The following is a 230,686-nucleotide window of genomic DNA, read 5'->3' as shown; positions in this document are numbered from 1 at the left end:
GACTTAGAGCTCCTGGTTCTATTGGTGCTGCATCATATCCTGCAAGAGTATTTAAAGGTATGAAAATGGCCGGTAGAATGGGTACTGATCGTGTAACGGTTCAGAACCTTAGAGTTTTAAAAGTAGTTCCAGAAAAGAATCTTTTAGTAGTAAAAGGTTGTGTTCCGGGCCATAAGAATGCTTATGTAACCATACAAAGGTAGAGTAATGAAGATAGCAGTTTTAGATATTAAAGGAAAAGACACAGGTAGAAAGGCAAACCTTTCTGATGATGTTTTCGCTATAGAGCCTAATGATCATGCAGTTTACCTAGATGTAAAGCAGTATTTAGCTCACCAGAGACAAGGTACGCACAAAGCAAAGGAAAGAGCTGAGATTGCTGGTAGTACTAGAAAAATTAAGAAACAAAAAGGTACAGGTACTGCGAGAGCAGGTAGTATTAAATCTCCAGTCTTTAGAGGTGGTGGTAGAATATTTGGCCCTAGACCTAGAGATTATAGTCAAAAGTTAAATAAAAACTTAAAGCGTTTGGCAAGAAAATCTGCATTGACTTTAAAGTCTAAGGAAAATGCAATTTTAGTAGTTGAAGACTTTGATTTTGACACTCCAAAAACTAAAGATTTTGTTCAGGTTTTAAAGACTTTAGGTCTTGAGAATAAAAAGTCTTTAATAGTGTTGGGTGATTCAAATAAAGGTGTATATTTGTCTTCGCGTAATTTTAAAGGCTCAGAAGTTATAACTAACTCAGAATTAAGTACTTACAAAATTCTTCATGCTAATAGTGTGGTGTTGTTAGAAAGCTCTTTAGAAGGAATTGAATCGAATTTAAATAAACAATAATATCATGAGTGTGTTGATAAAACCAATTATAACGGAAAAGATGACTGCTGATAGCGAGTTGAATAACCGTTATGGATTCGTAGTTGACCCTAAGGCTAACAAGTTGCAGATTAAAGATGCGGTTGAAGCTACTTATGGTGTTTCTGTGAAGAAGGTTCGTACAATGAATTACGGTCCTTCAAGAAAATCCAGATATACAAAAACTGGTGTACAGCATGGAAAAACAAATGCTATTAAGAAAGCAATTGTTGATGTTGTAGAAGGTGATATTATCGATTTTTACAGTAATCTATAAAGACAAGAAATGTCAGTTAGAAAATTAAAACCAATCACTCCAGGACAGCGTTTTAGAGTAGTAAATGGATTTGACGCCATTACTGCTGATAAGCCGGAGAAAAGCTTGCTTGCTCCGTTAAAAAAGTCGGGAGGTAGGAACAGTCAAGGAAAGATGACCATACGCCAAAAAGGTGGTGGTCATAAAAGAAGGTATCGTGTAATAGATTTTAAGAGAGACAAACAAGATGTGTCTGCTACTGTTAAGACTATTGAATACGATCCAAATAGAACTGCATTTATTGCTCTTTTGGAATATGCAGATGGTGAGAAGCGTTATGTAATCGCTCAAAATGGTTTACAAGTTGATCAGCAGGTTTCTGCTGGTGCTACAGTGGCTCCTGAGATTGGTAATGCATTGCCGTTAAGCGAAATTCCATTAGGTACTATAATTTCATGTATTGAGCTAAGACCTGGTCAAGGAGCTGTTATGGCGCGTAGTGCTGGTACATTTGCTCAACTTATGGCGAAGGACGGTAAATTTGTTACTGTTAAGATGCCATCAGGTGAAACTAGATTAATTCTTTCTGGTTGTATGGCAACTATTGGTGCTATATCTAACTCGGATCATCAATTATTGGTATCAGGTAAAGCTGGTAGAAGTAGATGGTTGGGTAGAAGACCTAGAACTAGACCGGTAGCTATGAACCCTGTCGATCACCCAATGGGTGGTGGTGAAGGTAGAGCTTCAGGTGGTCATCCAAGATCGAGAAACGGAATACCTGCTAAAGGATTCAGAACTCGTTCTAAGACCAAGAGCACCAACAAGTATATAATAGAACGTAGAAAGAAATAAAAAAGTAGAAAGAAATGGCACGTTCACTAAAAAAAGGACCTTACGTTCACTATAGTTTGGAGAAAAAAATCCAACAAAGTGTATCATCCGGTAAAAAATCGGTAATCAAAACTTGGTCTAGAGCATCTATGATTACTCCTGATTTTGTTGGGATGACAATAGCGGTTCACAACGGAAAACAATTTGTACCTGTTTTTGTAACAGAAAACATGGTAGGACATAAACTTGGGGAATTTTCACCAACTAGATCTTTTAGAGGTCATGCGGGTGCGAAAAACAAAGGAAAAAAGTAAGCTATGGGAGTTCGTAAAAAACAGATGGCCGAAAGAATAAAGGCCGAGAAGAAGATGGTAGCTTTCGCTAAGTTGAATAACTGTCCTACTTCACCTAGAAAAATGCGTTTAGTTGCAGATTTAATCCGCGGTGTAAAGGTAGAACAAGCATTAGCTATATTAAGGTTCAATCCTAAAGAAGCTTCTAGAAAGTTAGAGAAATTATTACTTTCAGCTTTGGCTAATTGGCAAGCAAAAAATGAAGAGGCAAATTTAGAAGATGCTGATTTAATTGTTGCTGAGATAAGAGTAGATAGTGGTGCAATGTTGAAAAGATTGCGTCCTGCTCCACAAGGTAGAGCACATAGAATTAGAAAACGTTCAAACCATGTTACATTGGTTTTGGGTTCAAAAAACATAACAGAAAACTAGGATGGGACAGAAAACAAATCCAATAGGAAATCGTCTAGGAATCATTAGAGGTTGGGAGTCTAACTGGTATGGTGGAAACGATTACGGAGATAAATTGGCTGAGGATGACAAAATACGTAAGTATATTCATGCCAGACTTTCTAAAGCTAGTGTTTCAAGAGTTATAATTGAACGTACTCTTAAATTAATCACGGTTACTGTTACAACTGCTAGACCTGGTATTATTATCGGTAAAGGTGGTCAGGAAGTTGATAAATTAAAAGAGGAGTTGAAAAAGATCACCAACAAGGAGGTCCAAATCAATATTTTTGAAATAAAAAGACCTGAGCTTGATGCTAATTTAGTAGCGGCAAGTGTTGCTCGTCAAATAGAAAGTAGAATTTCTTTCAGAAGAGCAATAAAAATGGCAATCGCTGCAGCAATGCGAATGAATGCCGAAGGAATAAAGATTCAAATCTCTGGTAGATTGAATGGTGCTGAAATGGCACGTTCTGAATCTTATAAAGATGGTAGAATTCCATTATCTACTTTTAGAGCAGATATTGATTATGCCTTGCAAGAAGCTCAAACTACATATGGTAAACTTGGTATTAAAGTTTGGATTATGAAAGGTGAGGTTTATGGTAAAAGAGAATTATCTCCATTAGTAGGGATGAAAAAAGATTCTTCCAAAGGTGGTAAGCAAGAAGGTGGAAGAAAACAACGTCGTAGAAAGTAATTTTTAAAGAACTAAAGTAATGTTACAACCGAAAAGAACGAAGTTCCGTAAGATGCAGAAAGGCCGTATGAAAGGTCTTGCTGGAAGAGGGCACCAACTTTCAAATGGTATGTTCGGTATAAAGAATGTTGGTGATGCTGCATTTTTGACTTCACGCCAGATAGAAGCGGCTCGTATTGCTGCTACTAGATTTATGAAAAGAGAAGGTCAATTGTGGATTAAAATATTTCCAGACAAGCCTATTACCAAAAAACCATTAGAAGTACGTATGGGTAAAGGTAAGGGTGCGCCAGAATATTTTGTAGCCGTGGTTAAACCGGGTAGAATTATGTTCGAAGTGGCCGGAGTTCCTGTGGAAGTAGCAAAAGAAGCTTTAAGATTAGCGGCTCAGAAACTTCCTGTAAAAACAAAATTCATTGTAGCTCGTGATTACGAGGCTGTAAATTAAACGTAAGTAATAATGAAAAAACAAGAGATTAAAGAAATGTCTGTGGAAGAACTTACGGGGAAATTGGCCGAGTACAAGAAACAGCATGCAGATTTGAAAATGGCACATTTTGTAACTCCGTTAGAAAATCCGCTTCAGATTAGAAAAGTAAGGAGAACGGTAGCAAGAATAGCTACTGAATTAACTAATAGGGAGAACCAATAACTGGTGGGCTTTATGGAGAAAAGAAATTTAAGAAAAGAAAGAGTAGGAGTTGTTACTAGTAATAAAATGGAGAAATCTATTGTTATTGCTGAAGTAAAAAGAGTAAAACATCCTATGTACGGTAAATTCGTTTTGAAGACAAAGAAATATGTTGCACATGACGAAAAGAACGATTGTAACATTGGTGATACTGTAAAGATCATGGAAACAAGACCTATGAGTAAAACCAAATGTTGGAGATTAGTAGAAATCTTAGAAAGAGCTAAATAAGTTATGTTACAGCAAGAATCTAGACTAAAAGTAGCGGATAACACAGGGGCAAAGGAAGTTTTAACTATCCGTGTTCTTGGTGGTACCAAAAGAAGATATGCTTCAATAGGTGACAAAATTGTTGTTACTGTTAAAGAAGCAACTCCAAATGGAGGTATCAAGAAAGGTGCGGTTTCAACTGCTGTTGTAGTTCGTACAAAGAAAGAGGTTAGAAGACCTGATGGGTCTTATATCAGATTTGATGATAACGCTTGTGTGTTATTGAATCCTGCCGGAGAAATGAGAGGAACTCGTGTTTTTGGACCTGTAGCAAGAGAGCTTAGGGATAAGCAGTTCATGAAGATTGTATCATTGGCCCCAGAGGTATTATAATATAACGGACAAGATGAAAAAGTTAAAAATCAAAACAGGAGATACGGTAAGAATTACTGCTGGTGACCATAAAGGTACCGAAGGTAAAGTTATGCGTGTAAATCTTGAGAAAAATAAAGCCATCGTTGAAGGTGCCAATATGGTATCTAAACATGAGAAGCCTAGTGCTAAAAATCCTCAAGGTGGTATTGTAAAAAAAGAAGCTTTAATCCATATTTCTAATTTAGCGTTGATCGACAGTAAAACTGGCGATGTAACAAGAGTAGGTTACGAGATGAAGGATGGTAAAAAAGTTAGGGTTTCCAAAAAATCCAATGAAGTAATTTAGTTATGGCATACGTTGCAAGATTAAAGAAAGAGTATAAGGAGCGAATAGTAGCTGCCCTTACCGAAGAGTTTGGTTACAGTAATGTAATGCAGGTTCCTAAGTTAGAGAAGATAGTAATGAGTAGAGGTGTAGGAGCTGCTGTTGCTGATAAGAAACTTATTGACCATGCAATAGATGAGATGACTATGATAACGGGTCAAAAAGCCGTTGCTACCATGTCTAAAAAAGATGTTGCTGCCTTTAAATTAAGAAAAGGTATGCCTATTGGTGCTAAAGTTACCTTAAGAGGTGAGCGTATGTACGAATTTTTAGATCGCTTGGTTACTTCTGCGTTACCTCGTGTTAGAGATTTTCAAGGAATTAAAGCCACTGGTTTTGATGGTCGTGGAAATTATAACCTTGGTGTAACGGAGCAAATTATATTTCCTGAAGTTAATATTGATAAAATCAATAGAATTAACGGTATGGATATTACATTTGTAACTTCTGCGGATACAGACAAAGAAGCGAAATCATTATTAACAGAATTAGGTTTACCTTTTAAAAAGAATTAGTATGGCTAAGGAATCAATGAAAGCCCGTGAGAGAAAAAGGGAAAAAACTGTAGCAGTTTATGCTGAGAAACGTAAAGCTTTGAAAGAAGCTGGTGATTACGAAGCGCTACAAAGATTACCTAAAAATGCATCTCCGGTACGTTTACATAATAGATGTAAGTTAACTGGAAGACCTAAAGGTTACATGAGAACTTTTGGTATTTCGAGGGTAAAATTCAGAGAGATGGCTAACGCTGGTTTAATACCAGGTGTTAAGAAAGCTAGCTGGTAAGTACAGAATTATTAATGGATTCAGGTTTGGCTTAAGTGCTGAAAACCGTTTCCGAATTATATACATATGGTAACAGATACTATTGCAGATTACCTAACGAGAGTTAGAAACGCTAGTAGAGCGGGACATAGGGTTGTTGAAATTCCTGCGTCGAATCTAAAGAAAGAAATTACTAAAATATTATTCGATCAAGGATATATTTTAAGCTACAAGTTCGAAGAGAGCAAAGTTCAAGGGTCTATTAAAATAGCTTTGAAGTATGATAAGCTTACAAAAGAACCTGTTATCAAGAAAATACAGCGTATAAGTAAGCCTGGTCTTAGAAAATATGCAGGTAACGAAGATTTACCTCGTGTATTGAATGGTTTGGGTATTGCAATAGTTTCTACATCTCATGGTGTAATGACTAGCAAGCAGGCTAAGGCGGAGAAAGTTGGTGGTGAAGTTTTATGCTACGTTTATTAATTGATAAAAGATTTAGAAAATGTCTAGAATAGGTAATAATCCAGTCGCAATTCCTGAAGGGGTTACAGTTGAAATCAACGACAATATCATTTCTGTTAAAGGAAAGTTAGGTGAGTTGACTCAAGAGTTCTCAGGAGTATCGGTTAAAGTAGAAGACGGACAGGCTTTCGTAACAAGGCCATCTGATTCTAAGGACCATAAAGCAAAGCACGGTTTATATAGATCACTTATCACCAATATGGTAGAGGGTGTATCTAAAGGATGGACCAAAGAATTAGAATTAGTAGGTGTAGGTTATAGAGCAAGTAATCAAGGTCAAAAACTTGATTTGGCTTTAGGTTTTTCTCATAATATTGTTTTTGATCTTGCCCCAGAGGTAAAGGTTGAAACTATATCTGAAAAAGGTAAAAACCCTATAGTTAAGCTTACTTCTCATGACAAGCAATTAGTTGGTCATATAGCAGCAAAGATTAGATCTTTCCGTAGTCCGGAGCCGTACAAAGGGAAAGGAATTAAATTTGTAGGTGAAATATTAAGAAGAAAAGCTGGTAAATCAGCTTAATAAAGGATATTATGGGATTATCAAAAACACAAAGAAAATTAAGAATCCGACGTAGAATACGTAAGGTTTCTTCTGGAACTGCAGCTAAACCAAGATTGTCTGTATTTAGAAGTAACAGCGAAATTTACGCTCAAGTTATAGACGACGTTAAAGGAGTCACATTAGTATCCGCTTCTTCAAGAGATAAGGATATTGCAAAAGTAAAAGGAAATAAAACCGAGATTGCTGCTTTGGTTGGTAAAACAATCGCTGAGAAATCTATTAAAGCTGGCTTGGATAAGGTTGCTTTTGATAGAGGAGGTAATTTGTATCATGGAAGAGTAAAATCTTTGGCTGATGGTGCAAGAGAAGCAGGACTAAAATTCTAATATACTAGTATGTTCCAAAAATATAAAAACGTAGAGACTGTTAAACCAGGTGGTTTAGATTTAAAAGATAAATTAGTTGGTATTCAACGTGTAACTAAGGTAACAAAAGGTGGTAGAGCATTTGGTTTTTCTGCAATTGTTGTTGTAGGTGATGAGAATGGTGTTGTAGGTCACGGTTTAGGTAAATCAAAAGAGGTTGCTACTGCAATTGCAAAGGCAATTGAAGATGGCAAGAAGAATTTAGTTCGTATTCCTTTAGATAAAGGAACTTTACCTCACGAGCAAAAAGGTAAATTTGGTGGTGCAAGAGTTTATATTCAACCTGCATCTCATGGTACCGGTGTTATTGCTGGTGGTGCTGTAAGATCAGTGTTAGAATCTGTAGGTGTACATGATGTATTATCTAAGTCTCAGGGTTCATCAAACCCACATAACGTTGTAAAGGCGACATTTGATGCCTTATTACAACTTAGAGATGCAAAAACTATTGCTACACAAAGAGGTGTCTCTTTAGAAAAAGTGTTTAAAGGTTAAGAGGAAAATTATGGCAAAGATTAAAGTTACACAGTTAAAAAGTGGAATTAAGAAACCTCAAAATCAAAAAAGAACTTTAGAGGCTCTTGGTTTAAAAAGAATTGGTCAGGTTGTAGAACATGAAGATACACCTAGCATTCTTGGTATGATAAATAAAGTTAAACATTTAGTTTCCACTGAGGAAGCTTAAATTTAGAATAAAATGGGTTTACATAATTTACAACCTGCAGAAGGTTCAGTGAATAGAGACGGAAAACGCCTTGGAAGAGGTCAGGGTTCTGGAAAAGGAGGAACAGCTGCAAGAGGTCATAAAGGAGCAAAATCAAGGTCAGGTTATTCTAAGAAAATTGGTTTTGAAGGTGGTCAAATGCCTTTGCAGCGCCGTGTACCTAAGTTCGGTTTTACGAATATCAATCGTAAGAGCTACCAAGGTATCAACTTAGAAAAGTTGCAAGAGCTTGTTGATAACAAAGTTATAACCAATGAAGTTTCTTTAGATCTTTTGATTGAGAATGGATTAGTTGGTAAGAACGATTTAGTGAAAATTTTAGGAAATGGTGAATTAAAAGCATCTCTTAAAATTTCAGTACATAAATTTACAGCATCTGCCAAAGCAGCTATTGAAGCGGCAGGTGGTGAAGCAATAAGTTTGTAAGCATAAACGAGAGCATGAAGAATTTTATTGATACAATATCCAATATTTGGAAGATAGAAGAGCTAAGAAATAGAATTCTTATAACATTAGGTCTTTTATTGGTTTACCGTTTTGGTTGTCAAATTGTACTTCCAGGTATAGATTCAACACAATTAGGTGGTTTAACGGATAGTACTGACCAAGGTATTTTTGGTCTTTTAAATGCATTTACAGGAGGAGCGTTTGCTAATGCTTCTGTTTTTGCATTAGGTATCATGCCTTACATATCTGCATCTATTGTAGTTCAATTAATGGGTATTGCGATTCCTTATCTTCAGAAATTACAAAAAGAAGGAGAAAGTGGTCGTAAGACCATTAATCAAATTACTAGATGGTTGACTATCGGTATTTGTATTGTTCAAGCTCCTGCTTACTTGTATGGTCTTGAGGCTTTCGGAGTAAGGGATAGTGCTTTCTTATTAGGGAAAGGATTAGATTTTATGGTTCCAGCTGTTATTATATTGGTAACAGGTACTGTGTTTGCAATGTGGTTAGGTGAGAAAATTACTGATAAAGGTATTGGTAATGGTATTTCACTTTTGATTATGATAGGTATAATCGCTACAATGCCTCAGTCGTTCGTTCAAGAATTTATATCAAGAACTACCAATAATAATGGTGGACTAATGTTCATATTAATCGAAGTTATTGTTTGGTTCTTAGTAATCTTGGCTTGTATTCTATTAGTAATGGCTACAAGACAAATTCCTGTACAGTATGCAAGAAGAACCGCTTCTGGTGGATATGAGAAAAACATCATGGGTTCTAGACAGTATATACCATTAAAGTTAAACGCTTCAGGAGTAATGCCAATTATCTTTGCTCAGGCAATAATGTTTGTACCGGGTATGATAGGTGGGGCTTTTGATGATACTTCATTTGGACAATGGATGCAAGTACAGTTTAGCGATATCTTTGGTTGGGCTTACAATTTGCTTTTCGCAATATTGATTATAATCTTCACATATTTTTATACTGCAATTACGGTTCCTACCAATAAGATGGCAGATGACCTTAAAAGGAGTGGTGGTTTTATCCCTGGAATTCGTCCAGGTAAAGAAACTGGAGATTATTTAGATAAGATTATGTCATTAATAACTTTACCTGGATCTATTTTCTTAGCTTTGCTGGCTATTTTACCGGCGATAGTGGTAAAGTTGATGGATGTACAAGCTGGATGGGCGTTATTTTACGGTGGTACTTCACTTTTAATTATGGTGGGTGTTGCTATAGATACGGTACAACAGGTTAATTCGTATTTGTTGAATAGACATTATGACGGCTTAATGAAAACTGGTAAAAATAGAAAAGTAGCATAATTTATGGCTAAGCAGGCAGCAATAGAACAAGATGGATCTATCATTGAAGCATTATCAAATGCAATGTTTCGTGTAGAATTGGAGAATGGACATGTGGTAACAGCGCATATATCAGGTAAGATGCGTATGCACTATATTAAACTATTACCTGGAGATAAGGTTAAATTGGAGATGAGTCCATATGACCTTACTAAAGCAAGAATTACATATAGATACTAAGATACAAGATGAAAGTAAGAGCATCAGTTAAGAAGAGAAGTGCCGACTGCAAGATTGTTCGCAGAAAAGGCAGGTTGTACGTAATCAACAAAAAGAATCCTAGATTTAAACAAAGACAAGGGTAATTATGGCAAGAATCGCAGGTATAGATATACCAAAACAAAAGAGAGGCGTTATCGCCTTAACCTATATTTTCGGAATTGGAAGAAGTAGGTCACAAGAAATATTGAGTAAAGCCCAAGTTAGCGAAGATACTAAGGTTTCTGATTGGAATGATGATGAAATAGGTCGTATCAGGGAAGCTGTTTCTGAATTTACTATTGAAGGTGAGTTACGTTCAGAGACTCAGTTGAACATTAAGCGTTTAATGGATATTGGCTGTTATAGAGGTATTCGTCACAGGTCAGGTTTGCCTTTAAGAGGTCAACGTACCAAAAACAACTCTAGAACTAGAAAAGGAAAGCGTAAAACAGTTGCTAACAAGAAGAAAGCAACTAAATAATAATTAGGTATGGCAAAGGCAAATACTAAAGTTACCAAGAAACGTAAAGTTATAGTTGATTCTGTAGGTGAGGCGCACATAAGTGCATCTTTCAACAATATCATTATCTCTTTGACAAATAAAAAGGGAGATGTTATTTCTTGGTCATCTGCCGGTAAATTAGGTTTTAGAGGGTCTAAGAAAAACACACCTTATGCTGCACAAGTTGCTGCAGAAGATTGTTCTAAAGTTGCTCATGAAGCAGGTTTAAGAAAAGTTAAGGTATACGTAAAAGGTCCAGGTAATGGTAGAGAATCTGCAATCAGATCTTTACATAATGCTGGTATCGAAGTAACTGAGATTATCGATGTTACTCCAATGCCTCACAACGGATGTAGACCTCCTAAGAGAAGAAGAGTTTAATTAATTACTATTATATTTCACCGAAAGTGTAGTTACGATTATCGAAGGATAAGCCTTAATTCATAATCTCACTTTCAAATTAAAAGAAAATGGCAAGATATACAGGACCAAAATCAAAAATCGCTCGTAAATTCGGCGAAGCAATTTTCGGAGATGATAAATCTTTCGAAAAAAAGAATTATCCTCCAGGACAACACGGAAACAACAGAAGAAGAGGCAAGAAGTCTGAGTACTCTGTTCAGTTAATGGAGAAGCAAAAAGCTAAATATACTTACGGTATTTTAGAAAAGCAATTTAGAAACTTATTCCAAACTGCAAAGAGAAAAGAAGGTGTTGCTGGTGAGATTTTACTTCAATTATGTGAGTCTCGTCTAGATAATGTAGTTTTTAGAATGGGTATATCTCCAACTAGAAGTGGTGCAAGACAATTAGTTTCTCATAGACATATTACAGTTAATGGAGAGTTGGTTAATATACCTTCTTACTCATTAAAAGCAGGTGATGTTGTTGGTGTTAGAGAAAAATCTAAATCATTACAAAGTATACAAGATTCATTAGCTGCTAGTAGTGCAGTATATGAGTGGATTTCTTGGAACAGTGAAAAGAAGGAAGGTACTTATGTTAGTATTCCAGAAAGATTGCAGATTCCAGAAAATATCAAAGAACAATTAATCGTGGAGTTATACTCTAAATAAACAATACCGATCCAATTATGGCATTATTTAATTTTCAGAAACCCGATAAAGTAATAATGATCGATTCCTCTGATTTCGAAGGGAAGTTCGAATTTCGCCCTTTGGAACCTGGTTATGGATTAACTGTTGGGAATGCATTAAGACGAGTATTGCTTTCTTCTTTAGAGGGTCATGCAATTACTTCGGTTAGGATTGATAAGGTAGAGCATGAGTTTTCTACCATACCTGGCGTTGTTGAAGATGTAACAGAGATTATATTAAACTTGAAACAAGTTCGTTTCAAGAAGCAAATAGAAGATTCTGAAGCCGAAGTTGTATCAATTTCTGTAAGTGGTAAGAATCAATTAACCGCTGGTGATTTTCAAAAGTTTATTTCTGGATATCAAGTGTTAAATCCAGATTTAGTTCTTTGTAATATGGATACTAAAGTTAGTATCAATATGGAAATAACTATTGAAAAAGGTAGAGGTTATGTTCCTGCAGAAGAAAATAAGAAATCTGGTGCACCATTAGGTACAATAGCTGTTGATTCTATTTTTACACCAATTAAGAATGTAAAATATAGTATTGAGAACTTTCGTGTAGAGCAAAAAACCGATTATGAAAAATTGGTTTTTGAAATATCTTCAGATGGATCAATTCATCCAAAAGATGCTTTAACTGAAGCTGCAAAAGTTCTTATACATCACTTTATGTTATTCTCTGATGAGCGTATTACACTAGAAGCTGATGAGATTGCTCAGACTGAGACTTATGATGAAGAGTCTTTACACATGAGACAATTGTTGAAAACTAAATTAGTGGATATGGACCTTTCTGTTCGTGCTCTAAACTGTTTAAAAGCTGCTGAAGTAGATACTTTGGGAGATTTAGTTTCTTTCAATAAGAATGATTTAATGAAGTTTAGAAACTTCGGTAAGAAATCTTTAACTGAACTTGAAGAACTTGTTATTAACAAGGGATTAAGTTTTGGTATGGATTTATCAAAATACAAATTAGATAAAGATTAAATAATCATATTTTGCTCCTCGTTCTGTCGAGTTTGGTAGCAAGATGATAAAATTAAAACATGAGACACGGTAAAAAAATTAACCACTTAGGTAGAAAGACTGCTCATAGAAAAGCTATGTTAGCAAACATGGCTTGTTCTTTGATCGAGCACAAAAGAATCAACACTACAGTTGCTAAAGCCAAAGCTTTAAAGCAATTTATCGAGCCTTTGATTACAAAATCAAAAGCAGAAAATAATGTTAGTGCTGAGAAAGGTACTCATAACAGACGTATCGTCTTTAAGAACCTACGTGATAAGCATGCTGTAACAGAATTGTTCAGTGTAGTATCTGAAAAGGTTGCAGATAGACCAGGTGGTTATACTAGAATTATCAAATTAGGTAATCGTTTAGGTGATAACGCTGATATGGCAATGATAGAATTAGTTGATTTCAACGAATTGTATAATGCTGGTAAGCCTAAGAAGAAATCTACTAGAAGAAGTAGAAGATCAGGTGGAAGTGATGCTGCTGCGTTTTCTGCAGAGAAAGAAACTAAAGTTGAAGAGGCTCAAACAGAAACAGAAGCTAAGACAGATGATTCTAAGGAATAAAATTGTCGATAAATATTAATAAGGAAAAAGGATAAGCTTTCTAGCTTATCCTTTTTTTTATGTTTTTTTGTGAACGAATAAATTATAAGACTAAAATGAAATATCAGGCAAAGAGAAAAGCTATAGTATTACTTGCAGATGGTACTATATTTTATGGGAAATCCGTTGGAGATAAGGAAGGTACTGCTTTTGGAGAAGTATGCTTTAATACGGGAATGACAGGTTATCAAGAGATTTTTACTGATCCATCTTATTTTGGACAAATTATGGTAACTACCAATGCACATATTGGTAATTATGGTGTAAATAAAGATGAAGTTGAATCTGAGTCCATTAAGATATCTGGATTGGTTTGTAGAAATTTTAGCTATGAATATTCTAGACCTTTGGCAGATGATAGTTTGCAAGGTTTTTTAGATAAAAATGAATTATTTGCAATCTCCGATGTAGATACACGTGCCTTAGTTAGTTATATAAGAGATAATGGAGCAATGAATGCTGTAATATCTACAGACATAGATAACATAGAAGACCTAAAAAAACAGTTAAGTGAAGTGCCTAGTATGGAAGGACTAGAGTTGGCTTCTAAAGTTTCTACAAAAGAGCCCTATTTTGTTGGTGATGAAAATGCTACTTTTAAAATTGCAGCACTTGATATAGGTATTAAAAAGAATATTTTAAGAAATCTTGTTAAGCGTGGAGCTTATGTAAAGGTGTTTCCTTTTAACAGTAGTTTTGAAGAAATGTCCTCTTGGAATCCTGATGCATTTTTCATCTCTAATGGTCCTGGTGATCCAGAGCCTTTGGTTGATGCCATATCTGCAGTTAAAAAAATGATACAAACAGATAAGCCTCTTTTCGGTATTTGTTTAGGTCATCAAGTTTTAGCTTTGGCAAACGGAGTTTCAACTTATAAAATGCATAATGGGCATAGGGGTATTAATCATCCAATACTAAATTTGATTACAGGTAAAGGAGAGATTACTTCTCAAAACCACGGCTTTGCAATTAATAGGGAAGAAACAGAGGCTAATGAGACTTTAGAAATTACGCATACACATCTTAATGATAAAACGGTTGCTGGTATTCGTATGAAAAATAAAGATGTATTCTCTGTGCAATATCACCCAGAAGCAAGTCCGGGTCCCCATGATGCTGATTACCTTTTTGATGATTTTTTCAAATTAATTGAGAAAAGTTCAAAACATAACGAAATAGTTTAAATTAACATTAATTAATTGGGAAATGTTGGGTATAAACAAACCCAATGATTTCCCTGTTTTGTATCTTTACTTCTTACAAACAACATATAAAAAGATTAAAATGAGTATTATATTAAATGTTCACGCAAGGCAGATTTTAGATTCTAGAGGTAATCCAACTGTTGAAGTAGATGTAGTTACGGAGAATGGTGTAATGGGTAGAGCTGCGGTTCCTTCTGGAGCTTCTACTGGTGAGCATGAAGCTGTTGAATTACGTGATGGTGGTAAATCTTTCATGGGTAAAGGTGTAAGTAAAGCTGTTGATAACGTAAACAGTATTATAGCTGAAGAAATTTTAGGAATGAGTGTGTTTGATCAAAATCTTTTGGATCAAACTATGATAGATTTAGATGGTACACCAAATAAATCTAAATTAGGAGCCAACGCAATTTTAGGTGTTTCATTAGCTGCTGCGAAAGCTGCTGCAAATGAATTAGGTCTTTCTCTTTTTAGATATATTGGTGGTGTTAGCGCTAATACGTTACCTGTACCAATGATGAACATTATAAATGGTGGTTCTCACTCAGATGCGCCTATCGCGTTTCAAGAGTTCATGGTAATGCCGGTTAAAGCAAAAAGCTTTACACATGCAATGCAAATGGGAACAGAGATTTTTCATAACCTTAAGAAGGTATTACACGATCGTGGTCTTAGTACTGCAGTAGGTGATGAAGGTGGATTTGCTCCAAACCTTGCAGGAGGTACTGAAGATGCTCTGGATACTATAGCAAAAGCAGTGAAGAATGCAGGTTACAACTTAGGTGACGATGTAATGATCGCTTTAGATTGTGCTGCAGCAGAATTCTTTGTTGATGGAAAATATGACTACACTAAATTTGAAGGAGAATCGGGTGTAATTAGAACATCTGAAGAGCAAGCTCAATACTTAGCGGATTTAAGTGCTAAATATCCTATAATCTCTATTGAAGATGGTATGGATGAAAATGATTGGGATGGTTGGAAATCTTTGACCGATAAAATTGGTGATAAGGTTCAGTTAGTAGGCGATGATTTATTTGTTACTAATGTTGAACGTCTATCTACAGGTATTGAAAAAGGTATTGCTAATTCAATATTGATTAAAGTAAACCAAATTGGAACTTTAACGGAAACTATTGCTGCTGTAAATATGGCTAAAAACGCTGGTTATACTTCAGTGATGTCTCACCGTTCTGGAGAAACAGAAGATAATACTATTGCTGATTTAGCTGTTGCATTGAATACAGGTCAAATAAAAACTGGTTCAGCTTCAAGATCGGATCGTATGGCTAAGTACAACCAATTACTTCGTATAGAAGAAGAATTAGGAAGCACAGCTTATTACCCACAAGAAAAGGCTTTCAAATTAGATTAATTTCTAAGTGAAATATATAATTAAGCCTTTCTTTCGAGAAAGGCTTTTTTTTTTGGCGTACTTCAAAACTTTAACTACCTTTTGAGAATAAATCAATAATAACCCCTCTTTGTTAGCGTATGAATAATTTTCTTTTTGTTTCCGCAGAGAATGATGCCATTCCTGATTGTAAAGCTGGTGGAATGGGTGACGTTGTTAGAGATGTCCCTAGAGAAATATCCAAGCGAGAAGATAAAGTTCATGTAGTTGTACCCTCATACTCTAGATTACATAAAAACGGAATTTTTAAGACAAAGCTCGAGTTTAGTCTTAGGGGTATGCCATATACGGCAGAATTGTACGAGGTTATTCCAAAGAGAGTAGATAAGAATATTACGCATTATGTTATACATCATCCTGAAATTGTAGAAGGCGGTATAGCTCATATTTATCACGACGATCCAACAGAACCATTTTTTAATGATTTTATAAAGTTTGTCATATTTTGTACTGCTACTGCAGAAGCAATTAAAATTGGAGCTTTTGGTGATTTAGATATTGTGCATATGCATGATTGGCATTCTGCAACACTTTTGTTCATTAAAACATATCATCCAAATTATCAAGATTTAAAAAAGATGAGATATGTGTATACCATACATAATTTGGCTATACAAGGTATTCGTCCTTTTTATGATAATTATGCTTCCGTAAATAATTGGTTTCCAGAAGTACAGTTAGATCATGCTGCATTAATGGATTCTAGATATCAAGATTGTATCAATCTAATGGCCGTAGGTATACGCCTAGCTGATGCGGTACATACTGTTTCGCCATCTTATAAAGAAGATGTGCTATTGCCAAGTAGAAGACCAGAATTTATTGGAGGTGAAAGTCTAGAGAACGATTTGTTGAAAGCAGATAATGAAGGCCGTCTTTTCGGTATTCTAAATGCTAGTAATTATGGTAATATAAGAGTAGCGGAAAAAGGATTTCTATATAGAAATACGGTTAAAGCTATATTTAGATGGCTTCAAGAAAATTCAAAGAAATATAAAGCTGATTTTTTAGCTCATACAGGTGAGAAGATTATGCAGTTTGTAGGAAATAGACCTAAGTTTATAGTTTCTAGCGTAGCTAGACTAACAGAACAGAAATTCTATTTTTTAAAACGATCTCCTGAAGCTTTTGAAAAAATGCTTGCTAGGTTAAATGAGATAGACGGTATATTTATTCTATTGGGCACTGGGGATCCAGATTATGAGGAATTCTTTCGTCATATGAGCTACCATCATAAAAATTTTGTGTTCACTAACGGGCAATCTGAAGATTTGATAGACTCTATGTATTTAGAAACAGATCTGTATTTTATGCCTAGTTTATTTGAGCCCTGCGGTATAAGTCAAATGTTGGCTATGAGAAATGGCAATCCTTGTTTGGTGCATCATACGGGCGGATTAAAAGATACCGTGGAACACTTAAAAACAGGTTTTGCTTTTAGTGGAGATTCATACGATGAGCAAATTAGTAATATGGTAAAGAGTTTTGATGAAGCCTTAACTATTTGGGAAAACGATAAACCTACTTGGAAAAAGATCAAGACCAATGCAAAAAAGGCTCGTTTTACTTGGGAAAAATCTTTAGATTCATATTACGAGTCACTATATCTGTTGTAATGAAAGCTTTTCATAGTACTTATTGTTAATTTTACCCAAAACAGATTTTTGAAATTGGTAGACCAATACTGTTTTGTTAACTTTACGAGAAGTATATAAAACGTAAAAATAAAAATGTCAGACAAAGCTATTTTAGAATATAATGGTGAAAAATATGAGTTTCCTGTTACTAAGGGAACCGAAGATGAACTTGCAATCGATATCAAATCATTGCGTTCTGCAACCAAAGGAATTATAACTATTGATCCAGGTTTTAAAAATACAGGATCTTGTGAAAGTGCAATTACTTTTTTAGATGGCGAAAAAGGTATTTTACGTTACAGAGGTTATTCAATTGAAGAATTAGCAGAGAAAGCTGATTTTTTAGAAGTTGCTTATGCATTGATATTTGGCAACCTACCTAATCAAGAAGAACTAGCTAAGTTTCATAAAGATATAAAAGACGAATCGCATGTAGATGAGGAGATGAAGAAGATATTGGATGGTTTTCCAAAATCTGCCCACCCAATGGGGGTTCTTTCATCTTTGACAAGTGCTTTAATCGCATTTAACCCTTCTACTGTAGATGTAAGTTCTGATGATGATATGTATCATGCAATTGTGCGTATACTAGCAAAATTCCCGGTTCTTGTAGCTTGGACTTTGCGTAAAAAGAAAGGTCTTCCATTAGATTACGGTGATGATAGTTTAGGTTATGTAGAGAACATTCATAAAATGATGTTCAAACGTCCTAATCAAGATTATAAGCAGAATAGAGTAGTAATAGAGGCGTTGGATAAGTTGTTGATTTTACATGCCGATCATGAGCAAAACTGTTCTACAAGTACGGTACGTATAGTAGGCTCTTCTCATGCTGGTTTATTTGCATCTTTATCTGCTGGTATTTCTGCTCTTTGGGGTCCATTACATGGTGGTGCCAACCAAGCGGTTTTAGAAATGCTTGAGGCAATCGAAGCAGATGGTGGTGATACTAAAAAATATATGGCTAAAGCTAAAGATAAGTCAGATCCTTTTAGACTAATGGGCTTTGGTCACAGAGTTTATAAAAACTTTGACCCGCGTGCAAAGATTATAAAAGTTGCGGCTGATGAAGTTTTGGCAGATTTAGGTATAGAAGATCCTATTCTAGAAATCGCTAAAGGTTTAGAGAAAGAAGCATTGGAAGATCAGTATTTTGTAGATAGAAAACTATACCCTAATGTAGATTTTTATTCAGGTATTATTTATAGGGCTTTAGGCATACCTACAGAAATGTTTACGGTTATGTTCGCCTTGGGTAGATTGCCGGGATGGATTGCGCAATGGAGGGAAATGAGATTGAATGGTGAGCCTATCGGTAGACCTAGACAAGTTTATGTAGGTGAAAACTTAAGACCTTTTGTCGAACTGGACAAGAGGTAGATTGCTACCGTTAATAAAAAAACAAAAAGCTCTTTTAATTGTAAAGGAGCTTTTTTTTGTGTCAAATTTTAATTCGGATTTAAATAAATACATATGCTACAATTAAATGTTAATGATGAAATTTCACGTTTAAAGGCAGTTGTTCTAGGTATAGCTAAAAGTTCTGGACCAACCCCTACTTTAGAAGAAGCTTACGATCCAAAATCAAAAGAACATATTAAAGCTGGAACGTACCCAACTGAACCCGATATGATTGCTGAAATGGAAGCATTTAAAGAAGTATTCGAGAAATATGATGTTCAAGTATTTAGACCTGAAATTCTTGAAGATTGTAATCAGATTTTTACTAGAGATATCGCATTTGTTATAGAAGATAAATTGATTAAAGCCAATATATTACCTGATCGAGAGCAAGAAGTGGAAGCAATTCTACATGTTTTAGATAAAATAGATGATGATAAAATTCTTACTCCGCCCGAAGATGTTCATGTAGAAGGTGGTGATGTTATGCCTTGGAATGATTATATTTTTGTAGGTACATATACGGCGCCTGATTATGCTACATACATAACTGCTAGAACAAATAAAGCTGCCGTTGAATATTTGACCAAACAATTTCCGCATAAAACAATTAAGTCTTTTGAATTGCGCAAGTCTAACACTATTGCTCAAGAAAACGCATTGCATTTAGATTGCTGTTTTCAGCCCTTAGGGAAAGGAAAAGCTATTATTCATAAAAATGGATTTTTAGTAGAAGAGGAATACCAATGGTTAGTAGATTTTTTTGGAAAGGAAAATATCTTTGAAATTGATGCTAGAGAAATGTATCATATGTACAGTAACGTATTTTCCATTTCACCAGATGTGGTTGTTTCTGAAAAAAGCTTTACACGTTTAAATAATTGGTTACGGGAACAAGGTTTTACGGTAGAGGAAATTCCGTATACTGAAATATCAAAGCAAGAAGGGTTATTGCGTTGTAGTACATTACCCTTGATTAGAGCATAATTTATAAATCAACAAACAACAATTTAATAAGTACCCCTATGCAAATAACAAATACAATACTGATGATTCGCCCGGTGTCGTTCAGAATGAATGAGCAGACCGCTGTCAATAACTACTTTATGGAAGATGTTGATATGAAGAATCAAGAAATAAATCAGAAAGCTCAAGAGGAGTTCGATGCATTTGTATCCGTATTAAAAAATAAGGGAGTAAATGTTATCGTTGTGCAGGATACCAAAGAACCTGATACTCCAGATAGCGTTTTTCCAAATAATTGGATTTCTTTTCATGCCAACGGTACCGTAGGTGTTTATCCTATGTTTGCAGAGAATAGAAGAAACGAACGTAGAGATGATATTTTTGAGATTTTAGAACAGAACGGTTTTAAAATCAATGATGTCGTTGATTATACTTCTGCTGAAGAAGAAGAATTGTTTCTAGAAGGTACCGGTAGCATATTAATCGACAGAGTAAACAAAAAGGCATATTGTGCATTATCTGAACGAGCAGATGAAGAGTTGTTTATTGAGTTTTGTGAAGATTTCGATTTCTTTCCCGTGATATTTACGGCTAATCAATCTGTTGATGGTAAGCGATTGACTATTTATCATACGAATGTAATGATGGCTTTGGCTGAAACTTTTGTGGTCATCTGTTCTGATACAATAGACGATAAAAAAGAAAGAAAAAATGTATTGGAACATCTTAAAAAAGATGGGAAAGAAGTGATTGTTATTACAGAGCAACAGATGCATCAATTTGCGGGTAATATGCTACAGGTTTTGGGTAGTGATGATAAGCGATATATGGTCATGAGTTCTGCGGCTTACCATAGTTTAACACCAAAACAAATTGCTCAAATTGAAAATCACTGTGCTATTTTACATAGCTCTCTACATACTATTGAAACATGCGGTGGCGGTAGTGCTCGCTGTATGATGGCAGAAGTTTTTCTTCCAAACAACTAGATAAAATATTTACCCTGTTAAAATTATATGTTTTGACAGGGTAACTTTTTTGTAAAGTATTCACTATCTTCAAGGAGCTTAGATGTTTTTTTTTTGCACTTTAAAAATCACTATGAAGGTAAAACCAATTTATATTTTTCTAACATTATCTGTCATGGGTTTGTTGTTCACATTAGCTAATACGCCCAAAATTTCAGCGTATGAATTGTTGGAAGAGCAATCTCAAAGTTCTAATGATGATTATGATATGATGATGGATGTACTTACTCATCAGCGTTGTATGAATTGTCATCCTAGTGATAACATCCCAAAGCAAGGCGATGATAGTCATCCGCATTATTTTGGTATGGCAAGGGGAAAAGATGACCATGGCTTTGAGGCTACTAATTGTAATACCTGTCATCAATCTGAAAATAATTTAAATTCTGGAGTTCCCGGTGCACCACATTGGGCATTGGCGCCAGCTTCAATGGCGTGGGAAGGATTGACAAGACAAGAAATTGCAGAACGTTTATTGGATAAAAACACCAATGGAAACAGAAGTCATGAGGAACTTGTTGAACATATGACCGAAGATGATTTAGTGCTTTGGGCATGGGAGCCAGGTATTCATGCAAATGGAGAACAAAGAACTTTGCCTCCGGTTTCTAAAGAAGATTTTAAAAAAGCTGTTGAAAACTGGTTTGCTAACGGGGCGGTAATACCTTCTAAATAATAAAATTTTATGAAAATTTCCTTAACTGTTAACGGTGAATTAAAAACTGTTGATATAGCAGATGAAAATACGCCTTTACTTTGGGTAGTTAGAGATACGCTAGACTTAAAAGGTACGAAATTTGGCTGTGGAAAAGCGGCTTGTGGGGCATGTACCTTACATGTAGATGGTGAAGCGGTGCGTTCATGTTCCTATCCTGTAAAATTTGCTGAAGGTAAAGAAGTGACTACTATTGAAGGGTTGGGAGACAAAGAAAACCCTCACCCTGTTCAACAAGCTTGGATCGAAGAAATTGTGCCGCAATGTGGCTATTGTCAGCCAGGTTTTATGATGGCAACGGCTGCCCTTTTAAATAAGGTGCCTAAGCCTACAGATGAAGATATAGATAAGAATATTATAAATGTTTGTCGTTGTGGAACGTATTACCGCATGAGGAAGGCAATACATAAAGCAGCTAATTTGCAGTTTGAAAAGGAAAATAATGAATCTAAAGAATTGTAATCCATGGCTGATAAAGAAAAAGGTTCAAAGAAAGTATCTAGACGTAGGTTTCTAGTAAAAGGTGGATTAGGTACTATCGGTGTGGTTGCAGTTGGTGCATATATTTTTAGAAATCCCATCCGTAGAGAGTTATTAGGATTTGCAAACTCTCTCGAAGCGCCATATACCGATAATACTGATAAACCTATGGTGTGGTTCGAAGTGACCAATAACAATGAGATACTACTGCATTCTCCTAAAATGGAAATGGGGCAAGGAACATTTACAGGAATAGCCCAAATGGCTGCTGATGAACTTTCTGTTTCTATGAGCCAGATAAAAGTTGTTCATGCTGCTTCATCTACCGGTAATGTTGATAGTTTTGCTACAGGTGGTAGTACTTCGATTTCTGGACTATGGAAACCCTTAAGAGAACTTGCTGCAATGCTGAGGGTTATGCTTATTAAAGAGGCTGCCCGTAAAATGAATGTGGGTATTGATGAACTTAATGTTGAAGACGGTGTCATATCCGGTAACGGAAGAACACTGACTTATGCGCAGGCAGCTAAAGGAGTTGAAAATTGGGAAGTGCCAGATGTTCCTTCGTTAAAAAATGCGAAAGACTATGAATATATAGGCAAACCTATTGCTAGGGTAGATTTGGATGCGAAAGTATTCGGAGATCCAATTTTTGGTATGGATGCAGAAATGCCCGATATGCTTTATGGCGCAGTGGTTAGACCATCTAAAATTGGGTCTACTTTTGTAAGCGCAGATACTTCTGCTGCAGAAAATATGCCTGGGGTGGTGAAGATAATTGTTGAAGATGATTTTGTAGGTGTAGTTGCAAATTCTATGATAGAGGCCGAGCACGCTAAAGATGCCATTAATGTAACTTGGGAAAGTTATGAAAATTTAGATACTGCTGCTATCACTAAAATGATGACGGTAGGTAACGGTAACTCTACTACAATACAGAAAAACGGTGATGCTTTTGATGAAGATGATGAATTTGAAACACTAGAATTTAGAAGCCCTATTGGAGCACATGCCCAAATTGAACCTAATGGTGTTGTTGCTTTTGTTGAAAGTGACAGTGCTACCATTAAAATTTCAACACAAGTTGTAAGCATTACTAGAAAAGAGGTTGCAAATCGCTTGGGCTTAGATACCGACAAGGTAAATATCGTACCTACTTATTTAGGTGGCGGATTTGGTAGAAGGTTACATACACCTCATGCTGTACAAGCTGCTGTAATGTCTAAAGCTGTAGGTAAACCGGTAAAATACTTTTTTAGTAGAAAAGAAGAATTTCAGCATGATATGTTTCGCCCGCCAACACACCATATTATTAAAGGTAAATTGAATAGTGAAGGATATTTAGATACGCTTGAACATGAATTTGTAAGTGGCGATGTGGCTACGGATTCTGCCTTGATACCTAATGCACTAACTAACTTTTTAGGTGCCGATGTTGGTGCTATTCGTGGTGGATTCATTCAGTATACGGCTATTCCTAATTTTAAAACGGTGTATTGGCATGTGGTGTTGCCATTTGCAACCAGTTGGTGGCGTAGTTTGGGCTTGTTAGCCAACACATTTGCCATGGAAAGTTTTATAGATGAAATGGCGCTAAAGGCCAATAAAAATGCGGTAGACTTTAGATTACATCAAATAGGTGAAGAGCCGATAGATAACCGTTTAAAAAATGTGATTATGGCTGCAGCTGAAAAGGCAAATTATAACGAAGAAGTTGCTAATGGTCGTGCAATGGGGTTTGCCGCTTCCATAGATGCAAATACACCTTGTGCTCAAGTAGCCGAGGTTTCTATTGTTGATAACGAAATTAAAGTGCATAAGGTAACCGTGGCTATGGATCCTGGTTTAGCGGTAAATCCTGATCAGATACGTGCCCAATGCGAAGGTTGTGTAATAATGGGGATGAGTGCTGTGCTTTACGAGCAAATGTTTGTAGAAGATGGGGAATTAACTCCGACTATCTATGGACCATATCAAATGGCTTTGATGAAGAACGCCCCTAAAGAAATTGATGTGGTTTTATTGCAAGGTAAAGATACTCCCGGTGCTGTAGGTGAGCCACCGTTAGGACCTATTGGTGCCGCCATTGCTAATGCAGTAAGGCGTTTGACGGGGCAGCGTTTAACAGAGCTGCCTTTGAAATTATCGAAGTAGGTTTAATGTAAGGGTGTTGTATTACTTAGCATTTTTTTGATTGGCAATATTCTTGATCATACCGCCAAAAATGAAATAGTGAAACGGTACGATGCTATACCAATATAAACGTCCTCTTAGCCCTCTTGGTCTAAAAGTTGCGGTTTGGTGTAGCACATTGTTCTCATCTATTTTAAACTCTAACCAAGCTTCACCGGGTAATTTCATTTCAGCAAATAGTAATAGTCGTTTTGCTTTTTTATCTGCTAATAACACCCGCCAAAAATCTAATGAATCACCTGCAAATATTTTATGGGCATGGGTTCTTCCTCGACGTAGACCCACACCGCCAGAAAGCTTGTCTATAAAACCTCTAATTTTCCATAGCCAATTACCATAGTACCATCCCGTTTCGCCACCAATACTCCAAATACGTTTCAATACTACCTCTGGGTTAGATATTTTTTGCTGCTTGTAATCCTTTAGAATGCCATATTTTGGTACTTGTATGTGCTTTTCTAAATTATCGACGATGCGACCGCTGATCATACTGTCTTTCCAACTACTAATGACTAAGTTCTGCTCTATTTTTTTAAAAGCTAGATCAATGGCTTCTTTATAGGTATGTGGAGTAATACCAAGTATTTCTTGCAAGCGAGTGTCTTTTGCTACGACTTCGATTTTCATGCTGTCCACTAGGTTCAATGCAAGCTTATATGACGTTGAGGTTACAAAATATAACCAGTATGAAGATAGTTTTGGAGTCATAACGGGTACGGTCCAAATCCAGTTTTTAAAGCCTCTGACTTCAGCATATTTATGTAACATTTCTTTATAGGTGAGTACATTGGGTCCGGCAATGTCGAAGGAGTCGTTATATGTTTTTTCATTTCCCAGAACTCCTGTTAGAAATGCAATGACATCACGTATGGCAATAGGTTGCGTTTTTGTCAATACCCATTTAGGGGTAATCATAACCGGAAGTTTTTCACATAAATCGCGTATGATTTCAAAAGAGGAACTTCCCGACCCTACAATAATACCTGCTCTTAGTACTGTTAACTTGAAGTTACCTTGATATAAAATGTCTTCTACGTTTTTTCTAGATTGTAGATGTTTAGAAAGATTATTATCATTTACGATTCCGCTTAAATATATTACTTGTTGAATTTGAGTTTCAGCAACATACTTATTGAAGTTTTCGGCAGTTTTAGCCTCCATTTCGTCAAAATCTTGTGTTGATGAACTCATGGAGTGAATTAGAAAATAAGCGGCATCTATATCTTGTGGAACTATATTTTCTTTGGGTTCTTCTAAAAAGTCAATTTCAATGACTTTTATTTGTTGCCTAGTTTCTTTATCTACAGAAAGTCTGGTTTCATCACGTACCGCACAAACTATTTCATGCCCCATTTCTAATAGTTGCGGTAAAATGCGCATCCCTATATAACCATTGGCTCCTGTAAGTAGTATTTTCATTATTTGGGTATTTTGAACATTTTAAAAATGTAATAGAGGGGTAGCAGGGTTGCAACAGCTACGATTATTATGGATAGACTTGATATTTTAAAACCTAAGTCTATTTTATGAGCTAGTAAAATAGTTTCTACAATTGTTGGCGCGGCTATAAGTGATATTAGCAAATTCATGTATATCAGCATTTGCAATGACATTTTATAAACTCCTGTAGCATTATGCTTCGTTACCTTAACAGGGTAATTCATATTCCATGGCTTAACATTTTTTATGATATAAGCCAAAAGGGCGTAAGTCAATGCCATAATAATTGGCAAAGTCCAAATTGAATTTTTATTCCCATAACCATCAACGTCTCCTTTATAATTAAAATGTGCGGGAATGTTATCTGGCAAATCAGTATAAAAAACACCAATAATTATAAAATTCATTAGTATCATGATCCACCCGATAGCAATTTGTCTTTGCTGATTTTTGGTCAGTTTTATATCTATTTTGGGTAAATCTGCGAACATATTATAAATCTTCAATTGACGTTGGTGAGTTGTCCGCTTTGTAACTTAATATTTTTTTAAAGAACTTCTGTACGGCCTTTGTGTCAGATTCCACTTTAATAAAATAATTGTCTCGGTAGATCGAATAAACAGATGCTTCGCCTTTATACATCGTTAGTTTGTAATAAGGTATGATCAATGCGTAAGATTCCAATAAGGATCTAAACCCAACTATAATTCCCTTGGGTCTCATTTCAATATTACAGGTATCTCTATTGTTGTCTAAAATTAGCAGGTTTCTTATCTCAACACTTGTTTCTGTAATGATCAATTTTGGAGAGCCAATACCGCCCATCGCCCAACGTTGCTTTAAGGTAAACGGCTTACCTACCGCATCATCTATTTTTCGATTAGCCTCTTTATTGTTGTAAGATACATTTACAAGCATATGAATTCAATTACGTTGATTTCATTAAAGTTAGCGAAAAGCCAAATGAATACAGCATCTGTTTACCTTAAAAGCCTAAAAAATGATTAGTTTTGCAGCCTTAATTAAACGTTTTGGTGAATATTCAAGTGGTACTATCAGATAAAGTAAAAGAAGCGGTAAAATCTATTTTTGACAAAGAATTGCCGAATGTAGAATTTCAACCTACACGTAAAGATTTTGAAGGGGATATCACTATTGTGGTTTTCCCCATGTTGCGCGTGGTCAAGGGCAATCCAGTTCAAATTGGTGAACAAATTGGTGGGTATTTAGAACAGCACGTAGATGCCGTAGCAGGCTTTAATGTTATTAAAGGCTTTTTAAATATCGTTATCAACGATGGTTTCTATTTAGATTTTTTCAATTCAATTTCTTCAGTGGAGAATTTCGGATTTGTAAAAGAGTCTAAAGATGCCGTAATGGTAGAGTATTCTTCTCCTAATACCAATAAGCCATTACACTTAGGTCATATTCGTAATAACTTATTAGGATATTCCGTTGCTGAAATTTTAAAGGCATCGGGTAAAAAAGTGTACAAGACCCAGATTATTAATGATCGGGGAATTCATATTTGCAAGAGTATGGTAGCTTGGCAGAAATTTGGAAACGGAGAAACACCAGAATCTACGGGGCTAAAAGGCGACAAGCTAGTTGGTAATTATTACGTTGCTTTTGATAAAGCATATAAAGAACAAATAGCAGCATTAGTAGCTGAAGGTATCGATCAGAAAATTGCAGAAAAAGAAGCGCCACTTTTATTGGAAGCCCAAGAAATGCTTTTAAAATGGGAGTCTGGTGATGAAGAGACCGTAGCACTTTGGAAAACCATGAACGGATGGGTATACAAAGGTTTTGAGGTTACCTATAAGAATTTAGGTGTTGATTTTGATAACCTATACTATGAAAGTGATACCTATCTTTTAGGTAAAGATGTTGTTGCAGAGGGATTAAAAAAAGGAGTTTTCTTTAAAAAGGACGATGGTAGTGTCTGGATCGACTTGACCGAAGACGGATTAGATGAGAAAATTGTGCTTCGTTCAGATGGTACAGCGGTTTATATGACCCAAGATATTGGCACTGCTATACAACGTGTAAAAGACCACCCAGTTGTAAATGGTATGGTGTATACTGTTGGTAACGAGCAAGATTATCACTTTAAAGTATTGTTCTTAATTCTACAAAAACTAGGATTCTCTTGGTCGAATAAATTACACCACCTTAGTTATGGTATGGTCGATTTGCCTAGTGGAAAAATGAAAAGTAGGGAAGGTACCGTGGTAGACGCCGATGATCTTATGGTGGATATGACGCAAACTGCTGCAAATATTTCAGAGGAGTTAGGTAAGCTTGACGATTATAATGAAGAAGAAAAGCAATCGCTTTATAAAATGATCGGTCTAGGAGCTTTAAAATATTACATATTAAAAGTAGATCCTAAAAAACGAATTTTGTTCGACCCAGAAGAGTCGGTAGATTTTCAAGGGAACACTGGTCCCTTTATTCAATATACTTACGCACGTATTCAGTCTATATTAAGAAAGGCAGAAAGTATGGGTATCAATATTTCTAAAGATGCCAATGTTACGGAACTTCATAGCAAAGAAAAGGAGTTAATCAAACAACTTCAACTATTCCCAGATACCATACAATTAGCTGCAGATAATTATAGTCCGGCTTTGATTGCCAATTATACGTATGACTTGGTTAAAGAGTTTAATTCGTTTTATCAGCAGGTATCTATTTTAGGTGAAGTAGACGATGAGAAGAAAATTTTACGTGTACAATTGTCTAAGAAGGTTGCTGAGGTAATACAAGATGCATTCAAATTATTGGGTGTAGAGGTACCTGAGCGTATGTAGTTCAACTAAAGACCAATTAAATTTTCCATATTTAATTTTCTCGAACAAAAAGCGTAAATTAAGCATGCAAAAATTTAGGTGAACTTGTTTTCAACGAAACAGGTAAGAGTACAATCGGTAATACCGAATATGAAATCACCTTTTTTGCCCCACAAGCAGCAATAGAGCATCTTTTTTTTAAATCGATGCTCTTTTGTTTTGTTATTTTGTGGTACTTGCTACGGAATTAGCATTGATATTATTAAATTTGTAGCCCCTTAAAAAAGAAAAGAATGTTCGATAATTTAAGCGATAAGCTAGACAAGGCTTTACATGTACTAAAAGGACATGGTCAGATTACAGAAATTAATGTTGCAGAGACTACCAAAGAAGTACGCCGAGCCTTATTGGATGCGGATGTTAACTTTAAAATAGCCAAAGAATTTACCAATAGGGTAAAAGAAAAGGCGTTGGGGCAAGATGTATTGACCACCTTACAACCTGGTCAGTTAATGGTCAAAATCGTAAAAGATGAGCTTACCCAATTAATGGGTGGTGAGTCAGAAGGTATTAATCTGTCCGGTAATCCATCGGTTATTTTAATGTCTGGTTTACAGGGTTCGGGTAAGACCACTTTTTCTGGTAAACTTGCGAACTTTCTTAAAACTAAAAAAACAAAGAAGCCCTTATTGGTCGCTTGTGATGTATATCGCCCTGCGGCAATTGATCAGTTACATGTAGTAGGTGAACAAATTGGTGTTGAGGTATTTTCAGATAGGGAAAATACCGATCCGGTAGCCATTTCAAAAGCAGGTATAGCTCATGCAAAGGCTAATGGACATAACGTGGTCATTATAGATACCGCTGGTCGTTTGGCGGTTGATGAGGCTATGATGAATGAAATATCAAATATTCATAAAGCTATACAACCTCAAGAGACCTTGTTCGTTGTTGATTCTATGACCGGTCAAGATGCTGTGAACACGGCAAAAGCCTTCAACGATATCTTGAATTTTGATGGTGTTATCTTAACCAAGTTAGATGGTGATACCCGTGGTGGTGCCGCTATTTCCATTAAATCTGTAGTAGATAAGCCGATAAAATTCATTGGTACCGGTGAGAAGATGGAAGCTATTGATGTTTTCTATCCATCACGTATGGCAGACCGTATCTTGGGTATGGGTGATGTGATATCACTTGTAGAAAGGGCTCAAGAACAGTTTGATGAAGAGGAGGCTAGAAAAATCCAAAAGAAGATTGCCAAGAATAAATTCGGATTCGATGATTTTCTGAGCCAAATTCAGCAAATCAAGAAGATGGGTAATATGAAAGACCTTATGGGGATGATTCCTGGTGCAGGAAAGGCCTTAAAAGGTTTGGATATTGATGATGATGCCTTTAAGCATATAGAAGCTATAATATATTCAATGACTCCAGATGAGCGTTCTACGCCTTCTAAATTAAACGCAAGTAGAAAAAAACGTATTGCAAAAGGGTCTGGAAGGCAGGTCCAAGAAATCAATCAGCTTTTAAAGCAGTTTGATCAAATGAGCAAGATGATGAAAATGATGCAAGGCGGTGGCGGTAAGAAGATGATGCAGATGATGGGCGCTATGAAAGGAATGAAATAAATACCGAAATACACAACCGAACAACATAACTTAAAGGAAGCTGGCATGGAATTATTGGATGGTAAAAAAGTATCCAACGAAATTAAAGAGGAAATCAAGGCGGAGGTGGCCAAGATGAAAGAACGAGGTGAAAAAGTACCGCATTTAGCAGCAATTATCGTTGGTAGCGATGGGGCTAGTTTAACCTACGTAGGTAGTAAAGTGCGTTCTTGCGAGCGTATTGGTTTTGAATCTACCTTAATTCAAATGCCAAGTACTACCTCTGAGCAAGAATTATTGAACAAGATCAAAGAATTGAACGTTGATGATGATATCGATGGTTTTATTGTTCAATTACCCTTACCTGAGCAGATAGATACCCAAAAGGTAATTATGGCCGTAGATCCAGATAAGGATGTAGACGGATTCCACCCTACGAACTTCGGTAAAATGGCTTTGGATATGAGTACGTTCATACCTGCTACTCCGTTCGGTATTCTTGAATTATTGGAACGTTACAAAGTAGATACAAAAGGTAAACATACCGTAGTTATTGGTCGTAGCCATATTGTTGGTAGACCAATGAGTATTTTAATGGGTAGAAAAGGATGGCCAGGTAACTCTACCGTAACCCTTACCCATAGTCATACAAAAAACATTACACAGATTATCTCACAGGCAGATATTGTAATTTCAGCATTGGGTGTTCCTAAATTTTTAAAGGCGGAAATGGTAAAAGATGATGCCGTTGTAATTGATGTGGGTATTACTAGAGTACCAGACGAAACTAAAGAAAAAGGATACTACATTACTGGTGATGTTGATTTTGAAAACGTAAGTAAAAAAGCATCATACATTACTCCCGTTCCTGGTGGGGTTGGTCCTATGACCATTGCAATGCTATTGAAAAATACATTGCTGGCTCGTGAGAGACATAGAAGTAGAAACTAATTTCTATAGAAATTTATAAATGAGCCTTGCAATAGTATTGCAGGGCTTTTTTTATGCCGGTAATTTCTTTATAGTTATTCCGGTTTCGGTAGTGTCATTTGGTATTAAGATATCGATGTCATTACTGTCATCATAATCGCAGCTTGCTAGTACGGTTATTGAAATTCCTATGAGTAAAGTATAAAGTAATTTTTTCATAATAAAGGATTTATCCTGTCAAATAATTATTACATGTATATAAAACGGTGAAATATTAGTCTTGGTATTTGATGTCAATTGAGAATGCTGTACCTTTTGTGAAACAATTATCCTTATGAGAAAAATTCTTTTGATACTAGTGGTCGTTGCTTTTGTAATAGGATGTACGGAACCTCCTAAATTAGAGCATAAATTTTCAATAAAGGTTAGTTATTCAGCTGAGGTAGATTCCTTGGCTAAAGATGGTCGTTTGCTGCTTATGCTTTCTACAGATGATAGTAATGAACCTCGGTTTCAGATTAATGACGGACTCAATACGCAACTGATATTCGGAGTTAATGTGGAGAACTGGGCTAAGGATTCAGTCATAACTTTTGATGAAACGGTTTTTGGTTATCCGTACGAAAGCTTAAAAGATGTTCCACCGGGCGAGTATAATGTACAGGCACTTTTGAATGTTTATGAAACTTTTAATTTGTCTACCGGTCATACGGTAAAGCTACCTATGGATAATGGCGAGGGACAGCAATGGAATAAATCACCTGGCAATTTATATAGTAAACCATTTAAAATTAGAGTTGCCGGTAACGGATTTGAAAATGTGTCGGTGGATTTAGATCAGGTGATTGCACCAATTGAAGAGCCAGAAGATACTAAGTGGATTAAGCACGTAAAAGTGAAGTCAGAAAAGCTTTCTGAGTTTTGGGGACGTGATATTTTCTTAGGAGCGCATGTATTGCTGCCAAAAGGATTTGAAGAACATCCGGAAGCTAAGTATCCGCTGATGGTTTTTCACGGTCATTTTCCTTCAGATTTTGGCGGATTCAGAACTACGCCTCCAGACCCTAATATGAAACCAGAATATTCAGAACGCTTTAGCTTAGAAGGTTACAATATAATTCATCAGCAAGAAGCTTACGATTTTTATAAACGTTGGAACGAGCCAGATTTTCCAAGATTTATAGTGTTACAAATTCAACACCCAACCCCATATTATGATGATTCTTATGCGGTGAATTCTGCAAGTCAAGGTCCATATGGCGATGCCATTACCTATGAATTGATTCCTGAAATAGAAAAACAGTTCAGAGGAATGGGCGAGGGTTGGTCTCGTTTTCTTTATGGTGGTTCAACTGGTGGTTGGGAAGCTTTGGCAGTACAAGTAAAATACCCAGATGAGTATAACGGTTGCTTTGCGGCATGCCCAGATCCCATAGATTTTAGAGCATATACCTTAACGAATATCTATGAAGATGAAAATGCCTACTTCTATAAGAGTGCACATAAAACATTAGAGGTGCCATCGCATCGTAATTACCTAGGTCAAATTCAATCTACCTTAAAACAAGGAAATCATTTGGAATTGGTATTGGGAGATAAGTCTAGATCAGGACAACAATGGGATATTTGGGAGGCTACTTATTCGCCACAAGGGGAAGATGGCTACCCAGAGAGAATTTGGGATAAAAGGACAGGTGATATTGACCACGAGGTGGCTGAATACTGGAAAGAGAATTTCGATTTAAGACATATTCTAGAACGCGACTGGGATAAGTTAGGTGATAATTTAAAAGGTAAAATTCATATCTATTGTGGAGATATGGATAACTACTATCTTAATAATGCTGTTTACCTAATGGAAGACTTCTTGGAGAGTACTACAGATCCATATTATGAGGGAGAGGTGAAATATGGAGATAGAGACGAACATTGTTGGAACGGAGATCCAGATCAACCAAACGCTATTACTCGCTTAAGATATAATACGATGTATGTGCCAAAGATTATGGAGCGAATAGAAAAAAGTGCACCCAAAGGGGTAGATTTAACCAGTTGGAGGTATAAGTAGGAGTAATGGTTTTAAAAATATCAATATCACTTCGAGTATATTTTTTTTGAGGCACGAAAAATTAGTATCGAGAAGAATCTTAGTATGCAATGATGCTTGTTGATTTTTAAAATATGTATAATAATTATAGTATAAAGATTTAATGAAATACAGAAGATTCGGTCGTACAGATTGGCAAGTAAGTGAAGTTGGATACGGAATGTGGGGAATGGCTGGTTGGACGGCAAGTGACGATGCCCAATCTGCAAAATCATTAGACTTGGCAGTCGAAAACGGAGTTAATTTTTTTGATACCGCTTGGGGTTACGGAGAAGGTCATAGTGAGGAGTTGCTTGGGGAGTTGGTAAAAAGACATCCTTCTAAAAAGTTGTATACGGCAAGTAAAATTCCACCAAAGAACTTTCAGTGGCCAGCAAAACCTGAATATGCTTTTGAGGATTCTTATCCTACAGAACATATTATGGAATACACCCATAAGACTTTAAAGAATCTAGGGCTGGAGCAAATAGACCTCATGCAATTTCACACTTGGGATGATGTTTGGAGCGAAAGAGAAGAATGGCAACGCGCTATTGAAGATTTAAAGACTTCAGGTAAAGTAGCTGCAATGGGTATTAGTATGAACCGTTGGGAGCCAGAAAATGGAATAAAAGCTCTAAAAACAGGATTGCTAGATGCTGTACAAGTCATTTACAACATATTCGATCAAGCACCAATAGATAACTTGTTTCCGCTCTGTAAAGAGCTAGATATTGCAACCATAGCTCGTGTTCCTTTTGATGAAGGAACATTGACAGGGAATATAACAAAAGAAACTACTTTTCCGGAAGGCGATTGGCGAGGTACCTATTTTGTGCCGGAAAATTTAATTTCTTCGGTAGAACATGCAGATGCTTTACGACCGTTAATACCTGAAGGTATGACGATGGCAGAAATGGCACTTCGTTTTATTTTGATGAACGATAATGTAAGTACTACCATACCTGGTATGCGTAAAAAACGTAATGTATTGGCGAATACAGCAACGAGTGACGGAAACGGCTTGCCTTCAGAACTATATGAAGAATTAAAGAAGCATCGTTGGGATAGAGTACCGACTTCTTGGTCGCAGTAGGATAATCTTTATCCTGTGTTCTAAGTGTAAATCAATCGTAAATACGTTCCATTTTGTTAATATATAAACCTTTAATGCAATAATTAAATATCCTTTTGTGTTGAATTCCTTTGATAAAGCCGTTGATTTTTTACGCCTATTTAAAGTTAGGAGTGTTGGAAATATAAACTACCAAAATATTGCAATTATTGGTTTATTTAGCGGCTGGATTGTATATAACAGTTTAGAAAGAAACTGGATTCCGATTAATTTAATTATAGGAATTGTTTTAGTCTCCGCGATAGGGACAAGTATCATTTTTTTTTAAATTCTATAGTCCTAAATTAGGACTAGCATGGTCTATTTTTCATAATTTATCTATAGGATTATTGGTAACTTTTTTATTTATGAAGAGTAATAATTTTCTTTCTTCGGAACCTATAGTCACTAAAGAATATTATATAACTAATTTATCATTGGAGCATGGGACAAGTGGAAAACGCAGTTCAAGTGGACTTAAACCAAAAATAACGGTTGAAATAAATGGAATGAGTAAAAATTTCACTCTACATACTTCACGATCAAAAAGTGCTACTCATACAAGAAAGGTGATTATCGGAATAAAAAAAGGATTTTGGAATTACAATATTGTCAAAAGTCTAAAATTGGCGAATGAAGAGTAAAATAACAAGAATCTGAAAAGAGAAAATAGATTTGAAGCATAGGATAACGCAATAGAAATTGCCTATTGCTCAACCTTTTAACAGCGCCTCATTTATGAATAGAGTTTTATTTTTAATATTTTTCTTCTTCTTTTTAAGTTTTGGATTTGCTCAAAAAGGAAAATTGATTTCTAAAAAAGTTATTGACATTACTGATACTCCAGTTTGGAATAGCGTTTCTGAAAATAATATTTTGAAACCTGATTATATTCATTTAGAAAAATTGGATTTCTTCTCTATCACTTATCAAAGTGACTCTCTGTTAGTAAAAGGTATTTTAGTGGAACCTAAAAAAGAAGGGGTTTATCCTGTTGTAATTTTTAATCGTGGTGGAAATAGAGATTTTGCTCCGCTAAACTTATCAACTATAATTAATTATGCTTCAAAATTGGCAGAACAAGGGTATGTTATTATTGGAAGTAATTATCGAGAAAATGATGAATTTGGTGGCAAAGAATTAAATGATGTATTGAATTTGACAGAAACCGTAAAAGAAATTGAAAAAGCCGACCCAAATTGTATTGGTATGTTCGGGTGGTCAAGAGGTGGTATAATGACTTACTTAAGCTTAAAAAAATCTGACAAAATTAAAACTGCAATTGTTGGTAATGGGGTTACCGACTTGTTCCAATTAATTATGGATCGACCTAAAATGGAAACAGCTGTTTTGGCTGAATGTATTCCAGATTATTGGAGAAATAAAGAGATGGAATTAAAAAAACGTTCAGTCATATATTGGCCAGAAAAACTAAGTAAACAAAGTAGTCTTTTGATTATTTCTGGTAAGAATGATAAACGAGCAAATCAAAGTACCACAACTAAACTTGTAGAAAAATTATCAGAATTGAAATATGATTATGAATATCAAGAAGTTATAACTGATCATTTTTTCTCGAACAAAAGAAATGAGCTAGATCAATTAGTTCTTTCTTGGTTTAATAAACGATTAAAAAACGCAAATTAAACTGGTACATTACTTCGCAAACAACTGCCCCATATCTTTAAAAGCTTTGAATTCTAAAGCATTACCTGCCGGGTCATAGAAAAACATGGTAGCTTGTTCGCCAACTTTACCTGCAAAACGAACATAAGGCTCAATGACAAATTTCACGCCTTTGGATTTTAATTCTTCTGAAAAACTTTGAAAAGTATCCCAAGGTAAAACTACTCCGTAATGTGGTACGGGAACGTCATGACCATCAACGGGGTTGTGGTGTACACTTTCTGATTCAGATTTAGGTTTGTAATGGATCACTAATTGATGTCCGAATAAGTTGAAATCAACCCAGTGGTCGCTACTACGACCTTCTTCGCAATTCAAGATATCTCTATAAAAAGTTCTGCATTCCGCTAAGTTATGAACGGGAATGGCAATGTGGAAAGGTGTTACGTTTTGCATAATCAGTTATTTCTTAAGGCTGAAATTAACTCTTTTTTGCTCATTTTGGAACGTCCGTCAATACCAATTTCTTTCGCTTGGTCATAAAGCTCTTTTTTAGTTCTTTCTTCATAAGTGGAAGCTTTACCACCTTTCTTTCCTGCTTCCTTAGTATTTGCAATACGTGCAGCTTTTTCTTTACTGTAACCTTTGTCTACTAATGCTTCGTACTGTTCCTCATTTTTTATTTGAGGTATGTTGTTTGACTTTGCCATTTTTATTTTAAAATTAAATAAAAAGTGACTTTTGGGTGTGCTATATACAATCAGAAATTATCCTTCTAAGAAAGAAACAATCTTTTCGTTTACCCCATCTTGGTGCATAGAATGCCCTAAGCCTTCCGTACTTACCAATTCACTTCCTTTCCAATGTTTTTGAACATCTACGGAGGCGTGATACGGAGCGATCATATCTAACTTGTCATGAAAGAGCAAGCCTTTTTTAGTGTTATTTTCAACAAATTTGGAGCTTGAAAATTCTTCTACCGTAAATTGGAATTTGTTGTACACTAAGTCTTTTAATGCTTTTAAAACCTTATCGTTGAAGCCTAACAGGTTTTTGTAATGTGCTAGTATCTCATGAAATTCTGAGGGAGAACCAATGCTAACTATTTTTTCAATGGTTTTGTTTGGATGTAAAGACTCATTGTATAAAACGGTCATGCCACCCATGGAATGCCCAATAACCGTTGTTGGTCTGTATTTGGTTAATACTTGTTGCACGGTATCGGCATATAACGGTACATGAAGGTTGCCACCTGAGGAATACCCGTGTGCAGGGGCATCAAATGCTATAATATTATAATCTGCATTTTGTAATTTTTCTATGAGTTTATGCCAACGCCAGGTATTGCTTTCCCAGCCATGTACAAGTAATACGGTATCTTTTTTTCCGGGCCAGTTGTATATTTGAATATCATTTTTATCCATTGATAACACCTCAAATTTGGCATTATCCAAAAACGTCTTTTGGTTAGGTAGTACACGACCTTTTCTAACCTTTATAAATACTAGAAAAGCTTTTTTTGCAGCTTTCTTTGGCAAAAACCATACAAGAAAATTAAGATAGTACCCAATTAACTTAGGGATGAGTTTTTGAAGAAATACAGGCACTTGCTAAAATTTAAAATGTAAAAGAAAATATTCTTCAGATGATTCACCTGAAATGTTAATGAGAAATCAATCCCAACCTACCATCATGTATTTCACTTTTGCTGCATCTGGTATTTGAACTTCTTCAATATTGCTATTGGCATTATACCTTAGACTTTCTGGCAATTCTTTTTTGTCTATGGTAAAATAGAGGTCGCTGTCCTTTAGTAACACCACTACGTTGTTAATGGATGTAATGATTTTTTTAATTGGATAGTTTTCTCTTATCTCCTTAAATGTGCTCAGTTTTGAAATACCCTTGTCCGTCTTAAATCTTTCGTCATTGATCAATATATTCTGTATGGTTGCAATACTATCGTTGTTAGGTGTAAGGGTTAATAGTAAAGCGCCGGCACCTCTTTCAAAGATTCTAATTTTACTGGCTCCACTGCCAATTTTAAGTTTTACGGTATCTTGAACCACAGAATCTTTTTCAAAAATCAATTCTACATCTCGGGCTAAACTTTCTTTGGATAATTTGCCCACCTTATCACCAGAAATTACAAAATCCGTATTTGTTTCACCCGCACAATTTATAAGAAGTGCGCAACATAAAATCAATAAAAGGGTATATTTTAATCTCATATCTTATCTCATCACTTTTTTCAACACTCCAAGTACGCCTCTAATAAAAGTAGCACTCGTTAATACTTTTATTACCGGATTTTGCCTTGTACTAGTTCTACTTGATGTTTTTCTAGCAGCCGGTTTATTCTTTTCTTTTTCCGCTAACTTTTCTGCCTTTTCAATCTTTTCGTTCAAGATTTCATAAGCACTTTCTCTATCGATGATCTCACCATATTTTTTAACCAATGAAGAACTATCGATAACTTCTGCCAATTCTTTTTTGGTCAACACATCCATACGGCTCATTGGTGCTCTCAACAAGGTAGCGGCAAGTGGTGTTGGTCTACCTTTTTCATCTAGGGCAGAAATTAAAGCTTCACCAATACCTAAAGATGTAAGTACTTCTTTGGTGTCATAATACGTTGACTCCGGATAGTTTTCTGCGGTCAATTTGATCGCTTTTCTATCTCTAGCGGTAAATGCCCTTAACGCATGTTGTACTTTTAAACCTAACTGGGATAATACATCGTTTGGTACATCCGTTGGGTTTTGGGTTACAAAATACAAACCAATACCTTTTGAACGTATCAGTTTAACAATACTTTCTATTTGATCCAACAATGCTTTTGAAGCTTCTTTGAAAATAAGATGCGCCTCATCTATAAAAAGAATCAATTCTGGTTTGTCGCTATCTCCCTGTTCTGGGAAGGTATCGTATATTTCTGCCAAAAGACTCAACATAAATGTCGAGAACAACTTTGGTCTGTCTTGAATATCGGTCAATCTTAAAATATTGATATACCCTTTGCCTTCTTCGTTAATACGGGTTAGGTCATTTACATCAAAAGATTTTTCTCCAAAGAACAGTTCGGCACCTTGCTGTTCCAACTCAATAATTTTTCTAAGTATGGCACCGGTAGAGCTTGTTGAGATTCTACCATATTCTTTGGTGAAATCCGCTTTCCCAGCTCCGGTAGCGTATTGCAGTACTTTTTTGAAATCTTTTAAATCTAGCAATGGCATTTTTTGGTCATCGCAGTATTTGAATACTACAGAGACAATACCGGATTGCGTGTCAGAAAGATCAAGAATACGTGATAATAAAACAGGGCCGAATTCAGAAACCGTGGCTCTCAATTTTACTCCGTCTTGCTCTGATAACGAAAGTATTTCTACGGGGAAACTACTTGCTTCAAAAGGGAAGCCTATTTTAGCATGGCGTTCATCAATTTTTGCGTGACCGGGACTAGGTTGTGCCAATCCACTTAAATCCCCTTTTAAATCCATTAGCATTACAGGAATACCCTTATCAGATAAATTTTCTGCCAATACCTGTAGCGTCTTTGTTTTACCGGTTCCTGTAGCACCTGCAATAAGCCCGTGTCTATTTAATGTTTTCAACGGAATTTTTACAAAAGCATCTTTAACAGCTTCGCCGTTAAGCATTGCTGCACCCATATTTATGTAGTCTCCTTTTGTGGAATATCCTTTTTCTATATGGTCAAAAAAATCTTCGGTACCGGCCATTTTATATATTTTCGATAAAAATAGTGGATTTTTAACCAAACCTAAAGACATGTGCAGCCTTAAATATCACGACTTTTTAACATTTAATGTGCGAACAGTACGTGCCTGAGTACAGAATTTACAGATGTGCGCTTCTAATAGAATTTGTCAACTAAAACGTATCTTTGCCGAATGAAAAATGAGGAGGTACTTGAAAAAGTGAATAAAGGGGTGTATTTACCATTAATGGAAGAATTTTACACTATACAGGGTGAAGGCTTTCATAAAGGAACTGCAGCTTACTTTATTCGTGTTGGTGGGTGTGATGTTGGTTGCCATTGGTGCGATGTAAAAGAAAGCTGGAATGCAGAAACGCATCCGCCTACGGCCATCGAACAAATTGTTGATAATGCAGCAAAGTATTCTGATACTATTGTTATTACTGGCGGTGAGCCTTTAATGTGGGATATGAGCCCAATCACAAAAGCTTTAAAAGAAAAAGGACTGAAAACCCATATAGAAACTTCTGGTGCCTACACGCTTTCTGGCGAATGGGATTGGATCTGTCTATCGCCAAAGAAAAACAAATTACCTGAAGGTCGTATTTATGACGAAGCTCATGAACTTAAAGTTATTGTGTATAATAAGCATGATTTAATTTTTGCCGAAGAGCAAGCAGCGAAAACCAATGAGTATTGCATTTTATACCTGCAGCCAGAATGGAGTGTTAGGGATAAGGTAGTGCCAATGATCGTTGATTATGTAATGAACAACCCGAAATGGAAAGTGTCATTGCAAACGCATAAGTATTTAAATATTCCTTAAAATATTCTATACCGAATTAACGTCCTCCGTTAGCTTGAATATCCAATAAACATTCTGCATCTAATGGTACCGTATTCGTAGATTTAGCGGTATGCTGTTGTAATAGGTTTAAAACGGTTGTGCCAGATAACCTACAACCAGATTTTACACCGTCTTCATATTGCGCAAGAGTACTTGATTGTAAAGATTTACCTGATGATCCACCAAATTGTAATTCTGCCCGCATTAGGCAAACAGCTTGGTTGCAATGGTTGTCAGGTACTAATTGTCCGTCTTCATTTTCAGATTCAGACTCGTGATCATTTACCATATCGCTACCTAAATTCACTAAGCCGAATAGGTGACCGAATTCATGGTTTAAGGTTGTGGTTTCTACATCTGCTTCGCTAATAGAAGAACTTAAATTTGCTAAATCTCTTACCGTAGCTTCATGTATAATCATAGAAGTATTGCGGTAAACAGCACCTAAGGTTACCAAACCGCCTTCTAAATCATCACCTTCTGCCGGTGCATCTGCAAAGTAAATATAGATAGCCAATGTGCTTCCGGTATTAAAGGCAGTTCTATTAGAGGTTTCTAAATCTGCAATTTCCTGTAAGGTAAGTTCGTCTTCTGACGGACTGGATAATTCTTTATACATCAATTCTATATCTTCTTTGAATGTATGTTCTTTTAAATATGCAGTGAAATCTGCCATAGCAGCTTCAGTTGGTTTAAAACCGGTAACGTACGCTATTTCAATTAAAAGTTTGTCATAGGTGTCGTTAGAAAGAATATCTTTTGCGGAATCTCCTGTTGCCAATAAATTAGCCGCCTTGTCAACTTTGGCTTCTGAGCTATCTTCATCAGAAGAATTTTTAGAGCATGAAACGGCAAATGCTACAATAAAAATGAGCAGTAAACTTTTGAACTTATTCATAAAATCGTTTTGTACAAATAGGATAACGAAAAAAAAGGGTCGCTATTACTTCATATGCGTCAATCTTGCTAAATAGTCGTAATGTTCTCCTTCCATTACAAGTTCACATGTTAAATTACTATAATTTGCCGCTCTTTGTAGGGTGTTGTAGTCTATATATAACCATGGGAAAGATTCACTTTTTTCCTTTTTATACGCCATGGTAAAGCTTACTTCGCCGTAGTAATTAACGTTATCGGGAATCCAGTAGCCACCATCTTCATCATCTTCGAACATGTAAATAATGTCGCTGGAATCTAGTAGAATTTGTCCGCCGTCTTTTAAGAGCGATTTTAATTTAGTAAAGAAAGGTTCCAATCCGTCTAGCGTGCCTGCCAATCCTACACCGTTCATTAAGATTAGAATGGTATCAAATTGTTCTCCTTCGTATTTTAGGAGTTCGGACTGTGCAGTGTTTTTTAGTCCGCGTAATTTACTGACTTCAATTGCGCCTTTAGATGCATCTAGTCCTATAACCTGAAAACCTTTTTCTTGTAAATACAGCCCATGGCTACCGGCACCACAACCAACATCTAGCACTTTGCCTGTGCATAATTGTAAAGCCTTTTGCTCTAGCTCTGGCATTTCTTTAAAACCCCTGAACATATAAGGTAACGGTAAAACATCATCTTCAAGCAGAGATGAATATGTGGTAATATCTTCGGTATAGTTACCGTTCTGATAATCTAAAAGTGCCGTTCCTAAAATGTCCTTGTTCAAAATTCTTATATTTCTAGTTGCAAAAGTCTCAATTTTTGGTGCTACTTCGCTAGTTTTGGAGAATTAATTTCGAACATGAAAGAGGTTTTACGTGAACTGCCGCAAAAGGCAAAAGAAAAATATAACGAGAATAAAAAGTTCTTTGTCAAGCTACGGAAGAAGCCGCCAAAGAATCTGGACTATATCATGCAAGAACTTCATGAGGCCGAATTTGAACGTACAGATTGTTTAACCTGTGCCAATTGTTGCAAAACCACAGGACCATTATTTACCAATGCAGATGTGGAACGTATATCTAAGTCGTTTAGAATGAAACCACAGAAATTCATTGAAACTTATTTACGTATTGATGAAGAGAACGATTATGTTTTGCAACAAACGCCCTGTACTTTTTTAGGAGCCGATAATTACTGTTCTATATATGACGTTCGCCCAAAAGCTTGTCGCGAGTTTCCGCATACCGATAGAAAGAAGTTTCAGCAAATAAGTAACCTTACCCTTAAAAACGTAGCTATTTGCCCAGCTGCTTATAATATAGTGGAGGAAATGAAGAAGTTGATAAAGTAAACTGCTTATGGTTTAAGGTTATACAGCAAGTAAATATTTATTGTAATTGATAGTTAGGCACAAGAAAAAACTATAACAAAACTGTCTTTACGTAAAAAATTATTAAATTTGTACGTAATTTGAAACTTATGGATAAGAAATTGACATTAAGTTTAGATAAAACAATTATCGAAAGTGCGAAGTTTTATGCTAAATCGAATAATATTAGTTTGTCTAAACTTATAGAATCATATTTAATGACACTTACTAAACAAAAGGATAAATCTATAGAGATAACACCTCTTGTAGAAAGTTTAAGTGGTGTAATTTCTCTAGATAAAGATTTCGATGTTAAAGATGCGTATTCTGACTATTTGATTGATAAATACAAATGAACAGATTGCTAATTGATACCAATATCGTTATTGACCTGCTTTCAAGAAGAGAAAAATTCTATGATGAAGCAGCCGAATTATTTTCTCGTGCTGATAAAAAAGAACTAGAACTTGCTATATCATCATTAACTTTTGCAAATACCAATTACATTCTGTCTAAACTGAAATCTCCAAAAGATGCGAGACAAATTTTAAGGAAATTTAAGGTGCTTGTTGAGGTTTTAAGTTTAGATGATAAAATAACTGAACTGGCTTTGAGTGATGAAAAATTTCCTGATTTTGAAGACGGACTACAATACTACTCTGCTATTGAAAATCAAATAGATATTATTATCACACGTAATAAAAAAGACTTTAAAAATTCTAATATTCCTGTTCTAACTGCAAAAGAGTTTTTGGCTCGAAAATAATACCCCAGCTGATAACTACTACAATAATTAGGGGTAATCTCTTTTAATCATAGCAGTTAAAATAATATAAGAAACTTGCCAGTGCTACCAAAAAAAACAAGAGTACAATGTTACAAGTGCATGCGACCTTCAAGTACCTGTATTTGTAAACACATTAGTACTATTAAGACTAAAACACGTTTTATTATACTCATGCATCCAAAAGAGTATAAGAAAGAAAAGAATGGAACTGGGTGCATGACGAATCTTCAGCTTGAAAATTCAGAGATTATAGTTGGTGTTGATTTTAGTAATAATGAGCGTGTAAATGAAATATTGACGGCTGAGAATAACTGTTTCTTACTCTACCCAGGTAAAAGAAGTTTTAACCTTTCTCAAAGAAATGGTTCTGAAATGAAATCTTTTATGGGTAATGATGCTTACTTCTTCATTCTTGATGGTACCTGGCCTTGCGCCCGTAAAATGCTCAAGCTAAGTACGAATTTGCAAAAATTGAATAGAGTAAGTTTTGATAATAGCATAGCATCTAAATTTATTATCAAGCAGCAACCCGAAGCACTTTGTCTCAGTACTATCGAGTCGGTATATACAGTCTTAAATCTATTGAATATGGGTGGGGTAGAGCAATGCGATACTACAGACTTTCTACTTCCTTTTGAAAAGATGATCGAACATCAACTCGACTATATGCTGAACCTGAACAATAAAAATTATAGTTCAACAGCAAACATAGAAATTGGTCCTAAGACTATGTATAAGACGAATACAGAGAGAAATGTTGTTTTTGAGTTGGAGTAGCTACTATAATTTTTTCTATACAACTCAGATAGACTATTTAACCAAAACTATTCTAATGAAACGTGTTTTTAATTTTTCTTTATCTATGATTAGCTTTTTGTTGACCTATACATCTATTGCACAAGAAGATTTTCGAAATATTGAGGTTGTAAATACGGTGTTTAATGCATTGAAAGAGCAGAGTGAGAAAGGATATCTAAAAGTATTACCTACAAAAGACGAAGTTGAATATCTTATTCCTATAGTTAAAGAAACTCAACCTAATGAAAATGTTCCGTCTGTAGATGCTATAATCTTAAACTTTGAAAATAAAGCTATTGAAAACTTAAGAAAAGTAAGTGAGAAAGGTCGCTCGTTCGGAGTTTTGTGGAATGATATCATTTTAGAAAAAGTAAGTTTTAAGAGTAACCCTGATAATAATATGCCTATTGAAAGAGGAAGTATAATCTTAGAATGTTCAAGTAAGGACAAGAAGTTTCTGATTGTTTTGAAAAAAGTATATAAAATACAAGATACTTGGAGGGTGATGGATTCAATAAAATTTACCCTTTTGTAATCTATTATGCTTATGCGTAATTGACTTATTATTTCTTAAAATCAAATTTTACAGCTTAAAATTCACTAAAAGTTTATTATATTGAATGTTTGTTTGCGAATTTGTCAGAATTTACATATTTAATTGTTGATACTTTAATTTTGTATTGAAGTTCTGTGTCGCAAATTCGTAACTTAAACTACATATCAATATCATGGAACAACTTATAGAATATTTCGAATCAATCCCTGCAGCGCACAGATCACTTATTTTGGTTGGTGGGATAACTTTTTTTTGGATACTAGAAGGTATTGTACCCTTATTTAATGGCAGCTATAATAAATGGAAACACTCGGTTCCTAATTTCTTTTTTACACTTACTACTATAGTTATTAATTTTCCATTAGCATTTTTATTATTAAAGACTTCTGATTGGGCAGTTGCCAATGATTTCGGAATTATTAATTGGTTACCAGAAATGCCTTTGTGGGCGTATGTATTTTTAGGTGTTGCTTTATTAGATTTAATAGGAGCTTATTTGGCCCATCTGGTAGAGCATCGTGTAAAACCTTTGTGGATGGTTCATTTGGTACACCATACGGATCATAATGTAGATACGACTACTGCGAATAGACACCATCCTTTAGAGAGTTTAATTCGTTACATTTTTACTTTGGTGGGTGTTTTTGTAGTTGGTGCTCCTGTAGGTATAATTATGTTGTACCAAAGTCTTTCGGTAGTATTGTCTCAATTTAATCATGCCAACATTAAATTGCCAAAGAGTGTAGACAAAGCTTTAAGTTGGGTGCTGATTTCACCAGATATGCATAAAGTGCACCATCACTATGTATTGCCATATACAGATAGTAATTACGGAAACATATTTTCTTGGTGGGATCGTTTATTCGGCACCTACATGCATTTAGATAGAGAGAAAATCGTTTATGGTGTGGACACTTTCCCAGATGAGGTTGCAAACGGACAAATTAGTTCATTATTGAAATATCCTTTTGTTGGGTATAGAAAACCAACAACCGATGGTAGTGACCTTACAGAAATTGTAAATGAACAGCCTTTAGTAAAGTAGATACTTTGCTCTTATCTTTTTAAACTTTTCAATGTCATCTTGCCAAGTCGCTTTTATTTCGGCATTGGTTGCACCGGCTTCAATTTGTTTTTGAAGTCTATCGTTACCTGCGTGTTTGGTGAATCCGCTAGTTAGAAAGAATTTACTTTTATCTACGCAATTGGTATAGGCGTCAATAATATAATCCATAGTAACCTCGTTCATACGCTCAGCTTTAGATAAGTCTTTACCGTAGCATAATTTTCCTTCTTCCTTTGGGTATTTTGAGCCGAAATTGGGCTCAGGAGTATAAGTGAAGTCATATACCTTTGCGTTTAAAAATGAAGCTCCGTAGCGTTGAAACTGAAACTCCGTTCCACGACCGGCATTAATATTAGTGCCTTCAAACATTCCTAAACTAGGGTATAGCGTAATAGAAGTGTCATTTGGTAAATTAGGAGAAGGTCTAATTGGTAAACTATAGAAACTTTCATGTGTCCAGTTTTCTAAAGGTATCACAGTTAAGTCCGCTTTCTTATCACCTTCTAACCAATTCTCTTCATTAATCATGTTTGCATATTCACCAATGGTCATTCCGTACACTAACGGAATTTCAGTCTTCCCAAGAAAAGAGGTATTTGCAGCTTCCATGGTTGGTCCGTCTACATAATGTCCATTCGGGTTAGGGCGGTCCAAAACTAAAATAGGAATTCCTTTTTCCGCACAAGCTTCCATCACCAATTGCATGGTAGATATATAGGTATAAAAACGAACGCCTACATCTTGTATATCAAATACAACTAAATCTAAACCTTCTAATTGCTCTTGACTTGGTTTTCTGTTTTTACCATGTAATGATATTAAATCTAGTCCTGTTTTAATGTCCTTACTATTGTTTACATGTTCACCTGCATCAAAATTTCCTCTAAATCCGTGTTCTGGGGCAAATACGTGTTTAATATCTACATTTAAAGAAAGAAGACTATCTACCAAATGTGTATGTCCTTCTGGTTTGAAAATAACACTGGTCTGGTTAGCTACAACAGCTATTTTTTTTCCTTTAAAAAGCGGAATATATACCTCTGTACGATTAGCAGCGACTACAATTTCTTTTGCTTCTTGTGCTATTAGGTGTTCATCGGTTGCCGATGTGGTAATGGCTTGCTCTTTGGTTTCGTTTCCGCAGGTAGCCAATACCAAAAACCATAATAAAACTGTACTTTTGAAATTGGATAAAAATAACATCATTTGAATCTAGAATATTTTATCGCCAAACGGCTTATAAAGGGTAAGGAGCATAAAATTAGCATATCTGCACCAATAATAAAAATAGCCATTGCAGCAATTGCAATAGGGGTTATCATGATGTTGGTCGCCATTGCTACAGGAGGCGGTTTAAAAGAGAAAATACGTGAAAAAGTAACTGCTTTCAACGGTCACGTTCAAATCTATAATTACGACAATAATAATTCTGAAGTTTCTGTCGTGCCGGTGAGCACGGAGCAAGAGTTTTATCCGGACTTCAATATGGTAGATGGTATTGTGCATATACAAGCTGTGGCAACTAAGGCTGGTATTATCCGTACCGAAGAAACCTTTGAAGGTGTTATTGCTAAAGGTGTCGGCAAAGAATATAATTGGGAGCCTTTCGATGAATTTTTAATTGATGGTGTTTTACCTGATTATTCCGGGGAGTTGAATTCTGATGTGCTTATTTCGAGAATAATGGCAAATCGGTTGAACTTAAATGTGGGAGATTCTTTCTTTACCTTTTTCTTGCGGGATGATGCAGCCGATAAAATACCTAACCAAAGAAAGTTTACCATTACCGGAATTTACGATAGCGGATTTGAAGAAATTGACGGACTCTATATTTTCACGGACATACGCCATATACAGCGCATGAATAAATGGAAAGATAATGAAGTGGGTAATTTTGAAATCTTTCTAAATAGTTTTGATGATATTGATCAAAAAGCGAATGAAATCTATGGCGAAACAGTAGCCAGTTTAGATACCAAAACCATAAAAGACAAGTACTATAAAATATTTGAATGGATAGGCTTGTTCGATTTTAATATTGCCCTGATCATTGGCATCATGATCATTGTTGGTGGTATAAATATGATTACCGCATTATTGGTTTTAATATTAGAGCGTACGCCAATGATCGGAATTCTAAAAGCGTTGGGCAGTAACAATTGGAGTATTAGAAAGGTGTTTTTATATAATGCAGCCTACCTTATTGCAGTTGGGTTGTTCTGGGGTAATCTTATTGGTCTGGGTGTTATTTTTATACAAGATAAGTTTCGTGTATTCAAATTTCCTAACCCCAAAGAATATTACATTGAGTACATACCTGTAAGTATAGATTTGTGGACTATTCTTCTTTTAAATGCGGGAGTGTTGCTTCTTTGCTTATTGATGCTTTTGATCCCATCATATATTATTACAAGAATTACACCGGTAAAAGCTATTCGATTCGAGTAGTGCTGTAAAGGTTTGAACTATAGATGGTCAATAAAGTTCATTCGTTTTCCAAGAACTCTTACTATATAAATTTCGTTCTCATTTTCGAATTGATAGAAAATGACGTGGGCTTTATAATTATAGAATTTCAATCCGTTGGCTATGGTTGAAGCATCTTTTGCCAATGTAGGTCTGTCGGATAATTCAATTAAAAAGTTTTCTAACTCTTGCAAGTAAGTGGTTGCGGACGATTGTCCAAAAAATTTAATTCCATATTTGTAAATAGTAATTAAATCTCGTTGCGCTTTTGCAGATAAATTATAGTTTGCCATTATCTACTTGCTCAATAATATCACTGATTTTTAATGAGCTTCTTCCGCTTTGTAAACCTTCATCAATGGCATTTTTTAGTTCTGCCAATTTCATATTTTCTTGCTGGTCTTTTCTGACTAAATCACGAATATATTCGCTGTCATTCGTATAATCGCCATTTTCGACTTTTAGCTTTATCCAATTGTCTTGCTGATCGGTAAAGGTTATAGATTTTCGTATCGTTGCCATAAAAAATGATTATGGTGCAATATAGTAATTATTCGCACCACATTTTATTTTACTCTAGAGCTTAACATAGTAAGTGGTTTATTCTCGTTATAAATTAAGTGTTTTTGGTAAATTTGATGTAAAACAGACCACATGCATCAAAAACTACTACTTACCCTAATTGCCGTGTTTTTATTGACAGGTGTCAATGCACAGAAACTTTCAAAGAACGAGAAGAAGGTTGTAAAAGCTATCGAGCAAAATAATGCCGAGGCAATTTCATTTTTAGAAAAAGTTGTGAATATTAATAGCGGTACCTTAAATCTTAAAGGTGTTGAAATGGTAGGACAAGAATTTGCTACTGCGTTCACAGATATAGGTTTTGAAAGTACTTGGATACCTATGCCCGAAGAAATGAATAGAGCGGGACATTTGTTTGCTGAAATAAAAGGCACCAAGGGGAAGAAGTTATTACTAATCGGTCATCTTGATACGGTTTTTGAAGAAGATAGTCCGTTTCAAACTTTTGAAATGGTGAACGATTCTATCGCACACGCACCAGGTGGTAATGATATGAAGGGTGGCGATGTTATAGTGCTGTATGCACTGAAAGCACTACAACAAAACGGATTGTTAGATGATGCTCAAATTATTGTAGCCTTTACGGGTGATGAAGAAAGCACAGGTAGTCCGCTAGAAAAAAGTAGACATGATTTAATTGAAGCTGCCAAAAGAAGTGATATTGGTTTAGGTTTTGAAAACTCTACCGGATTCAATTATGCAACTGTTGCCCGTAGAGGTTCTTCGGGGTGGAAAGTTGAAGTAGAGGGCAAGAGAGCGCACTCATCTGGTATCTTTAGTGAAGACACAGGTGCAGGTGCCATTTTTGAAATGTCGAGAATCTTAAACGGATTTTATACTGATGTAAGAGGAGAAGATTTATTGACCTTTAATCCGGGGACATTGATTGGGGGTACTTTTGTTGAATTTGATGAAATGACCAGTAAGGGAACTGTTTTTGGTAAGACCAATGTAGTGGCTCAAAAAGCAGAAGTCCGTGGCGGATTACGTTTTATATCCGAAGAACAAAAAGAACGCGCTCGAGAAAACATGCGAACCGTAGTGGCAAACAATTTACCACATACATCTGCAACAGTAACTTTCAAAGATAGTTATCCGGCAATGCAACCTACTGAAGGTAATAAGGCGTTATTGACAAAATTGAACAATGTAAGTTTAGATTTAAAACAAGGTGAGGTTTTGGCATACGACCCAGGTAAAAGAGGCGCGGCAGATACTTCTTTTGTAGCGGAATATGTAGATTGCTTAGACGGATTGGGAACTATGGGGAATGCAGCCCACACTCCCGAAGAAACAGTGAATTTGAATACTATTGAAGCATTAACGAAAAGAACAGCATTATTAATTTATAGATTGATAAATGAGTAATATAACAACATTAAAAGTCGGTAATCAACAAGTGACAATTGAAGCGGGAGAATTGGTAGGCTACCAAGTTGCTGGTTATGAGTTTATGCACCAAAAGGGAAACCCTGGGTGGCGTAGTGTAGATACTGAAATGTTTCCGTTGATCGGACCAACAAATGAGGCTGATTTTAAAGTGAAAACTCCTAAAGGTTTTGCCACTCAAGATCAGCACGGTCTACTTCGTGAAATGAAATATAGGCTGGTAGAAAACTCAGCAAATAAAGCTGTATTCTCAAAAAAATATGCAGCAAATACAGCCGTTTTAAATTCAAAATACCCCAAAAAATCTACCGCAGAGAAATTGAGCTGGCCTTACGATTTTGAGTTCGTTAAAACATTTGAATTAAAAGACAATTCCTTGGTGGTTACATTTTCAGTTTCTGGTGAAGAGGGCATGCCTTTTATGCTAGGGTATCACCCTGCATTTATGCTACATAGTAATAATGCTATTATTTCTGCCGGCGAACAAAATATCACCATACCAGAGGTGATGGAAGTTGGTAGTAGAGCATTACAAGTGCCAAATACCGATGTTATTACTTTACAAGATGAGAAATCGCTACAAATAACATCCGAAGGTTTTAGTCATTTTATGCTTTGGACGGAGGTACCGAATATGGTCTGTATAGAGCCAATTACCTTTTATCCGTATGCTGTAGAACAAGATGATTTAGCTGAAGGCTTTATGGTATTAAAGGATGAACCTGCAATTTTTGCTGTAGCGTTAAAACCGGTATAGTTTAGAATTCATCACTAAAGGGTAGTGTATGTGTTATGATGTAAAAACCAGCTTAGAGGCGCAATTAAAAAGGGCAAAGAGAAGTCAAGATTTAAAGGCGATTGAAGAAATCGTTGAAAAATTGGGGCCGTTGACAGATTTACCGCTTCACCATGCATCGGGTTTTTCGCATCCTGAGGTTTTAATTTATACAAACGAGGATCCGTTTTACCCTATGGTAGCTACTTGGGGTCTTATTCCGCATTGGGTAAATAGTGTTGAACAACAAAAGAAAATTTGGAACAGTACCTTGAACGCTCGGGTCGAAACCATTTTTGACAAACCTTCTTTTAGAGATGCTGCTAATGAAAAACGCTGTATTTTTTATGTAGACGGATTTTACGAGCATCACCATTTTAATAATAATACCTTTCCGTTTTTCATCCACCGAAAAAATAATGAACCATTAGCTTTGGCTGCTTTATGGTCTAAGTGGATACATCCTGAGCATGGTGGTATCATCAATTCATTCTCAATTGTAACCACAAAAGGTAATGGTATGATGGCTAAAATTCATAACAATCCTAAACTGAAAGAGCCAAGAATGCCTTTAATGCTTTCTGAAGATGTGGAAGAGCAGTGGTTATCTCAAAATACGGAATTTGAACAGGAATTGACTGCGCTGCTGAATAGGGAAAATGATGTGGAATTACAAGCGCACAATGTGGGTAAACTTCGTGGTAAGACCTATGCGGGAAATGTAGCCTCAATTGCCGATGAGGTCAAATATCCTGAACTAGAGTTTAACGAATTCAAATTCTAGGTTATGGCATATAGCGAGTATCTGGCAGATAGAGTACGACCACGTCTAAAGGGAAAAGGCCTGATTGAAGAGAAGAAAATGATGGGCGGTCTCACATTCATGGTCAATGATAAAATGTGTTTGGGCATCATATTCGATAAGAAAACCGAAGAAGATAAATTAATGGTCAGGGTGGGTAAATTGAATTATGAGAAACTACTAAATAAACCTGGTAGCAGACCAATGGACTTTACGGGCAAATCCTTGCGCGGTTTTCTATTCGTTGGTCCAGATGGATTTGATGCTGAAGATGATCTTGATTTTTGGGTAGATAAAGCTTTGGAATTTAATAGGCTTTTGAATGCCTAATGTTATCGTTTTAATTTCGCATTAGTGCCCTCTGAATTGATTAAATTTACAAAGTGAAAAACACTTTCCCTTTTTTGGAATGGGTTTCAACCTATAAAAAAGCTTACTTCATAAAAGATTTGTTGGCTGGTCTTACCGTGGGTATCGTATTGGTGCCACAAGGTATGGCGTATGCTATGATCGCTGGACTTCCACCGGTTCATGGGCTGTATGCCTCACTGTTGCCTATACTTACATATGCGTTATTGGGTACCTCAAGAAAAATAGCCGTTGGGCCTGTTGCTATGGATTCGCTTTTGGTAGCTGTGGGATTAGGAACTTTGGCAATTACTGGAGTAGAAAACTATATTACAATGGTTGTTTTGCTCACCTTAATGGTGGGTTGCATTCAGTTTTTGTTGGGTGTATTGCGAATGGGTTTTTTGGTTAATTTTCTTTCCAAACCTGTTATTAGTGGCTTTACCTCTGCTGCAGCAATAATAATAGTGCTTAGTCAGCTGAAACATTTATTAGGTGTTTCCGTGGCAGGAAGTAATAAAATCTATGAGACCATATTTAATATCTTTTATAAACTAGGCGAAATCAATTGGGTGGATTTTAGTATTGGTTTAGTTGGTATCGTTCTTCTTTTAGGTTTTAAAAAATGGAATAAAAATATACCCGGAATTTTAATAATAGTGGTATTGGGTATTTTGGCTGTTTATCTATTTCAATTAGATGTTTACGGTATAAAGCTGGTTGGTGAAGTTACTAGTGGATTTCCATCATTTGTTATGCCTTCATTTGATGTTATAGACATGGAAAAATTAGCGCCTATTGCCATTGCTTTGGCATTAGTTGGTTATTTAGAAGCAATTTCTATCGGTAAGGCTATAGAAGATAAAACAGGCGAAGATACTATAGATGCAAATCAAGAATTAATTGCTATTGGTTCATCAAATATTGTGGGGTCTTTTTTTCAAGGTTATCCGGTAACGGCAAGCTTTTCTAGATCGGCAATTAGTTATGAAGCTGGTACTAAAACCAACTTGTCCGCAGTTTTCAGTGTTGTTCTGGTGGTATTGACATTATTGTATTTAACTCCTTTGTTTCAATATTTACCCAATGCTATTTTGGCGAGTATCATTATGGTATCCGTAGTAAAACTTATAGATATTGCCTACTTTAAACATTTATGGCTCAACCGTAAAGATGAGTTTTTTGTTATGTTGATTACCTTTCTAATTACACTGTTTGTAGGTATTACGCAAGGAATTTTAATTGGGGTTTTGTGTTCTTTATTGTTGATGGTGTATAGAACATCTAAACCGCACTTTGTGGAGATTGGTAATATAGGTAATTCCGACTATTACAAAAATGTAATTCGTTTTGCAGATGAGGTGGTGGTTCGTAATGATCTTTTAATAGTTCGATTTGATTCGCAATTGTACTTTGGTAATTCAGCGTATTTTAAAAAGCAGTTATTAAAGCATATCAAAGCAAAGGGACCTCAGTTAAAAGGTATTATTTTGAATGCTGAATCCATTAATTATATAGATGCTACCGCGGCAGATATGCTATCGAAGTTAATACATGATATTCGTGAAAGAGGACTTCAATTTTTTATTGCAGGAGCAATAGGACCCACACGAGATATCATTTTTAATACGGGTATAATCAAAGAATTGCAGCGAGAGTTTTTATTTGTAAAAACGAAAGAAGCCGTTGATTTCTTTGACGACCCAAATGAAATTTCATTATTGGCTGCAAAAGTAGCTTATGAAAATAGTAGAATGGCTAGAGCAAAAAGAAGCTTAAATTAAATAAATCTCGTACCTTAAAGGTGAAGAGATATTTTAAAAATAAAAAAGTGTAGAATGAATATAGAACAGATATATACTGGTTGTTTGGCTCAAGGAGCATATTATATTGAGAGTGATGGTGAAGTAGCTATTATTGATCCATTGCGTGAGGTGAGTCCGTATGTGAAAAGAGCCGAAAATGACAATGCAAAAATCAAGTATATTTTTGAAACACATTTCCATGCAGATTTTGTTAGCGGTCATGTAACCTTATCAAAGGAAACTGGTGCGCCTATAATTTACGGTCCTACCGCAAACCCTTCTTTTGATGCTATTATTGCCGAAGACGGACAAGAATTTAAATTGGGTAAGATTACGTTCAAGGTGTTGCATACACCAGGGCATACTATGGAGAGTACGACCTATTTGTTGCGAGATGAAGACGGTAAAGACCATGCGATCTTTTCTGGAGATACCTTGTTTTTGGGTGATGTAGGTAGACCAGATCTAGCACAGAAATCTGCAGACATGACGCAAGAGCAATTAGCAGGTACGCTGTTTGATAGTTTACGAACTAAAATTATGCCGTTGGCAGATGATGTTATTGTCTATCCTGCGCACGGAGCAGGTTCTGCATGTGGTAAGAATATGATGAAGGAAACTGTCGATACCTTGGGCAATCAGAAGAATATGAATTACGCGCTTAGGGCAGATATGACCAAAGAAGAATTTGTAAAAGAAGTAACCGATGGTCTTTTACCACCGCCTAAATATTTTCCTTTGAACGTAAAGATGAATAAGGAAGGTTATGAGGATATTGGTGATGTGCTTAATCGTGGTAATGTTGAGTTGTCACCCAATGAGTTTGAAAAAGCAGCGAACGATACGGAAGCTTTGGTGTTGGATGTAAGACATCAAGACGAATTTGTAAAAGGTCATATACCAAGGTCTATATTTATCGGACTTAATGGTGATTTTGCTCCGTGGGTGGGGGATTTAATTGCCGATACCAAACAACCTTTGTTATTGGTGATACCTGAAGGTAAGGAAGAAGAAGCAATCACCAGATTATCGCGTGTTGGTTTCGATGCTGCTATTGGATATTTAAAAGGAGGAATTGAAGCTTGGAAAGCGGCAGGTAAGGAAATTGACCAAATAACCTCGATTACTTCATCAGAAGCCAAAGACCTGATCGATAAAGGCAATGTCGGTATTTTTGATGTTCGTAAAGATGGGGAATACCTAAGTGAACATTTGGTAGGGGCTGTTCATACACCGTTGAGCGAACTGAACAAGCATTTATCTGAATTTCCTGATAAGGGAGAATTCTTGGTACATTGTGCCGGCGGATACCGTTCTGTAATAGCATCCTCTATTTTAAAAAGTAGGGGAATTCACAATCTAATTGATGTGAAAGGTGGATATGGTGCACTTAAAAATGAAGATTTAGAAAAGACGGATTACGTTTGTCCTACAACCTTATAATCACTTCAGGTTATAATGCAAATACAGCTGTGGGATGATTTCGAACATAGCTTTCAACAATACGCTGGGTCTCCAGCGTATTTTTTTGTGGTGTAATGAACATTTCAAGGTCTTCAATTTGTTCTATAGCTACATCGGTAGGGGCAAACCCGTAACCAGCATAATTATTCTCTTTGATGACCACAAATCCGTTTTCATCCAATGTTCTTCCATTGGTTTTTATGACCAGCGTGGAAGCAACGTCTTTTATACTTTGTAAAGCCTCTTGAACGCGTTGGTTGTATTCTTCTATCATTTCTAGGTCAGAACAAATACCTATGCACTGCTTTATTTTATAGTGCGAGCAAACAGCCACGTTTTCTTGTAAATGGCAATACTTTGGGCAAAGCTCAAAAGTGCTGCATAGCGTTTCTAAATACTGTCTGGCTTCAGTCGGACTATAACAAATAGCAACCGGATTAGGAGTCATCTTTATTTTATTGAACGCAAGATGTATAATGCCATTACGGTCTTCATATGTGAAAATGCCGTATTGTTGAATAGATCTTTTTTGAGCACTGTTATATTTAGGGTAGTGGTGTTTAATTTCCGCTGATTCTTTCAATAAAGCAATAAGCTCATTACCAGTTTCCACAAAATCTAATGATGCGGTTTCCGCACAAAGGGTGATTTCTTTTGTTTTTTTATCGTAGAAATGTCCAAGCACTCTTTTTTTTATGTTTTTGGCTTTACCCACGTAAATAATTTTTCCCTTTTGATCCTTAAAGTAATATATACCTGCGGTTGTTGGTAGCTTTAGATACTCTTCTTTTGGTAAACCAGGAGGTAAAGTGGCCTCTTGAGATTTTGAATTTAAGAATTGTTTAAAAACCGTGTCTGCATTTTCCGCCCTCAATAATTTGTGAAACAATAAGACTGTGGCGTGTGCATCACCTCTGGCGCGGTGCCGATCCGTTAAAGGTATTCCTAATGCTGCTGTTAATTTTCCTAAACTGTAAGAGTTATAGCCCGGTAATAATTTTCTGGATAAACGAACCGTACATAATTTCTTTCTAGAGAAGTCATATCCCAAAAGTTTGAATTCGTTTTTGATGACATTATAGTCAAAATTGACACTGTGGGCTACAAAAATGGTGTCTTTGGTAATTTCTACAATCTGCGGAATAATTTCTTCTAACAATGGAGCATTACGTACCATGTCATTGTCAATGCCCGTAAGTCCGGTAATAAAAGCAGGTATTTCACATTCAGGATTTACTAAAGATGTAAACTCATCTATAACTTCATGTCCGTCATATCTAAATACGGAGATTTCGGTAATGCGATTGCCTTTAATACCGTTTCCGGTAGTTTCTATGTCAATTATCGTGTACAAAAAGAGAAGAATGTATTTAGTACTGCAAAGTTAGTAGAAAATGCAATAATATAGGTGTATCCTCTTAGGGTTTAAGATTTAAATGATAATTGTTTGTTTAATTAATTATGTAACCTGAAGGGTTATAGAAAAGATAGGTTTACCCTTACTGTGAAATAGTAATAAGAGCAGGAGAATTGCTTTTTAAATATGAGTGTAGTTAGATTTTATCTAACTGTCTATGTGGTAAAATAAAGATTTATCGGTTAGCTAAAACCAAATAAAATCTATAATTAGTCTAGTGTAATTAATTAATTGCTAACGGCAACTATCTTATCACTGCTCGTTACTTCAAAATTATTATTATCTGAAGTATTTTTTGTAATTACTTTTTCAGCGTTTTCTCTTACTACATATTCTGAAACAAGATCATAGTCCTTCCCGCAAGAAGATAAACTTAATAGAAAAACAACAGCTGCTAAAGGGACGAAAAAGGTTTTGGTAGGGTATAATTTCATGTAGTTGGTGGTAAAAATTATCTCGCTATTTTATTAGCGCATTTCGAAAATATTTAAACTTTATTCATTAACGACGAAAAGTTGGTTTTATTCGATGAAATGCACACAAATGTTATTAACACCCTTTGTTAATAACAACTGTCGGTATATTTATTAACGTATTAACTTATATGTTATGTAAGAATAAGTGATATTTTAACAAAAAATTAAAAACCAAGCCCTTCATTTTCGTTGCTTCTCTAGTTCCCCCGATTTCGATAGGCAATTTCCATGAAGGGCTTGGTCTAAAAAATATTCAATGACTTTAAAACGTCGGTAGTTTTTTGATGCCCTCTTTTATGATGAAGTTTAATAATGTGTAATAGTTCAGATTCGGTTAGTTCATAGTTTGTCTTCAGTGTTTTAATTTTTCGCTCTCCCATAAGTGCTAAAATTTGAAGTTCCTCTTTTTGTCTCTGCATTTTTTTCCAGTTTAGATCCGCCCTCTTGTGGGGGAGGACGGATTTTTACAACTAACAACTAACTCAAATCACTGTTCTAAATACTGGTATAAAACTATAGGAAGTCAACTTTCTGAACAATACCCACTAAAGGGGATATTCTATATTAATATGCTAAGTATTTGAATTTCTATAAAAGTTGAATTCTAATTAACTTTTTTTTCAGCAGGTTTAAAAAATACAAAGAATTTAAACTTACCTTGATGTTTAGATAAACTTGACCTTAATAAATGAATGCATCTTTGCATTGAGTTTAGAATAAGTTTGAGTTAGTTGAATAACCGGTACATCCTCATAGTGTATCGGTTTTTTTATACTCAAAATTGTAGGTATACTAAAGTCAAAAATTCGTGTAGATTAAAGTTGAACTTTAATTTCATTGATTTTAAAAACCTGGGTTCTAAGAAGATTTTGAAAAATACGAACTATTTTTTCTTGATTCTTTTCAGGAATACGACCGCCAATAATCCAGTTTTTTTTAACGTACTTGGTGCTTTCCAAATCAAACTCTGACTTTAACAGTTGTAAAGCTTCCTCACGAGTTTCGTCGTTCATTTTACTGAACATTTGTCTTATATTTTCGGTCATTGGTGGTTATGGTCGTTTTCAAAAATAAATAAAAAAGTGTGTTATCAAAGTAATTACGATAATTAGATAGGTGTTAGTTGAAAATATAATTATATGGTTTTAACTAATATCTAGATTTTAATGGGTGCGTAGCCCAATAGATATTAAGATTAAAGACTATTCGTAATACCCTTATTTTAATTTTGAATCTACTTTTCCTTTAATTTTAAAAATTTCTTTGATATATTATTTGTAAGTATTATCTTGTTAATATTATGTTATGAGTTTGTTGAATTAATAAAAATCCCCTTTTATGAAATTAGACACAGTTTGTATTATAGATGACGACCCAATTTGTGTTTATGGAACAAAAATTCTTTTGAATCATAACAATTTCGTGAGCGCTAATATTTTAATTTATGAAGATGGTTATGAAGCTTTGAACAGTTTAACCTCTTTGTTAAAAAGTGGACAGCAACTGCCTGACATTATTTTACTGGATTTAAATATGCCTGTAATGAACGGTTGGGAGTTTTTAGATAAATTTCAAGAATTAGATTTTCAGAAAAAACCTCAGGTTTTTATAGTTAGTTCTCATTTTGGTAAAGCGGAGATTGAAAAAGGTAGAAGTTATGATATGGTTCGCGATTTTATTTCTAAACCTTTAATAGCCAAAAAGCTTACAGATATTATTTCTATGAGTAAGTCGGTAATTTAATGCATATGATTTAGGTACTTATGGAGTCGTAGATGACCAATCACTATTGAAAGTAATTTTAGACCTTTATAGAAAAGTTAAAGTATTTGCAAAGACCTTCGAATTCAAATAAGTATAACGAAAAAAACCACCCAAAAGGTGGTTTTTTATTAGTGGAGCCGGAGGGATTCGAACCCTCGTCCAAACAAGCAATTAAAATGCTTTCTACATGCTTAGAATCTGATTAATTTTCGATGTGCACCTGACCAGAAACCGCCCAATACACACTTATCTTCTTAAGATTTTGGTGGTGTCGCCAAAGCGAGCGGACACCCTTATGTTGACTTTTCTGGTGCTCCTATAAGAATCGCCATCAACAAGGGCTATTCAGGAACATCTCGCTTCCCTACCTTGTAGGGACGAGGCTAATCTTACTATAATTCAGATTAAGCGGCAAGAGCGTAATTATTTTCGCCAATTAAAAGTGTGAAAAATGAGATTAACGAGCTGTTTCCCAGCGCTCGACATGCTTACATTCCAACTGGTCTCGCTGTCAAAACCGGTCGGCCCAATATGTAAAAGAACTTTTTATTATAAATAATAGCTACATCAAATCAATCGACTTCAACTATTAAATAGCGGGCAGCAAAGCTAACAAAACTTTACGATACCATATAATTTTTATTTTGACCTAAGCCAAGTGTTTCTAATTGCATAATTTAGTGCAATATTTATACCAAACCCATATGAAGTTCGGAATCATAAGAGAACGCAAGAATCCTCCAGATAAGCGTGTAGTATTATCACCAAAAGCATGTCAAAAAGTCTTAAGTACATATACTAAGGCTCAAATTATTGTAGAACCTTCCCCAATTAGGGCTTATGCAGATACGGATTATCAAGATTTAGGTATCACGGTTGCAGATAAAATGAATGATTGTGAGGTGTTATTGGGAGTTAAGGAAGTGCCTATTGATGCGTTGATTCCGAATAAAAAATACTTTTTCTTTTCGCACACCATAAAAAAACAACCTTATAATAGAGACTTGCTTCGTGCTATTTTAGAGAAGAATATAGAATTGTACGACCATGAGGTTATTACCAATAAACAAGAACAACGCGTTGTTGCTTTTGGTAGATATGCAGGTATTGTTGGGGCGTATAACGGATTTCGTGCATACGGACTCAAATACAATAGTTTTCAGTTGCCAAAGGCTAACGATCTGCCGAATCAGCAGGCTTTAATCGATGAATTAAAAAAACTAAAATTACCTAATATAAAGGTACTTCTTACTGGCAGGGGTAGAGTAGGAAATGGTTCTAGAGAGATGTTAGATGGTATGGGTATGCGTAGGGTAAATGTTACCGAGTATTTAGAAGATACTTTTAATGAACCGGTATATTGTCAAATAGATGCTGGTGAATACAATAAACGAAAAGACGGAGTTCGTGGCAATAAAGCCAATTTCTTCGCTCACCCAGAAGAGTATAAATCGAACTTTTTTAGGTTTGCCAAGGTAACCGATTTCTACATAGCCGGTCATTTTTATGGTCAAGGTGCTCCTTATTTATTTACTAGGGAAGATGCTAAACATGAAGATTTCAACATAAAGGTTGTTGCCGATATCAGTTGTGATATTGACGGCCCCGTTGCTTCTACTATCAAACCTTCTACTATTGCTGATCCTATTTATGGTTATAACCCGGTAACGGAGACCGAGACAGATTTCAAAAATGCTGACGCAATTGCGGTCATGGCGGTAGATAATTTACCGTGCGAATTGCCTAGAGATGCCAGTGAAGGTTTTGGAGAAGCTTTCATTAAAAATGTTATCCCGGCTTTTTTTAACAACGATAAAGATGGCGTTCTCAAAAGAGCTAGAATGACCCAAAACGGTAAACTTACCGATAGGTATAAGTATTTGGAGGACTATGTCTCATGATTACAATAGTTGTAAAATCCACATTTATTATAAATTACACACAATGTTAAGTAATTGTTAAATAAATATTATATTGCGCACTTGTAATAAAAAAGTGACATGAGATTTAATTGGATTTTAAACGATACCGCCGACGATAAATTACATAAATTATGCGTTGATATCGAATATAAATTGAGACCTAAAATTGTTAAATTTCTGATATTGAATTTTGATTTTATAGACTGTTGTACAGATTTTTCATGCTTTCATTTCAATGTTGATCTTTGCACCAATACGGTAACTGTAGATGAACAAACACCATCTTTTTATAGAGAGGCGATAACCTTAAGGTTCGAACAGGAAATAAAAATCCATTTACCTTGAACTAACTTATTATACAATTTAAAACAGGTACTTTGGCTTAATTACTTATGTCAGGTTTAAGGTACATTTAAAATTAAAGTAATTTTGGTTAAACACTTTGTCTGTTTTAGTTGATCAATGATACTCCAATACCAAAAGTAGTTTGCCTATGGTTGTAGTCAATTAGGGTCTCGCCATAGCCATCGAACAATTGAAAGTGGCCGTTGAAATTTTTATAAATTGGAAAAGACCAATTTATTTGTAAACTACCACGGCTTTTGTCTCCCAAATTTAGAGAGTGTCTGGCAATAGCTCTAAAGCGCTGTCTGCCCCAGTCATAGGTGATATCGGCTTCGCCACGGCCTATATAGTCAGATATATTTTCGTTGTCATCAATCTTACTTCCAATCCTAATCCAAGGTTTAAGCATTACCTGCCAGTTGCCTTTTTCAAATCCTGCATGGAAAGCAATACGATTCCAACTTCTAGAAATAGGGTCTGATTGTCCGTTAGATTCATGTATGACTGCGGCTCCGATCATTTTAGCGTCGAAACCGAGTATTTTAAATTGAATGGGAAAGTTGGCAATAATTTCAGGCTGATAATTTAATTCGCGAAATGGTCTTGAACGCTCTGTATTATAAATTTGCCAATAGGCCCTTTGCGAATAACCCATCCATAAATCCATTTTACCATCGAACATACCATGAAAGATTTTGGTTTTTAGGCTGATCTGAAATTTTGATTCTACAGCATTTAGTTTATTCGGTTCATTCAGAACTTTTGTTGAATTTTCTGCAACAGGAAATTCATTGGGGTTGGTGGAAAATTTTACCGCTGTTATATAAATGGGTTTATATGACGTAAGAATGAACGTACCGCGTTGGTGTTCATCATCTAACTCCCATAATTCACTTAAACTTTTACTGTTCTTGAAATACCAATTTTGGTCATCATTGCCTTGAGAGAAAACATACTGACCTGTAAATATCTGTGTTAATAATAATATTGTTATAATAAATGATTGCCTGCCCATGGTTTCGATTAATTTTCAAAAATAGACAATAAGCAATAGAATGGTATATTTATCTTTCTCCTCTAAGATAGGGTTTTAATACCCAAAAAGATACCCAAATGAATGCCCCAAAGCCAATAATCCATAACCACGCATTCCAGAGCAATAATGATTTAAAAATGCATTGCATTAGTAGTTGTGGTCTAGCGACAATATCCCAGGAGTTAAAACGTAAAAAGCGACCTAAAAAAATTCCAAATCCGCTCAATAGGGAAATTCCCAGTAGCATCATATTAGCTAAAAGGGGATGGTTATGTTTACGCAAATAGGAAAACACGTCTATCATAGATAAGACACCTAGTAGCAAACCGCTAAGGGCAAAAATGAACAATATGAGCATATCTAACCAAATAGTTGCAGCGGAATTGTCTAAATGAATAAGGTCAGTTATAATATATGGACTGTTAGGTAAAAATATCAACCATATAAAAAATAGCGAATAGCGTAATATTTTAGATTGTCCCAATCGTACATTGGCAACTAACCGCCTTGAGATAAAAAGAGGAATTGCAGCCAAGAATAAATTCCAGAACATAAATAGGAATTCGGTTGAACCTGATATGTAAATTCTATAAGCCAACAACACACCAGCCAAGGTAGTGAGCTGTATAATTCTATTTTGATAGATAGAATTTCTGTTAATTATTATATTCATGGTATTGAGCGATTTGGGGTCTGTTCAATAACGACTTTGATAATAAAATTATTGTAAGAAAAATCTTATTTATTTTTGATTGGAATCCGTTATGACATAGGTTGCTAATGAGGTATTAATTTGTATTTTTAGGTTATGAACTCTGCAGAGAATTATATTTTCAATCAACCAGAACCTTATAAAAGTATTTTAATGCATTTGCAAATGATGATTGAAACAACTTTGCCAGAGGTTGAACTGAAATTTAAATGGAATATACCTTGTTTTTACGTTGGGAAATCGCCCATTTGTTATTTAAATGCATCGCGCAAAAAGCAGTTTGTTGACATTGCTTTTTGGAACTCGGCACACTTAACAAAACATTTGAACGTACTAATTTCTGAAAATAGAAAAGTAGTACGTTCATTGCGTTATACTACCCTTGAAGATATTGATAACGATATTTTAATTGATGTATTAAAAGATGCTTACTCCGTTCGTAAAAATGGGTTTTACAAGCAGAAAGATTTACTTTGATAGTAAGTAACTGTATTAAGTGCGATTTGTTTAATTTAACTTCTTTAGTTTTTGAAGTCTGTTATTTAAATCTGTTGATAATTCTAACTGTAATTCTGAAGTCGGGATAAAAACAGTATCGAGTTTTCCTTCTTTATTTTGGATTATTTTTTTGGAATATTCTATTTCAAAATTCATTTGAGAATGCTGCGGGTTTTTGCTGGAAAATTCAACCTTATAAATTTTCCCTACCGATATACCATCTAGCCAACTTCCAATGGAACTTCCAAAATATTCTATTCCGTTATATTCAAATTTATACTTATAGCTATTTTTACTTGCTTTTTTATAAACAGAGGTTGAATTATATATTTCACCGTAAGATTCCGTTAAGTTTTGTTCAATATCTTTCTCTTCACTAATATTCTTTAAAAGGGCCCATAAGGCAATAGGGATTAGGGCTATCCAATAATAATCCCTAATTACTTGTACAGTTTTTTCGAACGTCCCAAACCAATTCAAACTAGATTAAATTTATGATAATACATATAATTACTATCTAAAACTGATTAACAACTGCTCTCAACGCTACTAAATCTGTCAATAGTTTTTTCATTAATCCTAAATCCAGCATGTTGGCTCCATCACTCTTTGCATTGGCACAATCAAAATGAGTTTCTATAAAAAGTCCGTCAACACCTGCGGCAACACCTGCACGTGCCATAGTACCAATCATTGCTGGTCTACCACCTGTTACACCAGAAGTTTGATTAGGCTGTTGTAACGAATGTGTTACATCTAAAACTACAGGTGCATATTGTTTCATAGTGGGTACACCTCTAAAATCTACAATCATATCTTGGTAACCGAACATGGTACCACGATCAGTAATAATAGCTTGCTCATTACCAGTTTCGGTAACTTTATTTACGGCATGCTTCATACTCTCAGGACTCATAAATTGTCCTTTTTTGATGTTGACTGTTTTTCCTGTTTGTGCGGTAGCAACGACTAAATCTGTTTGGCGTGCTAAAAATGCAGGTATCTGTAATACGTCTACATACTCTGCAGCCATTGCAGCATCTTGCTCTGTATGTATATCTGTTACTGTGGGTACTTTAAAAGTTTCAGAAACTTTTCTTAGAATTTTTAATGCCTTTTCATCTCCAATACCTGTAAATGAATCCAAACGACTACGATTTGCCTTCTTGAAACTGCCTTTAAATACATAAGGTATTTTAAGCTCATCGGTAATAGTAATAATATGCTCTGCAATACGCATCGCCATATCTTCACCTTCAATGGCACATGGTCCTGAAAGTAGAAAAAAGTTATTACTGTCCGTATGTTTTATTTGGGGTATTAGGGATAGGTTCATTCGTCGAATATTTTTAAACAAAGATACTATTTTAAGAAGCTTACTGTTCTATTAAGATAAGATTGTCGAATCCCCAAATCGAAATGAAAATCAAACAGTTTCTTATTTTAATATTACTGATATGTTTTGCTGGTAATATTCATGCTCAGTTTGGTAAAAACTGTGAACTTAGGCAGGTGAAAATCAATCTAATTAATCCCGGTCTTGAATATGAAATGGCTTTGGGCACCAATACTACCCTTGATATAAAGGCAGGAATTCAAGTTGCTTTAGACCCATTATTGCTAGATGTCTATAGTGAATTTGGAGTTTTTCCTGCAATAGCTGGTCAATATCGGTACTACTATAATTTTGAAAAACGTCAGCGTAAAAGAAAACAGATTTATGGCAATTCTGCTAATTATGTGGCACCTGCTGTAGCAGTATTCTTTCCCGGTTCACGAACCATTGCCAATGAAAATGTTGAAGGGGCTTTCGGTTATGCCGGATTGGTGACTGGTATACAACGTAGTTTTGATTCTGGATTCAACTTTTCTGTAGATGTAGGTGCAGCTTATTATGACGGACAATTTGAAGGCGGAATTTATCCAGTAGCTAATTTGAGCATCGGGTTTATCATAAGTGAAAAGCGCTGGTGTGTAGGTCGTTAATTACGTAAGTATTTTCTTAATATTTCATTAAATCTAGTGATTACGTTTTTAGAAACATGTAGTTTTAGTTGCAACATCAATCAAACTACATGAAAAAAATTACGGTAATTCTTCTGTTTTTAACCGTCACGGCAACGCAAGCTCAGATTAGGGATTTTTCTGAAAAAGGTAACGGACTCGTAAATCTTGAGCGACATCAATTTACAATTAATCTTCTGGGACCCGGTATTCGATATGAATTAGGTCTTTTTAAAAATGTAAGCGCATCAACTAGTTTTACTCCAGCTTTTGCTCGCTACCAAGAGGGCTATGCTTTGGGCTATGCGTGGCATACCAGAATCAGGTATTACCATAATTTTCAAGAACGCTTAGATATTAATAAAAATGTAGTTGGTAACTCTGCAAATTATATTGGCCCTGCGCGTAGTATATTTTGGGAACCTGTGCAGTTTGTTGATAATATCTCTGATGGAAATATTGATTATGCCTTTGCTTTCTATGGTGGAGTATATGGTATACAGCGTACCAATAGAAAAGGTTTTAATATAAACGCAGAAATAGGTTATGGTTATTTTGACTCAAAAACTTTGGATAGTGGACATGGCTTTTTGCTGAATGTTAATTTTGGTTGGGTAGCAGCAAAACGAAAATCTAGAAAACCTACGTTTGATTAATGTGGTCTGATATTTGATACATACTCCGAATAAATTCTGACCATATACTATCATGAAAAAAATCACCTTTTTATCCGTTATTCTTTTGTCCGCTTTCTATGCGAATGCACAATCCAGGAAATTAGTGGAAGACGGACTCTTCAAAATTAACTTGTTGGCGCCAGGTGTATCTTATGAATTAGGAGTCGCAGATAAAACTACATTGAACTTAGAGGCATTTTTAGGTTTTGCACTTAATGGAGGTTCAGATAGGGAGACCAGTTTTGGACTTTACCCTGGTCTAGAGGCAGACGTTAGGCAATACGTTAATTTTAATAGAAGATTACAGAAAGGAAAGAATATATCTGGCAATACGGGTAACTACGTTGCATTTTTAAATCAGCTTCAATTTGGCACGCCAATTATAGGTGATTTGGGATATGCTTCTGACTACTTTTATAACGCGGCGATCGTTTATGGTATGCAGCGTACGTACGAAAAGGGATTTTATTGGGGATTGGCTTTTGGACCAAGTATTTTTTCCGATGAGTTTTATGTAGATGCGGGCATTTTAATAGATATAAGACTAGGTTGGGTGATCGGTGGTAGAAAAAAGTAGTCTAGGCTTATAGAACTCTCTCAAAATCAATAAGATAAAAATAACATAAGTTTAAGTGTGGCTATTATTATTTAAAGTATCTTTGCACGCTTAAATAAGACCTTTTATGTCCACTACTACAAAAAATATTGCGATCATTGCGCACGTTGACCACGGTAAAACGACCTTGGTAGACAAAATAATGTACCACTGTAGCTTGTTTCGTGAAAACGAGAATACAGGTGATTTAATTTTGGATAATAACGACTTGGAAAGAGAACGTGGTATTACCATTACTTCTAAGAACGTTTCCGTTATATATAAGGACACGAAAATAAATATTATCGATACTCCTGGTCACGCCGATTTTGGTGGTGAAGTTGAGCGTGTATTGAATATGGCAGATGGTGTTTTGTTGTTGGTAGATGCTTTCGAGGGTCCTATGCCACAAACACGTTTTGTATTGCAAAAAGCAATCGATCTTGGTTTAAAGCCTTGTTTGGTAATCAATAAAGTAGATAAGGAAAACTGTACTCCAGAAGAAGTACATGAAAAAGTTTTCGATTTGATGTTCGAGCTAGGTGCTGAAGAGTGGCAGTTAGATTTCCCTACAGTATATGGTTCTGCAAAGAACAACTGGATGAGTACAGATTGGCAGAATGAAACTGAAAACATTGAGCCATTATTGGATATGGTAATTGAGCATATTCCAACTTTTGAACCAAAAGAAGGAAATACTCAAATGTTGATTACCTCTTTAGATTTCTCTTCATTTACTGGTAGAATAGCTATTGGAAGATTACAAAGAGGAACTTTGAAAGAAAATCAGCAAATTTCTTTGGTAAAACGCGATGGTTCTATCGTGAAATCAAAAATCAAGGAATTATATGTTTTTGAAGGTCTTGGTCGTAAGAAAGTTGAAGAAGTTGAAACTGGTGATATTTGTGCCTTAGTTGGTGTGGAAGGATTTGAGATCGGTGATACCGTTGCTGATATTGAAAACCCAGAAGCATTGAAAACTATTGCAATTGACGAACCTACAATGAGTATGTTGTTTACCATTAACGATAGTCCGTTCTTTGGTAAGGATGGTAAATTCGTTACTTCTCGTCATATCAACGATAGACTTCAAAAAGAATTGGAAAAGAACTTGGCGTTACGTGTAAACGAAACGGATAGTGCAGATAAATTTTTAGTATTCGGTCGTGGTGTATTGCACCTTTCAGTTTTAATTGAAACAATGCGTCGTGAAGGATACGAATTACAAATTGGTCAGCCACAGGTTATCATCAAAGAAATAGATGGTGTTAAATGTGAGCCAGTTGAAGCATTGACAATAGATTTACCAGAAGCTGTTTCTGGTAAAGCTGTTGAGATGGTTTCTATGCGTAAAGGTGAAATGACCAGTATGGAAGCTAAAGGTGAGCGTATGATTTGTGAGTTTATAATCCCTTCTAGAGGTATTATAGGTCTTCGTAACCAATTGTTGACCGCTACTGCTGGTGAGGCTATTATGGCACACCGTTTCTTAGAGTATCAACCAATGAAAGGAGATATTCCACAAAGACAAAATGGTTCTTTAGTTTCTATGGAAACAGGAAAAGCAATTCCTTATTCTATAGATAAATTACAAGATCGTGGTAAGTTCTTTGTTGATCCAGGTGAAGATATTTACGAAGGTCAAGTTATTGGTGAAAACTCTCGTGGAGATGATATGACCGTTAACATTACAAAGACTAAAAAATTATCTAACGTTCGTTCTTCTGGTGCTGATGATAAAGCTAAGATTGTTCCTGCAATTAAGTTTTCTTTGGAAGAAGCATTGGAATATATTCAGAAAGATGAGTACGTTGAGGTTACTCCTAAGTTTTTGCGTTTACGTAAAATCTATTTGACGGAGAATGATCGTAAGCGTAATAAAATAGCATAAGTACTAAAGCTCCTTCATTAGGAGCTTTTTTTTTGCTTTTAGATATAGAAACCACCTATTTAGGTGGTTTTTTTGTTTGTAGTGCTCTCAAGTTCATTTGAAAGTAAAATCTTTAAAGTCTTTACTGGGTTGATATAATGTTAATTAGTGCCATCGTACTAAGAAATATGCAAAAAATTATGATAGATTTTCCTACTTTCTTAATAATGCATTCATCCTGCATTTTTCTTCGTTTCTACATAGAATTTTATCTAATTTAAAGTAGAATTTAATCACAACTCAAACTAACATTATTATGCAACTAAAAGGGAAAAATGTGCTCATTACCGGAGGTACTAGGGGTATTGGAAAATGCATGGTCCAACAGCTCATCAAAGAAGGAGTCACTAATATTGCGATCATTGCACGGGACAAAAAGAATCTAAAAGATTTATCACTTTCATATCCAGAGGTAAATTTTATTCGCATTGCTGGTGATATAGCTAATATTCAGGTTTTACGCGATGCTGCCGCACGTATAGAAGATGAATGGGGTTATTTAGATATATTGATAAATAATGCGGGTATTGTGGCTGCTGGTCCTTTAGAAGATATACAAGATGAAGATCTCTATGATCAGGTTGCTGTAAACCTTACCGCTGTAATGTTATTGACCAAGTACTGTATTCCGCTTTTAAAATTTTCTGAAGATGCATATATTTTAAATATTTCATCTGGACTAGGATTAATAGGTATGCCTTTCTATGCAGTCTACGGAAGCACCAAAGCAGCTATACGTCAGTTTTCAGACTCTATGAGAAGGGAATTGGCGCCTTTTAAAGTATCGGTTACCTGTGCTTTTCCTACAGCTACAGATACTGAGATGATGCAGAAATTTAAAGGTAGAAAGATGGATGCTCCGGAGTATGTTGCAGAGCGGTCACTTGAAGGATTATTTAATAAAGAGATTCAAGTTATTTTTGGAGGTGAAGAACGACTGAAGGAAAATACCTTGAATTTTGAAGCACCTGCAGAATTGGATAAGAAGGTTGCCGAGAATTATGAGGAACGTAAAATGGCCAGTTTAGATCATAAAGCCGTATAATCTATACTGGGAAATTAATAAACGGCGAACAACTATGAAACTACTTTACAAACTATCACTATTATTAGTACTTGCAGTTATTGTATCCTGTAAAGAAACTCCTAAAAAAACAAATGAAACCGCTAAAGAAGTGGTTGCTGAAACTAATGTAATTGCTTACCCTGATTCTTGGGTGTCTTCTAGAGTTTCAAAAGCAAAAGAAAGACTAAATAGCACTGAAGCAGGAAAAGTTATTTGGAATGCTATGGAAGCACATGGCGGATTGGATACTTGGTATGCTAACGGACCAATTACCTTTCGTTTCAATTATCAGCCTTTAGATGGCAAAACTGCTAGAGATAGTTACCAAACAGTAGATACATGGAGCAATAGATCTGTACATACAAGCGCGACGGATAGTTCTGCGAAATTTGGTTGGACAGGTGAACAAGCCTGGGTAAAAACTAAGGACAGTACAGCATTTGCTTATGATACAAAGTTCTGGGCCTTGACACCATTATGGTTTGTTGGGCATCCTTTTGTGTTAAGTGGGGAAGGGGTTAACTTGGAATTGTTAAAGCCTACAACCTTTAAAGGTCAAGATTACAATGCTGTAAAGGTTACGTTTGCTGCCGGTACCGGTGATGCGCCAGATGACTATTACATTTTGTATGTTAATAAAGAGACGAATAAAATAGCGGTTATGAGATATATTGTTTCTTACCCAGAGTATTTTAAAGATGGCGGTCATGCCCCAGAAAAATTCACTGAATTTGTTGGTGAGCAAACTGTAGATGGTATTACCATGCCGGGCGGATTTAAAACGTACTGGACGGACAAAGACGATCAACCAGGTGACTACATTACTAGAATTGATTTCACAGAGGTTTCTTTTGAATCAGATTTACCAAAAGACTTTTTTGATGTTCCTGAGGGGGCAAAAATTTTAGAGTAATAGCTTTAAAATCTAAATGTCTATTAAAGCACAAAAAAATGGTGTATCTAAAAATACTTTTTAGATACACCATTTATATTTTAAATATGCTTTAAAATTTACTCAGCTGCGCAAGCATCATATGCTTGGCTGTAAGCTAAAAGGCCTTCTTTGGTGTTTTTGTATTCGTTGGCCGTAATTTTAGTTTTGACCGCTTCACATTCGGTACTCAAGGATGCTAGTTTTTTATTGAAGCCAAAAACAAAATCTTTGCTCATTGTAGAGATACCGTCCTCGGTATTGGTATACTTTATAACATATTCTTTACCCATATGTTCGTACAGTGATACCTTGCTTCCTTGGTAAATTGCCTTGGCAAATTTTGGAGCGTTCGTTTTATCACTGGCAACTGAAGATGCAAAATTTACAACTTCGTAAATATCACCTGTAGTTAATACAATTTGTTTACTGTCTGTTGCAGCAACTTCGTTTGCTTTGTTATTTTCGTCTAACATTTGTATTGCTGCGCTCGCCTTTGTCAATTCGTCAACAGCTACAGTTGTTTGTATGGTATCGTTTGTAGATGTTATTAAAAATGCAACTGCCTTCTCAGATTCTTCAGCTGGATCATCTGCATATACAATCTCTACATCTGGCTCGTTAGAAAGGTCTTCGGTAACCACTTCAAAATGCCTTGTGGAGATTTCGTTTATGGTAAAATCATTAATTAAATCTTCTGCACTTCTATTCAGTCGCTTTCCATCTTTTTTGTCATATTCGTTTGCGGTAAGCAAATCGGCATATTTCTTTACTTTTTCTGGTAAATCTAAATTCAGATAAATTTTTGCAATGTTATAGTAACTGGCATAGCGTACTTTTTTATGTTGCTTGTCATCTTCATTATATCTTGTAACAACATCATTAAAATATTCGATCCATGGTTGTACTTCTATTAAAAGATCATCAACTGGTTGATCGTACTGCATTTTTGAGAATATGGCTTTTAACGCTGATGAAGCTTCTTGATGATTAGCAAATTCTGGATGTTTTTTTGTTGCAATTATCCAAAAATGTTGTGCTTGGTTAGAAGTTACTGGAACATAACCGTATCTATAATTGATTTTGCTATTTGTTTGGTTGACCATGCTATTGCGATGCTTATTACGATATTTATCTCTAATGCTGTAGCGATTATTATTGTAGAAAGCACTGGCCTTAGAATACGTCTTATGGCCTGTGCTAACATAATTGTCGTCTTCAGATAGGCTAAAAGAAGAATTTTCTCCAGAGTCGGCATTGCTAATTGAAACGGTCGCTGAAGAAGAATAACTACAAAGTACGTCATACGTATACGTTGTTTTAGTTACATTACCGTCTTTGTCTTTTTCCTCGTGTTTATTTTTTTTAATATCAACTTCGCCTATTTGTGTTCCATGAAAATTGAATCTAAAATCTAGCGTACCATTTTTTGCTACTCTAGAAAATCCTTCTAAAAAAATGTTACGGCTACTAGAGGTAAATGTTCTTTTTGAATCATCTACGATAGGTATTGTAGGGAGGTCTACAAATGAAGTTCTAAAGTATTCGCGATCTAAATTTGCTCTCTGTGCCAAGATTTTGGTGGTGGTAAGGCAGCAGATAATTACAAATAAACTAAGTGTTTTTTTCATTTTGGTTATTTTGGTTGGTTTAGGTAATATGTTGAACAACAAATAATATACTTTGTTTTAAAGCCTATTAAAAGCGTGATTTTTGAATGCGTGAATTCTACTTATGATCAAGTGATTTATATTGCGTAGCCACGGCTGCGCCAATAATACCTGCGTGATTTTGAAGTTTTGCTGGTATGACTTTGGTGTCGATTTTAATTTTAGATTTAAACTCATCAAAATCTTTTGATGCACCGCCACCAAGAATAATCAAGTCTGGTGAAACTATTAATTCAACATACTCTAAAAAAGTATTGAATCTTTTTCCCCATTTTTTATAGGATAGGCCTTCACGATCTTTAGCTGATCCAGCTGCCCATTTCTCAATTTTAGAATACTTTTTGTAAGGAATCTGCCCTAATTCAAAATTAGGGATCAATCTACCATCTAAAAAGGCACCACTGCCTAAACCGGTGCCAATAGTTATCATAACAACAAATCCTTTTTCACCTTTTCCGGTGCCAAAGTTCATGGTGGCATACCCAGCAGCATCTGCATCGTTAATAACCGTAAAATCCAGTCCGGTTTTTTTTTCTAACAATTTTTCGACATTTACACCTAGCCAACTTTTATCCAAGTTTCCTGTGGCTTTGCAAACGCCATTCTTGATAATGGTAGGAAAACCACAGCCAACTTTACCCTTGTAGTCGAAATGTGCTACAATTTGGGCAATTACATCGGTCATTGCTTCTGGGGTTCTAGGTATGGGAGTGGGTATTCTAAAACGTTCGGAAATCATTTCTCCGGTTTCAGAATTAACTAACGCTCCTTTAATTCCAGAACCACCTACATCAATACCTAGTAAAGTCATTTTATATTTTGTTATGAATTACAAAGAAACGAAAAAGATTCGGCTCTTTGAAGTGAGATTATATTTGTCGATTTTCAGACCTTTTTCCGTTCGTTAAAGACATAAAAAAAGGACCTTTTAAGGTCCTTGATGTTTTTTATATTGGCATGAGCAAGCCGGTAATCGTGCTTACTTGAATTTCTTCATCATCTTCATCCATTTCAGAATCTACCGTGAAAGTTATAGAGAACTGTCTGCCAACAAATTTTTGACCATTTAGGTCATATTCCGCTATTACTTCACTAGTTACATTATTGAATTCCGTTTTGTAACCTTCGCCATCAGAAAATACATAAGCGCCATCGATATAGCCCTCGTAAGTTCCGTTCATGGTACTCGTCTCTTGTCCAAAAGTAGTTAAAGAAGAAACTGCTACGAACAATACAATTAAAAGTGATTTCATTTTTTTTCTTGTTAAGTTAATTATCGATTTTTTTGTTCGGTTTTCAGGCTTTTTTATAGCTAGAAAAGTTGATACAAATGAAATCTAATTAGTTGAATAACGATTAATTTTATCATTTTATTATGATAGTTTTTTTAAATCATAAAAAGCGGTAAGTCAGGTGGTTATTTTAATAACAACAAAACAAAAAATGTTTATATGTAACTATGCACCATTTAAGATAAACTTGCTAGTATTAAAACGTATGCTGCTTTTAGATAAAAAATATTCTTGCTATGTTTTTAAGATTTAAACTTTGTCTGCAATTCTTCTACAATAGATTCTACCTTTTTATTTTTGTCGATTCGGTCTAAAACAACGGCAGAATTTTGACGTTCCTTGCAATTTTTAATAGCACACCGCTCACACGTAACGCCCACTTTTTGAGACTTAAATTTTGGATCGTTCAAAAATTTAATTTTACGTGCTAGCTGTTTATTCATGAGCAGCCCTATACTAATGCTTCTAAACTGATTATCCTTAAAAGGATCTTTGGTTGCGGAAGAGAAAACAATGTAGTTATTGTCTTCACCATCATATTCAGATATTTGACAATCGAATTCATGGTCTTTCTGGCTCATTTTAATATCGTTCAATACTTTTAACGACACCCACCGACGGCAGTAATGCTCATTGGTTTCATTTGCTCTGGGCAAATGTTGATGAGATAGGTGTAGCTCTTTTTTAAGATGGTATTTTGTACTGCCTAATCTATGGGTAAAACGGAGAAAGAATAAGTTCTGAATGTTGAAGGAGTTCGGTAAAATATTAGTGAGTCGCTGATAAACAGATTCTGGTGAGGCGTTAAAACCGTTAATGAGTGCTAAGAATTTGTTGGGCTCAAAAGTTTCTTTTGAAAAAACCGCTTCAATTTTAGGTACAAGAAGAGTTTTAGGTATAACCAATGCACCCGCAAAGTAAGAGGCGTAAAAGTTATTTAAGACCTGATCAAAATTTTCGAATTTTATCCATGGAAAAGAATATAACCGATCAGTATAGGCTAAAAAGTTATAGGCAATTTCTTTAGCATAAATGAAAGCACGTTGTGGCTCGTTAATATCTGCGGAAAGTAACAGCGTTTTGGTTTCAGGAACAAATAAAGATCTTAGATTCTCTAAGGCTTCGTATTTTTTTATTTCCCCATTATTGATAGTATAACCATATTCCTCAATTAGTATTTCCTCTAAATCTTTTGAAGAAAGCGTTTTGGATAAATCTATATGATAGGCCCTGGCAAATTTTAAAACTTGCTGTTCAATATCATCAAAGTAATTGTTATTGGCCTCTTGGTAAGAACGTAAAGATGCCAAGAAAAAACTTTCTCTACTAAAACTATAGTGCTGTGCTATTTCTATAATGGTGCTTATAAAGGCATTTACCTTAGCAGGTGCCGTAGCCACAATATCTATTAGGTCGCTTTCTTTTATGCCAAACAGCTCTAGCGGAATCTCCTTTAAAATTTTTGAACGAAGCAAATCTCCAATAGGTGCCAGGTTTTTATCAAGCTTTAAAGAGACCATTTGATCATATGGTACATCTAATTTTTCTGATAGTAAAATGATCTTATCTGGCTTCGGATATTTTTTTCCTTTCTCAATTTCGTTTAAATACGATTTAGAAAGTCCGCAAATTTTTGACAAACCAAATAGCGACAAATTTTTATCTGTTCGTATTTGCCTCAGTTTTAAGCCGAAAATGAGTTTAATATATTCTTGTTCCATATCTAGACTTTAAAGATACTATTTTTTGCGTACAACGTAAAAAAAGTGAATTTTATCTATTTAGCGAACGTTCGCTTGTTTTGTAAAATATTTTGTTCTATCATTGTGTCAACAAAAACTTTTAATAATGGAAAACACGATTTTAAAACATCCAAAAATTCAGTTCGCAAATCAGGTACGTCATTACTATCCTGAGATTCTAACAGACAGTGCTTTAGAATTCCTTACAGCGCTTCATGAGAACTTTAACGAGAAAAGATTAGAATTACTTAAAAACCGTGAAGTCCAGCAAGAAGTCTTTGATAGTGGTCAGTTCCCTCATTTTCCTAAAGAGACCAAAACCATACGGGAAGGAGTTTGGACCGCAGGAAACATACCTGAAGATTTGCAGGATAGAAGGGTAGAAATTACCGGGCCGGTAGATCGTAAGATGATTATCAATGCTTTAAATTCCGGAGCCAAAACCTTTATGGCAGATTTGGAGGATAGCAATTCACCAAGTTGGAAAAATAGTATTGAAGGACAGCAAAATTTGATGGACGCCAATACGAAAACCATTAGTTTAACAGATACTAAAAGAGGGAAATCATACCAATTAAAGGGTGAAACAGCAGTGCTTTTGGTAAGACCACGAGGTTTGCATCTAAATGAAAGACACTTGTTGATCAATGATGAAGAGGCTTCTGGTAGTTTGGTAGATTTTGGACTTTACGTTTTTCATAATACCAAAACTATGATGGCCAACGGTACGGCACCTTATTTCTATCTGCCTAAATTAGAGCATTATACAGAAGCGCGTTGGTGGAATGAGGTTTTTGAATTTGCCCAGGAGTATTTGAGTGTGCCAAAAGGTACTTTTAAAGCTACTGTTTTGGTAGAGACAATAACAGCAAGCTTTCAATTAGACGAAATTATTTTTGAATTGAAAGATCATATCGTTGGGTTGAATTGTGGTCGTTGGGACTATATATTCTCCTATATTAAAAAGTTTAGAAATCACCCAGGGTTCGTGGTACCTAATAGGGATCAGGTAACTATGACCTCTCCGTTTATGGATGCCTATGCAAAATTGGTGGTTCAAAGATGCCATAAGCGTGGCATACTGGCTATTGGTGGTATGGCGGCTCAAATTCCGATCAAGAACGATGACAAGGCAAATGCCGAAGCGTTGGAGAAGGTTAGAAAAGATAAAGAACGCGAAGTTCAAAACGGTCATGATGGTACTTGGGTGGCTCACCCAGCCTTGGTAGAGGTTGCTATGAACGAGTTTAATAAACACATGCCAACACCTAACCAGATGCATGTATTGCGTGAAGATGTAAATGTTACGGAGCAAGATTTAGTTGAAATACCTAGAGGTACTATTACGGAAGCCGGAATTAGAAAAAACATCAATGTAGGTATTTTATATACAGAAGCATGGTTGAGAGGACATGGTGCGGTGGCATTGTATAATTTAATGGAAGATGCCGCTACGGCAGAAATATCTAGAACCCAAGTATGGCAGTGGTTGAAGAATGAAGTTATTCTTGCCGATGGGCGTCAATTGAATAAAGGTCTCTATATGGAAATATTCGATGATGAGGTAGAAAAACTTATTACCGAAGTTGGTGAGGGTAATTTGAAGAACACCAAATTTGAACTGGCGATACAACTTTTCGATCAGTTGGTGGTTACAGATAATTTTGAGGAATTCTTAACCTTACCAGCCTATAAATTCATTTAATAAAAACGATCCTGCCATTGCGGCAACAATGTACAGGATCTCATTATCAATAATAAATAACGTATTTCAAAATTATGAAAAATTTAGAACAAAGCAAGTACAGTTCAGCATTAGAGACTGTAAGAAACCTAAAGCAAAAGTACGGGGCAACTTGGAATGATATCAACCCTGAAAATGCTGCTAGAATGGTCGCTCAAAATCGTTTTAAAACCGGATTGGATATTGCGAAATATACAGCGGGGATTATGAGAAAAGACATGGCAGATTATGATGCGGATTCATCTAATTACACCCAATCTCTTGGTTGCTGGCATGGTTTTGTGGCTCAGCAAAAAATGATTGCCGTGAAGAAACACCATAAAACTACCAGTAAAAAATACTTATACCTTTCTGGGTGGATGGTGGCTGCATTACGTTCAGAATTTGGACCCTTGCCTGACCAATCTATGCATGAAAAAACGGCGGTTTCTAGTTTAATTGAAGAAATCTATGATTTTTTACGCCAAGCTGATGCTATTGAATTAAACGATTTGTTCAGAAGATTGGAGAATGGGGAAGATGTGCAAGATGAAATCGATAATTATGAAACCCATATCGTGCCGATTATTGCTGATATTGATGCCGGTTTTGGTAATGAAGAGGCTACGTATTTATTGGCAAAGAAAATGATCCAAGCTGGTGCATGTGCCATACAGATAGAAAATCAGGTGTCAGATGCAAAACAATGCGGTCACCAAGATGGTAAGGTAACCGTACCTCATGAAGATTTTGTTGCTAAGTTAAATGCAGTGCGATATGCTTTTATTGAATTGGGAATTGACGATGGGGTAATCGTAGCCAGAACAGATTCTGAAGGTGCGGGACTTACACAGAAATTGCCGGTAAGTCAAGAACCTGGCGATTTGGCTTCACAGTATTTAGCTTATGTAGAGGCAGAGGAAATTGATATTACCGATGCTCGTGAAGATGATGTGCTTTTAAAAAGAGACGGTAAATTGGTACGACCAATTCGCTTGCCTAACGGATTGTATAAATTTAGAAACGGCACCAATATAGATAGGGTAGTTTTGGATTGTATTACAAGTTTGCAAAATGGCGCTGATTTACTTTGGATTGAAACACCGACACCTAATGTAAAGCAAATTGCACATATGGTGAATAGAATTAGAGAAGTGATACCTAATGCAAAATTGGTATACAATAACTCACCATCGTTTAACTGGACCTTAAATTTCCGTGGTCAGGCATATGATGAAATGCTTGCCGAAGGTGAGAATATGACGGAGTACGATAGAAATAATTTAATGGACGAAGCTTATGATGATTCAGAATTATCATTCCGTGCAGATATGAAAATAAGAAGCTTTCAGGTAGATGGGGCTAGGGATGCCGGTATTTTTCACCATTTAATTACATTACCGACCTATCATACAACGGCATTGCATATGAGCGATCTAACCAAAGGATATTTTGGTGAAGAAAGTATGTTGGCATATGTAAAAGGGGTACAAAGACAAGAAATTCGTAAAGGTGTTTCTTGTGTAAAACATCAAAGAATGGCAGGGTCTGACCTTGGTGACGATCATAAATCTTTCTTTGCAGGCGATAAAGCTTTAAAAGCAGGTGGCGAGAAGAATACCTCTAACCAGTTTGATGCTGGTGCCAAAAGTAAGAAAACTGAAAAAGAGGTAGGCGTGTTGTCTTAACACATGTATGGTTTTGCTTACTTTCCTTAAATGGGTCAACCTACGGGTTGGCTCATTTTTTTTAATCATTACTTCTGTCAATTACTAAATAGAAGTTAAAAGTTTTTATATATCAAAGCACTTGCTTAGTTTTGTGGTGGAATTAGAAATCATGGCACGCAAAAAACAATATAACGAAGCTGAAGTCATAGAAAAGGCAATGCGCCTGTTCTGGCGTAATGGCTATGAAAGTACCTCTGTTCGTATGTTGGAAAAGGAAATGGGTATTAACCAGTTCTCAATATATGCCAGTTTTAAAAATAAGGAAGGTGTATTTTTAGAGAGTATTAAACTGTATAATGCTCAAATTAAATCCATCACCAATACCTTGGAAAATTCTAATAACGGAGTGGAGGGAATCAAAAATTATTTCTACGATTTTTTAGACTTCTCAAGGGAAGGTGCAATTTTTAAGGGTTGCCTGGTTACCAATACGGTAAACGAAATAAAAGAAGATTCCAACCCTATTATTATGGCGGCATTAAAACGCTTTTCTTTAAGTATTAGAGAATTGTTTGTAAGGAATCTTAAACAAGACGACGAAAGGGATGTAAAAGAAATAGAGGCACAGGCCGATTATTTAATGAACGCCCTTTTAGGTTTGTCGATTTCATCGAAAGTGTTCAATGAAGCAAAGCTTAAAGATATCATTAGAATGACGTTCTTACCCTTGTAGCATTTTTTTTAAACTATAACTAAGCAGTTGCTTAGATTTAACATAGATATAATAATTATTAAAATTAGAAACATTATGACAACTTTAAAAGTACACGACATTGAATCTGCACCAGAAGGTAGCAAGCCATTATTAGAAAACTCTCTAAAAGCATTTGGCATGGTACCAGGTCTTCATGGGGTACTTGCATCAGCACCAAAAGCCTTGGAAGGTTACCAAGTATTACATCAATTATTTACGGAAACTTCGTTCAATAACGATGAGTTGACCGTGGTATGGCAAACAATCAATGTTGAGCATTCATGTCACTATTGTGTACCTGCACATACCGGTATTGCTAATATGATGAAGGTCGATGAAGCTATTACTGAAGCTTTACGTAATGAAACTCCTTTGACAGATGAAAAATTAGAGGCTTTACGTACGTTCACATTAAGTGTTGTTCGTAATAGAGGTAACGTAACGCAAGAAGATTTAAATGCTTTTTACGCTGTAGGTTACGGAGAACAACAAGTATTGGAAATTATTTTAGGCTTGGCGCAAAAAACGATTAGTAATTATACTAACCACATTGCAAACACGCCGGTAGACGATGCTTTCAAAAAATTTGAATGGTCTAAATAAATTGGTTTCGTAATTCCCCCTAAGAAACCATGGGTTGATTGTTGTAAGCCTTCTGCTTATGGGCAGAAGGCTTATTAATTAACAAAACCCTAATATAATAGAATCGTCTTATAGCAAAGTAATAAGTAAGTTAGGGTAGTCTATATATCGATTTCTTAATTACGCTAGTAAGAAATCTTAATCTGTAACACTTAAAAAACTAGAAAATGAAAAAAGTAGCAATTAACGGAATGGGACGTATAGGAAGAGCCTCTTTAAAGGTGATTTTAGATACGCCAGAATTAGAATTGGTAGCGGTAAACGATATTGTATCCATAGAAAATATTGCTTATTTACTAAAGTATGATTCTGTGTATGGTATATATGAAAAAGAGGTTTCTCATGATGAGAACAACTTGATCGTAGATGGTAAAAAAATTGAATACAACTCGCAACGCAATCCTGAAGATTTACCTTGGGCATCACATGAAATTGATGTCGTCATTGAAAGTACCGGTTTCTTTACCAAGAGTGAAGATGCCAAAAAACATATTAAAGCGGGTGCCAAATCGGTTATAATTTCCGCTCCTACAAAAAGTGAAGATATACCAACAGTAGTACACGGTGTTAATACCGATGCCGGGGAAACCAATATTTTTTCTTGTGCAAGTTGTACCACCAATAATATTAGTCCCGTAGTAGAGGTATTGGGGCGTAGAGTCGGTATTAAAAAAGCGATCATGACAACGGTACATGCCTATACGGCTTCTCAAGGTATTGTAGATGCGCCTTCACAAAAGAACATGAGAATGGGGCGTGCCGGTGCCGCCAATATTGTACCTACATCAACGGGTGCGGCTATAGCAACTACCAAAGCCTTACCGGAATTTGCCGGTAAGTTCGATGGTGTTGCCCTACGTGTACCAATTCCGGTTGGGTCGATGTCAGATTTAACTTTTGTGACCGAACGCGAAGTAACTCCTGAAGAAATAAATGCAATCTTTAAGGAAGAAGCGGCTACCGACAGGTATAAAAATATTCTGGACACCACAGATCAGCCTTTGGTCTCTTCCGATATTGTAAAGAATCCGCATGCTTCTACGGTAGATTTGGGTATGACAAGGGTAGTAGATGGCGATTTATTAAAAGTGATGACTTGGTACGATAACGAATGGGGTTTCACCAATCAAATGATCCGTCAAATATTAGCTGAAATCAAATAAAACAAAGCTTTAGGTATTTCTGGTCTTCAGGAATACCTACATTCTTTTAACTATATAAATATAAAACATGATTAAAGTATCTGTAATGTATCCGAACAGCGAAGGCGTAAAGTTCGATACGGAATATTATAAAAATACACACTTACCCATGGTTCAAAAACTAGTGGGTAGTGCTTTGAAAGGATTGGAATTAGATCTTGGTGTTGGTGGCAGAGCGCCAGGCGAAGCTGCACCCTATGTAGCCATTGCTCATTTAAAGTTTGATGATGTAGCTTCTTTTCAAGAGTCATTTGGTCCTCATGCAGCGACATTTGCGGCAGATGTTAAAAACTATAGCAATGTACAAGGTGAGATTCAGATCAGTGAATTGGTAATATTTTAAGAGATGAAAGAGAAATTAAAAATAGATATCGTTTCTGATGTAGTTTGCCCATGGTGTATTATTGGGTATAAGCGTTTAGAAAAAGCGATTTCAGAACTAGGTGTTGAAGACAGGGTAGAGATTGAATGGCAACCGTTTGAGCTAAATCCTGGTATGCCACCAGAAGGTCAAGACCTTACGGAACATATTGCCGAGAAATATGGTTCTACTGTAGAGCAACAACAAGCATCGCAACAAAACATGACCGATATTGGGGAAGAACTTGGATTTAAGTTCGACTATTTTGAAGGTATGCGTATGGCGAACACTTTTGATGCTCATGTGTTGTTAGAATATGCTAAAGATTTTGGGAAGCAGACCGAACTTAAAATGCGATTGATCACTTCTTTTTTTACCGAAAGAAAAGATGTTTCTGATAGAGCTGTTTTGAAAGAAGCTTTGTTGGATGTTGGCTTAAATGCAGATGAAGCATTGGCAAAACTAGATAGCGAAGAAGCCAGATACGAGGTAAGAAACAAACAAGGTGAATGGAAGAATATGGGTGTAAACTCTGTGCCTACTATCGTCTTTAATATGAAAAGTGCAGTAACAGGTGCACAACCCGTTTCTACTTTTAAACAAATACTTGGCGAACTAATTGCCGATTAATAAAAATATAAATTCGTCTATCATGAGCACAACAAATAAAGGGGAGCTAGATGCATTATTAGCGGTAAAACGCCAAGAAGCAGCTGTGAAGTTTACTGATGAGAAAAAGCAAATCTATGCTGAGGGTATTACTAGCGTTGTAGCATCTGGGGTATTGGAAAATGCTTTGAATGTCAATAGTAAAGCACCTAACTTCACCTTGAAAAATGCATCGCGCAAATCAATTTCGTTATATAATGAATTAGAAAACGGACCAGTAGTTCTAACATGGTATAGAGGTGGCTGGTGTCCGTATTGTAACATCACACTGCACTATTTGCAAGAAAAACTACCTGAATTTCAAAAAGCAGGTGCTACTTTGATTGCAATTACACCAGAGTTGCCAGATAACTCACTAAGTACAGCAGAAAAAAATTCTTTAAAGTTTTCTGTTTTGAGCGATGTGGGTAATGTTGTTGGAAAAGAATATGGTGTAGTGTATTCCTTGACCGATGAGGTTGCTGCAATGTATGAGGCAGGTTTTGGTTTAAGTAAGGTAAATGGAGATGATAGCAATGAGCTTCCGTTAGCTGCAACTTATGTGATCGATACCGATGCGATAGTACAATATGCTTTTTTAGATGTTGACTATAGAAAACGCGCAGAAGTATCAGAAATATTAACAGCTATTAATAAGCTAAAATAATATTCATTTAACCAATCAATAATTATGAATGTGAACAAAATAATCTATTACGTTGCTACAGGTGTTTTTACCTTGGTCATGTTGTTTTCTGCAGGCATGTATTTTTTTAATCATGAATATATTAAAGGAGCCTTTACGAGTTTGGGCTACCCTACATATTTAATTTATCCGTACGCTACTGCAAAGTTGGTGGGGTTATTTGCTATATGGAATCCTAAGTTTCATATTACAAAAGAATGGGCGTATGCCGCATTTTTCTTTGCGGTTACCTTAGCATTTTTTGCACACATTATGGTAAGTGATGGGGAACAAATGGCGGCTGTAATTGCTTGGGTGTCATTGGTTGTTTCTTATATCTTTAGTAAAAAAATATAAATACATTTAAAAACAACTAGGGTTATGGATAATATTAAGAAACATAAAAATTCAAAAACTATTCGCCCTAAAGTGTTGTTCTTTGATGTCAATGAAACGCTTTTAGATCTTACTAATGTTAAAAAAGAAGTCGGCAAAGCATTAGGCGGAAGAGAAGATTTACTTTCTCTTTGGTTTACAACAATGTTGCAGTATTCATTAGTGACTTCTGCTAGTGGTCAATACAAGCCATTTGGTCATATTGGTGCTGCCGCATTGCAAATGGTAGCTGCAAATCATAATATAAACCTGACGGAAGCAGATGCGCGTAAAACCATTTCTGAGTCTATGGGTAATTTGCCCGCGCATATTGAGGTTAAGGAAGCGCTTGCCCAATTAAAAAACGCGGGATACAAATTAGTAGCATTCACCAATTCATCTAAAGACGGATTAAAAAAGCAATTTGAAAGTGCCGGATTGACCGAGTATTTTGATGAAATGCTAAGCGTAGAACCAACGGGGAAATTCAAACCCTTTACAGATACGTACGCATGGGGAGCAAAACAAATGGGTTTGGAACTAGAAGAGTGTATGCTCATCGCAGCCCATGGCTGGGATGTTGCAGGAGCACTTTGGGCAGGCTGGCGAGCAGCGTTTATAGGTAGACCTAGTCAACAAGAATATCCGTTAGCGCCCAAAACAGAAATAGTAGTGTCTGATTTAAAAAAAGCAGCGGACATTTTAGTTACTTACAAGTAAAAACTGTTGCCATTTCATTTTCAAATTAAAAGCATCTAAGAATATGTATCTTTGCTTTACCATTAACTAAAGAAAGTATTACATGTTTAAAAGAACACTATTCGTTGCCCTAATTGCACTTACCCTAACTTCTTGTTGGAAAGATAAAAGTCCGGAAGACCTTATTCGTTTAAAAGATAAATTCAAGTCTCAAGTAGACGATTTTGAGAATAAGAAAGAGACCGCGAACAAAAATGTAAATAAAGGTCTAGAATCTTTAAACGCTTTAAAAAGCGCTTTGGAAGATACCAAGAATGAAGATAAGGAATTTGCCAAGGTATATGGAGATTGGGAAAAAGTAGACCGCAGGGTAAAAAACCTTACCAAAGAGTATGAAGATCTTAAGGAAAAGGCTTCAAATCTATTTACGGCTATGGAAACCCAAACCAACAGTCTAAGTGACGAAAAAAGTAAGAAAACCTTGTTGGGCGCTATTGAAAAGGCACGTACAAAGTATAACGGTACTTTAGCCAACACCTCTAAGGCAATAGATAAACTTAGGTTGTTACATGGCGATGCCGTTGAGGTCGTTAAAGCATTAGAAGTGGCTGCTGCCCTTAACTCTTTCGATAATATCAATGATCAAATGAAAAGCATTGAAGGTCGCGTTGACGGTATCATGCAAGAATTGAACGTTGCCGTTGTAGAAAGCAAAAAACTATACGAAAAGAAAATTACCGAATTAGGGGAGGAATAGTTTAGATTTTTATTTTTTCCTAGGAGAAAGCCAGTATGAACACATACTGGCTTTTTTTTGTACCACTTTTTTATTAAATCGCTCAATACTTTTGCATTATACCGTTGATTTGGCTTTTAAAACATTTTTTTAAAATTTGTAACAAACTGACTAGTAATATTACCTATTAACTGTAATCATAAAGAACTAGCATGAAATTCGGTAAAGCTTTACAAAACATCGGATACGTTTTATTTGGAATAGGAGTGATAGCGAAAATAGTTACAAGACTCTCTGATGGAGAAACATCGGATATGCTTTCGAATTTTCAACTTCTAAAATTACTTGGATTGGTTTTTTGGATTAGTGGATTTGCCATTATGGAAATCAGAAAAAGAAGAACAAAGAATGAAGGTAAAGAGGAGCTCAATAAACCTCCTGTAAATCAATCGTAATGAAAAAGAATAAAAACTATATAGTAACATTTATTGTTGGAATTCTATTCTCTTTTATCGTCTTGTGGTTATTAGTCCATGGTCGGTTTTTAATCGGAATTTTTGCGGGCGTTACAAGTATTCAAATTCTTAGGAATAGGCTGTGTAAAACAAGTGTTGACAATGGCTAAAATTCATGGTTTGCTGATTTGTTAACAGGAGATAATTACTAAAAAGCTATCTTTAGGTACAGATAAATTTTCTTAACTTCTTTTCTTACCGACCCAATTTAGCTATGCCACGTTCGGTAATGATGCTTAGGTAATATGAGAACAAAACAAAATCATTAAATGAATCACCAAATATTTGAGCCACAAGAGAATTTGAAAGAGTGGGTTAAATGCTATTGGAATTTAGAAAGTGATTTTGAAAATACACCGTTAAAAAATACCATTGTTCCAGACGGTACAATGAAACTCATCTTTCATTATGGAGATACGTATAGGCATCATCCAGATAAAAAAGAGAGTATAATTCTTCCGAAATGTTTTTTAATTGGGCAACTGACAAAACCATACGTTGTAGAACCCTTAGGTATTACGGGGTCATTTGTAGTTAGATTTCAGCCTAACGGTTTTTTACCTTTTTCTAATATTTCAATAAAAGATATTCAAAATACAGCGGTACCCTTACAAGAGTTGTTTGGAAAGGAAGGTGTGAAAATTGGAAATAAAATTTTAAACGCTGATACGACCTCAGAGCGGATAGCACTAATCGAAACTTTTTTACTTGAAAGATTAACCGAGAAAAATGTAATTGACACTATCGTAAAATCAACGGTAGATACCATTATAGAAGCTAACGGACAATTTTCTGTCAATGAACTTTCTGAGCGAAATAATATTAATCGCAGACAATTAACACGAAAATTTTCTTCAACCATAGGGCTAAGCCCAAAACAGCTTATAAAAACTGTAAGAATTCAGAATACACTAAAAACACTGCTTACAAAAGAAGTTTCTAGCCTTACAGATTTGGCTTATGAGAATGAATACTTTGATCAAGCACATTTTATAAAAGACTTTAAAGAATTTACAGGCCTGACTCCAAAAGAATTTTACGGCGACGATTTAAAAATGTCCTTAATTTTTGATAGTGAAGATTAGGCTTGTCCCATTTTTACAATTTTTAGGTTTTAATTCTTAGCAAATTTGTAGTGCAATTAAGCAACAAAACTATAAAGCTAATCAAATGAAAAACGTAAATCCTGTAAACTGGTTCGACATCAATGTATCAAACTTAAACACTGCAAAAGAGTTTTATGAAACTGTGTTTAATATTAAACTTGTTGATTTTCCTATTGAATTTGGAAAACAAGCTGGCTTTCCCTTTGACCCGAAAGGATTGAATATTACCGGTGCCTTAGTAGAAAAAGAAGATTTTAAGCCCAACGGCAATAACACCATTATATACTTTGAATCTGAAGATTGTATAACTGAAGAAAATCTAGTTGAAAAGGCTGGTGGAAAAGTTATAAGATCAAAAATGTCTATTGGAGAGTTTGGTTTTATCTCTATTTTATTGGATAGGGACGGGAATACTATAGGACTTCATTCAAGAAATTAAATATGAGGTAATTCCATTTTAACTATTTCTGTAATGTAAATAAAAGGCTTAAAAGATTTTGATAAACTAGTTTTAATCCTTTTGTTTTTATGATCATCAATCACTTATTATATTAGCTTTTTGCCCTTTTTAAAACCTATACCGATTTATTAACAATTTGTAATATGTAAATTGCTTTTTAAAATGAGAATGAGGTTTTTGATTAATTTTTTAGCATATAATAGAAAATCATTGATGAAAAATGTCACATACATTATTGTTATTGTGCTTAACCTTATTTTTTGGACCTCTAGCGCACAAAATACAGATCAGAATAATCATAAAATGACCAACGCGGTCAAAGAGCTTATTACAATGGGTGAAGATACTATTGTGGCAATGGCACTAAGGCGTATAGATGAAAATGTTTCTATTGAAAAATTTACATCTGCAAGCGTATTATCTAATGGCGAAGAAGTGTATGTTTCTTTTAGAAATCAATACAAATACTTACCTATTAACTCAATTTATTATTTTGATGTGGGTGTGAATATTACCTCTGAAACTATCTATAGAAGTTCGGTTGCAAATCCTGTTGGGTATGCGAGCAAAACACCAATTGCTTATTTTCATGAAACAGAAGGCATGCAGAAACATATCAACTTCGTGAAACAGGCAATTGGTGATTTAAAGGGTTTTGAAGTTGATATGATTATACGAGAAAATGACGATTATTATGATATAGAAGTATTGTCGGCATCTCAGGAGTCTAGGTATAAAGTCAAAAAGAGTACTGGAAAAATTTACGATGAATTTCATGCGCATCTTGAGCCAATTCCATATGATTTTGTTGGTGATCGTAGGTTTCAGTTGGTCGACTTTTCTGAATTTGAAAATTAGAATTGTATAGAATAATTTATCTTAAAAGAAGCGATCTCTATTATTTCAGTGGTAATGAATTCTAATATAGAATTAAAGTCCCATTTTATTATAAAAGAGATGGAGTTTTACTTTTGTTAGTATCAAAATTTTTATTGGATATGAGTTGTTGTCTAAATTTTATAGCGCTAAAAATTTTACGGAATTAAAGCCGATTTAATATGTATTTTTCAATATCATCATCTTAAAATGAGGTATATTCATTGCTTCAAAATTTATGATCCGTAATCCTCCTATTTAATTTGTTAGTATACATGAAAAGTCTTTTTTTCAGTGAGTTTATAACGAAATTTAAATCGTTTGTCGGTTCTACAAAAACCTATATAATACTATTAATATTGGCAATAACCTTGTTATTGTATACCATTAGTTTGGGGTATAAACAGGTGAATAGACTTCATAAGACGGGCGATTTGGTATCACATACCTTAGAGGTGCAACGTGCAATTGTAGAACTATCTGCCAATTTTTTAGAGGTAGAAACTATTCAGCTTGAAAAGCTTATTGAAAAACAAGAAACAGATCTTTCTACCATTGTGCTTACGGAAATGGCTCAATCATTGACCAGATTAAAAACACTTACCCAAGACAACAATGCGCAACAAGAACGCATAAAGGCGCTTCAGTTATTACATGAAAAGATAAAGAATGAACTAGATTTCTCTATAAACACAGATAGTGCTGCGGTGGTAAATAGCTTAAGTGCAAAAGACAGCGTGATCATTAATTTTGCCGGTTTGCCTTATAAACGTAAAGAAAGGATATCAAAAATAGTAGCTGAAGCTCAGGTTATTAAAGATAGAATGTTGGCCGAAGAGAACTATTTGATGGTTTCTCGTAAAGAAGAATATACCTCGCAATCTTTTTTAACGCCCATGTCATCTTTGTTGGTAGCTCTAACGGCTTTGGTTATATTTTTAATTGGTTTTATCAGTATTTATAAGCAAAAAGGAGAAATACAAGAGGTAAACGATCAAGTTCATCTAAAGAACAGGAAATTACAGGAAACAGAAGAATTTTTAAAGGGTGTTTATAAAAGTTCTAACAATGTAATCAGTCATTTTGAACCTATTTTTAATACTGAAAAAAATATTATAGACTTTCAGTTTAGGTATACTTCAAATGCCATAGAAAAAGTAACCGGATCAGAACAAAATGATATTATTGGCGGATCGCTTTTAGAGATGTATCCTATGGTCATGGATAATGGTCTTTTTGAATTAATGAAGAAGTGTTATGTGAGCGGCAATACCCAAGAGCATGAGAGCGTGTACACGTTTGAAGATCAAACCAAATACATTTACAATACCATTGTAAAATCTGGCAACGGTATAACCAATACAGCTTGGGACACTACCAAGGTAAAAGAGGCGGAAAAAATCCTTCAGAAATTGAACGAAAATCTTAGCCTTCAGAATACCATTTTTAAAGAGGCTGAAAATGTAGCTGGTGTAGGTAGTTTTATTTGGTATTTAGATGATGGTAGTGCTACTGTTTCTGATAATTTTTATAGGATTTTAGAAGCAGAGCCTAATAGCTTTGAGGTTACTTTTAATGCTTACAATGAATTTGTACACCCAGAGGATATTTCCATATTTGAATCTTTAAGCACAAATGAGATAGAAAAAGGTACTTCTACTATTTTTACATACCGTGTTTCTACTAAGAACAAGAACATAAAGTATCTAGATTTAAAAGGAAAATACGTTGAAATAGATAATAGACCCGTATCTGTAGGTATTGTACAAGATATTACCAGTCGTGTAGAAAAAGACAGGGCACTCATAGATAGTTACGAGAAACTAAAGCTGAGTAATGAAGAGCTTGAATCTTTTAATAGAGTGGCCAGTCATGATTTGCAAGAACCGTTACGTAAAATACAAATGTTCATTTCTAGAATAGAAGATGAGGGCGAAGAAAATATGTCTGAGGGTATTAAAAAGTATTTTGCCAAAATAAAATTAGGTACTTTTAGAATGCGCGGATTAATACAGAACTTACTTTCGTATTCTCGAATAGACAAAGTAAATACAAATTTCGAAAAAATTTCTCTAGACGATATACTTGGTAAAGTCGAAGATGAATTGTCACAGCTTATTAAAGATACCGATACCGTAATTTCATATAAAAACTTACCTGTTATAGATGGTATACCTTTTAAAATAGAACAGTTGTGTACCAATCTTATCGGCAATTCCATTAAATATCGAAAAAGTGATATATCGCCTCAAATACATATTATATCTAAAAGAATACGTGCGGCAGACATTGAAGAAAACTTTAGTAAAACTTCAGCATATTACTATGAAATATCTTTTATAGATAACGGTATTGGTTTTGAACCTGAATTTGCGACCAATATATTCGAAGTGTTTCACAGGTTACATTCTAAAACCGAATATTCAGGTACGGGCATCGGACTCTCTATTTGTAAAAAGATTGTAGAAAAACACCATGGTCACATACATGCAATAGGCAAGAAAGACGAGGGTTCTATTTTCGTTATATATCTGCCTGTCAATTAAGAATACCTTGTACTATATATTATGCTTACTCTCTTTGTTTAAGAAATAGAAGAGACGTATACCTATATCTTTATGTATACAGTAAAAGATGTACATGGTAATTTTTGTACTTCCTTTTTTTAATAACCAATCCTTATTGCAATTAAGTTGCGATAATAATTATAATCGATATATTTGCTTTCTTCACTACTTCAATTGAGTTGCAATAGTGGCACTATAGGTATGATGTAATGTAGCCCTTCAAGGTTACAATGAATCAAGTTTTTGTTTTTACTAATTTCTAATTTGAAAATATGAAGGTTATAGAAAATTACGACGTTATTATAGTAGGTGGTAGTTACGCTGGTTTAGCAGCGGCGATGTCCTTGGGCAGATCATTAAGAAAAGTATTGATAATTGACAGTGGTAAGCCTTGCAATAGGCAAACACCACATTCACATAATTTTATAACCCAAGACGGTAAGACGCCAAGTGAAATCAGTAGTATTGCTAAATCTCAAGTTTTAGAATATAATACTGTACATTTTATATCGGACAAAGCAATTTTCGGTATTAAGAATGAAGATAATTTTACTATTGGCACTAATACCGGGGCAACATATGTGGCTAAAAAAGTGGTTTTTGCTACGGGTATAAAAGATGTCATGCCCAATATTAAGGGGTTTCAAGATTGTTGGGGTATATCTATCGTTCATTGCCCATATTGTCACGGGTATGAGATTAGAAATGAAAAAACCGGTATTATGGTCAACAGTGAGCGTGCTTATCATTTAGCACAGTTAGTAAACAACCTTACCAAAGAGTTGAGTATATTGTCTAACGGGTCTGCTTCTTTTACACCAGAGCAATTAATGAAGTTAGAAGAGAATACTATTGATATTGTAGAAAAGAAAGTTGTTGAAGTGGAGCATGAAAACGGATATATGAATACTATTGTTTTTGACGATGGAAGCAAAGAAAAGTTTAAAGCACTTTACGCTGCGTTGCCTTTTGTTCAGCATAGTGATATACCTGAAGCTTTGAGGTGTAATTTAACGGATGATGGTCTTATTTTAGTAGATCGAATGTGCAAAACTACGGTAACGGGTGTGTTTGCCTGCGGAGACAACAGTATAAAAATGCGATCATTGGCCAATGCCGTAGCATCGGGTACCATGGTTGGTGCGGTTATTAATATGGAATTGGTAAAAGAGAATTTTTAATACTTTAGGTGTGAAATGATAATTCTATATTGCAGTTATGAACTTAAATCAAATTACCGTTCCTTCTATAAATGTAGAGAATGCCATAGCTTTTTATCAAAAATTAGGATTACGACTCATTGTAAGATCACTTCCTAACTATGCACGATTTGAGTGTCCTGATGGAAATTCTACGTTTTCTATTCACTTGGTAGATAAATTACCTCAAGGAATTGGAGTGTATGTCTATTTTGAATGCGATAATCTTGATGAAAAAGTAGAACTGCTTAAAAATAAAGGAGTTAAATTTGATCAGGAGCCTATTGATGAAAAATGGTTATGGAGAGAAGCTAGATTGAAGGATTTAGATGGTAATCAATTGATTTTGTTTTATGGTGGTAGTAATAGATTGAATCCACCTTGGCGTATCAAGTAGACTTTTTCTCCGAATTAAAAATTCTTAGTTGTGTGGTTGCCATAATAACTGGGTTAATTTTAACAAGTTATCGATTTATATGTCTTAATTGTTATGATTAGGCAATACTAATCACTTCATCAATACGTTAATCCTTCTTATAGCAGAACAAATACTATTTTTAATATAACGTTTATTAAAAAGACGCGAATTTATTGAACTTTTTATATTGCCCTTAGGCGGTTGAGGTTGATAAAAATTACTAAACAGAAAAAGACTTTATGGTCCATAAAAATGCTGAGGAAGAAAGATTAGCCGTTGAGGATAATTATAAAAACTGGAAAAGATGGGGTCCTTATTTGGCAGAGCGTCAATGGGGTACGGTAAGGGAAGATTATAGTCCGCAAGGGCATGCTTGGAGTTTTGTTGGTCACGACAAGGCTCGTAGTAATGCCTACAGATGGGGAGAAGAAGGTATTGGCGGCTTTTGTGATTCAAGAGAAATTCTATGCATGGCACCTGCCTTTTGGAACGGAAAAGATGCAATTTTAAAAGAACGCTTATTCGGTCTTACCAATGATGAGGGTAACCATGGCGAAGATGTAAAGGAGCTTTATTTTCATCAGGTATCAACGCCTACGCACTCTTACGCTAAGTATTTATACAAATACCCTCATAAAAAGTTTCCATATACAGAACTGGTAAGAAAGAATAAAAGTAGAAATCGCAAAGAAGCTGAATTTGAGATTTTAGATACCAAAGCTTTTGCCAATAATACGTATTTCGACTGTTTTATTGAATATGCCAAAGAAGATGTTGGTGATATTTTAATGAAAGTTACGGTAATCAATAGAGGACCTAGAGCTGCAAATATTCATGTATTACCACATTTATGGTTTCGTAATTTCTGGAAACACAATCAAAGATTTGAAAGACCAGAGATGAAACCTATTTCAAAGGGTGCTGTACAATCTCGTAGTACACGAAATGGTCGTTACTATTTTTATCACGAAGAAGGTGAACAACTTTTCTGTGAGAACGAGACCAACAACCAACGTATTTACGGTGTTCCTAATGAAGTCGAATATGTAAAAGACGGTATAAACGATCATGTTATCAATGGTCAGCCTACGGTTAACCCAGATAAGAAAGGATCTAAATTTGCCGTTTGGCATAAGCTCCGTTTAAAATCTGGAGAAGAAAAAACAATTAAGGTACGTCTTAGTAAGAAAAAATTGGATGACCCTTGGAGCAATTATGATACTATTTTTGAAAAACGAATTCAAGAGTGTGAAGAGTTTTATGGAGATATCTTAAAAAAAGAACTTCCCGTTCAGCAACAAGAGATTGCTAGGAAAGCTTTTTCAGGTTTACTTTGGACGAAGCAGTTCTACTACTATGATGTATATAAATGGTTATTTGGCGGTCCTGGTGAAGCCAAGCCATATAGAACAGATTCTAGGAATAAGCATTGGGAACATTTGACCAATAGGCATGTAATTTCAATGCCGGATAAATGGGAATACCCTTGGTATGCCGCTTGGGATCTTGCATTTCATATGGCCTCTTTTGTTGAAATAGATCCCTATTTCGCAAAAGAACAATTGCTTTTGGTGCTTAAGGAAAGCTATATGCACCCCAACGGACAAATTCCCGCCTACGAATGGAATTTTAGTGACGTAAACCCTCCTGTGCATTCATGGGCAGTGTGGACGGTTTATGAGAAGGATAAAAAGCGAAACGGTAAAGGAGACGTTAATTTTTTGGAGAAGGCATATCAAAAGCTATTGGTCAACTTTACATGGTGGGTCAACCAAAAGGATAAAAGCGGAACCAACCTCTTTGAAGGCGGTTTTCTAGGCTTAGATAATATTGGGGTTTTCGATAGAAACCACATGCCTGAAGGTATTACGCGTATGCAGCAGGCAGATGCTACCAGTTGGATGGCCATGTTTACCTTGAACATGCTGCGTATGTCTTTAGAATTGGCAACGATTAACCCAAACTATGAGGATAGTGTGGCTAAGTTCTTTAGGCATTTCTTGAACATTGCATGGGCAATGCACCACATTGGTCAAAAAGATATTTCACTTTGGGATGATGAAGATAATTTCTATTATGATGTTGTAGAAATGTCTAATGGAAATACAGACCGCTTAAAAGTAAGGTCATTAGTTGGTATCATACCCATGTTCGCGGTAGAGATCATTCATAAAGATTTGTTCGATGAGTTAAAACACTTTAAGGTACGAGCTGCCGAGATTGTGCGAACAAGACCAGATTTGGCTTCATTGATTTCAAATATTGAAGAGTTTAATTCTGATGGAAACTACTTGTTCTCCATTATGCGTGGATTTAGGCTTGAGAAATTATTACATCGCTTGTTAGACGAGAAAGAATTCTTGTCCGATTATGGTATTCGCTCACTTTCAAAATATCATGAAGAACACCCGTATATATTTAAGCATAACGGGCATCATCAAATTTCGTATGAGTCTGGCGAAAGTCAGTCAAATATGTTCGGAGGTAACTCTAACTGGCGTGGACCAATTTGGCTGCCTTTAAACTATATGATCGTACAGTCGCTTCGTAAATATTACTCATACTACGGTAAACAATATGTATATGAATTTCCAACTGGCTCTGGGGTAAAATTAAACTTGAACGAAATTGCAAATGAGATTTCCAAAAGATTGATCAAATTGTTTGAGCCTAATGAAGATGGTAAGTTTGTGTACCATTCAGAAGATGCTAATCAAGTATTTACTAAAAATGAGCACTTTAAAAACGAGCATTTCTTTTATGAGTTTTTTGATGGCGATTCCGGTAAAGGGTTAGGCGCATCTCACCAAACGGGGTGGACAGCCTTGATTGCGAATTTGATCATGGAGCTAGAACAAAATAGTTAAACATAAACTAGTAAAGAAAGGAACAAAAAGCGAGGTGTTTTTACACCTCGCTTTTTGTTTTAATTCTTGCGTCAGTTCAGATTAACTATTAAATGACAACACTTATTGACTGTTTTGTTTATACTAGTTTTCATCTTCTAATTGCTCAATAAGGTTGGCTACTAAAGCGGTCCAACCTGTTTGATGCGAAGCTCCCAAACCGCGACCATTTTCTCCGTGAAAATACTCGTAGAATAAAATCAGGTCCTTAAAATGAGGGTCTTGATAATATTTTTCGTAGTTCTTATTGATGGCTCTATTGCCTTTTTCATCTTTCTCGAACATGTGAATTAAGCGTTTGCTCAATTCATCACTAACTTGTTTCAGGTTCAGCAATTTTGAGCTTCCGGTAGGGTATTCAAAAAGAAAATCATTACCATCATACCACTGGTACTCACGTAATGCCTGAATGAATAAATAGTTCATTGGCATCCAAATAGGACCGCGCCAATTAGAGTTACCGCCAAATAACGAAACGGTAGATTCTGCAGGTTCATAATCAATGGAGTAATCTATACCATCTATATGAATTTGATATGCTTTCTCATGTATTTTGGATAAAGAACGTATGCCATATTCGCTCAAGAACTCTTTCTCGTCTAAAAGTGCAGTAACCAATTTTTGCATTCTGTCTTTTGGAACTAAGGATAACAATAGGTCACCATCTGCTTCATATTGCTGTATCACCTCGTATTTCAATGTTTCTTTTCTATACTTTTTAAACCAAAGCACACTTGCCTTAAATTTCGGGAATTTATCCAATACACTTTTCTTGATCGTAAGCACAGCTGCCAATGACAACATACCTGCAATTGATCGAACTTTTATAGTGGTCGATTGCCCGTTAGGTAGTGTTAAGCGGTCATAGAAGAAACCTTCAACATCGTCCCAAACATTGGCTTTATCGGTGTCCATTTTGTTCAATGCCTCGGCTATGAATATGAAATGCCCGAAATATTTGGTTGCCATATCTTCATACGAATCGTCATGTTCTGCAATACGTAAGCTTATTTCTAACATGTTTAGACTATACATTGCCATCCAAGCAGTACCATCTACTTGGTCTAGTGATCCGCCACCGGGTACACCATGGCTACGATCAAAGACTCCGATATTATCCAAGCCCAAAAATCCGCCTTGAAAAACATTGTTGTCATTTCTATCTAAACGGTTTACCCACCAGTTGAAGTTCAAGTTGAGTTTATTGAACATCCGTTTTAGGAACTTAATATCCGGTACGCCGGTAATAGATTTATCGGTGCCGTAAATCTGTAAGGTTGCCCATGCCTGTACTGGCGGATTCACATCACTAAAATTCCATTCGTACGCAGGTATTTGCCCGTTAGGTGCCATGTACCATTCTTTGGTGAACAATAGTAGTTGGTCTTTCGCAAATTCTGGATCGATAGAGGCGAACGATGCACAGTGAAATGCAGAATCCCACGCGGCATACCAAGGGTATTCCCAAGCATCTGGCATAGAAAGGATATCATGATTTCGCAAGGTCTTCCATTGGCTGTTTCTGCCATTTTTACGCTCTTGTGATGGGGGTATGGTTTTGTAATCACCTTCTAACCATTTCTCAACTTCGTAATTATAATATTGCTTCGTCCACAGTAAACCGGCAAAGGCTTGTTTTAAAATCGCCTTTCTGTCTTGGCTTGCCTTTGGGGCTATTTCATCATAAAATTGAGCACACTCATTTTGTCTCTTTTTAAATATAGCATCGAAGTCGGCAAAAGGTGCTTCAAGTGTTTCTTCGGTTAAACGAAGTTGAAATGTTTTTGATTCGCCACCATCCAAAATGACTTGATATAGCGGCGCAAATTTTGTTCCTGAATTATTTTTTGTAGCTAACTCAAAATCATTGTTACAGACAGCATTATTGAACACATCTTTTTTAAACGGATGGTCATTTTTATCCTTATAAACCGTTTCTCTATTGGTTTCGTTTTCGGTAAAAAATAAATGCGCCGCTTCTTGAAAATAGAGATTGTAATTGCCTACATACGGGTGGTCAATGTTTACGAACGGTTTCGATTTTGTTCCTTTTTGAGTGATAATCGGTTTTCTAGACATTTTTTTAAATGTCCAGTGATTACGCATTACCATTTGTGGTAATAAAGTGATAGGTGCCGGTTTTGAATGCCTATTGGTAATCGTAATTTTTATAAGAATATCGGTTTCATCGCCTTTTGCATATTCGGTGCTAACATCAAAGTAGGTGTTATCATCGAAAATACCGGTATCTAGTAACTCGAATTCAAGCTCTCTTCGATTACGCTTTTGGTTCTCGTCAATCAATTGATTGTATGGGTATGCTTTCTGAGAATACTTGTACAAATACTTCATGTACGAGTGAGAGGGTGTGTTCTCTAAATAGTAATACAGCTCTTTTACATCTTCGCCATGATTACCCTGCGGTCCTGTTAAACCAAAAAGACGCTCTTTTATAATCGGGTCTTTACCGTTCCATAAACCAATACTAAAACACATATTGCAATAACGATCACTAATACCAGCTATACCATCTTCTCCCCAACGAAAAGCGCGACTTCTTGCATGGTCATGCGGAAAATAGTTCCAAGCATCGCCACCGGCGCTATAATCTTCACGTACCGTTCCCCATTGGCGTTCACTTAAATAAGGACCCCATTTTAACCAATCTTTTTCTTCGGTATGTTGTTGATCTAAACGTTCTTTTTCAGGGTTTTTCATAAGGCAAAGTATTGTATTTAATTAATCTGCAAAGATTTCAAAGTGAGTGACTTTTTCTGGAAAATCGATAAGGTATTTTTTGTCTTCTGGATAATATTTCGCTATTTCATAATCTTGACCTGCAAAATTTTTAATGACTTCTAAGTTCTCCCAGACAGTAATGAGTTTAAAGTATGCGTATTGATTGTCAGAATTTTTTAAGAACATAAGCTTGACAAAACCAATAGTATTACTGTAGTCGGGTATGGCACGAACTTTCATAAAGTTTTTGTACTCACTAAGGTGTTCTATTTTGGTTTTACCTTCCCAAATTCGTGCAATCATTCTTTTGTTGTTTTAATCAGAGTTAGATTGTGTCAATACAGTAAAGGATGATATTAAATCAGATACGATTTTTTGTGCGATTTTATATTCTTCAATTATTATTGTTATAATTTGAAGCATCTGCTTTTTTGCCTCATTTAAAGTTTTGTAATCATTAGGGAGTTGTTCGAGACTGTCTCTTAAAAATTCCATACCCAAAATTGCTTGTTTTATAGAAGAAGGTACATTTTGAATGTTTACAATAGAATCTCGAACTGCTGAAATATCTTTAGTAATTTCATAATTAATCATCAAAGCTTGTTCATAGGCAAAAAGCCCTTGACCAAATGTTTCTGAGAATATTTCACACTCATTTTCCATCCTCTTTGATGTTAAATTTATGTTTTTGGCATAGGAGCCTACATAAGCAACAACTTGAGGTGAAGTAGAGGAAAGACCTCTTTTATTAAAATTGAGTAAGTGCTTATTACTCTCTTTAGATTTTTTATCTAAAAAGTTTAAGTGTTCAATTGTTTTTAAGGTAGATTGTGTAGCGTCTTCAATACACTTAATTTTTTCAAGAATATCATAAATGGTGTGGTCGTCAATATTTTGTCCTTTGAAAATTTTTATGGATTGATATTCTTGTCCTGTATTAGTAAGTAATTTTTGAATTATTAATTTTGATTTTAAATTCAGTACATTTCTTAATGGAATTTCTATTTTCCATCTTTTTTTAGTTTTCTTGATGTTGCTTTTAGAAATTTCAATCCATAACGTTTTATTTGATTCTGGTAAATGTGCAATTAATAAAACTGGAATATCAAAATTTAGCCAATAGTTATAGTGAATATTGGAAATGTAATAAGTTATTTTTTCGCGTGATATTGAAAAGTTACCCTTGCCTGATTTAATTTGTAAAGCTATGAATTTACCTGTAGGATTGCCGTTTATAGATTCTTCAATCAATGCATCTATACCAACATCTACAACTGCTTGTTCTCTAAATATCCATTCAAAATCTTTAATAAAAATGTTTTCAGTAACATTTACTCCTAATCTCTCAGTTGGATTATATCTTTTTGATTGATTCATAGTAAATAAAAAATCTAAACCGCTCTCTGCACTACCTCAAATACTTTATTGGCGTCGCACTTAATTGTTTTAGATGGAAATTTCAGTATTAATGCGTAATCATGGGTTGCCATTAAAATAGTTCTGCCAGATTTATTGATTTCCTGTAATACCTTCATAACCTCTACACTGGTTTGTGGATCAAGGTTTCCGGTAGGCTCATCGGCAATAATTAGTTCTGGATCATTTAATAATGCACGTGCAATGGCAATACGTTGTTGTTCCCCGCCAGAAAGTTCGTGCGGAAACTTAAATCCCTTGGTTTTCATACCTACTTTTTCAAGTACGTTAGAAACCCTGTCATCCATTTTTGCTTTATCTGTCCATCCGGTCGCCTTTAAAACAAAAAACATATTCTGGTTAATATTTCGGTCTGGCAGTAGTTTAAAATCTTGAAAAACAATACCCAGTTTTCTACGTAAAAACGGAATATCTTTTTCTTTCAATGTTTTAAGGTCAAAGTCAACCACATGACCTTCACCTTTTTGCAAAGGTAAATCGCCATAGAGCGTTTTCATGAAGCTACTTTTACCGCTACCGGTCTTACCAATAAGGTATACAAATTCCCCTTTGGCAATTTTTATAGTTACTTCACTCAACACCAAACTCTCTTTTTGAAAAATAGCGGCATCCTTAAGTTCTAAAACAATCTCTTCCATAACGCAAATGTTGTTATAAAAGTAATAAGTTCCATTTGATATTAGAGAACCCTTTTTTAAAATCTTTTTTTTTTGAAGGGGCATTACACATACTTAGGTACAATTTTTGCCGTTATCACATGTGATACTGGTAATTCTAAATAGGTACAGAACACTATGCTTAAAAAAATCACCGCTTTTATTCCAATGGTATTCGGTTTGGTCGCTTTGACCAATGCCCAGGAGACTAAAATCTATACCCACGAACAGAAAGCTTTTCAAGACGCGCTAGCGCTATACAACAACGAACAATACCAAGCGGCACAGACCATTTTCGAGAAGGTTAAAGTGTCTACAAAAGATGAGGAGACCGCTGCCAATAGTGCATACTACGCAGCCAATGCGGCAGTACGTTTAAACCAGATGGGTGCAGACCGATTGATGGAAGATTTCGTGGAAAAATACCCCACTTCTACCAAACGTAATTCTGCCTTTGCCGATGTGGCAGAGTACTACTTTCAAACAGGTAAATACCCATATGCTCTAAAGTGGTACAACAAAGTAGATCAAAGCTCCCTTTCTCGTGGCGAGATGGATAAGTTCAACTTTAATTATGGCTACTCTTTATTCTCATCACGTAAAACGAAAGAGGCGGAGAAGTATTTAGAAAAAGTTGCCAATTCTCAAGTATACGGATCTCAAGCAAAATATTACTTGGGTTATATCTCATATCAAGAAGATGATTATGAAACGGCAAATCAGCGTTTTGATCAAATTACCGATCAAGATGTCTTAGAGGAAAAGCTGAGCTATTATCAGGCTGATATGAATTTTAAGCTCGGTAAATTCGATGAGGCGATTGCTTTGGCGAAAAAACAACTGCTAAAAGCTGACAGACGAGAAGTATCTGAATTGAACAAGATTATCGGGGAGAGTTATTTTAACTTAAAGCAATATGAAAATGCGATTCCGTATCTAACGGAATACAACGGTAAAGGTGGTAAGTGGAACAATACCGATTATTACTACTTAGGTTACGCTTATTATAAAGGTGGCGACTATGCTAGTGCCATAGCTCAATTCAATAAAATTATAGGTGGTACCAATAGCGTTGCACAAAATGCATATTACCACTTGGCAGAATGTTATTTGAAGTTGGATAAGAAGCAGGAAGCCTTAAATGCGTTCCGTAATGCTTCTCAAATGGATTATAGTGCCGAGATTCAAAAAGATGCATTTCTCAATTATGCACGTTTAAGTTATGAGGTGGGTAATGCCTATGAGCCGGTTCCTCAGGTAATCACAAATTATTTAAAAACCTACCCTAAAGATGAGCATCAAGATGAGATGCAGACCTTGTTGGTAGATTCATACATTACTTCAAAGAACTTTGAAGGTGCAATGACGTTGCTAGAGGAGAATAAGAACTATGCCAGTAAAGCTGTCTATCAAAAAGTAGCTTATTACAGAGGTATCGAACTTTTTATGGAAGGCGATTTTAATGCTGCAGCTGAAAATTTCAATAAATCTTTAAATAGTGCAGAAGATATGCTCTTTAAAGCAAGAGCTAATTACTGGAAAGCAGAATCTGATTATCTATCTAATCGTTTTAGTGAAGCAGTACAGGGCTATACGGCTTTCAAGAATAATCCGTCCGCAAAAAACACAGAAATGTATGCCGATGTAGATTACAATTTGGCATATGGTTATTTTAAACAAAAAGATTATTCCAATGCCATTACCTATTTCAATTCGTTCACAGCCAACGGAGCTGCAGAAGTGGAAAAATTACATGATGGTTATTTAAGGTTGGGTGATAGCTACTACGCTACTAGTAAATACTGGCCAGCTATTGAAACCTATAATAAAGCATTGGCATTAACCGGACCAGAGAAAGATTATGCTTTTTACCAAAAAGCGATGAGTTACGGTTATGTGGATAAAGGTGATAGCAAAATTGAAAACTTAGAAGAATTCGTAAGTCAATACCCGAGATCTAGTTTTAAGGATGATGCCTTGTTTGAATTAGGAAACACCTATGTTTCTCAAGGTCAAGAGAACAAAGGTCTTGCTGCTTACGATCGTTTGATCAGTGAGTATAGAGGTAGTTCATTGGTGCCACAGGCGCTAATCAGACAGGGATTGGTAAATTATAATGCCGCTAGAAACGAAGCTGCCTTGGCAAAGTTTAAAACGGTTGTACGCGATTTTCCAAAAACACAAGAAGCAATACAGGCTGTTGCAACGGCTAAATTGGTGTATGTGGATATGGGTCGTGTAAACGAATATGCTGAATGGGTTCGCGGACTCGATTTTGTTGAGGTGACCGATGCGGAATTGGATAACGCTACTTTCGACGCTGCACAAAAACAGAATTTAGAAGGCAATGTTGATGCAGCCATTAAAAGTTATAAAAATTACATTCAACAATTCCCAACTGGTTTACATGCCGTAGATGCTAACTTTAGTTTAGCGCAGTTGTACTTCGGAAAAGGAGAGAAAGAATCGGCTTTACCGTATTACAAATATGTTGCCGACAGAAGCACGAGCGAATATGCAGAACAGGCGTTGACTCGTGTTTGTGAAGTTTATATATCTAAGGATGATTATCAAATTGCACTGCCATATTTATTAAAATTAGAAAGCCAGGCAAACATTTCACAGAACAGAACATTTGCTCGCTCTAACCTAATGAAAGGGTATTACAATCAAAAGAACTATCCGAAGACCTTGGAATATGCAGACAAAGTATTGGCAACTTCGAATATCGACAATAGAATTAAGAGTGATGCGCATATTATGATCGCAAGATCTGCCATTGCAACAAATGATGAGGTAAAAGCAGAATCGGCATATGCTGAGGTATTGAAAATTGCATCAGGGGCAACAGCGGCAGAAGCACTGTATTACAATGCCTATTTTGAAAATTTAGACGGGTCATATGAGAACTCCAATATTGCAGTTCAGAAACTAGCTAAAGATTATGCAGCTTATAAAGAATGGGGAGGTAAAGGTTTAGTGTTAATGGCTAAAAACTATTACGCTTTAAATGATGCCTACCAAGCAACATACATTCTTGAAAGTGTCATAACAAACTTTACCCAGTACCCAGAAATTGTCACTGAAGCAAGAGCAGAGCTTGCTATCATTAAATCGAAAGAGGCGAAAAGTAATTCATCGGTTGATCCTAATTAAGAAATTCACGTACACCAGAAAAAGAACACCTATGTACAACAAACATATATTTACGCTTTTATTTTTAACGCTTGGCTTTCAAGTTGTTTTTGCTCAAGAAGAAGAGGAAAAAGATTTAGGTACGGAGACCGTAACGGTGACTAAAGCATATACGCCAACCGTTTCAGATGCTTTTAAGATTAAGTCGGTTCCGAATATGAACGATTCTATTGTCTTACAGAAAAAGCCTATTAATTATAGTATTTTTTCCGTTCCCGTAGCATCTACGTTTACACCTAATAAGGGTACGGCATCTAAAGTTGAAAGATTGCCACCGCCGGTATTGTATAATTCGTATGCCTCTTTAGGTGCGGGATTGTATGGTAATGTATTGGGCGAATTTTATACCAGTAGAACCATTAATAGAGACGAGAATTTCGATATTGGTTTCAATCACTTATCGTCTCGTGGCGGTATTGATGGTGTAGAATTGAACGATACGTTCTACGATACCAAATTAGACGCATCATACGCAAAACGTGATCGCGATTTAGATTGGGGAGCGGCAATAGGTTTACAACATCAATTGTATAATTGGTACGGAATTGAACCTGGTGTATTTAGTGAAACGGAATTGAATGGTATCGATGAACGCCAAAACTATTACATGGGCGAAGCTAGTGGTCATATCAATGTGGAAGACGCTTATTTTAAAAGAGCGGATTTAAAATACCGACGATTTTTTGACGCAGTAAGTTCAGGTGAAAATAGAGCGATATTCAATACCGGATTCGAGTTTCCGGTTAACGAAGAAACTTTAAATGCAAAAGTAAATGTAGATTATGTGGGCGGTACTTTTGAAAATGCGTCTTTAAACAGTACGACCAATGATAACGGAATCTCATATAGTAATTTACAAGTAGGTATTAATCCGTCTTTAAAAATGCTACGCGATGATCTTTCTTTGAATTTAGGCGTAAATGTGGTCTATGGAATGGATTTAGAGAATAGCGAAAGTAACTTCTATATCTACCCGGCCGTGACAGCGTCATACAGATTGTTAGATGAAACCGTAATCGCTTATGGCGGAGTAACGGGAGAATTAAAGCAGAACTCTTATTATGATTTAGTAGAGGGTAATCCGTTTGTTTCTCCGACCTTGAATATAGCACCTACAGATAGTCAGTATAATGCTTATGTAGGTTTTAAGGGTCAGTTGTTGCCTAATTTGAGTTATAATGTAAAAGGGTCGTATTCTGCAGAGAACAACAGACCGCTGTATACATTGAATCCTAGAAACGATTTTAGGTCAGATGACAAAGGGTACTATTATGGTAATTCATTTGATGTGTTTTATGATGACCTCAAAACCTTGGGAATTTTTGGGGAGTTGAATGTTGATGTCAACCGTAATTTTACTGCAGGTGTAAATGTAGCCGTGTATGATTATAGTACAGAAACCGGAAACCCAGCTTGGAACTTGCCAAATTTACAGGCATCATTGTTTATGGACTACCAAATAGGAGAGAAGTGTTATGCCGGTGCAAATTTATTTTATGTAGGCGAGCGAGATGATTTTTCGTCAACTGCATTAGAAAATGTGCCATCAAGTGATTTTCCGGCAGCGTTAATAACTTTAGATGGTTATTTTGATGCTAATGCACATGTTGGGTATCGTTATACAGATCAATGGTCGTTTTTCATAAAAGGAGCAAACCTTTCTAACAACGCTTACCAACGTTGGGCTAATTTTCAAGTGCAAGGAATTCAGATTTTGGGAGGCGCAACTTATAAGTTCGATTTCTAGAAAACAATTCATAAAATATTTGAACGCCTAAAAGTCGGTTTTACTGATTCTTGGGCGTTTTTTTATTTTTTCACATTTAAAACCAAACCCTCTTCAAATTACTTCGTAGGTATTCTTGATTCAACTAATAAAATCAATAATATCATATGAAAAAATCTATAATTTATTTAGCAATTTTAGCAAGCGCACTATTTATGGCTTCATGTAGTGACGATGACGATGCCATGGTAGATGTTACACCAGATGCCACTTGTGAAGACGGAGTAATGAACGGTGATGAAACAGGTATTGACTGTGGTGGTTCTTTTTGTGAGCCCTGCGGTGAAGGTATGACGGTTTTAGGTCGTAGAACAGACCTTTTCGTAACCAACAACGATAACGGAAATATTTCACGTTACAGCGTAACCGGAGATTCTTTGGTCACATTCATGACAACAACTACTGCTGCCGAAGGTATTTATTTTGATGCTACTGCAGATGTAGTTTTTCAAGCATCTAGAAGTGCATTGCAATTAGAAGCTTTTGCAGATGTAAGCACTTTGATGGATGGTGACGCAGTTACCCCTGCTTATACAAGTGGAGCAGATTTGGAGAGTCCAAGAGAACTAGCGGTTAACGGATCTTCTTTTGTAGTTGCGGATAATGGGGGGAACAAATTCTTCGTTTATGAGAATACAGGAAGCGGATTAACATTAACTAGTACTGTTGAGGTTCCTTTCCCAGTTTGGGGTATCACTTTTAAAGGTGATGATCTATATACCGTTGTAGACACTACGGGCGATTTAGCCGTGTATTACGATTTTCTTTCTAACGCTAACAATGGTGTTTTAAATCCATCGAAAAGAGTAACAATCGAAGGTATTATTAGAACACACGGTATTACTTATGATGGTACTGACGATGTTATGGTGTTGACCGATATTGGTGATGCGGCAGATGCAAATACCGATGGTGGTTTTCACGTAATTTCTGATTTTTCTTCAAAGTTCGATGCCTTGTCTGATGGTGAATTATTACCAATAGGTATGCAAGTACGTGTAGCAGGTTCTTCAACATTAATGGGTAACCCAATTGATGTTGCCTATGATTCTGAAACCGACGCGGTTTATGTTTCTGAAATTGGAAATGGTAAAGTATTAGGATTTAGTTCTATAGGTTCTGGTGGAGATTTGTCTCCGTCTTTCAATAAAGATTTAGCGATGGCTTCGTCTATTCAATTTAGTAGTGACGAAACTGATGGAAATACCGGTGATTCTAGTGAAGCCAGAGCAACAAGATTATATGCTACAAGTACGGCTGATGGAAATGTAAGTGTATACGATGCTTCTGGTATGTTGACAAAAACAGTAGCTACAGGTTCTGATGCTACAGAGGGTATTTATTATGATGCGTTCAATGACGTTATTGTTCAGGCTTCAAGATCAGGCTTGGCTTTAGAAGCTTATGGAAGTTTTAATGCTGTTACGGATTTAGCGAATATTACAGCAGATTTTTCAGGTAGTGCAGAATTGGCAAGCCCAAGGGAGATTGCTGTTTTTGGAAATAAAGTAGTGGTTTCCAGTAACTCAGAAAACAAATTTTATGTGTATGAGTATGACGGTTCTAGCTTTAGTCTTTTGAATACTTTTGATGCCGGTTTCGATACTTGGGGTATTACATTTATGGGGAATACCTTGTTAGCTGTTGTTGATGCTACGAGCGATTTAGCAGTGTACGATAATTTCTTGACCGACTTTTCTGCTGATGGTGCAATTACACCTACCAAAAGAATTACGGTTGACGGTATCGTAAGAACACATGGTATAGATTATAGCGAGGCTGATGATGTTTTGGTAATGACCGATATAGGTGATGCTACCGATGCGAATACAGATGGCGGCTTTCAAGTAACCCAAGATTTTGTGGCAAAATTAGCAGCTGTAGATAATGGCGGAACATTGGCGCTTTCTGATCAAACAAGAGTTGCCGGTTCTTTAACCGAAATGGGTAACCCAATTGATGTTGCTTATGACCATAAAACAAAAACGGTATTTATTGCAGAAATTGGTAATGGTAAGGTACTTGCCTTTTCAGATGCATTAAATGCTAGTGGTAATGTTGCACCAGCTATTAGTAATGACTTAACGTCTGCTGCATCTATTTACTTATATAACAACTAAGAGTTAAGGTTAGGTTTTTATTGTTAGTATGGCCCTTCTTTTGAGATGAGAAGGGCTTTTTTTGTGCGCTAGTTGTAGTGAAATCACCATATTTTATCTTTTCTGTATTTTAGGCAATCTATTTAACCCATATGCTACCTAAAAGACAGTATTTAGATTTTCTCTTGTTGCTTCTGTTATGTGTGCCTGTTTTAGTGACAGGACAAAATTTGGTGGTGAATCCTAGTTTTGAAAAATATAGAAATTGCCCTGTTACATTGGGTAATCTTGAAAATGATGTAATAGATTGGAATATGCCCACTATGGGTTCTACCGATTATTTTAATGGTTGCAGTACCGCCATGGGAACCCCAGAAAACTTCAATGGAAAGCAACCCGCAGATTTCGGAATAGGCTATGTGGGTTTCTACATGTATGCACCCAACGATTATAGAGAATATATTCAAGCAAAATTGAGTAACACTTTAACGAAGGGAGAGCGATATACGATTTCATTTTACGTGAGTTTGGCAGAACGATCAGATTTTGCTGTGAAGGAATTTGGTATCCGGTTTTCAGAGTTTCCAGTTGAGGTAGAAACTACCAAAGTGCTATCTGGCTTGCACTTTTCTAAGATGAAAGGGCAAGTTTCGGCAGAACTGGAAATATCCTATTCTAAATATTATTCCGATGAAATAAAATGGGTGAAACTGACTACGGAATTTGAGGCTTCTGGAACCGAGAAGTACCTGACTATCGGTAATTTTAAAAACAACAAGCGCACACAGAAATATCAGACCAAAAGAAAAATTAACAAAGGCTCTTATTACTATTTAGATATGGTTTCAGTGTCGAATGTGAAATCAAAAACTCAAAACTCAGAAGTTACAGAACTCAAAGATTATAAATTAGATAGTGTGCATATATTTAAAGATGTCTACTTTAATTCTAACAAGTCTAAAATAAGAGGTAATCATCAGCAAGAAATGGAATCGCTGCTTTTGTATTTAAAAGCAAATTCAAATATCAACATTGAAATTTTTGGGCATACAGATGATATTGGATCAGATAATTTTAATAATAAATTGTCGGTTAGGCGAGCTCATGAAATCGTTGGTTTTTTAATTGATAACGGAATTCAAAAAAATAGAATAAAAGCTCAGGGGTTTGGCAGTTTAAAACCCATTTCAACGAACAAAACAGAAGCAGGTAGATTTCTCAACCGGCGTGTGGAGTTTGTTTTGACCAAGCCAGATTAAATAGTACGTAGTTGTTTCGGTATAGTGAATGCTTAACTATATGCCCAAAGTTGTTCGCTAAATGTCACTTACAATAGTTTATTATTCGTAGTAAAGAAATCATTTTTAACTTTATCGGTCAACATCTTGCTATTCAAGTAGAAATCAAATTACCTTTACATAAAAACAGTACAAATGGATTTGAATCTAGCAGTATTAATAGATGGCGATAATATACCATCTGCCTATGTAAAGGAAATGATGGAGGAGATTGCTAAATATGGTAACCCTACCATTAAACGTATTTATGGTGATTGGACCAACCCACGTTTAGGTAAATGGAAAAATGTTCTTCTTGAAAACGCCATTACACCTATTCAGCAATATGGGTATACACAAGGTAAAAATGCAACCGATTCTGCCATGATTATCGATGCTATGGATGTTTTGTATTCTGGCAAGGTAAACGGATTTTGTATTGTTAGTAGTGATAGTGATTTTACGCGTTTGGCTACAAGACTTAGAGAAGCAGGTATGCAGGTTTTTGGTATTGGAGAACGTAAGACTCCAAATCCGTTTATTGTAGCCTGTGATAAATTCATATACATCGAAATTTTAAAAAGTAGGTCAGAAGAAGAAACGACCGATGCTGCAAATAAAACACCTACAGAAAAGAACACGGTAGATAAGATAACGCCAAAGGCATTACGCTTTATTTCAACGACTATCGATGATGTTGCCGATGATGATGGTTGGGCATTTTTAGGTGATGTTGGTAGCTTGTTACAAAAAAAGCAACCAAATTTCGATTCTCGTAATTACGGATTTCAAAAACTGACTCCGCTAATCAATTCCATTCCTCATTTTGAGATAGAAAGAAGAGAAGATTCTAAGGGGCGTAAAAAACTGATTTACGTAAAAATTAAGGAAAAGGCGAATTCAAAATCAAAGAAGTAATTCCTTTTTTAAATTCAAGAAAATAGAGGTTCATCAATCATAATAGTTTTGTATTTTTCAGAACAAATTCTACTACTATGATTCGTACCCTCTGGCTTTTACTATTCGTTGCTGTTATTTCTTCTTGTAAAGAATCTTCAAAACAAGAACAGCTTACTACAGCAAAACCTATTGCTGAGGTTTTTGCCGAGTTTTATGAGTTTAAGAAAAGCATCAACCCCATAGAGGCTACCAAAGCTGGCTTTTCAGAATATAATGATACAATAGCCAATTACATTTCAGATGATTACATTTTACATTTAAAAGACCGCTATACTTATTTTTTAGATCAATTAAGTAAGTATGATTCTACTCAAGTAAGTGCTGAAGATTATATGAGTATGCGTGTAATGAAGTGGGATTGTAATGTGAAGTTGGAAGGGGTGATGAACCCTATGGTAACCGTAGCATCGCCAATCTACGATTTGCCAAGTTTTGAGCTTATGCCACTTTTTCAAATACAGTCTTTGCATTTATATGTGGCGCAATTAGGCGGTGGCACAAGTGTACAGCCGTTTAAGAGCATTGAAGATTATAATAATTGGTTAAGTAGGTTAGAAGATTATTTGGTGTTTTTAGATACTTCAATTGAGAAAATGCAAAGAGGTATGGACAAAGATGTAGTGCTACCCAAAGTACTAACTTTAAAAATGCTACCACAAATTCAATCGTTTATTGATGTTCCTTTAGAAGAAAACCTATTCTACAAGCCAATAATGAATTTCCCAGACGGGCTTTCTGATGTTGATATGGATATTCTTCAGAGTAATTATGAAGATTTCATTCAAGAAAAACTAACGCCTAAATATGTAGAATTAAAACGATTTTTAACTGATGTATACTTGCCTGCTTGTAGAGATACCGACGGATTATCAGATCTGCCCAACGGAAAAGAAACGTATCAATATTTAATTAAATTACATACGACTACGAACATGACTGCAGATGAAATTCATGAATTGGGTTTGTCTGAAGTGGCTCGTATTTCTAAAGAAATGGAAGCTGTAAAGAATGAAATAGGTTTTAAAGGCGATTTAAAATCTTTCTTCAGTTCTCTTAGAAATAGAAAAGAATTAATGCCTTTTTCAGAACCTGAACAGGTAGTTGAAAGTTTTAATGCTATAAATGACCGTATAGCATTGCGCATAGATTCTTTATTCGCCCTGACACCAAAAGCAGGTTTTAATGTACGTAGAACTGAAGCTTTTAGAGAAGCATCGGCAAGTGCGGAGTATGTGCCGGGTTCAAAAGATGGGTCAAGAGCGGGAATTTTTTATGTTCCAATTCCTGATGTAAAAAGTTATAATAGGGTACATGATGAAGCTTTGTTTTTGCATGAAGCCATACCTGGTCATCACTTTCAATTAAGTTTACAGCAAGAAAATAATAAGCTTCCTGAGTTTTTACATCCTGAGAGTATGGGTGTTTTTGTAGAAGGTTGGGCACTTTATGCAGAGTCTTTAGGAAAAGAACTGGGTATTTATACAGACCCATATCAATATTTTGGTATGTTAAGTATGGAGATGCATAGAGCGATCAGGTTAGTGGTGGATACCGGTATTCATGCAAAAGGATGGAGTAGGGAAAAAGCGATTCAATATTCATTGGATAATGAGGCGGAGTCTGAAGAAAGTATAATTGCCGAAGTTGAAAGATATATGGCTACTCCAGGGCAAGCGCTTTCATATAAGATCGGTCAGTTAAAAATTAGAGATCTAAGAAAAATGGCTGAAAATAGTTTAGGTGATGATTTTGATATCAGTGAGTTTCATAGCCAAATATTAGACTCAGGTAGTTTACCTTTGGTTTTATTGGAAGAAAAAATAGTGAACTGGGTAGATGATAAAAAGTCTAAGTAGTAGTAAATGTCTTACTTATTGTGAAATATATTTAATTATAAATCGTTATTAACCCATATAAAACAATAATTTATATAATGAACACTAACCATGTTTTAATAAAAATTGTCTTACTCGTCAATGTTTTTTTTATGAGTTCGTTTAAAGCAAACCGTGCAATGAACTTATCTAAAAACAATGTCTCTATTGAACAAAAAGTGGATAAAAGCCCTGTGTTGGGTGCTTGGAAATTTCTTATGCCCGAAGCTGATTTGCCTTATAGAAATGGGCGAATTTTCATTTCTAAAACCAATGATGTTTACGAAGCGGTCATCAGTCTAAAAACCGGAACACTAAATGGTCAAGATGTTGAAGTTGATAATAATCGTATCAATTTTAATATAAATATAGAAGGTATAGAACGTACTTCTTTTGTTCTTAAGGTAGAAGGGGACAAGATGGTCGGTGAATTTTATTCCAACAGTAGCTCTAGCGAAGTTTTTGCAAAGAGGGAGCTACCCGAAGAATAAATATTTAAATCTTTCCGAAAAAATACTTAGTTTTCAATATTATTTAAAGTGAGCTATAAATGCTTACTTTTTCTATTTTGCTAACTAACTATTTTGCTGTGAAAAAACTTCTTCCAATTTTACTCGTTTTATTATCTGGTTGCGAACTCATGAAAGAGAAAGTTGACCTGGTAATCGTCAATGCTAAAGTCTATACGGTAGACGATTCTTTTTCTGAAGCGCAGGCCTTTGCTGTGCAAGACGGTAAATTCATAGCTGTTGGTACTACAGATGAAATAAGGGATGTTTATACTTCCGATCAGTTGATCGATGCCGATGGTAGAGCTATTACACCAGGTCTGATCGATGCACATTGCCATTTTTACGGTTTAGGCCTTAATCAACAAATAGTAGATTTAGTTGGTACTACAAGTTTTGAAGAGGTGTTGGAGCGCGTTAGGGCCTTTCATACAGCCAACCCAAAGTCTTTTGTTAGAGGTAGGGGCTGGGATCAAAACGATTGGGAAATCAAAGAATTTCCAACAAAGACGGAATTGGACACTATTTTCCCAGATATACCCGTAGCATTGGAGCGTGTAGACGGTCATGCATATTTGGTGAATCAGAAAGCCTTGGATATGGCAGGTATAGACTGGAGTACCAAAATTGAAGGTGGCGAAATAGTAAGAAAATGGGAGAATGGCTATTCTGGTATTACAGGGGTTTTGGTAGATAACCCAATGTCGCTTATAGATAGTATTATGCCATTACCGTCTTTAGAAGATAAAATTAAGGCGTTGAAAGATGCAGAAAGAATAAGCTTTAACCACGGACTTACAACCGTTAACGATGCTGGTTTAGATAGAAGTACTATAGAGCTTATTGATAGTTTGCAGCAAGCTGGCGAATTGTCCATTAGAGTGTATGCCATGGTAAGTAATAACCAAGAAGATGTGGATTATTATATCAATAAAGGTCCTATCAAGACAGATAGATTGAATGTAAGGTCAATAAAAGTGTATGGCGATGGTGCTTTGGGTTCTAGGGGTGCCGCCTTAAAAGAAGAATACAGCGATTTACCTAAGCATTTTGGAGCGATGATCACTCCCGTTGCAGATATTGAGGCATTGGCTGAAAAACTGGCAAATTCAGAATATCAAATGAACACACATGCCATTGGCGACTCTGCAAACGTTGCCGTATTGAGAGCTTATAAAAAAGTGTTGAAGGGTAAAGATGATAGAAGATGGAAAATTGAGCATGCCCAAGTATTGACAGAAGGTGATTTCAATTATTTTGAAGATGGTATTATTCCATCAGTTCAACCAACACATGCCACAAGTGATATGTATTGGGCAGAAGATCGTTTAGGGGAGAGGGTTAAAGGTGCCTATGCTTATAAAACCTTATTGAACAAAGCAGGAACGATTGCACTTGGTACTGATTTCCCTGTAGAAGATGTAAGTCCGTTTTTGACATTTTATGCTGCAGTAGCAAGACAAGATACTAGCGGATATCCTAAGGGAGGTTTTCAAATGGAAGAAGCGTTATCTAGAGAAGAAACTTTGAAGGGAATGACCATTTGGGCAGCGTACTCTAATTTTGAAGAAGATGAGAAAGGAAGCATTGAGCCTGGTAAGGTAGCGGATTTTGTCATCTACGATAAAGATATGATGACGGTTCCGGTATCTGAAATACCTACTATACGTGCTGAACAGACTTTTGTAAATGGTATAGTTAGATAATAATAAAAAGCAAAAAAAAGCCTCGGTAAATGACCGAGGCTTTTTTAATATATGTTGTTTTTAATTACATAGTAATAGGAACTGCAACTCTTGTTTTGTCCCAACCCATTACTAAATGAGCACCATCGTTAGCCTCTTTGAATGCAATAGAAAATTCTTCTAACGAAGCAGCATCAGAACCATTAGGTACGGTTACGCGAGCAACATCTGCAGCTTCATCGTAAAAGTATGATCCCCATTGGTTTAAATTTTCGTTCAAAATAACGGTCCACTCATCTTCACCAGGTATAGTGAATAAAGCGTATGTTCCAGCTTTAACAGCTTTACCGCCAAATGTAACATCTTTGTAGAATGTAATTTCAGGAGCTTCATTGGCACCTGTTCTCCAAACTTTTCCTGTAGGAGCTAATTCTTCCATAGAACGACCTTTTAATTGTGGTCTTCCATAAATAATACGTACCGCCTTTTCAGATACTTTGTAATCTGTAGGGTAGGCAGCCATATCCATTGGGCTTTTGTCAATTCCAGAAAATTCTTGGGCAGATACCGTAGAGGTTAAAACTAAGGTAAAAATAAGCGTAGCTAGTGTAAATACGTTTTTCATAATAATTGTTTAGGTTTTCTAGGTCATAAAACTAAGCAGTTCCTTACAGTCCGATTAATAAAAAGAAGTTAAATTTTTTGATTGTTACATTTCATCACGTTTTAAACAGGAATTTACACCAATGTATGTCAAATAGAACTTAAAATCTAATTTATAATTACAATATGTAATCATAATTAGCATATGTGTTTGTTAATTGAAACAATAAATTCATATTTGTATTCGAAATGATATAATTATTAGATTATGTGTGGAATAGTATGTGCATTTGATGTTAAGGAAAGTACGGAGTTACTTAGGCCTCAACTTTTAGAAATGTCGAAGAAAATAAGACATAGAGGTCCGGATTGGAGTGGTATCTATGCAGATGATAAAGCCATCTTGGCGCACGAGCGTTTGGCTATTGTAGATCCAGCTTCTGGTAAACAACCATTATTAAGCCCGAATGGTAAATTGATATTGGCTGCGAACGGAGAAATATATAATCATAGAGAATTACGTAAGCAGTTTGAAGGTACTTATGACTTTCAAACAGAATCTGACTGCGAGGTTATTTTGGCTTTGTATCAAGAAAAGGGAGTTGATTTTATAGATGAATTGAACGGTATTTTTGGTTTCACGATTTATGATGCCGAAAAAGATGAATATTTTGTAGCTCGTGATCATATGGGCATTATTCCATTGTACATGGGTTGGGATAAAAACGGAACGTTCTATGTAGCATCAGAATTAAAAGCACTTGAAGGTACCTGTACCAAAATTGAATTATTTCCTCCAGGGCATTACTTGCATAGTGCTGACGGAGAAATAAAAAGATGGTACTCTAGAGATTGGATGGAGTATGATGCGGTAAAGGAAAACGAAACTAGCATTCAAGAAGTTAAGGAAGCTTTAGAAGCGGCGGTTCACAGACAGTTAATGTCCGATGTGCCATACGGTGTATTGTTATCAGGTGGTTTAGATTCATCGGTAACCTCTGCGGTTGCAAAAAAATATGCACAGAAGCGTGTAGAGAGTGGAGATACTACAGATGCTTGGTATCCTCAATTACACTCTTTCTCTGTTGGTCTAGAAGGTTCGCCAGATCTAGCTGCTGCAAAAAAAGTGGCAGACCATATAGGTACCGTACACCACGAGATCAAGTTTACCATTCAAGAAGGTTTAGATGCTATTAAAGATGTTATCTATAACATTGAAACATATGACATTACTACCATTCGTTCTTCTACACCTATGTATTTAATGGCACGTGTTATTAAGTCTATGGGTATAAAAATGGTATTGTCGGGTGAAGGAGCAGATGAGATATTTGGAGGTTACCTGTATTTTCATAAAGCACCAAACGCACAAGAGTTTCATGAAGAGACCGTACGTAAATTAGATAAGCTACATATGTACGATTGTTTAAGAGCTAACAAGAGTTTAGCTGCTTGGGGAATTGAAGGTCGTGTACCGTTCTTAGATAAAGAATTTATGGATGTTGCTATGCGTATCAACCCGCAAGATAAAATGATCAACGGTGAGCGTATGGAGAAATGGGTTGTTCGTAAGGCTTTTGAAGATATGATACCGGAAAGTGTTGCTTGGAGACAAAAAGAACAATTCAGTGATGGTGTAGGTTACAGTTGGATCGATACCTTAAAAGAATTGGTTGAAAAGGAAATAACAGATGAGCAAATTGAAAATGCAGCATTCCGTTTTCCTATCAACACGCCATTGAACAAAGAGGAGTATTACTATAGAACTATTTTCGAAGGACATTTTCCTAGCGATGCTGCAGCATTAAGTGTACCGCAAGAAGCAAGTGTAGCTTGCAGTACGGCAACGGCTTTGGAATGGGATGAGGCGTTTAAAAATATGAATGACCCTTCTGGTAGGGCAATAGCTAACGTACATGACGAAGCATATGTTAAGCAATAGGGTTTGAATTAGTCATTATATCTATTGTAAAAACCCCGTCTACTTCTGTAGGCGGGGTTTACTTTTTATGTGAGAATGATTTTAGTATTTAAATACTATCGATCATTTCTTTTAGTTTCTCTTTAGACTCTCCGGTCTTTTCTTGAATTCTTCCTAATAGCTCATCTGATTTTCCTTCAGTATATGTAAGGTCATCATCGGTAAGGTCACCGTATTGTTGTTTAAGTTTTCCCTTAGCTATATTCCACTTTCCTTTAAATTGTTCTTCATTCATAATAGATTATTTTAAGATTATACCTCTAAGTTACTATCCATATCTAAAGGATATCTTAATGTTTTGGCTAAGAAAGGGATAAGGCAAATAATCAGTTTTATTCCGTTAATTTCAGAGGTGAGATGTTAAGATCGTGCAAAAGAAACTAATGGGATTTGGTGTGCAGTATATAAGTTGTGCTTTATAATGAATTAAGCTTTTGTGCATCGATTCAGAAGCGAATTCAGAAATATGGTGCTATTTAGGTAATAAGGGCTAATTTTCCACAATTATTGTTGATAACTTGCATTTGTCCAATCCTTAGAAAGGCTATATTTCATGGGGTATTGCGTATATTTGTAAGATTGCAAAATTTGAAGTAAAACAACCTTAATTTTATGAGCGAAGAAGCAAATAAGAGAAATTATTCGGCAGATAGTATTCAGGCCTTGGAGGGAATGGAGCACGTACGTATGCGTCCATCCATGTATATAGGTGATGTTGGGGTCCGTGGTTTGCACCATTTAGTATATGAAGTAGTAGATAACTCTATTGATGAGGCTATGGGTGGTCATTGTGACAACATTAGCGTAATCATAAACGAAGATAATTCCATAACCACTAAAGATAACGGTAGGGGTATACCTGTTGATCTTCACAAAAAAGAAGGCGTATCTGCATTACAGGTTGTAATGACCAAAATTGGTGCAGGTGGTAAGTTCGATAAAGATTCTTATAAAGTTTCTGGTGGTCTGCACGGTGTTGGTGTATCTTGTGTAAATGCACTGTCCGATCATTTATCGGCAACGGTTTATAGAGATGGTGTTGTTTGGCAACAAGAATACTCTAGGGGTAAGGCTTTGTATCCTGTTAAAAGAATAGGAGAAACTACGGAGAGAGGTACAGAGGTGACTTTTCACCCAGATGATACCATATTCACACAAACTATAGAATATAGCTACGAAACTTTGGCAAATAGAATGCGTGAGCTTTCTTTCTTGAACAAAGGGGTGACTATCAGTATTACGGATAAACGCCAGAAAGATGAAAAAGGAGAGTACGTTGGAGAAACGTTTTTTTCTAATGAAGGTCTTAAAGAGTTTGTTAAGTTTTTAGATGGTAACCGTGAGTCTTTGATACAAGGGGTTATTGCTATGGAAGGGGAAAAGAATGATATTCCCGTAGAAGTAGCCATGATATATAACACTAGTTATACAGAGAATCTTCACTCTTACGTAAACAATATTAATACGCACGAAGGTGGTACGCATTTATCTGGATTTAGAAGAGGATTAACTTCTACTCTAAAGAAATATGCGGATGCTTCTGGAATGTTGGATAAGTTAAAGTTTGAAATTCAAGGAGATGATTTCCGTGAAGGTCTTACGGCAATTGTATCCGTAAAAGTTTCTGAGCCTCAGTTCGAAGGTCAGACAAAAACAAAATTAGGTAACAGAGAGGTTTCAGCAGCAGTAAGTCAGGCAGTGTCTGAAATGTTGACGGATTATCTTGAAGAGCACCCGGATGATGCTAAAACTATTGTTCAAAAAGTAATTCTTGCAGCGCAAGCTAGACATGCAGCTTCTAAAGCTCGTGAAATGGTACAGCGTAAGAATGTAATGAGCGGTGGTGGTTTGCCTGGTAAACTATCCGATTGTTCTGAGCAAGATCCTGAAAAATGTGAGATATTCCTTGTCGAGGGAGATTCGGCAGGTGGTACTGCAAAAATGGGTCGTGATCGTAACTTTCAAGCGATCTTGCCACTAAGAGGTAAGATTTTGAACGTTGAAAAAGCCATGCAACATAAGGTTTTTGAAAACGAAGAAATCAAAAACATGTATACTGCTTTGGGGGTAACCATTGGTACCGAAGAAGATAGTAAGGCATTGAACCTTGAAAAATTGAGATATCATAAAGTAGTCATCATGTGTGATGCCGATGTCGATGGTAGCCATATTGAAACTTTGATATTAACCTTCTTCTTCCGTTATATGAGAGAGTTGGTAGAACAGGGGCATATTTATATTGCTACTCCGCCTTTATATTTAGTGAAGAAAGGTCAGAAAAAGCAATATGCTTGGAGTGATCAAGAACGTGATGATATTGCCAATAGTTATAGCGGTGGTGTAAGTATTCAGCGTTACAAAGGTCTTGGTGAAATGAACGCAGAGCAGTTGTGGGATACCACAATGAACCCTGAGTTTAGAACATTACGTCAAATACAAATAGATAATGCGACGGAAACAGATCGTGTTTTCTCAATGCTTATGGGTGACGAAGTGCCACCTAGAAGAGAATTTATTGAGAAAAATGCTGTTTATGCAAACATTGACACATAGAAAATACCATTTACACAACAAAAACCTGCGCCTACAGCGCAGGTTTTTTAGTTTTAGATAAAATTAGAAATATGAAAAATCTACTTACTTGCATTTTTGTTGGAACATGCTTAACGGCGACTGCTCAAGCAGATTTCAATAATGTGCTTTCAGCGGGAGTTGAAGATGCCGAAAGGTTTACTACGGATTACATGTCTCCATTATCGGAAAGTGTGGTGTACAGCATGTCAACAGGTTGGTATAATACTGCCGATGCAAAACCCTTAGGCGGATTTGAAATTTCAATTATAGGTAACATTACCGGTTTTAAGAATAAAGAAGATAAAAAGACATTTATCCTCGATCCAAACGATTATCAGAATTTGGATTTTGTTGATAACCCTGGCGTTGCAAGAGAAGTTTCAACTGCATTAGGTGATATTTCAGGAACAGAGGTATTCGTAGAAGGTGAAGTATTAGGGGTAACGGTTCGTGAGACTTTTGAACTACCATCAGGACTAGCAGGAGAAGATATCGATTTTATCCCTTCAGGATATTTGCAAGGAAGTTTAGGGTTGATCAAAGGAACAGAAATAAAGGCAAGATTCCTTCCTAAAATAGAATATGAAGATGCATCTATAGGATTGTTCGGTGTAGGTATTCAACATGACTTCACTAAATTATTGCCAGCAGATAAAATTCTACCTGTAGCTATTTCCGCCGTAATAGGATACACTAATATTAGTGGAGATTATGACTTGGCCAATGCCAATTTAGTAGATGGTGAAAATCAGCGAATAGAAGCTGAAATCAGCAGCTGGGCTTTTGGTGCGGTGGTTTCAACAAAATTGCCTATCATTAATTTTTACGGTGGTGTAAATTATATTACGGGCAAGTCTGTAACAGATGTACTGGGAACATATAGAGTTACAAGCGGTCCATTTGCATCAGAAACTTATGAAGACCCTTTTTCAATTACCAAAAAGGTAAATGGTGTAACCGGTACCTTAGGTACTAAACTGAAATTAGGTTTCTTTAGGTTAAATGCCGAATACAATTTAGGGGAGTTCAATACTGCAACGGTTGGTGTTAACTTCGGTTTTAGATAAAGACAAGTTTGAAATGTAAAAAGGTCCGATAAGAATTATCTCTAATTCCGTCGGACCTTTTTTTGTGCTTTAAATAAGCGTAGGTAATACTTGTTAAAAGCTGTTTTTAGAACAACAATGGGTATAAAAAAGACTGCCCAGATCCCTCCGGACAGCCTTTTTCCCATGGCCCTGTTAAAATCGTTTATTGCCTTATAGCCAAAGTACCACCATCTTTCTTCTGAAGATAAGAAACATCATCAGTATCTTTTATAGTGATTATATTATTTGGCTTGCCTTCTAGACCTTTATACTCTACGGTATAAACATCGTCTTCTTTGGACCAGTTGAAATCTGTTTTTAAGATAATCGTAGAACCTTCAATTTCTTGATATCTACCTAAATAGACATCATTGAAAATCCATTCTTTACGAATTGTTTGTTTTGAGGAACTTTCGCTTACAGTTAGTTCTGATTGAGACCATAACCCTATGATTGGGTCATTGTTTTCTTCTATTCGAGAACAGTTCGCAAGAAATACTATGGCGCATATCGCCAACAAAGAGAGGAACTTCTTAGTCATAAGTAGGTTAATTTAATTTTTTTGGATTTGGGATCCACAGTAATTAACGTGACTAATTTTGGGATATTACTTTAATTCGATGTACGGTCGCTTTTTGACGATTTCTTCGTTAAAGCGCAAAATTTTTTAACAAAACATGCATTTTGTCGATGCTTTTGAGCTTAATTAAATCAACTGCTACTTAGCATAATTCGTCAATAAATACCTATTTTTGAAACGAAAATTCAATAGACATAAAGTGGACATACCATTTTATATATAATAATTCATAAAATAGAAATAAATGAAAGTTACAGTTGTAGGTGCTGGTGCGGTAGGTGCTAGTTGTGCAGAGTACATTGCCATTAAAGATTTTGCATCAGAAGTGGTTATTTTGGACATTAAAGAAGGTTATGCTGAAGGTAAAGCGATGGATTTAATGCAAACGGCCTCTTTAAACGCATTTGATACAAAGATAACAGGTAGTACAAATGATTATACTAAAACAGCAAATAGCGATATTGCAGTAATTACTTCTGGTATTCCAAGAAAGCCAGGTATGACCAGAGAAGAATTGATCGGTATTAATGCTGGTATCGTAAAAACGGTTTCTAGCAGTTTATTGGAGCATTCTCCAAACGTTATCATAATCGTAGTAAGTAACCCTATGGATACTATGACATATTTGGTACATAAAACTACTGGCTTACCTAAAAATAGAATTATAGGTATGGGCGGTGCTTTGGATAGCGCTCGTTTCAAGTATCGTTTAGCAGAGGCTATGGAAGCTCCTATTTCTGATATTGATGGTATGGTAATAGGTGGTCATAGTGATAAAGGTATGGTACCTTTAACTTCTCATGCAACTAGAAACAGTATTCGTGTATCTGAATTTTTATCTGATGAAAGATTAGAGCAAGTTGCTGCCGATACTAAAGTTGGTGGTGCTACTTTAACAGGATTGTTAGGTACAAGTGCATGGTATGCGCCAGGTGCTGCAGTTTCTGCTTTGGTTCAAGCTATCGCGTGTGACCAAAAGAAAATGTTCCCTTGTTCTACAATGTTGGAAGGAGAATATGGTCTAAATGATATCTGTATAGGTGTACCTGTAATCTTAGGAAAAAACGGTATTGAAAAAATAGTTGACATTCCATTAAGCGATGCTGAAAAAGCGAAAATGCAAGAAAGTGCTGCTGGTGTTACTAAAACCAATGGTCTTTTAGAGCTGTAGTTTATATACTCTTAAACATAAAACAAAGCCTTTATAGTCTAACTATAAGGGCTTTGTTTGTATTAATAGGTAAGCATTGGTATTATATATTGTAAAAAATATACTACCTAGAATAATCTTTCTTTTTATATTTGCCGCATGAATGCAAAATGGTGCGTAAGTACTCTATTTATTATTCTAGCCTTATTAGGGCTAAGTCAAGAGCAAACTAAAGCTTCTAATCAGCAAATTGTACTACAATTTACAGATGTAGAATTAGCTTCAGAGTCTGCTCATGATGAAATTTTAGCGGTAATTACCAAGAAACTAGAAGTTCTAGGTGTTGATGGTGTTGAAATTATAGAAAATGACAGTGCTCAATTAAGTATTCGTTATTATAGTGATGTTGATGCGCTTAGTGTTAAAGAGTTTCTTTCTGAAGAAAATCAGCCACTAACAACCAATGAAGAAGAATTTCCTTCAGACCACCCAAAAGAACGACTACCTGAAACATATAATTTAGTAGTATCCGACCTGCATCAGCAAGCAGATAGCGGTGTTACTTTGAATGCTACTCTAGTTGCAGTTCAAAAGCAGGATTCTAAAAAATTGACTAACCTGGTAGTATTGCCGTTTAGTGATGCTGTAGAATTAGAGCAAGATGTTCTTGTTGCTACGGCTTATAAGATTAATAGAACTATTGCAATTGCAATAGATAATACTTCACAAATAATTCCAGAAGTAAGGGCAGGGCCTTACACATGTGGAAATAGCTAATTTCCGATAACATATACTAGTACTAAAGAGCGTAATAACTTCTACGTAAAAGTTGTTTGCCCTTTTTTTAACATACATATAATCTTAATCAACATAAATTAAATAAACTATTAAAATGCAAAACAAAGGACTTATAAAGCTGTTTGCTTTATTATTTGGGTTAGTTAGTATTTACCAGCTATCCTATACTTTCGTAACCAGTAAAGTAGAAAAAGAAGCGACTACCTTCGCTGCAAGCCGAGTTTCTGAGGCAGCAGATGGCTATGTGGCCAAAAGAGAAGAAGTAGCTGCTAGTTATCTTGATTCTATTGGTAATAACCCTGTATTTGGGTATACCAATTATAATGAAGCTAAAAAGAAAGAACTTAATAAAGGTCTTGACCTTAAAGGTGGTATCAACGTTACATTACAGATTTCTATTAAGGATATCCTTAAAGGATTAGCTAATAATACAAAGAGCCCAGTATTTAATAAAGCATTAGCAGATGCGGATGCTGCTTCTAGTAATAGTGATGATACGTATATCGATTTGTTTTTTGAAGCTTTCGATAACATTAAAGGTGATACTAAATTAGCTTCGCCTGATATTTTCGCTAACAAAGGTCTTAGTGATGAAATCAACTTTCAAATGTCTGATGATGAGGTTAAGCCGATCATCCGTAGAAAAATAGATGAGTCTATCGTTTCTGCTTTTGAGGTATTAAGAGAACGTATCGATGGTTTTGGTGTAACACAGCCAAACATTCAAAGAGAAGGTAATTCTGGTCGTATTTTGGTTGAATTGCCAGGTGCTAGAGATATCGCTCGTGCACAAGATCTTTTATCAAGTACTGCTCAATTAGAGTTTTGGGAAACGTACAAGCAAAGTAATACAAGCTTTAGTACGTTTTTAATTCAGGCGAATGAGAAATTAAAAACGATTGTTGAGGTTAAGCAACCAGAACAAGTTAAAGAAGAGTCTGAATTAGATTCTTTATTATCTGATGTTTCTGCTGATTCTTTAGATTTAGCTACACAGGTAAATCCTTTATACGAATTATTGATTCCTGCTAACCCAGGATCAAATGCAATGTTCCGTGCTGCTATTAAAGATACGGCAACTATTGGTTCTTATTTAAGAATGCCGGAAATAAGAAGATTATTACCTGCTGATATTCAGTTTACAAAATTTGTATGGGAAAGACCATCTACAGAAGAAACTGAAGTTATCGATTTATACGCGTTGAAATCTAATCGCGAAGGTACGCCAAGAATTAGTGGTGATGTAGTAAGTGATGCTAGAGCCGATTTTGATCAGTTCAGTAAGCCTGCTGTTTCTATGACCATGAATACGAAAGGTGCTAAAGAATGGGAAAAATTGACTGGAGATGCTTACACCAACCAAACTGGTATAGCAATTGTTTTAGATAATAAAGTATATACTGCTCCTGGTGTTTCTTCTGGTCCTATCTCTGGTGGTCGTTCAGAAATTACGGGTGACTTTACAGTAAACGAAACTAAAGATATCTCTAACGTACTTAGAGCTGGTAAACTTCCGGCTTCTGCAGAAATCATTCAATCGGAAATTGTTGGTCCTTCATTAGGTCAAGAAGCTATTGATAGTGGTTTCATGTCTTTCTTAATCGCGTTTGTAATCGTTCTTTTATGGATGATCGGTTATTACGGTAAAGCAGGTGTATTTGCTGATATCGCTTTAATGTTGAACATCTTATTGATATTTGGTGTATTAACGAGCTTAAATGCCGTGTTAACATTGCCTGGTATTGCCGGTATTGTTTTAACGTTAGGTATGTCTGTCGATGCTAACGTACTTATTTTTGAGCGTATTAAAGAAGAATTGGCAAAAGGTAAGGGTAAGAGCCAAGCTGTAGCTGATGGTTTTGGTAATGCATTGTCTTCTATTTTAGATGCGAACATTACAACCGGTTTAACTGCGGTTATCTTATTTATTTTTGGATCTGGTCCTATTAAAGGTTTCGCAACTACCTTACTTATTGGTATTATAACATCTTTATTCACTGCAATATTTATCACTCGTTTGTTAATCGACTGGTATATTAGTGGAAAAGGTAGAAGCTTGGATTTTTCTACTGGTATCACTAAAAACCTTTTCAAAGGAATCAATGTTGATTTCTTAGCGAAGAGAAAGATTGCTTATGTTATATCTGGGATTTTGATTCTAGCAGGACTAGCATCGTTGTTCTTTGGTCCAGGTTTACAGCAGGGTGTAGATTTCGTCGGTGGTCGTTCTTACACGGTTCGTTTTGAGCAACCTGTTAATCCTTCTGAAATATCTTCGGAATTAAATACAGTATTCGGTAGCGGAACTAATGTGAAGACTTATGGTGAATCTAACCAAATAAGGATTACAACGCCTTATAAGGTAGATGTTGAAGGTATCGAAGTAGATAATGAAATTCAAGATAAATTATACACCTCACTTCAAAAGTATTTACCAGATGGTATAACTAAAGATGCTTTTGTACTTGGCGGTATTGATGATGAGACTTTTGGTATTATGAAATCTTCAAAGGTAGGTCCTACTATTGCCGATGATATTAAAAACAATGCTTTCTTGGCAATTCTAGGGTCATTGGCAGTAGTGTTCTTATATATCTTATTAAGATTTAGAAGATGGCAATTCTCATTGGGTGCTGTAACTGCAGTATTCCATGATGTATTGATCGTACTTGGTGTATTCTCAATATTCGGTAAACTAATGCCATTTAACATGGAAATCGATCAAGCGTTTATTGCGGCGATACTAACCGTAATTGGTTACTCACTGAATGATACCGTGGTAGTATTTGACCGTATTCGTGAAACTTTGGCTGAACGTGGCTGGAAAGGTGGTTCTAACATTAACTACGCTATCAATAGTACGTTAAGTAGAACATTGAATACGTCATTAACAACATTAGTGGTATTATTGGCAATCTTCATTTTCGGTGGTGAATCATTAAGAGGATTCATGTTTGCAATGATAGTTGGTGTACTTGTAGGTACATATTCATCTGTATTTATTGCAACGACTGTTATGTTCGATGCATTGAGCAAGAAAATTACTTCTGGTGACGCTAAACCTAGTGCTGAAGTAGAATAATTTTATAACTAACTCAGGTAAAAAGGCTGCTCAGAAATGAGCGGCCTTTTTTTGTTTTGAAAAGGTTGAATATTATTTAATTATTCCTGATGAACCATTTTTACTGGGTATAAGGTCTAAAGTCCGTTTCGGTTTTAGACCTTTTTCTTTTCTATGCGAAACGAAAATAATGGCGGTATCGGTTTCTTTGGCAAATTTGTTGACCAAGGCAACCAATAAACTGGCGGACTCATCATCCATATCTGCCGTGGGTTCGTCCAATATTAAAATTGGAGGTCTTTTAACCATGGCTCGCGCAGTCATTACCAAACGTTGTTGCCCAATAGATAATGTATTGAAATATTGCTTTTTTTGATCTTGTAATTCTAAAAGGGTCAACCATTGATCAATTATTCTTTTTTGTAGCTCTGTAGGTATGGTGTAAAGCCCTACGGAATCCGTTAAACCAGAAATGAGCATATGTTCTATAGAATGCCTGCCATTAAATTTAAGTGTCATTGCGGGTGCGTAATACCCTATTTTCTTTTTAATGTCCCAAACACTTTCTCCACTACCTTTTTTATTTCCGAAAAGATAAATTTCTTGACCGTATGCTTTTGGGTTATCACCAAATATCATGGAAAGCATGGTGGATTTCCCGCTACCGTTCGCACCTGAAAGTTGCCAGAAATCACCCTTCTTTACTGTCCAGTTGATATTGTTCAATATTCGCTTCTCACCATAAGAGATGCTTACATTTTTAAAATCAATCAAAATATTATCTAGGTTGGTAATGGGTGTGATTGATGCAGGTATATTTATAGCATTGAATGTGTGACTATTTATATTCTCATCCAATGCCGATTTCTCTAATACTGTAAATTCATTTTTTTTAAGGCTTCCAAAATGTTTGATAAAAGAAAGGGTGTCTTCTTTTCTGCTCGCCAATTGAATAAATGCAATGTATGTTGAATGTTGTTTTAGTATTGATTTTAATTCTTCTTGAAAAGCAATGTCTAAATTATCAAAAGGATTATCAAGAATTATATAATCTGGTTTTTCGTTTAATAGATACTTTAGTAGTGCTTTTTTTTGCTCCCCACTAGACATGGTTTCCAGGGCTTGATTTTCAGAGCTGATAATCTTTTCATCATGTTTATCTTCTTCGTCAATAAGTATATCTAATGTGAAAGCAGAAAATAACCGGCCGTTTTTAGGTTTGAATTCTTGAAGCGCTACAGGTATGTTACCATTTTGAAAGTCTTTAATGAAGCCTTTCTTGTTAGAATTGTTATCTAAATATATTACCCAATGACTCATTTATGCGTTTATTCTAAAAATATGAACTTCGTTATTGTGATAGGAAGTAGTAAAATCTAAAAACATCCCATTTTTTATAGCTGTTTTTTGCGAAGGAATATTATCAACTTGTATGATTGAAATTAAACTTTTGGTCCATCCTTTTTGAAAAGCTATTTCTTTACACTTTTTGGCGGCTTCAAAGGCAAAGCCTTGCCGCCAATATTTTGGGAGAATGGAATAACCTATTTCAAACTCTTTTTTACCATCTACTTCTTGTATAAGTATTCCACAAAGGCCTACTAGCGTATCGGTGCCTTTTAAGAATAAAGCGTTCATACCACCTAAGTTGTCATTATAGCGCTCAAATATTCTGTCAAATTGTTGTTGGCATGCCACAATAGGATCGGTTGGTAAACCTGACCAATATTGGGTACTTAAAGGTTCTTCATGAAAAGGGAGCCAATTTTGAAAATCTGATGGTTGTACTTCTTTAAAAAGTAAGCGTTCAGATTCTTCATTGAATAATACATATTCTGGCATTATTTCGTAATAAAATATTAGAAGCGGTAATTACTTTCTGCTAAAGCTAATACTGTCACCAATAGATAGCCCTAATTCTTGCGCTAGACCACCGTTAATTTCAAGAACATATTTGATAGGAACCTGTGATGATAAACCGGTCTCATTAAGTGGCTGTGCATTTTCTTGAAAACTAGCAATTTTTAAATCATCTTTTATATAAATAATATCTAGAGGAAACTCTGTATTCTTCATGTAAAAAGAATGCATTCTCTGGTCAGGGAAAATAAATAGCATACCCTGGTCATCTTCCATTCCCTTGCGGTACATAAGTCCCGTTTGGGTTTCGTAATCCGTTTCTGCAAACTCAATATTGAATTTGGTTTTTACGGTATCACTTGCATTTAAAAAAATGGTTATATCTCCTTCATGATTGAAATCTATACTTTGCGTGGCAATAGTCTTCTTAGGTTCTTCTTTACAAGAAAAAGCTAATAGTGCAACAACTATTAAAATAACCGAACTTTTATATATTATTTTCAATACTATGCGGTTTTAGTTTTTTTAAACATGAAGTATAATCCAATTAGAATAAAAGGAATACTCAACCATTGCCCGGTAGAAAGTAAACCTAAAGATTCTTCAAACCCACCTTGACTTTTCTTCACAAATTCTGCAAAGAAACGAACCGTCCAAAGTAATACAAAGAACAAGCCGAACAGGTAACCTGGTTTATTCTTCTTGTCGGTTTTCCAGTATAGGAAATATAAAAGAATGAATATGAACAAGTAACCTATGCCTTCATACAATTGTGCCGGATGACGATATGGTATCTCAGCTAAATACTGTGAAAACTGTGGGTTGTTTTCTATTGCTGCATAAGCCGCATTCAATGTTTTTTCTTGTGTAATGCCTAATGCTTTTGATGGATGTAAGTCGTCTGAATCTCGAATGAATTTGGTAGCGAATATGAAGTTTTCATCTACCACTTTCCCATTGATTTCAGAATTGAAAAAGTTACCTAGACGTACGCAGAAACAACCAATTGCCACTGGTATGGCCATTCTGTCAAATATCCAAAGCATTTTAAATTCCGGGTATTTTCTAGTGTACAGATACGTACCGATTATGATACCAATAGTAGCTCCGTGACTGGCTAAACCGGCAAAGCCTGTAAACTCATAGCCATCTATTAAGCCAAATAATAAACTGCCTGTATCACTTTCGCGAACAGGAATCAAAATCTCTATAAGATGATTGGAATAGTATGCCCAGTCATAAAAGAATACATGCCCTAATCTTGCACCTAGCATTGTGCTTAGAACAGTGTAGATAAATAGCGAATCTAATTGTTCTACAGATTTTTTCTCATTTAGGAATATCTTTTTCATGATAAACCAACCTAATGCAAAGGCTGTGATCCAAAGAAGATTGTAATACTTTATTTGTATGAATCCGATGTTGAAAAGTGTCTCGTTCGGATTCCAAGTAATTCCTAAGAAATGCATGTGTTGAATTTTGAAAGGCTAAGATAATAAAATAGAAATCTACCTAGGCTTTAGATTGTGGAAATCGGTTTTGTTCTAGGTTAAAAGAGCGTTAAGTTTATATTGAGAAGAATAAATATAATAGAAAAGAGAGTAGAGAAAATAGATTTTAGATTAAAGAAAAACTTGGTTATTTGACTATGTCAGAGTTTTGACCAACTGAACTTTTAACTTTAGTTAGCTTTTTTTTTGACTTGAACTTGAACTTGGACTTTGTGTTTGAATTTGCGTTTGAAGCTTAATCAAGGAACTGGGTCATATCCTTTTCCGCCCCAAGGGTTGCAGCTAAAAATTCGTTTGGTTGCCATCCATCCGCCTTTGAATAAACCGTGTTTTTTTAATGCTTCAAGTGTATACTGAGAGCAAGTAGGGGAGTATCTACATGTTGCTGGTGTATACGGAGAGATAGCTACTTGGTAAAACCGTACAAGAAATACCAAGGGGGAAATAAGAATTTTTTTTAATGAGATTTTCACGATGACAAATTGATAATACAAATTTACTACAAATCAACTAACTGTGTAAAATAAGAAGTCCGGATGAGTTGCATCCGGACTTCTGAAAATGAAATGGTTTCGGTTTAGGCGCCTATTCTAATGGGTTCTAGATGTTCTGCTTCTTCTGCAGAGTATAATCTAGATTTGATTAAAAATCGAAGTCCTAACGGAATTTCCAACGAAAAACTAGAACCAATGCCAGGGACAACATCAACCGTTAGTTGCGTGTGTTTCCAATATTCAAACTGATCTTTAGACATATGAAAATCGCAACCTTCTATGGTGCCCAACCAAACATCGTTATCATCGAGCATTAAATCTCCTTTTTCAAAACACATGGGAGATGAACCGTCACAACAGCCACCACTTTGGTGAAACATAAGTTTGCCATGCCTTTCTTTTAGCTGAGCAATTATTTCAGCTGCTTTTTCGGTTACTAATACTCTTTTTGTTTTCATCATAAATTGTTTTTTAAAAGAAGCCCATTTTCTTCTTATCGTAAGAGATAAGCATGTTCTTGGTCTGACGGTAATGTGCCAACATCATTTTATGGTTCTCTCTACCAATACCTGACTTTTTATACCCACCAAATGGAGCATGTGCAGGGTATAGGTGATAACAGTTCACCCAAACTCTACCGGCTTTTATGGCTCTTGAAATTTGATAGGCTTGGTGGGTGTCACGTGTCCAAACGCCTGCACCTAGACCATATAGAGTATCATTTGCAATTTCTATAGCTTCTGCTTCATCTTTAAAAGTGGTCACACAAAGTACAGGTCCAAAAATCTCTTCTTGGAAAACACGCATTTTATTATTCCCTTTTAAGATAGTCGGTTCAACATAGTAACCACCTTCTAGACCTTCGTTATACGCTTGAGAACCGCCAGTGAGTACCTCGCAACCTTCTTCTTTACCTATTTCTATATAGCTAAGAATTTTCTCGAACTGATCGTTGGAAGCTTGAGCACCCATCATGGTGTTTGGATCTAAAGGATGCCCCATTTTAATAGCCTTGGTACGTTCTATTACTCGTTCTATAAACTTGTCATAAATACTTTCTTGTACCAACATTCTAGATGGGCATGTGCAAACTTCACCTTGGTTTAAGGCAAACATATTGGCGCCTTCTAAACACTTGTCAAAGAATTCATCATCAGCATCCATAATACTTTCAAAAAATACATTTGGAGATTTACCACCTAACTCTAAGGTAACCGGAGTAATATTTTTAGATGCGTATTGCATAATCAATTGCCCGGTAGTGGTTTCACCGGTAAAGGCAATTTTATCAATTCTTGGACTAGAGGCTAATGGTTTACCTGCTTCTGCACCAAATCCGTTTACAATGTTTAATACACCGTCAGGTAAAATTCCCTCAATGATTTCCATTAAAATTAAAATTGCAACAGGGGTTTGTTCGGCAGGTTTTAAAACTACACAGTTACCGGCAGCCAATGCTGGAGCCAATTTCCAAGTAGCCATTAATAATGGGAAATTCCATGGTATAATTTGACCGACGACACCTAGTGGTTCTGTAACATTTAGTGCCACCGTATTAGAATCCAATTCACTGACAGACCCTTCTTCTGCTCTAATGACTCCGGCAAAATATCTAAAATGGTCAACTGCCAATGGTAAATCTGCAGCCATAGTTTCACGAATGGCTTTACCGTTGTCCCATGTTTCTGCTCTGGCAAGAACTTCTAAGTTTTGTTCTATTTTGTCTGCAATTTTTAGAAGCATATTACTTCTTTCGGTTGCTGATGAAGAGTTCCATGATGGAGCTGCCTCCCAAGCGGCGTCAATTGCCTTTTCAATATCTTCCGCTGTTGATCTTGGTATTTTTGTAAATGACTTTCCATCTACGGGAGAGATGTTGTCAAAATATTCACCCTTACTTGGTGCAACCCATTTGCCGCCAATAAAATTTTCATACTGGTTTTTAAATTTAGGTTTCTGAAGTACATCTTTTTCTACTGCTGCTGTTGTGCTCATAATATATGATTTAAGTTAATAATAGAAGTCTTGTCGTATTGGTAGTGCCAATACGATATTCTAAATGTACTTCTCACATATTCAATTCATCTGAAGGATACTACGAATAATGTGAACTATTCTATCAAAAATTCATTTTATGATTTTTTTAAGTATATAATTTTGTAAATTCCTTAAAATTAAATCAAAATTAATGTGATTCAGTTATCAGATAATTTCTTTAATGGAAGGCGTTTAGAGACTTTGGTCGAGAACCAAACTTCTTATACTATGAACAATGCCGCTATGCATGTTTTTGAAACACATGAGCAGGCAGCAAGTGTATTATTGCAATTTGAGCAACCTGTATTGGCAAGTATGATACAGGGAAAGAAAATTATGCACCTAAGAGATTATGAATCATTTGATTTTTTGCCGGGAGAGTCTTTAGTTTTACCTGCAAATGAAGGAATGTGTATAGATTTTCCCGAAGCTATGGCAAAGAACCCAACTAGATGTTTGGCAATGGCTATTTCAGAAGATAAAATACACAAGGTATTACAGTTTATGAATGAGAATATGCCCAAGAGTAATAAAGAGGCATGGGGTTTAATGGACTATAATTTTCATTTTGTGAATGATAGGGGAATATTTCAAATTATTCAGCGCCTCTTGTTTTTGTTTTCTGAAGATCATCCATCCAAAGACATATTTGTAGATAACATGTTACGTGAACTTATCATTAGAATCTTGCAGACCAATGAGCGTAAAATATACAGTAACGCAACTTTGTCCATTAAAAAAGAAAGTAGACTTACTGAAGTTATACGCTACATTAGAGATAATGTACACAAGTCTTTAAGTGTAGATGACCTAAGTAGGTTAGCATGTATGAGTCCTTCACATTTTTACAGGACCTTTAAGTTAGAATTGGGTATTTCTCCGGTAGAGTTTATAAATAACGAGCGTATAAAACTAGCTGTGGGTTTATTGCAGGATCCAAAGCGTAGTATTAAAGATGTCTATCTAGATTGCGGATTTGAGAGCAGGTCTTACTTTAACAGGGTTTTTAAAACTAGGCAACACCTAGCACCTGGTGAATACCAGTCTAAAATTCACAAATCTAAATATTTAGATTAAAGGCTATACGTAGTACCTTCTTTACCGTCTTTCAATTGAATACCTAGTGCCGCCAATTGATCACGTATTTGGTCAGATGTAGCAAAATCTTTGTTTTCTCTAGCTGATTTACGTAATTCGATCAATAGTTCTACAACACCACCTAATTTTTCTGTATCGGCATCAGAACTACTTTTGTTTTCTAAACCTAAAACATCAAAAACGAAACCATGTAAAGTGCTTTCTAATTCTAGTTTGTCTTCTGGGGTAATAGATTCAGTGCCTTCCTTGATAAGGTTAATATGCTTAACGGCATCAAATAATTTCGCAATTAGTATTGGTGAATTAAAATCATCGTTCATGGCAGCATAACAAGATGCTTTCCAAGTCGTAATATCAAAATCGGTAGTCTTGCCGGTATTTAATGATTTAAGGGAATTGATAGCTTCCATCAACTTATTGAACCCTTTTTCAGATGCCAATAAGGCATCATTACTCATATCTAAAATGCTGGTATAGTGTGCCTGCATCATAAAGAAACGAACCATTGAAGGCGAGAAAGGCTTACTTAAAATTTCATTTTCACCTGAAAATATTTCTCCAGGTAAAATACTATTACCCGTAGATTTTGCCATTTTTCTACCGTTCAAGGTCAGCATATTGGCATGTAACCAATAATTTACGGGGCTTTGACCATTGCAAGCTTCTGCTTGTGCAATTTCACATTCGTGGTGTGGAAATTTTAAGTCCATTCCACCTCCATGAATATCAAATGTTTCGCCCAAGTATTTTGTACTCATGGCAGTACATTCTAAATGCCATCCTGGGAAACCGTCGCCCCATGGCGATGGCCAACGCATAATATGCTGTGGTTCTGCTTTTTTCCATAAGGCAAAATCTTGCGGATTATGCTTGTCGTCTTGAGCTGCAAGATCACGAGTGTTGGCAATCATGTCTTCAAGCTTACGACCACTTAGTTTACCGTATTCGTGTTCTTGGTTAAACTTGGCAACATCAAAATATACAGAGCCATTGGTTTCATAAGCAAATCCTTTTTCAAGAATGTCCTTGATAATTTCAATCTGCTCTATAATATGACCAGTTGCCGTAGGTTCTATACTCGGAGGTAAGAAATTAAATTTCTCTAAAATATTATGGAAATCTACAGTGTAGCGCTGCACCACTTCCATAGGTTCCAACTTTTCTAATCGTGCTTTTTTCGCAATTTTATCTTCGCCATCTTCCGCATCATCTACCAAATGACCTGCATCTGTAATGTTACGTGCATATCTTACTTTGTAGCCAAGATGTCTAAAGTATCTAAAAATCATATCAAAAGACATGAAAGTTCGGCAGTTTCCTAAATGTACATTGCTGTACACGGTCGGTCCACAAACATACATGCCTATATGGCCCTCGTTTATGGGTTTGAAAACTTCTTTCTTTCCGGTTAGGGAATTATATACTTTGATTTCTTGACTTTCGTATAATTGCATGAAGCTATATGCTATTAAAAATGGGTATCTAAATTAAGGTAGTTTAAAAACTCGCGGCGTACTAATTCTTCTTTAAACTTACCACCATATTCTGCAGTTACGGTGCTACTGTCAATATCGCGAATTCCTCTAGAATTTACACAAAGATGTTTTGCATCTATAACACAAGCAACATCTTCAGTGCCTAAAGCTTTTTGTAATTCTCTTACAATTTGAATATTTAAACGCTCTTGAACTTGAGGGCGTTTTGCATAATAATCAACAATACGGTTCATTTTAGAAAGACCTACAACAGTACCGTTAGAAATATAGGCAACATGAGCACGACCTACAATAGGTAACAAATGATGCTCGCAAGTGCTGTAAAGGGTGATATTCTTTTCAACCAACATTTCCCCATACTTGTACTTGTTATCAAAAGTAGAAGCTTTAGGTTTTTTGGCAGGGTTTAAACCACCGAATATTTCATTTACATACATTTTAGCAACTCTGTTCGGAGTTCCTTTTAAGCTGTCATCGGTTAGATCTAAACCTAACGTTAACATGATTTCACGTACATTATCGCGAATGCGTTCAATCTTTTCGGCATCATCCAGATCAAAGGCGTCTGAACGTAATGGAGTATCTTCTGACGAGGAAATATGATCGTTTCCTAATTCATCAAATTGATCTTCCAGTGTATCCTCAATTTTCATTTTATCAATCTTTTAGAAGCTGCAAAGATATACAATATGTGCCACTTTATAACGAATAACAGGCATTACACAACATTAATTAGCCATAACGTTAAGCTCTGGTTATTTTTATTTTTCCAAATCAGAAGTCCCCTATGGCTAAGTACGTTATATCTACTTTGTTAATTTGCTTTTTTGGCATGTTCACTTGTTTCGCACAAGTAGCTGCCGACTGCTCGAATGCGGTTCCTATTTGCTATAATACTCCTGTAAATGGTGGTACCAATGGTTACGGTATTGACGATTTTAACGGCGCTACAATTTCTGGATGCATAAATCAGGGTAGTGGTACTATTGAAACCAATTCTGCCTGGTATAAGTTTAAAATCGGTGAGATAGGTCAACTTGGTTTTAATATCGGATTTGATACTACTGAGGATTGGGATTTTGCCTTATATAGAACAAGTGATTGTTCTTCCTTAGGAGAGCCTGTTCGATGTAATTATTTTGATAATTCTGATGATAGCAGTTATATAGGGGTAGGTGAGGATCCTACAGGTATAGATAACATACAGTATGATGATTGGTTAGATGTAGTACCAGGAGAAGAGTACCTGCTCATGATCAATAACTTCAGTAATAATAACTCTGGTTTTTCTATTCAGTTTTCTGGGAACATTTTTGTGGAGTTTCCAAATACGGCGTTAGATTGTAATATTATAGACAATTTATTAGGTCCGCCAGTTATCGCTTGCGATAATGAAACCATAGTTTTAGATGCAACAACTGTTGATGCGGAAGACTATGAATGGTATTTAGATGCTGGCGCAGGTTATCAACTTATACCAGGTGAAACTGATGCACAACTTTCTACAGCAGTTTCTGGGATGTACCGTGTTTTGGTAGTTATGCCATTAGAAAATAATTTAATTAGCGAAACCCAAGTTGCTTATGCACCTACTCCTGAAACTTTTGAATTAGAAGATGAGACTGCTTGTTTAGATGGTACGGCTATCGATTTTAATGTAAAAGATGCCGAAGCCTTAGGGGATCAGAGTCCCTTAGATTTTAGGGTTTCTTATCATGAAAGCTTTGAAGATGCAATTGACGGCGCAAACGCACTTTCAAAAGAATTTATACCAACAGAGGTTTTACAGACTATATACGTTAGAACGACATCGATAGAAAATTCTATGTGTTTTGATGCTTCTGAAACTTTTGATATTAACGGAATTGAACTTCCTGTTCTAGATTTTGAAACAGAGGTGTTTATTTGTGGCGATGAACCGATTGTAACTATTGGGCAACGCATACCCGATAATGATTTTACATATGAATGGAGCTCTGGTCAAACATCGTCATTGATTACTGTTGCTGAGCCTGGTGTGTATACATTATCTGTAACAAATATAGAAGGTTTGATACAGTGTATTACCGTACGTTCTGTTAACGTGGTTTTTTCTAGTCCGCCGGTAATTTCAGATATTACTATAGAATATGAAGATGATGCTTCTAATGTGGTCAATGTTTTCTTAGAAGAAAGCGGTGATTTTGAGTTTCAAGTAGATAATGATGCGCCACAGCGTAGTGGGGTGTTCAATAATTTGTTTCCTGGAGAGCATACCATTACGGTTCGAGATGTTAATGGTTGTGGGTCTGATACTAGGGATATTGTGGTAGTTGGTTTTCCAAAGTTCTTTACTCCCAATGGAGATAACGTAAATGATGTTTGGAAAGTTGATGGTCTATCTGCTTTAGATAATCCTGTAATTACTATTTATGATCGTTACGGTAAATTATTGCATCAGATATTTGAAAACTCCAGTGGTTGGAACGGTTCTTTTAATGGTACGTTATTGCCGGAATCTGACTATTGGTTCAAGCTTTCTTACACCAATTCTTTAGGTGAAGATACAGACGCATCATACATTAATAATCATTTTACTTTAAAGCGCTAAGCCTGTTTTTTAGGCTTGATGAGTGCATTTTATCGATTAAACGCAAGAATATCTGTTGTAAGATACTAAAGCAAGTTGTGTGTAGTTATAATATACATCACGTATACTAACTTAGTTACACTTTTATGAGAACACTTTTTTGTTCTATATGCTGTTTGTTTCTTTTTTGTTGGAATGTAACTGCACAGAATTCAGCCGATTGTAGAACAGCTATTCCTGTTTGTGCCGATCAACCTATTATGGGTCTTGCTGGTGGAACAGGAGATGTAGATGATTTTGACCCAGATGTAATACTGCAAACTGGGTGTCTGGAAAAAGGAAGTCTTTCATCGGCAAATATCGAGTTTAATACTTCATGGTTTGTATTTAGAGCGGGTACTGGCGGTCAAGTCGGTTTTGATATTGAGGCTTTACCTTCTACTGGATCTACACCTACCGGAGAATGGGATTTTGCGGTTTACGGACCAGATGTTGATTGTGCGGATATTAGTAATGGTACGGCGCAACCAATACGTTGTAATTATGAAGTTAACGATACAAACTTTACCGGATTAGGAGTTAACCCGGAAAGTGGGGAAGAAGGTCGTGCATCTTTAACAGGTAGTCAGAATACATATGATGAGTATTTAGATGTAGTGCCTGGTGAGATTTATTACATATTGATAAATAATTTTGCAGATAATTTTACTGGAGATCCTGAACCATTTATGTTGACCTTTACGGGTAGCTCAGTAAATGATGATCAAGACACCGCTTTAGATTGTACATTGAGAGATGAGTTCTTAGGCTTGGATATTATTGCTTGTGAAGGTGATGATCCAATTACTATTAGTGCTTTAAATTCACCTGCAGGGGCAGATATTGCCAGTGTAGAATGGACGGTAGATTATGAAGATGACGGTGTGGTTGATGATACGCTTACCGGTACGGGTGATTTTGGTGCTGAGTTGGTAATTGCCAGTCCTAATTCTGGTCGCTATTTTGCATCGATTACTACAATAACCGGTTCGCCGCCAAGAGTTGCTGATGAAAGCGGAGTTTTAATTACCTTTTTTGGTACTCCTGTTTTAGAACGAGTAGAAACTTTGGATACTAATCTTTCCATTGATCCCGATCAAAATAATATTGAGTTTTTTGTTGAGGGCGATGGCGATTATGAATATGCAATTAATAATGGGGTATTTCAAGATAATGCTGTTTTTATGAATGTGCCTCCAGGAGTAAATACGGTTGTAATTAACGATAAAAATGGATGTGGAATTACGGATCCTATTGAATTTTTAGTAGTTGGGTATCCAAAATTTTTCACTCCTAATGGTGATAGTGTTAATGATACATGGAATATTTTAGGTATTGAAACACTAAGTGATCCTGTTGTATTTATTTTTGACAGGTACGGTAAGTTGTTGAAACAATTAGGACCAACGGATACGTGGGACGGTAATTTTAACGGACAGCAAATGCCATCTACAGATTATTGGTTCAGGTTTGAATATGGAGAAATGGAAGATGATCTATTGGTAGCTAAAACTCGAAAGACACATTTTACATTAAAGAGATAAACAAAAAAAAAGGGAGCTTAACGCTCCCTTTTTTTTATGTAAATGTATTTGCTTTTTGTCTTAAAAGTTAATCGTATAACTTAAGGTAGCATTCATAATTCCTCTATCAATCATTGCGGGTGTTGTAATACCGGCATTGAATAATCTTTCGCTTACATCTTGTTGAGAACGACTTAGGGAAAAATCTAATTTGCTGCCGCCAAAGTTATACCCAATACCACCGGAAATGGCATTTAGATCTCCAATTGTATTTCCATTCGCATACGGACTCTGTTCAAAACGGTATCCTGCTCGTAGGCTTACTTGCTGAATTCTGTACTCACCGCCAAGTCTAAAAGTAGAAACGGCTCCTAAATCACTCGCAATTTCTGAGTTCACTGTTTGGAAGCTTGGGTCATTTGTAGGGCGTAATTCAGATTGTGAGAAATCTTGATATCCATAATCGAAACTTAATAAACCATCTTTTGCGAATATTACAGCTAAACTACCTGTAAGCTTACTAGGTGTTTTAACCGTGTATTCTTCGAAAAGGTTTACAATAGTAAAGTTGATGAAATTAATATCTTCATCTGCTAAATCAGAATTTACACGTTGCGAAGTATTATCCTCCAAGCGATACCATGTCGGTGACTGATAGCTACCGCCTAAACGTACGTTATCGTTCAATTTGGCAATTGCGCCTAAGGTGAACGAGAATCCGTTACCTTCCGTTTCTAAATAATTATCGAACGTTGTTCTGGTAATTTCAGAATTTGTTTCATAACCATCTTCTGAAAATTGATCATATTGAGTATATAGAACACTGTGAAAATTTAAAGAGGCACCCATATAAATGTTCTCTTTGTATTGAGAAGCAACGTTAACGGTAAACTTACTATTGTATCCGGCAGTTCTTCTTAGAAAATCTTGGTCAACAAAGTCATAGAGAGAATTACTGATGTAATTTGTGTTGTTGTCATCTTCAGTCTCTGGGTCGAGAATGCCACCATAGTATCCTAAAAATGTTTGCTGGTCTCTAAAACCTTGAGCTGCACCAATATCTAAATATGCTTCTTCTAAAAATTCGCCATCTTGTAATAAAATAGACCCAAAAGGTGTACCACCCGCGTACTCTAAAAAATAAGTATCAATACCTTCAGTAGAATTACCTGAAACATAATATTCATTGTCAAAATTATTGACCAAGTCATAATTAAAAGCCAATGTGAATTTTTTCCAATCAGAATTAGCATCGGTGTTTTTAAATACAAATGCACCACCTATTTGATTTAATTCAATGTCGTTATTCTTTGTTATTAGGGCATCACCAAAGTAACGGGCATCATTATTTGTATGGTAGTTAGATCCTGTGATGGTGAATAGGCTATTGTTGAATACCGCTGAACCAGCTGGGTTAATGTTTAAAGAGGACATATCGCCACCAAGGGCGCCAAATGCTCCGCCCATTGCTTGAAAGCGAGCGGTACCTTGAAGGTTTTCTGTACCGTAGCGTAAAGCTTCATTTATGTTTTGTGCACTACTTATGGCGCATGCCATTAGTGCTACGAACGTTATATATTTTTTCATATTAATTTTTCAATTAGAATAAATGTTCAACTTTAGTTTCTTCTTCCTCCACTTCTTGAGGATCCAGAAGATCTTGATGAAGACCCACTACTCGAACTTCTAGAACTACTTCTTCCTGAGCTGTAGCTGCTACTACGAGAACTGCTTCTTCCTGAACTATAGTTACTGTTTCTAGAGCTTCTTCCAGAACTACGGTAAGATCTGCTGCTCGACCCACTAGAGCTTCTGCCAGAAGAATAACTTCTAGAACTGCTACCTGAATTTCGGTATGTAGATGTTCTTGGTACCGCAACTCTGCTACTAGATCTTGCTGTTCTAGAACTATTGGTTCTAGGGCTACTACTATATCTGCTACTATTACTCCTTGAACTACCGCTATATCTAGGTGTTGCTCTTGTGCTTCTACTTGTTCTATAGGCTCTGTTTTGATCTACCCCAACGGTTCTTCTTGTTGTGGAATTACCCGAGTATGTTCTTGAGCTACGTGTATTGGCAGAACTTCTACCTGTTGTTGATCTACCATTTGTAGTTCGGTACCTTGATGAACTACCTCTAGTATTCACATTTGAACGACCTCTTGCCGCTGTAGAAGAAAGTCTTGTATTGTTAACGGTCTGTCTTGTGTAATTTCCTCTTCTAGAATTGTTAACCGCATATTGTCTATTGTAATATCTATTACCGTAACCGTAGCCATAAGCATATCCGAAGTTGTTACCATAAAAAGGTCTGTTCCAGCCAAACCCCCAGTTGTTCCAACCATATCCCCAGTTGTTCCATCCAAAACCGAAACCGCCATAACCCCAGTTGTTCCATCTATTCCATCTATTCCAACCCCAAGGTTGACCCCATCCGGCTCCATAAAATCCAGGATAACCTACATTGTTCCAACCCCACCCATAAAGGTTGCCGAAACCCCAATTGTTCCAGCCATTATTATGAATGTTAATACTTACATCGGCATTATTATCGCCCCAGCTTCCATAGCCTTCATAATCATTTGCATTGGCATAGTAATCTGTCAATTGATCATCTTGAACTTCAGCATCAAGATTGTTGCTGGAATAAGAATCTACATCGGTAAATATTTCTTCATCTAAAATTTCACCATATTGACTGGCTTTTTCGCCAAAATAGTTGGTGTAAGTGTCAGATTCAGGATTATTCTGCGTGTAATTTCTTTGTTCAGGTCTTCTTTCTACAGTGGTTGGGGTATCATCAGAATAAATACCATCATTGTCATAATAAGATGATTGTTGGTAAGAACCACAAGATGCTACAAAAGCAGCCAGGGTCACCAACATTGTTATGTTGCGAAGTTTGTTGTAGGGTAGTGAATATATCATCGGATCAAAATTATATTGTTGAACATATTAAAAATAACTAGTTTTACCCAATTATTACATAGCAATAATCACAAATTTTGTGCCAAAGTCCAGATAATGAGTAAAAAGTTGACGAAGAGAAGCGAAGATTATTCCAAGTGGTATAACGAATTAGTAGTTAAGGCAGATTTAGCCGAAAACTCTGGTGTAAGGGGTTGTATGGTTATAAAACCATATGGTTACGGTATTTGGGAAAAAATGCAAGCTGGTTTAGATAAGATGTTTAAAGAAACTGGTCATGAAAATGCCTATTTTCCGTTGTTTATACCAAAATCATATTTGAGTAAAGAGGCAAGCCATGTGGAAGGTTTTGCCAAAGAGTGCGCTGTGGTTACACATTACAGATTAAAAAATGCAGAAGATGGAAGCGGCATTATAGTTGATCCAGATGCTAAATTAGAGGAGGAGCTTATTGTAAGACCTACTTCTGAAACCATCATTTGGGATACTTATAAGAAATGGATTCAATCTTATAGGGATTTACCGCTACTTATTAATCAATGGGCAAATGTTGTTCGTTGGGAAATGCGTACAAGATTATTCTTAAGAACGGCAGAGTTTTTATGGCAAGAAGGCCATACGGCACATGCTACCGAAAAGGAAGCAATTGAAGAGGCGGAACAAATGATGAACGTTTATGCCGATTTTGCAGAAAACCATATGGCAGTACCGGTAATAAAAGGTACTAAAACAGAAAGCGAACGTTTTGCAGGCGCTATTGAAACCTACTGTATTGAAGCATTAATGCAAGATGGTAAGGCATTGCAAGCTGGTACTTCTCACTTTTTGGGGCAGAATTTTGCAAAAGCCTTTGATGTAAAATTTGCAACTAAAGAAGGTGGTAAAGAATATGTTTGGGCAACTTCTTGGGGAGTGTCAACCAGATTGATGGGAGCGTTGATCATGACGCATAGTGATGATAACGGGTTGGTTATTCCTCCAAAATTAGCGCCAATACAAGTTGTGATCGTGCCTATATATAAAGGATTGGATCAGTTGGATAAAATTTCTGAAACGGTTAATCCCTTAGTTAAAGAATTAAGAGCAAAAGGTATTTCAGTAAAATTCGATAATAGAGATACCCATAAGCCAGGTTTTAAATTTAATGAGTACGAATTGCGAGGTGTTCCGGTAAGGTTGGCTATTGGTCCTAGAGACCTTGAAAATGGCACATATGAACTGGCAAGAAGAGATACTTTGCAAAAAGAGACTGTTGCGGCGACAGATGTAGTGGCTAAAATTGAATTTTTAATGGAAGATATTCAGAAGAATATGTACCAAAAAGCACTGGATTATAGAACTAATCATATTACTGAGGTAGATTCTTATGATGAATTTAAAAAAGTTTTAAAAGAAAAAGGCGGATTTATTTCTGCACATTGGGACGGTAGTAAAGAGTCCGAAGAACGTGTTAAAAATGAGACAAAGGCAACTATACGTTGCATTCCCATAGATGCAAAGGAGGAAGATGGCACATGTATGGTAACAGGCAAACCGTCTAATAAAAGGGTGTTATTTGCTAAAGCGTATTAATTTTTTTAAAAAATAATAAAGAGGTGTTGCGATAGTGAAAAATATTTGTATTTTTGCATCCGCAATTGCGCAAAGTATGGTCCGTTCGTCTAGGGGTTAGGACGCCAGGTTTTCATCCTGGTAACAGGGGTTCGATTCCCCTACGGACTACTAATTAAACCGTTGGATGTATTTCCAAGTATTGACATAATGGTCCGTTCGTCTAGGGGTTAGGACGCCAGGTTTTCATCCTGGTAACAGGGGTTCGATTCCCCTACGGACTACAAAATTAAATGGATGTAAATCCGAAAATATTATAACAAAGAATAAAATGGCAAATCACAAGTCGGCATTAAAGAGAATTAGAAGAAACGAAGCAGTTCGTTTACGTAACAGATATCAGCATAAAACTACACGTAATGCTATTAAGAGATTACGTGCAGAAGAATCTAAGAAAGATGCAGAGGCTCTTTTTCCAAGTGTTGTTAGTATGATTGATCGTTTAGCTAAACGTAATATTATACATGATAACAAAGCTGCCAACTTAAAAAGTAAATTGGCAAAGCACGTAGCTGCATTGTAAATTTCTGCTATTATAATATTTTAAAGCCTTCCAATTATGGAAGGCTTTTTTTATTGTGAGAATATTTATTCCGTTTGTTTTATCGGTAGTCGTAATCGTCTCATGGATATGAAACCGATAATAAAACAGCTATATAAAACTGATATACAGGCGTAATGATATTTTGTAATGTTATACATACTGTATAAATCATAATTGAATGATAAGATATACATGGAGATAGGATAGTAAGTGTAAAAAAACAATAAGCCTATACTAATCCAAAATAGAAGATTTCTTCTAGGAACGAATTTTTGCTCTTCTGTAAAAATCTTATATAGATAAGTCAAGCATGCAAATATTAATATAATTGCTCCAACTATAATTGCATAGTTTTGGGGTTGGGTATAAAAATCTTGATAAAATAAATTTACTAGACAAGAAATCAAGAAAACAATACTTCCGTATTTAATTATAATCTTATTTATAGGTTTATCGGATAATTGATAAAAAATATAGAAAAAGTATAGGAAAAATACGATGTCAAAAATGTTGAAAATTATAGTATTGTAGTTATAGTATTCTGGTATATAAACCAATTGTATATCATCTATATCTCTTACGATCGCACCTAATATTTCAGACATTAGAACATAGCCTAGAATAATTGGCAAATACTTTAATACCGTGTCATAGTACAGTCTATACTTGATAACGGATAAAACCAGCGCTATAAAATAGAGTAAGATGAAATAATTATCTAAAATATACTGCAGCATAGCTTAATCGTCTATTTTTTTGTTGAGCCTTTATTGATTTTTTGGTGGGGGCACACCTGTGCCTCTATTCAGTGTTAGACTTTCTCTTCCTTGTAATACAGCGGGTGCAACATTAGTGTTGTTTAAATTTGGTGCAAATGATGCATATGTTTTGGTATTTCTTTCTTCAGTATTTCCATATCCATCTATGTCTTCAAAACTATTGTTCATAGGTATTGCTTGCTTGCCTTCAGTACCTTGTGAAATGTAAAAGAGAACATCGCGTTTACCATCATTAAAGGTGGGTGATAACATTAGGCTGTTCTGTCTGGGGTGTTTAATGGGAGTCTCTGAATTAGGAAAAACTTCTTCATCTGGGTAATTGGAGTAGTACAGTCTTAATGTCGAGATTTCTACATTTGCATCTGCGGCCTCTTGTTCTATATAAGCTAAGTACTGCTTAATTGTTTTGTAGTCGTAGTACACAAACCTACCCACATCGAATTCTTTTTCGATGCCTTTTTCCGTATTTATTGAATCTTCGTACTGTTGAATTAAAGGCACTCTTCTTTTTTCGTATGATTCGTACATGCTTTTAGCCTCTGATATGTCTATAATTTCATTTGGAGGTTTTACCGTTTTTTTGTCATCTTGAATAGGGTTCTTTGGTTTTTCATTGGTTTGTTCATTACAACCTAAAGCGGCTAAAATGGTAAATACGCATAAAAATTTACAGATGAGGTTAAATGGTCTTTTCATTTTCTAAAACTTATTTTGATTAATAAAGAAAATTGCTAAAAGACTGGGGAGAGTTCTTTTGTTGAACAATAAAGATATTAAAAATATAATAGAGGCATTGCAAAACACTGTATATCAATACGACAAGAGTGTAAAAGAAAAAATCCCGATTTCTTCTAGAAATCGGGATTTTTTTATAATCGTTGAAATAGTTCTATTGATTCATTGTCATTAAGAACTCTTCGTTATTCTTAGTTTGTTTAAAACGTTGCTCTATAAACTCCATAGCTTCTACCGGGTTCATATCTGCAAGGTACTTACGCATGATCCACATGCGTTGTAAGGTGTTTTCGTCCAATAACATGTCATCTCTACGTGTACTGGAAGAAGTAAGGTCAATTGCAGGGAAAATTCTTCTGTTAGCAATCTTACGATCTAATTGAAGCTCCATGTTACCTGTGCCTTTAAATTCTTCAAAGATAACTTCATCCATTTTAGATCCCGTCTCTGTTAAAGCTGTAGCAATAATAGACAATGATCCGCCACCTTCTATATTACGGGCAGCACCAAAGAATCTTTTTGGTTTGTGTAGGGCATTCGCATCAACACCACCACTTAATACTTTACCAGATGCTGGTTGAACAGTATTGTATGCTCTTGCTAAACGTGTTATAGAATCTAGAAGAATTACCACATCATGACCACATTCAACTAAACGTTTTGCTTTTTCTAAAACGATGTTTGCTACACGTACATGCTCTGTTGGCTCTTTGTCAAAGGTAGAAGCTACAACTTCACCACGTACATTACGCTGCATATCGGTTACCTCTTCAGGGCGTTCATCAATTAGTAATATAATTTGATATACTTCAGGGTGATTTGCCGCTATACCGTTCGCAATATCTTTCAAAAGCATGGTTTTACCAGACTTTGGTTGCGATACGATCATACCTCTTTGTCCTTTGCCAATAGGCGAGAACAAATCGATAATACGAGTAGATATAGTGCTTTGGCGTTCTGCTAAATTAAATTTTTCTTGAGGGAATAACGGAGTTAAATGTTCAAATGATACACGATCACGAACAATCTGAGGGTCTATACCGTTAATTTTATTCACCTTAATAAGAGGAAAATATTTTTCACCTTCTTTTGGTGGTCTTACATTACCCAATACGGTATCTCCGGTTTTTAAACCGAAAAGACGAATTTGCGATTGGGAAACATAAATATCATCTGGTGATGATAGATAGTTATAATCAGAAGAACGTAAAAATCCGTAGCCGTCTTGCATGATGTCCAATACGCCTTCACTAGCAATAATGGAGTCAAACTCATACTCTGGTTCCTTGTACCTATTTTTTAAATCTTTGTCAAAATTACTTTTGTCATGATTAGATCTGGGATTAGGTTTTTTATTGTGATTGTTATTCTGATTAGAATTCTTTTTATTGGGCTGGTTTGCAGCCTTTGGCCTTGGTCTTGGCCTTTTTTGTTCTACAGGTTCTTTAGCAACACTTTCCGTCGTATTCTCTTTCTTTACCGGAGCTACTTTCTCAGTAGTAGTTTTTTCCTGAGCTGGTTTTGCTGTTGCCTTAACCTCTTTATTCGTGTTTTTGGCAACACGTGGTCTAGGTCTAGGCTTAGGTTTCGGTTTTGTTTCGGTAGGTTTGCTAGCCTCTTCTGTTGCAGCAGGAACGATAGCTGCGGCAACTTTCGGATTCGCTGCTTGTACGTCCAAAATCTGATAAACTAGATCTAGTTTTTTTAAGGTCTTGAATTTAGGAACCTTTAGTCCTTTAGCAATTTCCTGAAGCTCAGGTAGCTTTTTTGATTTTAAATCTGAAATCTCAAACATTAAGTAGTAGAATAAATTATAAGTAGTTTGTATTGATAAGAAGTAACTATTTTATTTGGATAATCTTAAGGAGATAATTTCCTTAGTGGTAGGTGTTATGACGTGATAACGTAGCAATATTACAAATTATTTTGAATAAAAGGGGTATATTTTTTGAAAAGACATGTATTTTTGCACCGTAAACTGGTAATTGATTTATGATTCAAAGAATACAAAGCCTTTATTTGATAGTTGTAGCAATACTTACGGGTGTTCTACCGTTCTTCTTTAACCTATGGATAGATATCAATGGTGTTGAGGTATTTGCAAATAATGAAATGCTTATTTCTATTTCCTTTTACGCAAGTACTGTTCTAGCTGTTTGGGCTATAGTACAATTTAAAAATAGAAAATCTCAGTTTGTCATTAACAGGCTGAACATGATATTGAATGTTTTTTTATTAGGATTTTTCGTTTACCGATCACTAAACTTATCCGGAGAGACCTTGGTCTCTGAGAAGGGTATTGGGATGCTGATTCCAGTATTTTCTATCATTTTTTTGGTTCTTGCAAATAGAGCTATAAAGAAGGATGAAGATCTTGTAAAATCTGTTGATCGCTTGCGTTAAGCCTATAATCTTAGTAGTATTAGTGCGTTAAAACCCGGGGTAGTTTCCGGGTTTTTTTATGCCCTGATTTTTCTTGGCAACTATTGTATCTTCTTTAAATATCACAAAACTATTGCAACTTTTCTTCCTAATGTGATAAACTGTTTACTTTTTCTTGAATTCTTCGTGATACCCCATTTCTATGTTTGTCCCAAGAAACAGCAAGGCTAACGATAGTCGTTAGTTACCGGTTTTAAACTAAACATTTTAAAAATTAAAATTATGAAGAACAGAAAATTTACTCTTGTATTGTTAGCTAGTGTTATTACAACTTTTTTTATCAGTTGTTCAGATGATGATGGTGAAGTAGTAACAGTTACTGAAACGGTAGTTGAAACTGAAACAGTAGAAGTAGATTCGTCATTGCCGGTAGGTGATTTAATGGTGACCTTAAGTGGTAATCTAGTTGCTGAAAGTGGTACGCCTACACAAGGGTTGGTTGAAGTAGGTGTTGATACTGACGATGCAAACTTTGTTCGTTTTGCAGATGACTTTACTACTGAGTTGGGTACGGGTACTGTAGGTATCTTTTTATCTACCTCTGAAGTATTTACCGCTGATCCTGCAAACGGAAATCCAGATTTAATGTTAATTGGTAACGTGGCTGACAATGGTGAAATGTTCATTAAGCTAGATACTGCCCCAGATGCTAAATATACGCACATTATACTATGGTGTGCTACTGCTAACATACCATTTGGTAATGTTGCTTTAAACTAATATAATGTATTACCGCCTTTGGGAATAGAGACACATGATTCTGTTTTTCTATGTCTCCCAAAGGCTTTTTTATAGGGGTTACTCTATCCCTGTAACTTAATATCACAGAATTATGAAAAATATAAAAAACATCATGGTCATTTGCTGTTGCTTATTTACTTTTTATGCTCAGGCACAAAGTGGATGGACGAGAGAGGCAAAAGGATTTTATGTTCAGGCATCTGCGGCTCATTTCTCTTCTAATAACTACTATACCACAGAAGGTACATTGGCATATCAAGGAAGTACTTTTAATACTAGTGCGTTATTAATTTATGGTGAATATGGAATATCTGATAGATTTACGGCAATTCTTGATTTACCATTGGTGCGCTTAAATAGTTTTAGCACTACGGAAACTGTAGGCGGAGTAGGCAATATTCAATTGGGTGTAAAATATAAACTTTTAAAAAGCTTCCCATTATCGTTACAAGTGGCTTTAGATATACCTACTAATGATGGTAGTAATTTTGCGCAATCTAAAAATGCTAATGCGTTTGGTCAATTTGATGAAATAAATTTACCTGTTTCTGATGGTGAGTTCAATGTTTGGACCACACTTGCGGCATCTCATGGTTTTGATAACGGCAAAACATATGCATCGGCATTTTCAAGTGTAAATTTTAGAACTGAAGGATTCAGTAACCAATTTCAAGCCGGGGTTGAGTTAGGAAATTTGTTCTTTGATAAGCTGTATCTTATTGGAAAATTGAAAATTCAAGAACGTTTATCTTCTGAAAATAATGTACAAAGTGGTTCGTTCTTATTTGGTGAGGGTACTACTTTCACCAATTACGGTATTACTTCAATGTATAAGGTGACCGACCATTTTAATGTGGTAGCTCAATATTCTGATTACGCCGGCTTTTTAGTTCAGCGTAAAAATGTTTATGATGGCGGCACATTTTCTTTAGGTATTTCGTTTGAGTATTAATTAGCTAGATACAGGGTTTGATTAATTAACAAAATCCTGTATTTTATCTTTTACCCAATTCTATAACCTCTAAGTCCTTAATGTTGTCACCTTCAATTACAAAACGTAACATGGTGCGTACTTGATGAAAACCATGTTTTCCACATGCTCCAGGATTCATATGTAAAACGCCTAATTTTTTGTCCATCATTACTTTTAAAATATGCGAGTGTCCACAAATAAATAATTTTGGCGGATTTTCCTTTATAATATCTCTTGTTCTAATATTGTATTTAGGTGGGTATCCACCAATATGGGTGATTAAAACATCTACTCCTTCGCAGAAAAATCTGTTGTTTTCCGGGAATTCTTTTTGAATGATATGGTCATCAATATTTCCATGTACACCTTTTAATGGCTTTAATTTTGCAATGGCATCAGTAACTTCTAAAGAGCCAATATCGCCAGCGTGCCATACTTCATCTGCCCATTTAACATGCTTTAAAATAGCATCGTCTATATGTGAATGAGTGTCGGAAAGTAAGAGTATTTTGGTCATATTTATTTTTAATTATGGGGATATAAAGATTTAATTTTACAGGTAATTAATTTCTTAGAATTGATATTTTAAAGTTTAGAATTACAGCTTAATCAATTCAATGTTAAAACGTATCCTTTTTAATACCTTTGTGCGATACAAAACTAACACATCCTTTTGAGATTCTTCATTCAATTTTCATACTTCGGTAAAGCTTATCATGGTTGGCAGAATCAGCCAAATGCCATAACCGTACAAGAAGTACTAGAGAATGGTATGTCTAAGCTTTTAAATGCTAAGGTTTCACTCATGGGTGCCGGTCGAACGGATACGGGTGTTCACGCCAAAGAGATGTATGCTCACTTTGATGTTGATACCTTAGAAAATATTCAAGAATATGTTTTTAGATTAAATTCTTTCTTACCTAATGATATTGCTGTTGATCGCATATTTGAGGTGAAAGAAGATGCACATGCCCGTTTTCATGCTACGGCTAGAACCTATGAATATCATATTGATAAAAAGAAGAATCCGTTTGCTACTGATCTGGCTCATTTTGTAAAGAAAGATTTAGATATTGAACAGATGAATATCGCGGCAGCATTGTTGTTGGGTAAAAAAGATTTTGAATGTTTTTCAAAATCCAATACAGATGTTTTTACCAATATTTGTGATTTACGGGAAGCACATTGGAAGTTGGTAGATGACAAACTTGTTTTTACAATTACTGCAGATAGATTTCTTAGAAACATGGTGAGAGCCATTGTGGGAACCTTAATTAATGTGGGATTAGGTAAATACCCGGCAGACTATGTTAATACCATATTAAAAAGCAAGGATAGAACAAAAGCAGGTGTTTCTGTTCCTGCAAAAGGACTATATTTGACCTCTATTGTTTACCCCAATACTATTTTAAAGAATGGATAAGGATTCTGGCAAAGCATTTGACACTCGTCTTTTTAAACGCTTACTCGCCTACACAAAACCGTACAAAATCACTTTTTATGGCGTTGCTTTGGCTGCTATATCATTATCCGGTTTTGCCATTCTTACACCTTTGATCGTAAAACAAATCATAGATAAAGCTATTAAGGGCAGTAATGATGAGATGCTTCTTTATTTAACCATTGCCATGTTGGTAGTGTTACTTGGCCAAGTAATATGTCAGCTGGCTTTTAACTACTACGCCAATTGGTTGGGAGAATCCGTTATACGAGATGTGCGTATCAACTTGTTCAAAAAGATGCTTTCCTTTAAAATGACCTATTTTGATAATTCGTCTTTAGGGGTTTTGGTGACCAGGGCTGTTGCCGATATGCAACGAATTGGTGAAATTTTTAGTCAAGGATTTTTTGTTATTGTAGCAGACTTATTGAAAATGGTGGTTGCTGCAATGGTAATGCTTTTTATCAACTGGAAGCTTTCCCTTATCGTTTTTGCATTATTACCTATAATCGTATATGCTACAAGGTGGTTTCAAAAAGCCATGAAAGTTGCTTTTACAGAGGTTAGGGCAGAGGTTTCTAATCTAAATTCCTTTGTTCAGGAACGTATAACGGGTATGAAAATAGTTCAATTGTTTACCCGGGAAAAAATTGAGAGCGACAAGTTTAGGGAAATAAATGAAAAACATAAAAAGGCTTGGTTGAAAACGGTATGGTATAATTCCATTTTCTTTCCTATCGCAGAAATTGTTTCTTCTATTACCGTGGGGTTAATTGTATGGTATGGAGGTTTGCAAAATGTTGCCAATATTTCTACGGATATAGCAGGTACTATTTTCGCTTTTATCATGTTGATAGATTTGCTTTTTAGACCGCTTCGTCAAATTGCAGATAAATTCAATACCCTACAAATGGGTATGGTTGCAGCTAATAGAGTATTTAAGATATTAGATACCGATAGCCATATACAAGATGTAGGTTCTTTTGAAAAGGAAACCGTAAATGGTGATATCAGTTTTGATAATGTACATTTTGGATATTTAGAGGATGAAGAGGTTTTACACGGAATCTCTTTTGATGTAAAGGCAGGGGATACCGTTGCTATTGTTGGTGCAACAGGTGCAGGAAAAAGTACGATCATTAATTTGTTGAATAGATTTTATGAAATTAATTCCGGCGCTATCTCCGTTGATGGTGTGGATATAAAAGATTATGATTTAGCTTCGTTGCGATCGCATATTGCCGTAGTGTTACAAGATGTATTTTTGTTTGCCGATACCATCGCCAATAATATTTCTCTTAAAGACCCTAATATCACTGTTGCAGATATTGAGAATGCTGCAAAAGCTATTGGTGTAGATGAATTTATTTCTAGTCTGCCTGGTGGTTATCATTACAATGTAAAAGAAAGAGGTACTATGCTTTCAAGCGGTCAGCGACAATTGATTGCTTTTCTTAGAGCATACGTTAGTAACCCTAGTATTTTAATTTTAGATGAGGCAACATCTTCTGTCGATACTTATTCTGAACAGTTAATACAATTAGCTACAGATAAAATTACCCAAGGCAGAACTTCTATTGTAATTGCCCACCGTTTGGCTACGATTAAAAAAGCAGATAAGATTATTGTAATGGATGCCGGTAACATCGTAGAAACCGGTACACATAAACAGTTGCTTAAAAAAGGTGGTTACTATAGTAATCTTTATGAAGCTCAGTTCTTAGCTGAGGAGGTAGCGTAATTAAGAAGCCATTTTCTGAAAAGAGTCGGTGAAAAGGGCTAAATAGACCATCCCAATTATAAATAGCACAAAACAAACCGCAGCGAATAAAACAAGAAAGAGTAAAAGTTTTAATATGGTCTGCTTAATGGTCAAATTAAAAAGTTTGTAAAATACCCATGTGAAGAAGCCAATTTGAAATACCACATTGACTATGGAAACGTAGTAAAGCAATTTGGAATTCCATAAAACCAACATATAAACGGTGTTGATGATTATGGATAAATGAGAGTAAGCATAGATGTTTATAACAAAATGTTCGCTAAGGTTAAATTTTTTTTTATTGATAAATACAAGTCTAGAAATCAATGCTAAAAATGGAAGCATAGCTATGTAAAAGAGACTTTGGTATTTGAATAGGTATGTATTCCATTTCTTCTGAATATCTTGTCCAAATTTTTCAGCTTCGGTTAAAGACGAAGAATTTTCATACCTAAAATCAAAATCTAATGCATTAGGGAAGAATTCCGTGTACACATAAACGAATAATCCTCCAAAAGTAATTGCTATTGTAAAATAGCTGATAGGGTTTAAGTATTTTTTTCTAACACCTTTAATGTAGCCACCAATAACTTCATCTGGTTTTGTGAAAAGGTGTTTGAAAGTTATGAGAAAGGTATTGTCAACATTGAAAAATCGTTCAGTGGCATCATTGATCAGATTCTTCACTGTAAGTCTGTTCCGTATTACCTTAGCACCGCAATCAGGACAATAATTATTATCATTATCTAAGTTGCTTTGGCAGTTCTTACAATTCATTACACCAAATCTTGTTTAAGCATATTCCCTAATTGCGTGATGGAATCATACAGCACAAATTCTCCATTTTTAATGTAAGAGATGAGTCCGGTTTCCTCACTAACCACAATGCTTATTGCATCGGTTTTTTCACTGATACCCACAGCTGCTCTATGTCGTAAGCCAAAACGAAGCGGAATATTACGCTCATTGGAGACAGGTAAAATTACCCTGGTAGCAACTATATAATTTCCAACGATAACAGCGGCACCATCATGTAATGTGCTATTTTTATAAAAGATGCTTTCTAAAATTGGTTGATTGATCTCAATATTCATGCGGTCTCCCGTACTTTTAATAAAATCTAGGGAGTTGTTTCTTTCAATAACCAAAATAGCTCCCGTTTTACTGCTCGCCATCTTTTCACAGGCTTTTAGTATAGCATCTACATCGGTATCGGTAGATAAACCTTCTTGTTTTAAAAATTTAAAATGCTTTACAAAATTTCTTTTATTGGCAAAATTGGTTGAGCCTATCATTAAAAGAAATTTTCTGATCTCTTGCTGAAAAACTATGATGAGTGCAATAAGTCCGACTTGCATAAATGCACCGACCATACTGCTGATCATTTGCATATCTAATAATTCGGTCAATTTCCAAAAAGCCCAAACTATAACTATTCCAATAAATATATTGATGGCAACAGACCCTCTAACTAGTTTGTAGATGTAGTAAAGAAGTACGGCGACAAAGATGATGTCAAGAACATCCGTAATCTTAAAGTCAAGAAAATTTAAAAAATCCAATCAGTACCGTTTTAGTAAAATTAAGAAATTAGTTGACAAGAAATTCATATAAACTTAGGCATTTAATTGTTCATGAAGTTTTACACATTCCATAGCCTCTTTAACATCATGCACGCGTAGTATTTTAGCACTTTTTTGTAGGCAAATCATATGTAGAGCCGTTGATCCGTTTAATGCCTGGTCAGCATTGGTGCCCAATGTTTTGTAAATAATCGATTTTCTACTTATGCCTGCTAATATTGGGTGTTCAATGATATTCATGACTTCCATTTGATTTAAAAGCTTATAGTTTTGGGCTAAGTTCTTTGCAAAACCAAAACCTGGATCGATAATAATATCCTTTATTCCTAAAGCCTTTGCTGCCAGTAATCTTTTGGAAAAATAGTGGAGTACTTCTTTTAGAATATCTTCGTAATCTGTTTGTTTTTGCATGTTTTGTGGCGTGCCACGCATATGCATCATTATATAAGGTGCATTCAATTTTGCAACTGTAGATAACATATTCTCATCCTGTAATCCCGCAGAAATATCATTGACAATGGCAGCACCTTTTTCTATGCATGCTTTAGCAACGCTACTTCTAAAAGTGTCAATGGAAAGGATAGTATCAGGGAATTTTTCTAGAATTAAACTGACAATGGGTGTAATTCGCTTTAATTCGGTTGCTTCATCTACCTCTAAAGCTCCGGGTCTAGAACTATAGGCACCAATATCAATAAAGGTGGCACCTTCATTAAGCATTTTTTCAACCTGATGTAGAATACTAGATTCGTCTTTGTATTTTCCGCCATCAAAAAAAGAATCTGGAGTAACGTTTAAAATGCCCATTACCTTAGGCTGGTCTAGTGATATAAGTTTACCGTTGCAATTTATGGTCATTATCAATTATTATCAGGAAATTGTGGCATTTTCCAAGTTTAAACCATCTATCTTGATGGTTACAATTTTTTAAGCGAAATTTACACAAATTAGATAGAATTACATGCTAGATACGGCAAAGGAATACGATGAGGTCATTCAGGTTTGTTTAAATCTGTACCAAAAAAAAATGTCAGATTATGGTAGTGCTTGGCGCATTTTACGATTACCATCATTAACTGATCAAATTTTTATAAAAGCACAGCGCATACGTAGTCTTCAAGAAAATGACGTACGTAAGGTTGATGAAGGTGAGCGATCAGAGTTTATTGGTATCATAAATTATTCTGTAATGGCTTTAATTCAGCTTGAATTAGGTGTTGCCGATCAACCTGATTTAACTACCGAAAAAGCAGTTGCCCTTTATGCTAAGCATATTAAAATTACCAAAGAATTGATGCTGAACAAGAATCACGATTATGGTGAAGCTTGGCGAGATATGAGAGTTAGTTCACTTACAGATTTAATTTTACAGAAACTACTTCGTGTAAAACAAATAGAAGATAATAAGGGTAAGACCTTGGTGAGTGAAGGTATCGATGCCAATTATCAAGACATGATCAATTATGCGGTTTTTGCATTAATACACCTAGGTTCAGAATCAGAAAAATAATAATAAGAATGAAGTATTTAGTAGGGGTCGTTAGAATTTTTGTTGGTATACTTTTTATTATAAGCGGATTTATAAAATTGAATGACCCTGTAGGTTTTTCTTTTAAGTTAGAGGAATACTTTAGTCAAGGTGTTTTAGATCTTCCTTTTTTAACTCCGTTCGCATTAGCTATTTCAATACTTGTGGTCATCGTAGAAGTTATGGTAGGTGTATTGCTGATACTTGGGTATAAGCGAAAAATTACCGTATGGACATTGATTGCAATGATCGTGTTCTTCACTTTCTTGACTTTTTATTCCGCGTATTTCAATAAAGTGACCGATTGCGGCTGCTTTGGTGATGCCATAAAACTGACACCTTGGGAGTCTTTTACTAAAGATGTAGTACTGTTAGTTTTGATATTGATTATTTATTTCGGAAGAAAATACATTACACCGTTAGTAAATTCAAAAGTGTTGATGACCGCATTAACGGTGTCGTTTTTTGCTTGTGTAGGTTACGTATACTATGTATTAAATCATTTGCCAGTAATAGATTTTAGACCTTATGAAATAGGAAAAAATATTGAAGAGGGTATGAGTACTCCAGAAGATGCCCCAAAAGCTATTTTTGAGTACAAATGGAAGTTCAATGTAAATGGTAAAGAAGAAATTCATGTTACTACAGGAGATTATCCTACTGTAAATGGTGATTTTGTAGATGTAGAAACCGAAGAGATTCAGGCTGGTTATGAGCCACCTGTTCATGATTTTACCATAGAGCAAGCGGGCGAAGATTTTGCGGCGTCTTTATTACAAGAACCTAAATTGGTTATGGTCATAGCCTACGATTTAAGAAAATCGAACTTAGAAGAGTTCAAGAATATAAAATCAATAGCCGATAAGGCTATAAAAGCTGGATATAAAGTTATAGGCATGTCAGCATCTGGTCCTGACCAAACAAATGCTTTGATTAAAGAATATAGTTTGGATTTTGATTTTTACTTTACAGATGAAACAACATTGAAAACCATTGTTCGATCGAATCCGGGAGTATTGGTTTTAGAAAAAGGTACCATAAAACAGAAAGTACATTATAACGATATAGGAGATTTAATCTTCAATTAAGATATTACATTGAAATAATATAATTAGAAACAAAAACAACATGAGAGCAAAGATAGTAGCAGGTAACTGGAAGATGAATAAAAATTTGGCTGAGACCGAAACACTTTTAGCAGAGTTATCTGCAAAATTACCAGATACCAATGCAGAAGTTATGGTAGCGCCAACATATGTAAATTTAACAAGTGCGGTTCATGCTTTAGAAAGTTCTAAGATTGAGGTTATAGCCCAAAATATGCATTATGCTGAAAGCGGGGCGTTTACCGGAGAAATTTCTGCGGATATGTTATTGAATATCGGTATTGATACTGCTATTATCGGGCACTCTGAAAGAAGAGCTTATTTTGGCGAAGATGATGAAATTCTTTCAAAGAAAGTAACAACTGCTTTGAACAAAGGTATACGCGTTATGTTTTGCTTTGGTGAAGAATTAGAAGATCGTAAATCTGGAAATCACTTTAATCTAGTTGAGAGTCAGTTAAAGAACGTTCTTTTTGATTTAGAACCATCTGCTTGGTCTAAAATTGTTTTGGCTTATGAGCCTGTATGGGCAATTGGTACTGGTGAAACGGCTTCTCCTGAGCAAGCTCAGGAAATGCACGCATTGATCCGTAAAACTATTTCAGAGGCTTTTGATGCTACAATAGCAAACAACGTAACTATTCTTTACGGTGGTAGTGTTAAGCCAGGTAATGCCGAAGAAATTTTCTCTAAACCAGATGTTGATGGTGGTTTAATTGGTGGTGCATCTTTAGTTGCGGACGATTTTATTGCTATCATAAAAGCTATTTAAGCTAGTATTTTTAAATGAGCGATACAGTATATATTGAATACCGATTTACGGTAGAACCCAAAGATCCAGCTTCAGACCTTCTAATTGCGGAATTGGGTGAAGTTGGTTTTGAGAGTTTTATTGAAGAAGATGATGATGTTTTGGCATACATTCAAAAAACTGATTGGTCTGATGGTATGTTAAAAGATTTGCCAATTTTACATAATCATAGATATAAGTTTACTTATGACTATAAAGAAATTGAGCAGGAAAATTGGAATGCCACTTGGGAGCAAAATTTTCAACCTATCATCGTTGATGATATTTGTATGATAAGAGCTCCTTTTCATAAGGCTGTTAGCGTAGAGTATGACATTGTTATAGAACCAAAAATGAGTTTTGGTACGGGTCATCATGAAACAACCCATATGATGTTGCAGCATATTCTGCAGTTAGATGTAAAAGGGAAAACTGTTTTAGATATGGGTAGCGGTACTGGTGTTTTGGCAATACTTGCCGGTATGCGCGGCGCTACTACAATAGATGCCATCGATATTGATAATTGGTGTTATTTGAATGCAAAAGAGAATGTTGAACGTAACGGTATGGGCTTTATTTCTGTCTATGAAGGCGATGTTGCCTTTCTTGAGGGTAAGAAGTACGACTTAATTATTGCAAACATCAATAGAAACATCTTGTTGGCAGATTTACCTAGTTATGCAAAATCTCTAAATACAGGCGGTGTTTTATTGTTAAGTGGTTTTTATTCTGAGGATTTAAATATGATTTCGCAAAAATGCGCTGATTTGTCTTTAGAGTTCAAAAAAAATCTTGAACGTAATAATTGGGTTGCCGCAAAATATGTAAATTAGAGGGTATTAATTGGAATATGATGAGCACAAGAGAAGAAATTTCCGAAGAGTTACTTTTAGAAGAAGAAACAGTTCAACAGAATGAAATCGTACTTTTTAATGATGAGGTCAATACGTTTGATCATGTTATAAATACATTAATGTCTGTATGTGAACATTCGCCTGAGCAGGCTGAGCAATGTTCATTAATCGTACACTATAAAGGTAAGTGTACTGTTAAGACTGGCGAGTATGAAGAGCTGAAACCAAAATGTTCTAAATTACTGCAAGCAGGGCTTAGTGCAGAAATTGTATAAAGTATAGGTGTATAGATTCTACAAATAGTATTGAAATAAAAAAATCCCTTGAACAAATTCAAGGGATTTTTTTATTTCAATTAAACTCTTAAAAGAAATTATAACAAGTCTGTATTCCAAACTAAATTATACTAAAGGTACTCCGTTCAATCGTTTTTCAATCTTCTTCTTTTTGACTGTAACTTCTTTCATTACATCCATTAAGTTAGAATCTTTCGTTTCCTTGTATATTTCGTTAATACTTAAAATAAGTGCTTTTGCCTCTCTTGACGCTTCTACTCGGTCACTAGTAGACATATTACTCATTTTTCGACCTATAAATTCTTGAGCTTTTTCAAGTAACTCCATTTGCTTCTTTTTTTTCAAAGTTAACATAATATTCAAATTACGCAATTCTTTGTCAATTGTATATAGTTATGATACTATTAGATAATAGTATTTATGAACAATTTAACGATGTTAGGGTGTTTTGAACCCTTTTTTTCGCAATTGGCAGAGAATTAAGCGGATTTCATCTTTCAAAATCAAAAAATAAACTTTATCAATAAAAGATTTGTGTATAATTCAAGCTTATGAAGAATACCGTTAAGAATTAGATAAATATTCTTTTAAAAATTATTTTTTATCACATTTATAATCTATTTACTTGCTAAATCTGTAATTTAGGATATATTTGTGTAATCGATTACATAATTAGTTTGTTTATTTTGAATCTATAGTTTATCGCTAAATCTATCTTCAGAATAGTCAAATTGGGTTAGGTCAGTAAATTTTAATTAATCCATAATATCCATGATTTTTTTACAGGGATTAATACGGATGATATCTTGTTATTAAAGAATAGCCAAGAATTTTAAACCCTACAAATTTAAATTAATGAGTAGTTCCATTATAAAGAATAACACATTTATCAAAGAAGATTTTCTTTTAGAGAATGAATTCTCGCAGAGATTATTTCATGAATATGCATCACCAATGCCTATTATAGATTACCACTGTCATCTACCACCAGATGAGATTGCGAATAATAGACATTTTGAGAATTTGACAAAAGTGTGGAATGACGGCGACCATTATAAATGGCGTGCCATGAGGACATTTGGTATTGATGAGAAATATATTACCGGAAACGCTCCAGATAAAGAGAAGTTTCTTGAATGGGGTAAAGCAGTGCCGTACACATTAAGAAATCCGTTATATCATTGGACACATCTAGAACTGCAGCGTTATTTTAATATTGACCTGTTGTTAAATGGAGATACCGCAAATGATATTTACGACGAAGCTACTGCAAAACTTCAAACGTCTGAGTATAGCTGTCAAGGTCTAATTAACAAAATGAATGTTGAGGTTATTTGTACTACAGAAGATCCTATTGATAGCCTAGATAACCATGTCAAATTAAAGCAGAGTGATTTTAATGTAAAAGTGAGTACTGCTTTTAGACCAGACAAGGCTATTGTGATTTCAAACGATTCGTATTTAGATTATCTAGAGAAGTTATCTGCAGTTAGTAAAGTAAATATTAACTCATACAAATCTTTGTGCGACGCCCTTTTACTCCGTTTAGATAACTTTGAAGAAAATGGATGTACGCTTTCTGATCATGGTTTAAGCTATGTGCCTTTCAGAATGTTTACAGATGCCGAGATTGAAAACATTTTTCAAAAGAGGGTAGAAAATAAACAATTGTCTTTGGAAGAAGACGAAAAATTTCAAACCGCTATATTATTATTCTTGTGTGAGCAATATCATTCTCGCGGATGGATACAGCAATTTCATCTTGGCGCATTACGTAATAATAATGCTAGAATGAACCGTATTCTTGGTCCGGATACGGGCTGGGATTCTATAGGGGATTATTCGCAAGCAAGAACCCTTTCGAGCTTTTTAAATGCTTTGGATTCTAAAGACAAGCTTACCAAAACTATATTATACAATCTAAACCCTGCGGATAATGAAGTTCTAGCCACCATGATTGGTAACTATAATGATGGTAAAATAAAAGGCAAAATGCAGTTTGGCTCTGGTTGGTGGTTTATGGATCAAAAAGATGGGATGACCAGACAATTGAATGCATTATCAAATATGAGTTTAATTAGCTGCTTTATAGGAATGTTGACAGATTCTAGGTCCTTTCTTTCCTTCCCAAGGCATGAGTATTTTAGAAGAATAGTTTGTAACCTATTTGGACAAGAAATGCAGAGGGGAGAACTACCCCAAGATTTTGAATTGGTGGGTAAAATAATACAGGATATTAGTTATAACAATGCCAAGGAATATTTCAAATTTTAATCAAAAAGTATCGGTCTATTCTTATCCGTTTAAAACATTTCTATGAAAAGTATAAAATTATTACTGCTCTTTATTCTGGTAATACCCTTTTTTGGCTGTGAAATTCAAACTGATGTAAAAACATTACGTTTGGGTCACGGACTAGATGTTAGCCATTCTGTGCATAAGGCAATGGTTAAAATGAGTGAAGATTTGTTTGAAAGATCTGGTGGTAGATTAAAACTTGAAATTTACCCAAGTCAACAGTTGGGTACTGAAAGAGAGTGTTTAGAACTATTGCAAATCGGTAGTTTAGATATGACGAAAGTATCTGTAGGTGTATTAGAAAATTTTGCTCCCAAAATGAAGGTGCTGGGACTACCATTTCTTTTTAGAGATCGTCAGCATTCGTTCAATGTGCTTGACGGACCAATTGGTGAAATGCTGTTGAACGAAGGAGAGAAATATTGGTTAAAGGGCTTAGGATATTATGATGCCGGCAGCCGTAGTTTTTACACGATGAACAAACCAATTGAAAAACCTGAAGATTTAGTGGGTGAGAAAATAAGAGTTATGGAAAGTGCTACGGCCGTAAATATGGTTAAGGCATTAGGTGGTTCCCCAACACCTATTTCATGGGGCGAGTTATATACATCCTTACAACAAGGTGTGGTAGATGGTGCCGAGAATAATCCACCCAGTTTTTACCTTTCTAGACATTATGAAGTTTGTAAGTACTACTCCTTAGATGAACATACCGTTCTGCCAGATGTTTTATTGATAGGTACATATGCTTATGATAAGTTGAATGAACAAGAGAAGAAATGGTTGAATGAATCAGTAAAGGAATCTGTAAAATATCAACGTATTCTTTGGGCTGAGGCCGAGGCGGAAGCTTTGCGCGAAGTGCAAAAAGCAGGTGTTGAAATTACGAGACCAGATAAATCTCTTTTTGCAGAAAAAGTAGCAGGTATTTTTGAAAGCTATAAAGATGATAAAGAAATATACCCGCTTATCAAACAAATTCAAGAAACCAAATAGTTTACTATGCGAAATAAAATAGATTCCGTTTTAGGCAAGGCACTAGTACTTATTATGGCCGTCATGGTCATCAATGTACTTTGGCAAGTTTTTACACGATACGTAACCGGCAACCCTAGTTCATTTACAGATGAGCTAGCACGTTTTTTAATGATTTGGATCGGAGTACTGGGAGCTGCATATGTTTCTGGTAAAAATTTACATGTTGCGATAGATATTCTACCGCTTAGGCAAACTGAAAAGACACAGAAAAAATTAAAGATAATAGTCACCATATTAATTATACTATTTGTTTTGTTCGCCTTTGTAATAGGTGGGTCCAGATTAGTATATATCTCTTATGTGCTAGGGCAACAATCACCGGCGCTGCAATTACCTCTTGCAGTGGTCTACCTTATAATTCCAATCAGCGGTTTGTTGATTATGTATTACAAAATATCTGACCTCAAAAATATCAACTCATGATGGAGCATTTACCGATTATTGTTTTAGTACTAAGCTTCATATGCTTATTGTCTATTGGTACTCCTGTAGCTTGGAGTATAGCAATTTCATCTTTACTGACCATGTTGGTTAGTATACCTGCAATGCCTGCGTTTACAACGGTATCTCAAAGAATGGCTACAGGTCTGGACAGTTTTGCCTTGTTGGCGATTCCATTTTTTGTATTATCGGGCGAGCTCATGAATAAGGGAGGTATAGCCCATAGGCTCATCGCTTTTGCAAAGACATTGGTAGGTTCTTTTCCTGGCGGATTGGCATTAATAAACGTCATAGCGGCTATGTTAATGGGGGCAATTGCGGGATCAGCAATGGCATCTGCTTCTGCTATGGGTAGTATCTTAGGTCCTGAGATGGAAAAAGAAGGCTATTCTAAAGAGTTTGGGGCAGCGGTCAATATAACTTCCGCAACAACCGGTTTAATTATACCTCCAAGTAATGTATTAATAGTTTATTCTTTAGCCAGTGGTGGTGCATCTATTGCAGCACTGTTTCTAGCGGGATATATCCCCGGAATAATGACGGGATTATTTCTAATGATCGTAGCAGCTTTCTGGGCAAAAAAGAAGAAATATAAAGTAGGAAAACGAAGTAGTTTAAAAGAAGTAGGGAAAACGTTTATCGATGCTTTACCTAGTCTTTTTATGTTGGTTGTGGTTATTGGTGGTATTGTTACAGGAATCTTTACGGCTACAGAAGCATCTGCCATTGCGGTATTGTATAGTCTAGTTCTTGGCTTTATTTACAAAGAGATCACCTTGCCAAAATTGCCTCAAATTTTATTGGATTCTTCTGCAACAACGGCAATTGTAATGCTATTGATCGGGTCGTCTATGTGTATGTCTTGGGCATTATCTTATGAAAATATTCCCCAAGATATCAGCTCCGGACTTTTAAGCCTAAGTGATAATAAGATTGTTATTCTTTTGATCATTAACTTATTGTTGTTGTTTGTGGGTATTTTTATGGATATGACCCCTGCTGTGTTAATCTTTACTCCCATATTTTTGCCAGTGGTCACTAAATTAGGTTTGGACCCTGTTCACTTCGGGATTATAATGGTATTGAATCTCTGTATTGGCTTATGTACACCACCTGTCGGGTCTGTTTTATTTGTTGGGGTAGGTGTGGCCAAAACAACCATTGAAAAGGTATTTAAACCCTTGTTGCCGTTGTTTATAGCAATGATTATTGCACTTTTCTTGGTTACTTATATTCCGCAATTAAGCTTATGGTTACCTAGCTTGTTTGATTTGTAGCATATTGCTAAGCTATTGATAAGCATACTTAAAGTACACGGAGGATAATTAAAATCTGAAATTGCAGTTTATCAACTATTTGGTTTTATTGGATGATTTTCTAACAACCAATTTAGCAGGGAGTACTACCTTTTTTTGCGTCTTTGTAGATTGCTTATTTTCAATCTGATCCAAGAATACTTTAGCGGCCATTTTACCCATTTCTACTGGTGATTGGTCAACGGAGCTGATAGATGGTTCTAAAAACTGAGTAAATGGTTCATTACTAAATCCTACAACACTTACATCTTCTGGTATTCTTATAGATTTGCTCTGTAAATATTTAACCGCACCTAACAATCCGTTATCCGTAGAAGAGAAAATAGCATCTGGTGGTACGGGTAGTTGCATTAACTTTTTAGCAGCTTCTTTACCTGCCTGCATATCATTTTTTAGTGTTATTACATAATCGCTGTTATACGCAATACCGTGTTTTGAAAGTGCATCTTTATAACCATTAAAACGGTTGTTATATAGTTCGATATTTTGATCTACGTTAAAATGGGCAATTCTTTGGCAGCCTTGGTTTATTAAATGTTCAGTAGCATCAAACCCACCTTGGTAGTCATCAATGGTTACTGTGCTAATACCATCAAAATTTAAAACACGATCAAAAAATATAAAAGGCGAATTTTTTTTGAAAACCTGATTTAATTGATTTTTGTTCTTATTTGTAAACGAGGTAGAAACTAGAATACCGTCAACTTGTGCATTTATTAAATTTTGAAAAATCTTCTTTTCCCGATCACTTTCTTCATGTGTTTGACAGATGATGACATGAAAGCCTTTAGGGTAGAGCTCTTCTTCAATGCCTCTAATTACTGATGCAAAAAAGTTTTTATTGATAAATGGCACAACCACACCAACATTATTGCTTCTACCACTTTTGAGAGCAACGGCAAGTCTATTTTGTTTGTAATTTAATTTGTCGGCTGTGGCAAGAACCAAATCGCGAGTTTTTTCGCTTATTTTAGGATTGTTGTTCAACGCCCTAGAGACAGTAGCTGCGGTTATTTTCAGCTCTTTTGCAATATCGTAAATAGTGGCTTTCTTGCTCATAAAAAAGTGTAGAACGAATTTACGATTATTGAATCATAAATTGTTTCTGAAAGGAGCTTAAAATTAACGGGTAATTAGATTTTAAAACAAAAACCTTCTTCTACCTTTTTTTGATATTTATCCTCATCGAATTCAAAAAGAAATGCTCCTTTTTTGGATGAGCTCATATCCTTTTCATTCAGTTTATTTAAAAGATCAAAAGAATTGAATTTGTTGATAAAATTCCTTTTATCCAATTCGGTATCTAAAATAGCTTCGTACATTTTTTGAAGTTGGCGCATTGTAAACTTTTCGGGCAAAAGTTGAAAACCAATAGGCTTATTGGATATTTTGTTGCGTAGTGATGCAAGAGCATCTTTAACCATTTTATTATGATCGAATATGAGATCAGGTCTATCTTTAATATCGAACCATTTAATGGGGTTATCTTTTAAAAGATCCTTACAATGATGTGCTATATCTATAAGTGCAAAGTATGAAACAGATATTGTTCTTTCTTTTGGGTCACGGTCCAATTTAGAATAGGTATGTACTTGTTCCATATATATGTCATGAAGACCGGTTAGACGATTAAGAATTCTTGAAGCTGCTTTATTTAAATTCTCTTGTTTTTTAAGAAAACCACCAATTAAAGACCATTCGCCTTTTGCTGGCTCAAAATCTCTTTTAACAAGTAATATTTTTAATTCTTCTTGATAGAACCCGAAAATAATACAATCTACAGCAAGTAAGACTTTGTCTTCTTTGCAATATTTGTTCAAACCCATGTTTTAATTTTTGTAGGTCTAAAATAGCAAGATTCTAAAGAATTGAAGTTTTTAAATAATTAATTACAACTAGATTTTAACGCTACAGAGGTCTATTTTTATGGGTGTTATCACCATTTGTCAATTTTTTTTATGACGAATTAAAGTGTTTTATTACGCTTGATAAAAACCTATAATTTGTAGATATACACAGGCGCTTGCGATTTTTATTGTCACTATTTTCGTGTTAATTTTTTTTCATTAAAACTTGGTTTGTGCTCTGAAAGTCACAAAATGAATTACAGGGGGTAGCATGCGAAAATTTATTTTTTAACACTTTATGTTTATATAATTCTAATACTTCACCTTAGATTGTTGAATTATTATACAGGTTTGTTAAAAATTAAATTATCTATAGTTAATCGTATTCTATTTGAAACATTTTTACAAACTATTGCTATTTATGATGAGAATATGTAAATTTTGTTAATGAAGCTTTGTGAAATTTAGTCACTATTGGAAGATACCATTATAGCTGTTTTTTACCGATATGAATGAAGAGCTATTTTGAGTTTAAAATTTTTGCAAGTTTGATGCATCTTATAATACATATGGCGGCAGCATTATATTAATTAAAACTGTGCACAAATACGGGAGAATTAAATAATGTTGTCCTTTCTATTGTTCGTATTGATGTCTATAAATACATTCTCGTAAATAATTTACTCTTACTAAAAACTAATCGGCTATGCAGTATTACACGGGTAATTTATAGATAGAATATTGCCAGTACCTAATGGAGAACCAAAAAAACGAGCGGATTCTGTTTTAAAACACAATATTTTCCAGATTCTCTTGACCAACCTAATACTATGCTCTTTCCGGTAGATATGTATACTATTATAATAACTTTCAAATTCTTTACGAAGTAAATCATCTGTTGACGGAGTTATGAATTTCACGGAGTTTTTCTCTAGTAATTGTTAAGTTTTAATTGAAACCCTGTGCTAGTTATTTAGCTTATTGCGATAATTAAAACCATGATAACGGAATATATTTATTTACAAAAAGAAACATTATGCAAAAACCAAATAAAAGATTAGAAGGTCAAACTTGTATTGTTACTGGTTCTAGTGACGGTATTGGCGAAGCGGTTGCGAAGGCTATGGGAATGGAAGGTGCCAATATTGTCGTAAATTATCATAGTAGTAAGGAAGAGGCGGAAGATGTTGCACATTGGATCAGTGAAAATTCTGATTGCGGTAATGCTATAGTTGTAAAATGTGATGTAAGCAAAGAAGATGAGGTAAAGGACATGTTCAAAAAAACGGTGTCTAAATTTGGAACGGTAGATGTCTGTGTGGCCAATGCCGGTCTGCAATTAGACCATCCGTTACATGAAATGCCGTTGAAGGATTGGCAAAGAGTGATTGATGTTAACTTAACAGGGCAGTTTCTTTGTGCAAAAGAGGCTATTCTTGAATTTAAGAGGAGAGGAATGCGCCCAGAAATATCTAAATCATTAGGTAAACTTATTCATATGAGTTCTGTTCATGAGGTTATTCCGTGGGCTGGTCATGCAAACTACGCAGCTTCTAAAGGCGGTTTGGTCATGTTAATGCAAACCATTTGCCAAGAATACGGTCCAGATAAGGTAAGATGTAATTCAATTGCTCCTGGTGCTATAAAAACAGATATCAATAAAGATGTTTGGAGCACACAAGAGGGTAGGGACGGTATGTTAAAATTAATTCCTTACAAGCAAATAGGAGTGCCAGATGATATTGGTAGTGTAGCCAGTTGGTTAGCTTCAGATGAATCTGAATATATAAATGGTACTACCATTTTCGTAGATGGGGGTATGACATGTTACCCTGGCTTTACTGCCAATGGATAAATATGAAACAAAAAAGCCACCCGATTGAGTGGCTTTTTTTATATCATGCGGTGATGAATTATTTCATCATTGGCTTGTAATCAAATTTTTGTCCGCCAACAGATGCATCTGCCATTAATCCTGCTTTTGGTAAAGCAAATACGGCAACACCATCTCTATATTTTGCATTTACTGCAATTCCTGATTTTAATGCTACGGCAGAAGCTTCTGCAGAGAATTCAAAATCCCCATCTTTAAATTCAGCTAAATCATCTTGAGTTTCAAAAAATATTACTTCTGTAATTGCTTGTCCACCCGCTTGTAAGCCTACACTTAATTTTTTTAAGTCTGCCATACCTATTTTTGTTCCATCTTCATATACGACACCATTACCTGATGCTCCGCCTACAATGAAGCCACCTTTACCTACACTTGGAAAGATTACATACCCTGCGGAATTATTGAAGAATTGATCTAAGCCAACTTCCATTGTCATTAATTTCTCTTTCGCTTTATCGGCATCGTTAATTACTTTTTTATCCTTAGTACTTTGAGCATTTACACCTACAGCAAAAAATAAGATTGTTGCTGCCGTTATTGATTTTAAAATTTTCATTTGTTCTAATTTTATATGTTAATAAATATAATTTCTATGACTCAAAATTAAAATGAACGAAAAGTCTTCATTGTTGTTATCCACACAAATTTTGATGCAAATGCTGTATAAGCAATTGTAAATCAGTTAATTATAAGTTAATAAAAATTGAATTACAGTAAAGTGAATTGTTATGTTGCTAATTTGTAGGAGGTTAGATACAAATCCATTTCTTAAAAATTTGTTAATTAATTTAAGATGCTCTATATTCATAGCATATTTAAATGAAGAGCGATGAATAACCAAGAGAACTTTTTTGATTCTAAAATGATAGCTAATTTTTTAATAGCACTAGCGTTGCTTTTTTCTGCAGTTTATTACTATAACTATTCTGAAGAAATTGAAAGAGAGATTAATGTGGTTATTGTTGATTCACTGAAAGATGTAAACAATAGCTTGGCAGAGCAAGATACTGCTCGTAGGTAATTGAAATTTCTGACCATAACTATAGGCTGTCAATTCACTGTAATTGGCAGCTATTTTTTTATGGCTTAATGAGTATCTATTTCTTACCTATCATTACATTGGCAATTAATGCGGTTATAATCATAACTATGCCTACTAAGCTCAAAGGAGAATAGATATCCCCAAACCAAAAAATACCTACAGAAATGGTAAATATTACTTCTATGTATTTTAAAGGAGCAACTAAATTAGTCTTGGCAATCTGAAAAGCTTTTGTCATGAATACTTGACCAAAAAAACCGAATAGACCTAAGCTTGATAATAATAACCAATCAATTCCCATAGGGTTTAGCCAACCTTTAATACTTAAAATGCCTCCTATTATAGTACCTGTGAACATAAAGTAATTTACAATCACTAACGGGTGATCACTGTTTCCTATTTTTCTGATCAGTACATATACTAGCCCGCTGAAAACAGATGCTGCCAATACCAATAATAAACCCGTGGTATTTATAGTGTTGTCAAAGCCTTTTAACACTAGTACACCGGCAAAGGCAAATAAAAATAAAAACCATTGAATAGGTTTTAATCTTTCTTTAAGCAGAAAAACAGCAAATACAGCCGCATAAATAGGGGCAAGATATCTAAGTGATACGGCTGTGCCCACAGGTAAGTATTTTAATGACATAAAAAACAAACTCATTGCGGTTAAACCTGCAAGCGCCCTAAATATCATAAACTTACGGTTGTTGCCCAATATAGGAATGCCTTTTACAAGAATGTAGGTAGTTCCTAAAATTAAGGAACCTATGCTTCTGAAGAATACAATTTCAAATGTGGGAATATGTTCTAGGTATTTTATAAACGAATTCATTAAACTAAATGAAAACGTACTTATGATCATAAATAAAATTGCCTTCTTCACAGTCCCAAAATATCCTTGCAAAGTTACTTGGGTCAAATAGATATCTTTACTTTAATCTGTGATAATTACACTACTGGCTTAAGTTTTATCATACTGATAAATTTTGTGGTGAATTTGTAATTTTTCCATGAGATATATTGACTTTAATCACTATTTATAGAATTAGTTAATCTCATTCTTATCATTTTAATTTACCCTGGTGTTGGTTGTTTTAAGTAATAACCCTCGCATATTTGTTATTATATGTAAAAGCTTAGGGGTGGTCTTTGATAATTCTTTTAACTTGGCGGTACAAATAAATAGGTTGGGTTCTGCTAGAATAAATTGATCCTAAACATATTCATTATTACTTTAAATTTTGATAGAATGAACGAATTATTATCCTTGAAAGATAAAAATTATGCCCTTTCTGGCGGAACGGGAACCTTGGGTGGTTCTATTGCCAAATATTTGGTAGAGAATGGTGCTAAAGTTTTATTGTTAGGAAGATCGGAAGACAAATTAAAAGACAAACAGGAGGAGTTAAATACCTTGGTTCCAAAAAGTACATTTATTTTCAAGGTCGATGTAATGGATGAAGGTGAACTTACAACGTTAAAAAATAAAATCAAAGAAGACTTCGGTCATCTTGACGGACTAGTAAATCTTGCGGGTGGTAATATACCAGGGGCAACCGTAAAACCAGATCAGACTGTTAGAGATATTGCTATGAGCGATACTAGAAAAGTAGTCGATATTAATTTATTCGGTACTGTTATTCCAACGGTAATTTTAAGTGAATTAATGGTAGAACAAGGTTATGGCTCTATTGTGAATATTTCATCTATGGCAGCAAAGCAGACCATTTCTAGGGTACTTGGATATTCCATGGCAAAAAGTGCTGTTGATATTTTTACCAAGTGGATGGCAAATGAATTGGCGTCTAAACATGGAGATAGAATTAGGGTTAATGCAGTTGCGCCTGGGTTTTTCATAGGAAATCAAAATAGACGCTTACTTACCAACGAAGATGGTTCTTTCACTGAAAGAGGAAATAGTATCATTAAAAATACCCCAATGGGTCGTTTTGGAGATGCGTCAGAATTAAATGGGATGGTACATTATCTACTTAGTGATGCTTCAAGCTTTGTTACAGGGAGCATTTTTGATGTTGATGGTGGGTTTACATCATTTTCAGGTGTATAATTTTGAAATTCATTTTAATTACAAAAACTAGTTAATATCGTTTTGTTTTAAGTGTTTTTTTGTAATCGATTACTTAACTTTAAAACTAGTTTAAGTAGTTGAATCTCATCTAGTTTTTAGTGTTTTTTTCTATCTAAATTAGAGTTTCCTATTTACATAATTAGTTTTCATGCGTACTATTCATATTGGTTTTCTAATCACTTTCTGTCTTTTAATTTCTTGTCAAACCAGCTTTAATGAAACTCAAGTTTCTTTAGAACCCTATACTGTAGAGGAAGGTTTTAATTTAAAAGTATTGGCGGCAGAACCATTAATAAAAGCTCCCGTTGCTATAGATTTTGATACAAATGGTAGAATTTGGGTTGCTCAGATGCCTGGTTATATGAACGATTTACAAGGTTCTGGTGAAGAAGATCCAACGGGTAGTATAGTAATTCTTGAAGATTTGGACAATGATGGTGTCGCCGATCATTCAAAAATTTTTATGGATAGCTTGGTGATGCCTCGTGCCTTAGCTCACATTTATGGTGGTTTGCTATATGCTGAGCCTCCGTACTTATGGTTTGTTGATATAGAAGACGATAAACCGGTAAATAAAGTTATGGTCGATTCTATTTATGCGGTTGAAGGAAACCCAGAGCATCAACCTAACGGATTGGAATTGAATATCGATAACTGGATTTACAATGCTAAGTCTAATTTTAGGTATAGAAGAATTGATGGGGTATGGAAAAAAGAGCCTACCACCTTTAGAGGGCAATGGGGTATTACCCATGATAATTTTGGAAGACTTTATTACAATGACAATTCAAGAATTTTGTTGGGAGATTATGTGTTGCCCAATACCCTAATAAAAAATAAATATTTTACGCCTAACGCCAGTGTTAATAAACTTCTTACCAATGATCAAAGAGTGTATCCTGCTTTTGCAGGGTCTGTAAATAGGGGGTACGCAAAGGGAGTGCTAAATGCGGATAGTATTTTAGTTAATGCTACAGCTGCTTGTAGTCCGTTGGTTTATAGAGGTGGCAAGTTTACCGAGTCATATGAGGAAAATGTTTTTCTCTGTATTCCTGAAGGGAATTTAATTAAGCGTGTTCTTTTAAATTTTACTGGAGACTCTACCATTGCTCAACAAGCTTGGCAAAAGAAAGAATTTATTACGTCGACAGATGAAGGCTTTAGACCGGTAAGCTTAAAAAATGGACCTGATGGAAATATGTATGTTGTTGATATGCATAGAGGTATGATAGGACATCATGCTTATATGAGTCCGTATTTAAGGGATAATGCAAAAGCAAAAGAATTGGATACCATTGTGAATTTTGGAAGAATCTTAAAAGTATCCCATGAAAATGCTGAGGTGAATGTTATACCAGACTTTAATAGTTTGAGGGGTAGTGAATTGGTAAAGTTGTTATCGAACGATAATGGTTGGGTTCGCGACCGTGCCCAGCATTATTTAATCTTTAAAAAATTTAATGCTGTAATTGATGAAGTAAAAGAGCTTGCATTGAATACAAAAAAACCATTAAGTCAAATTCATGCATTGTATGTGCTTGAAGGTTGGAATGCATTATCCTTCGATTTTCTTACCGATGTTGGTAATAAAAGTGAACCTCAGGTTACTTCACATGCCCTGGTATTGTCAAAAGATTTTATAAGTATGAATTCTATTGACGAGGCAAACAACCTCTTTACCAAAGTTTTAAACAGAAATGATGTAGGTCTAGATGTGTATTTGGCAAATACTCTTGGTTACTGGATAGCACTCGATAAAGAAAAATTTAAGCCATTGCTTATTAAAGTTCTAAAACGAAGGGAGCAAAATACTACGGTTACCGATGCCGTTTTGAGTAGTATAGCCAAAACTGATTCCATTTTGTTGAATGATGGTAACATTAGGCAAAATTTTGAAAACACCCCTTTTATTGAAAAGCTGGAAAAAACTCTGGCCAATAAAAAAGAAGACAGAATGAACGCTATCTATACGAGCGAAGTAATTCTTGAAGATACACGTACTAGCGGGTCTAAAATGTTCTTTCAGATCTGCGCATCGTGCCATGGAGCAGATGGAAAGGGTATAGATGGGCTGGCACCACCACTCATGGGGTCGGAACACGTAAAAAATACAGAGCTTTTGGCGTTAATTATTTTACACGGGTTAGAAGGTCCTGTTCATGTAAACGGAAAACGCTATGATATAAATTTGGCAATGCCCGGACTTATTAGAAATGAAACAATAAGCGATCTAGATATTGCCAATATTATATCATACGTTACCAATGCTTTTTCTGATCGATCCAAAAGATTAAGCGAAGAACGAATTGGTGAATTAAGGAATGTAAAGTCAGCAACGGGAATGGAATTCACCGAACCTGAATTACAAGCGTTAGATGAGAAATAAAGATAGCGCTATTTCAAACTTTTTCTGATCCCCATTTCCAAGCCCCTTAATTCGGCTAAACCCCTTAGTCTACCAATACTGGAATACCCTGGGTTGGTTTTTTTTCTAAGGTCATCTAGCATTTTATGTCCGTGATCAGGGCGTAAAGGCATTCTGGTATCTTTACGGCCAGTGGCTTTTCTTTTATCCTGCTCTTTGATCAAAGCTTTCATAACAGCATACATGTCAACATCTCCCTCTAAATGGTTGGCTTCATGAAAATTTCCATCAGCATCGCGTTGTGTGCTGCGTAAATGGATAAAATTAATTCGATTACCTAACCGTTCTACCATTCCAGGTAAATCATTATCTGGTCGAACACCAAATGAGCCTGTACAGAAAGTTAATCCGTTGTTTGGGCTATCCACTGCTTTATAAAGATCAACAATATCTTGCTCTGTACTTACAACGCGAGGTAAGCCTAAAATAGGGAAAGGTGGATCATCTGGATGAATACACATACGTATACCTGATGTTTCTGCAACCGGAATAATTTCCGATAAAAACTCGAATAAATTATGCTTCAATTCATTCGGTCCGATTTTATCATAGGTAGCTAAAATGGTATTGAATTCTTCTAAGGTATAGCCTTCTTCAGCCCCTGGTAACCCTGCAATAATATTGCTTATCAACTTTTTCTTTCCTTCTTCGGTAAGTTGTTCAAAATATGTTTTAGCGGCAGATTTCTGAGCGTCTGTATAAGTGTTTTCTGCACCTGGTCTTTTTAGTAGGTATAATTCAAAGGCTGCAAATGCATCAGCTTCAAATCTAAGAGCTGTAGAACCGTCTTCTATTTCAAAATCTAAATTGGTTCTGGTCCAATCAAGTACCGGCATAAAGTTATAGCAAACCGTATCAATACCGCATTCGCCTAAATTGGATAGTGTTTGTTTGTAATTGTCATAGTAAGTCTTATAATCACCATTTTGGGTCTTGATCTGCTCGTGGATAGGAACACTCTCTACAACAGACCAAGTTAAACCCGCTGCTTCAATAATATTTTTACGCTCCATTATTTCTTCAAGAGACCATACAACGCCATTAGGAATATGGTGTAATGCGCTTACAATACCTGTTGCACCTGCTTGTTTTATATCTGATAATGATACCGGATCATTTGGTCCGTACCAACGCCATGTTTGCTCCATTATTTTGTTTAATGTACTAAGGTAAATTAATTGAACTAGATATTTTTGATTTCCCAACCTGGCTCATATTCCCTAGACCATAATTTCATAGCTTCTCTATTAAAAATGCGGCCTGTAGTCTCATCAACTTCAAATGAATTATCAATTCTTGATGCAATGTTTGCATAATGTGTTAGCATTTGGCTAATAGCACCTTCATCTATGGGTGAGGTTAATTCAGCTTTTCCTCTAATGGCATCAAAGAAATTGACAGTGTGTAATGTAGACATATCGCCACCGCCACCAAGTGCCGTACCTGCTTCTTTACCAGAAGATAGGTTTTCTTTGATTAAGCCTCCTTTTTGATCAAATAACTTATATCCGCCACGATCAATGTAAGCTGTACCCTCAGATCCTGATACTATCGTTCCTCTACCGTGTTTATTTCCATATTTATGATAGCCCGTTCTACTATTGCCATCCCACTTTATCGTTTTATTTCCTGCAAATTTAAAAGTAGCCTCCATGGTATCGTACATTTCCCAGCCGTCATCTTTGTAATGAAATTTACCGGCATCAACAGAAACATATTCAGGGTAAGTAACTCTCAATGCCCAACGGGCAATATCGAGTTCATGGGTAGCATTATTCCCCATTTCTGCAGTACCATAATCCCAACCGTACCAATGCCAGTTGTAGTTCCACGTATTATCTGTATACGCCCTTCTAGGAGCCGGACCTTGAAATAGGTTCCAGTCTAAACCTTCTGGTGGGTTTGCTTTGGTTTGGTGTGGCACGCGGCCTCTACCGCTAATATAGAAAGCGGTTGCCTTGTACACATCGCCTATTACATCGTTATGTATATCCTTTATTATTTCTTGAGATTCAAGGGCAGACCTTTGTTGATTACCCATTTGAACTACTTTGTCAAATTTCTTCTGATAAGCTACCAATAATTCCCCTTCACGTGGGTTATGGCTACATGGCTTTTCTAAATACACATGTTTGCCAGCTTGCATTGCCATACAAGCACCTGGTGCATGCCAATGATCGGGAGTTGACATAAATACCGCATCAACATTTTTATCATCCAGTATTTTACGAATGTCATTTTCCAAAGTCGGTTTGTTGCCAATTTTAGAAGCTACTTCAGAGGCGGCTTTATCGCGCTGACTTTTCATGACATCACATAAGTAAGATAGCTCAACATTGTTTTTGTTGTGTGCTATGGCAGGTATGTAGGCGCCATACCTTCTTCCTAAACCCTGAATAGCAACATGAATTCTATCGTTTGCACCTATTATTTTAGAATAGCTCTTTGCAGACATAGCATTTGCGGTAGTGCTTGCTATTGTAGCGCCTACTGCACCAAGGGCCGTTTTCTTAATAAAATTTCTTCTGTTTGAACTCATTGTTTTTATTCTTTTGTATTACTGATTTCACGAATTTTTACATTTTTGAAGGATACTAGGTCTCCATGATCTTGAAGTAGAATCTGGCCCTTGTCCAATTCTCCGAAATTGGGCCACTTGGCATATTTGCTTTCAGAGACTAGTTTTCTGTAGACATCGCTTTTTCTTTCATACTCAAGAACTTTAGTGCCGTTTAACCAATGCTCAACATGATTGTCTTTAGAAATAATATAGGCTGTATTCCACTCTCCAATTGGTTTAGTAGGTTTGTTAACATCGGCTTTGATCAAATCATACAAAGAACTAACCGTTCTACTACCTTCATGGTTTCCTTTTTTGGCATCAGGGTGTAGCTTGTCATCCAGTATTTGGTATTCCAAACCAATCGAAGATCCTTCGCCCTTGTTGATTTCGGTATCTACATAATATTTAATACCGCTGTTGGCTCCGGGTGTTAATTTAAAATCGACCTTAAGTTCAAAATCTTTATATACATCTGTGGTTACTATATCGCCACCGGCAGCAGATTCAGCTCCACCAGAAGAAAGAACACTTAAAACACCATCTTCAATTTTCCATCCTTGCTCAGGAAATTTTTCTAATTTGGCACCTCGCCAACCATTGGTTGTCTTACCGTCCCAAAGTAATTTCCATCCATTTTTCTTTTCATCGATGGTCAATTGATTTTTAGTGATAATAGGTTTTAAAGGAGAAGTTCTTGAATATTTAGAAACGCTATCAGTAATGATTTTTATGTTCTTCCAAATGATATCGGTACCAGCTTTTTGATCTTTATGTATGCTGTGAACCTGTAAGCAGATAAATCCTTTTGATGTTTTGCCATCTACTAAATAGGCAGCGGGTACGTCATTTACCCATGTTTTGATGGTATCTCCAATAGCTTCAATGCGATAATGGTTCCATTCGTTTTGCTTAAAAGCCTTTTGAGCTGTAGGATTATCGGTCATTGGGTTAAGCCAGCCACGTCTAGATTCGTCAAATATACCGCCACTCCATGCCCTTTCAGAAGGGTCTATTTCAACTTGGTAGCCATGAACCCTACCATCTCTATATGTAGGAAGGCTGTTGCTTCTTATTTGTATGCCAGAATTCATTGTAGAATCTACCTTATAATCTAATTCTAAAATAAAGTCGGTATACATTTCATCAGTAGTTAAAAATGTATTGGGCGTATTGTGTGTAGTGCTGCCCACTATAGCACCGTTTTCTACGGCATAGCTGCCATCACCGCCTAATTTATGCCATCCGTTTAACGTTTCTCCGTCAAAAAGATCGACCCAAGGGGCATTGTCTTTAGGGTTTTGGCTACAGCTCGAAAAAATGAAGAAAATTAATAGCCCTAGTGAAGGTAATAGCGTTGGTTTGTTATTCATGTTGTGTTTAAAATTTGTTTGATTTTAATGTAGCTGCATGTGTAAGTTATATTAGGTCTTTTCTTTTATTTGTGCGATATTCATAATATGTAATCGATATCTTTAATTTATTTTATATGTTAATCTTTTAAATATTGAATATTTGATAATTTAAAAATATGTTATTTTTTATATTGGAGTATTAAGTTTTATGTTATATTTCTGTTTGTTAACATAGCGTTAACAGTTTGGTGAATGAATAACTTGATGAATTTAATGATGTCGGATTATAGAGGTAAATTCTTAAAAGGGCTAGAGGACAGGCTTGGGGTATTTTCGGGTTTACTATGTGTTATAGATATACTAACAACTCTTTTTGTTTGAAATAAGCGAAAAATTCTGTTGAATTTTATTTGAAACACAAAAACTGGCCATATGAAGGAATTCTTTTTTGGGATTTTTATGACCCAGAAATATTAAATACGCTAAAAGATGTTTCTGCTGCTACTGTCGTAGCTTCAGCATTGGTTGAAGTAACATCTTTTGCGAATAAAAATTTGTATTTAGATTATGCAAAGCATGTATTAAAAACATTAATGAGCAATGAACATATTTTATCAGCTACAATAAAAACCACTTTTATTTTAAACATAGTACGGACAATTGACCAAAAAAAGATGGGATGGATGTATCAATTGTTTATGCAAACTTTTAATTATTTAGAATTGCTACTACGGTTAAAAAAATAGAAAGCATAAAAAAGCCCCATATGAATATGGGGCTTTTTATTGTGACCTCGACAGGATTCAAACCTATTTTTGAAAATGCCTGAATACAGAAGGTTCTGCGAAATTTTATTTTTACTGTTGTCGATTTGTTATCTACTTATCTTAAGGTAGTATTGGAAATTACTTCGTCTTTTAATTAAAGATACAAAAATGTTAGTGTCATTTTTTGTTAAATGGTCAAATTATCATTGGCACCTAACCCCTCCACTAAAAATAAAAACCCTTTTCGTAGTGCTCAATTACGAAACAGGGTTTTTAAAACTAACTCAACACGAACTTCATTTTAATTATTTGGACTCGGGTAAGGTTGATTTCTTACCGGATCACTTAAACTATGTCCAATACCATTATTAAATACATAATTATAGTTTCTTAGTCTTTCGTTATTACCGCCTCCTGTCGCTGTACTTGGTAAAGGCGCTGGAGATCTATTTACATCAATTCTTAATTGACTATCTCTTCTAAGAATAATTTTACCGGCTTCACCAGGGATTAGTGTTTGAAATTCATAATTAACATCACGCACTAAAAGAGGGTCGTTTTGTGTTATATAAGTGGTAACGATATGATATTGTAATATTAAGCGTAATACATCAATATCTGCCCTTGCCATTACTTCTGAAGGTGTTTCCCCTTCTTCAATATCGGCTGAACCAGTAACTAACGCTATAATATCGCCATTGCCTTCAAATGCATTGTTATTAAGCATCAAGAAGGTTCTGCCATCATTAGGGGTGTTGTATTCGTCTACCATTCCTGCCGCCTCGATTGCGGCTTTAAAATAATTTAGACCGTCACCGTTTAACGTACCATCTTCATTTAGTTTTAATGCTTGAGAAGTGTTGAAAAACTGCCAAGCAGTAATTTCACTATATGGGTCTGTTAAATCAACTTCAGGTTCAAAAACAAACCGCTCTTGCAAATCAATATCGCATCCTATAAATGCAAGCATTAGCAGAAGGGTTCCACAAAATTTTATTGCTTTTATTCTTTTCATTTTGGTGTATTTTTTAAAAAAAATTATTTTTTAGTACCCTGGTGTTTGTTCCAATAAAGGGTTCTCAACTATATGTTCATCAAATATTGGGAAAAGCAGTCTTTCATCTGTTAGGGTTCTACCGCCAGTAAGTGTATCTAAAATTGGGTTTAAGATTTCTAAAGCTCTACCCGTTCTTCTCAAATCCCACCAACGTTGTCCTTCACCTAATAGTTCTAGTTGACGTTCATCTAAAATGAAAAGTTCACGTTCTTGTTTTGTTGCGCCAAATTCAGCTGCATCAACTAGAGGTAATTGTCTAGCAGTTCTAAACTCATTAATAATTTCTAGCGCTTTCATTTCATTATCTAATCTATTCTCTACTTCTGCTAGATACAATACGATGTGCGAATAACGGTATAGTACCATATCACTATCGTCTAAAGTTTGATTGAAATTGGCTTTATTGTATTTTGCCATTCTTGCATTACCCACACCTTTTAATTCAAGATTTGTTATACCTTCTCTTGATAGGTAGTATCTATAATCACCGTAAACAAACTCTTCTTCACCATCTGAATTTGTTGTTGTTAATACTGGATTCGTGTCTGGATATTTTGTCACCCATTCAAGAGAATCTATAGGGAATTTTTGACGCCATTTCTGTTCCAACGCCGGTGAGAGGGTAAATGAAGGAATCCCAGCAAAAAATACATTAAAAATTCCTGCTCTATTCCTATTGCCACTACCTGGTTCTTCGTTTAAACTGAAACCAATGGACATTATTAGCTCTGGACCTTGTTGTATTTTAAGTGGTCCGTTACTTGTAGGATTTGCTGAAAAAGGGTCTATGTCATCATTTAAAAATAGATTTTGCCAATCTCTTGCACTTGTAACTAAGCTAAACTCGTTACTTTCTACAATTTTCAAAAGAGCTTCTTTTGTTTTTACGTCATCGCCTAAAAAGCCATATACTTCGGCTTGTAGAGCCCATATACTTGTTTGGGAAAATCTATAAGGCCTACTCAAAATACCCATGTTTTCCTCTGCAGCAAGCATATCAGGAATAATGACTTCATTGATTATTGTATTAGCATCTGTTCTTGGTCTTTGCAAGTCTGGACTGGCTCCAACTACAGGTTCGGTAAATAAGGGGACATCTCCCCATACTCTAACCGCCTGAAAGTAAGCGTATGCTCTCATAGCTTGAGCTTCAGCCAATAAATCTGTGTCAAAACCACTAATGTTCGGTACATTGGCTATCACTAAATTTGCTCTGTTGATTAAATCGTAATAATCGTTCCATCTTAAAACTCCGGCGTTACCAGATGTTACATCGTTAGTGGTCAGTTCAATGTTGTTTGCATTTGCGCCATCATTTCCATTAATATAACTGTCACCTCTAAATTCGCCCCAATAATAGTGCTTTAAACGAAATGCAGGTTGCATACCATCATACATTCCTATTACCGATGCTAGTGCATCACTATTATTTCTGAAAAAATTATCTGGTGATATTTCACTTATTGGCGACTCATCTACCAGGTCTTCACATGATGTTAAGGATATTGCTCCCCATAAAAGAGCAACACTACCTATTATATATTTATTTATTTTCTTTAGTTCCATTATAATTTTTTTAAAATTTAAGATTTAGGCCTAAAATTACTTCACGGTCATTTGGAAACCTTAAGTTGTCTACCCCAGGTTGTAGTGGATTGCCTCTTGTACCTAATTCAGGATTAAACCCTGGATAATTTGTCCATGTAAGCAAATTGTTACCAGAAATATAAAAAGAACACTTTTTTACAAAACCTAATTGTTCTAAAGCTTTTTTAGGGACATCATAACCTAATCTGACAAAGCGCAACTTTATAAAACTACCATCTGTTACGAAAAAACTATTAGGGCGATCCCTGTTTTGTGGTACCCTTGTCAATCTCGGATATACTGTTATATCGCCTGGATTTGACCATGCACCCTCTATACGGTCAGGGCCGGTGTTTCACCACCTGAATTTAAATCGTTTCTAGCTTCGTCCCAACGTCTCCAAGTGTCGTTGCCCAATGTGAAGTCGAATAAAAAGCTAAGGCTAATGTCTTTATATTTAAAATCATTTGAAAATCCACCAAATGACTTTGGCAGTCCATTACCAATGGTTTGTCTATCTTCATTTGTTATAACAAAATCACCATCTACATCGTCCCAAATGATATCACCACCTTGTGCTACACGACCATCATTTCGTATTTGGTTAACATCGCCAGTAAACTCAGATCCGTTTAAAGTGTAATTAACGAATTCTCCAGAATTATCAAAATTTGGTGTAAGCTGAACTCCATCGTTCGTAAAAGCATTTGACTCGTCATATTGAAAAACACCTAGGTTTTTAAATCCATAAATATTACCAATAGGCTGCCCTTCTTCAATTAAATAGTCACCAGATTGAAATGATGTACCTCCAAATAGTTGAGTAACTTCATTTTCTTGAAAGCTAATATTGAAATTACTGTTCCAACTAAAATTCTTTGATTGTATAATGCCACCTCCTATATTAATGTCTATACCTTGGTTTCTTACGGCGCCTACATTTTGCCTTATACCTGAGAAACCAGATTCTTCAGGTAGAGGTACATTTGCCAGTAAATCTTCTGTATCTTTTCTCCAAGCATCAACATTTAAGGTTAATCTGTTTTTGAACATTCCTAAGTCAAAACCAAAGTTCGTTGCTACAGTACTCTCCCAACTCAATTCCGGATTACCTAATCTTGTTGGTGAAACACCACTAATACCATCGTAAACGGCACCAGGTGTAAAGGCAGATGTAAATTCATAATCTCCAATACGATCATTACCGGTTTCACCATAACTGGCTCTTAGTAAAAGGTTGTTAATCTTACTATTGCTATTTTTAAAGAAGGGCTCGTTACTTATTCTCCAACCAATAGAACCAGATGGGAAATAACCAAACTCTTTATTATCACCAAATCTTGATGAACCATCTCTTCTAAGCGTAGCGCTTATAAGATATCTATTGTCGAAATCGTAGTTGAATCCTCCAAAGAGAGAGTAAAGATTGCTTCTTGTATTAAAAGTTTGATCTCCATTAATACCAATGCCGTTAGGATCAACGTTATTAAATGTCTGTACGTCTTCTGAAACAAAAAGTGCGTTTGAAATCCCAAAATTTTCCTCAACTCTTTTAAGTATTTGCATACCGGCAAAAGAAGAAACGCTGTGTTTTCCAAAATCTTTGTTATAGTTTACAAAATTTTCTTGCTGAATATCATAATCTATTCTATCTCTAAGGCTACCTAAAGGACTTGTGTTTCTAGGATTTAAGACCAATAAAGGTTGAAAATCATTATTTCGTCTTAATCTAAAGTTGATACCTAACGTAGATTTGATTGAGAAAGATGGTGTTATTTTATATTGTATCGAGTTGAAACTTTGCGCTCTCCATGTTCTTAATTTTAGCTGTCTAAGTGAAGCCTCGGCTATTGGGTTTTGTCTGCCACCAAATTCTGGAGTAAAACTTCCGTCGGGTTCAAATACAGGGTAATACGCTATACGTTCTACAAGCTGCTGAAAAACTTGATTCTCGTTCAACCCACTGAATTCCTCAAACGAGGCATTAAAACTTGTACTCAATGTTAGTTTTGAACTAGGTGTAAAGTCTAATTTGAAACGACTATTTATTCTTTTAAAACTGCTGTTGATCACAATACCTTCTTCGTTAAGAAAACCGTTGTTCCAGTAGGCTTTTATTTTCTCGCCACCACCGCTAACAGCAACATTTACTTGGTTTCGAATACCAGCTTTTGTAATGAGCTCTTGAAGATCAAAAGAATTACGGGTTCTAAGGCTCAAGGAATCTCTCTGTAGACCTGTTGGATTTAGACGTTGCGTTTCATTACGTCTTACATCTTCGTAAAACAAACGTTGTCTTGTATTTGCAACTGGTATTGCTCCGTTTAAAGTGTTAATACCACTTACTACATTTACATCTATACTAACATCACCTCTTTTACCAGATTTTGTAGTTATCAAAACAACACCATTTGCACCTCTTGTACCATAAATAGCTGTTGTAGCGCCATCTTTAAGAACTTCAAGAGAAGCTATGTCGTTTGGGTCTATGTTATCGATATTGTCTAATTGTTGACCATCTACAACATATAAAGGACCTGTGCCACCGGCACTAAAAGTAGAAGTACCACGTACTCTAATATCAAAACCTGCTCCAGGTCCGCCATTGCTTGCAATTTGTACACCAGCTAATCTACCTTGTACACCTTCAAAAGCATTTGAGGGGGTTACTTCAGCAATTTTTTCAGACTTTACGGTACTTAAAGCACCTAGTACTTTTTCTCTAGATACTGTTGCGTAACCTATTACGACAACTTCGTCTAATGCCTCGGTATCCTCTTCTAAACTTACATTTATATTAGAAGAATTAATTGTTACCTCCTTGGTATTAAAACCTATATAAGAGAAGGTCAGTACTCTAGATCCCGGTACTAAGTTGATGGAGTAATTACCATCAAAATCACTGGACATTCCATTGTTTGTTCCTTTTTGTACTACGTTAACGCCGGGTAAAGGTTCTCCATTAACGTCGGTAATAGTCCCGCTTACGGTACTTACCTGTGCAAAAGCTGATGTAATGGCCGTCATGAACATAATCATGGTAGCCAATACAGAGAAGGTAGCAATACGCGAACGTTTGTTACACTTTTTTTTCATTTTGAGTTGAGTTTTGTTAATATTAAAATTGACTAAATCTTATTATTAGAGTTGTTTATTAAGTATTAAATAATAAATAGACCTAATAATTAGTAGATTCTTAACAATTATATCAACAAGAAGTTGTGAAGGCATCCTGTACTGTACTGTAAGGATGGTAATGTATAATTACAGATATACTTTTAATATACAAGTTAAATATCTGAAAATTAGATATTTAAACATGTTTTTTTTAAAGCGATTTTTAGGTCATTATTACTTTAAAAAAAAATCACAAATGATAACGGCAAATGTTATAATAGTTGATAGTTAGTTGTTTTTATGCGTGCAAGAATTAAACAGAATGTCTATCAATAAAATTAAAATCGTTTTTTATTTCTACTCTTTTGTTATCGACAATCATTTTTGCAGCTTCTTCTCCCATTTTTTTAAAGTCAGTACTGATAACAGTTATGCCAAGTAGTTCTTTTAATGGGGTGTCATTATACGAGATGATTCCAATATCTTCTCCTAATTTATAATGCCTGTCCCTACTCTGTTTAACCAGGTTGACCAGGTCAGATTCTTCAATGATAATGTATAGATCGCCAAGTTGTAATTCCATACTGTCGTAGATTTCATCTAATATTTCATAGTCCATGTCATGCTGTATGCAAAATCTTTTAAAACCTGTTACTATTCCTTTAGGATATGGATAAACACCTTTGTTCGGGTATACGAGTATTACTTTTTTATACTTGGATAGTTTTTCTAGACCTTCTGTAAGAGCGTTGTAAATATCTTCGGTAAAATCTTGATATACCCTTCCGGCTTCTTTAGATAAACTCTTTAAATTTCGATCCATAATGATAAGTTTACCGTTTGGGATAGCATGGATAGCCTTAAGTATATCGTCTGTACACCCCATGTGTTGAAGATTTTCATTTTTAAAATGAGGCATTATAACATAGTAATCGTATAAGTTTTTCTTATTGTCAAGTATATTGCTGAATACTAAAGGTTCACAGTGATAAATATCTAGATCAACATGAGTGTTTGGGTCTAAACTATTTACAAATGAATTAAATATTCTCATTTTATAAGTACTGAGTTTATTGATGAGAAAAAGTACTTTTGCCTTAACGGTAAGGTCGGTTTTGGCGATATAATACCCTTTGCCTTTAACCGAGATGATTATATTTTGTTCTTTTAATAAACCATAGGCTTTTTCTACGGTATCTCTAGAAAGCAAATATTCTTCACTAACTTCATTGATTGACGGTATTTTTTCACCCATACCCAAAATGCCTTTATGAATACTATTAATAATAGAATCCATAACTTGTTTGTATTTGGGAATTCGAGATTCGGTGTCAACGGATATATACTCAAGTCTTTTCAATTTGCAATGTTTAAGTTATGTGACCTAAAATAGGTTATTAAGTAGTTTTATCATATTCAAACTTATGTAATTTTTTTACTATATATTTTTTTTAGAAGAAATTAACTAACAGCATAGTACAGGATGCGTTGTTTTTATTCATGCTCTATTTTCGTTGACAACCATAATTAAAAAAACAGATTAATGCAGGTCAAAACATATAAGCACGTAGATTATCTTTGGGACGATTCAAAAGCGTCTGAACTAGGGGACAACCAGGTAGAGTTGTTTCTTTACAGGTCGAATATTTTAGGAGCAGACCTTCGTATTACCAATTTTGGTGGTGGTAACACTAGTTGTAAAACCATTGAAAAAGATCCCCTTACAAATGAAGAAGTTGAGGTAATGTGGATCAAAGGTTCAGGTGGTGATATTGGGACTCTTACAAAAGCTGGTATTGCAGGACTGTATACAGAGCGACTTAGAAATTTGAAGAATGTTTATGGTGGTCTAGAAGATGAAGACCGTATGGTGGGCCTGTTTAATCATTGTATTTATGATTTGGACAGCAAAGCTCCTTCAATTGATACTCCTTTGCACGGTTTACTTCCATTTAAACATATAGATCATTTACATCCAGATGCTTTGATTGCAGTTGCTGCAGCCAAAGATAGTGAGAAGGTTACCAAAGAAATTTGGGGCGATACTATGGGGTGGGTGCCATGGCAAAGACCAGGTTTTGATTTAGGTCTACAACTTGAAAAGTGCTTAAACGATAACCCTGGTATTAGAGGGATTGTACTTGGCAGCCATGGATTATTTACTTGGGGAGATACGTCTTACGAATGTTATCTTAATAGTTTAGAAGTTATTGAGATGGCTTCGGAATATATTGAAAATAAGATTAAAGAAAACGGCAGTGTTTTTGGTGGGCAAAAAGTGAAAAGCTTGCCTCAAGAAGAACGTATAGATAAAGCTGCAAAATTAATGCCTTTGTTAAGAGGACTTTGTTCTTCTGAAAATCAAATGATAGGTCATTTTACCGATACTGATGTGGTGTTGGAATATATCAATAGTAATGACTTAGAAAGACTTGCACCTATGGGTACTTCTTGTCCTGATCATTTTTTAAGAACGAAGATTCAACCATTAGTTCTTACCTTGGGTACAGGTGAAGATCTTTCCGATAGTGAAAAAGTTCTGGAAAAACTTACTCCTGCATTTGAAAATTATAGAAAGGAATACGCCGAATATTACGAAAATTGTAAAAGGGATAATAGCCCAGGTATGAGAGATCCTAATCCGGTAATCATTATTTATCCTGGGGTAGGTATGTTCAGTTTTGCAAAGAATAAGCAAACTACAAGAGTGGCTAGCGAGTTCTATATCAATGCCATAAATGTAATGCGTGGGGCAGAGGCCATAACCGAGTATACATCGTTGCCAAGACAAGAGGCATTTGATATTGAATATTGGTTGTTGGAGGAAGCTAAATTGCAACGTATGCCAAAAGAAAAGCCGTTGTCTAGAAAAGTAGCCTTGGTTACTGGTGCCGGTGGTGGTATTGGTAAAGCTATTGCTGACAAGCTTGCGGAAGAAGGTGCCAATATAGTACTTACAGATATCGTTGAAGATAGGTTAAAAGAGGGTATGGCTACATATAAAAGAGATGTAGCAAGCTATGCCGTATGTGATGTTACAAATACAGAGTCTATAGCTAATGCCTTTAAAAAAGCATGTTTAGAATTTGGCGGGGTTGATATTGTAGTGCATAGCGCTGGTTTGGCAATTTCTAAGCCATTGGAAGAAACCACGGATAAAGACTGGAATTTGTTGCAAAACGTACTTGTTAAAGGTCAATTCGATCTAGCAAAACAAGGAGTTGCGGTTATGAGAGATCAAGGTTTGGGTGGAAACTTTATTAGTATAGCGAGTAAAAACGGATTGGTTTCAGGTCCTAACAATGTAGGTTATGGTACATCTAAAGCCGCACAGCAACACATGAGCCGCCTGTTGGCAGCCGAACTAGGTAAAGATAAGATTAGAGTCAACGTTGTTAATCCTGATGGGGTTATAGTTGGTAGTAAAATATGGGAAGGAGACTGGGCGGAAGGCCGTGCTAAAGCTTATGGAATAACTGTAGATGAGTTACCGGCACACTACGCCAAAAGAAATTTATTAAATGAAATTATTTATCCTGAGGATATTGCAAACGGTGTTTTTGCCTGTGTAGGAATTTTGGATAAATCAACTGGTAATATTATCAATGTTGATGGCGGTATGGCCAACGCATTTGTAAGGTAGTTGTTTGTAGTTTTTTTAAAAGCTTTTATAGGTGAAAATCTATAGAAGCTTATTTTTAATGGGAAATTAGTACTTATGAGAGTAGACGAAAATCAATTAGAAGGAATAAATAAAGAACATCTGTCCTTACATGATGATACATATAATTTTTTAGGCAATATATTGTCTAAGCAAGGAAAAGATGTGGATGGTATATTAAAGAAACTTGCAGACTTTCAAGTGGCTATTCCTAGTTGGGCATTAGGTGCAGGTGGTACCAGATTTGGTCGCTTTGGTTTTCAAGGTGAGCCTAGCACGTTAGAACAAAAAATAGATGATGTAGGTATAATTCACAAGTTAACACAGACCGCTGGGGCAATTTCCTTACATATTCCTTGGGATGTACCAAATGATTATAAGGCAATAAAAGAAATAGCGGCCTCTCATGATATCATATTCGATGCTGTTAACTCCAATACCTTTCAAGATCAAACGAATGCTAAAGAGAGCTATAAGTTTGGGTCATTGTCCAATATTAATAAGGCGTCTAGAGACCAAGCAATTGCACATAATATAGATGTTATAAACATTGGTAATAAGTTAGGTTCCAAAAGCTTGACCATTTGGTTGGCAGATGGTTCTAATTTTCCTGGTCAGAGTAATTTTCAACATGTACTTCAAAATACTGAAGATAGTGTTAAGCAAATATACAAGGCACTACCCGAAGACTGGAAAATGTTTATTGAATATAAACCCTATGAACCTAATTTTTACAGTACTGTAATTCAAGACTGGGGAACTTCTTTTATGTTGGCCAATGCATGTGGAGACAAAGCATACAGTTTGGTAGACCTGGGTCATCACTTACCAAATACTAATATAGAGCAGATCGTATCAACTTTAATGATGAAGGGTAAATTAGGTGGTTTTCATTTTAACGATAGTAAATATGGTGATGATGATGTTACCGTTGGTAGTATCAAACCCTATTCATTGTTCTTGATTTTCAATTCTTTGGTATATGGTATGGAAAACAACCCTCAAAATCCATATCCGGCTTGGATGATCGATGCCAGTCACAATATTAAAGATCCATTAGAAGATCTAATTCAATCTCTGGAAGCAATTCAGGAAGCCTACGCAAAGGCATTGTTAATAGATCAGAATGAATTAGCGGCAGCTCAGAAAGATAATGATGTTGTAAAATGTCAAGAAATTCTTCAGAGTGCATATCGTACAGATGTGCGACCTTTAATAGAAAAAGCCAGATTTTCTAGAGGAGGAGCAATCAATCCTATAGAAACTTATAGAGCATTAAAAGTAAGAGAAGGTTTAATAAAAGAAAGAGGAGTAAACTCGGTAGCATCGGGATTATAGTTGAAGATTATGAAAACTAATGTAACCGCAGTATTTGATATAGGTAAGACTAATAAAAAGTTTTTTCTGTTTGATGAAGATTATCAAGAGATATATCGAGAATATACCCGTTTTGAACCTATCGTAGATGAAGATGGACATCCAACGGAAGATTTACATTCTTTACAGGTTTGGTTAAAAGAGGTTTTCGATAGAATTCTTAATGCAAAGGAACATAATATTACGGCCATAAACTTTTCTACGTACGGTGCCAGTTTTGTTCACCTTGACGAAAATGGTAAAGTGCTTACTCCGTTGTATAATTATACAAAACCAATGGATGAAAAGGTTTTGGACGATTTTTACAAAAAGTACGGTCCTAAAAATGAATTTGTAAAAGCTACAGGTTCTTCTGATTCGGGCATGTTGAATTCTGGAATGCAATTGTTTTGGATTAAACATACAAAACCTGAAATCTATGAGAAGATCGCATTTTCATTACATCTGCCACAATACTTAAGTTATGTTTTTACGGGTATACCGTTAAGTGAATACACAAGTATTGGTTGTCATACAGGCTTGTGGAATTATGCAGATAAAGATTATCATTCCTGGGTCTATAAAGAAGGTATACATCGAATACTGCCACCTATTGTTTCGACTGAAACAAGTATAAACATGAACTACAATGGTAAGCGTATTAAAATTGGTGTTGGTATACATGATAGTTCTGCGGCATTGCTACCCTATGTAAGAAGTATTAAACAAAAATTTATTTTGGTTTCTACCGGTACATGGAGTATTGCATTGAACCCTTTCTCACAAGAGCATTTGACAGAAAAGGATATCGAAAAGAACTGTATAAACTATATGCGAATTAACGGTAAGCCCGCTAAAGCAAGTCGTATATTTTTAGGTAATGAATATAGTCTACAAGTAAAAAAGTTGACCAAGTATTTCAATGTGCCTAAAGATTATCATAAATCGGTCGCTTTTAGTTATGATACGTTTTTTGCAATAATGAAAGATTTCAATTATTGTTTTAAATGGGAAGGTATAGAAGATAAAAACATGCCAATGGAAACCAAATTTAATTTTGATCAATTTGAGCATGCTTACCACCAGTTGATGGTTGAATTGGTACTATTACAGGTTGATAGTATTAAAACTGCGGCAGGCGATGATGTAATAGAGAAATTGTATATCGATGGAGGTTTTAGCGATAACGATGTCTATATAAAGTTAGTTTCACATTATCTACGTAATATGGAACTAAGAACCACAGACTCATCTTTAGGGTCTGCTTTGGGTGCTGCCATTGCTATATCGGATACCAAGCTTAATTCAAAATTCTTAAAAAAGAACTACGCGTTGAAAAAACACGTGCCTTTTATTATAAAATAAGTAAAACTATATGGCAAAGGAATTCAATTCAGATTACCCATCTGTAGATGATTTACGATTAAAGGCAATGAGGAGAATTCCAAGATTTGCATTTGAATATTTGGATGGCGGCTGTAATGAAGACGTTAGTATCTCTAGAAATACCTCAGAAATTCGTGAGGTTCAGCTACAACCTAGATACCTAAGAAATTATGGAACAAGTTCTATTAAGACAAAGGTTATGGGAATGGAGTTCGATGCTCCTTTTGGTATTGCCCCAGTAGGTTTGCAAGGCCTGATGTGGCCAAATACGCCTGCTATTTTGGCAAAATCGGCATTCAAGCACAATATACCATTTATACTTAGTACGGTAACCACAATGGATATAGAGAAGGCAAGCGAACTTACAGAAGGTAATGCTTGGTTTCAATTATATAATCCGGTAGACGATACTATTCGCGATAGTATTATTGATAGGGCCGAAGCTGCAGGTTGCCCTGTTTTAGTATTACTTTGCGATGTACCTACTTTTGGTTATAGACCCAGAGATTTTAGAAATGGATTGGCACTGCCGCCTAAAATGACGGCAACTAACATTATGCAGATTTTAGGTAAACCGACTTGGGCGTATAATACACTGAAATATGGGCAGCCTACTTTCGAAACGTTGAAGCCATATACCCCTGAAGGACTCAATCTAAAGCAATTAGGTGCCTTTATGGACAAAACATTCTCAGGAAGGTTAAATGAAGAGAAAATAAAACCTATAAGAGATAAATGGAAAGGAAAATTGGTTTTGAAAGGTGTCGCCTCTGAACAAGATACCCAAGATGCAATTCGTATGGGTTTTGACGGAATTATTGTTTCCAACCATGGCGGAAGACAATTAGATGCAGCGCAATCAACCATTAATTCGTTACAGGAAATTGCTGCCAAATACAGTGATCAAATTGAGGTGATGATGGATAGTGGCTTACGTTCAGGTCCAGATATTGCTAGAGCCATGGCAAGTGGTGCAAAATTCACCTTTATGGGTCGCTCTTTTGTCTATGGTACTGGAGCCTTGGGAAATAAAGGAGGTGATCACACCATTAGCATGTTGAAAACACAGTTTAAGCAAGTAATGGACCAACTTTGTTGTGAGCGCGTTGAAGATTTACCAAACCACCTTATTAAATAAAAACCAACCAAAATTATGAGCCAAAACCATCACGAAGAAGATATAGTTGAAGAAATAGCTGGCGGTGAATTTGAAAGAGAACCTGTTCCACAATCGAAACTAAAAAGTTGGAAAAGCTTTTTAGGTATGTACGCTGGTGAACATGCCGCAGGAACCGAGTTTGTAATTGGTCCTTTATTTTTAACTACGGGTGTTAGTGCCTTTGATTTACTAATAGGTCTATTACTTGGAAATTTAATGGCAGTATTGAGTTGGCGTTTTCTAACCTCGGAAATCGCGGTTAAAAGAAGACTGACCCTGTATTATCAACTGGAAAAAATTTGTGGTAAGAAACTGGTCATTGGTTATAATTTGGCAAACGGTATTTTATTCTGTTTCTTGGCAGGTGCAATGATCACCGTTTCGGCTACTGCCGTTGGTATTCCATTTGATATGGAGATGCCAAAACTTACAGATACTTTACCAAATGGACCTACTTGGATTATTATAGTATTGGTTATTGGTGCCGTAATATCATTAATAGCATCCAAAGGTTATGATACAGTCTCAAAAGCAGCCAACTGGATGTCGCCAATAATAGTTTTGGCCTTTGTTGCTTGTGGTTTTGTTGCACTACAGCAATTAGGCGTTGGTAGTTTTCAAGATTTTTGGAATATATGGGGTGAAGGTGGCGAACCTTTTCCTGGTCAAATTAAATATACGTTTTGGCATGTTTTCTTTTGGTCATGGTTTGCTAACGGGGCCATGCATATTGGTATGTCAGACCTTTCCGTTTTTCGTTTTGCAAATAAAGCAAGCTCTGGGTGGACAACTGCTGCAGGTATGTATGTGGGGCATTATATGGCGTGGATCGCAGCTGCTTTGTTATATGCCGTTTACGTACAATCGCCAGAAGCTCAGGCATTATTGAGTCAAGGTCAGGCACCTAATGTAGCTCCAGGTCCTTTGGCCTATAACGCTATAGGGGTATTCGGTATTCTTGCGGTAGTATTGGCAGGTTGGACAACCGCTAATCCTACAATTTATAGGGCTGGTTTAGCCTTTCAGGCAATAATGCCAAAAACATCGACTTTTTGGGTGACGATATTAGCAGGTTCTATTGCTACCGTTGCTGGTCTTTTTCCAGCTTTCGCCATGAAACTATTGGATTTTGTAGCATTATATGGTTTCATTCTAGCTCCTGTAGGTGCGGTAATCGTATTCGAACATTTCTTTCATAAGCAAGCAGGTATTGTAAAGAATTACGCAGAAATATCTGGTGATAAATTTAGTAAATCGGTATTGTTGGCATGGGGTATAAGTTTTGGTCTTTTCTATTTTATATCTATTCAATTTGAAGTCTTTTTATCTTTCGTTACATTACCGGCATGGTTGCTATGTGGTGTATTGTTTTTACTGTTCAGCAAAAAGTTTCAAAAGAAAATTTAGGTTTACTGTAGTTGTAAATCCGATTTTTATTTGAATTGTTTTTAACTATAACAACTTTTATGAATGTAATAAAATGGGGTATAATTGGTTGTGGAGACGTTGCTGAAGTAAAAAGCGGTCCGGCTTTTAGTAGAATCGATAATTCTAAATTAATAGGCGTCATGCGACGTAATGGTGCAAAAGCAAAAGATTTTGCTGATAGACATAATGTACCTTACTGGACAGATGATGCTGATGAGTTATTGAAGAATGATGAGATCAACTCCATATACATTGCCACACCACCCTCTACACATTTAGAGTATGCATTAAAGGCTTTAAGCTTACATAAAAATGTTTACCTAGAAAAACCGATGGCTTTAACTTCTGTAGAAGCCGAGAAAATTGGTAGTGCATTAAAACAGTCAAGAGGTAAATTGTGTGTAGCTCATTATAGAAGAAAATTACCAGCTTTTCTTAAAGTGAAAGAGCTAATCGAATCTAATGCCATAGGTCAGATATTGATTGCCGATATACAAATTCTACAGCCGAGGAAATCTAAAATAGTAGCACAGTCCGAGGAAAATTGGCGTTTAAACCCCCATGTTTCCGGTGGTGGGTTGTTCTATGACCTTGCACCGCATCAAATTGATTTAATGTATCATTATTTTGGGGCATTTAAAAGTGTTACAGGGTCATCCACTCAAAGTGCCAAAGAAATGGTAGAAGATACTGTAAACGGCATTATAGAGTTTAAAAGTGGAGTCCAGTTTCGAGGAGTTTGGAGCTTTGTAGGCGCTGAAACTTATAGTAAAGAACAATGCGTCATTTATGGTACTTTAGGTAGTATTCGTTTTTCTTTTTATGGGGATAGTATTCTAATTAGAACCAATGATAAAGAAGAGGTTTTTAAATTTACAAACCCTAAACATATACAGGAGCCAATGATTACCTCTGTAGTATCTTATTTTCTTGGCATATCAGAAAATCCTTGTACGACAGACGAAGGTATTATAGTTATGAAAGCTATGGAAAAACTTAGCGGCAGACACCAGTAAATAATTTTTAACTTATTTACTGGCTTATCCGCATAATATAAGTAATCGATAAATCTATTAAAGATTACGTTTCTTTAACTCTTCAACAGCGTGGTTCGCTGCTCTAGCAGTTAATGCCATATATGTTAATGATGGATTTTGATTTGCAGATGATGTCATGCAGGCCCCATCGGTTACATAAACATTTTTTACTTCATGTAACTGATTATGTTTATTAAGTACAGATGTTTTTGGATCGTGGCCCATTCTAGCAGTTCCCATTTCATGAATACCACCACCCATATGAGATTCTCTTTTGCTTTCTCTGACATTTTTAAATCCAGAATTTTCAAGCATTTCTTGGGCTTGGATTACCCAGTCTTTTTTCATTAATTTTTCATTTTCCTTGAATTCTGCGTCAAAAACTATGGTAGGCAAACCGTATTGATCTAGTTTGTCATAATTAAGCCACATATGATTTTCATGGTAAGGTAATACTTCGCCAAACCCCCCAAGATTGATTCTCCAACCGCCGGGTTCTAGCATAGCTTCTTTAAATTTTGCACCATAATTATATTCAGGAATTATGGTTCCGTAATCGCTACGGCTTGCTCCTCCTTGATAACCGTAACCTCTTATAAAGTCTGTTTTCTCAGATTTAGAATTAATATTTCTGAATCTAGGAATATAAAAACCATTAGGCCTTCTGCCTTTATAATACTTGTCTTCATAACCATCAATCTTTGCGGAAGCTCCGCCACCCAATTGGTGATCCATTATATTATGGCCTAGTTCACCACTAGCATTACCCATACCGTTAGGGAAAGTTTCTGATTTTGATTGCATTAATATTGCAGTTGAAGCCATAGAAGAAGCACATAAAAAAATAACATTTGCTTTAAATTCTAATACCTCTTTTGTATTTCTATCGATTACACGAACACCAGTGGCCTTCTTTTTATCTTTATTGTATAATACCTCAGAAACAATTGAATTTGGTCTTAATGTCATGTTACCTGTTGCCTCGGCCATAGGTAGCGTTGATGAATTTGAGCTAAAGTAAGCTCCATAGGGACACCCACGTTTGCATCTATTTCTGTATTGGCATGTTCCTCTACCAGCACCTGGTTTTGAACCTTCGGTAATATGGGCAACACGGCCTATGGTTAGTACTCTGTCGCTATAATTTTTTGCAATACCCTCTTTTAGATGTTTTTCTACACAATTTAATTCCATTGGTTTCAAGAAAATACTGTCGGGCAATTGTGGTAAGCCTAAAGCTTCACCACTAATGCCTACATGTTTTTCGACATATTCGTACCAAGGTTCTATGTCTTTATAACGAATGGGCCAATCAACCCCAACACCATCTTTTGCATTTGCCTCAAAATCTAAATCTGACCATCGGTAGGTTTGCTTGCCCCAAATTAATGAACGCCCACCAACTTGAGTACCCCTAATCCAATCAAAACGTTTGGCTTCATCATAATCATATTCAGAATCATCATTGAAAAAATGTCTAGTAGTCTCATCTATTTTCCAACGAGATTGTTTTGGATATTTGGCTTTTGTTTTAGCGGTCATGGTTCCCGCATGTGGCAAATCCCAAGGGTCTAGGTGCATGTGAGGGTAGTCTATAACATGGTTAACCATTCTTCCTCGTTCCAAAACAAGTGTTTTTAAACCTTTTTCACATAATTCTTTTGCAGCCCAACCACCACTGATACCAGTACCTACTACTATCGCATCATAGGTTTCGTTTATTGCATTTTTTGACATTTTAAATTCTTAGAGTTCATTTAAATTTACTGTTTTGAAGAACATACAGTATCCTGTACTATGTGGTAAATTTTAAATAGCTAAAAAATAGTTTACTGTTTTACTGTAACTTTTAATGGATTTCTAAGTCGACCTGAAAACAAATTTAAATAGCTGTTCCACGCTTCTTGCGACTTGAATTGATTGCTTTTTTTCCAACCAAAACCTGCGTAATAAATGACCTTATTATTTGTAACTTTTATGTGTGTATAGAGGTTGCTTTCATCTTTTTTGGAAGTTAAATAATGCTCATACCCGATCATGTTATCAGGCACTATAATTGCTGTACCCAACTCAGAATCTTCATGGGGCTCCCAATAACTAATCCAAGCGTTTTGCTCGTTCACCGCAATTTCTCCGTCCTTATCATGAAGTGTAAGTCCTGCTGAAATAGTATCGGTGCCTTTTATTGTAATCTCAAATTTTGAGAGGTTACTGCCATAATCAAGTGAGATTTTCTTTTCCTCGGAAATCATATTTCCATTTGCATCCCAATTTTCGTAGGACAAAACAAAACTTGTTCTAATTGGACCGGTTGTAATGGTTTTCCATGCGGTGAAATTTTTGGAGAAATAATAAATTGAATCGACCTTCTTTGCTATACCGCCAACACCTCGGCTAACACCTACATGAAAATTATCTAGACCTTCACCATTATCTTTATGATAACTACCTTCGGTATTTAGTTCTTTATGGTACCATTTATTAATTATAGGATAATCTACCCTTTTTAACCAAGCGTCTATGCCGCTAGATAGCGTACCACCTTTAATACCATCTTCTTTCATTTTTTGTGCAACCGGACCATAAGTTCTAAAAGCTACTCTATTATTTTCCCATGCGTAATCATCTGTTCTTTCAGGTACAAACCTTGAATAGCATGATGGGATACTATCTGTTTCTTTCGACTTTTTTTTAAAGATAACTTCAAATGTCTTTTTGCTTCTTGCCGGTATTTCGGGTTGAAACAGAAGATGATCCATCCTTTTATCCCCATCATTGTCTACAACTTGTGATGTTACTTCCTCTTTTGAATCAAAATCGCGAATTACAATCTCTTGTTCTTTGTTCTCAAATTTAAGTGCATCTAAATCAATAGAAACAGTTTCTAAAGAACGATCTGCCTCGGCAGTATTTTCAATAATTATTTGAGGATAGGATTTGCCTTGTTCTTTGCAAGAAAATAATAGAAATAAAAAAGAGAAGCTAAATAAAAGGATGGATTTTCTCATAGTTTTTGGGTTTAATCTTCGTTACTTGGTTTGCCGATAGTGGCTAAAATTCCGCCATCAACATAAACTACGTGACCATTAACAAAATCACTTGCCTTAGAAGCCAAAAAAATTGCGGCTCCTGCCAAATCATCTGGGTCGCCCCATTTTGCAGCCGGTGTTCTGTTGATGATAAAATCATTAAATGGATGACCATCTACCCTAATAGGCGCAGTTTGGGAAGTAGCAAAATACCCCGGACCGATACCATTGGTCTGAATGTTGTGTTTAGCCCATTCGGTCGCCATATTTTGTGTAAGCATTTTTAATCCGCCTTTTGCAGCAGCATATGCCCCAACCGTATTACGACCAAGCTCACTCATCATAGAACAAATATTTATGATTTTACCTTGCTTTCTAGCAATCATGTCTTTGACTACATGTTTAGATACTATGAAAGGACTAACCAAATCAATATCAATGACCTGCTTAAAATCTGCTACTTCCATTTCTTCTAATGGTGTTCTCTTTATAATACCTGCATTGTTCACCAATATATCAATTGGACCAATTTCGTTTTGAATAGCATTTATGGCATTGATTACTTGAGTTTCATCTGCTACGTTAAATTTGTAGCCAACCGCATTAATGCCTTCATTTTTGTAAAGGGCTACGGCATCATCAATTTTTTGTTGAGATGAATTTCCGTTGACTACAATGGTTGCACCAGCTTTACCTAAACCTTTGGCCATGGCCATACCAAGACCATGGGTACTACCGGTTACTAAAGCAATCTTTCCTTTTAGATTAAAAAGTTCTATACTCATATATTTATCTTAACTCAGTTATTTTGGCTACATCCATATCCCCGTAATCTAAATTCTCACCGGCCATACCCCAGATAAATGTATAGTTAGATGTGCCTGAACCACAGTGAATTGACCATGGTGGTGAAATAACGGCTTCGTGGTTTTGCATCCATATATGACGGGTTTCTTGTGGTTGTCCCATGAAATGACATACAGACTGTTCTTCTGGTACATCTAAATAGAAGTAAACCTCCATTCTTCTGTCATGTACGTGAGCAGGCATGGTATTCCATACACTACCGGTTTTTAACTCTGTCATTCCCATTTGTAACTGACAAGTAGTTACTACGCCACCAATAATCATTTGGCTAACCGTTCTATGATTAGCTGTTTCTAAAGAGCCAAGTTCTAGTTTGTTAGCATCGGCAAGACTTACTTTCTTAGTAGGGTATGATGTATGAGCTGGTGCGGAGTTCAAATAAAACTTTGCTACATTTTTTACGTCATCACTTTTGAAAGTAACTTCTTTTGCCCCCATACCAATGTAAAGCGCATCTTTATGGTTTAAATTATATATGGTGCCATCCACTTCTACAGTACCTGAGCCGCCTACGTTTATGATACCTAGTTCTCTACGATCAAGAAAATATTCGGATTTTAATGGGTCTATGGCCTCTAATTTTAGAGGTTCAACAGGTACGGCCGATCCGGCAATATATCTGTCATAATGTGTATAGGTAAGATTGATTTTTCCTTCTTGCATTAAGTTGTTGATCAAAAACTCTTCGCGTAGTTCAGTAGTGTCGTATTTTTTTACAGCTTCTGGATTAGAAGCATATCTAGTTTCGTATGATATTGACATTTTTCTATTTTTAAATATTAGTTTAGTATTGATTTTCTTATTCCTAATTCAAGCCCACGTAATTCTGCTAAACCCCTTAATCTACCAATACCAGAATAGCCCGGGTTGGTCTTTTTGGTCAAGTCGTCCAACATTTTATGACCATGATCTGGTCTCATAGGCATTCTTATATCTTTTCTGCCTACTTTTTTTCTTTTTTCCTGTTCTAGAATCAACGCTTTCATTACAGCGTACATATCTACATCACCTTCAAGATGGTTAGCTTCATGAAAATTTCCTTCGCTATCTCGTTTGGTGCTTCTTAAATGAATAAAATGTATTCTATCAGCTAAACGTTTAACCATTTCAGGAAGATCGTTATTCTCTAATACACCAAAAGAGCCTGAGCAAAATGTGAGGCCACAGTTGGGGCTGTCTATAGCCCTATATAATTCAAGTATATCTTGTTGTGTACTTACAACTCTAGGTAATCCAAGTATTGGGTAAGGCGGGTCATCTGGATGTATACACATCAAAATCTTTGCTTTTTCTGCCGTAGAAATAATATGTCCTAAAAATTCATATAAATGCTTTTTTAGGTCTAATGGCGTAATATCATTGTAGGTTGTTAAAATATTATTGAATTCGTCTAAAGTATAACCCTCCTCTGCACCAGGAAGACCGGCGATTATATTTTTGGTCAGTTTCTCTTTATCATCATCGCTAAGTGAATCAAAATAGCTTTTAGCTGTGGAAATTTCCTGTTTTGTATAACTCTTTTCCGCACCTGGTCTTTTGAGTAAAAAAAGCTCAAATGCCGCAAAGGCCTTTGCCTCAAAACGTAATGCTGTAGAGCCGTCTTCCATTTCAAACTCTAAGTCTGTACGGGTCCAATCTAATACGGGCATGAAATTGTAACACACGATATCTATACCACATGAACCTAAATTAGTTAAAGTTTCTTTGTAGTTTTCTACATAGGTCATATAACCTTCTGCTTGAGTTTTGATAGATTCATGTATGGGTACACTTTCTACTACGGACCAAGTAAGCCCGGCTGCTTCAATACGCTCTTTTCTCTTTTGTATTTCTGAAACTGGCCAAACCTCTCCGTTAGGTATGTGGTGCAGTGCAGAAACTACGCCTGTAGCTCCGGCCTGTTTAATATCTAAAAGAGAAACTGGGTCTTTGGGCCCATACCATCTCCAAGTTTGTTCTAACATACTTTTATTCTTTGTTATTATACTCCGCTAAAAGCGCTAAACCCACCATCTATTGGTACAACTATACCTGTTACAAAAGCAGCGTAATCACCACATAACCATAATGTAGTTCCCACTAAGTCATCTGGTTCTCCAAAACGCCCCATAGGTGTTTGCTCAATAATAATATTTCCTCTTGCCGTTAAAGAGCCGTCATTTTGGGTTAACAATGATCTGTTTTGATCGGTTAGAAAAAAACCGGGAGCTAAAGCATTAACTCGAATGCCTACTTTAGAAAAATGTACTGCAAGCCATTGTGTAAAATTTGAAACAGCAGCCTTTGCACCACTATATGCAGGTATTTTTGTTAAAGGTGTAAAAGCGTTCATAGATGATATGTTAAGTATGCTACATCCTTTACGACCGATCATGTCTTGGGCAAATACCTGTGTAGGCAATAATGTACCTATAAAATTAAGATTGAATGTAAATTCTATGCCCGAGGTTTCTAGATTAAAGAAAGTTTTAAAACCTTCGGTAGTATTGTTTAAATCTTCTTCTTCTAGATAAGACTTACTGGTTGTACCTAATGGATGATTTCCACCAGCACCATTAATCAGAATATCACAAGCGCCTAATGAGTTGTTCACTTCTTTTTTTGCGTTTTGCAATGATTCTTTATCAAGAACGTTGGCTACTACACCTATAGCTTCGCCACCTGTTTTATTGATTTCTTCTGCCACTTTTTCAGCAGCATCTTTGCTTAGGTCCAATACAGCAATTTTATAATTTTCTTTAGAAAGAGCTTTTGCCAAAGTGCTACATAGAACTCCGCCTGCACCTGTTAATACTACTACCTTTTTAATCATTACGCTTTGTTATTTTGTTTTTGTAAGTGCTGTTTTAGTAATATTGACACTTTTCTCAAATTTTAAAATTTTAATTTAAACGAACTAGTGACTTACTTGAACAATAGTACATTTTAAGGGGTTCATTCGTTCATTTTGAATATTACAAGACTACTCGATACTTTTATTTTATGCATCCTGTAGTATCTTGTTTAATACAGATAACATTACATTCTTTTACATTTAAAATGAATATTTGTTTTTATATAAATTTGAGGAAAAGATATGTGAGTTTTTAATAAAAAGATTAAGATTAAATTTTGGTTTATTACATTAATAAGCCAAATTTTTAAAAGGGTGCCAATAATTACTAAGTATCCTAAAACTTGTTCTTTAAACCTAAGTTCTAAATTGAGTGTGCATTTTTAGTAATATGATGGATAAGATTTTTAAATGGTTCTTTTTTGTGTTGCCTTGTTTATGTATTGCCCAATTAGAAAAAAACACATATCAGTTCAAACACTTAACTACCTCTGATGGTTTATCACAAAGTTCTGTAATAGCAATAGAGCAAGATAAATTAGGGCGTATGTGGTTAGGTACTAGAGATGGTCTTAATCTTTATGATGGTAATGAATTTAAAATATATAGAAATGTTGCTTATGATAGTACCTCTATTAGCAATAGTGATATACTTGCAATAAAAGAAGATAGTGATGGGTACATATGGGTAGGTACTTATAACGGTTTAAATAGATATGATCCTGTTAAAGATTCATTTAAACAATTTTATCATTTCAATGATAAAACATCACTTAGTAATAATACGGTATGGGACATAGAAGAACTTTCTGATGGTAAAATTTGGATAGGCACATCAAATGGAGTTTCTATTTATGACAAAATCAATGATAGATTTACTAATATTTATGCAGAAAATTCCAAGAATAGTAGTGGGTTGCCTTCTAATTATGTTCTAAGTATAATAGAGGCGAAGAACGGAACAGTATGGCTAGGTACTTCAAAAGGATTATGTGAAGTAAAGGCATCAAAAGACCATAAATTTGATTTTACCGTTTTTAGACCACCTGGTAATGATAAAGATCCTTTTGTTCAAGATATTTCAGCTTGCGATGAAAATACTATTTGTATTGCCACAAAAAATATGGGCTTGTTAAAATTTGATTTGATTTCAGAACGTTTTTTAACTAGTAAAACAATTTATGAAAACAAGGATGTAAGAGCTGTTAGATCTGGTGATAATGGAATGCTATGGGTAGGAAGTTCTAATGGAATAACAATTTTCGATAAAGATGATAATGCTAAGTCCATTACATATGAACCATCTGATAAAAATAGTTTAAGCCATAATTATATTAAATCCATTTATAAAGATAGAAAGGGTTCTATTTGGGTAGGTTCTTATTATGGCGGCGTAGATATTTGGGATATTTCTAATGCCAATTTTATTAATTACACTGAAAATTTTGGAAAAAAACGACTAGGACATAAAGTTGTAAGCTCTATAGTAAATGACAATAATGGGAATATATATTTTGGTACTGAAGGTGGTGGGCTAACTATTTTTAATGAAAAACAAAACCAAACAGATTATATAAATACTGTAAGTTCAAATATGTTGCAGAGTGATAATATAAAATCACTAATGCTAGATGAAACAGATTTGTGGATAGGAACCTTTAATAAAGGAATTAAAACCTATAATATAAAAACCAAAAGATTTAAGAACAATTTGGTGTCAGACCAGTTGAATAAATTACTTGATCAAGCAGGTGTATACGCTATTAAAACAGGTATTAATAATGATGTTTGGTTAGGTACATTTGGGCAGGGTGTAATCAAGTACAACACCAAAAGTAAATCTATAGTTGAATTTGTACATTTTTCTGGTGAAAAAAATAGTTTATCCAGTGATCGGGTCAGAAGTTTATTGGTAGATAAAAATTCAAATATTTGGATTGGTACCCAAAGCGGTCTTAATCTTTTACCTCTTTCTGAACAAGGTTATTCCAATGCCAATGTTACTAGGTTTTTTTACGATCCAGAAACCGATTCGGGCGATGATATTCTTTTTGTTTTTCAAGATAGTAATGGTGTCATATGGGTTGGTATCAGGGCCAAGGGGCTTTACCGATATGATGGTAGAAAATTTAAAAATATAAAGCTTGATTTCAATAATCAAATAACTTCAATTTATTCTATTCTAGAAGGTACCGATAATACCTTATTAATGAGTAGTAACCAAGGGATATTAAAGTATAATGTGCCAGAAGATACTTTTGTGGTCTACACTAAGAAGGATGGCCTTGTTGGTAATGAGTTTAGTAGTGGTGCTGCTTTAAAGATTGATAAAACAAAATTTTATTTTGGAGGGGCAGAAGGTGTATCTTATTTTGATGCAAGTAAATTAGCCAGAAATAATTACGCTCCGCAAGTTATTTTGACAGATTTAAAGGTTAAAAATAATTCTATTTCTGTAGATGGGGAAAATGGGGTTTTAACTCAAAGCATGCCCTATACAAAAGAGATAGTTCTTGAATACGACAAAGCAAATTTTTCGATAGACTATTCTATACCCAATTTTATAAATCCAGATAGTAATCAATACCAATACCGTTTGGTAGGTTTAGACGATAATTGGGTAATTACCGATCGTACCAGGGCTAACTATACCATACAAAAACCGGGTAAATATATTTTTGAGGTAAAAGGCGCTAATAATGACACACTATGGAATGTTACGCCAACATCGTTGGTTATTTTGGTAAAACCGGCGCCATGGTTAAGTAGTTGGGCGCTTTTTCTTTATACCTTACTTATAGTTATGGGGTTGTTTGGACTCTATAATATTATTAGATCAAAAACCAAGCTTAAGCATAAATTACAATTAGAGCATTTAGAAAACGAAAGAAACCAAGAGGTCAACGATGCCAAACTGCGATTTTTTACAAATATATCGCATGAATTTAGAACTCCTTTAACCCTAATTACAGGTCCATTACAGCAGTTGCTAGAAAATTATAAGGGTAGTAGAGTTGTTTACAAAAAACTTCTGGTCATTGAAAGTAATGCGAATCATTTATTACAGTTGATCAATAGATTAATGGATTTTAGAAAGCTAGAACATAAAAACTTTACGCTTGAAGCGGCAGAAGGTAATTTAGTAAAATTCTTAAGGGAAATATACTTGTCATTCTCAGAATTCGCAAAAGTTAATAATTACCAATATTCTTTTGAAACAAGTAATGATGAGATATTGGTTTACTATGATAGGTCTAAGCTAGAGCAGGTATTTTATAATCTTATTTCAAATGCATTTAAATACACTCCGGTCAATGGTTCTATAAAAGTAGTAGTTAAAAAAGAAAAACAATCTGTAATAATTAAGGTAATTGATTCGGGTCCGGGTATACCTCAAAAGTATAAAAGTAAAGTTTTTGAACGCTTTTTTGAAGTGCCAGAATATGTTTCTGCCGATTCTGTTCAAGGCACAGGTACCGGTATAGGGCTATCTATAGCAAAAAGTATTGTTGAACTTCATAAGGGTTATATTTCTGTCCATAATGGAAAAAATAGCGGTAGTGTTTTTGTTGTAGAACTTAAATTAGGAAGTGCCCATATTCTTGATGAAGAAATAATTCAAGATTTTAAGTTTAGTGATGATGTAGGTCTGTATACTTCGCAATTGACAGATACATTATTGGAGAAGTCTTTTCTTAATACAGAAACAGTAGTCTTTGATAAGGAGCGTGATGTTGTACTAGTGGTAGAAGACAATGTACCACTTAGAAGGTTTATTAAAGACTTATTGAAGGATTCTTATAACATTCTTGAAGCAAATAATGGTAAAGAAGCTATGGTCACCGCATTGAAATATGTACCCTCATTAATTATTTCAGACGTAATCATGCCAGAAATGGTAGGTACAGAACTATGTGCTAAAATTAAGGAAAACATAAAGACCAGTCATATTCCAGTAGTGTTATTAACCTCTAGAACCTCTTTGTTATATAAATATGAAGGTCTGGAAAGTGGGGCAGATGATTATATAAGTAAACCTTTTAATGTTAAAGAATTTAAATTAAGGGTAAAAAATTTAATTGATTCTTCAAGTAGAATGAGATCTAAATTTGCTGTGGATCAGAATTTTGCCCCCAATGATATCGCCATTTCTACTTTAGATGAGCAATTACTTAAGAAAGCTCTTTTTATTGTCGAAGAGAATATTTCAAACGATCAATTTGATATCATAACCTTTAGTACCGAACTTGGTATTAGTAGAACCTTATTATTTACAAAAATAAAAGCTTGGACTAATTTCACGCCCAATGAATTCATTCAAGAAATTAGAATGAAACGTGCTGCTCAGTTATTGGAGAAAGGAAGTTTAAATATATCTGAAATAAGTTATATGGTCGGATATAAAAATCCGAAATACTTTAGTAAGTGCTTCCAAAAAAAATACGGTTTAAGTCCTTCTGCATATATTGCTAAATTCTCAGAAAATTTATTTGATTTAGATTAAATGCTAGTATTTACAAGGGTTTTTTAAGTGAATATGTATTTTTGACCCCCTATTTTTGGATTATTTTCATCGGATATATACATAGTTTTGAAAACAAGAAGATATTCTATTTCAATAATTAGTATTCCATTTTATTAATGTTATTGAAACAAGAAATCTGATGAATTAATTATCAACAAAACTCAAAAAATAGAACTTATGTTAACACATGAAAAAACAAAATGGATCAAAATGCTACTTTTTAGTAGTTTCTTGATCATAACTAGCTTAGGTTTCGCCCAAGACAGTTATAATTTATCCGGTACGGTAACAGATGAACAAAATTTTCCCGTACCTGGAGCCAGCGTTGTAATTAAAAATACAACTACAGGAACTTCTACCGATTTTGACGGTAATTATTCAATAACTGTTAAAAAGGGTGATGTTTTAGAGTTCTCATCTATAGGTTATGCCAAAAAAGCAATTACACTAAATGGTGAAAAGGTATTAAATGTAATTCTTGTTGAAGATGCCAGTCAACTAGAAGAAGTGGTAGTGGTTGGTTATGGATCACAAAAGAAAAGTGATATTACCGGTTCGGTTTCTTCGGTTAAGGCAGAAGAACTTGCAGCTTTCCCCGTATTAAATGCAGAACAAGCATTACAAGGAAGGGCTGCCGGGGTAGCGGTTCAGTCAAACAATGGTGGTGAACCAGGTGCACCCATTAATGTAAGTATTAGAGGTAATACCTCAATTGGTGCAAGTAGTGCGGCGCTTGTGGTTGTAGATGGTTTTGTAGGAGGTTCTTTACCGCAACCTACTGATATAGAATCTATAGAGGTTCTGAAAGATGCTTCTGCAACGGCTATTTATGGATCTAGGGGTGCTAACGGAGTTATATTGGTAACCACTAAGAAGGGGCGTAGCGGTAAAATGCAGATAGAATTGAATAGTAGTTACTCTTCACAAAGTGTTTCCAGCCGATTAGACTTGTTAAATGCATCGCAATTCGGTGCTTACCGTCAAGTAATTAACCCTACATATGTACAAGGTAATGCCGAGACAGATTGGCAAGATTTAATATATAGAACTGGTACAGTTGCAAATCATCAACTTTCGTTCTCTGGTGGCTCTGAAAAAATCAATTATTATGTATCTGGTAATTATTTCAATCAAAATGGGGTTGTAATCAATTCTGGATTCGAACGTTTTTCATTTTTAAGTAATATTGATGTACAGGCTACTGAAAAGTTAAAACTTGGTTTTAACGCTTATGCTAATAGAGGTACAAAAGATGGTGTTCAAAGCCAAGCAGGTAGCGGCGGTAGTGGGGGTGGAGATGTGATTTCTACAGCTTATCGTTTTGCACCAGATACACCGGTGCAAGATGAAAACGGTGTTAACACCACAAATCCGGTTGGTGATCAGTTCGATAACCCTTTTGCGATAGCTACAGAATCCATTGATGAAACTAAAACCGATGATTACAGAGCTAATTTCTATGCTGATTACACTATTTTAGACGGTCTGTCTTTTAAAACGACTTTTGGGTTTAGTTCTGAGAATAGAACAAGAGGTAGATTTTTACCTTCTACCTTAGTAGGGCAGGCAAGTGTTCAAGGTGGTATTGGTAGTGTAGAGTCTTTAAAGGGTACTAATATTCTTTCTGAAAACTATTTGACGTATACCAAAGAGATCGGCAAAGGTAATTTGACGGCATTGTTAGGGTATTCATATCAAAAGTCTAGAAGTGAATCTTATGGGGCAGCGGCACAAAATTTTATCAGTAATAGTTTAAGCTATTTTAATTTAGGTGCTGGCTCAGATATACAAACTCCGTTTTCTTCTTTGACAGAACAAGAGATCATTTCTCAGTTCGGTAGGTTTAATTATGAATATGATGATCGTTATTTAGTGACTTTTACAGCTAGACGAGACGGTGCTTCTAATTTTTCAAAAAATAATAAATATGCTTTTTTCCCTTCAGGAGCTCTTGGTTGGAGAATTTCTAACGAGCAGTTTTTAAAGGATAGTGAAACAATTTCTAATTTAAAGTTACGTGCTAGTTATGGTGTAACCGGTAACCCGGCTATTTCACCTTACCAATCCTTAGCAAATTTTGAAAGTATTTACTCTAATGTTGGCGATCAGGTCGTAAATGCTGTGGTTCCTGAGCAATTGGCGAATCCTAATTTAAAATGGGAAACATCATATCAAACCAACCTGGGGTTAGATTTAGGTCTAATTAACGATAGAATTGGGCTAACCTTGGATTACTATACCATAGATACAAAAGATTTGATATTGGGAGATTCCTCTGCTCCAGAATATATAGGTTTTGCAAATTTAACCTCTTTACGCAATATTGGTGAAATCAATAACAAAGGTTTTGAAATTACTTTGAATACCAAAAATATCGTAAAAGAGAATTTTTCTTGGTCTACAGATTTTAATTGGTCGCGCAATAGAAACGAAGTTGTAGCTTTAGTTGATGGTCAAGACATATTTTTAGATTCTTCGCCAGGATCATTCTTGCAAGATGAAACGCACCTATTAAGAGAAGGAGAACCTGTAGGCGTATTTTGGGGCTATGAGTATAGAGGAGTAAATCAAGGTACGCCTGAGGCAGGTACGGCCGGATATCCAAACGCTGTTGCCGGTGACGAATTGTTTTCAGATTTAAATGATGATGGTGTAATTGATGGTGATGATCGTAAAATTATTGGCGACCCCAACCCAGACTGGCAGGCAGGTCTTAACAATAGCTTTAGGTATAAAGACTTTGATTTAAATGTTTTCTTTCAGGCTTCGGTAGGCGGTGACATTTTTAGTTATACTTTCTTAGAGCTGGCTTCTGGCGAGTCTAATGCAACCACAGATGTTTTAAATGCATGGACCCCGTCTAATACCAATACTAATATTCCTTCTGCGGCAGTTCGAGAAAAACGTATCACAGATCGTTTTGTTTACGATGGTAGTTATGTACGATTAAAAAACCTGTCACTTGGATATAATATTCCGTTTGATGTCGCTAATAAAATTGGAATGAATGGTATTAGACTAAGTCTTAGTGGACAAAATTTGCTAACGTTTACAGACTTTCCAGGTACGGATCCCGAAGCTAGTTATAGAAGTAGCGGTAACCAAAACAGTAATACGAATAGAGGGTTCGATTATGGTAGTTACCCTAACATAAAATCTTATACGATATCAGTAAACTTAAAATTCTAAAGAAAAAAATTATGAAAAATATTAAATATTTAGGACTACTCTTAGTTGCCATATTTATAAGTTGTTCAGATTTGGAAGAAGTACCTGTAGGTAGACTTTCACCAGACGGCCTCGTAAATTCCCCACAGGATATACAGACTTTAATAAATGGTGCTATTGGCAACATGGCTACAGAAGCATATTGGGGACGAAAATTATCATTACCTATTATGTTACGAAGCGATATGACCACAATAGGCGACGCTGGTACCCCTGGGCGTAGACAAGAAGTGGATAACTTTTCTATGGGACCTGATAACGGTATGGTAACAGCCCTTTGGCCAAAGGCATATCAAGTAATTGCAGGTACTAACGAAGCCATTTCCGGTGCAGCTTTAATTGACGCTGAACCTGATCAAATAGACCCAATAACCGGTCAAGCATACTTTTTTAGAGCTTATACATATTATCATTTAGTAAGATTGTTTGGGGCAATACCTTACCTAGACACACCTGTCAATGATATTGAAGAAGCGAAACAAATAACTAAATCTTCTGTTGATGAGGTTTATGCCAATATTATTGATGATTTAGAGCAAGCATTATCAACGCTACCAGAAACACAGCCTTCATCTGCATACCCTACAAAGGCAACTGCAGCTGGCTTTTTGGCTTCAGTTTACCTAACATTGGGTGAATACCAAAAATCGTATGATCAAGCAAAATTTGTAATAGATAATGAAGCGAAGTTTCAAATAGGTTTAGCTGTCGATTTTCAAGATCTTTTTGATCATAGCAAGCAATCAAGTACTAACGAGTTTTTATTGAGTTTGGATTTTAATGGTTTTAGTAATGGAAATACAGGTAGAGATTACACTCCTGCGTTAACAGGTATTAGGGGTAATGAAAGAGGTGATATTGGTGGTGGTTGGTCTGTGGCAGTACCTTCTTTAGAAGTATACAATACTTGGGATGGTAGAGATTACCGTAAGGCTGTTAGTTTAGACACTACAGGTATTTTTGGAGGTGTAATCGAACCTTTTACAAGATTTCCTGAATTTGATTCTAGAAATATACCAAGCGCCTATATTGCTAAGTATACAAGGGCTATAGGTCCTACGGGAACAGGTAATGGTAGAGCTTCTAGCTTAAATTATGGTCTAATGCGTTATGCAGAGGTACTTTTAATAGCTGCTGAGGCTTTAAATGAAGTAAGCCCGGGTTCAGCGGAAGCTGCAGGCTACGTAAATCGTATACGTGAAAGAGCAAGGTCTGGTAATGGCTCTGAATATCCAGAGAATATTACAGGAGGTATTTCACAAACAGATTTTAGGGATCTGGTACTTGAAGAAAGAAAATGGGAGCTTGCTTTTGAGTTCAAAAGATGGTACGATATTAAAAGAAGACAAATTGGACCTGAGGTTTTTGGGGCAAGCGGTTTAGAGCCTCAACCTAACTTTGACCCCAATAGAGATTACCTGTTTCCACTGCCTTTTGATGAGTTGGACAGAAATCCAAATTTAGCACCTAATAATCCAGGATATTAAATACTATCAAAACTCCTTTGAAATTCATTTTTAATTAATTGAGGTTATCAAAGGAGTTTGTTTAAAAAGAGATAAATGAATAGAATTAGTTATATTATCTTAATTTTTGGTTTCTTTTTCCTCGTCAGCGCATGTAAACCAAATAAAAAAGAACAAAAGGAAACTACTACGGTGTCAATTGACTCCTTATTGCAGCTACGCTACACCAAATTGTTAGCGTATCCTTTAGATTCTGTAGGTTTTCCTAGAAACTATAATTTAAAGACTAAAAAAGTTCGCAAAGTGCCATCTAAAGATTGGACTAGTGGGTTTTTTCCAGGTAATTTATGGCATTTGTATCTACTTACCAATAATTCAGAATACATGAAAAAGGCAAAAGCGTGGACGGTATTTATGGAAAAAGAGAAATTAAATGGGGGTACACACGACATGGGTTTCAAAATTTTTTCAAGTTTTGGCGAAGGTCTCAAAGTAGCACCCAATGCACATTATGAGCAAGTAATCATTGACGCTGCAAACACTTTAAGTTCTAGATTCAATAAAAATGTTGGTAGTTTAAGATCTTGGGATTTTAATAGGGATACATGGGAATTTCCGGTTATTATAGATAATATGATGAATCTAGAATTGTTGTTTGAAGCAACTAAAATTTCTGGTGACAGCACTTATCATAAAATTGCGGTTTCTCATGCAAATACAGCATTAGAAAATCATTTTAGAGAAGATGGTAGTAGTTATCATGTAGTGGTATATGATACCATTACAGGAAATACAAAAGATAAGGTTACACATCAAGGTTATAATGCAAATTCTGCTTGGGCTAGGGGACAGGCCTGGGGTATTTATGGCTATACTATGTGTTATAGATATACCAAGGACATAAAATATTTAGAGCAGGCAAAAGTTAGTGCCTCCTTTTACTTAAATCACCCAAATTTAAGGAGTGATGGTATTCCTTACTGGGATTTTGATGATCCGGCAATACCAAATGCGGTTAGAGATGTTTCTGCAGCTACAGTAATTGCATCTGCATTTTATGAATTAAACAATTATGTTAATGACCCAAAATATTTAGCTTATGCTGATAAAGTTTTAAATAATCTTCAAACAGAAGAGTATATACTTAATGCATCGATTAATGCGCCATTTATTCTAAAACATAGTACTGGTAATTGGCCGAAAAATGACGAAATGGATGAGCCTATCGTATATGGGGATTACTATTTTTTAGAGGCGTTATTGAGGAAAAAAAAAGGATAAAATAAGAGGAAGAGTTGATTTTAGATTTTTGTAAAAATCACTAAACCTGAAGTGGTTCAACCAAATAAAACCATTAAAATAATTATTTCAAATGGCAAAATTATGGATGACTATAATTAATAGCTTGAAAATGAAATTGAATTATAGCTTTTTTTTATGCGTTATTTTATGCATAAAATGTACTCCAAAAGTTGATGAAATCAGTTTAAGAACAAAACAGAACATTAATGATAATTGGTCTTACTTAGAATATTCCACGGAGGAAATTGAAATTGCCAATGCTCAATTAGATTGGGAGCCAATAGATTTACCACATACTTGGAACAGCGCAGATGTGCTAGATAGTGAACCTGGTTACCGGCGAGCAATAAGTTGGTATAAAAAAGACATTGTATTAGATGATATAATTAAAAATGATACATATCTACTATATTTTGAAGGTTCAAATATTAGCACAACAGTTTACGTAAACGGTGAGGAAGCCGGCGCCCATATAGGTGGATATCTAGGTTTTGAAATTGATATTACACCTTATATTCAATTGGGTAAAAATGAATTAATGGTAAAGGTCGATAATGGCTATGAACCTGATATTATTCCTTCTCAAAAAAGCGATTTTTTTATTTATGGCGGTATTACAAGAGACGTTTGGTTAATAACTAGACCAGAGCAATCTATTGGTAAAATAAAATTAACCACACCTAGGGTTTCTAAAGAATCGGCAACATTAGTTGTCGATGTGCCTTTAATTGTAAATGAAGATTTATCTGATTTAATGTTACATGTTTTTTTGAGAAACCCTGAAGGCAAAATAATAAGTTCAGAATTAGAAAAAGTTACGGAGAATTCTATGACGGTCAGCTTTAACGCCATTCAAAAACCCAAACTTTGGGATATTGATTCACCATATTTATATACTGTTGATGTTCATTTAAAGTGCGGTGATGAAGAATTGGATAAAGTTTCTGAAAGAGTAGGTTTTAGATGGTTTGAATTTAAGGAGAATGGTCCCTTTTACTTAAACGGCAAAAGGGTTCTGTTACGTGGTACGCATAGACATGAAGAACATGCAGGTGTTGGGGCTGCAATGTCTAATGAGCTTCATAGAAAAGATATGGAGCTCATAAAGGAAATGGGTGCAAATTTTGTTCGCTTGGCACATTACCCTCAAGATCCAGAAATATATAAAACTTGTGATGAGTTAGGTCTGTTGGTTTGGGATGAGTTGCCGTGGTGTCGGGGCGGTTTAGGTGGAGAGGTTTGGCAAAAGAACACTAAAGATATGTTAAAAGAAATGATCGATCAAAATTATAACCACCCAAGCATCATCATTTGGTCTTTAGGTAATGAAATGTATTGGTTACCCGATTTTGAAAAAGGTGATAATACTAAAAACATGAACAAATTTTTAACTGAACTCAATACCATTGCTCATAATATGGATCCAAGTAGAAAAACTGCCATACGTAAGTACTATGAAGGTGCAAATATTGTAGATGTATTTTCTCCTTCTATTTGGTCTGGGTGGTATTCGGGTAGCTATAAAAGTTATCAAAAGGCAATAGATACTTACAAGCCTCAGTACAAAAGTTTTCTGCATGCAGAATATGGTGGTTCAAGTCATATAGGTCGGCATACAGAAAACCCCATTACTGGCGAAGGCGTAATAAATTCAGACGGATGGGAAGAGGCCATTGTGCAGACCAAAGCGGCTAATATTGCTCAAATAGGCGACTGGAGCGAGAATTATATTGTGGATCTTTTTGATTGGCATTTACGAATTTCTGAGACAGATTCCACTTTTGTAGGGAACGCGCAATGGGCTTTCAAAGATTTTGGTACACCATTACGACCAGAGAATGATATTCCGTACATGAACCAAAAAGGTTTAGTTGACCGTTCAGGTAACCCTAAAGATGCATTTTACGTATTTAAAAGTTATTGGGCAAAAGAACCATTTGCATATATAGAATCGCATAGTTGGACAGATAGGCAGGGTCCAAAAGGTAAAAAAAGAGAAATAAGCGTTTTTAGCAATTGTGAAGAAGTCACCCTGTATCATAATGAAAAATCTCTTGGTACAAGAGTAAAGGATATCAATAAATTTCCTGCATCAGGTTTAACCTGGAATGTAGAATTTTTAGAAGGAGATAATAGACTCATGGCAGTAGCCAAGCATGAAAATGGAAATGTTGTGGAAGATGCCGTTGAGGTAAACTATAGATATATCAAAAACGACGTGGCCGTTGGATTGAATTTAACGGCCGAAAAACTAGATGATGGCAATTACATGGTCACTGCAATTGCCGTTGATGAAAACGGTTTAAGGTGTTTAGATTATGAAGAGAAGGTTTATTTTCAAACTTTAGAAGGTGGTTGCAGCATAAAAAATCAAGGTACACCCACAGGAAGTGAAATAATTGGTATGGCCAATGGTAAAGCGTCTTTAGAAATAAAACCTGATGATACAAAAACTACTTTAAAAGTAATGGTAATGAATCAGAATTTTAAAGGAACTTATTTAAGTATTGTAAAATAATGATTATTTGTGTAGTTAGTTAAATGCCGTGTTCTACTAATGGAACATGGCATTTTTATACTTTAAAAACTAAATATTTCTTTCTTTTCGTTTGTACATGTCAATGCCTTTAAAGAAATTGAAAATAGATACACTATTTAACCCACTATTAAAGTTATGAAATATATAAAGTATTTAATATTCTTATTAATTCTGGGCAATTCTTGTACAAAAGATTCAACTAAGACCTTATTGTTCGTTGGTAGTTTTACCGAAGGTATAGCAAGTACTGGTATTTATATTTATGAATTGGATACTGAAACAGGAGGTTTAAGTTTATTGAACTCCGAACAAAACCTCATTAACCCTTCTTTTTTAAAAATTGCGCCAAACGGTAAGTATTTGTACTCCGTTTTAGAAAGTCAATTGCCTAATAACGGTAAGATAGCGGCTTTTGCTGTAGATTCTTTAAATGGTAAATTACGGTTAATAAACACTCAAGATTCCGGAGGACGTAACCCTGCTCATTTATCAATATATGAGAATGAGAAATTTTTAATAAATTCTAATTATACTGATGCTAGTTTCTCTGTTTTCAATATAAAGAGGGGTGGAGGTTTGGCGCCATTAGATCAAATTGTGACATTCAAAGACAGCAGTATCATAGAGGGAAGACAAGATGAAGCCCATATACACTCTACTAATTTTTCTCCAGATGGCAAGTATGTATTTGCCCAAGATTTAGGATCGGATAAAATTTGGAGTTTCAAGGTTAAGAAAGAAAATGATAGTAAATTAAACTTAGTGTCCAATGGTTTTGTAAAGGTAAGACCAGGTAGCGGTCCTAGACATTTTACTTTTCATCCTAACGGTTCTTTTGCTTACGGTATAGCAGAATTAAGTGGTAGCGTTACCGCATATTCTTATGAAAATGGTAATTTAAATTTTATAGAAAATTATTTAACATATAGGAGCGATCAAGAAATTTACAGGGCTGCAGATATACATATTTCACCAGACGGTAAATTTTTGTATGCTTCTAATAGAGGTCCAAATGAAGATTCTATAGCTATTTATTCTATTGATGAAAAAACTGGTAAGTTAGAGTTAAAAGGTCATCAAGATACTTATGGTGAGCACCCAAGAAATTTTGCAATAGATCCTTCTGGAAAATTTCTTTTAGTGGCCAATCAATTTACAGATAATGTTGTTATTTTTCGTCGTGATATTGAAACAGGAATACTTAAAAAACTACCTCAAGAGTTGACTGTTCCAAATGCATCAAGCTTACAGCTTAGAACTTACCTTCGCTAGTCATTATCAAAGTTTGTCCTTATTCCATGTAAAATACCTCGTCCAAAGCTTTTGAAACCGGGGAGTTATCTGCATTGGTATCCATAAGATCTGCCATATATGCCCACCATTTCTTTACAATCGGGTTTTGGCTTAGATTCTGTGAACCACCATCGCCTGACACTTTTTGAAATGCAAAAAGTGTGTTCGTATCTTCATCTAAAAAGATGGAGTATTCACTTACGCCAGCTTTCTTTAGCAGTTCTTTTAGTTCTGGCCATATTTCATTGTGCCTTTTGGTGTATTCTTCCTTAGCACCGGCCTTTAATTTCATTTTAAATGACAATCGTTTCATCTTAATAATTGTTATGGTTGGTAATAATATATTAACGATTACAAGGGTATAGCAATAAATCTAAATGGTCTATTTCCTTAACGTCAAAACCAAGTTTACAATACTCGTTTATACTTAACATGCTACCTGTGTTTCTAAACATTTGTTTTAGTCTTTTAACAGCGTTATCCATGCTGCCCAATTGCTCAAAAGACCATTGATTTTGGGTGTTTAAAAAGGGTAATAGGTATAGGTAAGCTTTTTGTATATCGCCGGTATTTGATCGGTAGTTCCATATATCTATTTGAATACCATCTTTTCTACCAAAAAAGGCAAGTTTTGTCAATCCTGTTAAATTTAAGATACTGTATGTTAATGATTTTGTTCGTTGAAGTTCATGGGTTTGCTTGCCATCTGCTTCAATTTGAGTTTCAACTCGTTTGTCAATTACCGATGTTAAAACATTTTTTGCTTCGTCAGTTTTGTCTAGAAATAGGAGTAAGGCTACCACTTGCACGTCATAAAGAGTGGCATGATTATTTTTTCTCGAATTTTCCAATTGCCCAAGTTCACTTGTTTGTAACCAATTTAGATAACTGTTTAACCAGTCCTTAAGTTTATTACCTAGACTTGAATCTAATGAATTGTCTAATTCTAAAATTTCAATGGCGGTGATGATATGTGTAATTCCTGAAAACTCTATTATTCCAAAACATCTTCCTTCACTTAATCCAGGTACCCCTTGTGCATAATTTAAATTGGGATTCATTTTTGTCTCTGCGTCTACGAACCATACTTTAAGAAGCTCTTTGGTTTTTTCGGCGTATTTAATGTCTCCAGAAAAAAAATATGCCAATGAGAGAACTTTAACGTTACCCATCATTTTATCTTTAATAGGTTCATCGACGTTTTGACCTCTTGTCAGTGGATTGATTTCACCATCTTTTCTGATCCAAGGTAAACCATCATCTTTACTAGGGTCTGGCCACCAATAGGGTGCTAAACTTAAATAATCGTGCTTATCACCGCTAACTGCAACCTGCTTTTTGGTAATCACCGAAAAACTACCTTCGTTCAATGCTTTATCTGCCGCTTTGATGAGTGCTTTATAAGCAGGTAGAAAATCATCATCTTTTTCTCTAATTGCTAGTTTTACTTGAGAGAGCAGTTTGTAGTCGTAAACAGTAAGCTCATTACCAACTATAAGCCCACTAGGCTTAGCCGAATAAATAGTAGGAACATCGTCTTGTAATGCACCTACCTTTTTTTCTTTTTTTTGACCAGAAGCATTAATGATGATGAACACTAATAAAAGTAAAGTAGCTTTTAAAGTGTTGTTGTTCATCTAAATAACTTATTTGAGTTTTAAGATTTCACTACCAGCCAATAAAAATGCCCCAGTACCATAATTTTGCCAGCTATTCGCCGAGGCAGGTTGAGGATCAGCACCTATATCTTGTACCCAGCCAACCATGCCATTTTCATGTTGGCAAGCAGCTAATGCTTGCCATGCCTTGGTTACTGCAGGCGTATATTCTGCTTTATTCAAAAGCCCATTATTTATACCCCATGTCAACGCAAAGGTGTAAAATCCACTGGCGCTAACTTCACCATGATTAAAAGATTCGGGTGATAGCAAACTAGTACGCCATAGACCATCTTCTTGTTGTAGTCCTTTGATTCTGGCCGCCATCTTTTTATATAGGTTGACATAAAAATCTCGGTGTTCATAATCTTCAGGCATATCAGATAGTATTAAAGCTAATCCGCCAAGTACCCAACCATTTCCTCTGGCCCAGAATATTTTCTTTCCATTAGGTTCTTTCAAATCTTTCTTATTTACACCCCATTGATAACGGGTATCCCTTGCAAACAAATTTTCTTCTTCGTCATACAATTTATTATAGGTTTCCGTGTAATATTTATGCATGGCATCTAAATATTTTTGTTCACCTGTTTGTTTTGTATATAGAGTAATTACCGGAGGTGCCATAAATAAAGCATCACACCACCACCATAGTATTTTTTTTTCTGCATGTTTATCTGTACCGTCCTTCCAAGCATTTGGTTCAAAGAGGTGTATGTCTAAAAATTCTTTGGTGGGAGATAAGTCTACAAGATTTTTTCTAGTGGAGTTTGCATAAAGGTAAGCATATGAAATAGCGACATCATCTGCATGATGGGTACGGTACAATGGTTTCCAGTCATTAGTATATCCCATTGTTTTTAGGGCGGCTAAAAAGATAGGATTATTTGTTGTTTGGTGCGCACGTGTAACGCCAATATAATAAGCACCGTTTGTCCAGTCTGTTGGTGCCAAAGCAAATATTGGGTGTGCCTCTTGCCATTCTAAGGCCTTCACCATAGCTTGTTCTATGTTGGTTTTGTCTAAATTTTTTTGTGCAGATATTGTTACACTGTAAAAGATAGAGAGTACTATTACTGCAGTAATTTTTCTGAATTGTTTGTTTTTCATTTTAAGTTGTTTAATTAGAATTAATAGCTTTTTAGTTATAAGTTTTTACGCTGTTGTCACGACTTTTAAGTGTTATACTGCTTTTAGCTTTTACGTTAATTTCATCATTTCTAAAATCAATGAATACTGCCGTAGGTTGACCTGAGTTTGATTCTAAAATGGTATTCTTAAACTTTAAGTAAGAACCTTCACCAATGTATACGGTACGTAAATTATTATTTTCATCTGCTGTTATAACTGCATAACTACCGGTAAATATCACATCTTTGTTGGTGAAAGTGGCCTTGTTTGAGTCTTGAATAAGAATTAATTGTTTTATATCTGCTTTATCCACAGTACTGTAAACCTCAAACCCTTTAAATATGTGTTCTTGTTCAATCTTTTTGACAGAGGTAATACTTCCATTATTCCCTTTAATGGGTTCGTATATTAAGGCAAAAGGATTTTGCCATGCTTCGTCCTTTTTGCGAATCACTAGTGTAGGGGTTTTGGCAGATTTATAAGGTTTAGGTCCTTCTGTGGTTGGTGGTGCCAATACAGAAGTATATTCCCGATTTTCTGCACCAAGTATAAAAGCCTTCATTCTTATTGGTGCGGGGTTTAATTTATTTGCCGTGAACGTAGCGGTAATATTATTCGATGTCGGTTTTGAAGTTTCGATCGATTCAAAATAATGCCAACCTGGGTGCTTTGCTTTCTTATTATTCGTCCATGGTTTATCTCTTGAATTCAAAAACCTATTTTTATCTGAAAATAAGGGTAATGCTTTTTTACCTGAGGCTATACGTAATGATTCTCCTATATTATGATAAATATAGTCGTGATACTGATTAGGAAGAGATGATTTTGATCTAAAAACGTCTATATAATATCCAGTTTTTGAAGAGGTTCTAACAATACCTAATGTTCTTTCTTGAAGGGCTTCGGTTTTGTCACCCTTATCATCTTTAAATCGTGTTATTGAAAAGGAATTATAAGGTGAAATAGCCTCTGTTTTAGGTGCTGGTTCAACTGCAATTTTTTCAACGGTATTAATTTCTAAACCTGCCCAACCACCTTTTCCTTCAGATGATCCATTAACGATTACGGTATTATTAGATGCAAATAATCGATAGTAATTTTCATGAATTTCGGTGCGATATTTACTTCGACCTGACTTGCCGCCTAAAACAAAACCTTTTCCGTACAACTCCATAAACATACCTGTAGCATGCCCATGAACATAATGCCCACCACCTACAAAACCCATAAGGTCGTCTTCAGCATTTTGACTTTTACTTAAGTTACGTTGCAAAAAAATTCCGGCAAAAGGTAATTCATCGGTAACGGGTAAGGGGTAATCTTTTACGCTACACTCAATTTTAGGTTCGAACCAAAGTAGTTTAGTAGGTTCATTATAAAACCTTGCACCATAACTTCGTTCACCTAATTGAAATCTCTTATATTTGCCTTGGGCTATATTACTATTTAAAAGTGACCCATAAATATTTACGAACTGTTCTTGTTTTTCTAGTTTGGATAAATAATAAGCCGTTTCATAAGCATGGTAGTTAGGACTGTATTTACGATGACCGTCACCAAAGAGTATGGTTTCTTCTTTGTTAGGATAGGTCATGTAAAACGGTTTAGGTAGCGCTTCTAGAATTTGAGGATACTTTTGACCTAAATGTAATGACGGGTCGTTCTTTGTCAATAAGGTCATTAAATAGGTCAAGAACGTATTTACTCCGTTAGAATAGTTAATACTTTCTGGCCAGTCACCATTATACTCTAAATAGTGTTCTGCAATTTTTTGTAATGCATCTTGATGTTCTGTATTAATAGTCAAAAAATAGGGCAGAAGCTTTTTACGCTCATTCTCGTCATCTAATGCAAGAATGTTACCTACTAGACTGGGCGATTCTAATATAGGCCAGTTACAATTTATAATACCGCGTTCAAGAGCCAGATCGACATAGGTTCGAAATATTTTTTGACCATCTTCAAAATTATAGGGCACCATAGCTGTTTGCCCTAAGTCATATACTTTACCATTGTTGTTTAAGTATTGATATACGAAATCGTAAATAATGGGTAGTTGAGCACCAATTTCTCGAGCTTCTCTAAGGTGATCTTTTGTATACAACCAGCCTGCATTATGGTTTTCTTTTGGCTCCGGAAGCGCTAATAATCCTTTTGAGATATTAAATAAAACCGACCCAGAATATTCTGCATATTGTTCATCATCTGTTAAAAAATAAAGAACTCCACAATCAATTGCGGTTTGCAAATAATGCATTATGGTATTTTGCTGTACCCTTTCTTTTCCCTCAAAACTCACATAAGTATGTAAAGGAGGAAAACCTGATGGTTTAACATCATTATAATTCCAAGGTAATTTTTTTAGATAGGTCTCTTTATTATTTAGGTATGCTTTGAGATCATTTTCTACCCTTTTCGTAAAGTTTTTATAATAATCGCTAATCTCACTATTGGTCTTAATTTTATTGAGGACAATAGGTTTATCAGCTTGTTTTACCCAAATGGAAGGTCTTTCAACCGTCTGAGATATAACAGTCGTATAACAACATAAAAAAGCTACTAGCATCAGTTGCCCGATACATGTATGCCTTTTTAATAATTTAATTATTATACAGCGTTTGTACATGCCTATTTTTCTAGTCTAAACTTCGTTGTTTTTACCTCTTGTGAAGAAGAACCGATCATAATAGTATAGTCACCGGTTTCTAATATTTTCTCCATAGTAAGACCTGTAAATTCTAACATTTTAGGAGTTATGGTAAAGGTTACCATTTTAGATTCACCTGGCAAGAGCTCTATTTTTTGAAAACCTTTCAATTCTTTATCTGGTCGTGTTACTGTACCTATATCATCTTTAATATAAAGCTGAACCACTTCTTTAGCCTTCATTTTGCCAATATTGGTAATTGTGGTACTTACGCTTATTTCACTTTTCGGGGTAATCGTTTTGTTTGATATGTTCAGATCACCATACTCAAACTGGCTATAACTTAAACCATGACCAAAAGGATAAATAGGGCCATCTTCAAGAAATAGATATCCTTTTTTCTTATTAATTTCCTTCATACTATAGTGAAAGGGAATTTGACCAATTGATCTAGGTATGGTTACTGGAGATTTACCTGATGGTGAAACTTCACCAAATATTATTTTTGCAAGTGATGAATCGCCTAACTCGCTCAAATCCCATCCGTCTAATATTGCATCTGCTTGTTCTGAAATTGTATTGATTGAAAGTGTTCTTCTATGCTTTAAAACCACAATTACAGGTATGCCTAAAGCTTTTATTTTTTCAATTAATTCATCTTGTGCGCCAACAGGGTCAATTGTTGAACGGTCTCCGAGGGCATTATTAAAAAACGCTTCTTTTGAGGTGAATTCATCTCCGCCTAAAAAAAGAATGGCAACATCTGCTGCTTTGGCCATATCTACCATTTTGTCCAGTGTACTTTTACTTGTAGGTACAAGTTGTGGTACACCTGTGTTCTGATCGGTCAATTCAAAACCTTTATCTGCAGTGAAAGTTACTTTATTGCCTGCAACCGACTCAAAAGCTTCTTTGGTTCCTTCATTTAATAAAGGTCCAAGTAATGCTATTTTTTGTGTTCCTTTTTGAAGTGGTAATGTATTCACTTCATTCTTTAAGAGAATTATAGATTCTAAATCTGCTTCTTGTGCTAATGATAATGAAGCTTGTGAACGTACTTCTTTTTCAACTTTTTTGATATCTACATAAGGGTTGTCAAAAAGACCTAAAATCATTTTAGTTCTAAGTACCCTTTTTACCGAACGATCAATCATTTTCTCTATACTAGGGTCCTTTTTTACCATTTCGGGTAAATATGCATACGAATCTTCAGCATAAAGATCAATATCTATACCTGCCGCTAAACCTAATAGAGCAGCCGCTTCTGGAGATTCGGCTACTTTCATAAAGTAATATAGTCGGGCTATATCGTTAGAGTCTGAAACTACATAACCATCAAAACCCCATTGGTCTCTAAGTATTCCTGTAAGTAGTTCTGGGTTGCCGTGACTTGCAATTCCGTTTAAATCTCCATGAGATGCCATTATGCCCAATGTTCGGGCTTCTTTTACCGCTGCTTCAAAAGGAGGGTAGATTTCATCTATCAATGTACGTGGAGATATTTCTATTGCCGCAAAATTTGATCCACCTAGAACTTGACCATAACCAGCAAAGTGTTTTGCTACAGCACCAATATGTGTTCCATTACCCAACCCTTCATAGTTACCTTGTACACCTTTTATGGCGTTCACGACCATTTGTGTAGTCAAGTAGGTATCTTCCCCAAAGGCTTCCGACATTCTTCCAAAACGAGGATCCCTTACCAAATCCGCCTCGGGTGAATGGCACATATGCATACCTCTTAGTCTTGCCTCTTTTCCAACAACGTCCCAAACACGACGTACCAAATCTGGGTTAAATGATGCCGCTGAAGTAATAGGCCTACCAAATTTAGTACAACCTTCTGCATCTACTCCATTATATGATTCTGTCACGAACAATGCCGGTATTCCCCAACGATTACTTTCAATAATATATTTTTGAAGTTCGTTGTTTAGTTTAGCGGCTGCTAGTGGAGATATGTGCTCACCAGGATTTTTTATTCCCGCAATACCAAGCTTTAATTTTTCGATTACCCGTTCAGATAGCTCCATATTTCCTTTCTCGTCTGATTTAACACCGATATTGGCATGGAAAATTCGCATTTGGGCTACTTTTTCTTCCAATGACATTCTTGGTAAAAGGTCATTTACCCTTTCCTCAATAGTAAGAGATGCGTCTTTGTAAGGCATTTTATTTTTTTGCGCCGATACACCGAACGTTATTAGGGAGAGGAAAAATAAGATGTGATATTTCATTGGTTTCATTAGTGTTGGATTTCTGTTGACTAAAATATTTTAAGGTGCTATTTAATTTTCTAAGGTCTTACAATGGTACTTCTGTCTGCATTTTGTGCTTCTGTCAATGTTTTTCCTTCTAAGAACAAAACAAAACGGTCTAAAGCATGAAATTTAGAACGACCGGAAACTTCCATGGTATAAAGGCCCGGCTCATCAAATTTTATAAAAATATTGTGCGGGTCATTATCGCTGGTATTTGACCGCCATAACCATTCGCCTAAACGGTTCATATAAATTTTTAGCCAACCGTTTGAGCTGCTGCCCTCGACAACCGGTGTTTTTTCAACTCCTTTCGGGTATACTATACTACCTTCGCGTTGTCCAAAAAAGTCCGCCGCGTCTGGAAAGCGAAGCCATGAGTCATTTCCTTCAGATTGTATATCGCCTTCAGAAATTCTTGAACGCCAAACAAACTGATAGGTTCCTGGTGTTGTAATATTCAATTTGTAGACCAAAGTACCTATGCCGGGCGTATTAAAATTATCTTCTTTATTCCATCGTAGATAACCAATGCCTTCAAAATCATTTAATTTATTTCCACGTTCCCATTCTAAATCTCCCTCTACTGATTCAAATTCAACGCTAATAATGCCATTATTTTCCATATAGCTAATGACATCTATTTCGGTGTTAGTTGTGTTGGGCTCATCTGTTTCATCTTCGTCTGTGTTAATATTATCCTCTTGTATTTCCTGCATGGGCTCATTTATCACGGAATCTGAACTACAAGAGAACTGTAATGTCAAAAAACTGAATAGCAACATTATTTTAATAAAGAAGTTCTTTATCATTTCTTGTAGCTTATTTTGTAAGTTCCCGAGCCTAATCTAACCTCATTGTTACTGATCGGTTCTTGTTGAAAAGTTTGCCAATCTGTACCATTGATCTTTAAACTGTTTTTTTCATTTTCGTTCAATGGTAATAGAGCTGTGGTGTTGAACGGTACGCTTAATTCCATTATAAAATCACCATCTTCTAAAGACCATTTAGAATCAATATTACCATAAGGTGTTGGCACAGAAACTGCTGTATGGGTTAGTGATTTTGGGAATTTTGGATCTACAATGAATTCTTTATAGCCCGGTTTGTCCTTAGATGATTTTATACCTCCTAAGGATTCGTAGAAATATGCTGCGAAACCACTGTGCATTGGGTGATTTAGTGAATTTGTAGGTCCTTCCATTTTCTCCCATTCAAATTGACGTTCTGGCCATGTTGTAAAGCCGGAATTCATAACATACGTTTGACTAGGAAATTCTGGTGTTGTTAAAATGTCATATGCTAAATCTTCTTTACCGTACTTGGTCAAAACAGTATAGATATATCTGTTACCATGAATACCTGTGGCATGATGACCGCCCTTTACCTCGGTAATGTTATATGCTAAGCCGTTCACCACTTTTTGTATATCGTTTTCTGGTACCATACCAAACTGCAAAGCTTGTACGGTTGCGGTCTGACTTTGATACCACTTATGCTCAGTGTTTGGAATATTTTTAAGATATGCCTTGTTGAACGCATTTTTTAAAGAATCTTTTTCTTCTTTCATCTGTGCTTCAAAAGCTGCATCATCGTTCATTTTAGCAAAAGTTTCCATAATTCCCAATACATCATAGAAATAGGCGTTAGCGGATATGATGGGGTCGGTTTCCATGGCGCTCGGATTTAATCTTCTGTCCCACAACGGCGGACACCAATCGCCCATACCGTCTTGCATGATTCCGTTTTCATCTTTAAAGGATAGATAGAAGTTAGTTAACTCTTTCATCTCCTCGTAGTATTCCTTAACTATGGTTTCATCTCCATAATACCTATAACTGTACCAAGGTAAGTACATGGTGGCAACGCCCCAGTCTATTTTAGCGTAAGTGGATGTTCGTTTACCGGGAGCAATCATTGTTGGTACTTGAAATTTAATATCTGGATTATTATGCCCTTTTGTTGGTCGCATTTGGGTGCGTATATCTTCCATGTATTTACTATAAAAATCATGCATGTCATAATTATAAAGTGCATATTCTGCAAATGCATGAGAATCGCCCAGCCAACCACATTTTTCTCGGTGTGGACAATCTTCGGGAATACCATGTAAATTATCAACTATTGTCCACTTGCTAATGCTATGCATCTTATTGAATAATTCATCTGAACTAGTGAAACTGCCTGTTTCATTTATGTCGGTAGCTACTAGTACAGCTTTTATCATATCTGCATTTGGTTTTGAAGATACCCCCTTTACCTTCGCATATCTAAAACCATGATAGCTAAATTTAGGTTCCCAAGATTCGGGTTCGTTACCTTTACAAATGTATTCGTACACCTGTGGCATACCATTGGCCCCGCCGCCCGTAGAACCTTTAAATATATCTGAACCGTCTGTTAAAAGTGCCTCGGTAGTAATTACTTGAACTAATTGCCCTTCTTTTTCTTGTACATTTAGCTTGACCCAACCTGCTATGTTTTGGCCGAAATCAACGATCCATTCACCATCTGCTCCTTTAAAAACCTCTTTTGGTTCTAATTCTTTAAGTTTTTTGATGGCAGGTATTTGCTGCGCACTAATTGTTCTTAATTCGGGTGTGGCTATTTTCGGGTTGCTCCAATCTTGATCATTAAAACCTACGGTGTTCCAACCAGTTATTTCATGCCGTGCATCATAAGTATCGCCGCCGTAAATATTGTTGAATACAATTGGGCCCGTAGACTCTTTCCAAGTATCATCGGTATAAAATTCAGCTTCTTGACCATCGGTATAGGTAACCTTTATTAAAAGTTTTACTGAAGGTTGGCCATAGGATAAATCTTTTTCAGATTCAGGGTCGTTTTTCCATGAGATATTTTGACCATAAAATCCATTTCCTAGTATAATGCCTAAGGCGTTGGTGCCTGGTTCTAGAATATCTGTAAGGTCGTAGTCTACATAATATGCTTGCTTGTCATAATTAGAGGGTGCAGGGTCTAAGACATGATCTCCAACTTTACTGCCATTTAAGTATAGTTCGTAATAACCCAAACCACAGATATACGCTTTGGCACTTTCTATTTCTTTAGTTACATCAATTTCATTTCTAAAATAACTGGCAGCGAAACCTTTAACGGCAGTAGGTTTACTCATTTTACCGGTTTTGTAATCTCTGTATTGGTGTGGAGATGTTCTTTTGTCTTCGTTTAATGTTATCCATGCAGAAGAACCCCAATCTCTTTCGGTTTCAAGACCCGCTTCAAATTTTTGTATTTCAGACCAATCGGATTCTTGTTCTTTTTCATCCCATATTTTAACTTTCCAGTAATAGGTTTGCATAGGTTTTAAAGGCTCACCAGTATAGGTGATAAAAGTTGATTTGGCCGAAGTGGTTTTGTTAGTGTTCCAGATATCGGCTTTGTCTTTATTTAATAAGTTTTTTTTACTTGCAACAAGAAGGTGGTATGCAGATTGCGATTTGTTAAACCCTTTTGATGTTACGGTCCATGAAAAAACGGGTGTATTTTTTTTACTGTTTTGTAAATTATTAGCGGTTAGTTTATTAAAAGATAAGCTTACTTTTTCAGTAGTTTGATTACAGGAACTCAACAATAAAAAAATCAATATGAAGCCAAGCTGTTTTGATTGATAAAAAATTTTTGACAATGCCATAATTAAGATATACTAGTTCTTGTTTATTAGATAATAATTAAGGCAATGTACTTTTTTTGTACTGTTAGTGTATCCTGTACTATATGGTTAAATTGTAGGTGAGCTTAATAACTTAAATTCTTGCATCTAGATTTTTTGCATAATATAAATGTGAATAAAACTATTGCCTATCTTGAAACAAGATCGGTCTAAGTGATGATAGTTCAAAAAAGTGTTATGTTACTAAATGTTTTATTTGTTAACTTAAAATTCTAATTATTAATAAATAAGTTGTTGCTTTTTTGCGATATCAGTACAGTACAGGATACTTTTAAGAAATCATTAAGATAATTTTCGTGAAAACCTCACAAAATGAAAAAAATTACTCTTAATTCATTATTAATTTGCTGTTTTACCCTCATTACACTAGTAGTGACGGCACAAAACGTACCACCCTCTGATGGGATTTTTAAATTACAAAATGTTGCTACAGGGCAATTCTTAACAGATGCTGGTTCAAGCACGTCTCCGGTTACCTTGTCAGATTCAGGTGACGAACCAAGTACACATTTTACGTTTGTAGAAAGTGGGTCATATTATAATATAGACAGTGAAATTTCAGGAATTTTACGTGCGCCTGGCGCTGGTGGACCAGGAGGTCCTTATGTAGTTGTAAGTACTCTAAAGAATCCGCCAGCAGCGGATACCGATAAAACGTGGACAATACAGTATAGTGCAGCTACCGACAGCTATAGATTTGAATCTAGAACCGCGGGTAGATATTTGTATCAAAATGAAGATGGAACCGTAACTCATTCTATAGTCGATGCTACTGATGATCGTAGTAATTGGAAACTTATTCCGGTTGTTGAAAATCCTGTTGTACAAATTCCTTTAGGGACAACCCTTCTGTTTCAAAATGTAGAGACAGAAGGGTACTTATCTACCTCGGCAGGGAGTAATCAGCCCATAACCATGGCTGATTCAGGAGAAACTGAGAATACGCGTTGGACGCTTGTAGAAAGTGGAGACTATTATAATATTGATAGTGAAAGTGAATTTGGTGCTACAGGAATATTGCGTGCACCAGGTGCTGGTAGTTCAGCAGGTCCTTACGTAGTTTTAGGCACCTTAAAAGCTCCGCCGGTAGCTGATACCGATAAAACTTGGTCAATAGAATATAACGGTTCTACTGATAGCTATAGATTTGGCTCTAGAACCACTGGTAGATATTTATATGAAAATGAAGATGGAAGTATAACCCATGCTGTAGTTTCAGATACGGATAATAGAAGCAATTGGAAACTTATTCCTATTGTGGAAACGCCAGAAGGGGCAGCTATAGATGAAGATATTAATCCAGATTTATCCTGTTCAGGTGAATTTGACAATAACAATACTAGAAATTTTGATATTCCAAACCCTGAAAATGTAGGGGTCATGGATGACAGAACTTGTTATTCTGATTATAGTGAGGTTTCTGTCAATGGTAAAACTTGGGGTGTATATAATATTACCGATGGATCTAATCATATTGATGCACCTAATACGTTGCAACCCAGAATGGAGCGTTCTTTAAATAGATCTCAAGAAACTGGTATTGGAAGTTTTGCAAGATTTAAAGGAATTGTTAGAATTCTTGAAGTTGGTGATGCAGGTTCTATTAACCAAGATGGAAGCTATTTAATACAAGCCAAGGGAAAACATACAGGCGGAGGAGGCTCAGCAGACCCTGCTATCTGTTTGTATTTAGCGAAGCCTGTTTATGGTACAGGTGAAGATGCAGATAAACAAGTAGCCTTTGATATCTACGCCGAACGTATCTTGGAACGAGGAGGTTCAGGTAGCGGTAGAGAAGTTGTATTCTTAAAAAGAGTGGCTAAGAATGCGGAAATTGATTTTGAATTAGAGGTTGGGTTTAGAGCTGACCCTAACGATGCTTCAAAAAAAATACATTATTGTGATGCAGTTATAGGAGGGGATGCCTTTAATTTCAATATTCCCGACCCGGAAAGAGGACTGCAATCTGGTATTAGATATGGTGCCTACCGCGTAAAAGGGGGTAGAGCTCAAATAAGATGGGCAGAAACTACCTATGAAAAAGCTGAAGTTGTGGATGAAAACCCCACTGGTCCTGAACTTACAACTGATGTTGTTGTATTAAGAAATGTAGAAACAGGAGAATTCTTAACCACTGGAGCAGGAAGCGCTCTACCCGTTACCATGTCAGATTCAGGTGGGGCAGAAAATACACAATGGACGTTTGTCAAAAATGGAGCTTTTTACAATATAGATAGTGAAAGTGAAACTGGAGGAACCGGAATTTTAAGAGCACCTGGTGCTGGTGGTCCGGCAGGTCCTTATGTAGTAGTATGTACCACAAAAGCTTCGCCAGCAGGCGATACCGATAAAACGTGGATTATTAGTTATGACGAAACTTCTGATACGTATCGATTTGAATCTAGAACCTCTGGCAGATATTTGTACCAAAATGAAGATGGAACGGTAACACATAGTAAAGTACCCGCAACTGATAACAGAAGCATATGGGAAGCCATACCATTAGGTGAACCTTTACAATTAGAATTAGTTTCTACAAATGTTAGCTGTGCTGGCGCAGATGATGGTACGGCCAGTGTTTCGGTTACTGGAGGAATAGCACCATATACCTATTTATGGAGTACTGGTGAAACAACGGAAACCATAAACAATCTTGCATCAGGCACCTATTCCATATCGGTTACTGATGCTTTAAATGCTACGATAATGGCAAGTATAGAAATAACCGAACCTAGTAATATAGTGGTGACGGTATCGGATAATGCGGTATTGTACGCAGGATATGATGGAGCACAACAATGTGCTACCATTGGAATATCAACCATTACAGGTGGAGAAGGACCATATAATTTTACATGGAGTACGGGCAAAACAACTGAAATGATTGATGTTTGCCCAGATAGTACACAAACCTATATGGTAATTATAACAGACGCTAATGGCTGCGAAGCGACCGCGGAAATAACGGTTGAAGTAATTGATGTAAGTTGTGGAACAGATAAAAATCCAAAGGTACTTATTTGCCATAAGGGTAAAACAATTTGCGTTGCACAAGCGGCAGTACAAGCACATTTAGAACATGGTGATACACTCGGAGCATGTAATGGAGATTCTGATAATGCAGAATTGAGTATACGTACTTATCCAAACCCATTTACTACTTCTATAAAGGCCAATATTGAAACCAAAACAAATAGCACTGTTAAATTAATACTGTTAGACAATAGCGGTAATAGCATTGCTGAAAAAACGCAACGTATTAAGAAAGGTATTGAAACAGTTGAGATATCATTAAATACCTTGTCAATAGGTACCTATTATTTGCAGGTTTATATAGATAATGAACTTTATAGTTCGGAGATTTTTATTAAAAATTAAACATATTCATTTGAATAATCTTTTAAGAGTTAAAAGAGACTGTCTAAAATAGGCAGTCTTTTTTTATTGATCAACATAACGAATAATTGAAAAATTCGTTTGTTTTGATGATTAATAAATGAATCATTTTTTAGGTAGATTTCGAGGTTTTAGATATAATGCATGCAGCTTAATTGAGGGTCGGATATCAATTAATTTCGCAAATATTACATTGAAAAAGCAAAGTAATAAGTTATTGAAAAAAGATATATAAAATTAATTACAAAACATGAATCGCTTCAAAATAGTACCAGCGTTTTGGTCGTAATTAAAATTTGGTTAAGTTTCATCTTAACAGAAGTAAAGTATTGATATAATTTAGCGGGTACATTACTAAGTCATTTTAAACTCTTTCCAGTTTAATAGGGTAACTGTTATTTGCATTCCATTGGCATACATATAAATTATCATCATTATCAACACATACATCATGGCAATGTTTGAAAATTTCATCCTTTTGAACCATTCTTTGTAATTGTCCATCTTTATAATGAGGTTCAACACCGCCTGGGTTGGAAACTACCTTGCCGTTTTTATCTAAAATGGTAACAAAACCAGATTTTGGACTTGTTCGTGTTGGGTGTGTATTCATATCACCTTCTTCAAAATCTGTCTCAGAAGACCAACATACACCGGCATATAAATTGCTATTATGAATTACAGGTCTACATACAAAAGCACCGGGTAAATCTATTTGCTCAATAAAAATACCGTCAAGTGTAAAACGCTTAAAACAGTTTGCCGCCCTAGAAGTTATCAATAAAGTAGGAAGTCCTTTTCCTCTATAATCTATACAGACGCCATGTGCTGTTTGAAATTGATTTTTACCAGTACCACGCCCTTCTCCAATTTTACGTATAAAATCACCTTCTTTGGTAAATTGTAAAATGTAGTTCGATCCATAACCGTCTGCAATGTAAATGTCCCCGTTAGGGGCAATGGCACTCTCGGTAGGTTTAAAGGCATCACTCTTATCATAGGCACCATATTCAGATGGATGTTCAATAATCATTAATTCTCTGCCGTCTGTAGTGGTTTTGATTAGGCTTTCTCCTTTAGAATCACATATAAACAAAAAGTCTTCTGAGCCATCGTTCCATAAAGTTAAACCATGACCGCCGTTATAGCGAATACCCCAAGCATCTAAAAGTTTACCAGATTTATCATAAATTAAAATATTATTATGGGTATCATCACCGACCATTATGAGTCGACCTTTTGAATCCATAACCATTTCATGACAATTTTTTACAGGCGTAAGGCTTCTGTCTAAATTCCCCCAATCTTTATGAACTCGGTATTTGAAATCACCGTGGCCAATAACGGTTTCATATAATTTAGGTTTCGATTTTATGATATTAAAATGCGGAGCCAATACCACACCTATACCGGCCTTTGCAGACTTGTTTAAAAAAATTCTTCTTTTCATTGTTGTTTTCGCCATGCCGAGTATAATTTAAGCGTGTTCTTTTCTGCTTAATGTTTTACCGAATAAATCTAAAATTGGTTTCCCTTTTCCATCTGGTGTGGTATAAAAAGGTCTGCTTTCTATTTCGTAATGGGTTTGTGAATCTATGCCCAGGGCGTGATAAATAGACTGATGTACCTGATCAATAATTACTGGTTTTTCAATAGAGACACAAGGTCTTTCGTCTGCTGTTTTTCCATAGACTAGACCTTTTTCAATACCACCTCCCCACATTAATATGGAACCTCCATCAGTAAAATGACGATGCATACCATAATGTTTCACTTCTTGAATTATATCTGGTTGGTTTCTAGCTTGGTCTTTTACCTCTTCCCCAGGTCTACCTTCCATAATGGCATCTCTACTAAACTCACTGGCCAATATGATAAGTGTTCTATCTAAATGACCAGATTCATCTAAATCTTTGATTAATTGACTAACGGGTTTGTCGATCAAGGCTTTCATTTGTTTTGCCCTCGTATGGCCGTTGGCATGGGTATCCCACCCTAAAAAGGGTTCGTACTCGGTAGAAA

Annotated in this window: 215 protein-coding genes, 2 tRNA genes and 1 other RNA gene (2 of these 218 only partly in view); 139 read left to right on the top strand and 79 right to left on the bottom strand. The window is 35.5% G+C overall.

What is annotated here, in order from left to right:
* The 37 genes from rplC to SJY30_RS10050 all read left to right on the top strand — a co-directional run.
* Nucleotides 1–203: the 3' end of a 50S ribosomal protein L3 gene (gene rplC, locus SJY30_RS10230; RefSeq protein WP_036152131.1), read on the top strand. 415 nt of this gene lie to the left of the window's left edge; the window shows 203 of its 618 coding nt (coding positions 416–618); its start codon lies beyond the left edge, outside the window; its stop codon occupies nt 201–203.
* Between the two features lie 4 nt (nt 204–207).
* Nucleotides 208–840, top strand: coding sequence for a 50S ribosomal protein L4 (rplD, locus tag SJY30_RS10225; protein WP_036152134.1), 633 nt, complete (start codon nt 208–210; stop codon nt 838–840).
* A 4-nt stretch (nt 841–844) separates the two neighbouring features.
* Nucleotides 845–1,135, top strand: a complete 291-nt coding sequence (rplW, locus tag SJY30_RS10220) for a 50S ribosomal protein L23 (RefSeq protein ID WP_036152136.1) — start codon at nt 845–847, stop codon at nt 1,133–1,135.
* 9 nt (nt 1,136–1,144) lie between these two features.
* A complete protein-coding gene (gene rplB / locus SJY30_RS10215; RefSeq protein WP_036152138.1) occupies nt 1,145–1,969 on the top strand; it encodes a 50S ribosomal protein L2 in 825 nt (274 codons plus the stop codon).
* Nucleotides 1,970–1,983: 14 nt separating this feature from the next.
* On the top strand, nt 1,984–2,262 hold the full coding sequence (gene rpsS, locus SJY30_RS10210; protein WP_036152139.1) for a 30S ribosomal protein S19: 279 nt from the start codon (nt 1,984–1,986) through the stop codon (nt 2,260–2,262).
* A 3-nt stretch (nt 2,263–2,265) separates the two neighbouring features.
* Nucleotides 2,266–2,673 (top strand): 50S ribosomal protein L22, encoded by a 408-nt coding sequence (gene rplV / locus SJY30_RS10205; RefSeq protein ID WP_036152141.1) that lies wholly within the window; start codon nt 2,266–2,268, stop codon nt 2,671–2,673.
* 1 nt (nt 2,674) lies between these two features.
* Nucleotides 2,675–3,391 (top strand): 30S ribosomal protein S3, encoded by a 717-nt coding sequence (rpsC, locus tag SJY30_RS10200; RefSeq protein WP_036152143.1) that lies wholly within the window; start codon nt 2,675–2,677, stop codon nt 3,389–3,391.
* A 19-nt stretch (nt 3,392–3,410) separates the two neighbouring features.
* Nucleotides 3,411–3,839: a 50S ribosomal protein L16 gene (gene rplP / locus SJY30_RS10195; RefSeq protein WP_396632100.1), complete on the top strand. Its 429-nt coding sequence runs from the start codon at nt 3,411–3,413 to the stop codon at nt 3,837–3,839.
* Nucleotides 3,840–3,851: 12 nt separating this feature from the next.
* A complete protein-coding gene (gene rpmC, locus SJY30_RS10190) occupies nt 3,852–4,043 on the top strand; it encodes a 50S ribosomal protein L29 (protein WP_396632099.1) in 192 nt (63 codons plus the stop codon).
* Nucleotides 4,044–4,055: 12 nt separating this feature from the next.
* A complete protein-coding gene (gene rpsQ, locus SJY30_RS10185; protein WP_027064820.1) occupies nt 4,056–4,313 on the top strand; it encodes a 30S ribosomal protein S17 in 258 nt (85 codons plus the stop codon).
* 3 nt (nt 4,314–4,316) lie between these two features.
* Nucleotides 4,317–4,685, top strand: a complete 369-nt coding sequence (rplN, locus tag SJY30_RS10180) for a 50S ribosomal protein L14 (RefSeq protein WP_027064819.1) — start codon at nt 4,317–4,319, stop codon at nt 4,683–4,685.
* 13 nt (nt 4,686–4,698) lie between these two features.
* On the top strand, nt 4,699–5,013 hold the full coding sequence (rplX, locus tag SJY30_RS10175) for a 50S ribosomal protein L24 (protein WP_076547390.1): 315 nt from the start codon (nt 4,699–4,701) through the stop codon (nt 5,011–5,013).
* Between the two features lie 2 nt (nt 5,014–5,015).
* Nucleotides 5,016–5,567 (top strand): 50S ribosomal protein L5, encoded by a 552-nt coding sequence (gene rplE, locus SJY30_RS10170; RefSeq protein WP_036152150.1) that lies wholly within the window; start codon nt 5,016–5,018, stop codon nt 5,565–5,567.
* 1 nt (nt 5,568) lies between these two features.
* Nucleotides 5,569–5,838: a 30S ribosomal protein S14 gene (gene rpsN, locus SJY30_RS10165; protein WP_036152152.1), complete on the top strand. Its 270-nt coding sequence runs from the start codon at nt 5,569–5,571 to the stop codon at nt 5,836–5,838.
* Between the two features lie 66 nt (nt 5,839–5,904).
* The gene (gene rpsH / locus SJY30_RS10160; RefSeq protein WP_036152154.1) at nt 5,905–6,303 is read left to right on the top strand and encodes a 30S ribosomal protein S8; all 399 of its coding nucleotides are present in this window, start codon (nt 5,905–5,907) and stop codon (nt 6,301–6,303) included.
* Between the two features lie 19 nt (nt 6,304–6,322).
* The gene (gene rplF, locus SJY30_RS10155; RefSeq protein ID WP_036152156.1) at nt 6,323–6,865 is read left to right on the top strand and encodes a 50S ribosomal protein L6; all 543 of its coding nucleotides are present in this window, start codon (nt 6,323–6,325) and stop codon (nt 6,863–6,865) included.
* Nucleotides 6,866–6,876: 11 nt separating this feature from the next.
* On the top strand, nt 6,877–7,233 hold the full coding sequence (gene rplR, locus SJY30_RS10150) for a 50S ribosomal protein L18 (RefSeq protein ID WP_396632098.1): 357 nt from the start codon (nt 6,877–6,879) through the stop codon (nt 7,231–7,233).
* Nucleotides 7,234–7,242: 9 nt separating this feature from the next.
* Nucleotides 7,243–7,767 (top strand): 30S ribosomal protein S5, encoded by a 525-nt coding sequence (gene rpsE / locus SJY30_RS10145; protein WP_396632097.1) that lies wholly within the window; start codon nt 7,243–7,245, stop codon nt 7,765–7,767.
* A gap of 10 nt (nt 7,768–7,777) precedes the next feature.
* Nucleotides 7,778–7,957, top strand: a complete 180-nt coding sequence (gene rpmD, locus SJY30_RS10140) for a 50S ribosomal protein L30 (protein WP_396632096.1) — start codon at nt 7,778–7,780, stop codon at nt 7,955–7,957.
* 12 nt (nt 7,958–7,969) lie between these two features.
* A complete protein-coding gene (rplO, locus tag SJY30_RS10135; protein ID WP_036152163.1) occupies nt 7,970–8,422 on the top strand; it encodes a 50S ribosomal protein L15 in 453 nt (150 codons plus the stop codon).
* Between the two features lie 14 nt (nt 8,423–8,436).
* Nucleotides 8,437–9,780: a preprotein translocase subunit SecY gene (gene secY / locus SJY30_RS10130; protein ID WP_036152165.1), complete on the top strand. Its 1,344-nt coding sequence runs from the start codon at nt 8,437–8,439 to the stop codon at nt 9,778–9,780.
* Nucleotides 9,781–9,783: 3 nt separating this feature from the next.
* Entirely contained in the window at nt 9,784–9,999 is a 216-nt protein-coding gene (infA, locus tag SJY30_RS10125; RefSeq protein WP_013305172.1) for a translation initiation factor IF-1, read from the top strand.
* Nucleotides 10,000–10,007: 8 nt separating this feature from the next.
* Entirely contained in the window at nt 10,008–10,124 is a 117-nt protein-coding gene (gene ykgO, locus SJY30_RS10120; protein ID WP_013305171.1) for a type B 50S ribosomal protein L36, read from the top strand.
* Nucleotides 10,125–10,126: 2 nt separating this feature from the next.
* A complete protein-coding gene (gene rpsM, locus SJY30_RS10115; protein ID WP_036152167.1) occupies nt 10,127–10,501 on the top strand; it encodes a 30S ribosomal protein S13 in 375 nt (124 codons plus the stop codon).
* A 9-nt stretch (nt 10,502–10,510) separates the two neighbouring features.
* On the top strand, nt 10,511–10,903 hold the full coding sequence (gene rpsK, locus SJY30_RS10110; protein ID WP_036152169.1) for a 30S ribosomal protein S11: 393 nt from the start codon (nt 10,511–10,513) through the stop codon (nt 10,901–10,903).
* Between the two features lie 89 nt (nt 10,904–10,992).
* On the top strand, nt 10,993–11,598 hold the full coding sequence (rpsD, locus tag SJY30_RS10105; protein WP_396632095.1) for a 30S ribosomal protein S4: 606 nt from the start codon (nt 10,993–10,995) through the stop codon (nt 11,596–11,598).
* Nucleotides 11,599–11,615: 17 nt separating this feature from the next.
* Nucleotides 11,616–12,608: a DNA-directed RNA polymerase subunit alpha gene (locus SJY30_RS10100; RefSeq protein WP_396632094.1), complete on the top strand. Its 993-nt coding sequence runs from the start codon at nt 11,616–11,618 to the stop codon at nt 12,606–12,608.
* Between the two features lie 59 nt (nt 12,609–12,667).
* The gene (rplQ, locus tag SJY30_RS10095; protein ID WP_396632093.1) at nt 12,668–13,201 is read left to right on the top strand and encodes a 50S ribosomal protein L17; all 534 of its coding nucleotides are present in this window, start codon (nt 12,668–12,670) and stop codon (nt 13,199–13,201) included.
* Nucleotides 13,202–13,296: 95 nt separating this feature from the next.
* Nucleotides 13,297–14,424: a glutamine-hydrolyzing carbamoyl-phosphate synthase small subunit gene (carA, locus tag SJY30_RS10090; RefSeq protein WP_396632092.1), complete on the top strand. Its 1,128-nt coding sequence runs from the start codon at nt 13,297–13,299 to the stop codon at nt 14,422–14,424.
* A gap of 100 nt (nt 14,425–14,524) precedes the next feature.
* Nucleotides 14,525–15,817, top strand: coding sequence for a phosphopyruvate hydratase (eno, locus tag SJY30_RS10085; RefSeq protein ID WP_036157781.1), 1,293 nt, complete (start codon nt 14,525–14,527; stop codon nt 15,815–15,817).
* Between the two features lie 119 nt (nt 15,818–15,936).
* Nucleotides 15,937–17,472, top strand: coding sequence for a glycogen synthase (locus SJY30_RS10080; protein ID WP_396632091.1), 1,536 nt, complete (start codon nt 15,937–15,939; stop codon nt 17,470–17,472).
* A 114-nt stretch (nt 17,473–17,586) separates the two neighbouring features.
* Complete coding sequence (locus SJY30_RS10075) at nt 17,587–18,873, top strand: citrate synthase (protein ID WP_396632090.1); 1,287 nt, start codon at nt 17,587–17,589, stop codon at nt 18,871–18,873.
* Nucleotides 18,874–18,966: 93 nt separating this feature from the next.
* Complete coding sequence (locus SJY30_RS10070; protein WP_396632089.1) at nt 18,967–19,881, top strand: dimethylarginine dimethylaminohydrolase family protein; 915 nt, start codon at nt 18,967–18,969, stop codon at nt 19,879–19,881.
* 38 nt (nt 19,882–19,919) lie between these two features.
* Complete coding sequence (gene ctlX, locus SJY30_RS10065; RefSeq protein WP_396632088.1) at nt 19,920–20,849, top strand: citrulline utilization hydrolase CtlX; 930 nt, start codon at nt 19,920–19,922, stop codon at nt 20,847–20,849.
* Between the two features lie 112 nt (nt 20,850–20,961).
* Nucleotides 20,962–21,564, top strand: a complete 603-nt coding sequence (locus SJY30_RS10060) for a hypothetical protein (protein ID WP_396632087.1) — start codon at nt 20,962–20,964, stop codon at nt 21,562–21,564.
* Nucleotides 21,565–21,573: 9 nt separating this feature from the next.
* Nucleotides 21,574–22,065, top strand: coding sequence for a (2Fe-2S)-binding protein (locus SJY30_RS10055; protein ID WP_396632086.1), 492 nt, complete (start codon nt 21,574–21,576; stop codon nt 22,063–22,065).
* Between the two features lie 3 nt (nt 22,066–22,068).
* Nucleotides 22,069–24,237 (top strand): molybdopterin cofactor-binding domain-containing protein, encoded by a 2,169-nt coding sequence (locus SJY30_RS10050; protein WP_396632085.1) that lies wholly within the window; start codon nt 22,069–22,071, stop codon nt 24,235–24,237.
* 21 nt (nt 24,238–24,258) lie between these two features.
* On the opposite strand, the gene SJY30_RS10045 is transcribed toward SJY30_RS10050, so the two are convergent.
* The 3 genes from SJY30_RS10045 to SJY30_RS10035 are packed head-to-tail and all read right to left on the bottom strand — an operon-like array spanning nt 24,259 to nt 26,634.
* Nucleotides 24,259–25,695 carry an SDR family oxidoreductase gene (locus tag SJY30_RS10045; protein WP_396632084.1) on the bottom strand — a complete coding sequence of 479 codons (1,437 nt, stop codon included), beginning with the start codon at nt 25,693–25,695 and terminating at the stop codon, nt 24,259–24,261.
* On the bottom strand, nt 25,695–26,207 hold the full coding sequence (locus SJY30_RS10040; protein WP_396632083.1) for a DUF1648 domain-containing protein: 513 nt from the start codon (nt 26,205–26,207) through the stop codon (nt 25,695–25,697). The genes SJY30_RS10045 and SJY30_RS10040 overlap by 1 nt, the downstream gene beginning before the upstream one ends.
* A gap of 1 nt (nt 26,208) precedes the next feature.
* Nucleotides 26,209–26,634 carry a hypothetical protein gene (locus SJY30_RS10035; RefSeq protein WP_396632082.1) on the bottom strand — a complete coding sequence of 142 codons (426 nt, stop codon included), beginning with the start codon at nt 26,632–26,634 and terminating at the stop codon, nt 26,209–26,211.
* 116 nt (nt 26,635–26,750) lie between these two features.
* Here SJY30_RS10035 and argS point away from each other — a divergent pair, with 116 nt between their 5' ends.
* From argS to SJY30_RS10020, 3 genes are all read left to right on the top strand, one after another.
* Nucleotides 26,751–28,532 carry an arginine--tRNA ligase gene (argS, locus tag SJY30_RS10030; RefSeq protein WP_396632081.1) on the top strand — a complete coding sequence of 594 codons (1,782 nt, stop codon included), beginning with the start codon at nt 26,751–26,753 and terminating at the stop codon, nt 28,530–28,532.
* A gap of 272 nt (nt 28,533–28,804) precedes the next feature.
* Nucleotides 28,805–30,142, top strand: a complete 1,338-nt coding sequence (gene ffh, locus SJY30_RS10025) for a signal recognition particle protein (protein ID WP_396632080.1) — start codon at nt 28,805–28,807, stop codon at nt 30,140–30,142.
* 45 nt (nt 30,143–30,187) lie between these two features.
* Nucleotides 30,188–31,072 (top strand): bifunctional 5,10-methylenetetrahydrofolate dehydrogenase/5,10-methenyltetrahydrofolate cyclohydrolase, encoded by an 885-nt coding sequence (locus SJY30_RS10020; RefSeq protein WP_036152216.1) that lies wholly within the window; start codon nt 30,188–30,190, stop codon nt 31,070–31,072.
* Nucleotides 31,073–31,123: 51 nt separating this feature from the next.
* Here SJY30_RS10020 and SJY30_RS10015 read toward each other — a convergent pair whose 3' ends face one another.
* Complete coding sequence (locus SJY30_RS10015; protein WP_396632079.1) at nt 31,124–31,270, bottom strand: hypothetical protein; 147 nt, start codon at nt 31,268–31,270, stop codon at nt 31,124–31,126.
* Nucleotides 31,271–31,385: 115 nt separating this feature from the next.
* Here SJY30_RS10015 and SJY30_RS10010 point away from each other — a divergent pair, with 115 nt between their 5' ends.
* From SJY30_RS10010 to SJY30_RS09995, 4 genes are all read left to right on the top strand, one after another.
* Entirely contained in the window at nt 31,386–33,119 is a 1,734-nt protein-coding gene (locus SJY30_RS10010) for an alpha/beta hydrolase-fold protein (RefSeq protein ID WP_396632078.1), read from the top strand.
* Between the two features lie 142 nt (nt 33,120–33,261).
* The gene (locus tag SJY30_RS10005; RefSeq protein ID WP_396632077.1) at nt 33,262–34,233 is read left to right on the top strand and encodes an aldo/keto reductase; all 972 of its coding nucleotides are present in this window, start codon (nt 33,262–33,264) and stop codon (nt 34,231–34,233) included.
* Between the two features lie 386 nt (nt 34,234–34,619).
* The gene (locus tag SJY30_RS10000) at nt 34,620–34,895 is read left to right on the top strand and encodes a hypothetical protein (RefSeq protein WP_396632076.1); all 276 of its coding nucleotides are present in this window, start codon (nt 34,620–34,622) and stop codon (nt 34,893–34,895) included.
* Between the two features lie 94 nt (nt 34,896–34,989).
* Entirely contained in the window at nt 34,990–35,898 is a 909-nt protein-coding gene (locus tag SJY30_RS09995; RefSeq protein WP_396632075.1) for an alpha/beta hydrolase family protein, read from the top strand.
* Nucleotides 35,899–35,907: 9 nt separating this feature from the next.
* Here the strand turns inward: SJY30_RS09995 and SJY30_RS09990 are convergent, their stop codons facing one another.
* The 5 genes from SJY30_RS09990 to SJY30_RS09970 all read right to left on the bottom strand — a co-directional run bounded on the left by SJY30_RS09990 (nt 35,908) and on the right by SJY30_RS09970 (nt 39,617).
* Nucleotides 35,908–36,333: a VOC family protein gene (locus SJY30_RS09990; RefSeq protein WP_396632074.1), complete on the bottom strand. Its 426-nt coding sequence runs from the start codon at nt 36,331–36,333 to the stop codon at nt 35,908–35,910.
* Between the two features lie 2 nt (nt 36,334–36,335).
* On the bottom strand, nt 36,336–36,587 hold the full coding sequence (locus SJY30_RS09985) for a Rho termination factor N-terminal domain-containing protein (protein ID WP_396632073.1): 252 nt from the start codon (nt 36,585–36,587) through the stop codon (nt 36,336–36,338).
* Between the two features lie 57 nt (nt 36,588–36,644).
* A complete protein-coding gene (locus SJY30_RS09980) occupies nt 36,645–37,484 on the bottom strand; it encodes an alpha/beta fold hydrolase (RefSeq protein ID WP_396632072.1) in 840 nt (279 codons plus the stop codon).
* A gap of 66 nt (nt 37,485–37,550) precedes the next feature.
* The gene (locus SJY30_RS09975; protein ID WP_396632071.1) at nt 37,551–38,108 is read right to left on the bottom strand and encodes a hypothetical protein; all 558 of its coding nucleotides are present in this window, start codon (nt 38,106–38,108) and stop codon (nt 37,551–37,553) included.
* Nucleotides 38,109–38,111: 3 nt separating this feature from the next.
* On the bottom strand, nt 38,112–39,617 hold the full coding sequence (locus SJY30_RS09970; protein ID WP_396632070.1) for a helicase HerA-like domain-containing protein: 1,506 nt from the start codon (nt 39,615–39,617) through the stop codon (nt 38,112–38,114).
* Nucleotides 39,618–39,788: 171 nt separating this feature from the next.
* On the opposite strand from SJY30_RS09970, the gene SJY30_RS09965 reads away from it, so the two are divergent.
* Nucleotides 39,789–40,421, top strand: a complete 633-nt coding sequence (locus SJY30_RS09965) for a 7-carboxy-7-deazaguanine synthase QueE (protein ID WP_396632069.1) — start codon at nt 39,789–39,791, stop codon at nt 40,419–40,421.
* Between the two features lie 16 nt (nt 40,422–40,437).
* Here the strand turns inward: SJY30_RS09965 and SJY30_RS09960 are convergent, their stop codons facing one another.
* Together SJY30_RS09960 and SJY30_RS09955 are read right to left on the bottom strand one after the other, a co-directional pair.
* Entirely contained in the window at nt 40,438–41,340 is a 903-nt protein-coding gene (locus tag SJY30_RS09960; RefSeq protein ID WP_396632068.1) for a hypothetical protein, read from the bottom strand.
* A gap of 45 nt (nt 41,341–41,385) precedes the next feature.
* Entirely contained in the window at nt 41,386–42,099 is a 714-nt protein-coding gene (locus SJY30_RS09955; protein WP_396632067.1) for a class I SAM-dependent methyltransferase, read from the bottom strand.
* Between the two features lie 75 nt (nt 42,100–42,174).
* Here SJY30_RS09955 and SJY30_RS09950 point away from each other — a divergent pair, with 75 nt between their 5' ends.
* The 6 genes from SJY30_RS09950 (at nt 42,175) to SJY30_RS09925 (ending at nt 45,870) form a co-directional block, all read left to right on the top strand.
* On the top strand, nt 42,175–42,666 hold the full coding sequence (locus SJY30_RS09950) for a YkgJ family cysteine cluster protein (RefSeq protein ID WP_396632066.1): 492 nt from the start codon (nt 42,175–42,177) through the stop codon (nt 42,664–42,666).
* A gap of 128 nt (nt 42,667–42,794) precedes the next feature.
* Nucleotides 42,795–43,040, top strand: coding sequence for a DUF6364 family protein (locus SJY30_RS09945; RefSeq protein WP_396632065.1), 246 nt, complete (start codon nt 42,795–42,797; stop codon nt 43,038–43,040).
* Nucleotides 43,037–43,450 (top strand): PIN domain-containing protein, encoded by a 414-nt coding sequence (locus SJY30_RS09940; RefSeq protein ID WP_036152237.1) that lies wholly within the window; start codon nt 43,037–43,039, stop codon nt 43,448–43,450. The genes SJY30_RS09945 and SJY30_RS09940 overlap by 4 nt, the downstream gene beginning before the upstream one ends.
* An 81-nt stretch (nt 43,451–43,531) precedes the next feature.
* Nucleotides 43,532–44,248 (top strand): tRNA-uridine aminocarboxypropyltransferase, encoded by a 717-nt coding sequence (locus tag SJY30_RS09935; RefSeq protein ID WP_396632064.1) that lies wholly within the window; start codon nt 43,532–43,534, stop codon nt 44,246–44,248.
* A 55-nt stretch (nt 44,249–44,303) separates the two neighbouring features.
* On the top strand, nt 44,304–44,804 hold the full coding sequence (locus SJY30_RS09930) for a hypothetical protein (RefSeq protein WP_396632063.1): 501 nt from the start codon (nt 44,304–44,306) through the stop codon (nt 44,802–44,804).
* Nucleotides 44,805–44,997: 193 nt separating this feature from the next.
* Nucleotides 44,998–45,870 (top strand): sterol desaturase family protein, encoded by an 873-nt coding sequence (locus tag SJY30_RS09925; RefSeq protein WP_396632062.1) that lies wholly within the window; start codon nt 44,998–45,000, stop codon nt 45,868–45,870.
* Here SJY30_RS09925 and SJY30_RS09920 read toward each other — a convergent pair.
* Nucleotides 45,859–47,094 carry an exo-beta-N-acetylmuramidase NamZ domain-containing protein gene (locus tag SJY30_RS09920; protein ID WP_396635322.1) on the bottom strand — a complete coding sequence of 412 codons (1,236 nt, stop codon included), beginning with the start codon at nt 47,092–47,094 and terminating at the stop codon, nt 45,859–45,861. The two genes, SJY30_RS09925 and SJY30_RS09920, sit on opposite strands and share 12 nt — an antisense overlap.
* A 3-nt stretch (nt 47,095–47,097) precedes the next feature.
* Here SJY30_RS09920 and SJY30_RS09915 point away from each other — a divergent pair, with 3 nt between their 5' ends.
* Nucleotides 47,098–48,339, top strand: coding sequence for an ABC transporter permease (locus SJY30_RS09915; protein ID WP_396632061.1), 1,242 nt, complete (start codon nt 47,098–47,100; stop codon nt 48,337–48,339).
* A 17-nt stretch (nt 48,340–48,356) separates the two neighbouring features.
* On the opposite strand, the gene SJY30_RS09910 is transcribed toward SJY30_RS09915, so the two are convergent.
* On the bottom strand, nt 48,357–48,650 hold the full coding sequence (locus SJY30_RS09910) for a type II toxin-antitoxin system RelE/ParE family toxin (RefSeq protein WP_396632060.1): 294 nt from the start codon (nt 48,648–48,650) through the stop codon (nt 48,357–48,359).
* Nucleotides 48,637–48,879: a type II toxin-antitoxin system ParD family antitoxin gene (locus SJY30_RS09905; RefSeq protein WP_299320947.1), complete on the bottom strand. Its 243-nt coding sequence runs from the start codon at nt 48,877–48,879 to the stop codon at nt 48,637–48,639. Before SJY30_RS09905 ends, SJY30_RS09910 begins: the two co-directional genes overlap by 14 nt.
* Before the next feature lie 132 nt (nt 48,880–49,011).
* Here SJY30_RS09905 and SJY30_RS09900 point away from each other — a divergent pair, with 132 nt between their 5' ends.
* From SJY30_RS09900 to SJY30_RS09875, 6 genes are read left to right on the top strand one after another with little or no spacing between them, the layout of a single operon-like run.
* Complete coding sequence (locus SJY30_RS09900) at nt 49,012–50,307, top strand: M20/M25/M40 family metallo-hydrolase (protein ID WP_396632059.1); 1,296 nt, start codon at nt 49,012–49,014, stop codon at nt 50,305–50,307.
* A complete protein-coding gene (locus tag SJY30_RS09895; RefSeq protein WP_396632058.1) occupies nt 50,300–51,085 on the top strand; it encodes an aldose 1-epimerase in 786 nt (261 codons plus the stop codon). The genes SJY30_RS09900 and SJY30_RS09895 overlap by 8 nt, the downstream gene beginning before the upstream one ends.
* A gap of 28 nt (nt 51,086–51,113) precedes the next feature.
* The gene (locus SJY30_RS09890) at nt 51,114–51,887 is read left to right on the top strand and encodes an SOS response-associated peptidase (protein WP_396632057.1); all 774 of its coding nucleotides are present in this window, start codon (nt 51,114–51,116) and stop codon (nt 51,885–51,887) included.
* A 3-nt stretch (nt 51,888–51,890) separates the two neighbouring features.
* Nucleotides 51,891–52,235 (top strand): TfoX/Sxy family protein, encoded by a 345-nt coding sequence (locus SJY30_RS09885; RefSeq protein WP_396632056.1) that lies wholly within the window; start codon nt 51,891–51,893, stop codon nt 52,233–52,235.
* A 53-nt stretch (nt 52,236–52,288) separates the two neighbouring features.
* Nucleotides 52,289–54,037, top strand: a complete 1,749-nt coding sequence (locus SJY30_RS09880) for a SulP family inorganic anion transporter (protein ID WP_396632055.1) — start codon at nt 52,289–52,291, stop codon at nt 54,035–54,037.
* A gap of 54 nt (nt 54,038–54,091) precedes the next feature.
* Entirely contained in the window at nt 54,092–55,501 is a 1,410-nt protein-coding gene (locus SJY30_RS09875) for a rhodanese-like domain-containing protein (protein WP_396632054.1), read from the top strand.
* Nucleotides 55,502–55,511: 10 nt separating this feature from the next.
* Here SJY30_RS09875 and SJY30_RS09870 read toward each other — a convergent pair whose 3' ends face one another.
* The 4 genes from SJY30_RS09870 to SJY30_RS09855 form a co-directional block, all read right to left on the bottom strand.
* Complete coding sequence (locus SJY30_RS09870; RefSeq protein WP_396632053.1) at nt 55,512–56,876, bottom strand: exonuclease domain-containing protein; 1,365 nt, start codon at nt 56,874–56,876, stop codon at nt 55,512–55,514.
* Between the two features lie 290 nt (nt 56,877–57,166).
* Nucleotides 57,167–57,373 (bottom strand): hypothetical protein, encoded by a 207-nt coding sequence (locus tag SJY30_RS09865; RefSeq protein ID WP_396632052.1) that lies wholly within the window; start codon nt 57,371–57,373, stop codon nt 57,167–57,169.
* 284 nt (nt 57,374–57,657) lie between these two features.
* Entirely contained in the window at nt 57,658–57,834 is a 177-nt protein-coding gene (locus tag SJY30_RS09860; RefSeq protein WP_396632051.1) for a hypothetical protein, read from the bottom strand.
* Nucleotides 57,835–58,230: 396 nt separating this feature from the next.
* The gene (locus SJY30_RS09855) at nt 58,231–58,461 is read right to left on the bottom strand and encodes a hypothetical protein (RefSeq protein WP_396632050.1); all 231 of its coding nucleotides are present in this window, start codon (nt 58,459–58,461) and stop codon (nt 58,231–58,233) included.
* Between the two features lie 292 nt (nt 58,462–58,753).
* On the opposite strand from SJY30_RS09855, the gene SJY30_RS09850 reads away from it, so the two are divergent.
* Nucleotides 58,754–59,158 carry a two-component system response regulator gene (locus tag SJY30_RS09850; protein ID WP_396632049.1) on the top strand — a complete coding sequence of 135 codons (405 nt, stop codon included), beginning with the start codon at nt 58,754–58,756 and terminating at the stop codon, nt 59,156–59,158.
* Between the two features lie 150 nt (nt 59,159–59,308).
* Here SJY30_RS09850 and ssrA read toward each other — a convergent pair.
* Nucleotides 59,309–59,708: a transfer-messenger RNA gene (ssrA, locus tag SJY30_RS09845) on the bottom strand.
* Nucleotides 59,709–59,883: 175 nt separating this feature from the next.
* On the opposite strand from ssrA, the gene SJY30_RS09840 reads away from it, so the two are divergent.
* Nucleotides 59,884–61,080 (top strand): NAD(P)-dependent oxidoreductase, encoded by a 1,197-nt coding sequence (locus tag SJY30_RS09840; RefSeq protein WP_396632048.1) that lies wholly within the window; start codon nt 59,884–59,886, stop codon nt 61,078–61,080.
* A gap of 472 nt (nt 61,081–61,552) precedes the next feature.
* On the opposite strand, the gene SJY30_RS09835 is transcribed toward SJY30_RS09840, so the two are convergent.
* On the bottom strand, nt 61,553–62,461 hold the full coding sequence (locus SJY30_RS09835) for a phospholipase A (protein WP_396632047.1): 909 nt from the start codon (nt 62,459–62,461) through the stop codon (nt 61,553–61,555).
* Between the two features lie 49 nt (nt 62,462–62,510).
* On the bottom strand, nt 62,511–63,155 hold the full coding sequence (locus SJY30_RS09830; protein WP_396632046.1) for a DUF1361 domain-containing protein: 645 nt from the start codon (nt 63,153–63,155) through the stop codon (nt 62,511–62,513).
* Nucleotides 63,156–63,290: 135 nt separating this feature from the next.
* Between SJY30_RS09830 and SJY30_RS09825 the strand changes: the two genes are divergently transcribed.
* On the top strand, nt 63,291–63,671 hold the full coding sequence (locus tag SJY30_RS09825) for a DUF1801 domain-containing protein (RefSeq protein ID WP_396632045.1): 381 nt from the start codon (nt 63,291–63,293) through the stop codon (nt 63,669–63,671).
* Nucleotides 63,672–63,701: 30 nt separating this feature from the next.
* On the opposite strand, the gene SJY30_RS09820 is transcribed toward SJY30_RS09825, so the two are convergent.
* Both SJY30_RS09820 and kdsA read right to left on the bottom strand, forming a co-directional pair.
* Nucleotides 63,702–64,172 carry a hypothetical protein gene (locus tag SJY30_RS09820; protein ID WP_396632044.1) on the bottom strand — a complete coding sequence of 157 codons (471 nt, stop codon included), beginning with the start codon at nt 64,170–64,172 and terminating at the stop codon, nt 63,702–63,704.
* A 37-nt stretch (nt 64,173–64,209) separates the two neighbouring features.
* A complete protein-coding gene (gene kdsA, locus SJY30_RS09815) occupies nt 64,210–65,028 on the bottom strand; it encodes a 3-deoxy-8-phosphooctulonate synthase (RefSeq protein ID WP_396632043.1) in 819 nt (272 codons plus the stop codon).
* Nucleotides 65,029–65,111: 83 nt separating this feature from the next.
* Here kdsA and SJY30_RS09810 point away from each other — a divergent pair, with 83 nt between their 5' ends.
* From SJY30_RS09810 to SJY30_RS09785, 6 genes are all read left to right on the top strand, one after another.
* The gene (locus tag SJY30_RS09810) at nt 65,112–65,678 is read left to right on the top strand and encodes a hypothetical protein (protein WP_396632042.1); all 567 of its coding nucleotides are present in this window, start codon (nt 65,112–65,114) and stop codon (nt 65,676–65,678) included.
* Nucleotides 65,679–65,767: 89 nt separating this feature from the next.
* The gene (locus SJY30_RS09805) at nt 65,768–66,352 is read left to right on the top strand and encodes a hypothetical protein (RefSeq protein WP_396632041.1); all 585 of its coding nucleotides are present in this window, start codon (nt 65,768–65,770) and stop codon (nt 66,350–66,352) included.
* 52 nt (nt 66,353–66,404) lie between these two features.
* Nucleotides 66,405–66,950, top strand: a complete 546-nt coding sequence (locus SJY30_RS09800) for a hypothetical protein (RefSeq protein ID WP_396632040.1) — start codon at nt 66,405–66,407, stop codon at nt 66,948–66,950.
* A gap of 106 nt (nt 66,951–67,056) precedes the next feature.
* Complete coding sequence (typA, locus tag SJY30_RS09795; protein WP_036152395.1) at nt 67,057–68,859, top strand: translational GTPase TypA; 1,803 nt, start codon at nt 67,057–67,059, stop codon at nt 68,857–68,859.
* 295 nt (nt 68,860–69,154) lie between these two features.
* The gene (locus tag SJY30_RS09790; protein WP_396632039.1) at nt 69,155–69,943 is read left to right on the top strand and encodes an SDR family NAD(P)-dependent oxidoreductase; all 789 of its coding nucleotides are present in this window, start codon (nt 69,155–69,157) and stop codon (nt 69,941–69,943) included.
* Between the two features lie 34 nt (nt 69,944–69,977).
* Entirely contained in the window at nt 69,978–70,877 is a 900-nt protein-coding gene (locus SJY30_RS09785; RefSeq protein ID WP_396632038.1) for a hypothetical protein, read from the top strand.
* Between the two features lie 98 nt (nt 70,878–70,975).
* Here SJY30_RS09785 and SJY30_RS09780 read toward each other — a convergent pair whose 3' ends face one another.
* The 4 genes from SJY30_RS09780 to SJY30_RS09765 form a co-directional block, all read right to left on the bottom strand.
* On the bottom strand, nt 70,976–72,526 hold the full coding sequence (locus SJY30_RS09780; RefSeq protein WP_396632037.1) for a hypothetical protein: 1,551 nt from the start codon (nt 72,524–72,526) through the stop codon (nt 70,976–70,978).
* 97 nt (nt 72,527–72,623) lie between these two features.
* On the bottom strand, nt 72,624–73,376 hold the full coding sequence (gene ppgK / locus SJY30_RS09775) for a polyphosphate--glucose phosphotransferase (protein WP_396632036.1): 753 nt from the start codon (nt 73,374–73,376) through the stop codon (nt 72,624–72,626).
* Between the two features lie 136 nt (nt 73,377–73,512).
* Nucleotides 73,513–73,818 (bottom strand): hypothetical protein, encoded by a 306-nt coding sequence (locus SJY30_RS09770; RefSeq protein ID WP_396632035.1) that lies wholly within the window; start codon nt 73,816–73,818, stop codon nt 73,513–73,515.
* A 281-nt stretch (nt 73,819–74,099) separates the two neighbouring features.
* On the bottom strand, nt 74,100–75,578 hold the full coding sequence (locus tag SJY30_RS09765; protein ID WP_396632034.1) for a helix-turn-helix domain-containing protein: 1,479 nt from the start codon (nt 75,576–75,578) through the stop codon (nt 74,100–74,102).
* 127 nt (nt 75,579–75,705) lie between these two features.
* Here SJY30_RS09765 and aceB point away from each other — a divergent pair, with 127 nt between their 5' ends.
* The 19 genes from aceB (at nt 75,706) to SJY30_RS09670 (ending at nt 95,102) form a co-directional block, all read left to right on the top strand.
* The gene (gene aceB, locus SJY30_RS09760) at nt 75,706–77,304 is read left to right on the top strand and encodes a malate synthase A (protein ID WP_396632033.1); all 1,599 of its coding nucleotides are present in this window, start codon (nt 75,706–75,708) and stop codon (nt 77,302–77,304) included.
* 74 nt (nt 77,305–77,378) lie between these two features.
* Nucleotides 77,379–79,010 (top strand): isocitrate lyase, encoded by a 1,632-nt coding sequence (locus SJY30_RS09755; RefSeq protein WP_396632032.1) that lies wholly within the window; start codon nt 77,379–77,381, stop codon nt 79,008–79,010.
* Between the two features lie 151 nt (nt 79,011–79,161).
* Nucleotides 79,162–79,725: a TetR/AcrR family transcriptional regulator gene (locus SJY30_RS09750; protein ID WP_396632031.1), complete on the top strand. Its 564-nt coding sequence runs from the start codon at nt 79,162–79,164 to the stop codon at nt 79,723–79,725.
* 75 nt (nt 79,726–79,800) lie between these two features.
* Entirely contained in the window at nt 79,801–80,349 is a 549-nt protein-coding gene (locus SJY30_RS09745) for a carboxymuconolactone decarboxylase family protein (RefSeq protein WP_396632030.1), read from the top strand.
* A 206-nt stretch (nt 80,350–80,555) separates the two neighbouring features.
* On the top strand, nt 80,556–81,551 hold the full coding sequence (gene gap, locus SJY30_RS09740) for a type I glyceraldehyde-3-phosphate dehydrogenase (RefSeq protein ID WP_396632029.1): 996 nt from the start codon (nt 80,556–80,558) through the stop codon (nt 81,549–81,551).
* 67 nt (nt 81,552–81,618) lie between these two features.
* Nucleotides 81,619–81,933, top strand: coding sequence for an EthD family reductase (locus tag SJY30_RS09735; protein WP_396632028.1), 315 nt, complete (start codon nt 81,619–81,621; stop codon nt 81,931–81,933).
* 3 nt (nt 81,934–81,936) lie between these two features.
* Nucleotides 81,937–82,581, top strand: coding sequence for a DsbA family oxidoreductase (locus SJY30_RS09730; RefSeq protein ID WP_396632027.1), 645 nt, complete (start codon nt 81,937–81,939; stop codon nt 82,579–82,581).
* A 22-nt stretch (nt 82,582–82,603) separates the two neighbouring features.
* Nucleotides 82,604–83,266: a peroxiredoxin-like family protein gene (locus SJY30_RS09725; RefSeq protein WP_396632026.1), complete on the top strand. Its 663-nt coding sequence runs from the start codon at nt 82,604–82,606 to the stop codon at nt 83,264–83,266.
* A gap of 24 nt (nt 83,267–83,290) precedes the next feature.
* Nucleotides 83,291–83,641: a DoxX family protein gene (locus tag SJY30_RS09720; protein ID WP_396632025.1), complete on the top strand. Its 351-nt coding sequence runs from the start codon at nt 83,291–83,293 to the stop codon at nt 83,639–83,641.
* A 24-nt stretch (nt 83,642–83,665) separates the two neighbouring features.
* Nucleotides 83,666–84,379: a haloacid dehalogenase type II gene (locus tag SJY30_RS09715; RefSeq protein ID WP_396632024.1), complete on the top strand. Its 714-nt coding sequence runs from the start codon at nt 83,666–83,668 to the stop codon at nt 84,377–84,379.
* Nucleotides 84,380–84,461: 82 nt separating this feature from the next.
* Entirely contained in the window at nt 84,462–85,115 is a 654-nt protein-coding gene (locus SJY30_RS09710; protein WP_396632023.1) for a hypothetical protein, read from the top strand.
* A gap of 191 nt (nt 85,116–85,306) precedes the next feature.
* Nucleotides 85,307–85,549, top strand: a complete 243-nt coding sequence (locus SJY30_RS09705) for a hypothetical protein (RefSeq protein ID WP_396632022.1) — start codon at nt 85,307–85,309, stop codon at nt 85,547–85,549.
* A gap of 329 nt (nt 85,550–85,878) precedes the next feature.
* Entirely contained in the window at nt 85,879–86,694 is an 816-nt protein-coding gene (locus tag SJY30_RS09700; protein ID WP_396632021.1) for a DUF6597 domain-containing transcriptional factor, read from the top strand.
* Nucleotides 86,695–86,779: 85 nt separating this feature from the next.
* Nucleotides 86,780–87,154 carry a VOC family protein gene (locus SJY30_RS09695; protein ID WP_396632020.1) on the top strand — a complete coding sequence of 125 codons (375 nt, stop codon included), beginning with the start codon at nt 86,780–86,782 and terminating at the stop codon, nt 87,152–87,154.
* A 234-nt stretch (nt 87,155–87,388) separates the two neighbouring features.
* Nucleotides 87,389–88,033, top strand: coding sequence for a hypothetical protein (locus SJY30_RS09690; protein ID WP_396632019.1), 645 nt, complete (start codon nt 87,389–87,391; stop codon nt 88,031–88,033).
* 293 nt (nt 88,034–88,326) lie between these two features.
* Entirely contained in the window at nt 88,327–90,597 is a 2,271-nt protein-coding gene (locus SJY30_RS09685; protein WP_396632018.1) for an ATP-binding protein, read from the top strand.
* Nucleotides 90,598–90,890: 293 nt separating this feature from the next.
* Nucleotides 90,891–91,799: an NAD(P)/FAD-dependent oxidoreductase gene (locus tag SJY30_RS09680; RefSeq protein WP_396632017.1), complete on the top strand. Its 909-nt coding sequence runs from the start codon at nt 90,891–90,893 to the stop codon at nt 91,797–91,799.
* 37 nt (nt 91,800–91,836) lie between these two features.
* Nucleotides 91,837–92,214 carry a VOC family protein gene (locus tag SJY30_RS09675; RefSeq protein WP_396632016.1) on the top strand — a complete coding sequence of 126 codons (378 nt, stop codon included), beginning with the start codon at nt 91,837–91,839 and terminating at the stop codon, nt 92,212–92,214.
* A 260-nt stretch (nt 92,215–92,474) separates the two neighbouring features.
* Complete coding sequence (locus SJY30_RS09670; RefSeq protein ID WP_396632015.1) at nt 92,475–95,102, top strand: MGH1-like glycoside hydrolase domain-containing protein; 2,628 nt, start codon at nt 92,475–92,477, stop codon at nt 95,100–95,102.
* Nucleotides 95,103–95,225: 123 nt separating this feature from the next.
* Here the strand turns inward: SJY30_RS09670 and SJY30_RS09665 are convergent, their stop codons facing one another.
* From SJY30_RS09665 to SJY30_RS09650, 4 genes are read right to left on the bottom strand one after another with little or no spacing between them, the layout of a single operon-like run.
* Nucleotides 95,226–97,859, bottom strand: coding sequence for an MGH1-like glycoside hydrolase domain-containing protein (locus SJY30_RS09665; RefSeq protein ID WP_396632014.1), 2,634 nt, complete (start codon nt 97,857–97,859; stop codon nt 95,226–95,228).
* Between the two features lie 21 nt (nt 97,860–97,880).
* Nucleotides 97,881–98,183, bottom strand: a complete 303-nt coding sequence (locus tag SJY30_RS09660; RefSeq protein WP_396632013.1) for an antibiotic biosynthesis monooxygenase — start codon at nt 98,181–98,183, stop codon at nt 97,881–97,883.
* A gap of 12 nt (nt 98,184–98,195) precedes the next feature.
* On the bottom strand, nt 98,196–99,257 hold the full coding sequence (locus tag SJY30_RS09655) for a DUF4365 domain-containing protein (RefSeq protein WP_396632012.1): 1,062 nt from the start codon (nt 99,255–99,257) through the stop codon (nt 98,196–98,198).
* Nucleotides 99,258–99,271: 14 nt separating this feature from the next.
* On the bottom strand, nt 99,272–99,955 hold the full coding sequence (locus SJY30_RS09650) for a cell division ATP-binding protein FtsE (protein WP_299796701.1): 684 nt from the start codon (nt 99,953–99,955) through the stop codon (nt 99,272–99,274).
* A 156-nt stretch (nt 99,956–100,111) separates the two neighbouring features.
* Here SJY30_RS09650 and SJY30_RS09645 point away from each other — a divergent pair, with 156 nt between their 5' ends.
* The 8 genes from SJY30_RS09645 to SJY30_RS09610 all read left to right on the top strand — a co-directional run bounded on the left by SJY30_RS09645 (nt 100,112) and on the right by SJY30_RS09610 (nt 113,379).
* Nucleotides 100,112–103,129: a tetratricopeptide repeat protein gene (locus SJY30_RS09645; RefSeq protein ID WP_396632011.1), complete on the top strand. Its 3,018-nt coding sequence runs from the start codon at nt 100,112–100,114 to the stop codon at nt 103,127–103,129.
* A 31-nt stretch (nt 103,130–103,160) separates the two neighbouring features.
* Nucleotides 103,161–104,915, top strand: coding sequence for a TonB-dependent receptor (locus SJY30_RS09640; RefSeq protein ID WP_396632010.1), 1,755 nt, complete (start codon nt 103,161–103,163; stop codon nt 104,913–104,915).
* Between the two features lie 146 nt (nt 104,916–105,061).
* A complete protein-coding gene (locus SJY30_RS09635) occupies nt 105,062–107,074 on the top strand; it encodes a hypothetical protein (RefSeq protein WP_396632009.1) in 2,013 nt (670 codons plus the stop codon).
* Nucleotides 107,075–107,205: 131 nt separating this feature from the next.
* Entirely contained in the window at nt 107,206–108,312 is a 1,107-nt protein-coding gene (locus SJY30_RS09630) for an OmpA family protein (protein ID WP_396632008.1), read from the top strand.
* A 174-nt stretch (nt 108,313–108,486) separates the two neighbouring features.
* Nucleotides 108,487–109,248 carry an NYN domain-containing protein gene (locus SJY30_RS09625; protein WP_396632007.1) on the top strand — a complete coding sequence of 254 codons (762 nt, stop codon included), beginning with the start codon at nt 108,487–108,489 and terminating at the stop codon, nt 109,246–109,248.
* 77 nt (nt 109,249–109,325) lie between these two features.
* Nucleotides 109,326–111,146: a DUF885 domain-containing protein gene (locus tag SJY30_RS09620; RefSeq protein ID WP_396632006.1), complete on the top strand. Its 1,821-nt coding sequence runs from the start codon at nt 109,326–109,328 to the stop codon at nt 111,144–111,146.
* Nucleotides 111,147–111,277: 131 nt separating this feature from the next.
* Nucleotides 111,278–111,655, top strand: a complete 378-nt coding sequence (locus tag SJY30_RS09615; protein WP_396632005.1) for a hypothetical protein — start codon at nt 111,278–111,280, stop codon at nt 111,653–111,655.
* Between the two features lie 98 nt (nt 111,656–111,753).
* Complete coding sequence (locus tag SJY30_RS09610; protein WP_396632004.1) at nt 111,754–113,379, top strand: amidohydrolase; 1,626 nt, start codon at nt 111,754–111,756, stop codon at nt 113,377–113,379.
* Between the two features lie 64 nt (nt 113,380–113,443).
* On the opposite strand, the gene SJY30_RS09605 is transcribed toward SJY30_RS09610, so the two are convergent.
* A complete protein-coding gene (locus SJY30_RS09605) occupies nt 113,444–113,983 on the bottom strand; it encodes a DUF2911 domain-containing protein (protein ID WP_396632003.1) in 540 nt (179 codons plus the stop codon).
* Nucleotides 113,984–114,229: 246 nt separating this feature from the next.
* On the opposite strand from SJY30_RS09605, the gene asnB reads away from it, so the two are divergent.
* Nucleotides 114,230–115,903 carry an asparagine synthase B gene (gene asnB, locus SJY30_RS09600; protein ID WP_396632002.1) on the top strand — a complete coding sequence of 558 codons (1,674 nt, stop codon included), beginning with the start codon at nt 114,230–114,232 and terminating at the stop codon, nt 115,901–115,903.
* An 88-nt stretch (nt 115,904–115,991) separates the two neighbouring features.
* Here asnB and SJY30_RS09595 read toward each other — a convergent pair whose 3' ends face one another.
* Nucleotides 115,992–116,177, bottom strand: coding sequence for a CsbD family protein (locus SJY30_RS09595; RefSeq protein ID WP_396632001.1), 186 nt, complete (start codon nt 116,175–116,177; stop codon nt 115,992–115,994).
* A gap of 377 nt (nt 116,178–116,554) precedes the next feature.
* Here SJY30_RS09595 and gyrB point away from each other — a divergent pair, with 377 nt between their 5' ends.
* Both gyrB and SJY30_RS09585 read left to right on the top strand, forming a co-directional pair.
* The gene (gyrB, locus tag SJY30_RS09590) at nt 116,555–118,495 is read left to right on the top strand and encodes a DNA topoisomerase (ATP-hydrolyzing) subunit B (RefSeq protein WP_396632000.1); all 1,941 of its coding nucleotides are present in this window, start codon (nt 116,555–116,557) and stop codon (nt 118,493–118,495) included.
* A gap of 71 nt (nt 118,496–118,566) precedes the next feature.
* On the top strand, nt 118,567–119,583 hold the full coding sequence (locus SJY30_RS09585) for a DUF6588 family protein (protein WP_396631999.1): 1,017 nt from the start codon (nt 118,567–118,569) through the stop codon (nt 119,581–119,583).
* A 184-nt stretch (nt 119,584–119,767) separates the two neighbouring features.
* Here the strand turns inward: SJY30_RS09585 and SJY30_RS09580 are convergent, their stop codons facing one another.
* Nucleotides 119,768–120,145, bottom strand: coding sequence for a hypothetical protein (locus SJY30_RS09580; RefSeq protein WP_396631998.1), 378 nt, complete (start codon nt 120,143–120,145; stop codon nt 119,768–119,770).
* Between the two features lie 283 nt (nt 120,146–120,428).
* Here SJY30_RS09580 and mdh point away from each other — a divergent pair, with 283 nt between their 5' ends.
* From mdh to secDF, 3 genes are all read left to right on the top strand, one after another.
* Nucleotides 120,429–121,355, top strand: a complete 927-nt coding sequence (mdh, locus tag SJY30_RS09575; RefSeq protein WP_396631997.1) for a malate dehydrogenase — start codon at nt 120,429–120,431, stop codon at nt 121,353–121,355.
* 138 nt (nt 121,356–121,493) lie between these two features.
* A complete protein-coding gene (locus SJY30_RS09570) occupies nt 121,494–122,111 on the top strand; it encodes a hypothetical protein (protein WP_396631996.1) in 618 nt (205 codons plus the stop codon).
* Between the two features lie 115 nt (nt 122,112–122,226).
* A complete protein-coding gene (secDF, locus tag SJY30_RS09565) occupies nt 122,227–125,214 on the top strand; it encodes a protein translocase subunit SecDF (RefSeq protein ID WP_396631995.1) in 2,988 nt (995 codons plus the stop codon).
* 72 nt (nt 125,215–125,286) lie between these two features.
* Here the strand turns inward: secDF and SJY30_RS09560 are convergent, their stop codons facing one another.
* The 7 genes from SJY30_RS09560 to SJY30_RS09530 all read right to left on the bottom strand — a co-directional run bounded on the left by SJY30_RS09560 (nt 125,287) and on the right by SJY30_RS09530 (nt 131,053).
* Nucleotides 125,287–126,513: an ATP-binding cassette domain-containing protein gene (locus SJY30_RS09560; protein WP_396631994.1), complete on the bottom strand. Its 1,227-nt coding sequence runs from the start codon at nt 126,511–126,513 to the stop codon at nt 125,287–125,289.
* Nucleotides 126,514–127,035 (bottom strand): GNAT family N-acetyltransferase, encoded by a 522-nt coding sequence (locus SJY30_RS09555; protein WP_396631993.1) that lies wholly within the window; start codon nt 127,033–127,035, stop codon nt 126,514–126,516.
* Nucleotides 127,036–127,065: 30 nt separating this feature from the next.
* A complete protein-coding gene (locus SJY30_RS09550) occupies nt 127,066–127,557 on the bottom strand; it encodes a DUF192 domain-containing protein (RefSeq protein WP_396631992.1) in 492 nt (163 codons plus the stop codon).
* Nucleotides 127,558–127,559: 2 nt separating this feature from the next.
* Nucleotides 127,560–128,522: a prolipoprotein diacylglyceryl transferase gene (gene lgt, locus SJY30_RS09545; RefSeq protein ID WP_396631991.1), complete on the bottom strand. Its 963-nt coding sequence runs from the start codon at nt 128,520–128,522 to the stop codon at nt 127,560–127,562.
* A 281-nt stretch (nt 128,523–128,803) separates the two neighbouring features.
* Entirely contained in the window at nt 128,804–129,037 is a 234-nt protein-coding gene (gene yidD, locus SJY30_RS09540; protein WP_396631990.1) for a membrane protein insertion efficiency factor YidD, read from the bottom strand.
* 104 nt (nt 129,038–129,141) lie between these two features.
* Nucleotides 129,142–129,516 (bottom strand): DUF779 domain-containing protein, encoded by a 375-nt coding sequence (locus tag SJY30_RS09535; protein WP_396635321.1) that lies wholly within the window; start codon nt 129,514–129,516, stop codon nt 129,142–129,144.
* Nucleotides 129,517–129,529: 13 nt separating this feature from the next.
* Nucleotides 129,530–131,053 carry an aldehyde dehydrogenase family protein gene (locus tag SJY30_RS09530; protein WP_396631989.1) on the bottom strand — a complete coding sequence of 508 codons (1,524 nt, stop codon included), beginning with the start codon at nt 131,051–131,053 and terminating at the stop codon, nt 129,530–129,532.
* Between the two features lie 195 nt (nt 131,054–131,248).
* Here SJY30_RS09530 and SJY30_RS09525 point away from each other — a divergent pair, with 195 nt between their 5' ends.
* Complete coding sequence (locus SJY30_RS09525; protein ID WP_396631988.1) at nt 131,249–132,172, top strand: AraC family transcriptional regulator N-terminal domain-containing protein; 924 nt, start codon at nt 131,249–131,251, stop codon at nt 132,170–132,172.
* Here the strand turns inward: SJY30_RS09525 and cysS are convergent.
* Complete coding sequence (gene cysS, locus SJY30_RS09520) at nt 132,169–133,647, bottom strand: cysteine--tRNA ligase (protein WP_396631987.1); 1,479 nt, start codon at nt 133,645–133,647, stop codon at nt 132,169–132,171. The genes SJY30_RS09525 and cysS overlap by 4 nt on opposite strands.
* A gap of 14 nt (nt 133,648–133,661) precedes the next feature.
* A complete protein-coding gene (gene folE, locus SJY30_RS09515) occupies nt 133,662–134,342 on the bottom strand; it encodes a GTP cyclohydrolase I FolE (RefSeq protein WP_396631986.1) in 681 nt (226 codons plus the stop codon).
* A 134-nt stretch (nt 134,343–134,476) separates the two neighbouring features.
* Here folE and SJY30_RS09510 point away from each other — a divergent pair, with 134 nt between their 5' ends.
* Complete coding sequence (locus SJY30_RS09510) at nt 134,477–136,279, top strand: T9SS type B sorting domain-containing protein (protein ID WP_396631985.1); 1,803 nt, start codon at nt 134,477–134,479, stop codon at nt 136,277–136,279.
* 125 nt (nt 136,280–136,404) lie between these two features.
* On the top strand, nt 136,405–137,841 hold the full coding sequence (locus SJY30_RS09505; protein ID WP_396631984.1) for a T9SS type B sorting domain-containing protein: 1,437 nt from the start codon (nt 136,405–136,407) through the stop codon (nt 137,839–137,841).
* A gap of 60 nt (nt 137,842–137,901) precedes the next feature.
* On the opposite strand, the gene SJY30_RS09500 is transcribed toward SJY30_RS09505, so the two are convergent.
* Complete coding sequence (locus tag SJY30_RS09500; protein ID WP_396631983.1) at nt 137,902–139,407, bottom strand: OmpP1/FadL family transporter; 1,506 nt, start codon at nt 139,405–139,407, stop codon at nt 137,902–137,904.
* A gap of 32 nt (nt 139,408–139,439) precedes the next feature.
* The gene (locus SJY30_RS09495; RefSeq protein ID WP_396631982.1) at nt 139,440–140,750 is read right to left on the bottom strand and encodes a hypothetical protein; all 1,311 of its coding nucleotides are present in this window, start codon (nt 140,748–140,750) and stop codon (nt 139,440–139,442) included.
* A gap of 96 nt (nt 140,751–140,846) precedes the next feature.
* On the opposite strand from SJY30_RS09495, the gene proS reads away from it, so the two are divergent.
* The 4 genes from proS to rpsT all read left to right on the top strand — a co-directional run bounded on the left by proS (nt 140,847) and on the right by rpsT (nt 142,884).
* Nucleotides 140,847–142,322: a proline--tRNA ligase gene (proS, locus tag SJY30_RS09490; protein WP_396631981.1), complete on the top strand. Its 1,476-nt coding sequence runs from the start codon at nt 140,847–140,849 to the stop codon at nt 142,320–142,322.
* A 78-nt stretch (nt 142,323–142,400) separates the two neighbouring features.
* Nucleotides 142,401–142,472 (top strand) — tRNA-Glu (locus SJY30_RS09485).
* Nucleotides 142,473–142,513: 41 nt separating this feature from the next.
* Nucleotides 142,514–142,585: transfer RNA gene (locus tag SJY30_RS09480), tRNA-Glu, on the top strand.
* 47 nt (nt 142,586–142,632) lie between these two features.
* Entirely contained in the window at nt 142,633–142,884 is a 252-nt protein-coding gene (rpsT, locus tag SJY30_RS09475; RefSeq protein WP_036152561.1) for a 30S ribosomal protein S20, read from the top strand.
* A 788-nt stretch (nt 142,885–143,672) separates the two neighbouring features.
* Here the strand turns inward: rpsT and SJY30_RS09470 are convergent.
* Nucleotides 143,673–144,380, bottom strand: a complete 708-nt coding sequence (locus SJY30_RS09470; protein WP_396631980.1) for a hypothetical protein — start codon at nt 144,378–144,380, stop codon at nt 143,673–143,675.
* A gap of 193 nt (nt 144,381–144,573) precedes the next feature.
* Nucleotides 144,574–146,214 carry a transcription termination factor Rho gene (rho, locus tag SJY30_RS09465; RefSeq protein ID WP_396631979.1) on the bottom strand — a complete coding sequence of 547 codons (1,641 nt, stop codon included), beginning with the start codon at nt 146,212–146,214 and terminating at the stop codon, nt 144,574–144,576.
* 197 nt (nt 146,215–146,411) lie between these two features.
* On the opposite strand from rho, the gene SJY30_RS09460 reads away from it, so the two are divergent.
* From SJY30_RS09460 to SJY30_RS09450, 3 genes are all read left to right on the top strand, one after another.
* Nucleotides 146,412–146,822 carry a DUF4293 domain-containing protein gene (locus tag SJY30_RS09460; RefSeq protein WP_396631978.1) on the top strand — a complete coding sequence of 137 codons (411 nt, stop codon included), beginning with the start codon at nt 146,412–146,414 and terminating at the stop codon, nt 146,820–146,822.
* A 261-nt stretch (nt 146,823–147,083) separates the two neighbouring features.
* On the top strand, nt 147,084–147,581 hold the full coding sequence (locus SJY30_RS09455) for a hypothetical protein (protein ID WP_396631977.1): 498 nt from the start codon (nt 147,084–147,086) through the stop codon (nt 147,579–147,581).
* Nucleotides 147,582–147,693: 112 nt separating this feature from the next.
* A complete protein-coding gene (locus SJY30_RS09450) occupies nt 147,694–148,554 on the top strand; it encodes a hypothetical protein (protein WP_396631976.1) in 861 nt (286 codons plus the stop codon).
* 43 nt (nt 148,555–148,597) lie between these two features.
* On the opposite strand, the gene SJY30_RS09445 is transcribed toward SJY30_RS09450, so the two are convergent.
* Nucleotides 148,598–149,092 carry a metallophosphoesterase family protein gene (locus SJY30_RS09445; RefSeq protein ID WP_396631975.1) on the bottom strand — a complete coding sequence of 165 codons (495 nt, stop codon included), beginning with the start codon at nt 149,090–149,092 and terminating at the stop codon, nt 148,598–148,600.
* 156 nt (nt 149,093–149,248) lie between these two features.
* Here SJY30_RS09445 and truA point away from each other — a divergent pair, with 156 nt between their 5' ends.
* On the top strand, nt 149,249–149,998 hold the full coding sequence (gene truA / locus SJY30_RS09440; protein ID WP_396631974.1) for a tRNA pseudouridine(38-40) synthase TruA: 750 nt from the start codon (nt 149,249–149,251) through the stop codon (nt 149,996–149,998).
* Nucleotides 149,991–151,757, top strand: a complete 1,767-nt coding sequence (locus SJY30_RS09435) for an ABC transporter ATP-binding protein (protein WP_396631973.1) — start codon at nt 149,991–149,993, stop codon at nt 151,755–151,757. The genes truA and SJY30_RS09435 overlap by 8 nt, the downstream gene beginning before the upstream one ends.
* Here the strand turns inward: SJY30_RS09435 and SJY30_RS09430 are convergent, their stop codons facing one another.
* From SJY30_RS09430 to folP, 3 genes are read right to left on the bottom strand one after another with little or no spacing between them, the layout of a single operon-like run.
* Complete coding sequence (locus SJY30_RS09430) at nt 151,758–152,555, bottom strand: DUF3667 domain-containing protein (protein ID WP_396631972.1); 798 nt, start codon at nt 152,553–152,555, stop codon at nt 151,758–151,760.
* On the bottom strand, nt 152,555–153,340 hold the full coding sequence (locus tag SJY30_RS09425; protein ID WP_396631971.1) for a diadenylate cyclase: 786 nt from the start codon (nt 153,338–153,340) through the stop codon (nt 152,555–152,557). The genes SJY30_RS09430 and SJY30_RS09425 overlap by 1 nt, the downstream gene beginning before the upstream one ends.
* A gap of 54 nt (nt 153,341–153,394) precedes the next feature.
* The gene (gene folP / locus SJY30_RS09420; protein WP_396631970.1) at nt 153,395–154,219 is read right to left on the bottom strand and encodes a dihydropteroate synthase; all 825 of its coding nucleotides are present in this window, start codon (nt 154,217–154,219) and stop codon (nt 153,395–153,397) included.
* A gap of 103 nt (nt 154,220–154,322) precedes the next feature.
* Here folP and SJY30_RS09415 point away from each other — a divergent pair, with 103 nt between their 5' ends.
* Genes SJY30_RS09415 through SJY30_RS09395 form a run of 5 tightly spaced genes read left to right on the top strand, consistent with a single transcriptional unit; the run spans nt 154,323 to nt 157,914 of the window.
* Nucleotides 154,323–154,871: a DUF1599 domain-containing protein gene (locus SJY30_RS09415; protein ID WP_396631969.1), complete on the top strand. Its 549-nt coding sequence runs from the start codon at nt 154,323–154,325 to the stop codon at nt 154,869–154,871.
* A gap of 8 nt (nt 154,872–154,879) precedes the next feature.
* Nucleotides 154,880–155,977: a BT_3928 family protein gene (locus tag SJY30_RS09410; protein WP_396631968.1), complete on the top strand. Its 1,098-nt coding sequence runs from the start codon at nt 154,880–154,882 to the stop codon at nt 155,975–155,977.
* A gap of 40 nt (nt 155,978–156,017) precedes the next feature.
* A complete protein-coding gene (gene tpiA / locus SJY30_RS09405) occupies nt 156,018–156,767 on the top strand; it encodes a triose-phosphate isomerase (protein ID WP_396631967.1) in 750 nt (249 codons plus the stop codon).
* Nucleotides 156,768–156,781: 14 nt separating this feature from the next.
* Nucleotides 156,782–157,618 carry a 50S ribosomal protein L11 methyltransferase gene (prmA, locus tag SJY30_RS09400; protein ID WP_396635289.1) on the top strand — a complete coding sequence of 279 codons (837 nt, stop codon included), beginning with the start codon at nt 156,782–156,784 and terminating at the stop codon, nt 157,616–157,618.
* Nucleotides 157,619–157,638: 20 nt separating this feature from the next.
* Nucleotides 157,639–157,914: an ATP-dependent Clp protease adaptor ClpS gene (locus SJY30_RS09395; protein ID WP_036157852.1), complete on the top strand. Its 276-nt coding sequence runs from the start codon at nt 157,639–157,641 to the stop codon at nt 157,912–157,914.
* A 126-nt stretch (nt 157,915–158,040) separates the two neighbouring features.
* On the opposite strand, the gene SJY30_RS09390 is transcribed toward SJY30_RS09395, so the two are convergent.
* A complete protein-coding gene (locus SJY30_RS09390) occupies nt 158,041–158,262 on the bottom strand; it encodes a hypothetical protein (RefSeq protein ID WP_036157855.1) in 222 nt (73 codons plus the stop codon).
* Between the two features lie 528 nt (nt 158,263–158,790).
* Here SJY30_RS09390 and uxaC point away from each other — a divergent pair.
* From uxaC to SJY30_RS09370, 4 genes are read left to right on the top strand one after another with little or no spacing between them, the layout of a single operon-like run.
* Nucleotides 158,791–160,209 (top strand): glucuronate isomerase, encoded by a 1,419-nt coding sequence (gene uxaC / locus SJY30_RS09385; RefSeq protein WP_396635288.1) that lies wholly within the window; start codon nt 158,791–158,793, stop codon nt 160,207–160,209.
* 42 nt (nt 160,210–160,251) lie between these two features.
* Nucleotides 160,252–161,229: a TRAP transporter substrate-binding protein gene (locus tag SJY30_RS09380; RefSeq protein ID WP_396635287.1), complete on the top strand. Its 978-nt coding sequence runs from the start codon at nt 160,252–160,254 to the stop codon at nt 161,227–161,229.
* A 6-nt stretch (nt 161,230–161,235) separates the two neighbouring features.
* Entirely contained in the window at nt 161,236–161,694 is a 459-nt protein-coding gene (locus SJY30_RS09375) for a TRAP transporter small permease (RefSeq protein WP_396635286.1), read from the top strand.
* Entirely contained in the window at nt 161,694–162,989 is a 1,296-nt protein-coding gene (locus SJY30_RS09370; RefSeq protein WP_396635320.1) for a TRAP transporter large permease, read from the top strand. The genes SJY30_RS09375 and SJY30_RS09370 overlap by 1 nt, the downstream gene beginning before the upstream one ends.
* Before the next feature lie 75 nt (nt 162,990–163,064).
* On the opposite strand, the gene SJY30_RS09365 is transcribed toward SJY30_RS09370, so the two are convergent.
* Both SJY30_RS09365 and SJY30_RS09360 read right to left on the bottom strand, forming a co-directional pair.
* Nucleotides 163,065–164,087 carry a LacI family DNA-binding transcriptional regulator gene (locus tag SJY30_RS09365; protein WP_396635285.1) on the bottom strand — a complete coding sequence of 341 codons (1,023 nt, stop codon included), beginning with the start codon at nt 164,085–164,087 and terminating at the stop codon, nt 163,065–163,067.
* 74 nt (nt 164,088–164,161) lie between these two features.
* Complete coding sequence (locus tag SJY30_RS09360) at nt 164,162–164,854, bottom strand: NUDIX hydrolase (protein ID WP_396635284.1); 693 nt, start codon at nt 164,852–164,854, stop codon at nt 164,162–164,164.
* A gap of 1,057 nt (nt 164,855–165,911) precedes the next feature.
* Between SJY30_RS09360 and SJY30_RS09355 the strand changes: the two genes are divergently transcribed.
* Nucleotides 165,912–166,730 (top strand): glucose 1-dehydrogenase, encoded by an 819-nt coding sequence (locus tag SJY30_RS09355; RefSeq protein WP_396635283.1) that lies wholly within the window; start codon nt 165,912–165,914, stop codon nt 166,728–166,730.
* A 58-nt stretch (nt 166,731–166,788) separates the two neighbouring features.
* Here the strand turns inward: SJY30_RS09355 and SJY30_RS09350 are convergent, their stop codons facing one another.
* Entirely contained in the window at nt 166,789–167,325 is a 537-nt protein-coding gene (locus SJY30_RS09350) for a YSC84-related protein (RefSeq protein WP_396635282.1), read from the bottom strand.
* A gap of 273 nt (nt 167,326–167,598) precedes the next feature.
* Between SJY30_RS09350 and SJY30_RS09345 the strand changes: the two genes are divergently transcribed.
* Nucleotides 167,599–167,790: a hypothetical protein gene (locus tag SJY30_RS09345; RefSeq protein ID WP_396635281.1), complete on the top strand. Its 192-nt coding sequence runs from the start codon at nt 167,599–167,601 to the stop codon at nt 167,788–167,790.
* 76 nt (nt 167,791–167,866) lie between these two features.
* Here SJY30_RS09345 and SJY30_RS09340 read toward each other — a convergent pair whose 3' ends face one another.
* Nucleotides 167,867–168,697 carry a DMT family transporter gene (locus tag SJY30_RS09340; RefSeq protein WP_396635319.1) on the bottom strand — a complete coding sequence of 277 codons (831 nt, stop codon included), beginning with the start codon at nt 168,695–168,697 and terminating at the stop codon, nt 167,867–167,869.
* 366 nt (nt 168,698–169,063) lie between these two features.
* Here SJY30_RS09340 and SJY30_RS09335 point away from each other — a divergent pair, with 366 nt between their 5' ends.
* Together SJY30_RS09335 and SJY30_RS09330 are read left to right on the top strand one after the other, a co-directional pair.
* Nucleotides 169,064–169,882 (top strand): SDR family oxidoreductase, encoded by an 819-nt coding sequence (locus SJY30_RS09335; RefSeq protein WP_396635280.1) that lies wholly within the window; start codon nt 169,064–169,066, stop codon nt 169,880–169,882.
* Nucleotides 169,883–170,051: 169 nt separating this feature from the next.
* Nucleotides 170,052–172,289: a c-type cytochrome gene (locus tag SJY30_RS09330; RefSeq protein ID WP_396635279.1), complete on the top strand. Its 2,238-nt coding sequence runs from the start codon at nt 170,052–170,054 to the stop codon at nt 172,287–172,289.
* A gap of 8 nt (nt 172,290–172,297) precedes the next feature.
* Here SJY30_RS09330 and uxuA (SJY30_RS09325) read toward each other — a convergent pair whose 3' ends face one another.
* From uxuA (SJY30_RS09325) to SJY30_RS09315, 3 genes are read right to left on the bottom strand one after another with little or no spacing between them, the layout of a single operon-like run.
* Entirely contained in the window at nt 172,298–173,476 is a 1,179-nt protein-coding gene (uxuA, locus tag SJY30_RS09325; RefSeq protein ID WP_396635278.1) for a mannonate dehydratase, read from the bottom strand.
* Nucleotides 173,477–173,511: 35 nt separating this feature from the next.
* On the bottom strand, nt 173,512–174,867 hold the full coding sequence (locus SJY30_RS09320; protein ID WP_396635277.1) for a Gfo/Idh/MocA family protein: 1,356 nt from the start codon (nt 174,865–174,867) through the stop codon (nt 173,512–173,514).
* A 5-nt stretch (nt 174,868–174,872) separates the two neighbouring features.
* Complete coding sequence (locus tag SJY30_RS09315; RefSeq protein ID WP_396635276.1) at nt 174,873–176,261, bottom strand: DUF1080 domain-containing protein; 1,389 nt, start codon at nt 176,259–176,261, stop codon at nt 174,873–174,875.
* Nucleotides 176,262–176,653: 392 nt separating this feature from the next.
* Between SJY30_RS09315 and SJY30_RS09310 the strand changes: the two genes are divergently transcribed.
* Nucleotides 176,654–176,989, top strand: a complete 336-nt coding sequence (locus SJY30_RS09310; RefSeq protein ID WP_396635275.1) for a hypothetical protein — start codon at nt 176,654–176,656, stop codon at nt 176,987–176,989.
* Nucleotides 176,990–177,311: 322 nt separating this feature from the next.
* Here SJY30_RS09310 and SJY30_RS09305 read toward each other — a convergent pair whose 3' ends face one another.
* The 5 genes from SJY30_RS09305 to SJY30_RS09285 form a co-directional block, all read right to left on the bottom strand.
* Nucleotides 177,312–178,025 carry a hypothetical protein gene (locus SJY30_RS09305; protein WP_396635274.1) on the bottom strand — a complete coding sequence of 238 codons (714 nt, stop codon included), beginning with the start codon at nt 178,023–178,025 and terminating at the stop codon, nt 177,312–177,314.
* 30 nt (nt 178,026–178,055) lie between these two features.
* Nucleotides 178,056–179,633: a RagB/SusD family nutrient uptake outer membrane protein gene (locus SJY30_RS09300; RefSeq protein WP_396635273.1), complete on the bottom strand. Its 1,578-nt coding sequence runs from the start codon at nt 179,631–179,633 to the stop codon at nt 178,056–178,058.
* Nucleotides 179,634–179,643: 10 nt separating this feature from the next.
* Nucleotides 179,644–179,943 carry a hypothetical protein gene (locus SJY30_RS09295; RefSeq protein WP_396635272.1) on the bottom strand — a complete coding sequence of 100 codons (300 nt, stop codon included), beginning with the start codon at nt 179,941–179,943 and terminating at the stop codon, nt 179,644–179,646.
* Nucleotides 179,944–179,987: 44 nt separating this feature from the next.
* Nucleotides 179,988–182,750 (bottom strand): SusC/RagA family TonB-linked outer membrane protein, encoded by a 2,763-nt coding sequence (locus SJY30_RS09290; protein ID WP_396635271.1) that lies wholly within the window; start codon nt 182,748–182,750, stop codon nt 179,988–179,990.
* A 334-nt stretch (nt 182,751–183,084) separates the two neighbouring features.
* A complete protein-coding gene (locus tag SJY30_RS09285; RefSeq protein WP_396635270.1) occupies nt 183,085–184,131 on the bottom strand; it encodes a GntR family transcriptional regulator in 1,047 nt (348 codons plus the stop codon).
* 183 nt (nt 184,132–184,314) lie between these two features.
* On the opposite strand from SJY30_RS09285, the gene SJY30_RS09280 reads away from it, so the two are divergent.
* The 6 genes from SJY30_RS09280 (at nt 184,315) to SJY30_RS09255 (ending at nt 192,777) form a co-directional block, all read left to right on the top strand.
* Entirely contained in the window at nt 184,315–186,414 is a 2,100-nt protein-coding gene (locus SJY30_RS09280) for a bifunctional aldolase/short-chain dehydrogenase (RefSeq protein WP_396635269.1), read from the top strand.
* A 75-nt stretch (nt 186,415–186,489) separates the two neighbouring features.
* Entirely contained in the window at nt 186,490–187,770 is a 1,281-nt protein-coding gene (locus SJY30_RS09275) for a sugar isomerase (protein ID WP_396635268.1), read from the top strand.
* A gap of 9 nt (nt 187,771–187,779) precedes the next feature.
* The gene (locus SJY30_RS09270; RefSeq protein WP_396635267.1) at nt 187,780–189,153 is read left to right on the top strand and encodes an FGGY-family carbohydrate kinase; all 1,374 of its coding nucleotides are present in this window, start codon (nt 187,780–187,782) and stop codon (nt 189,151–189,153) included.
* 10 nt (nt 189,154–189,163) lie between these two features.
* The gene (locus tag SJY30_RS09265; protein WP_396635266.1) at nt 189,164–190,312 is read left to right on the top strand and encodes an alpha-hydroxy-acid oxidizing protein; all 1,149 of its coding nucleotides are present in this window, start codon (nt 189,164–189,166) and stop codon (nt 190,310–190,312) included.
* Nucleotides 190,313–190,327: 15 nt separating this feature from the next.
* Entirely contained in the window at nt 190,328–191,740 is a 1,413-nt protein-coding gene (locus SJY30_RS09260; RefSeq protein WP_396635265.1) for a purine-cytosine permease family protein, read from the top strand.
* A 59-nt stretch (nt 191,741–191,799) separates the two neighbouring features.
* Entirely contained in the window at nt 191,800–192,777 is a 978-nt protein-coding gene (locus SJY30_RS09255) for a Gfo/Idh/MocA family protein (RefSeq protein WP_396635264.1), read from the top strand.
* A gap of 57 nt (nt 192,778–192,834) precedes the next feature.
* Here SJY30_RS09255 and SJY30_RS09250 read toward each other — a convergent pair whose 3' ends face one another.
* The 6 genes from SJY30_RS09250 to SJY30_RS09225 all read right to left on the bottom strand — a co-directional run bounded on the left by SJY30_RS09250 (nt 192,835) and on the right by SJY30_RS09225 (nt 199,506).
* Entirely contained in the window at nt 192,835–194,535 is a 1,701-nt protein-coding gene (locus tag SJY30_RS09250) for a GMC oxidoreductase (protein WP_396635263.1), read from the bottom strand.
* A 92-nt stretch (nt 194,536–194,627) separates the two neighbouring features.
* Nucleotides 194,628–195,806: a DUF4861 family protein gene (locus SJY30_RS09245; protein WP_396635262.1), complete on the bottom strand. Its 1,179-nt coding sequence runs from the start codon at nt 195,804–195,806 to the stop codon at nt 194,628–194,630.
* Nucleotides 195,807–195,817: 11 nt separating this feature from the next.
* Complete coding sequence (locus tag SJY30_RS09240; RefSeq protein ID WP_396635261.1) at nt 195,818–196,612, bottom strand: gluconate 5-dehydrogenase; 795 nt, start codon at nt 196,610–196,612, stop codon at nt 195,818–195,820.
* Nucleotides 196,613–196,616: 4 nt separating this feature from the next.
* The gene (gene kduI, locus SJY30_RS09235; RefSeq protein ID WP_396635260.1) at nt 196,617–197,456 is read right to left on the bottom strand and encodes a 5-dehydro-4-deoxy-D-glucuronate isomerase; all 840 of its coding nucleotides are present in this window, start codon (nt 197,454–197,456) and stop codon (nt 196,617–196,619) included.
* 17 nt (nt 197,457–197,473) lie between these two features.
* The gene (gene uxuA, locus SJY30_RS09230; RefSeq protein WP_396635259.1) at nt 197,474–198,658 is read right to left on the bottom strand and encodes a mannonate dehydratase; all 1,185 of its coding nucleotides are present in this window, start codon (nt 198,656–198,658) and stop codon (nt 197,474–197,476) included.
* A gap of 17 nt (nt 198,659–198,675) precedes the next feature.
* Nucleotides 198,676–199,506, bottom strand: a complete 831-nt coding sequence (locus SJY30_RS09225; RefSeq protein WP_396635258.1) for an SDR family oxidoreductase — start codon at nt 199,504–199,506, stop codon at nt 198,676–198,678.
* A 415-nt stretch (nt 199,507–199,921) separates the two neighbouring features.
* On the opposite strand from SJY30_RS09225, the gene SJY30_RS09220 reads away from it, so the two are divergent.
* The 6 genes from SJY30_RS09220 (at nt 199,922) to SJY30_RS09195 (ending at nt 213,859) form a co-directional block, all read left to right on the top strand.
* Nucleotides 199,922–204,031: a two-component regulator propeller domain-containing protein gene (locus tag SJY30_RS09220; RefSeq protein WP_396635257.1), complete on the top strand. Its 4,110-nt coding sequence runs from the start codon at nt 199,922–199,924 to the stop codon at nt 204,029–204,031.
* A gap of 198 nt (nt 204,032–204,229) precedes the next feature.
* Nucleotides 204,230–207,241 carry a SusC/RagA family TonB-linked outer membrane protein gene (locus SJY30_RS09215; protein ID WP_396635256.1) on the top strand — a complete coding sequence of 1,004 codons (3,012 nt, stop codon included), beginning with the start codon at nt 204,230–204,232 and terminating at the stop codon, nt 207,239–207,241.
* A gap of 11 nt (nt 207,242–207,252) precedes the next feature.
* Entirely contained in the window at nt 207,253–208,767 is a 1,515-nt protein-coding gene (locus tag SJY30_RS09210; protein ID WP_396635255.1) for a RagB/SusD family nutrient uptake outer membrane protein, read from the top strand.
* 75 nt (nt 208,768–208,842) lie between these two features.
* A complete protein-coding gene (locus SJY30_RS09205) occupies nt 208,843–210,027 on the top strand; it encodes a glycoside hydrolase family 88 protein (protein WP_396635254.1) in 1,185 nt (394 codons plus the stop codon).
* 130 nt (nt 210,028–210,157) lie between these two features.
* Nucleotides 210,158–212,566, top strand: coding sequence for a glycoside hydrolase family 2 protein (locus tag SJY30_RS09200; protein ID WP_396635253.1), 2,409 nt, complete (start codon nt 210,158–210,160; stop codon nt 212,564–212,566).
* Nucleotides 212,567–212,722: 156 nt separating this feature from the next.
* Nucleotides 212,723–213,859 (top strand): lactonase family protein, encoded by a 1,137-nt coding sequence (locus tag SJY30_RS09195; protein WP_396635252.1) that lies wholly within the window; start codon nt 212,723–212,725, stop codon nt 213,857–213,859.
* A gap of 19 nt (nt 213,860–213,878) precedes the next feature.
* Here SJY30_RS09195 and rhaM read toward each other — a convergent pair whose 3' ends face one another.
* The 7 genes from rhaM to SJY30_RS09160 form a co-directional block, all read right to left on the bottom strand.
* Nucleotides 213,879–214,193, bottom strand: a complete 315-nt coding sequence (rhaM, locus tag SJY30_RS09190; protein ID WP_396635251.1) for an L-rhamnose mutarotase — start codon at nt 214,191–214,193, stop codon at nt 213,879–213,881.
* A gap of 31 nt (nt 214,194–214,224) precedes the next feature.
* Nucleotides 214,225–215,517 (bottom strand): alginate lyase family protein, encoded by a 1,293-nt coding sequence (locus SJY30_RS09185; RefSeq protein WP_396635250.1) that lies wholly within the window; start codon nt 215,515–215,517, stop codon nt 214,225–214,227.
* A 9-nt stretch (nt 215,518–215,526) separates the two neighbouring features.
* Nucleotides 215,527–216,648: a glycoside hydrolase family 105 protein gene (locus SJY30_RS09180; protein ID WP_396635249.1), complete on the bottom strand. Its 1,122-nt coding sequence runs from the start codon at nt 216,646–216,648 to the stop codon at nt 215,527–215,529.
* Between the two features lie 31 nt (nt 216,649–216,679).
* Nucleotides 216,680–219,235, bottom strand: a complete 2,556-nt coding sequence (locus SJY30_RS09175) for a hypothetical protein (RefSeq protein WP_396635248.1) — start codon at nt 219,233–219,235, stop codon at nt 216,680–216,682.
* A 62-nt stretch (nt 219,236–219,297) separates the two neighbouring features.
* Nucleotides 219,298–221,487 (bottom strand): glycoside hydrolase family 3 N-terminal domain-containing protein, encoded by a 2,190-nt coding sequence (locus tag SJY30_RS09170; RefSeq protein ID WP_396635247.1) that lies wholly within the window; start codon nt 221,485–221,487, stop codon nt 219,298–219,300.
* A gap of 125 nt (nt 221,488–221,612) precedes the next feature.
* A complete protein-coding gene (locus SJY30_RS09165; protein ID WP_396635246.1) occupies nt 221,613–222,293 on the bottom strand; it encodes a hypothetical protein in 681 nt (226 codons plus the stop codon).
* A gap of 89 nt (nt 222,294–222,382) precedes the next feature.
* Nucleotides 222,383–225,229 carry an alpha-L-rhamnosidase gene (locus tag SJY30_RS09160; RefSeq protein WP_396635245.1) on the bottom strand — a complete coding sequence of 949 codons (2,847 nt, stop codon included), beginning with the start codon at nt 225,227–225,229 and terminating at the stop codon, nt 222,383–222,385.
* A gap of 351 nt (nt 225,230–225,580) precedes the next feature.
* On the opposite strand from SJY30_RS09160, the gene SJY30_RS09155 reads away from it, so the two are divergent.
* On the top strand, nt 225,581–228,646 hold the full coding sequence (locus SJY30_RS09155; protein WP_396635244.1) for a hypothetical protein: 3,066 nt from the start codon (nt 225,581–225,583) through the stop codon (nt 228,644–228,646).
* A 382-nt stretch (nt 228,647–229,028) separates the two neighbouring features.
* Here the strand turns inward: SJY30_RS09155 and SJY30_RS09150 are convergent, their stop codons facing one another.
* On the bottom strand, nt 229,029–230,129 hold the full coding sequence (locus tag SJY30_RS09150; protein ID WP_396635243.1) for a 6-bladed beta-propeller: 1,101 nt from the start codon (nt 230,127–230,129) through the stop codon (nt 229,029–229,031).
* Between the two features lie 12 nt (nt 230,130–230,141).
* Nucleotides 230,142–230,686: the end of a DUF1501 domain-containing protein gene (locus tag SJY30_RS09145; protein ID WP_396635242.1), read on the bottom strand. Its footprint extends 928 nt past the window's final position; 545 of the gene's 1,473 nt are visible here — the last part of the coding sequence; its start codon lies off the right edge, out of view — the gene reads right to left on this strand; its stop codon occupies nt 230,142–230,144.

Source organism: Maribacter sp. R86514 (assembly GCF_044597005.1).
Classification (GTDB): Bacteria; Bacteroidota; Bacteroidia; order Flavobacteriales; family Flavobacteriaceae; genus Maribacter.
Note: the sequence above shows the minus strand (reverse complement) of the source record. Positions and strands in the feature narration are given on the sequence as shown.

What these genes read in the sequence shown, in the direction of transcription:
- rplD (WP_036152134.1), top strand. Translation starts at nt 208, where the DNA reads ATGAAGATAGCAGTTTTAGATATTAAAGGAAAAGACACAGGTAGAAAG.
- rplW (WP_036152136.1), top strand. Translation starts at nt 845, where the DNA reads ATGAGTGTGTTGATAAAACCAATTATAACGGAAAAGATGACTGCTGAT.
- rplB (WP_036152138.1), top strand. Translation starts at nt 1,145, where the DNA reads ATGTCAGTTAGAAAATTAAAACCAATCACTCCAGGACAGCGTTTTAGA.
- rpsS (WP_036152139.1), top strand. Translation starts at nt 1,984, where the DNA reads ATGGCACGTTCACTAAAAAAAGGACCTTACGTTCACTATAGTTTGGAG.
- rplV (WP_036152141.1), top strand. Translation starts at nt 2,266, where the DNA reads ATGGGAGTTCGTAAAAAACAGATGGCCGAAAGAATAAAGGCCGAGAAG.
- rpsC (WP_036152143.1), top strand. Translation starts at nt 2,675, where the DNA reads ATGGGACAGAAAACAAATCCAATAGGAAATCGTCTAGGAATCATTAGA.
- rplP (WP_396632100.1), top strand. Translation starts at nt 3,411, where the DNA reads ATGTTACAACCGAAAAGAACGAAGTTCCGTAAGATGCAGAAAGGCCGT.
- rpmC (WP_396632099.1), top strand. Translation starts at nt 3,852, where the DNA reads ATGAAAAAACAAGAGATTAAAGAAATGTCTGTGGAAGAACTTACGGGG.
- rpsQ (WP_027064820.1), top strand. Translation starts at nt 4,056, where the DNA reads ATGGAGAAAAGAAATTTAAGAAAAGAAAGAGTAGGAGTTGTTACTAGT.
- rplN (WP_027064819.1), top strand. Translation starts at nt 4,317, where the DNA reads ATGTTACAGCAAGAATCTAGACTAAAAGTAGCGGATAACACAGGGGCA.
- rplX (WP_076547390.1), top strand. Translation starts at nt 4,699, where the DNA reads ATGAAAAAGTTAAAAATCAAAACAGGAGATACGGTAAGAATTACTGCT.
- rplE (WP_036152150.1), top strand. Translation starts at nt 5,016, where the DNA reads ATGGCATACGTTGCAAGATTAAAGAAAGAGTATAAGGAGCGAATAGTA.
- rpsN (WP_036152152.1), top strand. Translation starts at nt 5,569, where the DNA reads ATGGCTAAGGAATCAATGAAAGCCCGTGAGAGAAAAAGGGAAAAAACT.
- rpsH (WP_036152154.1), top strand. Translation starts at nt 5,905, where the DNA reads ATGGTAACAGATACTATTGCAGATTACCTAACGAGAGTTAGAAACGCT.
- rplF (WP_036152156.1), top strand. Translation starts at nt 6,323, where the DNA reads ATGTCTAGAATAGGTAATAATCCAGTCGCAATTCCTGAAGGGGTTACA.
- rplR (WP_396632098.1), top strand. Translation starts at nt 6,877, where the DNA reads ATGGGATTATCAAAAACACAAAGAAAATTAAGAATCCGACGTAGAATA.
- rpsE (WP_396632097.1), top strand. Translation starts at nt 7,243, where the DNA reads ATGTTCCAAAAATATAAAAACGTAGAGACTGTTAAACCAGGTGGTTTA.
- rpmD (WP_396632096.1), top strand. Translation starts at nt 7,778, where the DNA reads ATGGCAAAGATTAAAGTTACACAGTTAAAAAGTGGAATTAAGAAACCT.
- rplO (WP_036152163.1), top strand. Translation starts at nt 7,970, where the DNA reads ATGGGTTTACATAATTTACAACCTGCAGAAGGTTCAGTGAATAGAGAC.
- secY (WP_036152165.1), top strand. Translation starts at nt 8,437, where the DNA reads ATGAAGAATTTTATTGATACAATATCCAATATTTGGAAGATAGAAGAG.
- infA (WP_013305172.1), top strand. Translation starts at nt 9,784, where the DNA reads ATGGCTAAGCAGGCAGCAATAGAACAAGATGGATCTATCATTGAAGCA.
- ykgO (WP_013305171.1), top strand. Translation starts at nt 10,008, where the DNA reads ATGAAAGTAAGAGCATCAGTTAAGAAGAGAAGTGCCGACTGCAAGATT.
- rpsM (WP_036152167.1), top strand. Translation starts at nt 10,127, where the DNA reads ATGGCAAGAATCGCAGGTATAGATATACCAAAACAAAAGAGAGGCGTT.
- rpsK (WP_036152169.1), top strand. Translation starts at nt 10,511, where the DNA reads ATGGCAAAGGCAAATACTAAAGTTACCAAGAAACGTAAAGTTATAGTT.
- rpsD (WP_396632095.1), top strand. Translation starts at nt 10,993, where the DNA reads ATGGCAAGATATACAGGACCAAAATCAAAAATCGCTCGTAAATTCGGC.
- SJY30_RS10100 (WP_396632094.1), top strand. Translation starts at nt 11,616, where the DNA reads ATGGCATTATTTAATTTTCAGAAACCCGATAAAGTAATAATGATCGAT.
- rplQ (WP_396632093.1), top strand. Translation starts at nt 12,668, where the DNA reads ATGAGACACGGTAAAAAAATTAACCACTTAGGTAGAAAGACTGCTCAT.
- carA (WP_396632092.1), top strand. Translation starts at nt 13,297, where the DNA reads ATGAAATATCAGGCAAAGAGAAAAGCTATAGTATTACTTGCAGATGGT.
- eno (WP_036157781.1), top strand. Translation starts at nt 14,525, where the DNA reads ATGAGTATTATATTAAATGTTCACGCAAGGCAGATTTTAGATTCTAGA.
- SJY30_RS10080 (WP_396632091.1), top strand. Translation starts at nt 15,937, where the DNA reads ATGAATAATTTTCTTTTTGTTTCCGCAGAGAATGATGCCATTCCTGAT.
- SJY30_RS10075 (WP_396632090.1), top strand. Translation starts at nt 17,587, where the DNA reads ATGTCAGACAAAGCTATTTTAGAATATAATGGTGAAAAATATGAGTTT.
- SJY30_RS10070 (WP_396632089.1), top strand. Translation starts at nt 18,967, where the DNA reads ATGCTACAATTAAATGTTAATGATGAAATTTCACGTTTAAAGGCAGTT.
- ctlX (WP_396632088.1), top strand. Translation starts at nt 19,920, where the DNA reads ATGCAAATAACAAATACAATACTGATGATTCGCCCGGTGTCGTTCAGA.
- SJY30_RS10060 (WP_396632087.1), top strand. Translation starts at nt 20,962, where the DNA reads ATGAAGGTAAAACCAATTTATATTTTTCTAACATTATCTGTCATGGGT.
- SJY30_RS10055 (WP_396632086.1), top strand. Translation starts at nt 21,574, where the DNA reads ATGAAAATTTCCTTAACTGTTAACGGTGAATTAAAAACTGTTGATATA.
- SJY30_RS10050 (WP_396632085.1), top strand. Translation starts at nt 22,069, where the DNA reads ATGGCTGATAAAGAAAAAGGTTCAAAGAAAGTATCTAGACGTAGGTTT.
- SJY30_RS10045 (WP_396632084.1), bottom strand. Translation starts at nt 25,695, where the DNA reads ATGAAAATACTACTTACAGGAGCCAATGGTTATATAGGGATGCGCATT.
- SJY30_RS10040 (WP_396632083.1), bottom strand. Translation starts at nt 26,207, where the DNA reads ATGTTCGCAGATTTACCCAAAATAGATATAAAACTGACCAAAAATCAG.
- SJY30_RS10035 (WP_396632082.1), bottom strand. Translation starts at nt 26,634, where the DNA reads ATGCTTGTAAATGTATCTTACAACAATAAAGAGGCTAATCGAAAAATA.
- ffh (WP_396632080.1), top strand. Translation starts at nt 28,805, where the DNA reads ATGTTCGATAATTTAAGCGATAAGCTAGACAAGGCTTTACATGTACTA.
- SJY30_RS10020 (WP_036152216.1), top strand. Translation starts at nt 30,188, where the DNA reads ATGGAATTATTGGATGGTAAAAAAGTATCCAACGAAATTAAAGAGGAA.
- SJY30_RS10015 (WP_396632079.1), bottom strand. Translation starts at nt 31,270, where the DNA reads ATGAAAAAATTACTTTATACTTTACTCATAGGAATTTCAATAACCGTA.
- SJY30_RS10010 (WP_396632078.1), top strand. Translation starts at nt 31,386, where the DNA reads ATGAGAAAAATTCTTTTGATACTAGTGGTCGTTGCTTTTGTAATAGGA.
- SJY30_RS10005 (WP_396632077.1), top strand. Translation starts at nt 33,262, where the DNA reads ATGAAATACAGAAGATTCGGTCGTACAGATTGGCAAGTAAGTGAAGTT.
- SJY30_RS10000 (WP_396632076.1), top strand. Translation starts at nt 34,620, where the DNA reads ATGAAGAGTAATAATTTTCTTTCTTCGGAACCTATAGTCACTAAAGAA.
- SJY30_RS09995 (WP_396632075.1), top strand. Translation starts at nt 34,990, where the DNA reads ATGAATAGAGTTTTATTTTTAATATTTTTCTTCTTCTTTTTAAGTTTT.
- SJY30_RS09990 (WP_396632074.1), bottom strand. Translation starts at nt 36,333, where the DNA reads ATGCAAAACGTAACACCTTTCCACATTGCCATTCCCGTTCATAACTTA.
- SJY30_RS09985 (WP_396632073.1), bottom strand. Translation starts at nt 36,587, where the DNA reads ATGGCAAAGTCAAACAACATACCTCAAATAAAAAATGAGGAACAGTAC.
- SJY30_RS09975 (WP_396632071.1), bottom strand. Translation starts at nt 38,108, where the DNA reads ATGAGATTAAAATATACCCTTTTATTGATTTTATGTTGCGCACTTCTT.
- SJY30_RS09970 (WP_396632070.1), bottom strand. Translation starts at nt 39,617, where the DNA reads ATGGCCGGTACCGAAGATTTTTTTGACCATATAGAAAAAGGATATTCC.
- SJY30_RS09965 (WP_396632069.1), top strand. Translation starts at nt 39,789, where the DNA reads ATGAAAAATGAGGAGGTACTTGAAAAAGTGAATAAAGGGGTGTATTTA.
- SJY30_RS09960 (WP_396632068.1), bottom strand. Translation starts at nt 41,340, where the DNA reads ATGAATAAGTTCAAAAGTTTACTGCTCATTTTTATTGTAGCATTTGCC.
- SJY30_RS09950 (WP_396632066.1), top strand. Translation starts at nt 42,175, where the DNA reads ATGAAAGAGGTTTTACGTGAACTGCCGCAAAAGGCAAAAGAAAAATAT.
- SJY30_RS09945 (WP_396632065.1), top strand. Translation starts at nt 42,795, where the DNA reads ATGGATAAGAAATTGACATTAAGTTTAGATAAAACAATTATCGAAAGT.
- SJY30_RS09940 (WP_036152237.1), top strand. Translation starts at nt 43,037, where the DNA reads ATGAACAGATTGCTAATTGATACCAATATCGTTATTGACCTGCTTTCA.
- SJY30_RS09930 (WP_396632063.1), top strand. Translation starts at nt 44,304, where the DNA reads ATGAAACGTGTTTTTAATTTTTCTTTATCTATGATTAGCTTTTTGTTG.
- SJY30_RS09925 (WP_396632062.1), top strand. Translation starts at nt 44,998, where the DNA reads ATGGAACAACTTATAGAATATTTCGAATCAATCCCTGCAGCGCACAGA.
- SJY30_RS09920 (WP_396635322.1), bottom strand. Translation starts at nt 47,094, where the DNA reads ATGTTATTTTTATCCAATTTCAAAAGTACAGTTTTATTATGGTTTTTG.
- SJY30_RS09910 (WP_396632060.1), bottom strand. Translation starts at nt 48,650, where the DNA reads ATGGCAAACTATAATTTATCTGCAAAAGCGCAACGAGATTTAATTACT.
- SJY30_RS09905 (WP_299320947.1), bottom strand. Translation starts at nt 48,879, where the DNA reads ATGGCAACGATACGAAAATCTATAACCTTTACCGATCAGCAAGACAAT.
- SJY30_RS09900 (WP_396632059.1), top strand. Translation starts at nt 49,012, where the DNA reads ATGCATCAAAAACTACTACTTACCCTAATTGCCGTGTTTTTATTGACA.
- SJY30_RS09895 (WP_396632058.1), top strand. Translation starts at nt 50,300, where the DNA reads ATGAGTAATATAACAACATTAAAAGTCGGTAATCAACAAGTGACAATT.
- SJY30_RS09890 (WP_396632057.1), top strand. Translation starts at nt 51,114, where the DNA reads ATGTGTTATGATGTAAAAACCAGCTTAGAGGCGCAATTAAAAAGGGCA.
- SJY30_RS09885 (WP_396632056.1), top strand. Translation starts at nt 51,891, where the DNA reads ATGGCATATAGCGAGTATCTGGCAGATAGAGTACGACCACGTCTAAAG.
- SJY30_RS09875 (WP_396632054.1), top strand. Translation starts at nt 54,092, where the DNA reads ATGAATATAGAACAGATATATACTGGTTGTTTGGCTCAAGGAGCATAT.
- SJY30_RS09865 (WP_396632052.1), bottom strand. Translation starts at nt 57,373, where the DNA reads ATGAAATTATACCCTACCAAAACCTTTTTCGTCCCTTTAGCAGCTGTT.
- SJY30_RS09860 (WP_396632051.1), bottom strand. Translation starts at nt 57,834, where the DNA reads ATGCAGAGACAAAAAGAGGAACTTCAAATTTTAGCACTTATGGGAGAG.
- SJY30_RS09855 (WP_396632050.1), bottom strand. Translation starts at nt 58,461, where the DNA reads ATGACCGAAAATATAAGACAAATGTTCAGTAAAATGAACGACGAAACT.
- SJY30_RS09850 (WP_396632049.1), top strand. Translation starts at nt 58,754, where the DNA reads ATGAAATTAGACACAGTTTGTATTATAGATGACGACCCAATTTGTGTT.
- SJY30_RS09840 (WP_396632048.1), top strand. Translation starts at nt 59,884, where the DNA reads ATGAAGTTCGGAATCATAAGAGAACGCAAGAATCCTCCAGATAAGCGT.
- SJY30_RS09835 (WP_396632047.1), bottom strand. Translation starts at nt 62,461, where the DNA reads ATGGGCAGGCAATCATTTATTATAACAATATTATTATTAACACAGATA.
- SJY30_RS09830 (WP_396632046.1), bottom strand. Translation starts at nt 63,155, where the DNA reads ATGAATATAATAATTAACAGAAATTCTATCTATCAAAATAGAATTATA.
- SJY30_RS09825 (WP_396632045.1), top strand. Translation starts at nt 63,291, where the DNA reads ATGAACTCTGCAGAGAATTATATTTTCAATCAACCAGAACCTTATAAA.
- kdsA (WP_396632043.1), bottom strand. Translation starts at nt 65,028, where the DNA reads ATGAACCTATCCCTAATACCCCAAATAAAACATACGGACAGTAATAAC.
- SJY30_RS09810 (WP_396632042.1), top strand. Translation starts at nt 65,112, where the DNA reads ATGAAAATCAAACAGTTTCTTATTTTAATATTACTGATATGTTTTGCT.
- SJY30_RS09805 (WP_396632041.1), top strand. Translation starts at nt 65,768, where the DNA reads ATGAAAAAAATTACGGTAATTCTTCTGTTTTTAACCGTCACGGCAACG.
- SJY30_RS09800 (WP_396632040.1), top strand. Translation starts at nt 66,405, where the DNA reads ATGAAAAAAATCACCTTTTTATCCGTTATTCTTTTGTCCGCTTTCTAT.
- typA (WP_036152395.1), top strand. Translation starts at nt 67,057, where the DNA reads ATGTCCACTACTACAAAAAATATTGCGATCATTGCGCACGTTGACCAC.
- SJY30_RS09790 (WP_396632039.1), top strand. Translation starts at nt 69,155, where the DNA reads ATGCAACTAAAAGGGAAAAATGTGCTCATTACCGGAGGTACTAGGGGT.
- SJY30_RS09785 (WP_396632038.1), top strand. Translation starts at nt 69,978, where the DNA reads ATGAAACTACTTTACAAACTATCACTATTATTAGTACTTGCAGTTATT.
- SJY30_RS09780 (WP_396632037.1), bottom strand. Translation starts at nt 72,526, where the DNA reads ATGAAAAAAACACTTAGTTTATTTGTAATTATCTGCTGCCTTACCACC.
- ppgK (WP_396632036.1), bottom strand. Translation starts at nt 73,376, where the DNA reads ATGACTTTACTAGGTATTGATGTAGGTGGTTCTGGAATTAAAGGAGCG.
- SJY30_RS09770 (WP_396632035.1), bottom strand. Translation starts at nt 73,818, where the DNA reads ATGAAATCACTTTTAATTGTATTGTTCGTAGCAGTTTCTTCTTTAACT.
- SJY30_RS09765 (WP_396632034.1), bottom strand. Translation starts at nt 75,578, where the DNA reads ATGGAACAAGAATATATTAAACTCATTTTCGGCTTAAAACTGAGGCAA.
- aceB (WP_396632033.1), top strand. Translation starts at nt 75,706, where the DNA reads ATGGAAAACACGATTTTAAAACATCCAAAAATTCAGTTCGCAAATCAG.
- SJY30_RS09755 (WP_396632032.1), top strand. Translation starts at nt 77,379, where the DNA reads ATGAAAAATTTAGAACAAAGCAAGTACAGTTCAGCATTAGAGACTGTA.
- SJY30_RS09750 (WP_396632031.1), top strand. Translation starts at nt 79,162, where the DNA reads ATGGCACGCAAAAAACAATATAACGAAGCTGAAGTCATAGAAAAGGCA.
- SJY30_RS09745 (WP_396632030.1), top strand. Translation starts at nt 79,801, where the DNA reads ATGACAACTTTAAAAGTACACGACATTGAATCTGCACCAGAAGGTAGC.
- gap (WP_396632029.1), top strand. Translation starts at nt 80,556, where the DNA reads ATGAAAAAAGTAGCAATTAACGGAATGGGACGTATAGGAAGAGCCTCT.
- SJY30_RS09735 (WP_396632028.1), top strand. Translation starts at nt 81,619, where the DNA reads ATGATTAAAGTATCTGTAATGTATCCGAACAGCGAAGGCGTAAAGTTC.
- SJY30_RS09730 (WP_396632027.1), top strand. Translation starts at nt 81,937, where the DNA reads ATGAAAGAGAAATTAAAAATAGATATCGTTTCTGATGTAGTTTGCCCA.
- SJY30_RS09725 (WP_396632026.1), top strand. Translation starts at nt 82,604, where the DNA reads ATGAGCACAACAAATAAAGGGGAGCTAGATGCATTATTAGCGGTAAAA.
- SJY30_RS09720 (WP_396632025.1), top strand. Translation starts at nt 83,291, where the DNA reads ATGAATGTGAACAAAATAATCTATTACGTTGCTACAGGTGTTTTTACC.
- SJY30_RS09715 (WP_396632024.1), top strand. Translation starts at nt 83,666, where the DNA reads ATGGATAATATTAAGAAACATAAAAATTCAAAAACTATTCGCCCTAAA.
- SJY30_RS09710 (WP_396632023.1), top strand. Translation starts at nt 84,462, where the DNA reads ATGTTTAAAAGAACACTATTCGTTGCCCTAATTGCACTTACCCTAACT.
- SJY30_RS09705 (WP_396632022.1), top strand. Translation starts at nt 85,307, where the DNA reads ATGAAATTCGGTAAAGCTTTACAAAACATCGGATACGTTTTATTTGGA.
- SJY30_RS09700 (WP_396632021.1), top strand. Translation starts at nt 85,879, where the DNA reads ATGAATCACCAAATATTTGAGCCACAAGAGAATTTGAAAGAGTGGGTT.
- SJY30_RS09695 (WP_396632020.1), top strand. Translation starts at nt 86,780, where the DNA reads ATGAAAAACGTAAATCCTGTAAACTGGTTCGACATCAATGTATCAAAC.
- SJY30_RS09690 (WP_396632019.1), top strand. Translation starts at nt 87,389, where the DNA reads ATGAAAAATGTCACATACATTATTGTTATTGTGCTTAACCTTATTTTT.
- SJY30_RS09685 (WP_396632018.1), top strand. Translation starts at nt 88,327, where the DNA reads ATGAAAAGTCTTTTTTTCAGTGAGTTTATAACGAAATTTAAATCGTTT.
- SJY30_RS09680 (WP_396632017.1), top strand. Translation starts at nt 90,891, where the DNA reads ATGAAGGTTATAGAAAATTACGACGTTATTATAGTAGGTGGTAGTTAC.
- SJY30_RS09675 (WP_396632016.1), top strand. Translation starts at nt 91,837, where the DNA reads ATGAACTTAAATCAAATTACCGTTCCTTCTATAAATGTAGAGAATGCC.
- SJY30_RS09670 (WP_396632015.1), top strand. Translation starts at nt 92,475, where the DNA reads ATGGTCCATAAAAATGCTGAGGAAGAAAGATTAGCCGTTGAGGATAAT.
- SJY30_RS09665 (WP_396632014.1), bottom strand. Translation starts at nt 97,859, where the DNA reads ATGAAAAACCCTGAAAAAGAACGTTTAGATCAACAACATACCGAAGAA.
- SJY30_RS09660 (WP_396632013.1), bottom strand. Translation starts at nt 98,183, where the DNA reads ATGATTGCACGAATTTGGGAAGGTAAAACCAAAATAGAACACCTTAGT.
- SJY30_RS09655 (WP_396632012.1), bottom strand. Translation starts at nt 99,257, where the DNA reads ATGAATCAATCAAAAAGATATAATCCAACTGAGAGATTAGGAGTAAAT.
- SJY30_RS09650 (WP_299796701.1), bottom strand. Translation starts at nt 99,955, where the DNA reads ATGGAAGAGATTGTTTTAGAACTTAAGGATGCCGCTATTTTTCAAAAA.
- SJY30_RS09645 (WP_396632011.1), top strand. Translation starts at nt 100,112, where the DNA reads ATGCTTAAAAAAATCACCGCTTTTATTCCAATGGTATTCGGTTTGGTC.
- SJY30_RS09640 (WP_396632010.1), top strand. Translation starts at nt 103,161, where the DNA reads ATGTACAACAAACATATATTTACGCTTTTATTTTTAACGCTTGGCTTT.
- SJY30_RS09635 (WP_396632009.1), top strand. Translation starts at nt 105,062, where the DNA reads ATGAAAAAATCTATAATTTATTTAGCAATTTTAGCAAGCGCACTATTT.
- SJY30_RS09630 (WP_396632008.1), top strand. Translation starts at nt 107,206, where the DNA reads ATGCTACCTAAAAGACAGTATTTAGATTTTCTCTTGTTGCTTCTGTTA.
- SJY30_RS09625 (WP_396632007.1), top strand. Translation starts at nt 108,487, where the DNA reads ATGGATTTGAATCTAGCAGTATTAATAGATGGCGATAATATACCATCT.
- SJY30_RS09620 (WP_396632006.1), top strand. Translation starts at nt 109,326, where the DNA reads ATGATTCGTACCCTCTGGCTTTTACTATTCGTTGCTGTTATTTCTTCT.
- SJY30_RS09615 (WP_396632005.1), top strand. Translation starts at nt 111,278, where the DNA reads ATGAGTTCGTTTAAAGCAAACCGTGCAATGAACTTATCTAAAAACAAT.
- SJY30_RS09605 (WP_396632003.1), bottom strand. Translation starts at nt 113,983, where the DNA reads ATGAAAAACGTATTTACACTAGCTACGCTTATTTTTACCTTAGTTTTA.
- asnB (WP_396632002.1), top strand. Translation starts at nt 114,230, where the DNA reads ATGTGTGGAATAGTATGTGCATTTGATGTTAAGGAAAGTACGGAGTTA.
- SJY30_RS09595 (WP_396632001.1), bottom strand. Translation starts at nt 116,177, where the DNA reads ATGAATGAAGAACAATTTAAAGGAAAGTGGAATATAGCTAAGGGAAAA.
- gyrB (WP_396632000.1), top strand. Translation starts at nt 116,555, where the DNA reads ATGAGCGAAGAAGCAAATAAGAGAAATTATTCGGCAGATAGTATTCAG.
- SJY30_RS09585 (WP_396631999.1), top strand. Translation starts at nt 118,567, where the DNA reads ATGAAAAATCTACTTACTTGCATTTTTGTTGGAACATGCTTAACGGCG.
- SJY30_RS09580 (WP_396631998.1), bottom strand. Translation starts at nt 120,145, where the DNA reads ATGACTAAGAAGTTCCTCTCTTTGTTGGCGATATGCGCCATAGTATTT.
- mdh (WP_396631997.1), top strand. Translation starts at nt 120,429, where the DNA reads ATGAAAGTTACAGTTGTAGGTGCTGGTGCGGTAGGTGCTAGTTGTGCA.
- SJY30_RS09570 (WP_396631996.1), top strand. Translation starts at nt 121,494, where the DNA reads ATGAATGCAAAATGGTGCGTAAGTACTCTATTTATTATTCTAGCCTTA.
- secDF (WP_396631995.1), top strand. Translation starts at nt 122,227, where the DNA reads ATGCAAAACAAAGGACTTATAAAGCTGTTTGCTTTATTATTTGGGTTA.
- SJY30_RS09560 (WP_396631994.1), bottom strand. Translation starts at nt 126,513, where the DNA reads ATGAGTCATTGGGTAATATATTTAGATAACAATTCTAACAAGAAAGGC.
- SJY30_RS09555 (WP_396631993.1), bottom strand. Translation starts at nt 127,035, where the DNA reads ATGCCAGAATATGTATTATTCAATGAAGAATCTGAACGCTTACTTTTT.
- lgt (WP_396631991.1), bottom strand. Translation starts at nt 128,522, where the DNA reads ATGCATTTCTTAGGAATTACTTGGAATCCGAACGAGACACTTTTCAAC.
- SJY30_RS09535 (WP_396635321.1), bottom strand. Translation starts at nt 129,516, where the DNA reads ATGAAAACAAAAAGAGTATTAGTAACCGAAAAAGCAGCTGAAATAATT.
- SJY30_RS09530 (WP_396631989.1), bottom strand. Translation starts at nt 131,053, where the DNA reads ATGAGCACAACAGCAGCAGTAGAAAAAGATGTACTTCAGAAACCTAAA.
- cysS (WP_396631987.1), bottom strand. Translation starts at nt 133,647, where the DNA reads ATGCAATTATACGAAAGTCAAGAAATCAAAGTATATAATTCCCTAACC.
- folE (WP_396631986.1), bottom strand. Translation starts at nt 134,342, where the DNA reads ATGAAAATTGAGGATACACTGGAAGATCAATTTGATGAATTAGGAAAC.
- SJY30_RS09510 (WP_396631985.1), top strand. Translation starts at nt 134,477, where the DNA reads ATGGCTAAGTACGTTATATCTACTTTGTTAATTTGCTTTTTTGGCATG.
- SJY30_RS09505 (WP_396631984.1), top strand. Translation starts at nt 136,405, where the DNA reads ATGAGAACACTTTTTTGTTCTATATGCTGTTTGTTTCTTTTTTGTTGG.
- SJY30_RS09500 (WP_396631983.1), bottom strand. Translation starts at nt 139,407, where the DNA reads ATGAAAAAATATATAACGTTCGTAGCACTAATGGCATGCGCCATAAGT.
- SJY30_RS09495 (WP_396631982.1), bottom strand. Translation starts at nt 140,750, where the DNA reads ATGATATATTCACTACCCTACAACAAACTTCGCAACATAACAATGTTG.
- proS (WP_396631981.1), top strand. Translation starts at nt 140,847, where the DNA reads ATGAGTAAAAAGTTGACGAAGAGAAGCGAAGATTATTCCAAGTGGTAT.
- rpsT (WP_036152561.1), top strand. Translation starts at nt 142,633, where the DNA reads ATGGCAAATCACAAGTCGGCATTAAAGAGAATTAGAAGAAACGAAGCA.
- SJY30_RS09470 (WP_396631980.1), bottom strand. Translation starts at nt 144,380, where the DNA reads ATGAAAAGACCATTTAACCTCATCTGTAAATTTTTATGCGTATTTACC.
- rho (WP_396631979.1), bottom strand. Translation starts at nt 146,214, where the DNA reads ATGTTTGAGATTTCAGATTTAAAATCAAAAAAGCTACCTGAGCTTCAG.
- SJY30_RS09460 (WP_396631978.1), top strand. Translation starts at nt 146,412, where the DNA reads ATGATTCAAAGAATACAAAGCCTTTATTTGATAGTTGTAGCAATACTT.
- SJY30_RS09455 (WP_396631977.1), top strand. Translation starts at nt 147,084, where the DNA reads ATGAAGAACAGAAAATTTACTCTTGTATTGTTAGCTAGTGTTATTACA.
- SJY30_RS09450 (WP_396631976.1), top strand. Translation starts at nt 147,694, where the DNA reads ATGAAAAATATAAAAAACATCATGGTCATTTGCTGTTGCTTATTTACT.
- SJY30_RS09445 (WP_396631975.1), bottom strand. Translation starts at nt 149,092, where the DNA reads ATGACCAAAATACTCTTACTTTCCGACACTCATTCACATATAGACGAT.
- SJY30_RS09435 (WP_396631973.1), top strand. Translation starts at nt 149,991, where the DNA reads ATGGATAAGGATTCTGGCAAAGCATTTGACACTCGTCTTTTTAAACGC.
- SJY30_RS09430 (WP_396631972.1), bottom strand. Translation starts at nt 152,555, where the DNA reads ATGAATTGTAAGAACTGCCAAAGCAACTTAGATAATGATAATAATTAT.
- folP (WP_396631970.1), bottom strand. Translation starts at nt 154,219, where the DNA reads ATGACCATAAATTGCAACGGTAAACTTATATCACTAGACCAGCCTAAG.
- SJY30_RS09415 (WP_396631969.1), top strand. Translation starts at nt 154,323, where the DNA reads ATGCTAGATACGGCAAAGGAATACGATGAGGTCATTCAGGTTTGTTTA.
- SJY30_RS09410 (WP_396631968.1), top strand. Translation starts at nt 154,880, where the DNA reads ATGAAGTATTTAGTAGGGGTCGTTAGAATTTTTGTTGGTATACTTTTT.
- tpiA (WP_396631967.1), top strand. Translation starts at nt 156,018, where the DNA reads ATGAGAGCAAAGATAGTAGCAGGTAACTGGAAGATGAATAAAAATTTG.
- prmA (WP_396635289.1), top strand. Translation starts at nt 156,782, where the DNA reads ATGAGCGATACAGTATATATTGAATACCGATTTACGGTAGAACCCAAA.
- SJY30_RS09395 (WP_036157852.1), top strand. Translation starts at nt 157,639, where the DNA reads ATGAGCACAAGAGAAGAAATTTCCGAAGAGTTACTTTTAGAAGAAGAA.
- SJY30_RS09390 (WP_036157855.1), bottom strand. Translation starts at nt 158,262, where the DNA reads ATGGAGTTACTTGAAAAAGCTCAAGAATTTATAGGTCGAAAAATGAGT.
- uxaC (WP_396635288.1), top strand. Translation starts at nt 158,791, where the DNA reads ATGAGTAGTTCCATTATAAAGAATAACACATTTATCAAAGAAGATTTT.
- SJY30_RS09380 (WP_396635287.1), top strand. Translation starts at nt 160,252, where the DNA reads ATGAAAAGTATAAAATTATTACTGCTCTTTATTCTGGTAATACCCTTT.
- SJY30_RS09375 (WP_396635286.1), top strand. Translation starts at nt 161,236, where the DNA reads ATGCGAAATAAAATAGATTCCGTTTTAGGCAAGGCACTAGTACTTATT.
- SJY30_RS09370 (WP_396635320.1), top strand. Translation starts at nt 161,694, where the DNA reads ATGGAGCATTTACCGATTATTGTTTTAGTACTAAGCTTCATATGCTTA.
- SJY30_RS09365 (WP_396635285.1), bottom strand. Translation starts at nt 164,087, where the DNA reads ATGAGCAAGAAAGCCACTATTTACGATATTGCAAAAGAGCTGAAAATA.
- SJY30_RS09360 (WP_396635284.1), bottom strand. Translation starts at nt 164,854, where the DNA reads ATGGGTTTGAACAAATATTGCAAAGAAGACAAAGTCTTACTTGCTGTA.
- SJY30_RS09355 (WP_396635283.1), top strand. Translation starts at nt 165,912, where the DNA reads ATGCAAAAACCAAATAAAAGATTAGAAGGTCAAACTTGTATTGTTACT.
- SJY30_RS09350 (WP_396635282.1), bottom strand. Translation starts at nt 167,325, where the DNA reads ATGAAAATTTTAAAATCAATAACGGCAGCAACAATCTTATTTTTTGCT.
- SJY30_RS09345 (WP_396635281.1), top strand. Translation starts at nt 167,599, where the DNA reads ATGAATAACCAAGAGAACTTTTTTGATTCTAAAATGATAGCTAATTTT.
- SJY30_RS09335 (WP_396635280.1), top strand. Translation starts at nt 169,064, where the DNA reads ATGAACGAATTATTATCCTTGAAAGATAAAAATTATGCCCTTTCTGGC.
- SJY30_RS09330 (WP_396635279.1), top strand. Translation starts at nt 170,052, where the DNA reads ATGCGTACTATTCATATTGGTTTTCTAATCACTTTCTGTCTTTTAATT.
- uxuA (WP_396635278.1), bottom strand. Translation starts at nt 173,476, where the DNA reads ATGGAGCAAACATGGCGTTGGTACGGACCAAATGATCCGGTATCATTA.
- SJY30_RS09320 (WP_396635277.1), bottom strand. Translation starts at nt 174,867, where the DNA reads ATGAGTTCAAACAGAAGAAATTTTATTAAGAAAACGGCCCTTGGTGCA.
- SJY30_RS09315 (WP_396635276.1), bottom strand. Translation starts at nt 176,261, where the DNA reads ATGAATAACAAACCAACGCTATTACCTTCACTAGGGCTATTAATTTTC.
- SJY30_RS09305 (WP_396635274.1), bottom strand. Translation starts at nt 178,025, where the DNA reads ATGAAAAGAATAAAAGCAATAAAATTTTGTGGAACCCTTCTGCTAATG.
- SJY30_RS09300 (WP_396635273.1), bottom strand. Translation starts at nt 179,633, where the DNA reads ATGGAACTAAAGAAAATAAATAAATATATAATAGGTAGTGTTGCTCTT.
- SJY30_RS09290 (WP_396635271.1), bottom strand. Translation starts at nt 182,750, where the DNA reads ATGAAAAAAAAGTGTAACAAACGTTCGCGTATTGCTACCTTCTCTGTA.
- SJY30_RS09280 (WP_396635269.1), top strand. Translation starts at nt 184,315, where the DNA reads ATGCAGGTCAAAACATATAAGCACGTAGATTATCTTTGGGACGATTCA.
- SJY30_RS09275 (WP_396635268.1), top strand. Translation starts at nt 186,490, where the DNA reads ATGAGAGTAGACGAAAATCAATTAGAAGGAATAAATAAAGAACATCTG.
- SJY30_RS09270 (WP_396635267.1), top strand. Translation starts at nt 187,780, where the DNA reads ATGAAAACTAATGTAACCGCAGTATTTGATATAGGTAAGACTAATAAA.
- SJY30_RS09265 (WP_396635266.1), top strand. Translation starts at nt 189,164, where the DNA reads ATGGCAAAGGAATTCAATTCAGATTACCCATCTGTAGATGATTTACGA.
- SJY30_RS09260 (WP_396635265.1), top strand. Translation starts at nt 190,328, where the DNA reads ATGAGCCAAAACCATCACGAAGAAGATATAGTTGAAGAAATAGCTGGC.
- SJY30_RS09255 (WP_396635264.1), top strand. Translation starts at nt 191,800, where the DNA reads ATGAATGTAATAAAATGGGGTATAATTGGTTGTGGAGACGTTGCTGAA.
- SJY30_RS09250 (WP_396635263.1), bottom strand. Translation starts at nt 194,535, where the DNA reads ATGTCAAAAAATGCAATAAACGAAACCTATGATGCGATAGTAGTAGGT.
- SJY30_RS09245 (WP_396635262.1), bottom strand. Translation starts at nt 195,806, where the DNA reads ATGAGAAAATCCATCCTTTTATTTAGCTTCTCTTTTTTATTTCTATTA.
- SJY30_RS09240 (WP_396635261.1), bottom strand. Translation starts at nt 196,612, where the DNA reads ATGAGTATAGAACTTTTTAATCTAAAAGGAAAGATTGCTTTAGTAACC.
- kduI (WP_396635260.1), bottom strand. Translation starts at nt 197,456, where the DNA reads ATGTCAATATCATACGAAACTAGATATGCTTCTAATCCAGAAGCTGTA.
- uxuA (WP_396635259.1), bottom strand. Translation starts at nt 198,658, where the DNA reads ATGTTAGAACAAACTTGGAGATGGTATGGGCCCAAAGACCCAGTTTCT.
- SJY30_RS09225 (WP_396635258.1), bottom strand. Translation starts at nt 199,506, where the DNA reads ATGATTAAAAAGGTAGTAGTATTAACAGGTGCAGGCGGAGTTCTATGT.
- SJY30_RS09220 (WP_396635257.1), top strand. Translation starts at nt 199,922, where the DNA reads ATGGATAAGATTTTTAAATGGTTCTTTTTTGTGTTGCCTTGTTTATGT.
- SJY30_RS09215 (WP_396635256.1), top strand. Translation starts at nt 204,230, where the DNA reads ATGTTAACACATGAAAAAACAAAATGGATCAAAATGCTACTTTTTAGT.
- SJY30_RS09210 (WP_396635255.1), top strand. Translation starts at nt 207,253, where the DNA reads ATGAAAAATATTAAATATTTAGGACTACTCTTAGTTGCCATATTTATA.
- SJY30_RS09205 (WP_396635254.1), top strand. Translation starts at nt 208,843, where the DNA reads ATGAATAGAATTAGTTATATTATCTTAATTTTTGGTTTCTTTTTCCTC.
- SJY30_RS09200 (WP_396635253.1), top strand. Translation starts at nt 210,158, where the DNA reads ATGAAATTGAATTATAGCTTTTTTTTATGCGTTATTTTATGCATAAAA.
- SJY30_RS09195 (WP_396635252.1), top strand. Translation starts at nt 212,723, where the DNA reads ATGAAATATATAAAGTATTTAATATTCTTATTAATTCTGGGCAATTCT.
- rhaM (WP_396635251.1), bottom strand. Translation starts at nt 214,193, where the DNA reads ATGAAACGATTGTCATTTAAAATGAAATTAAAGGCCGGTGCTAAGGAA.
- SJY30_RS09185 (WP_396635250.1), bottom strand. Translation starts at nt 215,517, where the DNA reads ATGAACAACAACACTTTAAAAGCTACTTTACTTTTATTAGTGTTCATC.
- SJY30_RS09180 (WP_396635249.1), bottom strand. Translation starts at nt 216,648, where the DNA reads ATGAAAAACAAACAATTCAGAAAAATTACTGCAGTAATAGTACTCTCT.
- SJY30_RS09175 (WP_396635248.1), bottom strand. Translation starts at nt 219,235, where the DNA reads ATGCTAGTAGCTTTTTTATGTTGTTATACGACTGTTATATCTCAGACG.
- SJY30_RS09170 (WP_396635247.1), bottom strand. Translation starts at nt 221,487, where the DNA reads ATGCCTTACAAAGACGCATCTCTTACTATTGAGGAAAGGGTAAATGAC.
- SJY30_RS09165 (WP_396635246.1), bottom strand. Translation starts at nt 222,293, where the DNA reads ATGCAGGAAATACAAGAGGATAATATTAACACAGACGAAGATGAAACA.
- SJY30_RS09160 (WP_396635245.1), bottom strand. Translation starts at nt 225,229, where the DNA reads ATGGCATTGTCAAAAATTTTTTATCAATCAAAACAGCTTGGCTTCATA.
- SJY30_RS09155 (WP_396635244.1), top strand. Translation starts at nt 225,581, where the DNA reads ATGAAAAAAATTACTCTTAATTCATTATTAATTTGCTGTTTTACCCTC.
- SJY30_RS09150 (WP_396635243.1), bottom strand. Translation starts at nt 230,129, where the DNA reads ATGGCGAAAACAACAATGAAAAGAAGAATTTTTTTAAACAAGTCTGCA.